Origin of the sequence: Aeromonas sp. 600948, from assembly GCF_049174875.1 — a bacterium.
Lineage (GTDB): Bacteria > Pseudomonadota > Gammaproteobacteria > Enterobacterales > Aeromonadaceae > Aeromonas > Aeromonas veronii_A.
In genome coordinates this window covers 1-227,201 of record NZ_JAAKTY010000005.1, presented here as the reverse complement: position 1 = coordinate 227,201, position 227,201 = coordinate 1, and the positions used below count along the sequence as shown (strand labels likewise).

Annotated in this window: 216 protein-coding genes and 1 pseudogene (1 of these 217 running past the window's edge); 83 read left to right on the top strand and 134 right to left on the bottom strand. The window is 59.4% G+C overall.

Features of this window, described 5'->3' with window-relative positions:
- From hflK to G5182_RS06635, 8 genes are all read right to left on the bottom strand, one after another.
- On the bottom strand, positions 1 to 129 hold the start of the coding sequence (hflK, locus tag G5182_RS06670; RefSeq protein WP_227341991.1) for an FtsH protease activity modulator HflK. Its footprint begins 1,020 nt before the window's first position; only the first 129 of its 1,149 coding nucleotides appear in the window; it begins with the start codon at positions 127 to 129; the stop codon falls past the left edge of the window.
- Positions 130 to 219: 90 nt separating this feature from the next.
- On the bottom strand, positions 220 to 1,506 hold the full coding sequence (gene hflX / locus G5182_RS06665) for a ribosome rescue GTPase HflX (RefSeq protein ID WP_227341990.1): 1,287 nt from the start codon (positions 1,504 to 1,506) through the stop codon (positions 220 to 222).
- A 63-nt stretch (positions 1,507 to 1,569) separates the two neighbouring features.
- Positions 1,570 to 1,833 carry an RNA chaperone Hfq gene (gene hfq / locus G5182_RS06660; RefSeq protein WP_005339045.1) on the bottom strand — a complete coding sequence of 88 codons (264 nt, stop codon included), beginning with the start codon at positions 1,831 to 1,833 and terminating at the stop codon, positions 1,570 to 1,572.
- A gap of 72 nt (positions 1,834 to 1,905) precedes the next feature.
- Complete coding sequence (gene miaA / locus G5182_RS06655; RefSeq protein ID WP_421254266.1) at positions 1,906 to 2,835, bottom strand: tRNA (adenosine(37)-N6)-dimethylallyltransferase MiaA; 930 nt, start codon at positions 2,833 to 2,835, stop codon at positions 1,906 to 1,908.
- Positions 2,825 to 4,696, bottom strand: coding sequence for a DNA mismatch repair endonuclease MutL (gene mutL / locus G5182_RS06650; protein ID WP_421254265.1), 1,872 nt, complete (start codon positions 4,694 to 4,696; stop codon positions 2,825 to 2,827). Before mutL ends, miaA begins: the two co-directional genes overlap by 11 nt.
- Positions 4,697 to 5,085: 389 nt before the next feature.
- Positions 5,086 to 6,777, bottom strand: a complete 1,692-nt coding sequence (locus G5182_RS06645; protein WP_227341988.1) for an N-acetylmuramoyl-L-alanine amidase — start codon at positions 6,775 to 6,777, stop codon at positions 5,086 to 5,088.
- 23 nt (positions 6,778 to 6,800) lie between these two features.
- Entirely contained in the window at positions 6,801 to 7,274 is a 474-nt protein-coding gene (tsaE, locus tag G5182_RS06640) for a tRNA (adenosine(37)-N6)-threonylcarbamoyltransferase complex ATPase subunit type 1 TsaE (RefSeq protein ID WP_227341987.1), read from the bottom strand.
- Positions 7,275 to 7,284: 10 nt separating this feature from the next.
- On the bottom strand, positions 7,285 to 8,796 hold the full coding sequence (locus tag G5182_RS06635) for an NAD(P)H-hydrate dehydratase (protein WP_227341986.1): 1,512 nt from the start codon (positions 8,794 to 8,796) through the stop codon (positions 7,285 to 7,287).
- A 60-nt stretch (positions 8,797 to 8,856) separates the two neighbouring features.
- On the opposite strand from G5182_RS06635, the gene queG reads away from it, so the two are divergent.
- Both queG and ppgK read left to right on the top strand, forming a co-directional pair.
- Entirely contained in the window at positions 8,857 to 10,011 is a 1,155-nt protein-coding gene (gene queG / locus G5182_RS06630; RefSeq protein ID WP_227341985.1) for a tRNA epoxyqueuosine(34) reductase QueG, read from the top strand.
- Positions 10,012 to 10,122: 111 nt separating this feature from the next.
- Positions 10,123 to 10,863 (top strand): polyphosphate--glucose phosphotransferase, encoded by a 741-nt coding sequence (ppgK, locus tag G5182_RS06625; RefSeq protein WP_139405609.1) that lies wholly within the window; start codon positions 10,123 to 10,125, stop codon positions 10,861 to 10,863.
- Between the two features lie 105 nt (positions 10,864 to 10,968).
- On the opposite strand, the gene G5182_RS06620 is transcribed toward ppgK, so the two are convergent.
- Positions 10,969 to 11,424, bottom strand: a complete 456-nt coding sequence (locus tag G5182_RS06620; protein WP_064338722.1) for a hypothetical protein — start codon at positions 11,422 to 11,424, stop codon at positions 10,969 to 10,971.
- A gap of 505 nt (positions 11,425 to 11,929) precedes the next feature.
- Here G5182_RS06620 and metN point away from each other — a divergent pair.
- The 4 genes from metN to rfaH all read left to right on the top strand — a co-directional run bounded on the left by metN (position 11,930) and on the right by rfaH (position 15,030).
- On the top strand, positions 11,930 to 12,973 hold the full coding sequence (gene metN / locus G5182_RS06615) for a methionine ABC transporter ATP-binding protein MetN (RefSeq protein WP_005341087.1): 1,044 nt from the start codon (positions 11,930 to 11,932) through the stop codon (positions 12,971 to 12,973).
- Positions 12,954 to 13,607, top strand: a complete 654-nt coding sequence (locus tag G5182_RS06610; protein WP_158111922.1) for a methionine ABC transporter permease — start codon at positions 12,954 to 12,956, stop codon at positions 13,605 to 13,607. The genes metN and G5182_RS06610 overlap by 20 nt, the downstream gene beginning before the upstream one ends.
- 25 nt (positions 13,608 to 13,632) lie before the next feature.
- The gene (gene metQ / locus G5182_RS06605) at positions 13,633 to 14,433 is read left to right on the top strand and encodes a methionine ABC transporter substrate-binding lipoprotein MetQ (RefSeq protein ID WP_227341984.1); all 801 of its coding nucleotides are present in this window, start codon (positions 13,633 to 13,635) and stop codon (positions 14,431 to 14,433) included.
- A gap of 96 nt (positions 14,434 to 14,529) precedes the next feature.
- A complete protein-coding gene (gene rfaH / locus G5182_RS06600) occupies positions 14,530 to 15,030 on the top strand; it encodes a transcription/translation regulatory transformer protein RfaH (RefSeq protein ID WP_058057235.1) in 501 nt (166 codons plus the stop codon).
- A gap of 59 nt (positions 15,031 to 15,089) precedes the next feature.
- Here the strand turns inward: rfaH and G5182_RS06595 are convergent, their stop codons facing one another.
- From G5182_RS06595 to arcB, 6 genes are all read right to left on the bottom strand, one after another.
- On the bottom strand, positions 15,090 to 17,066 hold the full coding sequence (locus G5182_RS06595) for a HAMP domain-containing methyl-accepting chemotaxis protein (protein ID WP_421254264.1): 1,977 nt from the start codon (positions 17,064 to 17,066) through the stop codon (positions 15,090 to 15,092).
- Between the two features lie 39 nt (positions 17,067 to 17,105).
- Entirely contained in the window at positions 17,106 to 18,317 is a 1,212-nt protein-coding gene (locus G5182_RS06590; RefSeq protein WP_227341982.1) for an EAL domain-containing response regulator, read from the bottom strand.
- The gene (locus G5182_RS06585) at positions 18,298 to 22,548 is read right to left on the bottom strand and encodes an ATP-binding protein (protein ID WP_227341981.1); all 4,251 of its coding nucleotides are present in this window, start codon (positions 22,546 to 22,548) and stop codon (positions 18,298 to 18,300) included. Before G5182_RS06585 ends, G5182_RS06590 begins: the two co-directional genes overlap by 20 nt.
- 221 nt (positions 22,549 to 22,769) lie before the next feature.
- On the bottom strand, positions 22,770 to 22,973 hold the full coding sequence (locus G5182_RS06580) for a hypothetical protein (RefSeq protein WP_216952918.1): 204 nt from the start codon (positions 22,971 to 22,973) through the stop codon (positions 22,770 to 22,772).
- A 319-nt stretch (positions 22,974 to 23,292) separates the two neighbouring features.
- Complete coding sequence (gene dgt / locus G5182_RS06575; protein ID WP_216952917.1) at positions 23,293 to 24,657, bottom strand: dGTPase; 1,365 nt, start codon at positions 24,655 to 24,657, stop codon at positions 23,293 to 23,295.
- Positions 24,658 to 24,708: 51 nt separating this feature from the next.
- Positions 24,709 to 27,021: an aerobic respiration two-component sensor histidine kinase ArcB gene (arcB, locus tag G5182_RS06570; protein ID WP_216952916.1), complete on the bottom strand. Its 2,313-nt coding sequence runs from the start codon at positions 27,019 to 27,021 to the stop codon at positions 24,709 to 24,711.
- A gap of 204 nt (positions 27,022 to 27,225) precedes the next feature.
- Between arcB and G5182_RS06565 the strand changes: the two genes are divergently transcribed.
- Positions 27,226 to 28,221 carry a DUF2860 family protein gene (locus G5182_RS06565; protein ID WP_216952915.1) on the top strand — a complete coding sequence of 332 codons (996 nt, stop codon included), beginning with the start codon at positions 27,226 to 27,228 and terminating at the stop codon, positions 28,219 to 28,221.
- Positions 28,222 to 28,288: 67 nt separating this feature from the next.
- Here the strand turns inward: G5182_RS06565 and G5182_RS06560 are convergent, their stop codons facing one another.
- From G5182_RS06560 to G5182_RS06545, 4 genes are all read right to left on the bottom strand, one after another.
- Positions 28,289 to 28,990, bottom strand: a complete 702-nt coding sequence (locus tag G5182_RS06560; protein WP_227341980.1) for a DUF3334 family protein — start codon at positions 28,988 to 28,990, stop codon at positions 28,289 to 28,291.
- A gap of 89 nt (positions 28,991 to 29,079) precedes the next feature.
- Positions 29,080 to 29,526 (bottom strand): HIT domain-containing protein, encoded by a 447-nt coding sequence (locus tag G5182_RS06555; RefSeq protein WP_227341979.1) that lies wholly within the window; start codon positions 29,524 to 29,526, stop codon positions 29,080 to 29,082.
- 74 nt (positions 29,527 to 29,600) lie between these two features.
- On the bottom strand, positions 29,601 to 30,242 hold the full coding sequence (locus tag G5182_RS06550; RefSeq protein WP_227341978.1) for a DUF2057 domain-containing protein: 642 nt from the start codon (positions 30,240 to 30,242) through the stop codon (positions 29,601 to 29,603).
- Between the two features lie 71 nt (positions 30,243 to 30,313).
- Complete coding sequence (locus tag G5182_RS06545) at positions 30,314 to 31,213, bottom strand: LysR family transcriptional regulator (RefSeq protein WP_227342988.1); 900 nt, start codon at positions 31,211 to 31,213, stop codon at positions 30,314 to 30,316.
- A 97-nt stretch (positions 31,214 to 31,310) separates the two neighbouring features.
- On the opposite strand from G5182_RS06545, the gene G5182_RS06540 reads away from it, so the two are divergent.
- Positions 31,311 to 31,913: a short chain dehydrogenase gene (locus G5182_RS06540; protein ID WP_064338734.1), complete on the top strand. Its 603-nt coding sequence runs from the start codon at positions 31,311 to 31,313 to the stop codon at positions 31,911 to 31,913.
- 128 nt (positions 31,914 to 32,041) lie between these two features.
- Here G5182_RS06540 and G5182_RS06535 read toward each other — a convergent pair whose 3' ends face one another.
- The 3 genes from G5182_RS06535 to dapA form a co-directional block, all read right to left on the bottom strand.
- Positions 32,042 to 33,145 carry a phosphoribosylaminoimidazolesuccinocarboxamide synthase gene (locus G5182_RS06535; RefSeq protein WP_245147344.1) on the bottom strand — a complete coding sequence of 368 codons (1,104 nt, stop codon included), beginning with the start codon at positions 33,143 to 33,145 and terminating at the stop codon, positions 32,042 to 32,044.
- 168 nt (positions 33,146 to 33,313) lie between these two features.
- Positions 33,314 to 34,441 (bottom strand): outer membrane protein assembly factor BamC, encoded by a 1,128-nt coding sequence (bamC, locus tag G5182_RS06530; protein WP_005349235.1) that lies wholly within the window; start codon positions 34,439 to 34,441, stop codon positions 33,314 to 33,316.
- Entirely contained in the window at positions 34,434 to 35,321 is an 888-nt protein-coding gene (gene dapA / locus G5182_RS06525) for a 4-hydroxy-tetrahydrodipicolinate synthase (RefSeq protein ID WP_227341977.1), read from the bottom strand. Before dapA ends, bamC begins: the two co-directional genes overlap by 8 nt.
- A 205-nt stretch (positions 35,322 to 35,526) precedes the next feature.
- On the opposite strand from dapA, the gene G5182_RS06520 reads away from it, so the two are divergent.
- The 3 genes from G5182_RS06520 (at position 35,527) to G5182_RS06510 (ending at position 37,213) form a co-directional block, all read left to right on the top strand.
- On the top strand, positions 35,527 to 36,060 hold the full coding sequence (locus tag G5182_RS06520) for a glycine cleavage system protein R (protein WP_216949630.1): 534 nt from the start codon (positions 35,527 to 35,529) through the stop codon (positions 36,058 to 36,060).
- 24 nt (positions 36,061 to 36,084) lie between these two features.
- The gene (gene bcp / locus G5182_RS06515) at positions 36,085 to 36,549 is read left to right on the top strand and encodes a thioredoxin-dependent thiol peroxidase (protein ID WP_005358255.1); all 465 of its coding nucleotides are present in this window, start codon (positions 36,085 to 36,087) and stop codon (positions 36,547 to 36,549) included.
- A 163-nt stretch (positions 36,550 to 36,712) separates the two neighbouring features.
- The gene (locus G5182_RS06510; protein WP_005341125.1) at positions 36,713 to 37,213 is read left to right on the top strand and encodes a YfbU family protein; all 501 of its coding nucleotides are present in this window, start codon (positions 36,713 to 36,715) and stop codon (positions 37,211 to 37,213) included.
- A 59-nt stretch (positions 37,214 to 37,272) separates the two neighbouring features.
- Here the strand turns inward: G5182_RS06510 and yfbV are convergent, their stop codons facing one another.
- Positions 37,273 to 37,713 (bottom strand): terminus macrodomain insulation protein YfbV, encoded by a 441-nt coding sequence (yfbV, locus tag G5182_RS06505; protein ID WP_005339116.1) that lies wholly within the window; start codon positions 37,711 to 37,713, stop codon positions 37,273 to 37,275.
- Positions 37,714 to 38,017: 304 nt separating this feature from the next.
- Here yfbV and G5182_RS06500 point away from each other — a divergent pair, with 304 nt between their 5' ends.
- The 5 genes from G5182_RS06500 (at position 38,018) to G5182_RS06480 (ending at position 44,773) form a co-directional block, all read left to right on the top strand.
- A complete protein-coding gene (locus tag G5182_RS06500) occupies positions 38,018 to 39,220 on the top strand; it encodes an acetate kinase (RefSeq protein WP_005349210.1) in 1,203 nt (400 codons plus the stop codon).
- Between the two features lie 55 nt (positions 39,221 to 39,275).
- On the top strand, positions 39,276 to 41,456 hold the full coding sequence (gene pta / locus G5182_RS06495) for a phosphate acetyltransferase (RefSeq protein ID WP_005339119.1): 2,181 nt from the start codon (positions 39,276 to 39,278) through the stop codon (positions 41,454 to 41,456).
- A 377-nt stretch (positions 41,457 to 41,833) separates the two neighbouring features.
- Entirely contained in the window at positions 41,834 to 42,154 is a 321-nt protein-coding gene (locus G5182_RS06490; RefSeq protein WP_216952910.1) for a ComEA family DNA-binding protein, read from the top strand.
- A gap of 96 nt (positions 42,155 to 42,250) precedes the next feature.
- A complete protein-coding gene (galU, locus tag G5182_RS06485; protein WP_227341976.1) occupies positions 42,251 to 43,162 on the top strand; it encodes a UTP--glucose-1-phosphate uridylyltransferase GalU in 912 nt (303 codons plus the stop codon).
- 213 nt (positions 43,163 to 43,375) lie between these two features.
- Positions 43,376 to 44,773: a peptide MFS transporter gene (locus G5182_RS06480; protein WP_227341975.1), complete on the top strand. Its 1,398-nt coding sequence runs from the start codon at positions 43,376 to 43,378 to the stop codon at positions 44,771 to 44,773.
- Positions 44,774 to 44,847: 74 nt separating this feature from the next.
- Here G5182_RS06480 and G5182_RS06475 read toward each other — a convergent pair whose 3' ends face one another.
- Positions 44,848 to 45,819 carry a response regulator gene (locus tag G5182_RS06475; RefSeq protein ID WP_216952909.1) on the bottom strand — a complete coding sequence of 324 codons (972 nt, stop codon included), beginning with the start codon at positions 45,817 to 45,819 and terminating at the stop codon, positions 44,848 to 44,850.
- Between the two features lie 289 nt (positions 45,820 to 46,108).
- Between G5182_RS06475 and G5182_RS06470 the strand changes: the two genes are divergently transcribed.
- From G5182_RS06470 to G5182_RS06460, 3 genes are all read left to right on the top strand, one after another.
- A complete protein-coding gene (locus tag G5182_RS06470) occupies positions 46,109 to 46,807 on the top strand; it encodes a DnaT-like ssDNA-binding domain-containing protein (RefSeq protein ID WP_005349201.1) in 699 nt (232 codons plus the stop codon).
- 71 nt (positions 46,808 to 46,878) lie between these two features.
- Positions 46,879 to 47,733, top strand: a complete 855-nt coding sequence (locus G5182_RS06465; protein WP_019445022.1) for a DnaA ATPase domain-containing protein — start codon at positions 46,879 to 46,881, stop codon at positions 47,731 to 47,733.
- Between the two features lie 133 nt (positions 47,734 to 47,866).
- On the top strand, positions 47,867 to 48,502 hold the full coding sequence (locus G5182_RS06460; RefSeq protein WP_216952908.1) for an SDR family oxidoreductase: 636 nt from the start codon (positions 47,867 to 47,869) through the stop codon (positions 48,500 to 48,502).
- Between the two features lie 110 nt (positions 48,503 to 48,612).
- On the opposite strand, the gene G5182_RS06455 is transcribed toward G5182_RS06460, so the two are convergent.
- From G5182_RS06455 to G5182_RS06440, 4 genes are all read right to left on the bottom strand, one after another.
- The gene (locus G5182_RS06455) at positions 48,613 to 49,809 is read right to left on the bottom strand and encodes an ABC transporter permease (protein WP_216952907.1); all 1,197 of its coding nucleotides are present in this window, start codon (positions 49,807 to 49,809) and stop codon (positions 48,613 to 48,615) included.
- Positions 49,809 to 50,963: an ABC transporter permease gene (locus tag G5182_RS06450; RefSeq protein WP_216952906.1), complete on the bottom strand. Its 1,155-nt coding sequence runs from the start codon at positions 50,961 to 50,963 to the stop codon at positions 49,809 to 49,811. The genes G5182_RS06455 and G5182_RS06450 overlap by 1 nt, the downstream gene beginning before the upstream one ends.
- Entirely contained in the window at positions 50,963 to 51,967 is a 1,005-nt protein-coding gene (locus G5182_RS06445; protein WP_421254263.1) for an HlyD family secretion protein, read from the bottom strand. Before G5182_RS06445 ends, G5182_RS06450 begins: the two co-directional genes overlap by 1 nt.
- A gap of 73 nt (positions 51,968 to 52,040) precedes the next feature.
- Positions 52,041 to 53,438 (bottom strand): TolC family protein, encoded by a 1,398-nt coding sequence (locus G5182_RS06440; RefSeq protein ID WP_216952905.1) that lies wholly within the window; start codon positions 53,436 to 53,438, stop codon positions 52,041 to 52,043.
- A 292-nt stretch (positions 53,439 to 53,730) separates the two neighbouring features.
- Here G5182_RS06440 and dusB point away from each other — a divergent pair, with 292 nt between their 5' ends.
- The 6 genes from dusB to G5182_RS06410 all read left to right on the top strand — a co-directional run bounded on the left by dusB (position 53,731) and on the right by G5182_RS06410 (position 58,717).
- A complete protein-coding gene (dusB, locus tag G5182_RS06435) occupies positions 53,731 to 54,696 on the top strand; it encodes a tRNA dihydrouridine synthase DusB (RefSeq protein WP_421254262.1) in 966 nt (321 codons plus the stop codon).
- A 26-nt stretch (positions 54,697 to 54,722) separates the two neighbouring features.
- Positions 54,723 to 55,019, top strand: a complete 297-nt coding sequence (fis, locus tag G5182_RS06430; RefSeq protein ID WP_005309538.1) for a DNA-binding transcriptional regulator Fis — start codon at positions 54,723 to 54,725, stop codon at positions 55,017 to 55,019.
- Between the two features lie 112 nt (positions 55,020 to 55,131).
- Positions 55,132 to 56,013: a DMT family transporter gene (locus tag G5182_RS06425; RefSeq protein ID WP_421254261.1), complete on the top strand. Its 882-nt coding sequence runs from the start codon at positions 55,132 to 55,134 to the stop codon at positions 56,011 to 56,013.
- 258 nt (positions 56,014 to 56,271) lie between these two features.
- A complete protein-coding gene (locus G5182_RS06420; protein WP_005339140.1) occupies positions 56,272 to 57,090 on the top strand; it encodes a DUF3100 domain-containing protein in 819 nt (272 codons plus the stop codon).
- Positions 57,087 to 57,536 carry a hypothetical protein gene (locus G5182_RS06415; protein ID WP_033114935.1) on the top strand — a complete coding sequence of 150 codons (450 nt, stop codon included), beginning with the start codon at positions 57,087 to 57,089 and terminating at the stop codon, positions 57,534 to 57,536. Before G5182_RS06420 ends, G5182_RS06415 begins: the two co-directional genes overlap by 4 nt.
- Positions 57,536 to 58,717, top strand: a complete 1,182-nt coding sequence (locus tag G5182_RS06410; protein ID WP_270906170.1) for a M20 metallopeptidase family protein — start codon at positions 57,536 to 57,538, stop codon at positions 58,715 to 58,717. Before G5182_RS06415 ends, G5182_RS06410 begins: the two co-directional genes overlap by 1 nt.
- Positions 58,718 to 58,807: 90 nt before the next feature.
- On the opposite strand, the gene G5182_RS06405 is transcribed toward G5182_RS06410, so the two are convergent.
- The 9 genes and pseudogenes from G5182_RS06405 to G5182_RS06365 all read right to left on the bottom strand — a co-directional run bounded on the left by G5182_RS06405 (position 58,808) and on the right by G5182_RS06365 (position 70,484).
- On the bottom strand, positions 58,808 to 59,767 hold the full coding sequence (locus tag G5182_RS06405) for a LysR substrate-binding domain-containing protein (protein ID WP_421254260.1): 960 nt from the start codon (positions 59,765 to 59,767) through the stop codon (positions 58,808 to 58,810).
- Positions 59,768 to 59,899: 132 nt separating this feature from the next.
- Entirely contained in the window at positions 59,900 to 60,526 is a 627-nt protein-coding gene (locus tag G5182_RS06400; protein ID WP_421254259.1) for a LysE family translocator, read from the bottom strand.
- 104 nt (positions 60,527 to 60,630) lie between these two features.
- On the bottom strand, positions 60,631 to 61,125 hold the full coding sequence (gene ilvN, locus G5182_RS06395; RefSeq protein WP_005311605.1) for an acetolactate synthase small subunit: 495 nt from the start codon (positions 61,123 to 61,125) through the stop codon (positions 60,631 to 60,633).
- Positions 61,125 to 62,843 (bottom strand): acetolactate synthase 3 large subunit, encoded by a 1,719-nt coding sequence (locus G5182_RS06390; RefSeq protein WP_421254258.1) that lies wholly within the window; start codon positions 62,841 to 62,843, stop codon positions 61,125 to 61,127. Before G5182_RS06390 ends, ilvN begins: the two co-directional genes overlap by 1 nt.
- A 389-nt stretch (positions 62,844 to 63,232) precedes the next feature.
- Positions 63,233 to 64,451: pseudogene (locus G5182_RS06385) on the bottom strand (IS3 family transposase).
- 120 nt (positions 64,452 to 64,571) lie between these two features.
- On the bottom strand, positions 64,572 to 66,170 hold the full coding sequence (gshA, locus tag G5182_RS06380; RefSeq protein ID WP_227341926.1) for a glutamate--cysteine ligase: 1,599 nt from the start codon (positions 66,168 to 66,170) through the stop codon (positions 64,572 to 64,574).
- A gap of 61 nt (positions 66,171 to 66,231) precedes the next feature.
- Positions 66,232 to 69,045 carry a M16 family metallopeptidase gene (locus tag G5182_RS06375; protein ID WP_227341925.1) on the bottom strand — a complete coding sequence of 938 codons (2,814 nt, stop codon included), beginning with the start codon at positions 69,043 to 69,045 and terminating at the stop codon, positions 66,232 to 66,234.
- Positions 69,046 to 69,072: 27 nt separating this feature from the next.
- Positions 69,073 to 69,510: a YqaA family protein gene (locus G5182_RS06370; RefSeq protein ID WP_005348990.1), complete on the bottom strand. Its 438-nt coding sequence runs from the start codon at positions 69,508 to 69,510 to the stop codon at positions 69,073 to 69,075.
- Positions 69,507 to 70,484 carry an NADP-dependent oxidoreductase gene (locus G5182_RS06365; protein ID WP_227341924.1) on the bottom strand — a complete coding sequence of 326 codons (978 nt, stop codon included), beginning with the start codon at positions 70,482 to 70,484 and terminating at the stop codon, positions 69,507 to 69,509. The genes G5182_RS06370 and G5182_RS06365 overlap by 4 nt, the downstream gene beginning before the upstream one ends.
- Before the next feature lie 56 nt (positions 70,485 to 70,540).
- Between G5182_RS06365 and G5182_RS06360 the strand changes: the two genes are divergently transcribed.
- Entirely contained in the window at positions 70,541 to 70,708 is a 168-nt protein-coding gene (locus tag G5182_RS06360) for a hypothetical protein (RefSeq protein ID WP_162484561.1), read from the top strand.
- Between the two features lie 54 nt (positions 70,709 to 70,762).
- On the opposite strand, the gene G5182_RS06355 is transcribed toward G5182_RS06360, so the two are convergent.
- Complete coding sequence (locus G5182_RS06355; protein ID WP_227341923.1) at positions 70,763 to 71,773, bottom strand: Preprotein translocase subunit SecY; 1,011 nt, start codon at positions 71,771 to 71,773, stop codon at positions 70,763 to 70,765.
- 255 nt (positions 71,774 to 72,028) lie between these two features.
- Between G5182_RS06355 and G5182_RS06350 the strand changes: the two genes are divergently transcribed.
- Together G5182_RS06350 and G5182_RS06345 are read left to right on the top strand one after the other, a co-directional pair.
- Entirely contained in the window at positions 72,029 to 72,325 is a 297-nt protein-coding gene (locus tag G5182_RS06350) for a hypothetical protein (RefSeq protein ID WP_040067567.1), read from the top strand.
- Between the two features lie 19 nt (positions 72,326 to 72,344).
- Complete coding sequence (locus G5182_RS06345) at positions 72,345 to 72,695, top strand: hypothetical protein (RefSeq protein ID WP_227341922.1); 351 nt, start codon at positions 72,345 to 72,347, stop codon at positions 72,693 to 72,695.
- A gap of 50 nt (positions 72,696 to 72,745) precedes the next feature.
- Here G5182_RS06345 and G5182_RS06340 read toward each other — a convergent pair whose 3' ends face one another.
- From G5182_RS06340 to rpsF, 4 genes are all read right to left on the bottom strand, one after another.
- Positions 72,746 to 73,486: a ferredoxin--NADP reductase gene (locus G5182_RS06340; RefSeq protein ID WP_227341921.1), complete on the bottom strand. Its 741-nt coding sequence runs from the start codon at positions 73,484 to 73,486 to the stop codon at positions 72,746 to 72,748.
- Positions 73,487 to 73,587: 101 nt separating this feature from the next.
- Positions 73,588 to 74,034, bottom strand: coding sequence for a 50S ribosomal protein L9 (gene rplI, locus G5182_RS06335; RefSeq protein WP_005340490.1), 447 nt, complete (start codon positions 74,032 to 74,034; stop codon positions 73,588 to 73,590).
- A 52-nt stretch (positions 74,035 to 74,086) separates the two neighbouring features.
- Positions 74,087 to 74,317, bottom strand: a complete 231-nt coding sequence (gene rpsR, locus G5182_RS06330) for a 30S ribosomal protein S18 (protein WP_005308890.1) — start codon at positions 74,315 to 74,317, stop codon at positions 74,087 to 74,089.
- Positions 74,318 to 74,347: 30 nt separating this feature from the next.
- A complete protein-coding gene (gene rpsF / locus G5182_RS06325; protein WP_005308887.1) occupies positions 74,348 to 74,734 on the bottom strand; it encodes a 30S ribosomal protein S6 in 387 nt (128 codons plus the stop codon).
- Positions 74,735 to 74,971: 237 nt separating this feature from the next.
- On the opposite strand from rpsF, the gene G5182_RS06320 reads away from it, so the two are divergent.
- From G5182_RS06320 to G5182_RS06310, 3 genes are all read left to right on the top strand, one after another.
- A complete protein-coding gene (locus G5182_RS06320) occupies positions 74,972 to 76,195 on the top strand; it encodes an Nramp family divalent metal transporter (protein ID WP_227341920.1) in 1,224 nt (407 codons plus the stop codon).
- A gap of 111 nt (positions 76,196 to 76,306) precedes the next feature.
- Entirely contained in the window at positions 76,307 to 77,164 is an 858-nt protein-coding gene (locus tag G5182_RS06315) for a hypothetical protein (RefSeq protein WP_227341919.1), read from the top strand.
- A 163-nt stretch (positions 77,165 to 77,327) separates the two neighbouring features.
- A complete protein-coding gene (locus G5182_RS06310) occupies positions 77,328 to 77,771 on the top strand; it encodes a PACE efflux transporter (RefSeq protein WP_005358045.1) in 444 nt (147 codons plus the stop codon).
- A gap of 114 nt (positions 77,772 to 77,885) precedes the next feature.
- On the opposite strand, the gene hupA is transcribed toward G5182_RS06310, so the two are convergent.
- Positions 77,886 to 78,158, bottom strand: a complete 273-nt coding sequence (hupA, locus tag G5182_RS06305; protein ID WP_005340484.1) for a nucleoid-associated protein HU-alpha — start codon at positions 78,156 to 78,158, stop codon at positions 77,886 to 77,888.
- Positions 78,159 to 78,495: 337 nt separating this feature from the next.
- On the opposite strand from hupA, the gene rsd reads away from it, so the two are divergent.
- Together rsd and G5182_RS06295 are read left to right on the top strand one after the other, a co-directional pair.
- A complete protein-coding gene (rsd, locus tag G5182_RS06300) occupies positions 78,496 to 78,978 on the top strand; it encodes a sigma D regulator (RefSeq protein ID WP_216952872.1) in 483 nt (160 codons plus the stop codon).
- 101 nt (positions 78,979 to 79,079) lie between these two features.
- A complete protein-coding gene (locus G5182_RS06295; protein ID WP_216952871.1) occupies positions 79,080 to 79,460 on the top strand; it encodes a PilZ domain-containing protein in 381 nt (126 codons plus the stop codon).
- A 56-nt stretch (positions 79,461 to 79,516) separates the two neighbouring features.
- On the opposite strand, the gene radA is transcribed toward G5182_RS06295, so the two are convergent.
- Positions 79,517 to 80,884 carry a DNA repair protein RadA gene (gene radA, locus G5182_RS06290; protein ID WP_227341918.1) on the bottom strand — a complete coding sequence of 456 codons (1,368 nt, stop codon included), beginning with the start codon at positions 80,882 to 80,884 and terminating at the stop codon, positions 79,517 to 79,519.
- A 100-nt stretch (positions 80,885 to 80,984) separates the two neighbouring features.
- On the opposite strand from radA, the gene G5182_RS06285 reads away from it, so the two are divergent.
- The gene (locus G5182_RS06285) at positions 80,985 to 83,366 is read left to right on the top strand and encodes a PilZ domain-containing protein (protein WP_227341917.1); all 2,382 of its coding nucleotides are present in this window, start codon (positions 80,985 to 80,987) and stop codon (positions 83,364 to 83,366) included.
- Between the two features lie 38 nt (positions 83,367 to 83,404).
- On the opposite strand, the gene G5182_RS06280 is transcribed toward G5182_RS06285, so the two are convergent.
- Both G5182_RS06280 and serB read right to left on the bottom strand, forming a co-directional pair.
- A complete protein-coding gene (locus tag G5182_RS06280; RefSeq protein ID WP_216952869.1) occupies positions 83,405 to 84,310 on the bottom strand; it encodes an alpha/beta fold hydrolase in 906 nt (301 codons plus the stop codon).
- A gap of 28 nt (positions 84,311 to 84,338) precedes the next feature.
- Entirely contained in the window at positions 84,339 to 85,349 is a 1,011-nt protein-coding gene (serB, locus tag G5182_RS06275; RefSeq protein ID WP_216952868.1) for a phosphoserine phosphatase SerB, read from the bottom strand.
- A gap of 119 nt (positions 85,350 to 85,468) precedes the next feature.
- On the opposite strand from serB, the gene G5182_RS06270 reads away from it, so the two are divergent.
- Positions 85,469 to 86,104 (top strand): AhpA/YtjB family protein, encoded by a 636-nt coding sequence (locus tag G5182_RS06270; RefSeq protein ID WP_216952867.1) that lies wholly within the window; start codon positions 85,469 to 85,471, stop codon positions 86,102 to 86,104.
- 60 nt (positions 86,105 to 86,164) lie between these two features.
- Here G5182_RS06270 and deoD read toward each other — a convergent pair whose 3' ends face one another.
- From deoD to G5182_RS06235, 7 genes are all read right to left on the bottom strand, one after another.
- A complete protein-coding gene (deoD, locus tag G5182_RS06265; protein WP_040096807.1) occupies positions 86,165 to 86,881 on the bottom strand; it encodes a purine-nucleoside phosphorylase in 717 nt (238 codons plus the stop codon).
- A 76-nt stretch (positions 86,882 to 86,957) separates the two neighbouring features.
- Positions 86,958 to 88,166, bottom strand: a complete 1,209-nt coding sequence (locus G5182_RS06260) for a phosphopentomutase (RefSeq protein WP_216952866.1) — start codon at positions 88,164 to 88,166, stop codon at positions 86,958 to 86,960.
- 14 nt (positions 88,167 to 88,180) lie between these two features.
- Positions 88,181 to 89,512, bottom strand: a complete 1,332-nt coding sequence (deoA, locus tag G5182_RS06255) for a thymidine phosphorylase (protein WP_227341916.1) — start codon at positions 89,510 to 89,512, stop codon at positions 88,181 to 88,183.
- A gap of 109 nt (positions 89,513 to 89,621) precedes the next feature.
- Positions 89,622 to 90,395 carry a deoxyribose-phosphate aldolase gene (deoC, locus tag G5182_RS06250; RefSeq protein WP_005340468.1) on the bottom strand — a complete coding sequence of 258 codons (774 nt, stop codon included), beginning with the start codon at positions 90,393 to 90,395 and terminating at the stop codon, positions 89,622 to 89,624.
- A 424-nt stretch (positions 90,396 to 90,819) separates the two neighbouring features.
- Positions 90,820 to 90,990 (bottom strand): XapX domain-containing protein, encoded by a 171-nt coding sequence (locus G5182_RS06245; protein WP_005340467.1) that lies wholly within the window; start codon positions 90,988 to 90,990, stop codon positions 90,820 to 90,822.
- Positions 90,991 to 91,115: 125 nt separating this feature from the next.
- Entirely contained in the window at positions 91,116 to 92,390 is a 1,275-nt protein-coding gene (locus G5182_RS06240; RefSeq protein WP_019445565.1) for a NupC/NupG family nucleoside CNT transporter, read from the bottom strand.
- Positions 92,391 to 92,606: 216 nt separating this feature from the next.
- Positions 92,607 to 93,386, bottom strand: a complete 780-nt coding sequence (locus G5182_RS06235) for a TatD family hydrolase (RefSeq protein ID WP_216952865.1) — start codon at positions 93,384 to 93,386, stop codon at positions 92,607 to 92,609.
- 41 nt (positions 93,387 to 93,427) lie between these two features.
- Here G5182_RS06235 and G5182_RS06230 point away from each other — a divergent pair, with 41 nt between their 5' ends.
- The gene (locus G5182_RS06230; RefSeq protein ID WP_421254257.1) at positions 93,428 to 94,045 is read left to right on the top strand and encodes a type II secretion system protein; all 618 of its coding nucleotides are present in this window, start codon (positions 93,428 to 93,430) and stop codon (positions 94,043 to 94,045) included.
- A 323-nt stretch (positions 94,046 to 94,368) separates the two neighbouring features.
- Here the strand turns inward: G5182_RS06230 and luxS are convergent, their stop codons facing one another.
- The 8 genes from luxS to G5182_RS06190 form a co-directional block, all read right to left on the bottom strand.
- Entirely contained in the window at positions 94,369 to 94,878 is a 510-nt protein-coding gene (gene luxS, locus G5182_RS06225) for an S-ribosylhomocysteine lyase (protein ID WP_005340462.1), read from the bottom strand.
- Positions 94,879 to 94,896: 18 nt separating this feature from the next.
- The gene (locus G5182_RS06220; protein ID WP_042030721.1) at positions 94,897 to 95,499 is read right to left on the bottom strand and encodes a transglycosylase SLT domain-containing protein; all 603 of its coding nucleotides are present in this window, start codon (positions 95,497 to 95,499) and stop codon (positions 94,897 to 94,899) included.
- Positions 95,500 to 95,549: 50 nt separating this feature from the next.
- The gene (gene glnB / locus G5182_RS06215; protein WP_005308848.1) at positions 95,550 to 95,888 is read right to left on the bottom strand and encodes a nitrogen regulatory protein P-II; all 339 of its coding nucleotides are present in this window, start codon (positions 95,886 to 95,888) and stop codon (positions 95,550 to 95,552) included.
- Between the two features lie 9 nt (positions 95,889 to 95,897).
- Positions 95,898 to 97,520: an NAD+ synthase gene (locus G5182_RS06210; RefSeq protein ID WP_227341914.1), complete on the bottom strand. Its 1,623-nt coding sequence runs from the start codon at positions 97,518 to 97,520 to the stop codon at positions 95,898 to 95,900.
- Positions 97,521 to 97,593: 73 nt separating this feature from the next.
- Entirely contained in the window at positions 97,594 to 99,702 is a 2,109-nt protein-coding gene (locus G5182_RS06205) for a type IV pilus modification PilV family protein (protein WP_227341913.1), read from the bottom strand.
- A gap of 8 nt (positions 99,703 to 99,710) precedes the next feature.
- The gene (locus tag G5182_RS06200; protein ID WP_216952861.1) at positions 99,711 to 100,817 is read right to left on the bottom strand and encodes a PilX N-terminal domain-containing pilus assembly protein; all 1,107 of its coding nucleotides are present in this window, start codon (positions 100,815 to 100,817) and stop codon (positions 99,711 to 99,713) included.
- A gap of 4 nt (positions 100,818 to 100,821) precedes the next feature.
- Complete coding sequence (locus G5182_RS06195) at positions 100,822 to 101,409, bottom strand: PilW family protein (protein ID WP_216954532.1); 588 nt, start codon at positions 101,407 to 101,409, stop codon at positions 100,822 to 100,824.
- A 20-nt stretch (positions 101,410 to 101,429) separates the two neighbouring features.
- A complete protein-coding gene (locus G5182_RS06190; RefSeq protein WP_216952860.1) occupies positions 101,430 to 101,981 on the bottom strand; it encodes a GspH/FimT family pseudopilin in 552 nt (183 codons plus the stop codon).
- Positions 101,982 to 102,076: 95 nt separating this feature from the next.
- Between G5182_RS06190 and G5182_RS06185 the strand changes: the two genes are divergently transcribed.
- Positions 102,077 to 102,466, top strand: a complete 390-nt coding sequence (locus tag G5182_RS06185; RefSeq protein WP_100654566.1) for a type IV pilin protein — start codon at positions 102,077 to 102,079, stop codon at positions 102,464 to 102,466.
- Between the two features lie 3 nt (positions 102,467 to 102,469).
- Here G5182_RS06185 and tppA read toward each other — a convergent pair whose 3' ends face one another.
- The 12 genes from tppA to murJ form a co-directional block, all read right to left on the bottom strand.
- On the bottom strand, positions 102,470 to 102,871 hold the full coding sequence (gene tppA / locus G5182_RS06180; protein ID WP_100654567.1) for a type IVa pilus pseudopilin TppA: 402 nt from the start codon (positions 102,869 to 102,871) through the stop codon (positions 102,470 to 102,472).
- 8 nt (positions 102,872 to 102,879) lie between these two features.
- Positions 102,880 to 106,233 (bottom strand): pilus assembly protein, encoded by a 3,354-nt coding sequence (locus tag G5182_RS06175; protein WP_421254256.1) that lies wholly within the window; start codon positions 106,231 to 106,233, stop codon positions 102,880 to 102,882.
- A 10-nt stretch (positions 106,234 to 106,243) separates the two neighbouring features.
- A complete protein-coding gene (locus G5182_RS06170; protein ID WP_123173790.1) occupies positions 106,244 to 106,720 on the bottom strand; it encodes a pilus assembly PilX family protein in 477 nt (158 codons plus the stop codon).
- An 11-nt stretch (positions 106,721 to 106,731) separates the two neighbouring features.
- On the bottom strand, positions 106,732 to 107,832 hold the full coding sequence (locus G5182_RS06165; RefSeq protein WP_227341910.1) for a PilW family protein: 1,101 nt from the start codon (positions 107,830 to 107,832) through the stop codon (positions 106,732 to 106,734).
- Positions 107,829 to 108,224 carry a type IV pilus modification protein PilV gene (pilV, locus tag G5182_RS06160; protein WP_272950156.1) on the bottom strand — a complete coding sequence of 132 codons (396 nt, stop codon included), beginning with the start codon at positions 108,222 to 108,224 and terminating at the stop codon, positions 107,829 to 107,831. Before pilV ends, G5182_RS06165 begins: the two co-directional genes overlap by 4 nt.
- Before the next feature lie 14 nt (positions 108,225 to 108,238).
- Positions 108,239 to 108,742: a type IVa pilus pseudopilin TppE gene (gene tppE, locus G5182_RS06155; RefSeq protein WP_100646794.1), complete on the bottom strand. Its 504-nt coding sequence runs from the start codon at positions 108,740 to 108,742 to the stop codon at positions 108,239 to 108,241.
- Between the two features lie 256 nt (positions 108,743 to 108,998).
- Positions 108,999 to 109,934: a 4-hydroxy-3-methylbut-2-enyl diphosphate reductase gene (gene ispH, locus G5182_RS06150; protein ID WP_227341909.1), complete on the bottom strand. Its 936-nt coding sequence runs from the start codon at positions 109,932 to 109,934 to the stop codon at positions 108,999 to 109,001.
- Positions 109,934 to 110,386 carry an FKBP-type peptidyl-prolyl cis-trans isomerase gene (fkpB, locus tag G5182_RS06145; protein WP_005341354.1) on the bottom strand — a complete coding sequence of 151 codons (453 nt, stop codon included), beginning with the start codon at positions 110,384 to 110,386 and terminating at the stop codon, positions 109,934 to 109,936. The genes ispH and fkpB overlap by 1 nt, the downstream gene beginning before the upstream one ends.
- The gene (gene lspA, locus G5182_RS06140) at positions 110,383 to 110,880 is read right to left on the bottom strand and encodes a signal peptidase II (protein WP_005340447.1); all 498 of its coding nucleotides are present in this window, start codon (positions 110,878 to 110,880) and stop codon (positions 110,383 to 110,385) included. Before lspA ends, fkpB begins: the two co-directional genes overlap by 4 nt.
- Positions 110,880 to 113,741, bottom strand: a complete 2,862-nt coding sequence (gene ileS / locus G5182_RS06135; RefSeq protein WP_227341908.1) for an isoleucine--tRNA ligase — start codon at positions 113,739 to 113,741, stop codon at positions 110,880 to 110,882. The genes lspA and ileS overlap by 1 nt, the downstream gene beginning before the upstream one ends.
- On the bottom strand, positions 113,741 to 114,715 hold the full coding sequence (gene ribF / locus G5182_RS06130; RefSeq protein ID WP_019445579.1) for a bifunctional riboflavin kinase/FAD synthetase: 975 nt from the start codon (positions 114,713 to 114,715) through the stop codon (positions 113,741 to 113,743). The genes ileS and ribF overlap by 1 nt, the downstream gene beginning before the upstream one ends.
- A 154-nt stretch (positions 114,716 to 114,869) precedes the next feature.
- A complete protein-coding gene (gene murJ / locus G5182_RS06125) occupies positions 114,870 to 116,432 on the bottom strand; it encodes a murein biosynthesis integral membrane protein MurJ (RefSeq protein WP_227341907.1) in 1,563 nt (520 codons plus the stop codon).
- Between the two features lie 191 nt (positions 116,433 to 116,623).
- On the opposite strand from murJ, the gene rpsT reads away from it, so the two are divergent.
- On the top strand, positions 116,624 to 116,887 hold the full coding sequence (gene rpsT / locus G5182_RS06120; RefSeq protein WP_005308808.1) for a 30S ribosomal protein S20: 264 nt from the start codon (positions 116,624 to 116,626) through the stop codon (positions 116,885 to 116,887).
- Between the two features lie 49 nt (positions 116,888 to 116,936).
- Here rpsT and G5182_RS06115 read toward each other — a convergent pair whose 3' ends face one another.
- The 8 genes from G5182_RS06115 to rppH form a co-directional block, all read right to left on the bottom strand.
- Positions 116,937 to 117,239, bottom strand: coding sequence for an ArsR/SmtB family transcription factor (locus tag G5182_RS06115; RefSeq protein WP_013724128.1), 303 nt, complete (start codon positions 117,237 to 117,239; stop codon positions 116,937 to 116,939).
- Positions 117,240 to 117,290: 51 nt separating this feature from the next.
- Positions 117,291 to 118,223 (bottom strand): transcriptional activator NhaR, encoded by a 933-nt coding sequence (gene nhaR, locus G5182_RS06110; protein WP_216952853.1) that lies wholly within the window; start codon positions 118,221 to 118,223, stop codon positions 117,291 to 117,293.
- Positions 118,210 to 118,575, bottom strand: a complete 366-nt coding sequence (locus G5182_RS06105) for a hypothetical protein (protein WP_227342980.1) — start codon at positions 118,573 to 118,575, stop codon at positions 118,210 to 118,212. Before G5182_RS06105 ends, nhaR begins: the two co-directional genes overlap by 14 nt.
- Before the next feature lie 38 nt (positions 118,576 to 118,613).
- Complete coding sequence (nhaA, locus tag G5182_RS06100; RefSeq protein WP_227341906.1) at positions 118,614 to 119,804, bottom strand: Na+/H+ antiporter NhaA; 1,191 nt, start codon at positions 119,802 to 119,804, stop codon at positions 118,614 to 118,616.
- 223 nt (positions 119,805 to 120,027) lie between these two features.
- Positions 120,028 to 120,822: a thymidylate synthase gene (gene thyA / locus G5182_RS06095; protein ID WP_227341905.1), complete on the bottom strand. Its 795-nt coding sequence runs from the start codon at positions 120,820 to 120,822 to the stop codon at positions 120,028 to 120,030.
- On the bottom strand, positions 120,822 to 121,646 hold the full coding sequence (gene lgt / locus G5182_RS06090) for a prolipoprotein diacylglyceryl transferase (RefSeq protein WP_031227775.1): 825 nt from the start codon (positions 121,644 to 121,646) through the stop codon (positions 120,822 to 120,824). Before lgt ends, thyA begins: the two co-directional genes overlap by 1 nt.
- A 67-nt stretch (positions 121,647 to 121,713) precedes the next feature.
- Complete coding sequence (gene ptsP, locus G5182_RS06085) at positions 121,714 to 123,993, bottom strand: phosphoenolpyruvate--protein phosphotransferase (protein ID WP_005340422.1); 2,280 nt, start codon at positions 123,991 to 123,993, stop codon at positions 121,714 to 121,716.
- Between the two features lie 14 nt (positions 123,994 to 124,007).
- Positions 124,008 to 124,535 carry an RNA pyrophosphohydrolase gene (gene rppH, locus G5182_RS06080; RefSeq protein ID WP_005340421.1) on the bottom strand — a complete coding sequence of 176 codons (528 nt, stop codon included), beginning with the start codon at positions 124,533 to 124,535 and terminating at the stop codon, positions 124,008 to 124,010.
- 733 nt (positions 124,536 to 125,268) lie between these two features.
- Between rppH and mutH the strand changes: the two genes are divergently transcribed.
- Positions 125,269 to 125,943, top strand: coding sequence for a DNA mismatch repair endonuclease MutH (gene mutH / locus G5182_RS06075; protein ID WP_227341904.1), 675 nt, complete (start codon positions 125,269 to 125,271; stop codon positions 125,941 to 125,943).
- Between the two features lie 80 nt (positions 125,944 to 126,023).
- A complete protein-coding gene (locus G5182_RS06070) occupies positions 126,024 to 126,347 on the top strand; it encodes an isoamylase early set domain-containing protein (RefSeq protein ID WP_227341903.1) in 324 nt (107 codons plus the stop codon).
- A gap of 101 nt (positions 126,348 to 126,448) precedes the next feature.
- Here G5182_RS06070 and rplS read toward each other — a convergent pair whose 3' ends face one another.
- From rplS to ffh, 5 genes are all read right to left on the bottom strand, one after another.
- On the bottom strand, positions 126,449 to 126,796 hold the full coding sequence (gene rplS / locus G5182_RS06065; protein ID WP_005308701.1) for a 50S ribosomal protein L19: 348 nt from the start codon (positions 126,794 to 126,796) through the stop codon (positions 126,449 to 126,451).
- A gap of 32 nt (positions 126,797 to 126,828) precedes the next feature.
- Entirely contained in the window at positions 126,829 to 127,578 is a 750-nt protein-coding gene (gene trmD, locus G5182_RS06060; protein WP_005308699.1) for a tRNA (guanosine(37)-N1)-methyltransferase TrmD, read from the bottom strand.
- A 34-nt stretch (positions 127,579 to 127,612) separates the two neighbouring features.
- The gene (gene rimM, locus G5182_RS06055) at positions 127,613 to 128,134 is read right to left on the bottom strand and encodes a ribosome maturation factor RimM (protein ID WP_005340394.1); all 522 of its coding nucleotides are present in this window, start codon (positions 128,132 to 128,134) and stop codon (positions 127,613 to 127,615) included.
- 24 nt (positions 128,135 to 128,158) lie between these two features.
- Positions 128,159 to 128,407 carry a 30S ribosomal protein S16 gene (rpsP, locus tag G5182_RS06050; protein WP_216952849.1) on the bottom strand — a complete coding sequence of 83 codons (249 nt, stop codon included), beginning with the start codon at positions 128,405 to 128,407 and terminating at the stop codon, positions 128,159 to 128,161.
- 182 nt (positions 128,408 to 128,589) lie between these two features.
- Entirely contained in the window at positions 128,590 to 129,966 is a 1,377-nt protein-coding gene (gene ffh / locus G5182_RS06045) for a signal recognition particle protein (protein WP_005341384.1), read from the bottom strand.
- A 205-nt stretch (positions 129,967 to 130,171) separates the two neighbouring features.
- On the opposite strand from ffh, the gene G5182_RS06040 reads away from it, so the two are divergent.
- Both G5182_RS06040 and G5182_RS06035 read left to right on the top strand, forming a co-directional pair.
- Entirely contained in the window at positions 130,172 to 130,963 is a 792-nt protein-coding gene (locus tag G5182_RS06040) for a cytochrome C assembly family protein (RefSeq protein WP_227341902.1), read from the top strand.
- Between the two features lie 42 nt (positions 130,964 to 131,005).
- A complete protein-coding gene (locus tag G5182_RS06035) occupies positions 131,006 to 132,286 on the top strand; it encodes an HlyC/CorC family transporter (RefSeq protein ID WP_005348906.1) in 1,281 nt (426 codons plus the stop codon).
- Positions 132,287 to 132,326: 40 nt separating this feature from the next.
- Here the strand turns inward: G5182_RS06035 and G5182_RS06030 are convergent, their stop codons facing one another.
- Entirely contained in the window at positions 132,327 to 132,797 is a 471-nt protein-coding gene (locus G5182_RS06030; RefSeq protein WP_005340388.1) for an Rrf2 family transcriptional regulator, read from the bottom strand.
- Between the two features lie 111 nt (positions 132,798 to 132,908).
- Between G5182_RS06030 and hmpA the strand changes: the two genes are divergently transcribed.
- Positions 132,909 to 134,102 (top strand): NO-inducible flavohemoprotein, encoded by a 1,194-nt coding sequence (gene hmpA / locus G5182_RS06025; RefSeq protein WP_421254255.1) that lies wholly within the window; start codon positions 132,909 to 132,911, stop codon positions 134,100 to 134,102.
- 99 nt (positions 134,103 to 134,201) lie between these two features.
- On the opposite strand, the gene G5182_RS06020 is transcribed toward hmpA, so the two are convergent.
- From G5182_RS06020 to G5182_RS05995, 6 genes are all read right to left on the bottom strand, one after another.
- On the bottom strand, positions 134,202 to 134,786 hold the full coding sequence (locus tag G5182_RS06020) for a tetratricopeptide repeat protein (RefSeq protein ID WP_227342978.1): 585 nt from the start codon (positions 134,784 to 134,786) through the stop codon (positions 134,202 to 134,204).
- A 395-nt stretch (positions 134,787 to 135,181) separates the two neighbouring features.
- Positions 135,182 to 136,117, bottom strand: a complete 936-nt coding sequence (gene mdh / locus G5182_RS06015; RefSeq protein WP_005340384.1) for a malate dehydrogenase — start codon at positions 136,115 to 136,117, stop codon at positions 135,182 to 135,184.
- A 221-nt stretch (positions 136,118 to 136,338) separates the two neighbouring features.
- Entirely contained in the window at positions 136,339 to 137,001 is a 663-nt protein-coding gene (gene artM, locus G5182_RS06010; protein WP_005348902.1) for an arginine ABC transporter permease ArtM, read from the bottom strand.
- A 3-nt stretch (positions 137,002 to 137,004) separates the two neighbouring features.
- Positions 137,005 to 137,655 carry an arginine ABC transporter permease ArtQ gene (gene artQ, locus G5182_RS06005; RefSeq protein WP_043826111.1) on the bottom strand — a complete coding sequence of 217 codons (651 nt, stop codon included), beginning with the start codon at positions 137,653 to 137,655 and terminating at the stop codon, positions 137,005 to 137,007.
- A 3-nt stretch (positions 137,656 to 137,658) separates the two neighbouring features.
- Complete coding sequence (locus G5182_RS06000; RefSeq protein ID WP_227341901.1) at positions 137,659 to 138,396, bottom strand: transporter substrate-binding domain-containing protein; 738 nt, start codon at positions 138,394 to 138,396, stop codon at positions 137,659 to 137,661.
- A gap of 24 nt (positions 138,397 to 138,420) precedes the next feature.
- Positions 138,421 to 139,161, bottom strand: coding sequence for an ATP-binding cassette domain-containing protein (locus G5182_RS05995; RefSeq protein ID WP_227341900.1), 741 nt, complete (start codon positions 139,159 to 139,161; stop codon positions 138,421 to 138,423).
- Between the two features lie 201 nt (positions 139,162 to 139,362).
- Between G5182_RS05995 and argR the strand changes: the two genes are divergently transcribed.
- Entirely contained in the window at positions 139,363 to 139,833 is a 471-nt protein-coding gene (gene argR, locus G5182_RS05990; protein ID WP_005340378.1) for a transcriptional regulator ArgR, read from the top strand.
- Positions 139,834 to 139,923: 90 nt separating this feature from the next.
- Here argR and G5182_RS05985 read toward each other — a convergent pair whose 3' ends face one another.
- From G5182_RS05985 to glnK, 5 genes are all read right to left on the bottom strand, one after another.
- Positions 139,924 to 140,829, bottom strand: a complete 906-nt coding sequence (locus G5182_RS05985; protein ID WP_201990763.1) for a Dyp-type peroxidase — start codon at positions 140,827 to 140,829, stop codon at positions 139,924 to 139,926.
- A 103-nt stretch (positions 140,830 to 140,932) separates the two neighbouring features.
- The gene (locus G5182_RS05980) at positions 140,933 to 141,967 is read right to left on the bottom strand and encodes an ABC transporter ATP-binding protein (protein ID WP_227341899.1); all 1,035 of its coding nucleotides are present in this window, start codon (positions 141,965 to 141,967) and stop codon (positions 140,933 to 140,935) included.
- 82 nt (positions 141,968 to 142,049) lie between these two features.
- Positions 142,050 to 143,675: an ABC transporter permease gene (locus G5182_RS05975; protein WP_421172264.1), complete on the bottom strand. Its 1,626-nt coding sequence runs from the start codon at positions 143,673 to 143,675 to the stop codon at positions 142,050 to 142,052.
- Positions 143,676 to 143,714: 39 nt separating this feature from the next.
- On the bottom strand, positions 143,715 to 144,722 hold the full coding sequence (locus tag G5182_RS05970) for a Fe(3+) ABC transporter substrate-binding protein (protein ID WP_021230948.1): 1,008 nt from the start codon (positions 144,720 to 144,722) through the stop codon (positions 143,715 to 143,717).
- A 258-nt stretch (positions 144,723 to 144,980) separates the two neighbouring features.
- Positions 144,981 to 145,319 carry a P-II family nitrogen regulator gene (glnK, locus tag G5182_RS05965; protein ID WP_005341406.1) on the bottom strand — a complete coding sequence of 113 codons (339 nt, stop codon included), beginning with the start codon at positions 145,317 to 145,319 and terminating at the stop codon, positions 144,981 to 144,983.
- 201 nt (positions 145,320 to 145,520) lie between these two features.
- On the opposite strand from glnK, the gene arfB reads away from it, so the two are divergent.
- Together arfB and G5182_RS05955 are read left to right on the top strand one after the other, a co-directional pair.
- Positions 145,521 to 145,937 carry an alternative ribosome rescue aminoacyl-tRNA hydrolase ArfB gene (arfB, locus tag G5182_RS05960; RefSeq protein WP_139430011.1) on the top strand — a complete coding sequence of 139 codons (417 nt, stop codon included), beginning with the start codon at positions 145,521 to 145,523 and terminating at the stop codon, positions 145,935 to 145,937.
- A gap of 25 nt (positions 145,938 to 145,962) precedes the next feature.
- The gene (locus G5182_RS05955; protein WP_227341897.1) at positions 145,963 to 146,454 is read left to right on the top strand and encodes a methylated-DNA--[protein]-cysteine S-methyltransferase; all 492 of its coding nucleotides are present in this window, start codon (positions 145,963 to 145,965) and stop codon (positions 146,452 to 146,454) included.
- A gap of 359 nt (positions 146,455 to 146,813) precedes the next feature.
- Here G5182_RS05955 and G5182_RS05950 read toward each other — a convergent pair whose 3' ends face one another.
- The 4 genes from G5182_RS05950 to tapT all read right to left on the bottom strand — a co-directional run bounded on the left by G5182_RS05950 (position 146,814) and on the right by tapT (position 150,427).
- Positions 146,814 to 147,239 carry a hypothetical protein gene (locus G5182_RS05950; RefSeq protein WP_005340360.1) on the bottom strand — a complete coding sequence of 142 codons (426 nt, stop codon included), beginning with the start codon at positions 147,237 to 147,239 and terminating at the stop codon, positions 146,814 to 146,816.
- A 194-nt stretch (positions 147,240 to 147,433) separates the two neighbouring features.
- A complete protein-coding gene (gene yaaA, locus G5182_RS05945; protein WP_201937767.1) occupies positions 147,434 to 148,207 on the bottom strand; it encodes a peroxide stress protein YaaA in 774 nt (257 codons plus the stop codon).
- A gap of 47 nt (positions 148,208 to 148,254) precedes the next feature.
- On the bottom strand, positions 148,255 to 149,364 hold the full coding sequence (gene tapU, locus G5182_RS05940; RefSeq protein ID WP_227342977.1) for a type IVa pilus ATPase TapU: 1,110 nt from the start codon (positions 149,362 to 149,364) through the stop codon (positions 148,255 to 148,257).
- Between the two features lie 28 nt (positions 149,365 to 149,392).
- The gene (gene tapT / locus G5182_RS05935) at positions 149,393 to 150,427 is read right to left on the bottom strand and encodes a type IVa pilus ATPase TapT (protein WP_005340354.1); all 1,035 of its coding nucleotides are present in this window, start codon (positions 150,425 to 150,427) and stop codon (positions 149,393 to 149,395) included.
- 39 nt (positions 150,428 to 150,466) lie between these two features.
- Between tapT and G5182_RS05930 the strand changes: the two genes are divergently transcribed.
- The 5 genes from G5182_RS05930 to G5182_RS05910 all read left to right on the top strand — a co-directional run bounded on the left by G5182_RS05930 (position 150,467) and on the right by G5182_RS05910 (position 153,462).
- Positions 150,467 to 151,168 (top strand): YggS family pyridoxal phosphate-dependent enzyme, encoded by a 702-nt coding sequence (locus tag G5182_RS05930; RefSeq protein ID WP_100654584.1) that lies wholly within the window; start codon positions 150,467 to 150,469, stop codon positions 151,166 to 151,168.
- A 141-nt stretch (positions 151,169 to 151,309) separates the two neighbouring features.
- On the top strand, positions 151,310 to 152,134 hold the full coding sequence (gene proC / locus G5182_RS05925) for a pyrroline-5-carboxylate reductase (RefSeq protein ID WP_201990756.1): 825 nt from the start codon (positions 151,310 to 151,312) through the stop codon (positions 152,132 to 152,134).
- Between the two features lie 11 nt (positions 152,135 to 152,145).
- Positions 152,146 to 152,697: a YggT family protein gene (locus G5182_RS05920; RefSeq protein ID WP_047436998.1), complete on the top strand. Its 552-nt coding sequence runs from the start codon at positions 152,146 to 152,148 to the stop codon at positions 152,695 to 152,697.
- The gene (yggU, locus tag G5182_RS05915) at positions 152,697 to 152,999 is read left to right on the top strand and encodes a DUF167 family protein YggU (protein WP_005340341.1); all 303 of its coding nucleotides are present in this window, start codon (positions 152,697 to 152,699) and stop codon (positions 152,997 to 152,999) included. The genes G5182_RS05920 and yggU overlap by 1 nt, the downstream gene beginning before the upstream one ends.
- Before the next feature lie 43 nt (positions 153,000 to 153,042).
- Entirely contained in the window at positions 153,043 to 153,462 is a 420-nt protein-coding gene (locus G5182_RS05910; protein WP_005340339.1) for a DUF4426 domain-containing protein, read from the top strand.
- Positions 153,463 to 153,563: 101 nt separating this feature from the next.
- Here the strand turns inward: G5182_RS05910 and G5182_RS05905 are convergent, their stop codons facing one another.
- The 7 genes from G5182_RS05905 to G5182_RS05875 form a co-directional block, all read right to left on the bottom strand.
- The gene (locus tag G5182_RS05905) at positions 153,564 to 154,760 is read right to left on the bottom strand and encodes a NupC/NupG family nucleoside CNT transporter (RefSeq protein ID WP_227341896.1); all 1,197 of its coding nucleotides are present in this window, start codon (positions 154,758 to 154,760) and stop codon (positions 153,564 to 153,566) included.
- A gap of 182 nt (positions 154,761 to 154,942) precedes the next feature.
- On the bottom strand, positions 154,943 to 155,878 hold the full coding sequence (locus tag G5182_RS05900) for a LysR family transcriptional regulator (RefSeq protein ID WP_042053315.1): 936 nt from the start codon (positions 155,876 to 155,878) through the stop codon (positions 154,943 to 154,945).
- Between the two features lie 82 nt (positions 155,879 to 155,960).
- Positions 155,961 to 156,497, bottom strand: a complete 537-nt coding sequence (locus G5182_RS05895; RefSeq protein ID WP_227341895.1) for a glutathione peroxidase — start codon at positions 156,495 to 156,497, stop codon at positions 155,961 to 155,963.
- Positions 156,498 to 156,555: 58 nt separating this feature from the next.
- On the bottom strand, positions 156,556 to 157,119 hold the full coding sequence (locus G5182_RS05890; RefSeq protein ID WP_421254254.1) for an NnrU family protein: 564 nt from the start codon (positions 157,117 to 157,119) through the stop codon (positions 156,556 to 156,558).
- A 232-nt stretch (positions 157,120 to 157,351) separates the two neighbouring features.
- Positions 157,352 to 158,485: a glycerate kinase gene (locus G5182_RS05885; RefSeq protein WP_421254253.1), complete on the bottom strand. Its 1,134-nt coding sequence runs from the start codon at positions 158,483 to 158,485 to the stop codon at positions 157,352 to 157,354.
- Between the two features lie 9 nt (positions 158,486 to 158,494).
- Complete coding sequence (locus G5182_RS05880; RefSeq protein ID WP_005340326.1) at positions 158,495 to 159,757, bottom strand: GntP family permease; 1,263 nt, start codon at positions 159,755 to 159,757, stop codon at positions 158,495 to 158,497.
- Between the two features lie 118 nt (positions 159,758 to 159,875).
- Entirely contained in the window at positions 159,876 to 160,991 is a 1,116-nt protein-coding gene (locus tag G5182_RS05875; protein WP_227341892.1) for a sugar diacid recognition domain-containing protein, read from the bottom strand.
- A gap of 209 nt (positions 160,992 to 161,200) precedes the next feature.
- On the opposite strand from G5182_RS05875, the gene G5182_RS05870 reads away from it, so the two are divergent.
- A complete protein-coding gene (locus tag G5182_RS05870; RefSeq protein WP_031227767.1) occupies positions 161,201 to 161,575 on the top strand; it encodes a YacL family protein in 375 nt (124 codons plus the stop codon).
- A 53-nt stretch (positions 161,576 to 161,628) separates the two neighbouring features.
- Entirely contained in the window at positions 161,629 to 161,925 is a 297-nt protein-coding gene (locus tag G5182_RS05865; protein WP_005348860.1) for a hypothetical protein, read from the top strand.
- A 61-nt stretch (positions 161,926 to 161,986) separates the two neighbouring features.
- Here G5182_RS05865 and G5182_RS05860 read toward each other — a convergent pair.
- Positions 161,987 to 163,206 (bottom strand): IS3 family transposase gene (locus G5182_RS05860; RefSeq protein ID WP_227341480.1). Its coding sequence is split into 2 segments (ribosomal slippage): positions 161,987 to 162,858 and positions 162,858 to 163,206, totalling 1,221 coding nucleotides; the frame shifts between segments, so codons are not numbered across the junction.
- 116 nt (positions 163,207 to 163,322) lie between these two features.
- Positions 163,323 to 164,027 carry a substrate-binding periplasmic protein gene (locus G5182_RS05855; protein ID WP_227341891.1) on the bottom strand — a complete coding sequence of 235 codons (705 nt, stop codon included), beginning with the start codon at positions 164,025 to 164,027 and terminating at the stop codon, positions 163,323 to 163,325.
- 162 nt (positions 164,028 to 164,189) lie between these two features.
- Between G5182_RS05855 and G5182_RS05850 the strand changes: the two genes are divergently transcribed.
- Positions 164,190 to 165,020 carry a CPBP family intramembrane glutamic endopeptidase gene (locus tag G5182_RS05850; protein ID WP_227341890.1) on the top strand — a complete coding sequence of 277 codons (831 nt, stop codon included), beginning with the start codon at positions 164,190 to 164,192 and terminating at the stop codon, positions 165,018 to 165,020.
- A 3-nt stretch (positions 165,021 to 165,023) separates the two neighbouring features.
- Here the strand turns inward: G5182_RS05850 and G5182_RS05845 are convergent, their stop codons facing one another.
- Entirely contained in the window at positions 165,024 to 166,253 is a 1,230-nt protein-coding gene (locus G5182_RS05845; RefSeq protein ID WP_227341889.1) for a DEAD/DEAH box helicase, read from the bottom strand.
- A gap of 142 nt (positions 166,254 to 166,395) precedes the next feature.
- On the opposite strand from G5182_RS05845, the gene G5182_RS05840 reads away from it, so the two are divergent.
- Complete coding sequence (locus G5182_RS05840) at positions 166,396 to 167,223, top strand: transporter substrate-binding domain-containing protein (RefSeq protein ID WP_100646827.1); 828 nt, start codon at positions 166,396 to 166,398, stop codon at positions 167,221 to 167,223.
- A gap of 58 nt (positions 167,224 to 167,281) precedes the next feature.
- Here the strand turns inward: G5182_RS05840 and tpx are convergent, their stop codons facing one another.
- Positions 167,282 to 167,782 carry a thiol peroxidase gene (gene tpx, locus G5182_RS05835; protein WP_021230929.1) on the bottom strand — a complete coding sequence of 167 codons (501 nt, stop codon included), beginning with the start codon at positions 167,780 to 167,782 and terminating at the stop codon, positions 167,282 to 167,284.
- A gap of 184 nt (positions 167,783 to 167,966) precedes the next feature.
- Here tpx and G5182_RS05830 point away from each other — a divergent pair, with 184 nt between their 5' ends.
- Positions 167,967 to 170,396 carry a zinc/cadmium/mercury/lead-transporting ATPase gene (locus G5182_RS05830; RefSeq protein WP_421254252.1) on the top strand — a complete coding sequence of 810 codons (2,430 nt, stop codon included), beginning with the start codon at positions 167,967 to 167,969 and terminating at the stop codon, positions 170,394 to 170,396.
- A 210-nt stretch (positions 170,397 to 170,606) separates the two neighbouring features.
- Here the strand turns inward: G5182_RS05830 and pulA are convergent, their stop codons facing one another.
- On the bottom strand, positions 170,607 to 174,671 hold the full coding sequence (gene pulA / locus G5182_RS05825) for a pullulanase-type alpha-1,6-glucosidase (RefSeq protein ID WP_227341887.1): 4,065 nt from the start codon (positions 174,669 to 174,671) through the stop codon (positions 170,607 to 170,609).
- Between the two features lie 262 nt (positions 174,672 to 174,933).
- Between pulA and G5182_RS05820 the strand changes: the two genes are divergently transcribed.
- The gene (locus tag G5182_RS05820) at positions 174,934 to 175,347 is read left to right on the top strand and encodes a hypothetical protein (RefSeq protein WP_216952830.1); all 414 of its coding nucleotides are present in this window, start codon (positions 174,934 to 174,936) and stop codon (positions 175,345 to 175,347) included.
- A gap of 142 nt (positions 175,348 to 175,489) precedes the next feature.
- On the opposite strand, the gene G5182_RS05815 is transcribed toward G5182_RS05820, so the two are convergent.
- Together G5182_RS05815 and zntB are read right to left on the bottom strand one after the other, a co-directional pair.
- A complete protein-coding gene (locus G5182_RS05815; protein ID WP_005354921.1) occupies positions 175,490 to 176,002 on the bottom strand; it encodes a mechanosensitive ion channel domain-containing protein in 513 nt (170 codons plus the stop codon).
- Positions 176,003 to 176,015: 13 nt separating this feature from the next.
- Positions 176,016 to 176,981, bottom strand: coding sequence for a zinc transporter ZntB (gene zntB / locus G5182_RS05810; RefSeq protein WP_005341467.1), 966 nt, complete (start codon positions 176,979 to 176,981; stop codon positions 176,016 to 176,018).
- 140 nt (positions 176,982 to 177,121) lie between these two features.
- Here zntB and G5182_RS05805 point away from each other — a divergent pair, with 140 nt between their 5' ends.
- A complete protein-coding gene (locus G5182_RS05805) occupies positions 177,122 to 177,571 on the top strand; it encodes a YaiI/YqxD family protein (RefSeq protein WP_064339342.1) in 450 nt (149 codons plus the stop codon).
- 125 nt (positions 177,572 to 177,696) lie between these two features.
- Positions 177,697 to 178,197 carry a metal-dependent hydrolase gene (locus G5182_RS05800; RefSeq protein ID WP_041234360.1) on the top strand — a complete coding sequence of 167 codons (501 nt, stop codon included), beginning with the start codon at positions 177,697 to 177,699 and terminating at the stop codon, positions 178,195 to 178,197.
- Positions 178,198 to 178,261: 64 nt separating this feature from the next.
- Here the strand turns inward: G5182_RS05800 and G5182_RS05795 are convergent, their stop codons facing one another.
- Positions 178,262 to 179,467, bottom strand: coding sequence for a NupC/NupG family nucleoside CNT transporter (locus G5182_RS05795; protein ID WP_216952829.1), 1,206 nt, complete (start codon positions 179,465 to 179,467; stop codon positions 178,262 to 178,264).
- Positions 179,468 to 180,011: 544 nt separating this feature from the next.
- Here G5182_RS05795 and dbpA point away from each other — a divergent pair.
- Positions 180,012 to 181,391 carry an ATP-dependent RNA helicase DbpA gene (gene dbpA / locus G5182_RS05790; RefSeq protein ID WP_042053613.1) on the top strand — a complete coding sequence of 460 codons (1,380 nt, stop codon included), beginning with the start codon at positions 180,012 to 180,014 and terminating at the stop codon, positions 181,389 to 181,391.
- An 89-nt stretch (positions 181,392 to 181,480) separates the two neighbouring features.
- Positions 181,481 to 181,771, top strand: coding sequence for a YkgJ family cysteine cluster protein (locus tag G5182_RS05785; RefSeq protein ID WP_005341481.1), 291 nt, complete (start codon positions 181,481 to 181,483; stop codon positions 181,769 to 181,771).
- A gap of 171 nt (positions 181,772 to 181,942) precedes the next feature.
- Here G5182_RS05785 and G5182_RS05780 read toward each other — a convergent pair whose 3' ends face one another.
- Positions 181,943 to 182,350 (bottom strand): hypothetical protein, encoded by a 408-nt coding sequence (locus tag G5182_RS05780; RefSeq protein ID WP_005335923.1) that lies wholly within the window; start codon positions 182,348 to 182,350, stop codon positions 181,943 to 181,945.
- Between the two features lie 268 nt (positions 182,351 to 182,618).
- Here G5182_RS05780 and G5182_RS05775 point away from each other — a divergent pair, with 268 nt between their 5' ends.
- Entirely contained in the window at positions 182,619 to 184,013 is a 1,395-nt protein-coding gene (locus G5182_RS05775) for a PepSY-associated TM helix domain-containing protein (protein WP_227341886.1), read from the top strand.
- Between the two features lie 75 nt (positions 184,014 to 184,088).
- Here the strand turns inward: G5182_RS05775 and G5182_RS05770 are convergent, their stop codons facing one another.
- Positions 184,089 to 184,994 carry a 1,4-dihydroxy-2-naphthoate polyprenyltransferase gene (locus G5182_RS05770; protein ID WP_005363134.1) on the bottom strand — a complete coding sequence of 302 codons (906 nt, stop codon included), beginning with the start codon at positions 184,992 to 184,994 and terminating at the stop codon, positions 184,089 to 184,091.
- A 208-nt stretch (positions 184,995 to 185,202) separates the two neighbouring features.
- Here G5182_RS05770 and G5182_RS05765 point away from each other — a divergent pair, with 208 nt between their 5' ends.
- The 8 genes from G5182_RS05765 (at position 185,203) to G5182_RS05730 (ending at position 196,373) form a co-directional block, all read left to right on the top strand.
- Positions 185,203 to 186,525 carry an isochorismate synthase gene (locus G5182_RS05765; protein ID WP_227341885.1) on the top strand — a complete coding sequence of 441 codons (1,323 nt, stop codon included), beginning with the start codon at positions 185,203 to 185,205 and terminating at the stop codon, positions 186,523 to 186,525.
- A gap of 32 nt (positions 186,526 to 186,557) precedes the next feature.
- The gene (menD, locus tag G5182_RS05760) at positions 186,558 to 188,303 is read left to right on the top strand and encodes a 2-succinyl-5-enolpyruvyl-6-hydroxy-3-cyclohexene-1-carboxylic-acid synthase (RefSeq protein ID WP_227341884.1); all 1,746 of its coding nucleotides are present in this window, start codon (positions 186,558 to 186,560) and stop codon (positions 188,301 to 188,303) included.
- Positions 188,263 to 189,060, top strand: coding sequence for a 2-succinyl-6-hydroxy-2,4-cyclohexadiene-1-carboxylate synthase (menH, locus tag G5182_RS05755; RefSeq protein WP_227341883.1), 798 nt, complete (start codon positions 188,263 to 188,265; stop codon positions 189,058 to 189,060). The genes menD and menH overlap by 41 nt, the downstream gene beginning before the upstream one ends.
- A complete protein-coding gene (menB, locus tag G5182_RS05750; protein WP_042081860.1) occupies positions 189,053 to 189,913 on the top strand; it encodes a 1,4-dihydroxy-2-naphthoyl-CoA synthase in 861 nt (286 codons plus the stop codon). Before menH ends, menB begins: the two co-directional genes overlap by 8 nt.
- On the top strand, positions 189,913 to 190,842 hold the full coding sequence (gene menC / locus G5182_RS05745) for an o-succinylbenzoate synthase (protein ID WP_158111287.1): 930 nt from the start codon (positions 189,913 to 189,915) through the stop codon (positions 190,840 to 190,842). The genes menB and menC overlap by 1 nt, the downstream gene beginning before the upstream one ends.
- Entirely contained in the window at positions 190,835 to 192,262 is a 1,428-nt protein-coding gene (gene menE / locus G5182_RS05740; RefSeq protein ID WP_421231188.1) for an o-succinylbenzoate--CoA ligase, read from the top strand. Before menC ends, menE begins: the two co-directional genes overlap by 8 nt.
- A gap of 218 nt (positions 192,263 to 192,480) precedes the next feature.
- The gene (locus G5182_RS05735; protein WP_227341880.1) at positions 192,481 to 195,240 is read left to right on the top strand and encodes a collagenase; all 2,760 of its coding nucleotides are present in this window, start codon (positions 192,481 to 192,483) and stop codon (positions 195,238 to 195,240) included.
- 185 nt (positions 195,241 to 195,425) lie between these two features.
- On the top strand, positions 195,426 to 196,373 hold the full coding sequence (locus tag G5182_RS05730; protein WP_421254251.1) for an ElyC/SanA/YdcF family protein: 948 nt from the start codon (positions 195,426 to 195,428) through the stop codon (positions 196,371 to 196,373).
- 83 nt (positions 196,374 to 196,456) lie between these two features.
- Here the strand turns inward: G5182_RS05730 and G5182_RS05725 are convergent, their stop codons facing one another.
- The 3 genes from G5182_RS05725 to G5182_RS05715 form a co-directional block, all read right to left on the bottom strand.
- Positions 196,457 to 197,071, bottom strand: a complete 615-nt coding sequence (locus G5182_RS05725; protein ID WP_064341604.1) for a superoxide dismutase — start codon at positions 197,069 to 197,071, stop codon at positions 196,457 to 196,459.
- A 17-nt stretch (positions 197,072 to 197,088) separates the two neighbouring features.
- Positions 197,089 to 197,568 carry a tetratricopeptide repeat protein gene (locus G5182_RS05720; RefSeq protein WP_227341878.1) on the bottom strand — a complete coding sequence of 160 codons (480 nt, stop codon included), beginning with the start codon at positions 197,566 to 197,568 and terminating at the stop codon, positions 197,089 to 197,091.
- Positions 197,569 to 197,744: 176 nt separating this feature from the next.
- Positions 197,745 to 198,761, bottom strand: a complete 1,017-nt coding sequence (locus G5182_RS05715; RefSeq protein WP_227341877.1) for a chemotaxis protein — start codon at positions 198,759 to 198,761, stop codon at positions 197,745 to 197,747.
- Positions 198,762 to 198,962: 201 nt separating this feature from the next.
- Between G5182_RS05715 and G5182_RS05710 the strand changes: the two genes are divergently transcribed.
- Positions 198,963 to 199,682, top strand: a complete 720-nt coding sequence (locus G5182_RS05710) for an SDR family NAD(P)-dependent oxidoreductase (protein ID WP_227341876.1) — start codon at positions 198,963 to 198,965, stop codon at positions 199,680 to 199,682.
- On the opposite strand, the gene G5182_RS05705 is transcribed toward G5182_RS05710, so the two are convergent.
- Together G5182_RS05705 and G5182_RS05700 are read right to left on the bottom strand one after the other, a co-directional pair.
- Entirely contained in the window at positions 199,669 to 201,735 is a 2,067-nt protein-coding gene (locus G5182_RS05705; RefSeq protein ID WP_227341875.1) for a tRNA(Met) cytidine acetyltransferase TmcA, read from the bottom strand. The genes G5182_RS05710 and G5182_RS05705 overlap by 14 nt on opposite strands.
- Complete coding sequence (locus G5182_RS05700; RefSeq protein WP_227341874.1) at positions 201,732 to 202,043, bottom strand: HlyU family transcriptional regulator; 312 nt, start codon at positions 202,041 to 202,043, stop codon at positions 201,732 to 201,734. The genes G5182_RS05705 and G5182_RS05700 overlap by 4 nt, the downstream gene beginning before the upstream one ends.
- Before the next feature lie 136 nt (positions 202,044 to 202,179).
- On the opposite strand from G5182_RS05700, the gene G5182_RS05695 reads away from it, so the two are divergent.
- From G5182_RS05695 to G5182_RS05680, 4 genes are all read left to right on the top strand, one after another.
- The gene (locus G5182_RS05695; protein WP_005335965.1) at positions 202,180 to 202,386 is read left to right on the top strand and encodes a bacterioferritin-associated ferredoxin; all 207 of its coding nucleotides are present in this window, start codon (positions 202,180 to 202,182) and stop codon (positions 202,384 to 202,386) included.
- A gap of 144 nt (positions 202,387 to 202,530) precedes the next feature.
- On the top strand, positions 202,531 to 203,010 hold the full coding sequence (bfr, locus tag G5182_RS05690; protein WP_042053647.1) for a bacterioferritin: 480 nt from the start codon (positions 202,531 to 202,533) through the stop codon (positions 203,008 to 203,010).
- Positions 203,011 to 203,212: 202 nt separating this feature from the next.
- Positions 203,213 to 205,324: a DUF885 domain-containing protein gene (locus G5182_RS05685; protein WP_227341873.1), complete on the top strand. Its 2,112-nt coding sequence runs from the start codon at positions 203,213 to 203,215 to the stop codon at positions 205,322 to 205,324.
- Between the two features lie 88 nt (positions 205,325 to 205,412).
- Positions 205,413 to 205,871, top strand: a complete 459-nt coding sequence (locus G5182_RS05680; protein WP_005363178.1) for a methylglyoxal synthase — start codon at positions 205,413 to 205,415, stop codon at positions 205,869 to 205,871.
- A gap of 89 nt (positions 205,872 to 205,960) precedes the next feature.
- On the opposite strand, the gene G5182_RS05675 is transcribed toward G5182_RS05680, so the two are convergent.
- Together G5182_RS05675 and G5182_RS05670 are read right to left on the bottom strand one after the other, a co-directional pair.
- Positions 205,961 to 207,112, bottom strand: coding sequence for an iron-containing alcohol dehydrogenase (locus G5182_RS05675; RefSeq protein ID WP_216952813.1), 1,152 nt, complete (start codon positions 207,110 to 207,112; stop codon positions 205,961 to 205,963).
- A 143-nt stretch (positions 207,113 to 207,255) separates the two neighbouring features.
- Positions 207,256 to 207,711, bottom strand: coding sequence for a hypothetical protein (locus G5182_RS05670; RefSeq protein WP_019446593.1), 456 nt, complete (start codon positions 207,709 to 207,711; stop codon positions 207,256 to 207,258).
- A gap of 473 nt (positions 207,712 to 208,184) precedes the next feature.
- Here G5182_RS05670 and G5182_RS05665 point away from each other — a divergent pair, with 473 nt between their 5' ends.
- Entirely contained in the window at positions 208,185 to 209,657 is a 1,473-nt protein-coding gene (locus tag G5182_RS05665) for a C69 family dipeptidase (protein ID WP_421254250.1), read from the top strand.
- A 60-nt stretch (positions 209,658 to 209,717) separates the two neighbouring features.
- Here the strand turns inward: G5182_RS05665 and G5182_RS05660 are convergent, their stop codons facing one another.
- From G5182_RS05660 to G5182_RS05650, 3 genes are read right to left on the bottom strand one after another with little or no spacing between them, the layout of a single operon-like run.
- Entirely contained in the window at positions 209,718 to 210,464 is a 747-nt protein-coding gene (locus G5182_RS05660; protein WP_227341872.1) for an SDR family oxidoreductase, read from the bottom strand.
- 57 nt (positions 210,465 to 210,521) lie between these two features.
- Complete coding sequence (locus tag G5182_RS05655) at positions 210,522 to 210,767, bottom strand: DUF3624 family protein (RefSeq protein ID WP_040067114.1); 246 nt, start codon at positions 210,765 to 210,767, stop codon at positions 210,522 to 210,524.
- Positions 210,768 to 210,798: 31 nt separating this feature from the next.
- Positions 210,799 to 211,320: a GNAT family N-acetyltransferase gene (locus G5182_RS05650; RefSeq protein WP_124928444.1), complete on the bottom strand. Its 522-nt coding sequence runs from the start codon at positions 211,318 to 211,320 to the stop codon at positions 210,799 to 210,801.
- A gap of 186 nt (positions 211,321 to 211,506) precedes the next feature.
- On the opposite strand from G5182_RS05650, the gene G5182_RS05645 reads away from it, so the two are divergent.
- Positions 211,507 to 212,946 (top strand): RimK family protein, encoded by a 1,440-nt coding sequence (locus tag G5182_RS05645; protein ID WP_100644970.1) that lies wholly within the window; start codon positions 211,507 to 211,509, stop codon positions 212,944 to 212,946.
- Between the two features lie 83 nt (positions 212,947 to 213,029).
- Here the strand turns inward: G5182_RS05645 and G5182_RS05640 are convergent, their stop codons facing one another.
- The 3 genes from G5182_RS05640 to G5182_RS05630 all read right to left on the bottom strand — a co-directional run bounded on the left by G5182_RS05640 (position 213,030) and on the right by G5182_RS05630 (position 217,238).
- Entirely contained in the window at positions 213,030 to 214,658 is a 1,629-nt protein-coding gene (locus tag G5182_RS05640) for an alpha-amylase family glycosyl hydrolase (protein WP_421254249.1), read from the bottom strand.
- Between the two features lie 109 nt (positions 214,659 to 214,767).
- Complete coding sequence (locus G5182_RS05635; protein WP_421254248.1) at positions 214,768 to 216,735, bottom strand: TonB-dependent copper receptor; 1,968 nt, start codon at positions 216,733 to 216,735, stop codon at positions 214,768 to 214,770.
- Positions 216,736 to 216,980: 245 nt separating this feature from the next.
- Positions 216,981 to 217,238, bottom strand: a complete 258-nt coding sequence (locus tag G5182_RS05630; protein ID WP_005335997.1) for a DUF2442 domain-containing protein — start codon at positions 217,236 to 217,238, stop codon at positions 216,981 to 216,983.
- Between the two features lie 258 nt (positions 217,239 to 217,496).
- Here G5182_RS05630 and G5182_RS05625 point away from each other — a divergent pair, with 258 nt between their 5' ends.
- Positions 217,497 to 219,461, top strand: coding sequence for an LTA synthase family protein (locus tag G5182_RS05625; protein WP_421254247.1), 1,965 nt, complete (start codon positions 217,497 to 217,499; stop codon positions 219,459 to 219,461).
- Between the two features lie 91 nt (positions 219,462 to 219,552).
- Here G5182_RS05625 and G5182_RS05620 read toward each other — a convergent pair whose 3' ends face one another.
- The gene (locus G5182_RS05620; RefSeq protein WP_005336001.1) at positions 219,553 to 220,023 is read right to left on the bottom strand and encodes an Lrp/AsnC family transcriptional regulator; all 471 of its coding nucleotides are present in this window, start codon (positions 220,021 to 220,023) and stop codon (positions 219,553 to 219,555) included.
- Positions 220,024 to 220,166: 143 nt separating this feature from the next.
- Between G5182_RS05620 and G5182_RS05615 the strand changes: the two genes are divergently transcribed.
- Entirely contained in the window at positions 220,167 to 220,685 is a 519-nt protein-coding gene (locus G5182_RS05615; protein WP_421249513.1) for a cyclin-dependent kinase inhibitor 3 family protein, read from the top strand.
- Here G5182_RS05615 and metA read toward each other — a convergent pair whose 3' ends face one another.
- Entirely contained in the window at positions 220,686 to 221,633 is a 948-nt protein-coding gene (gene metA / locus G5182_RS05610; RefSeq protein WP_019446225.1) for a homoserine O-acetyltransferase MetA, read from the bottom strand.
- A 144-nt stretch (positions 221,634 to 221,777) separates the two neighbouring features.
- Between metA and G5182_RS05605 the strand changes: the two genes are divergently transcribed.
- From G5182_RS05605 to yidA, 4 genes are all read left to right on the top strand, one after another.
- Positions 221,778 to 223,016 (top strand): HD-GYP domain-containing protein, encoded by a 1,239-nt coding sequence (locus G5182_RS05605; RefSeq protein ID WP_201937853.1) that lies wholly within the window; start codon positions 221,778 to 221,780, stop codon positions 223,014 to 223,016.
- 53 nt (positions 223,017 to 223,069) lie between these two features.
- Positions 223,070 to 224,221 (top strand): competence/damage-inducible protein A, encoded by a 1,152-nt coding sequence (locus G5182_RS05600; RefSeq protein ID WP_421254246.1) that lies wholly within the window; start codon positions 223,070 to 223,072, stop codon positions 224,219 to 224,221.
- A 285-nt stretch (positions 224,222 to 224,506) separates the two neighbouring features.
- On the top strand, positions 224,507 to 226,174 hold the full coding sequence (locus tag G5182_RS05595) for a FapA family protein (protein ID WP_321537285.1): 1,668 nt from the start codon (positions 224,507 to 224,509) through the stop codon (positions 226,172 to 226,174).
- A 101-nt stretch (positions 226,175 to 226,275) separates the two neighbouring features.
- Positions 226,276 to 227,085: a sugar-phosphatase gene (gene yidA / locus G5182_RS05590; RefSeq protein ID WP_005363212.1), complete on the top strand. Its 810-nt coding sequence runs from the start codon at positions 226,276 to 226,278 to the stop codon at positions 227,083 to 227,085.
- The last annotated feature ends 116 nt before the right edge of the window (positions 227,086 to 227,201 follow it).

Sequence of the window (227,201 nt, the reverse complement as noted above, 5' to 3'; positions counted from 1 at the left end):
AAACAAGCCACCGAAACGGCGGCTCACTTTGCGCAGCATTTCATCCAGATCAGGGGGTCCCTGATTCTTGCCGTTATTCCCCCAAGGGTCACGGTCTTTGCCGTTGTTACCAGGCTCATTCCAAGCCATCAGCGTCTCCATTAATACATGCGGATGGATATCATCTCTATCGGGCCATCATACGTTGAGAAGCCCCTAAGGGTTCACTTCATCGACGAATCAATGCCTGATAAAGCGTTGTAAACTCTCACCTTCCTGCTTTACGAGGCGGTTCCAGTCGGCCACTTGCAAGCGGACTTCCAGCACGAAATCTCCCTCCTCGCTAAAGCCTTCCTGCTCAATGCCCTTCAACTGATAAAGCGCACTGCGCAATCTTGCTGCCGAGGGTGGCAACTGCAGGGTGTGGTGCACCATGGAGCCGGCCAGCAGTTCAGTCAGCGCCGTAAACAGATGCTCACAACCTTCACCAGTCTGAGCCGACAGCCAGACGCGCACTGGGCGCCCCTCGTCATCTCGCTCCAGACCAGCAGGACGATCCGCCAGCTTGTCGATCTTGTTGCAGATCATCAGCTGAGGCCTGTCGTCAGCTTCAATTTCGGCCAGCACCTGCTGCACGGAGTCGATATTCTCCTGCATCTGCTCATCGGCACAGTCCACCACATGCAGCAGCAGATCCGCTTCGCGGGTCTCCTGCAGGGTCGCTTTGAAGGCCGCGACCAGATCATGGGGCAAGTGTCGAATAAATCCAACTGTATCCGCCAAAATCACATCACCCACATCCCGGATCACCAGTTTACGCAGGGTGGGATCCAGAGTTGCGAACAATTGGTCGGCAGCATACACGCTGGCAGCTGTAAGTTGGTTGAACAAAGTGGACTTTCCGGCGTTGGTGTAACCAACCAGTGACACCGTCGGCACTTCGTTGCGGTTGCGGGCGCGGCGTCCCTGCTCCCGCTGCTTGGCCACCTTGTCGAGCCGACGCAAAATCGCCTTGATGCGTTCCCGCAGCAGACGTCGGTCAGTTTCAAGTTGGGTTTCACCCGGGCCACGCAGACCGATCCCGCCCTTTTGACGCTCAAGGTGGGTCCAGCCTCGCACCAGGCGAGTGGAAAGGTGGCGTAACTGGGCCAGTTCGACCTGCAGTTTACCTTCATGGGTTCGGGCGCGCTGGGCGAAGATGTCGAGGATCAGACCGGTTCTGTCCACCACCCGGCACTGGAACAGACGTTCCAGATTTCGTTCCTGGGCAGGAGTCAGGGCATGGTTGAAGATCACCACATCCGCATCCAGCATCTGGACCTGGGACGCGATCTCTTCAGCCTTGCCGCTGCCGACAAAAAATTTGGCACTGGGCGCACTACGACTGGTGGTGATGACCGCCAGCGCATTTACACCGGCAGAACTCACCAACATCTTGAGCTCTTCCAGATCCTCCCGCTCACCCTCATCACTGAAGTTGACATGCACCAGAACGGCCTGTTCGCCAGCTTCATAACGGTCAAACAAGCGCTTGCTCCTTAACAGGAATCATGATGAATCTGAGTTGGCGAGTCGACTCGCCCAGGGATATCACGCCTCGGCATCACCCTGTTCATCAGCCGCGCCACCCGGAGTGGGCTGGTGATGATTGACGGCACGGGCCGGTACGACAGTCGAGATGGCGTGCTTGTAAACCATCTGGCTCACGGTGTTTTTCAGCAGGATAACAAACTGGTCAAAAGACTCGATCTGACCTTGCAGTTTGATGCCGTTCACCAAATAGATAGAAACAGGAATCCGCTCACGGCGCAGCGCATTCAAAAACGGGTCTTGGAGAGATTGCCCCTTAGCCATTTTTCTTTTCCTTATAGTTTGTTGTTTTTAAACACCGAATATCAATATAACAACCTGATTATACAGGGAGTGTCAAGCCGCACCAGCGCAAGCAAGCACGCGGTCGAGATTGCCAGACTCACCAGATTCCAACCAGGTCACATCGGGCCAGCCGCGCAACCAGGTCATCTGTCGTTTTGCCAATTGGCGTGTGGCAACAATGCCACGATAACGCATCTCATCATACCCCACTTCACCGCACAGGTAGTCCCACATTTGGCGATAACCCACACAGCGAATGGAGGGGAGATCCGGGTGCAGATCGCCGCGCGCCATCAGCGCACGAACCTCCTGTTCAAAGCCACCTTGCAGCATCTTGTCAAAGCGCTGTTCGATACGCTGATGCAGCACGGCACGATCGCTCGGGGCGATGGCAAACTGCTGCACTCGATAGGGCAAGCCCTCCCCCTGCACCTGCGTCAGCTCGGTAAGGGTCTTGCCGCTGATACGGTAGACCTCAAGCGCCCGGCTGAGCCGCTGCGGGTCATTGGGGTGGATCCGCGCCCCGGCCACCGGGTCGATGCGTACCAGCTCATCGTGCAGCGCCTGCCAACCGAGGCGGGCAGCCTCTTCCTCAATCCCAGCTCGAATGGCGGGATCGGCGGAGGGCAGCGGGGACAATCCCTCCAGCAACGCCTTGAAATAGAGCATGGTACCGCCCACCAGCAGCGGAATGCGGCCACGGTCGGCGATCTCTTTCATCTCCCGCAGGGCATCCTTGCAAAAATCGGCTGCCGAATAGCTCACAGCGGGATCAAGAATGTCTATCAGCCGGTGCGGAGCCCGCGCCAGTTCATCAGCGGTGGGCTTGGCCGTACCTATATCCATGCCGCGATAGATCAGCGCAGAATCGACGCTGATGATGTCGCAAGGCAATGCCTGGCAAAGTTCAATGGCGAGATCCGTCTTGCCGGAGGCCGTCGGCCCCATCAGAAAAATTGCGGTCGGCAAGTCACTCGCCATGTTCAAACTCCTCCAGCACGGTCGCCAGCGAAAGCGGGCGCACCATACGCATGTCACCAAGCTGGTCACTGAAATCGGTCACAAGTTCCGTCAGCAGACGACTGGCAGTTGAAAAATCGTATATCTTCTCGCGGCTTATCCCCTGCTCCACCAGCCATTGGCATAATACTTCAGCCTGCTGACCAGCATCACTGTCAGATCCGCCCTCGATAATTTGCAGCAATTCGGGTAACAGCCGCACCAGATCGGTCTGGCGCAGCAGAGCCGGCACCCGAGTCAGGATCATGGTGTCGCGCCCCCCGCTTTTCAACTCCAGCCCCATCCGTTTCAGCAAACGTTCCTGCTCGGTCACCAGCGCGATCAAATTCTTCGGCAGCTTGAAGGAGACCGGCAGCAACAGCGGCTGGGCCGCCAGCCCCTGGCCCCAGGTCTCCAGCAACCAGTGACGCAGCAGCACCCGCTCGGCACGCACCAGCGAGAGCAGCGCCAGCTGATTATCCCGCTCGATCAACAGGTAGGCCTGCTCCACCAGTGTCAGGGCGCGACATCCCCCCTGTTTGAGTGGCGGCACGGTGGCCGCGGACTGCTCAGGTGCAGTCTCAGCCACCGTTGCAATAGGCAACGTAGTGAGCAGCGCCCCCATGCCGCGCATCGCCTCCCGGCTTGGCGGCTCGGGCGGTTGATAATTGCTGGCTCGGCCAGCCCCACCGCTCCCCTCCCGCACCTGCGCAGGCGCCCGGTAGCTGTGCTCGGCACCGTACCACTCCGGACGGGGCGCCTGACCGGGGTATTCAATCTGCGGAGTGACCGGCAACTCGACCAGGGTTTCGGCCAGCGGCGCGTCCTGATGAGCGGCGCTGACTCCTTCGCGGCGCAGCGCAGTAAACAGCGCCTGAAAGATAAAGTCGTGGATCAGCCGCGCCTGATGGAAGCGCACCTCATGCTTGGCCGGATGAACGTTGACATCCACCTGACGGGGATCCAGCTCGATATAGAGCACATAAGCAGCGAAGCGATCGGGAGGCAGCAACTCGTCATAGGCCTGACGGATGGCGTGGTTGATGAGCTTGTCGCGCATCATCCGGCCGTTGACATAGGTGTATTGCAGGTCGTTCTGCGGTCTTGCCCCCTCCGGGGTCGCCAGCCAGCCCCACAACCGCACGTCGCTATGCTCGCTCTCCACCGCCAGCGCATGGTGCATGAAGGGGGTGCCGCAAACGGCGGCGAGACGTCGCTCCTGCTCCGGCACGGTATTGGCGGCCTTGTACTGGCGCACCACCTTGCCATTGTGGCGCAGGATCAGGGTGGCATCGAAGCGGGAGAGCGCGATGCGGCGCACCAGCTCGTCAATATGGGCAAACTCGGTCTTTTCGGTGCGCATGAATTTGCGCCGCGCGGGTGTATTAAAGAAGAGATCCACGACCTCCACCGTGGTGCCCACCGGATGGGCCGCAGGCTTGATGGTGACGCTCATCTCGCGCCCTTCCGCCTGGGCTTGCCAGGCTTCGGACTGCTCGGCGGTGCGGGAGGTGAAGGTGAGACGGGAGACAGAGCTGATGGAGGCGAGCGCCTCGCCACGAAAACCGAGGCTGTTGATCCCTTCCAGATCATCCAGCGTGGCCACCTTGGAGGTTGCATGACGCGACAGCGCAAGTACCAGCTCATCTTTGGCGACACCGCAGCCGTTGTCACGGATGCGGATCAGCTTGGCGCCCCCCTTGTCGATGTCGATCTCGACCCGGTCGGCCCCCGCATCCAGGCTGTTCTCCACCAGCTCTTTCACCACAGAAGAGGGCCGCTCCACCACCTCTCCGGCTGCAATCTGGTTGGCCAGAATGGGTGGCAAAATACGGATCGGCATCATTTACTCCTGAATTTCAATCTTGCGGATAGAGAGCCGTTCCACCACCTCTCCACCAACCGGAATCTGGTTGGCCAGGATAGGGGGCAATATACGGATCGGCATCACTTACTCCTGAATTTCAATCTTGCGGATAGAGAGCCGCTCCACCACCTCTCCACCAACCGGAATCTGGTTGGCCAGGATAGGGGGCAATATACGGATCGGCATCACTTACTCCTGAATTTCAATCTTGCGGATAGAGAGCCGCTCCACCACCTCTCCACCAACCGGAATCTGGTTGGCCAGAATCGGGGGGTAATATACGGATCGGCATCACTTGCTCCTGAATTTCAATCTTGCTGATGGTATTGGCTAACAGCGAGAGCGGTATCACCCGCTCCCGCGCGTCAGTTTTGCGGAATGTAGAGCACCTGCCCTACCTGAATATTCCGCGATTTGAGCTTGTTGATCTCTACCAGTCGCGCCTGACTCACCCCATGCTTCTCGGCAAGGCGGGAGAGACTCTCCCCCCGCTTGACCACATGGCGGATCATCTGCGACTTGTCATCACTGCGAACGGGGGCGGCAGCGCGGCTCTGCCCCTGCTGGGGAATATAGATGGTCTGACCAATCTGAATATCCCGGCTGCGCAGCTGGTTGATCTCTACCAAAGTGGATTGACTCACTCCATGCTTCTCGGCAAGGCGAGAGAGACTCTCGCCACGTTTGACCACATGGCGGAGCATCCGAGATTTGTCATAGTCGCCCACATTGCTAACCGGCGCACCAGAATCTTGCGCAGCCTCCGAATAGGGCTTGATCACCCCGGCACCTGAACCGGTCGCAGCCGCGCCGTCACGTACTGTCGCTGGCATCTTATTGGTCACCACCGGCTGCGACTGCACTGGCTTGGGCTGGCTCACCGGCTGCGAAGCTACCGGTGCAGAGCGAGTGGTCGCGGCAGGCCTGCTCGCCTGTCCCTTGCCGGTCAACATGGCTCCCTTGGTCGGGTGGGCGCGGTAGTAGTTGCGGATCCCCTCGAAAATGGCGCGGGCCAGCTGATCCTGATAGCTTGAGGTAGCCAGCAGCTTCTCTTCCGCATGGTTGGAGATAAAGCCGGTTTCGACCAGCACCGAGGGAATATCCGGCGCCTTCAGCACAGCCAGACTGGCATGCTCCGGGGCCTTCTTGTGCAGTCGGGCAACCTTGCCCAATGAGCGCAGGATCTGACGGCTGACGTCGTAGCCTTCGGCACGGGACTTGTCCATGGAAAGGTCTAGGAAAGTTTGCGCCAGATAGGGATTGGGATCGGATTCCGCCAACACCTTGCCGACCCCGCCCAGCAGCTCGCCCTGCTTCTCCTGCTTCTCCAGCCAGCTGCCCATCTCGCGGTTGGCACGGTTGGTCGAGAGGACCCAGACAGAGGCGCCGCGCGGAGTGGAGTTATGGAAGCTGTCCGCATGGACCGACACCAGCAGATCCGCCTTGGCCTTGCGGGCAATCTCGGAACGCTTGTTGAGGTCGACGAAATAGTCGCCACGACGGGTCAGCACGGCGCGCATCCCCGGCTCGCGGTCGATCAGCGCCGCCAGCTTCTGGGAGACTGCCAGCGTAACTCGCTTCTCATAGGTACGACGCGGACCGATGGAACCCGGGTCTTCCCCACCGTGGCCCGGGTCGATGGCAATCACCACCCCCCTGCCCTTGCCACCGACGGGCGTGGATTGCACCGCAGCCGCCGAGCGCTTCTCTTCATAAGGCAGATCGATCACCAGACGGTGACCATAGGGCCCGGCTGGTGCCAGCGGAAAGACCACCGGCTTGATGGAGGAGCTGAGATCAAGCACCAGCCGCAGGCCCCCCTTCTCCAGCGGAGTGCTCTCACGTATCTTGCGCACCAGCTCGCTGTTGTTCTCGACCCGGGCCAGATTGGTGGCATTGCTCGCCCCTTTCAGATCGATCACCAATCTATCGGGGCCAGCCAGGGTGAAGTAGTTGTAGTTGGGGGCACTGCTCATATCGAGCACCACCCGGGTGTTATCCGGTGATGGCCAGATTCGCACACTCTTGAGCTGATTCGCCCAGGAGGGTAACGCCATCAAAGAGAGAGCAATAACAAGGATCAAGCGCACGTAGATGACAACCGTTCCAGAATGGCTTCGCCAATAGCAGTGCGGGCCTCTATCAGAGCCTCGCGCTGCTCGCCTACATAAGTAAGGGTAATTTCAAGGTCAGGAGCCGGTAACCAGCCCTCGCCCTTCTCGGACCACTCCACCAGACAGAGAGTATTGGCGGCAAAATAGTCCCGAATGCCCATGAACTCCAGCTCTTCCGGATCAGCCAGACGATAGAGATCGAAGTGATAGACCTGCCAGCCATCGAGCTCATAGGGCTCGACCAGGGTATAGGTCGGGCTTTTTACCTTGCCCTGATGGCCAAGGCCCTGCACCCAGCCGCGGGTCAGAGTGGTTTTACCAGCACCAAGCGTGCCATGCAAAAACACTGTGGTCGCCTGCTGGCAGGCCTGTGCCAGACGGCCACCCAGTGCCACGGTTGCTGCCTCGTCCGGCAGTGTCATCATCAACTGTTTTGCCATGTTCTTCTTTTTAACTTGTAATGGTGTCGGGATTAACCAGTTTGCGGATCAGCGGCAGCAGATCTGACGCCAGCATGCCCCGCTCGCCGTCAGCGGCGGCCTGATCTGCAGCCTCGCCGTGGATCACGGCGCCCAGCCAGCTTGCCATGGTGGCAGACCAGCCCTGGGCCAAAAGGGCGGCGATTATACCAGATAACAGATCGCCCATGCCGCCACTTGCCATGCCGGGATTGCCTTCACAACAGAGAGCGACCCGCTCGCCGTCATAAATAAGTGTTCCCGCCCCTTTTAACAACACCACACCGCCATAACGCCGCTGCAGCGCCTGCACGGCGGCAAACCGGTCGGTTTCAATCTCGGCAATGGTGCATCCCAGCAGGCGCGCCGCTTCGCCGGGATGGGGCGTGAGCACCCAATTATCCTGATGGCGGGGAGATTGCGCCAGCCAATTCAATCCATCGGCGTCCAAAACCAGTGGCAACCGACCGGTGAGATAACGGGTGATTTGCGCGCTTCCCCACTCATCCTGACCGAGGCCGGGGCCGATGACCCGCACCGACGCCCACCCCTCGTCATCAGCGCTGGTGAGACTCATCAGTTCGGGTTGATAGAGGCTGACCGGCGGATGTTCCGGATGCTGACACACCCGCACCAGCCCGGCCCCCGCCCGCAGGCAGGCGCGGGCCGCCAGCACGATGGCCCCCTGCATGCCGCGATTGCCCCCCACCAGCAGCACCTTGCCATAAGAGCCCTTGTGGGAAGCACGAGGGCGCGGGGTCAGCTGCGTGCTCAGCTGCGGATAATCGATACGCCAGGCGGCGGGCAACATAACGTCATCCGGCGTGACGCCAAGGGGATCACAGTCGAGCAGGCCAACGCAATCCACCCCGTCGCCGGTGAGCATCCCCTGCTTGATACCGATAAAGGTGAGGGTGTGAGTGGCCTGCACCACGGCCCCCATGGCACGGCCGGTATCGCCGTTGAGGCCGGAGGGGAGATCCACCGCCAGCACGGGCACAGCCAAGCCATTGATTGTTGCGACGATCTTTGTCAGTAGTGGCGAGAGGGGCATGTTGACGCCGGTGCCAAGCAGGGCATCGACCACCAGATCCGGGGTGGAGTGCTGGTCCCCATCAAACCGCTCGGCCAGCCAGACCCTGCCACCGGCCGCCAACCACTCATCGGCGGCCTGTTTGGCATCCCCCTTCAGCTGGTCGGGTGCTCTGGCGGCAATCACCACCACCTCGATGCCAATCTGGCGGGCAAGGCGGGCCAGCACATAGCCATCACCGCCGTTATTACCGGGGCCGACGAAAATCCACCAGCAGCGACTGTCGGGCCAATGCAGGGTGGCATAGGTGCGCAGCGCAGCACCGGCTCGCTCCATCAGAGCATAGAGAGGTTGCCCCTCACGCGCGGCCCAGTTGCGCTCCAGTGCGCGGATCTGTTCAGTCTGCCACAGCCCCTGTGGTAAACTGCCCCCTTCTTTTGTGCCCAACGCGCCCCTGATGATCTCTACCATGACGGCTCCCGCCTCTTATCAATCGACCCAAGCCAGCAAACGCCGGCCAGGCCAAGCCGCATGAGCGCACCTGACTTCCACCAGCTGGCCCACGATATCAAGCTCTGGGCACGGGAGCTAGGTTTTGACCAGGCGGGCATCACCGACACCGACCTGCGTATCGAAGAGCCGAGATTGCAGGCTTGGCTGGATGCGGGCTATCACGGCAGCATGGATTACATGGCGCGCCACGGCATGATGCGCGCGCGCCCCCACGAGCTGCTGCCGGGCACGGTGCGAGTGTTGTCGGTGCGGATGAACTACCTGCCGTTCGAGGCGGGTTTTGCCGCCACCCTGCGCGATCCGACCCTCGGCTATATCAGCCGCTATGCTCTCGGTCGCGACTACCACAAGGTGCTGCGCAACCGGCTCAAACAGCTGGGTGATCGCATCGAAGCGCGCTGTGCCGAGCTGTTTCAAGGCACTGAAGAGACCTTGGGTGAGTGGCGCCCCTTCGTCGACTCCGCCCCCATCCTCGAGCGGCCACTGGCAGCCAAGGCGGGCCTAGGCTGGGTTGGCAAACACTCACTGCTGCTCAACGAATCAGCCGGCTCCTTCTTCTTTCTCGGTGAGCTGTTGCTCAACCTGCCGCTGCCGCTCGACCAGCCAGTGGAGAAGGAGCAGTGCGGCAAGTGCGTCGCCTGCATCAACATCTGCCCGACCGGCGCCATTGTCGCCCCCTATGTGGTAGATGGCCGCCGCTGCATCTCCTATCTCACCATCGAGAATGACGGCCCTATTCCGGAAGAGTTCAGGCCCTTGATGGGCAACCGCATCTACGGCTGCGACGACTGCCAGCTTATCTGCCCCTGGAACCGCTACGCCGATGCCAGCCCGGAACCCGACTTCAGCCCGCGCCCCAGCCTGCACCGACCGCCCCTGCTGGCGCTGTGGCGCTGGAGCGAGAGCGACTTTCTCAAGCAGACCGAAGGGAGCCCGATCCGCCGCATCGGCTATCAACGCTGGCGCCGCAATCTGGCGGTCGCCCTTGGCAATGGCCCGGCGACCCCCGAGGTGATCGCGGCCCTGCAACTGGGGCTGACCACCGCCGATCCCATGGTGGCCGAACATATCGAATGGGCGCTGACCACCCTTGCCCGGCGTCAGGATGAAGAGAACAAGAAGACCCGTTTGCTGATCCGCTGCATCGAAAAAGGTCTGTCGGATCACGCATAAGTGATCTGCCCCTTGCCGGATTGCAGCACTTTTTTCATGCTCTGCCGACCTGCAGTGCCCATAACAGCGTGGTCACTGCAAACTGGTCGGCACACAACAAGGACAACACAGATGCATATGTTGGGAGTGGATATTGGAGGCTCGGGGATCAAGGGCTGTCTGGTCGATACCAAAACCGGCGAATTGATTGGCGAGCGCCATCGCATTGCCACACCGCAACCGGCCACCCCGGCCGCCATCGCCCATACCCTCAAGGCGCTGGTCGAACACTTCGACTGGAAAGGGCCGGTGGGCTGCGGCTTTCCCGCCACCATCCACAACGGGGTTGCCAAGAGTGCCGCCAACATCGACAAAAGCTGGATCGAAACCGATGCCGAGCATCTGTTTGCCGATGTCACCGGCAAGCCCTGCTATGTGCTGAATGATGCCGATGCCGCCGGTCTGGCCGAGATGCGCTTTGGCGCTGGCAAGGATCGCAAGGGGGTCATCATCCTCATCACGGTCGGCACCGGCATCGGCACCGCCATCTTCGTCAACGGCCATCTGCTGCCCAACACCGAGCTGGGCCATTTGATGCTGGAAGGAATGGTCGCCGAGCACTACTGCTCCGATGCGGCGCGCAAACGGGAAGATCTCTCCTGGAACCGCTGGGGCAAGCGCTTCAACAAATATCTGGCGCGCCTCGAGTTTCTCTTCTCCCCCGACCTCTTCATTCTGGGGGGCGGCAGCGCAGCCAAGCTGGATAAGTTTATCGATCGCATCGAGACCCGGGCGCCGCTCATTCCGGCGGCCAGCCTCAATCAGGCGGGCATTATCGGGGCCGCCCTCTACGCGGCCGAGCAGCAGGGCTAACCGACGCTCACTGCAAGTCAGCAGATATCCAATGGAAAGGGCCCGGCACTGCTGCCGGGCCCTTTTGTTTGGCCGTCATCTTGCGTGTTTGGCGCTTATCACCCGTTACATGTCGTCGAGTCGATGTACTCCGTGCACCAGTCGGGTCAGGCGGGTCTGCTCCAGCCTGGCCAGATTCTCGAGCAAGGCGGTGGTGGCCGGTGTCGGGCACTCCCGGGCCAGATGACTCAGCTCGCCCACCAGCTGCTCTTCCCAACGGCATACCTGAGTGACGATATCCTGGGTCTGGACTGATGCCGGCAGCTCGAAGCGGGTAATGGCAGGCAGCATATCCTCGCTGAAACTCTGGTTCAGCCAGGTCTCCCTGACCGCCTCTCCCAGCTGAGCAGCATATTCGTGCAGATGGGCACTGGCCGCATCCTCACGCCCTTGCAGATAGACCAGCAACATCCGGCTGCGCTCGCTGTCCACCTGACTGGTCAAACGCCCGTAACAGAGTCCGAGCTGGTGATGAACCTGCTCAAGATAGTGCAGCAACTCTTTGATCTGTTGGAATCTCATCGCACAGCCCTCCATGCTTGTCGACATCATCAGTATAAAAAACCGGCGCCACCGACCCAATCCCTATCCGAGCCCCTCTTGCGCTGCATCAAGGTTGACGCCGACAAAGTGACGGTCAGGTGATCCGGTCGCGAATAGGGAACGATTTGTGCAGCAATTTATGTAACGATGGAGGAGCATCAGGCTAGACAGCAGATGTGAACAGAAACGGGCTGACGAACTAATAAAACCAGCATTTACCCGATATAAACCATATTTAATTCGGCCATGTGCCACGCAAGCGAAACAGGATCTGGATACGTAACATATCCACCCTGATCGTTATCCACCAGACAGAAATCCTTATCACTTTTTTAGACGTCTAGACGTAAAAACATGCGTTGACATGGCCATCCAGACATCTTAGCATCATCCTCCATGATGACAGAGTAACCCAGTGGAACCTCTGCCCAATTTCCCCGCCTGTAGCGCCCTGTGCTTTAAGGCTGTTAGCACGGAAGAATCCATGATTAAGTTGATCGGTCTCAACAAAGTCTACGGTACAGGCAGTGACGCCGTGCACGCCCTGCGTGATGTGAGTCTGCATGTACCCCAAGGCAAAATTTTCGGGGTGATCGGTGCCTCCGGTGCCGGCAAGAGTACCCTCATTCGTTGTGTCAACCTGCTGGAGCGCCCGACAGAGGGCCAAGTCATCGTTGATGGCCAGGATCTGGTCGCCCTGAGCGAACGGGATCTGACCCAGGCTCGCCGCCAGATCGGGATGATTTTCCAGCACTTCAACCTGCTTGCCTCCCGCACCGTGTTTGCCAACATCGCCTTTCCGCTGGAGTTGGCAGGCTGGAGCAAAGAGAAGATCCAGCAACGGGTTGCCGAGCTGCTGGCACTGGTCGGGCTGGAAGCCCGTGCCCAGGCCTATCCGTCCGAGCTTTCCGGCGGTCAGAAACAGCGCGTCGCCATTGCTCGTGCACTGGCACCGGCCCCCAAGGTACTGCTCTGCGACGAGGCCACCTCGGCCCTCGACCCGCAGACCACCCGCTCGATCCTGACCCTGCTCAAGGAGATCAACGTCAAGCTGGGGCTCACCATCCTGCTCATCACCCACGAGATGGATGTGGTGAAGGGGATCTGTGACGAAGTGGCCATCATCAGCGACGGCCGTCTGATCGAACAGGGCGAAGTGGCCTGGTTCTTCAGCAATGCCAAGACCCAGCTGGCGCGGGATTTCATCCACTCCACCATCCACCTGGAAGTACCCCAAGAGTATCAGGATCGGATGAGTGCGGAGCGGGTGCCGGGCAGCTACCCGCTGGTGAAGCTTGGCTTTACCGGCAGCACGGTCGATACGCCGCTGATCTCCGAGGCGAGCCGCCGTTTCAATATCGACATCAGTATTCTGAGCGCGGACATCGAGTACGCCGGTGGCGTCAAATTCGGTTTCCTGCTGGCCGAGCTGTTCGGGGATGAAGCCCAGTGCGAGGCGACCCAGCAGTTCCTTATCGACAACCACATTCAGCTGGAGGTAATGGGTTATGTCCGAAGCCATGATTAATCTGCTCATCACGGCCCTGGGCGACACCCTGATCATGGTGTTTGCCTCCGCCCTGTTCGGCTGCCTGCTGGGCCTGCCACTCGGCGTAGCGCTGCATGTGACCAAGGCGGGCCAGATCCTGGCCAACCCCTTGCTCAACCGTACTCTGGGTATGGTGGTCAACGTGGGTCGCTCGGTGCCCTTTATCATCCTGCTGGTCGCCATCATTCCGCTAACCCGGCTGATTGTCGGCACCAGTATCGGCACCATCGCTGCCATAGTGCCGCTGACTGTCGGTTGCATCCCTTTCATTGCCCGTCTGGTGGAAGGGGCCCTGATGGAAGTGCCGGACGGCCTGCTGGAAGCGGCCAAGGCGATGGGCGCCAAGCCGCTGCAAATCATCACCAAGGTGCTGCTGCCCGAGGCCCTGCCCGGCATCCTCAACAGCGTCACCATTACCCTCGTCACGCTGGTGAACTACTCCGCCATGGCCGGTGCCATCGGGGGCGGTGGTCTGGGCGATGTGGGTATTCGTTACGGCTATCAGCGCTTCGACCCGACCGTCATGCTGGTGACCGTGGTTATTCTGGTCGTACTGGTTCAACTCATCCAGAGCGCGGGTGAGCGCCTGGTCAACAAATATGATCATCGTTAATCGTCGATTTCTGACAGGAGGTTTTATGAAATTTGGCATCAAATCCGTTGCGGCAGCCCTGCTGGCCACTCTGGTACTGGCCGGTTGCGGTCAAAAGGAAGAGAACAAGACCCTGAAAGTAGGCGCCATCGCCGGCCCCGAGACCGAACTGGTTGAAGTGGCCGCCAAAGTGGCCAAGGAGAAATACGGCCTGACCGTCGAGGTGGTCAACTTCTCCGACTACGTCACCCCGAACGTGGCGCTGAACGATGGCAGCATCGACGTCAACGCCTTCCAGCACAAGCCCTATCTGGATGCCCAGATCCGTGATCGCGGCTTCAAGCTGGTGCCGGTCGGCAACACCTTCGTCTACCCGATCGCCGGTTACTCCAAGAAGATCAAGGCGCTGAGCGAGCTGAAAGATGGCGCCCAGATCGCGGTGCCGAACGATCCGACCAACCTGGGTCGCTCCCTGATCCTGCTGGCCAAGCAGGGTCTGATCACCCTGAAAGATGGTGCCGGTCTGGAAGCCACCGTACTGGATATCGCCAGCAACCCGCGCAACTTCAAGATTGTGGAACTGGAAGCTGCACAGCTGCCCCGTTCGCTGGAAGATGTGGATCTCGCTATCATCAACAACACCTTCGCCGGTCAGATTGGTTTGACCCCGACTGAAAACGGCCTGTTTGTTGAAGACAAAGAGTCCCCGTACGTCAACCTGATCGTCGCCCGCGACAACAACAAGGATGACGAGAAGGTCAAACAGTTCGTACAAGCTTTCCAGACCGATGATGTTTACAAGAAAGGTCTCGAGCTGTTCAAAGGTGGCCTGGTAAAAGGTTGGTAATTGCTCACTCGGCAAAAAAGGCCACGCAATGCGTGGCCTTTTTTATTGGCGCCGCTATCATATCCGCGAGCACGGCAACACGAACATACTCATAACATGAAAAAATGGTATCTGGCCTACTGCAAGCCAAAAGAAGAGGCCCGCGCCCGCGCCCACCTCGATGCCCAGGGTATCGAATCCTATTACCCCATGGTGGAGATCGAGAAGCTGCGCCGGGGCAAGCGAGTTCCGGTACGGGAACCCATGTTCCCCAACTACCTGTTTATCTTTGTCGATCTGGAAGAGGTGACACCGGTCACCCTGAAATCGACCCGCGGCATCAGCCGGATCATCCACTTTGGCAGTGAATGGACCCCCATCAGCAGCAAGCTGGTCTATCAGCTGATGAGTCGCGATGACAGCGATGAGGCGAGAGCCAGCTACGCTAACCTGCCCTGCTCGGGCGACAAGGTGCTGATTGAAGAGGGGCCGCTTGCCGGCTTCGAAGCCATCTATATGGAGCCGGATGGAGAGAAACGGGCGATTTTGCTGGTCAGCCTGCTCAACCGGGAGACCACCAGCAGCTTCGACAACCACACCTTCAGGCGTCTGGACTAAACCCACGGGCCAGACGGCCCGGTGAATGGCAATAGCAATGGCGGGATGCTCCCGCCATCTCATGCATCAAGATCAAAGCGGGCGATGACCGCCTTCAGCTTGCCGGTATCGCCAGCCAGTCTGGCTACGATCTCCTCCCCCTGCTGGCTACGCTGACAGGATTGCCGACTGAGCGCGGCAATGTCGTCGACCGTCCCGGATACCTCGGCGGCCACCCGCGACTGCTGCTCGGTTGCCACCGAAATGGCCTCCAGCTGGCCCGACAGCGACTGAACCAGCTGGTTCATGGCACTCAGGGTATCGGTCACCAATCCAACAGCATCCCGCCCCTGCTCCACCAACCGGGTACCGCTGCTGACGGTACTCACCGTCTGGCGAGTCTGCTGGGAGATGGCCGCAATAGTCTGGCTGATCTCGGCGGTTGATTGATGGGTGCGGGTCGCCAGCTGACGTACCTCATCGGCAACCACCGCAAAACCGCGCCCCTGCTCGCCTGCCCGTGCCGCTTCTATCGCCGCATTGAGTGCCAGCAGATTGGTCTGCTCCGCAATGGTGGCGATCACCTCGGTGATCTGCCCCACCTGTTCACTCTGATGCTCCAGCAGCCCCATGGCCTCGTTGGCCTGCCCAATCATGGCGGCAATCTGCTGCATGGTATCGCTCATTCGCGCCAGCGCAGCCTCTCCCTGACGGGTCTGCTGCTGCACCTGCTGGGCACTATCCGCCACACCGGCAATGTTGCCAGCCACATCACGGGCACTCACCGACATCTGATCGATAGCCGCCGCCACCGCATCGACCCGCTGATCCTGCTCCGTCAGATCCGCCACTATGGCTCTGGTAGTGCTGCCCACATCGAGACAGGCCTCTTCGACCTGCCCCACTGCGCCCTGCAACTCCCCGACCAGATGATGTAACTGGGCAGACATCCGATTGATGGAACCAGTCAATTCTCCCAACTCATCCTGCCCTGTGATTGGCAAGGGCTCGGCCGCCAGCCGGCCATCCGCAACCTGCCCCGCCCGGATCACCAAACAGGCAATGTCACGGGTCAGACGACGGCTAAAGAGCCAGGCGACCAGCATGCCAAGCACGATGGCGCTGCAGGTAGCCAACAGTAGTGTCTGGTTGATGGCCCTCCCGGCTCCGGTCATCTGCGCCGAAATCTGATCCACCTCGGCGCGGGTTTTATTCACCTGCTGGACCAACTGCTCGCTGAGGCTGGACTGCATCGGCTCGATGTCGGTGGCCATCAGGTAGTTGGCCTGATCCCAATCCGGCGCCTGGCGCTTCTCGATCACCTGCCCCACCAGCTCGGAGAAGGGGGTCGCCATCTCTTCAAACAGCTGCCAGAGGCTCTGCTGGGTATCGGTAAAGAGCGCGGCTTGCTGCTTCACCTCAGCCACCCGCTGCTGGTGAAACTGGTAGTAATCCTGATACTTGCTGCGGTATTCGGGATCGCCTGAGATGAGAAAATCCCTCAGGGCAGAGAGGGAATTGGCGAGGCTGTTGTAGGCATCTCCCACCTGCTTGAGCAGCATGCGGCGATCGCCCGCGAGCTGATCCTGCGAGGTCGCCACCTCCTCATTGGCAAAGGATTGCAGCTGATCGAGCGCAGCCTCCGCCACCGGCCCCGCCTCCTGCAGCATCATGGTGTGAGCGGGCAGATTCTCTTCACTCTGGGCTATGGTCCACACCTTCTCCTGATGGCTTTTGAAGGTCTCGAGAGACTTGGCGAGCGCCGGGCTGAAGGCCTGATGGGCGATGGCCTGCCAGGCCGACTCCCACTCCAGCTTGAGGCGGGAAGCCTGAGCCGGATCCTTGCCGAGGATCAGATAGCCACGCAGGGCAGAAACGGTGGCCACCAGTGCTTTCTGGCTCGCCTCATCCCGCTGCAGAGCGGGCAGCGCCTGCTCCAACAGAGTGTGTTGGGCCTGATTGATCTGGGTCAGCCGGTAATAGACCAGCGCGGAGGAGAGCAGGATCAGCAGGTTGATAAAACCGAAGCTGAGCAGCAACTTGCTTGAGATTTTCATGAACATCCTTGTTCAAACGGAGGGATCCAGCCAACAGAATCAGATAGATATCAGTGTAGGCAATCTATCTTGCCAAGCCCGGTGCCACTCTTGCAACTCGCTGCGTGGCATCGGTCTGGCAGAGAAGAACCCCTGACAAACATCGCAGCCCAACTTTGCCAGCAACCGCCAGGTCTGCTCATCCTCTACCCCTTCAGCCACCGACTTGAGGCCCAACTTGCGCGCCAGCTCGATACTGGACTCGATAATGGCCAGACGGGATGGGTCTTCAAAACAGCGGTCGACAAAGGAGCGATCCAGCTTCAGTTCGGTAAAGGGCAGCAGCGCCAGTTGCTGCATGGAGGAGTAGCCGGTACCGAAGTCATCAATGGCGAGGCCAAAGCCGTGCATCCGCAGCCGGGTCAGCACCTCCAGCGACTTGCCCAGATCCTGTACAAAGGCGCTCTCGGTCACCTCCAGGGTGATAAGCTCGGGGTTGATGCTCCAGCGTTGACACTGATTGATCAGGGAGTTGCACAGATCGCCCTCGATCAGCGAGGTAGTGGAGAGGTTCATCGACAGATTGAGCGAGAGTCCGGTCTCTTCCCACAAGTGACCATCACTCAGGGATTTGCCGATGATCACTTCAGTCAACTGATCGATCAGTCCGTTGCGCTCCGCCAGTGGAATAAAACGCCCCGGAGAGATCAGGCCGTACTCCGGGTGCTGCCAGCGGGCCAGCGCCTCCATCCCGACCCACTCGCCGGAGGCAAAGCTCACCTTGGGCTGATACCAGGGCAGCAACTGATCCTGCTCGAGTGCACTGCACAACTCATCCAGGCCGATCCTGTGCCCCTCCTCCTCCCTTGCAGGCTCCTCCCGGGGTGACCAGGCATCGATCAGCAGCTTGAGCTGCTGCTGGGTAGAGGGTTTCTCTATGCGGCCGAGCACCTGCAAGCCATAGGCGGCACTCATCCGCAACACGGCCTCCACCACATCGTCTTCAAGGGCGCTGGAGAGGATAATCCCCCCGCGAAAACCGCCCAATGACAGGCGGCGCAGCAGCGCCATGCCATCCATGCCCGGCATCCGCAGGTCGCAAAACAGGATATCGACGGCGTGTTGCTGGCTCAGCACCAGCGCCTCGGCACCATCGGCCGCCTCCAGCAGATTCTGGTAACCCAGGCTGCGGACCTGGTGCAGCAGCGCCTTGCGCTGAAATCCATGGTCTTCCACGACCATAATGACCAACTCATGTTGTGCTTTTTTCATCGAGCCATAATCCAATGTCGTGGGCGATCGCCGTCATCAATAGCTGCACCTTGCCGGTCAGCTCATCCAGTTCCTCAAGCTGCTTCAATCTGGCAGCCGACTCCAGCCTGGCAGCCTGTGTGGCCAGCTCCTGCAGCCCGACCATGCGGGCTGCCCCCTTGATCCGGTGGGCAGTTTCTACCAGTACGTTGAAATCATGGCAAGCCAGCGCAGCCATCATATGAGCCCCATCCTGACGATTGGAGTCGAGATATTCCGCCGCCATCGCCCGCGCCGTCGGCTCATCGCCAAACAGGGTCAACCAGCGTTCAGCCTGAACGGCCAGCACATCATCGACCGCCGTCACCGCTGTACCGCCCGCCGGTACCGACTCAGCGAGCCAGTGTGCCAGCAGCTGGCGCAGGGTATCCAGCGGGTAGGGCTTGAACAGCATGTCACTCATTCCCGCTTCCACCATACGGGCATGGGCCTCTTCCGAGGTATCCGCTGTCACCCCAATAATGGGCGCCGTCACGCCCGCAGCCCGCAGCGCCTTGGTCAGGGCATAGCCGTCCATCACCGGCATGTGGCAATCGGTCAGCAACAGGGAGAATGGCTGCCCCTGCCAGGCCCGCAACGCCTTCTCGCCATCTTCCACTACCTGGGATTCAATTCCGAGGATAGCCAGTTGTCGTGCCAGCAGGGCGCGATTGACCGGATGATCATCGGCCACCAGCACCCGTCCTCCCAGCTTGTCGGCCAGCGCAGGCAGAACCGGGGCGACCCGTTCCTGCAGCAGTTCGAGACAACTCTCCAGCAGCAGATCCGGGTAGAGAGGAGAGAGCCCCAATCGCCACCACAACTGACCGCCGATCCGGCCGCGAAGGGCCTCGTTCGGTGACGCTATGATCCCTCTCAATGAGACATGCTGCAACCATCCCTGCCACTCACCGCCGAGGGCCTGCTCCAACCACAGCTGATCAGCCAGCAGCAACCCTTCCAGTGAGCGGTTGAGCTGGCTGGCATCCAGATGCCTTAGCTTGGCGCCCAACCGCCGCATGGCCGCCTCGAGGCTGGCATCGGCGCTGAAAAACCACCATTCGGTGCCAGCCAGCGGGGGCGCATCCCATTGAGGGTTGGTCAGCGGCACGGTAAAGCGGAAACGGGATCCCTCTCCCGCCTTGCTGGTCAGGGTGAGTTCGCCCCCCATTTTGCGCACCAGCTGATCACAGATTGCCAGCCCCAGCCCGGTACCACCAAAGCGGCGATTGATGTCGGACTCCACCTGCTCAAACGGAGTGAACAACAATGCCTGTTTCTCCTCGGCAATCCCGATACCGGTATCGCGGATACTGATAGCAAGCTGATCGCGCAGGTAGCTGACCCGGATGGAGACCTCCCCCTGTTCGGTGAACTTTACCGCATTGTTGAGCAGATTGGAGATCACCTGACCGACCCGTACCCCGTCGATATCGGCCCAATCAGGTACATGCTGGCCCCACTCCAGCGTCACGTTGAGCCCCTTGCTATGGGCCAGGGTAGCGTGGCCACGGATCGCATCGCAGATCACCGTCTGCAACCGGCTGACCTGACAATGCAGTTGCAACTGACCCGCCTCGATCTTGGAGAAATCGAGTATGTCGTTGACCAGATAGAGCAGGTTGTTGGTCGAGGTGACCACATTACGCACCATGTAACGTTGATCGTCGTTGAGCTCGCTCATTTGCAACAACTCGAGCATGCCGTGCATGCCGGAGATGGGGGTGCGTAACTCGTGGCTCATGGTGGCCAGAAAGCGGCTGCGCGCCTGCATCGCCTGCTCGGCATAAGCACGTGCCTCGCGCAGCTCATGCTCCTGCTGCTTGAGGGCCGTGATGTCCTGAATCACCCCGTTGAGTATCAGCGCCTGCTGCTCCTGACGGACAAAATTGCCGCGTACCTGCAGATAGCGATCCCCGTCAGGGCGCTCCACCTTGACCTCCAGATCGAGGGGGGCCAGGGTCTCGGCATGGTTGGCCACCTTGCTGACAAACTCCTGCAGGGCCTGTTCGGTAAAGCCAAATACCTCACCACCCGATTCAGCGTTAAATAAATCCTGATGAGATACCCCCAGGATCTCGTTGGCCCCCTGAGAGGCATAAAGAAAGCGTCCCTTGCCCGGCCCCAGCCACAGATACTGGTAGACTACGCCGGGCATGCTGTCGGTGATCTGGGTCAGGCGAGTTTCAGCCTGACGAGCACGCTCCTCGGCTTCCTTGATACGGCTGACATCGGTCAGCACTGTCAGCACACCCCGCATGTTGCCATCGGGGTCCCGGTAAGGGCGCTTGGCATAGATAACATGAAAAGGGGTGCCATCGGCACGCAAGCTATTGCCGGCCCCCTCCAGCTCCTGGCCGCTTTGCCATATCCTGCGCTCCTCTTCCAGCACGCTCGCACGCAGGGGCTCGGGGATGCTTTGCAGGTCGTCAAGCGCCTCGCCATTGACATCAACGAGAAAGGCATCGCGATAAGCCCGGTTGCAGAGGGTTATACGCTGCTCGCTGTCGCGCAATGCCACCATGGTCGGCAATGAGTTGAGCAGGGTCTGTACAAACAGCAACTGTTCGTTGAGTTTGCTCTCTGCGATTTTCCGCTGCGCAATCTGGCGACGCAGGCTGCGGGCCCAGAACATCACCAGCAGACCGCAGGTCAACAAGGCCACTCCGCCCAGCGCCAGCCACTTGTAGAACTGGCTGTAATCGGATTCGACATTTACCGAAACATTGAGCCAGCGCCGCTCCAGCAGTTGCCACTCCTCATCCGTGATGGTCAGCAACAGCTTGTCCATGATCCGCAGCAGCTCGGGCTGCCTGATATCAACGGCCATGCTGATGGGCACGGAAAACTCGGGGGAGCTCAGCACCACCTGATACTTTTCGTTGAAGCCCTTCATGGCCTGCTGCCCCAGATTGGTCATGGTCAACAGCACATACTCGGCTTTCCCCGTATCAAGCAGGGTAAGCAGCTCGGTATCCTTGCCCACTTCAATGACGTTGCCACCATGGGCGCTGATAAGAGAAGCCTCATAAGAACCGGTCACGCCACCAATCAGGCGCCCTTTCAGCTCCGCCAGCGACTTCAACGGGCGTGCGCCGCGCCGGGATACCACATAGCTGTCGAATTTAAGGTAGGAGGAGCTGAAGGAGGCAAATGCCTCGCGATCCCTGAGCGGTGTCATCAGGGGGATCAGATCCACCTTGTGCTGTTTCAGCAGAGCCAGAGACTCTTGCCAGGTGCTGGTCGGCTCAAGTTCAAAGCGGATCCCCGAGCGCAGACTCAACAACTTCATCAAATCTGCCGCATAGCCGTGCAACACCCCTTCGTCATCAATCTCGCTGATACCGGCAAACGACGGCGCAACGGCAAACCTGACCACCTTGCTCTTCTTCTTTAACCAGGCTACCTCGTCTGGTTCCAGCAACAAACCCGCCTTGAAACGGCTGTCTTCCTGATTCAGCCGCAACCGGGCATCAGCCACCGGGATCCGCTGGTAGGCCTGCCAGATGCGATCCGTCAGCGCCGGGTCATGGGTACTGGTTGCAATGGTCAATGCACTACCGGGGATCCAGTCCGGGATCACAATCCCCATCGACTCAGGCAACCGCTCCATCTCCATGGCAATGATCGGCCCCAGAGCCAGATAAGCATCGGCCGCCCCCAGTTTGACCATATAGGTCGCCTCGTCACGGCTCTCCAGCTCGGTCACATGAGGCATCCCCAGTCGCGCTAGCTCATTGCAACTGCCAAAACCGCGAATACAGACCCAGCGAAGCTTGCGCGCCTGTTCCAGGGTCAAACGTTGATCCGGATGGCGCATCAAGATGGCGCGGGCGTAGGAGCCCAGATAGCCAATATGATTCATCCCCTCCAGCTCGAGCGCATCGAGCTCGACCCCGATCAAGGCATCAACTTGGCGTCTGTTCAGCGCACCACGGGCATCCACATAGGAGTTGTAGGAGACATAGCGCAGGGAGACCCCCATTTCTGCCGCAATACGCGAGGCCAGCTCCTTGAGCGGACCGGCATAGCGCTGATTGGGCAGTTCATAGAGGAACGGAGGATAACCACCACGGGGCACCCCGACCACCAACTCTTCATCAGCCGCACTCTGGTGGTCCGCCACTGCCTTTTCCAACTGGGGAACAGCAACAGCAGGCAGGCCGGAAAACAGCAGCAACAGGGGGAGAAAAAGCTGACGAAAGAGTGACATGAAGTCTTGTCCTGATGAGTAAAACAGATAGGCCACCATATCTAATCTTGCCGATCCTGGCGGAACAAGGCGAGAAAACATACGCATCTGTCACAAACGGGGCAGAGAGGATAGTGCCGGGGCACAGAAAAGTGAATAAAAAATCAACCTGCAAACACAAAAATGGCAGGCATTACGCCTGCCACATCACCACGGGGAGAGCGTTTACCCTCCCCTATGGATCAGGTTATTCGATTCCCGAGCCGAAAGCCGGTTTGATACTCGCTTTCGCGGATATGGGCGATCTGTCCCTCAAACCCTTCCAGACCAATATCTTTCAGCAGGGCAGGTGACAGACTGACCACGGCGAGGCGACGCTCAACCCGGGCGATCCGTTTTTGAACCAAAGACTCGACACCACGCAGTAAAATCAGTTCGATAGACATGACATTCTCCAGTTGAACATGCGGTTCTCCCGGAGAAAGTGGATGTCACCCTGCGGGACGAACCGCGGGTGATAAAAAGACAGGGGTTACCTGTTTACGCCACGCGGTAAAAGAGCACGAGATTTCACGCCGCACGCAGTGCCGCGAGAGAATGCAAAATTGAGCATCAGATGTTGCATTTTCATCTCCTTACCGAGTAAAAGTTGAACAGGTTGCAGAAGTCTAAAAAATATCCGAATTTAAAACAAGCCTCTTGCGGCTCCTTTTTAAACGTTTTTACGGCATTTTATGCTGTCCGTCTGGCAACGATGCCAGCACATCAGATCCCCGAGAGTAGCCGGTACTCTTCCAGTACATAGGTATCCGTCATGCCGCTGACATAATCGAGCAGCAACCGCACCCGGTAATACCACTCCTGCTCGTTCTGGCAGGCAAAACGCTGATCCGGGGTGGCGATCGCCAATCGATAGGCCTTGAGATGGCGGGCCGAGAGGCGGTGATAGAGACGGCGCGCAAAGAACAGCGCCTGACTCCCCTCCCCGGCCAGCAGGCGAGCAAACTGTGGCGCTGGCAGCGCCAATAGACAGGCATAACTGGTCAGCACCCCGCGCAGCGCCGCATACCCCTCCAGCTCAAGCGCTTCCACTTCGGGGCGCATAAAGACCAGCTCGCGGGCCACCTGCTTGAGGATATCGAGCACCCGCGCCGCCGGCGCCTGACCATGCAGCAGTGCTTGCGGATAGGAGCCCTGCAAAATGGCCTGATGTTCGCTGACATAGCTCTGCGCCGCCAGCGCAACCAGATCCCGGGTAAGTTGCTGGCGAAAATGGGGGAAAAAGCCCCGACCACTGGCAAGCGCGTCATCCAGCAAGGTGCCCATGTAGTCACTCTGGTCAGCAGCTCGCAGTGCCGCCAGCAGTTCACCCAGAGTCAGGATCCTCCGATCTACCGCATCTTCCAGATCGGCGATGCAGTAGGAGATATCATCGGCCGCCTCCATGATATAGACCAGCGGATGACGGCATCCTGGGGCCAATCCCAGACTCTGGCCGAGGGCACGGTAGAGCGGCTGCTCGCTAAAGAAGATGCCCCGTTTGCTGCTCCAGCCATGATGTTGGCCATAGCTCACCCCGGGTTGAGGCTGCTGCGGGTATTTGCAGAGCGCCGCCAGTTGCCCGAGCGTCAGATTGAGCTCGTGCAGACTGTGCACCAGCCGCAAGCTCTGGGCGTTGCCATCAAACAGTTGCAGATCCTGACGCAGCTCAGCCCACTGGGTCGAGGGGGGCTGCGCCAGCGCCTGCTGATAGAGGGGATCGAGCATCTCGCCGAGCCACTGGCTCATCACCTGCTCGCCAAAGTGGCCAAACGGCGGGTTGCCCACGTCATGAAGCAGGCAGGACATCTCCACCAGATTGATAAAGGCCCCTTCGCAGACCATCCCGGCTGGCAAGGCGGCCAGAATACGGCGGCTGATCTGGCGACCGGTCTCCTGCACCTCCAGCGAGTGGGTGAGGCGACTGCGCACCGAGGCCTTCACATCGAGCGGAAAGACCTGGGTCTTCTGCTGCAACCGGCGCACTGGCGCCGCCTGCACGATACGGGCGCGATCCTGCTCGGTCGCCTCCAGCAAATCCTCGTCCCCCCAAGGGTGGATGCGCGCAGGGGTAATCAAACGGCTATACATCTTGCAGCTCCTTGCCAGCCACTTCCATCAGACTCAAGACAACCTCCAGCCTCAAGACAGCAACCAGCGCCGCAGCCGGGCGATATCGCCCGGATATTCCCGGCGCAACGTCTCAATCCAGTCTTCCACGTTCTCCCACCAGGCGGGATGATCCGGGCTCTGGATCAGCTGAGCCGTCTGCTGCAAACGACGCAGGCCAATGGAGCCTGCCGCCCCTTTTATCTTATGCGCCTCCTCCACCACCCCCGCCTGATCCCGGGCGATCATGTTGGAGTCGAGCACCGCCATGTAGTCCGGCATCATCTTCTCGAACAGCTCGACGCTGGAGAGCAGCACCGGCTTGCCCACCGTATCGGCATAATCAGTGAGGAAGGGAATATCCAGCAGGGCATCCTGATTGCCCGCATCAGCTTGCTCGTCCGCTTCATCCTCGGCCAGACCGGCAAACAGATGGCCAATCACCTCCCGCACAGCCTTCGAGCCAAGCGGTTTGTTGATCACATCCCGCATCCCGCGCTCCAGATAATACTGGCGATCGCCGGTAGAGTTGGCCGTTAGTGCCACCATGGGCGGCAGGCTGTCGCCATAACGCTCCAGCAGGGTTTTCGCCACATCGAAGCCGGTCATGTCCGGCAGCTGGATATCGAGCAGAATGAGGTCGAAATCATCCGGATTGGCCATCGCCAGCGCCTGGGTGCCATCCCGTGCCACCTGCACCTGATGACCCAGCTTGCCCAGCAGGGCGCAGGCCACCGTCACGTTGAGCTCCACATCTTCCACCAGCAGGATATCGAGGGAGGGCATCTCCTCCTCCTGCTCCTGCGGCACTGGCTCGGCGCAAGCTACCTCCAGCTCGGCGGTGAAGCAGGAGCCTTCGCCCGGCTCACTGTCCACATAGAGCTGGCCGCCCATCGCCTGCACCAGCTGACGGGAGACCGCGAGGCCAATACCGGTGCCGGTGGCGTGTTTCTTGCCCTGCACCTGATAGTACATGGCGAAGATCTTCTCCTGCTGGGCGCGCGGGATGCCGATGCCGGTATCCTCCACCTCGAAGTGCAGGGCCAGCTTGCCCGGCTCGTCGGCAGGATGAGAGAGGCAGCGCACGGTGACGCCCCCCTCGTCGGTAAACTTGACCGCATTGCCCACCAGATTCCACAGCACCTGACGCAGACGGGTACCGTCGGCTATCACGAATTGCGGCATGTCGCCATCGCGATCGAAATGCAGATATAGCCCCTTCTGCTCCGCCTGAATGCGCGACAGGGTCTCCAGCTCGTCGAGGAAGGCAGGCAGATCGATGCGGGTCGGCGCAATTTCGAGGCGACGCCGATCGAGTTTGTCCAAATCGATGATGTCGTTGAAGATATTGCCAAGGGTCACCGCACTCAGGTGAATGGTCTTGAGCTGCTGGTGCTGCTTGGGATCGAGGGGGGTATCCATCAGCATCCGGCTTAAGCCCACGATGCCGTTGAGCGGGGTGCGCAGCTCGTGGCTGATGGTGGAGATAAAGGTAGTCTTGTCGCGGCTCGCCTTCTCCAGTTTGTCCTGATACTGCTTGCGCTCGGTGATGTCGCGGCCAAAGCCGAGCAGGCCCAGCCGCTTGCCGAAGCGATCGAAGAAGGGCACTTTGCGCAGCTCGAAGTAGGCCTTGCGGCCATCGGGATACTCCAGCCACTGTTCATAGGTGAGGGGCTCATTGCTGGCAAAGACCTGCTTGTCGGTCTCCACCACCTTGTTGGCAATCTCCTGCTTGTAGACATCGAAAGGTGTGAGGCCAATCAGCTCGCTCTCCGCCTTGCCGGTCAGCTCCTCCATGGCGCGGTTGCAACCGGAGAACTGCTCATCCTCATTGCGGTAGTAGACCAGATCCGGGGAACAGTCGATAAAAGAGCGCAGCAGAGCGGTACGCTCCCCCAGATGAAGCTGGGCTTTCTCCCGCTGGAACACCTCGTTCTCGAGATCCTCGATGGCCTGCAGACGCAGTGCCTCGGCCCGGTTGGTCTCGGCAATCTGGGCATTGAGGCGACTGATGTTCTCCTGCAACTGACTGTTGAGCTCCAGATCCCGCTCGCGCATATCCTGCAGCTTGCGCACCATCCGGCTCAATCGCTGACGGGAATCCTCCAGCTGATCCACCACGATGGAGAGGAAATAGACCGCCCAGGGGGTCACCAGCAGGCCAAAGAAGACCGAGCGCACGAAGTCGATCACATCAATATTGCCGCGCAGGAACAGGGTCACCCCCATCTGGATGGCGACAGCCAGCACTATGATGCCAGCCGCCAGAAACATGCTGAAGCGCACCAGTCCCAGCTTGGTCATCAGATCGACGTAATATTGTGCCCAGGATTTAATCTGCTTCATCTTGTTATTTTCTCCCCCATATCCGCGAACAGAATACCAGCACAGAGAATTGAACTCTTCTTATCTCGCACAATTAATTAACGATTCGCCTAGTGAAATGAGTGAGTTAGGATATTTGATGAAATTCTGTCAGTTGCCATTAAGGGTGGCCCCCTATAATCGCCCACCTGGTAATTTAAACGCGTTTAATTTAGGAGTTATCTGATGCGCAACACTACCCTGCTTGGTCTGGGCCTGCTGGTCGCAAATAGTGCATATGCGGATTTGGGAACCATTCCCAACGAATCGGGCTGGTCCGGTTTCCTGCTTGGCGGCGTCAACGTCATCAATTACGAATCCAACTTTTACAGCGGTGACGACGAAAATCGTCGACTGAGCGGACTGGGCAGTGCAGAGAGCAGCTCCGCCGTCGCCCCGCTGCTCAACGCAGATATCCGTTACACCTTTGCCGATACCCGCACCCAGGTCTTCCTCGGTAACCTGATCCAGGATGCCATCCGTTTCGACTTCACCCAGCAACTCGGTATCCGCCAGGAGATGAGCAACAAGGGCACAGTGGCCGGCTCCGTGGTCTTCAATGCCATGCCAACCGAGCAGTGGAGCGATCCCTTCGCCGTAAGCGTCGATCGCCAGTCGACCGATATCAAGTCAAAAGGGGTGCGCTTCGCCTGGGACAATATCTGGGGCAGCAACTTCTTCGGCAGCCTGACCACCCGCAACATCGAAGTCGATGAAGAGCGCAGTGGCAGCCAGTATGGTGCCGACACGGCGGCCAAGCTGGATCGCAACGGCAAGATCCACGCCCTCGACCTCTCCTACAAATGGCAGCTGGCAGCCGGTCAGGTGCTGGAGCCGGCTTTCATCCACCGTCAGGCTGACCTGGACGGCAGCGCCCAGAGCTACAAGAGCAACGGCCTCCAGTTGACCTACGGCAAGCGGGCATCCCAGTGGTCCTTCGTCAGCAACCTCTATCTGGGTCAGACCAAATATGATGAAGCCAACCCAATCCCTGACTTTGGTAACAAAAAAGCCGACTCCGACGAGTTTGCCCTGACCGGTACCTTCTTCTGGCACCGCCTGTTCGGTATTGCACCGCTCTCGGCAACCTTTACCGCTGGCTACGCCAAGTCCGATTCCGACATCAACTTCTACGATTCTGAATCGGTGATGTTCAACACCGGCCTGCTCTACAACTTCTAATAACGGTTGTGCGCACCGATACAACAAGGCCACCCGAAGGTGGCCTTGTTGCTATCCGGCATTTGCCTCAAATACCCAAAGAGTCGAGCAGATCATCGTGATCATTACTGGCTGGCGCAGCGGCTGCCGGGGCCGGCTTGGCGGCATCCTGCTTGGCTTGGGCGATCAGGGCGTCAGGATCCAGCTCCTCGTGCTCCATCCCCTCATTGTGAATGCGGATGAACTCGGTCTTGTCCATCGCCAGCTCCAGATAAAAGATGTTGTTACGGGCGGTGAAGAAAGTGACGCGGCGGGACTCCGGACTGTCAAGATTGGTATCGACGCTCAGCATCACCTGCTTGTTGAGGGCCAGCATCTTCGGCTGGTTCTGGGTAATGTGAGTCTGCAAATCCCGGCCCACCTTGACGGTAAAGCTACCGACGATCTGGTTCATCAGTTCGCCCATCACGTTGCTCACCTCGTCAGAGGTATGGGAGATGGCGAGATCCTCCTTGGAGAGCCCCATGCTCAGCATGTAGCTCTCGTACAACTCCATGGCGGCAGCGGCGGAGAAGTTGATCACCACCAGACCGGAAAAACCGCCATCGAACAGCACGAAGCAGCCGATATCCGGCTTGAGGCAGGTCTTGCTGATCCGCTGCACCATGCCGGAAAACCGCACCTGACTCATGGTCGCGGCACTCAACACATCGGTCACCGAGTTGCACAGGCTGAGCAGTACATCCTCAGTCGTCAACACGACGTCATCATCGGCTCTTGTCACTATCATGGGACCTTCCTGAACATCGAGAATGGGCTTATCTATACCATAACTCTAACAGATGGCGCGGCCCGAAGACTGAAATAGCGACACGCCTCTCAGTTGACGCCGTTATCAGCAGCCGCAGGGGTAAAACCGCTCAGCTTGGCGAGCCGGGCACGCCATCTGTCGGCCTGCTGCGCCAGCACCTGTGGCTCATAAGGCACGATCGGATGAGCCCCCCAGATGGGGCCTGGCCAGGCAGCATCGGTGGCGAAACGTGCGACATGGTGAATGTGCAGCTGTGGCACCAGATTGCCCAGCGCCCCTATGTTGATCTTGTCCGGGCTGAGGGCCTGCTCCATCAGGGCGGCGACGGCGCAGGACTCCTGCATCAGCTGTTGCTGCTGCTCCGGCGCCAGATGGTGAATTTCCCGCAGGTTGGCTACTCGCGGTACCAGGATGAGCCAGGGATACTGGCTGTCTTTTGCCAGCAAGACACGGCAGAGGGGCAGATCCCCGAGCCACCGGGTATCTGCCTGCAGGCGTGAATGCAATTCAAACATGAAAACCTCGTTGAGTACGATGAACAGAGCGCCTGAAAAAAGGAGTGTCCACGTTACTGCAACGGGCAGAAAACTTAAAGCTGTGGCACGGCCCAACCGATAAAGCGCTTGCGCAGGGCTGGGTCTGCCTGGAGGAACAGCTGCTGCAACTGCCCTTCCAGCTCGCTGGCTGCCACAACGGGTTGAGCCCCACCAGCGGCCGTGGCCGTTGGCTGCGTAGCAACGGCGCCAGCCGCCAGCGCCGCCTTGCCGCCGCTGCGGTTGTATTCAGCCAGTTTGCCGTTCCAATCCACCCCAAGCAGCATGCCGCTGGTCACCAGTGCGTCCTGCTGGATGGCAAGCGCGCGGCCATTCTCCTGCAGCGCTACCACAGGAGCCTTGGCATAGGCCTGCATCCCCCGCTCGTCTCCCGGTACGCTGGCCGTCAGCTGCAAATGCTGATTGCTGCCCTGATAGCGCACCACCTGCGGCTCGGAGCGTACCTGCCGATCATTCTCGCTGCTGCTGCGGCTGGGGATCACCCCCTCGAAGCGCACCAGCAGTTGCTGCTCACCATCCGCCAGGGTGGCATGCTGCTCATCCAGCAAGGTGCCGTTGCTCACCGCGAGAATGCGGAAATTCTCCGGAACCTTCACGTCCACCATGGCCTGCACACTGCCAGCCCCCAACACTGCACAGAGCAGCACAAAACCGGTCAACCCTCTATTACTCTTCATTCCCGCTGATCTTCCTGATGCCGATGATGGGCGCAGGGTAGCAGCCGAAGATGACAGAAAAATAACGCCGCTCAGAGCAGGTAGTGGGGTCGCTCGGCAAACCACTGGGCAAGCACCTGCTTGAACAGCCGGATCTTGCGTGGCACCCGCCGCTGCTGGGCATGCAGCACATGAAGCTGATGCAGCCCGCTCTGCCACTCATCTAGCACGGTCACCAGCTCCCCTGCCGTCAGCAGCGATTCCACCAGCATCAGCGGGCACTTGGCATAGCCCATACCGGCACGCGCCAGTTGCAACACTGTGCTGTAATGGTTGGCCCGCACCTTGCCCTGCACCAGAATGTGGGCCTCTTCCCCTTCACGGATAAAGTGCCACTGCTCCCAGGCCGGATTGTGCCCCTGCAACAGGCAGCTGCGCCCGCTCAGCTCATAGGGAGTGGCTGGACGCCCCTCTCTCGCTACAAGTGCGGGGCTGGCCACCACTACATCCTTGAGTCGGCCAATAGGAAGTGCGACCAGATTGTCCGGCACCTCGTTCATGGCGCGCAGGGCGATGTCGTTCTCCCCCTGGCTCATGTCGACCATCTGGTTGGTGAAATTGAGCTCCACCTCCACCCCCGGGCAGAGCGCGGCAAAACTGGTCAGCAGCTCACTCACCATGCGATCGCCGGTACTGACCGGGCAGGTAAAACGCAGTCTTCCGCTATCCTCTTCGGTCAGCGCCTGAATATCCTGCTCCGCCTGCCGAACCAGCGCGAAGATCTCCCCCACCTGCTGGTAGAGGGTCTTGCCCGCCTCGGTCAGACTGAGGCGGCGGGTGGTGCGCTGCAACAGTTGCGCATTGAGGGAGGACTCCAGCGCGCTGACGTGGCGGCTCAGCATCCCCTTGCTGACCCCCAGCGTATCGGCCGCAGCCGAGAAACTGCCGCGCAGCACCACCTCATAAAAGCTGGCCAGATGGGCGATATCCATCATTAGCTCCAATATGGAAACAATGGGTTTATTTTACGCGCTTTTTCACATTTTCTGTTGCGCTAGAATCGATACATTCCAACCAGGAGTGATGCAGATGAAAATTGTGATTGTGGGTGCCTCCGGCACCGTCGGTTCCGCAGTCAGTGAACTGCTTGCCAAAGATCATCAGGTGATCCGGGTCGGCCACAGTCGTGGCGATGCCACGGTCGACATGCGCGATCCCGCCTCCATCAAGGCGCTGTTCGCCAAGCTGGGCCAGTTTGATGCACTGGTTGTCGCCAGCGGCAGCGTGGCCTTCAACGGCCTGACCGAGATGACCGACGAACAGTGGCAGGTGGGACTGGAGAGCAAGCTGATGGGCCAGATCAACCTGACCCGCGCCGCCATTCCCTATCTGACTGACAAGGGCTCCATCACTTTGATCAGCGGTATTCTGAGCGAGGAGCCGATCAACTGGGGCGTGAGCGCCAGCACAGTCAACGGCGCTATCGATCACTTTGTGAAAGCGGCCGCCTGCGAGTTACCCCGCGGCCTGCGCATCAATGTGGTGAGCCCCACCGTGCTGGCGGAGTCGATGGACAAATACGCTGACTTCTTCCCGGGCTTCGTACCGGTACCCGCCGCCAAGGTAGCGCAGGCCTACAAGAAGTCGGTGCTGGGCATCCAGACCGGCCAGGTGTTCAGGGTCAACGGCTAATCGCCGCTCGCTTGCCGCCAGACCAGCAATAAAAATGGGCCCCATAGCGGGGCCCGTCTGTTTATCTGCCTCTCTCCTTCACCATCAGCAAACGTTTGTTTGTTGGCGACAAAAAAAGAGCGCAACCCTTAGTCGATCAGACCGTACTGATCGCGCAGCACCTCGATGATCTCCTGCTTGGGATTGGCAGAACGCGCCAGCTTGTGGCCGATAATCTTCTCGGCGATCCCGACGTAGGTGTTGGAGATATCCATCATCACTTCGGTCGGCAGCTTGTTGTCGCGGGCCAGGGCAAAACGTTCCGGCATGCGGTTCTTGTTGAGCAGGATGTCCGGATCCGGGAAGTGGTTGAGCAGCCACTGACGGAAACCCTCTTTAGACTTCTCGACGATCTGGCCGTCGCGCAGGGCGGCGCCATCCCAGATACGGGAGCTGTCGGGGGTGCCCACTTCGTCCATGTAGATCAGCTTCTCGTTGCCTGCCGCATCGTGGACATAACCAAACTCGAACTTGGTATCGACGAAGATCTGATCCAGCCCGGCCAGCGCGTCGCTGATGACGTTGAAGCCCTCTTTGAGCAGCACTTCGTAGCGGTCGATGTCGGCCGGCTTGCTGAAGTTGAAGCCCTTATAATGGCGCTCGATATCGGCACGGGAGACGTTGACGTCATCGGCTTCCGGCACGCCATCCAGCCCTTTCAGCACGCCCTTGGTGGACGGAGTGATGAGGATCTCCGGCAGCTTCTGATCCTTTTTCAGCCCTTCCGGCAAGGTGATGCCGCAGAACTCGCGCTCGCCATCCTTGTAGGCACGCCACATGGAGCCGGTGATGTACTGGCGGGCAATCGCCTCGATCATCACCGGACGGGCTTTTTGCACGATCCAGACGAAAGGGTGCGGAATATCCAGAATGTGGCTGTCGGCCAGTCCCTTCTCCTTGAACAGCTTGAACCAGTGGCTGGAGATGGCGTTGAGCGCCGCCCCTTTGCCCGGTACGCCGTTCAGGCCATCCTCACCTTGCCAAATGCAATCGAAGGCCGAGATGCGATCGCTGATCACCATGAGGGCGAGGGGCGCATCGGCCGGCACATCATAGCCTTTCTCTTTTATGAGCCGGGCACTGTCTTCGGGGGTCAACCAGTAGACGCTGCGCACTTTGCCGGAATGGACAGGTTTATCGGTACGGATCGGCAAATCGTCATTCACCGCCAATACTTGATCTGCAAGACTCATGGCTAATAACACTTCCTGTTTGTGGGGGGGTAAACATCGCGAGTCCCTCACCTGCGCGCTCTGTTTGCAACGGGCTGGCAAGGGGGCTCGCATCATCGAAAACCGCTCGGAATCCCCGCGTTTTCAGGGGGATTTTGATAACAAAACAGGGGCACAAGGCCCCTGAATTTATTCTGCTTTTGCTGCTGCCTGATCGGCCAGCCCCTTGGCGAACGCCTCGGACAGGCTGATATACATCTGGGAAATAACCCCGGACGATACCGGCTTCTTGTCCTTGTCGAACAGGGTGATGGAGGTCTTGCCTCCCGCCATTTCGCCAAGCTGGAAGCGGTATTTCTCCTCCTCCAGTTTGAACGGCTCGCTCCCTTTCGCCTTCCAGAACTCGGCACCCGGCTCTTCGTACTCGACGTCGATCCAGCCCAGTGACTGCTGGGTATCCTTGATGGTGAAACCGTAAGCAGGCAGTACCTGGTTGAGGCGACGCCACACCTGATCAAAGGAGCCTTCGGCAATCCAGGCGCTCAGTTCGTTGTTGTCCAGACCCAGTTGCAGACCCATGCCATCGTTGGACTTGTGCTGCTCGCGGGCTTTCAGCTGGCTGTCGTAATAGAGAGAGAACTGGTTCAGCACTCGCGCGGCATAGCGCTGGGCATCGGCAGGGGTCAGCTTGTTGCTGGTCTCGCCGTCGATGGTCTCTTCGTGATCCAGTACCCGGACCGACATATTGACAGCGTGGCGCTGGGCATCGTTGCGCACGGTGAACTGGTAACGCTGACGGATTTTGAAGTCTTCGTCATCTTCACCCCAGCCATCGAGAGCGACCGTGTTGTCAAACCAGCCGGTCTGCAATACGCCATCCTGCTGATCCAGCTTCTCGGTGGTGACCTTGTATTTGGCCAGGAAGTTCATCAGGAACGACCAGGTATCGCGCTCCACGCTCTGGCTGGTGCTGAGGGCATAGAAAGCAACGGTCGGTTCGGTTGCGCTCTGCACCACCTGACTGCCCGGTACCACGGTCAGCAGCTGAGCGGGTGGGCGCACATCGACCTGGGCGCCGAGGGCACCTTCACGGCTGCTCTCAGGAAGCGGCGGAATATCGTACTGGCTGTTGAAGGTGGGGGCACTCAATCCTGCGGGGATCAAGAACGCGCGGCCCTCGAGGCGGGCATCTTCATAACCGAAGTCGCGGTTGGCCATTTTGCGATCCTGGGGGGTGCTGCAACCGGCCAAGACGGCCACAGTCGCAACGCTCAGCACCAGACGGGCTCTATTTCCCTTTCCATTAGATTTAAACACTCGCCATCAACTCCGCTGTGGTCAGTGCTCGCGCCATCAGCTGTTCGCCCTCGGGAGTGAGGTCAACCAGCGGCAGGCGCAAGGTGGCTGTTGCAATCAACCCCAGTTGGGCACAGGCCCATTTCACCGGGGTGGGGCTCGGTTCGCAGAACAGAGTCTTGTGCAACGGCATCAAGAGATTGTTGATGTCATGCGCCTGTCCGGCATCACCGGCCAGCGCAGCACGACACATGTCGGCCATCTGGGCCGCTGCAATGTTGGTGGTGACCGAAATCACGCCATCGCCACCTTGCAGCATAAAATCACAACCAGTGGCATCGTCGCCACTGTAGAGAGCAAACTCCGGCCCGCACAGCTCGCGCAGCCGCGGGGTGCGGCTCAAATCGCCGGTTGCCTCTTTCAAACCGATAATGCCGGGAACCTTGGCCAGACGGGCCACGGTCTCCGGTTTGAGATCGCAACAGGTGCGACCGGGCACATTATAAAGAATTTGGGGCAGACCACTAGCCTCGGCGATCGCACAATAGTGGCGATAGAGACCTTCCTGAGTGGGCTTGTTGTAGTAAGGAGTCACCGAGAGGCCCGCCACCACGCCGGTTTTGGCCAGTCGCTTGGTCAATTCAATGGCATGGGCAGTATTGTTGGAGCCGCAACCGGCGATGACGGGAATGCGTCCGGCGGCATACTCAACGGTCTTTTCAACGACGGCGATATGCTCCTGCTCGCTCAGGGTCACCGATTCCCCTGTGGTCCCAACCGCAACAATGGCGCAGGTCCCGGCGCTGACATGATAGTCGACCAGTTTGGCCAGACTGGCCCAATCGACTTCACCTGAAGCCAGCATGGGGGTAACGAGCGCAACAATACTACCGCGTAACATGGACTTTTCTCCCGATTTTCAGGGGCGTAATGGTAAAGCTGACCCCTTTGAAAAACAAGGGAGAGAGGGGGCAAGCCGTGATACCATCCGGAACAAAAAGTAATGGACGAAAGTCGGCAGCGTCCCTCAGGGAGTGGTCATCAGGGCCGGAGGGTTGGCTTGCCAGCGCGGCTTTCGCAACGAAATAACGGACGAGAGAAGATTTATGACTCACTACCTGGTCGTAACGGCCATCGGCACGGACAGGCCTGGCATCGTCAATGAAGTGACCCGCCACGTCAGTGGCTGTGGTTGCAACATTGTAGACAGCCGCCTTGGCATCTTCGGCAATGAATTTACCTTTATCATGCTGCTCTCGGGCGACTGGAACAGCATGATGCAACTCGAAATCAGCCTGCCCCTGCGTAGCCAGGAGTGGGATCTCATCACCATGATGAAACGCACCGAGCGCCACCAGTCCCTGCAGTATGACGTCCGCGCCAGCGCCGACCTGTTGATCCGCGACGAGCCCGGCATCGTAAGCCAGTGCACCCAGTTCTTCAGCGAACATGGCTGGAACATTCAGGCGATGCAATCCATGACCCTGGAGCAGCAGCCGTTCAACCTGCTGAAGATCAGTTTTCAGCTCAATCTGGCCAGAGAGGGTGAAGTGGAAGGTTCGCAAACCGCCTTCGCCGAATTCTGTCGTCAACTGGGTGCCGAATCGTTCGAGTTTACCGTCAATCGCAAACACGCCTGAGGGCGTTTTACCCGAGGAGACACCATGCAACCACTACAAGCTGGCAGCCCCGCCCCCGATTTCTCCCTGCCCGACCAGAATGGCAATCAGGTCAGCCTCGCTGGCCTGCGCGGCAAGAAGGTGCTGGTCTATTTCTACCCCAAGGCGATGACCCCCGGCTGCACTACCCAGGCCTGCAGCCTGCGCGATGTGAACGCCGAGTTGGCCGCCCTCAATGTGGTGGTGCTTGGCATCAGCCCGGATCCGGCCAAACGGCTGAAAAAGTTCGAAGAGCGGGACCAGCTCAACTTCACCCTGCTGGCCGATGAAGACCACGCCGTCGCCGATGCCTTTGGCGTCTGGGGCCCGAAGAAGTTCATGGGCAAGGAGTATGACGGCATTCACCGTCAGAGCTTCCTGATCGATGAAGAGGGCAAGATTGCCCACCACTTCGACAAGTTCAAAACCAGCGATCACCATCAGGTGGTACTGGATTTCCTCAAGGGATAATCCTCCCCTGCGTCATTGAAAGGCCTGCCATGCAGGCCTTTTTTGTCTGGTCAGCCGCCCCTTGCCAGCGGATTTTTCTCACCAACTCCCCCGCCCAGATCAAAAAATTCATTTTATATATGGGTTAACGTGACCCCAGAATCATCTTCCAGCGAGATATCCCATGAACATGAGCAACACAGAACGTTTGATCCTGAGCAACCAGTACGAAATTCTGGCGAAACTCAATCCGGAGAAAGCGGACGTCTACCAGCGCGCCAGCACCATCATCGAGCGCGGCTACTGCCTGCAGATCCTCGAGCTGGAGAAGAGCTTCGGCCATCTGGATCTGGCAACCTGCCAAGAGGTGATCGACACCCTGGAGCTGCACCACGCACTGGCCATCTCATGGGGCAATCTGGATGCAGCCGATCAGGGCGAGATCAACGCCAGTCGGCTGGAGTTCAACGGCTACAGCCGCAGCCAGGAGCGTGAGCTGGCTGACTACGTCTGCTTCCTGCTGGAGGTGGACAAGCGCTTCCCCGAGCTCAAGTGCCCGTGCGACGAGCTCTCCAGCGACATCGCCATGCGCGACAAATACCAGCGGATGCTGCAGGTGTGGCGTCAGTGTCCACGTCAGTACAAGCTCTCCATCCAGGAGATCCGCAAGGTGCTGGCGGCCTGATCCGCATACCAACCGCAACAAAAAAGGCGCCACTGGCGCCTTTTTGCATCTGAAACGGGTTATTCGTAGAGAAAGGATTTATCGAGCTGCTGGAAGGCGGCCTTGAGGGTATCGGCCAGCTCTTCATAGCGCGGCTGGGAAACCAGCTGGCGGCGGCCCCCCTGCTCGTTCATCTTGCCGTTGATCTCCCGATACCAGCTCGCCAGCGACGGGGGCAAGCGGGTGTCGGCACGCTGGCCGAGCCAGTAGTAACCCTGCAGCGGCAAACTGAGCAGAAACAGCACGGAGGTGATAACGGAGGGCCAGTAGTGCAGCTCGCCAAACTGGAACTGCAGCATCACGCTCAGCACCGCCAGCGCGGGGATCACCTTGAGGGCGAACTCGGTTGCCTTGATCACCCGATTTTCAGGAAACATCGAATTGAGCTCGGGACGGCGCGGCCAAAGCGTCATATAATGGCGGCCTTGCTGTAACTTAGTTCCAAAAATGTTCATGCTCATACTACCTCCGAGCGCTTTTTGAACGTACTAACGGCAAAACCTCGACAAAATTTGATGCAAAGTAACAAAGGTTGAGGATGACTTTGTTATTTTTCAACAATCGGGTTATCCTTTGTACGCCCATTTTTGCGTCAAAAGCTTCTTGCTATTGACCTGTCAGGGACGTCTGGATTTCGGGTCTTGTATCACTATACAAGGGGCAAGCAACAGATTGCCAACCCTCATAAGGATAAGTTGAAAGTTTTTGGCCGCACCGCGTCCAACGCATCCGCCTACACAACCCAATCTGCGATAGGATTTATTCATGAGTAAGCTGGTTCTTGTTCTTAACTGTGGCAGCTCTTCCCTGAAGTTTGCCGTCATTGACGCAACCACCGGTGATGACCTGCTGTCCGGCCTGGCCGAGTGCTTCAACCTCGACGACGCCCGCATCAAGTGGAAACTGAATGGCGAGAAAGGCAGTGCCGATCTGGGCGCGGGTGCCGCTCACCAGGAAGCGCTGGACTTCATCGTCAACAAGATCCTGCCGCTCAATCCGGAACTGTCCAAGAACCTGATCGCCATCGGTCACCGTGTTGTTCACGGTGGCGAGCGTTTCACCTCTTCCGTGGTCATCTGCGAAGACGTGATCGCCGGCATCGAAGCTGCTGTTCCGTACGCACCGCTGCACAACCCGGCTCACCTGATCGGTATCCGTGAAGCTCGCCGCGTATTCCCGGCGCTGGCTGACAAGAACGTGGCCGTATTCGATACCGCGTTCCACCAGACCATGCCAGAAGAAGCCTTCCTGTACGCCCTGCCGTACAAACTCTACAAAGAGAACGGCATCCGTCGCTACGGCGCTCACGGAACCAGCCACTACTACATCAGCCTGGAAGCTGCCAAGCAGCTGAACAAGCCGGTTGAAGAGCTGAACATCATCAACTGCCACCTGGGCAACGGCGGTTCCGTCTGCGCCATCAAGAACGGCAAATCCGTTGATACCTCCATGGGTCTGACCCCGCTGGAAGGTCTGGTGATGGGTACCCGCTCCGGCGATCTGGACCCGGCCATCATCTTCTTCCTGCACGACAAGCTGGGCATGAGCGTGGCCGATATCAACACCATGCTGACCAAAGAGTCCGGCCTGCAGGGTCTGACCGAAGTAACCTCCGACTGCCGTTTTGTTGAAGACAACTACGACAGCAAAGAAGAAGCCAAGCGTGCTATGGACGTTTACTGCTATCGCCTGGCCAAGTACATCGGCGCCTACGCTGCCGCCATGGACGGTCGTCTGGACGCCGTTGTTTTCACCGGTGGTATCGGTGAAAACTCCGCCCCGATCCGTGAAATCACCCTGAACAAGCTGGGTCTGCTGGGCTTTGACGTCGATCACGACGCCAACCTGAAGGCTCGTTTCGGCAAGGGTGGCGAGATCACCAAGGCTGGTTCTACCAAGGCTCTGGTAATCCCGACCAACGAAGAGTGGGTTATCGCCCACGACGCGCTGGAACTGGTCGGCGCTTAATTGACGCAGTAACTCGAGGCCGCCCACCAGGGCGGCCTTTTCCTGATCCCAAAAAATGAACAAGGGGTATAAAGTGGCACGCACTATTATGCTTATCCCGGTCGGCACTGGTGTCGGCGTAACTTCCGTGAGTCTGGGCGTTGTTCGCGCCATGGAGCGTCACGGTGTCAATGTCAGCTTCTTCAAACCGGTTGCCCAGCCGCGTCCGGGTGAAACCGGTGCCGAGCGCTCAACCGCAGTTATCCGCGCTGCTGCCAACATCAACCCGCCCGAGCCGTTCACCCTCTCCTACGCCGAGAACATGATCAGCTCAAGCAACACCGACATCCTGCTGGAAGAGATCGTTGCCCGCTTCGAAGAGCACGTGAAATCCAGTGGTGCCGAAGTGCTGGTTGTCGAAGGTATGGTGCCGACCGACAAGCAGCCCTTTGCCAACAAGCTGAACTACGACGTTGCCAAGGCGCTGGACGCTGACATGGTATTCGTGACCCACCCGGGCCATGACTCCAGCCAGAAGCTGAAAGAGCGCATCGAGCTGGCCTGCTCCAACTTCGGTGGTGTCAACAACCCCCGCATCGTTGGTTGCGTGATCAACAAGGTTGGCGCGCCGGTTGACGAGCATGGCGTAACCCGCCCTGATCTGACCGAGATGTTCGAAGCCCATCACCACGCTTCTGACGCGGCTCACAACCTGGAAGTGCTGCAAGTGTTCGGCAAGAGCCCGCTGCGCATCCTGGGTTGCATCCCCTGGAACACCCAGCTGATCGCCCCGCGCGCCAAGGATCTCGCCAAGCATCTGGCCGCCAAGATCCTGCACAAGGGTGAGCTGGACAGCCGTCGCCTGCAGACCGTGACCTTCTGCGCCCGCTCCATCCACAACATGGTCGAGCACTTCCGTCCGGGCAGCCTGCTGGTGACCTCCGGCGACCGCTCCGACGTCATCGTCTCTGCCTGCCTCTCCGCCATGAACGGCGTCAAGCTGGGCGCCCTGCTGCTGACCGGTAACTATCATCCGGAGCCGCAGGTAATGGCGCTGTGCCAACAGGCCATGGCCACCGGCCTGCCGATCATGATGACCGGCACCAACACTTGGCAGACCGCCGTCAGCCTGCAGAACTTCAACGTCGATATTCCGGAAGATGACCGCGAGCGTATCGAGCTGGTACAGGACTACGTCGCTGGCCACATCGACAAGCACTGGATCGAGTCGCTGACCGTCAGCTCTACCCGTTCCCGTCGCCTGAGCCCGCCGGCGTTCCGTTATCAGCTGACCGAGCTGGCCCGTCAGGCCAACAAGCGTGTCGTGCTGCCGGAAGGCGACGAGCCGCGCACCATCAAGGCTGCCGCCATCTGCGCCGAGCGTGGCATTGCCCGTCCGGTACTGCTGGGTAACCCGGAAGAGATCCGTCGCGTTGCCGAACAGCAGGGTGTAGTTCTGACCGATCGCGTCGAGATCATCGATCCGGCCGTTGTGCGCGAGCGCTATGTGCCGCGTCTGGTCGAGCTGCGCAAGAACAAGGGCATGACCGAAGTGGTTGCCCGCGAGCAGCTGGAAGACAACGTGGTACTGGGTACCATGATGCTGGAGCGCAATGAAGTTGACGGCCTGGTATCCGGCGCGGTGCACACCACTGCTAACACCATCCGTCCGCCGATGCAGATCATCAAGACCGCTCCGGGCTCTTCCCTGATCTCCTCCATCTTCTTCATGCTGCTGCCTGACCAGGTGCTGGTCTACGGTGACTGCGCGATCAACCCGGATCCGACTGCCGAGCAGCTGGCCGAGATCGCCATCCAGTCCGCCGACTCTGCTGCCGCGTTCGGTATCGAGCCGCGCGTCGCCATGATCTCCTACTCTACCGGTACCTCTGGCGCCGGTGCCGATGTAGAGAAAGTGCGTGAAGCGACCGAGCTGGCCAAGGCCAAGCGCCCCGACCTCATCATCGACGGCCCGCTGCAGTACGACGCGGCCATCATGGAGAACGTGGCCAAGTCCAAGGCACCGAACTCACCGGTTGCTGGTAAAGCTACCGTGTTCGTCTTCCCTGACCTGAACACAGGTAACACCACTTACAAAGCGGTACAGCGTTCCGCTGACCTGGTCTCCATCGGCCCGATGCTGCAAGGCATGCGCAAGCCGGTCAACGACCTCTCCCGTGGCGCCCTGGTGGACGACATCGTCTACACCATCGCCCTGACCGGTATCCAGGCAGCTCAGGCTGACGAACAAGCTTAATCAGCATCCGCCTGAAAAAACCGATCACAAAGGCTGCTCACCCAAGGTGAGCAGCTTTTTTTATTGGTACTCTTTTGCCAACCAGAGAAAAACTCCACCAATCTGGCGTGTAACAGAATAATGCTATCCGTTCTATCGGAGTTCGGAGCTGACAGAACACTAGGAAACCAGCGTGACGCCCGATCGAAACAGAGTTTAAAAGACATGCAATATCATATGGTTGGTAATAGATAACGGCGCAGGCTGACTGCTTATAGCAAATTTTCAGTCATTGGGAGGAGGAACAAGCCTGTCAATAATTGCAGTGAAAAAGACCCACTCGATACGCTATTCATCAATGTGCCACTCGGCAATATCCACATCATGGAGGAATGGAAATGCTGATGAAGAAGCTCTCTGCAGTGATGTTGCTGGCCTGCTTGCCCCTGTTGAACCAACCCGTGCTGGCGGCCGATAAAACCGTTCCCAAACAGACAACTGCGGCGCCCGCAGCTGTTGAGAGCGGGAAGGTAAATATCAATACCGCCACCCTTGCCGAACTCACCAGCCTGAAAGGGATTGGTGACAAGAAGGCACAAGCCATCGTCGACTATCGGGAAAAACAGGGAAAGTTCACCTCGGTCGATCAGCTGGCAGATGTCAATGGCATTGGCCCGGCCACGCTGGAAGCCAACCGTGACATGATCATCGTCAAATAACGTCCGAGCTCTGCATATACGAATGGGGTAGCCTGTGGCTGCCCCATTTTTCTTGGAGTATCATGGCCGCACTTTAATCCCGCTGGATAGTTTTCCATGAAAAAGACTCCTCTGACAGTTCGCAAGGCCGTGCTCCCGGTAGCCGGTCTGGGTACCCGTATGCTGCCAGCCACCAAGGCCATCCCGAAAGAGATGCTGCCGGTGGTCGACAAACCGCTGATCCAGTACGTAGTGCGCGAAGCCATCGCCGCCGGTATCAAAGAGATCGTGCTGGTCACCCACTCGAGCAAGAACTCCATCGAAAACCACTTCGACAAGAGTTTCGAGCTGGAAGCGACCCTCGAGAAGCGAGTCAAGCGTCAGCTGCTGGAAGAGGTGCAACAGATCTGCCCGAAAGACGTCACCATTATGCACGTCCGCCAAGGGGAGGCCAAAGGGCTGGGCCACGCTGTCCTCTGTGCCCGCCCGCTGATCGGTGACAACCCGTTTGCCGTGCTGCTGCCTGATGTGCTGATTGATGAAGTGGCCAGCGACCCGAAAAAAGACAACCTGGCCGAGATGGTGCATATGTTCGAAGAGAACCAGATCAGCCAGATCATGGTGGAAGCGGTTCCCGAAAGCGAAGTGGACAAGTACGGCATCGCCGACATCAAGGGCGAGGCCCTGAGCGAGGGGATGTCCCTGCCGATGCAGGCCATTGTCGAGAAGCCGCCCCGTGACGAAGCCCCCTCCAATCTGGCGGTGGTGGGTCGTTACGTCCTCTCCTCCAATATCTGGCCGCTGCTGGAGAAGACCCCGGCCGGTGCCGGTGACGAGATCCAGCTGACTGACGCCATCGCCATGCTGATGGAGCAGGAGCAGGTCAACGCCTACTTCATGAAGGGCAAGAGCCACGACTGCGGCAGCAAACTCGGCTATATGAAAGCCAATGTGGAATATGCCGTACGCCATCGTGAGCTGAACGGCGAATTCATCGGTTGGCTGAAGCAGTTCGTCAAACAGTTGTAATCGCTAAAAAATCTGTTTTTTGTAGAGGTATTCGAGGAGCATCAAATGATGCTCCTTTTTCATTTACGCAACAAAAAATCAATCAAGAGTAAATAAACTCTCAGCAAATCATAATGTTGTAATTTATTCACGCATGTTCTATAAGGGTTGAGGCGTGTTTCTCGCCCTTGCATAAAAAACTCAAAAAAATATAAGACACAGGTGGAAGTTCCAATGAATAACCCGTCAAAAGGGACCTTTTTAGGTCACCCTAAAGGGCTTTTTTTGCTCTTTAGTACCGAACTGTGGGAGAGATTCTCCTATTACGGCATGCGTGCCGTACTGGTGCTCTATCTGACCGACCTGACTGCCAACGGCGGTCTGGGCTGGAGTCAGGCAGATGCCCTCAAACTCTACGGTATCTATACCGGTCTGGTTTATATCACTCCGCTGATCGGCGGCTGGCTGGCTGACACCTTCCTGGGTCAACGTCGCGCCATCCTGATCGGTGCCGTGCTGATGGCCGCAGGTCAGTTCACTCTGGCACTGCCCCACGCCATGTTCCCGGATATGGTCAACACCATGTTCTACACGGGCCTCGCGTTGCTGATCGTGGGTAACGGCCTGTTCAAACCGAACATCTCCACCATGGTGGGTGACCTCTATGAAGAGGGCGATCACCGCCGTGATGGTGCCTTCACCATCTTCTACATGGGTATCAACCTGGGTTCCCTGCTGGCAGGTGTGATCTGTGGTGCTGCCGCCACGGCCTACGGCTGGCAAGCCGCCTTCGTCGGCGCCGGTATCGGCATGCTGCTCTCTCTGGTGATCCAGGCCACCATGGCCCAGCGTTTCCTGGGTGACATCGGTCGCGTCACTGCCGCCCAGCGCGCAGCCGCCCTGCGTACTACCGAGCAGAAAGCACCGCTGACCAAGCAGGAAGTGGATCGCATCAAGGTTATCCTGGTACTGGGTCTGTTCACTATCATCTTCTGGGCCGGTTTCGAGCAGGCCGGTGGTCTGATGAACCTCTACACCCAGGAGTATACCGACCGCATGATCGGCAGCTTCGAAGTGCCGACCGCCTGGTTCCAGTCCCTGAACCCCTTCTTCATTATCACCCTGGCGCCGGTCGTTGCGGCCATCTGGATCAAGCTCGGCAAGAAAGAGCCGAACTCTCCGGTGAAATTCGCCATGGGTCTGCTGTTCTTGGCTATCGGCTTCCTGTTCATGGTGGGTGCCGTGCTGCAGCAGGGTGGTGACAACACCGTCAAGACCTCCATGTTCTGGCTGGTTGGTGCTTACCTGTTCCACACCCTGGGCGAGCTCTGCCTCTCCCCGATCGGCCTCTCCATGGTGACCAAGCTGGCTCCGCTGCGTCTGGCTTCCCTCATGATGGGTGCCTGGATGGGCTTTATCGCCATCGCCAACTATGCTGCGGGCTTTATCGGCTCCATTGTTGGTGAAGCCGGCCCGATCGCCATCTTCGGTGGCATCGCCCTGGCTGCGGTGCTGAGCGCCCTGTTGCTGCTGACCATGGCTAATCGTCTGGTTTACTGGATGCACGGTGCCGAAGGCCCGGCCAAAGAGCCGCAAGCTCAAGAGAAGAAACTACACTCCGCCACCGTCTAAACTGTCAGGATTGTAGACAACAGACAGGGCGCCCATCGGGCGCCTTGTCTGTTTTGGTCTCTAGTCAAGCAGCCTCAGTGATGACGCACCTGCACATTGAGCGCACTACCGCTGTCGCTGCGAAACTGCAGATCGAATGGTTCATGCCAGCTGCGTTTGTGCAGAGCGTAGTGGCTGTTGCGCATCAGACCAAGCGGTAATCCACCCGAGCGCATCAACCAGTGGGGGGAAGTGAGCCCGGCATTGGCAAATACCAGCCCATCGTGCTGATCAAACAGCAGAGCAGCCATGGCAAAAGCGTGGCGCAACCCGGACTCCATCAACTGATGGTTTAGGTAGTCGAGCAACCGGTGCGGTTGGCTCAGCAAACGGCTCTCGTTCTGCTGAAACTGGCGATAGGGCACGTTCATCAGAGAGCGCACCAGCGCCCCGCAAAATGCTGCATCCGTCCCCATGATGGGCATCTCCATCACCAGCACCAGCAGCTTGTCTTCCACCTTGAAGGTATCGGGAATGAAGAGGTGCCCAAGCCCCTTGAACGTGACCTGCCAGGGGCCCCACTCCTGCAATCCCGGTGGCTTCAGCCCGGCGAGCAAACGGCTGGCAGCCCGATCATGCGCACTGAAGTAATCCATATGCGCCATCAATTCGAGCTGCTGAGCTCGTGTGGAACTCCCATTCAGGCACTGGTCGATACTGCGATCGACCAGTGCGAAGTTCTCGAGGGGCTTGAGCAGGTAGTCCCGAGCACCGGCACGCAAGGCACTGGCGACCGCCTCCATGGAGCTCTGGGCCGAAATGACGATAACCGGAATATGGGGATAGCGCGCAGAGAGACAGGCGATTACCTCGCGGCCATCCATATTGGGCATATTGAGATCGCACAGTACCACGTCGGGATGATAAATCGCTGCAGCTGACAACCCTTCAATTCCATCCTCAGCCTGAAACACCGTTGCCCCGTCCCGCGCGAGGTAACTCACTAACGAATGGCGAAAAACTGCTTCGTCTTCCACCACCAGGATCCGCAGTCCGGGTTTTGGCATGTTGACAAAAACCTTATGAGTCAATTGTTTATTTAAGTAATAAGACTAGTCTAAATCAGCAGAAATGCCGCGTGCCTTGCGTCACAAATAGCCGGATTGGCTAATCTGCATACCAAAATAGTGCAAGCTGCTGGATTATCGACATAATCCCGCTCTCCCTGCTCAACGCTCCGCGGTAGGCTCAATTTTCACCACCCGACCATGCAGGGCACTCACTTGCAGTGTGACGAATTGTGCAGGAGAGCACCATAGGGGATAATGCCCCCCACTCCAGCTCGTGAAGAAGACCATGACCCCAGCCGAATACAGTGCCCTTGCCCACCCCAGATTGTCCCATCCGGCTCGCAGCCTCTATACCCTGCAGCTGCGCCGACTGGTGCTGGAAAATCAGGCGGCCCGGCTCAACTATCCCGAGCTGGGTCGGGCACTGGCAGTGGTCGATCCGGGTGATCCCTGCGGCTTCTCGTTTCAGGTCAATGCCCGTCAGCTCACCGAGCTGTTCGATGAACTGATGGAGGCGGGCCTGCTGCAGGTCGAGGCTCAGCCCGAGAGTGAGCACTACCATCAGTGCCCGTTCCAATTGCCACTGCTGACCCAGAAATTGCGCAGCCCGCTGCCGGAGCGCCCCTTCCAGATGCATCTGCAATGGCGACCGGACGAGGAGCTGCCCGCCCTCGCCCGTCTGTGCGGGGTGATCGATGCCAGCTATAGCGAAGAAGATCTGGGGGAGTTTATCGCCTACTGGCTGGGGCGCCCCGAGGTGTTCGACTCCCAGCATCAATGGATGCTCAAGTTCATTCGCGCCCTCAAGACCCGCCGCTATACCCGTCGCAAACCGATGGAGGTGCAGGGCTACCAGCAGGTGACGCCGGCCCCGGCAGAGTCGGGCCCCAGCAAACGGGCCCAACAGATGATTGAAGAGGCCAAGCGACTGGCCCAACAGCAGACGCAAGAACCCGCAGCGCAGCAGGAGCCGGATAATGATTGATAGCGGCCCCCGCCTGCAGGCAGAATCAACCCCTTGTCTACCCATCCCTGATCGAGCAGAAGGAGCATTCCATGACTGACCCGCAAGATCCCCTGCGCCAGGAGCTGGAAGAGATCGAAGCCAAGCGCCAGAAGATCGCCAAGGCCAAGCAGGATCACCGCATTCACGACCCGGAATTGAGCCGCCATGTGGGTGGCCTGCTGGAGCGCATTCGTCGCCTGCAACAAGAGACCGGTGGCGGCCAGTATGACTACGAGACCCTGCGCAAGGAGTACGACGCCAAGGCCAACGCCGAGGTGCGCGAGCTGCAGAAGGCGGCCCGTCAGGAGCGGATCCAGAAGCTGATCGCCCAAGCCGACCTCAACCCCGACTGGGTATTTGACAAGATGGATGCCACAGATCCGGCGCTGCAATACCCCATCGAAACCGCCCGTTACTTTATCAGCGGTTTCGAGCACTGGGAGAAGAGCGGTGGCGGCTGCATGCTGATCTACGGCGACTACGGCACCGGCAAGTCGACCCTGGCGGGAGCGGTAGCGCATGAGCTGATCGCCCGTCACCAGAAATCGGTGATCTTCCAGCAGTGGGCCTCCATCGTCGATCGACTGTTCTTCAACGTCATCCCCGATCAGGACGAGCGCAACCAGTACCGCCGCGCGCTGGAAGAGGTGGACCTGCTGATCATCGATGAGGTATCAGCCAACCGCGCCAAAATGGCGGAGAGCCAGTCCAGCTTCCTCGGCCACCTGCTGCGCCGCCGTCGCAACCTGTCAAAGAGCGTCATCATCATCACCAACCACACACCACAGACCCTGCATCAGGCGATCGGTGATTTCAGCTATGAGGCGATCAAGGCGTTCAATCCGGTGGATATCCACCTGAGCGGCCCCAGCCGTCGCCCCAGCATCGGCAACTACAACGGCTGATGCTTCTCAAAGAGTGCGAGTCGCTGACGGCTCGCACCTTCTCCTCCTTGCTGACTCACAAATAGAAACAACTCTCATTTACAGCAGACGAACAAGCCACTAGGCTAGCCCCTTTTGCCAAGGGAGCTCATCTATGCCAACCACACTGATTTTCGGAGCCAGCCGCGGGCTGGGCCGCGCCTTTACTCACCACGCCCTGAGCCAGGGTCACCGGGTCGTTGCGCTGGTACGCAGCCCCGAGATGGCCACCGAACTGAGTGCGCTGGGAGTTGAGGTGATCGAAGGGGATGCGCTGGAGCCGGCTGCGGTGCAGCAGGCATGTGCCCGGGCGGGGTTAGATGCACAGGTCGTATCTACACTGGGCAGCTTCCGTCAGGCCGCGCCGGTGGACTATCAGGGCAACCGTCATGTGATCGATGCCATGGAGCAGGCAGGCCTGAAACGGCTGCTGCTGGTCACCTCCCTCGGCTGTGGCGACAGCTGGCAGTATCTGCCGGAGCGGGCACGCGCCGCCTTCGGTCACGAGGTACGTCTCAAGAGTCTGGCGGAGAGCTGGCTGCAGACCAGCGCCCTCGCATGGATCATTCTGCGCCCGGCGGGCCTTCAGGATGGCGACGCCACCGGCCGTGCCGAGCTGAGTCAGGGCAAGGAGGTACACGGACTGGTACGCCGCGCCGATGTGGCCGCCCAAGGGCTGCGTCTGCTGGCGGATGAGACTGCTGTGGGGCAGATCTACGCCATCGGGGATCCCACGCTCCAGCGTGGCTAAAGCAGCAGTAAAACCGCTTAACCCCACCACATAACAAAACGGTCAGCCCAAGGGCTGACCGTTTTCACTTTACCGCACACGCTATCTCTCGGGCGCTTGCCCTATCCCGTTTAACCGGCGGTCGTTTCACCCTGCACGACTGACGGGCGAGCAACCGGCAACGACTGCTGCCGCCAGCGCAGCAACAGGCACGCCAGCACGCCGTAGAGCAGCGCCAGTCCCCACAGCTGCCACCAGTAACGGGAAACCTGGGCGAAGTCGGCCCCCATCTGGTTAAGGCGCAGAAAACCCTCAATGGCTGGGATAGTGGGCACCCACTGAGCCAGCCAGTTGAGGGGGGCCGGGATCAGCTCCAGTGGCCAGATAAAGCCCGCCAGAAAGACCAGCGGCAGGGAGGAGATCAGAACCACCTGAGTAGGCAGATCACGCCGGGTAAAGAGGGCACCCAACACAATCCCGAACCAACATGTGGCCAGCAGGAACGGCAGGGCAAACAGCCAAAGCTGCACCGGATCTGCATGACGAGCGATATTGTAGTGATCGAAGCAGAAGCCGAGGAAGTAGCTCACCGGCAGCAGGAACAACCCAGCCAGCACAAGAGTTCTGGCCAGCAGCAGCGGCAACACCGGCGCGCTTTGCCAGTAACCATGCTCACCGCGACAACTGCGCTGGTTCTGGGTCGCCCCCAGGATCCCCGCCCCCATCAGCAACACCTGATGGAGGATCAGCACGAACACCGCCGGCACCACGTAGTTCACATAACCCATGGTGGGGTTGAACACCGGCACCACGTTGAGGGCCACCGCATTCCAGCCCATGGCCGCTTGTGGCAGCGCCTCGCCGTGGCTCAGCAGCCGCGCCACCTTCACCTGCGCGGCGAGAGTGCCACCGGCCTGCGCCAGTCCTTCGGCAATGGTGCCGTAGACCAGAAAGTAGGAGGCATCACCGGCATAGCTCAGGGTGACGCTCTTGCCCAGCATCAGGTCCCGATAGAAGTGGTTGGGGATGTGCAGGATCCCGCTCGCCTCCCCGGCCATCATCAGCTGGCGCGCCTCGGCCAGCGAATTGGCCCGCGCAACCAGCTTCACCTGCGGCGTGGCATCGGCCATAAACTCCAGCTGACGGGACAACTGACTGCCATCGTCGTTGACCACCACTACCGCCTCTTCCCGTGGCAGCTGATGCAGATAGGGCTGGGGATAGAGAAACGAGTAGAAGATCACCCCGCCAAACAGGGTCAGCATGATGGCTCGATCCGCCAGCAGGGTGCGTAGCTCGAGGCGCAACAGATCGACAAATCCCAGCATCACTCAGGCTCCTTTTCAGCGACTGCCACTGCGGCTGATTGACGTGCCAGCTCGGCCTGCTGCTTGTAACGGCGCACCACCAGCAGCAAGGGGAGCAGGAACAGCAGCAGAGCCCCCAGTTGCGGCAGCGCCGATGCGAGGGGCAGACCGTAGTTGCTCTGACCAATCTGCAGCTCGACATAGTGAGAGACCGGCAGCAGGCTGCGCCAGAAGCGGGCGAAATCCCCCATGGCACTCACCGGAAAGGTGACTCCCATAAAGGCAAAACCGGGCGCAGTGTAAGCCCCCGCCAGCGACAGAGCGCGGGCCGGATCCCGGATAATGCCGTAGAAAAAAGCCCCCATGGTGACGCAGGCGGCCGAGGCGAGCCCCAGCCCCACCAGCAATACCAACCAGCTACCGTGCATGGGATAGGAGAAGCCCTTGAACAGCAGCAGCGTCCAGACAATCCCCCACCCCCAGCCAATCAGCACGTGGGGCAGCAGGGTGCGCCAGAGGCCGAACCAGACACCGCACGTGGTCCAGTCCAGCCCCAGCCGATCGGTACGGGCCAGCGCATTGAGGCCGAACAGCACCACCAGGATCTGCCACACCGCGGGCAGAATGGCACTCAACAGAAATTGGGCGTAGCTGGAGTTGAGGTTATAGAGCGCAGTCACCTGACTGCTGATGGGCACCGACTGCCCGAGAGCGCCGGGCAGCGCCTTGCCATCGGCCATCGCCTCCAGCACGCCGACCTGACCGTTAAGGGTGCCTACCACCTGCGCCAGCGCCGAGTTGACCAGCTTGGCGATGAGGATAAACTGGCCGTTGTTGAACACCGTCACCTGCGGCTGGGTGCCCTGACGGGCATCCCGCTCCAGATGGTTGGGGATCACCACCAGCGCATAGATATCGCCACCGCGCAGGGCTCGGGCACCGGCATCGATGGAGTCAAACTGTTGCGCCACCTTGAGCCCGGCCGAGCCATCCAGCGAGAAAGCGAGCTGGCGCGAGAGCACGCTGTGGTCGAGATCCACCAGCCCTACCTTGAGGTCGCGGGCCAGCCCTGCCGAGAAGATCCAGCAGAGGATCCCCATCAGCAGCAGCGGCACCCAGCTCATCAGGGCACGACTGAAGGGATCCTGCCACAGCAGCCGAAATTCACGTCCCATCAGAGTTCAACCAGCACACTCATGCCAACCCGCAACCCCTCAACCGGTTGCAGCGGGCGAGCCTCCACCTGGAAGCTCTTCATGTCGAAGCCCTGACGGGTATCGGTGGCACGCCAGGTGGCGAAATCCCCCATCACGGCCACATGGGTCACCTTGAAGCGCACGGTCTGATCGCCAAGGCCCGGGATGCGGGCATCAAACTCGGTACCGACCGGGAAGCGGGGCAGCAGATCCTCGCGAACGTGGAACTGGGCCCAGGCATCGCTCATGTCGAGCAGGGTCACCACCGGGAAGCCTTGTGGCGCCAGCTCGCCGCTATGCAGCAGTACCTGACTCACTTCACCATTGTGGGGGCTGGTGATGCGGGTGTCGGCCAGATAGGCCTCAACCTCGGCAACAGAACCCGCCGCCATCTTGGCCTTCTCGCGAGCGGCGATCTTGGTCTCTTCCCGCGCCCCTTCCAACGCCATCTGGTACTGTTGCCACGCCATCCCTTCGCTGTAGCGTGCAGCTTGCCACGCGGTCCAGGCCTCATCGCGTTTTTGCAGCGGCATTACGCCGTCGCGATGCAGACTGGCCACCCGCTCATAGGTCTTGCCACGCAGCTGGGCGGCAGCCTTGGCTTTTTGCCACTGATCCTTGGCGGCAGCGATCTGTTGGGCTCTGGCCCCTTTCTCCGCCTCTTGCGCCAGCGCACCCGCAGCGGCCTCACCGGCCTTGGCCTGGCTCAACTTGGCTTCAATCTCGGGGCTCGCCAGGGTAAAGACCAGTTGATCCTTGGTCAGCTGATCGCCTTTTTTCACCAGCACCTCGTCGATGCGACCCGGTACCTTGGAGGAGACCGAGTACTGCTGCGCTTCAATCTGCCCTTGCAGATGCACCGGCTCCGGTTGATAGGCCAGCCAGAAGCGCCAGCCGAGCCACACCACCAGGATCACCAGCGCCAATGGCAACAACAGCGGTTTACCCTGGCTCATCTTCTTTTTGATGGGGGGATGGCTCATCACTTCACCTCGACAAACGGGCGACCCTTGACGGTCGGAAAAGACATGAAAAAAGGAACAGACAGGACCGGGATCATGAGTTCACCTCGATCACCTGACCATGCTGATATTGATTGAAACTGTTCATCTGGCCGGAGAGCGCCAGCAGACGGGCCAGCGACACCACATATTGATAGGCCGCCGCTGCGCGCTGGGTCTTCACCCCCGCCAGCTGGTTTTGGGCATCCACCACATCAAGGGAGGTAGAAAGTCCTTGCCCGAAGGCCTTGTCCCGCAGTAGCACGTTCTCCTCTGCCAACGCCTGAGTGGAAGAGAGGGATTGATACTCCTCCAGCCCCTGCGCCGCTTCGCGCCAGGTCTTCTCTACCAGCAACTCCAGATCCTGACGGGTCTTGGCCTGCAGCAGATTGACTTGCAGCTCGGCACTCTTGGCTGCCTGCACCGTCTCGGAGCGGCCATCGCGGCTCACCAACGGCATGCTGACACCCACCCCCACCAGCCAGTCCGGCGCGGTCTTGGAAGCTATCGAATCATCTTCATAGAGGTTGTAGTTACCGAACAGGAACACCTCGGGGGCATATTTGCCCTGCTCGACCCGGATCATCCCCTTGGCCTGCTCCTTCTTGGCACTGAGCAACTTGAGACCGGGGTGCACCTCCAGGGTCTGGCTCACCAACCCCTCGAGGCGCGGCAGATCCTTGTTGACGAACAGGCCGCTGCCCGGCTGGGCATTTGGCAACTTCAGCATGCGGCCGAGGGCCAGCTCGGCGATCTCGAGGCTGCGACGCGCCTTCTGGGTATCGATGCGCGCTCTGTCATAGGCCGACTGGGCGGAGAGGCGCTCCACCCTGGCGATCTGGCCCTGCGCTTCGAGCTTCTTGGCGTGATCCAGATGGTGGGCCAGCCCCTCTTCGATCTCCTGTTTGGTCTGCACCACCTGAGCAGCCAGCACCACGCCGAAATAGGTCTGGGAGAGGCTCTCGAAGGTGGATTGCTGCTTGAGCACCAGCAGCTGCTGCGCCTCGCTCACCTGCGCTTGGCGGATCTCCTGCGCCGCATCGATGCGACCACCGGCAAACAGCGGCCAGAGCATCTTGACCGAGCTGGTCACCACATTCTGTTTGGTCAGGGGGGTGACAAATGCGTTGGCCCCGACCCCGAACAGGCTGCCGAGTGCCAGGATCAGATCTTTCTGCTTGGCCAGCGGATTGAGATCGAGGGCATCAAGTTCAATCGGCTGATCAAGATGGGTATAGCTGGCCCCCAGATCCACCTTGGGCAGATACATGTCCTTGGCCGCCTCGCGCAACTGCTTGGCCCGATCGACCCCGGCCTGCTCGGCAGCCAGCCCTTCATCCTGCTGGATGACCCGGGTCCAGGCTTCGCCGAAACTGATGGTTTGCGCCTGCGCCGACCCCAGCACGGCCCCCAGCAGACACGGCCAGAGTGATTTAATGAACCTTGACGTCATAGATCCCCAATCCGCTTTTGTTGCATAAATGTTTGGAGCATTTGCTCGACTTAAGCCCGCCATCATAACGCAAAGCGGGCCTGCAAGTGGACTGACAATTATGCAGGCGTCCGACCCGAATGGTACAGCGATCAGTCTCCGGCAATCTGGCCGTTTTTCAATAACTCCAGAATTTGCAAGCCTTGGCGCGACGTTTTTTTCAGAAAAAAATGGCTGACGCTCAAATACTAACCTTTTCTCCTGCCTAAAAAATGCGTAATATACGCCGCCCTAAGCCGATGGTAACCGTGGAATGCAGATAGGTCCCCACACGCTTGAAACTCCCTTGATTGTGGCTCCCATGGCCGGTGTAACTGACCGACCATTCCGTGAACTTTGTTTGCGATTGGGGGCTGGCATGGCCGTTTCCGAGATGCTGCTGGCCAACCCGGATGTCTGGGATACCCAGAAAACCCGGATGAGGATGGATCACTCTGCAGAAGGCGGATTGCGTTCGGTCCAGATTGCCGGAGCCGACCCCGAGATGATGGCGTTTGCTGCCCGCTACAACGTGGAGCAGGGCGCACAGATCGTCGACATCAACATGGGATGTCCGGCAAAAAAAGTGAATAAGAAGTTGGCAGGTTCTGCCCTGCTGCGTGCCCCCGATCAGGTCAAAGCAATTTGCCGGGCCGTGGTGGATGCAGTGGAGGTGCCTGTCACCTTGAAGATCCGCACAGGATGGGATCCGGATAACCGCAATGGCGTGGAGATCGCCCGAATCGCCGAAGATTGCGGTATCGCGGCCCTTGCCGTGCATGGTCGTACCCGTGCCTGCCTCTACAAGGGCGAAGCGGAGTACGACACGATCAGGGCGATTAAGCAGGCCGTATCGATTCCTGTTGTCGCCAATGGTGACATCAACAGCCCGGAGAAAGCCCGGTATGTCCTCGACTATACCGGTGTCGACGCCGTGATGATCGGCCGAGCTGCGCAAGGACGACCCTGGATTTTCCGGGAAATCCGTCATTTTCTTGAGACGGGCACCAAGCTGCCGCCTCCCGATAGGGAAGAGGTTCGCACCCTGATGAACGAGCATGTAACCAACCTGCACCGGTTTTATGGTGCATATCTGGGAGCGCGCATAGCCCGTAAACACGTGGGCTGGTATCTGGATGAAGAAGAGACGGGCCGAGAATTCCGTAAGCACTTCAATGCCCTGGATTGCGCAGACGCGCAACTTGAGGCACTCGAAGCGTATTTCGATGGATTAGGTTAACAAGATAACTAAAGAGCCGACCGAATATGTTCGAACAAACCCTGACTTCTGATGCATTGGTAACAACTACTCACAATCACGCTGCCGAGCCGACCCAGCGCCCCCTGCGTGACTCTGTGCAACAGGCCCTGCGTAACTACCTGGCCCAGTTGAACGGTCAGGAAGTGATTGATCTGTACGATATGGTTCTCTCCGAAGTCGAAGCGCCGATGCTGGACGTGATCATGCAGTACACCCGTGGTAACCAGACTCGCGCTGCCGTGATGATGGGTATCAACCGTGGCACCCTGCGCAAGAAGCTCAAGCGTTACGGCATGAACTGATTGCTGGCCGCGAGCCGCGACGGCGGTTCAAGGCAGATGCGAAAGGCGCCAGGTAGCAATACCTGGCGCCTTTCCTTTATGCTCTCCCCTCCATTTCACCATGACGACCCCGATGAACCGCACTCCCCTGCTGCTGATGGTACTGGTCACCCTGCTGGCCGCTGCCGGCTGGCTCTTCTCGAAAGAGGCGATCCGCGAACTGCCCCCTGCCGCCTTTATCGGCAGCCGCTTTCTGCTGGCAGCCCTGCTTTTGCTCCCCTTGGCCTGGTTGCGCGAGCTACCACCAACCCGAGCCCAACTGGTGCGCGCAGCCGGTTGCGGCACATTGCTCGGTGCCAGCCTGCTACTGTGGGTCACCGCCATCAGCCAGAGCGATGCGCTCGGCAGCGGCGCCTTTATCATGAGCGTCGCTACCCTGATGGCCCCGCTGGCCGCATGGGGAGCCTTTCGGGCCAAGCCCGGCCGCCACTACTGGCTCACACTGCCCATCGCCATCGCCGGTTTGCTGCTGCTCTCCAGCAGTACCCACTGGGGCGTGTCGCTCTCGCTGCTCTGGTTTCTGGCGGCGGCCACCACTCTCGGCATCCAGCTTGCCGTCCATCGCCACTTCGCCCAATCCATTGCCCCTACCTGGCTCACCTGTATCCAGCTGGCGATGACCGGCCTGCTCGGCACCCTGCTCTCCCTGCTGACCGAGCAGTGGCCAGAGGCTGGAGTCAGCCACGGCATCTGGGGCTGGTTTGCAGCGAGCGTCTTGATCGCCACCACATTGCGCTACTGGCTGCTCACCCACGCATTGAGCAAGATGACTACCGCCCACGCCGCCCTGATGATGCTGCTGGAACCGGTCTGGACTCTGCTCCTGAGCACCCTCTTCTATAGCGAACCCCTCGGCGGCGCCAAACTGGCCGGAGCCGGACTGGTGCTCGGCGCCCTGGTGCTCTACCAACTGCCCCTGCTGCTGCGCAGTGCCCGCCTCAAAACGCCCGTCTGATACGCGTCACCGCCCTGCAGGGCGGTGTCACCATTTCCCTCCTGTTTGCTTATCTTGTCCTGCCAATGCTGACGCTCTGTTAACGACATTTAACCCTTGGTATCCAGAGGGTTAAAGGGCATACCCCATGAAAAAATGCCATATGGCCAGCTTGATAAAGGTCACATTCCTCCCCCGCGACCCTCCCTATCATGCCCCCATCATCGGTCTGGACAATCCTGACGATGGCCACACATGGGAATAACAAGAGAAAAGACTATGCAGCAAACCAGCCCCCTCAAGACGGTCACGGTCAGCATATTGGCAACCGCCATGCTGATCTTTGTGGCCCAGTACCTGATAGGTAAACAGGAGATCAAGATCGGCATTGCCATCATCCCGATCCTGCCGATGCTCTTTGCCGTCATCATCGGCATGATTGTCTCCGCCAAACCGGTCAAGGATCGCATCCCCGGCTGGAAACAGCTCTTCACCGAAAAAGAAGAGGGCTTCTGCGGCAAGATGGTGGGCTTCAGCCTGCTGATCCTGGGCACCCAGTATGCGGGGATGATCATCCCCAACCTGAAGATGATCCTGAGCGTCGGCGTGCCGCTGTTCCTGCAGGAGATTGGCAACCTGCTGCCGATCCTGATCGCCATCCCGCTGGCGGTGAAGTTCGGCTTTGGCCGCCGCGCCATCGGGGCCTGCTCCTCCATCAGCCGTGAGCCGTCCGTTGCGGTGATTCAGGGCAAGTTCGGCACCGGCTCTCAGGAGTACATCGGCGTGCTGGCCATCTACCTGTGCGGCTCCGTTATCGGCACCCTCTGGTTCAGCGTACTGGGCAGCATCGCCCCGCTCACCGGTCTGCACCCGCTGGCACTGGCTGCCGGCTCTGGTGTGGGCTCAGGCTCCATGCTGAGCGCCGCCTCAGGCGCCCTGATCAACGGTCTCGACGAAGCACTGGCTCAGCAGGTGCTGAGCATCGCGGCAGCCTCGAACCTGCTCTCATCTGCCCTCGGCGCTCTCTCCCTCACCTATCTGGGTCTGCCGCTCGCTGAAAAAATCTATGCCCTGACTGCCAAAGGAGAGAAAGCATGAAAAGCATCGTAATGGATATGCGGTTCGTCTTTCTGGCGATCCTGCTGGCCATGTTTACCCAGACCCTGACCACCGGCACTCCGCTCTGGCTGATGGGTGACAGCTTTATCGCCATGTCACTGGTGGTGTTCGCCTCGCTGATTGCCAAGCGCTACCTGCCCTCCTCCCTGCCGGCATTTGCCTATGCCACCATCATCGGCATTCTGATCTGCCTGCCGGAGACCCCGGTGCGCGGTCTCTTTATCGACGCCGTTGCCAAGATCTCCTTCCTCTCCTGCTGCGTACCGCTGCTGGCCTTCGCCGGTCTCTCGGTGGGCGGTCAGCTGGAAGAGCTGAAGAAGATGTCCTGGAAAGTGATCCTGATCTTCATGATCGTCTCCACCTGCTGCTTCTTCGGCGCCTCGCTGGTGGCCCAACTCGGCTTCTCCATTCAAGGGATCATCTGATGAACAACATCCACATTGAACCGGCCCTGCTGGCCCTGCGCGACTTCAGTCAGGAAGTGCGCCACCATCTGCACACCATTCCGGAAGCCTCCGGCGTCGAGTTCAAGACCTCGGCCTACTGCCGCGAGCTGATGGCAGGCTTTGGCTACCGTCTCACCGACTACCCGGGCTTCACCGGTTTCCACGGCGATCTGGTGGTTGACCCTGTGCTGCCGACCATCGCCTTCCGTGCCGACATGGATGGCCTCGAGATGCATGACATGAGCGACGTTGCGTTCAAGTCAACCCACGAGGGAATGGCTCACAACTGTGGTCACGACTCCCATATGGCGATCGCCCTGACCGCAGCCAAGTTTCTGGCCGCCAACAGATCGCGCCTGCAGTACAACGTCCGCTTTATCTTCCAGATGGCGGAAGAGGACATGCGGGTGCCGGGCGCCGAGAAGATGGTGGAACTGGGCTGCATGAAGGGGGTGGACGAGGTCTATGCCCTCCATAACGACGGCGCCATGGAGACCGGCACCATCAAGTTCAACCACGGTGTCATGTCCTCCTGGGGCTCAGCCTGGACGCTGGATGTGCACGGTATCTCCGCCCACGGATCCACCCCCCACAAGGGGCTGGATGCCATCCGCGAAGCGGTGCGGATCATCGAGGATATGGACTACATCGTCGCCAAGCGCACCAGCCCGTTCAGCCCGGCGGTATTTGGCTGCGGCATGATCAACGGCGGCACCATCCCCAACGCCATCGCCGACCATGTGCAGGCGCGCGGCACCATCCGTGCCATGGATGCCGAGACCGACCAGATCCTGAAGAACAGCTTCAAGGAGATCGTGGCCCAGAGCGAACTTCGCGGCTTCAAGACCAAAATGGTCTATGCCGGGTATCCGGCGGTCGAGAACCACGCCGATGCCTGCGCCCGTCTGCTGCAAGCGGCCGCCGACGTATTGCCCTCCGAGGGGATCAACGCTCAGGGTCAGCCGATGACCGGCAGCGAGGATTTCAGCTACATGGTCAACGCCTGCCGTAGCCGCAAGGGGGCCATGTTCTTCCTCGGCAGCGGCTGTCAGGCCAAGGGGATCTGCAACTACCTGCATGCAAACCCCTACTACCTCGATGACGACTGCCTGCTGGTCGGAGCCCAGATCTTTATCAATCTGGCGACCCGCAGCGCTTAATCCCGCATACCGATAAAACCAGAAGAGAGGCCAAGGCCTCTCTTTTTTTGTCTCTGTATTTTTGCTCTGTGTACGACAAACAACCCGCGGCTAGAGCCACGGCAACTCCACCATATTGGCGGCGGGAGGCTGGTTGATTAGGTGCAGTTGCACCGTTTCCCGGCTGATATGGGGGGCGTAGAGGTGGATAAAGTCGTACATATAGTCGCGCAGGTGGGCATGCTTGCGCAGGCAGATATGGGTAGCGCTCGAGGCGATCAGGTGGTCGATGTTGAGGCTCACCAGATCCTCCCGATCCCCCTCGTCGAAGGCCACGCTGGCAATCACCCCGACCCCCATCCCGAGCCGGACGTAGTGCTTGATCACATCGGTATCGGTGGCGGTCAGCACGGTTTTCGGCGAGAGGCCGTGGCGGCTGAAGGCCTTGTCCATCTTGGAGCGGCCGGTAAAGCCGAATACATAGGTGATGAGGGGATAGCGGGCCAGATCGGCCATCGAGAGCGGCTGACAGTCGATCAGCGGATGACCGTGGGGCACCACCACGCTGCGTCCCCAGCGATAGCAGGGGACGGCGGCCAGCTCGTCGAACAGGTACATGGACTCGGTGGCGATCGCCATATCCACATCGCCGCTTTGCACCATCTGGGCCAGTTGGGCAGGCGCCCCCTGATGGAGCTGGATCGCCACGTCAGGGTAGCGACGGCTGAACTCGGTGATCACCGCTGGCAGCTTGTAGCGCGCCTGGGTGTGGGTGGTGGCGATACGCAGCACCCCGCTGGTAGCCAGTTGCTCCCCCAGCGACAGCTGGTTGATCTGATCCACCTGCGCCACCACCCCCTTGGCCAGCTCCATCACCTTCTCGCCTGCGCTGGTCAAGCCGACCAGATTCTTCCCCTTGCGGGTAAAGAGGGCGAGCCCCAGCTCATCTTCCAGCATCTTCATCTGCTTGCTGAGGGTGGGCTGGGAGGTGTAGAGCTTCTCCGCCGTCGCCGAGATGTTGAAGTTGTTCTTCACGATCTCGGTAAAGTTCTTGAGCCGGGCGATGTTCATCTGGGCAAGGGATCTCGCTGCTGCGGCCAGCAATGCTGGCGTTTATAAGAGAGCGCGGGAGAGACCCGCAGCTAACAGCCGACCATACCACAGCGCTGCACGATAATCTGCCTCAGGTCAGAAAGCGGCGAGCTAGTCGCTGGCGAGCTTGATCCCGAGCCCGACAAACAGGGTGCCGATGCCCCGGTTGAGCCAGCGACCGAGACGCTGCGACAACCGTACCTTGTGGCTGGCATAGACGGTGGTAAAGACCAGCAGGTGACACCAGATGATGCCGCCCAGATTGAAGATGCAGCCAAGCAGAATAAAGGCGAGCGCCTTGTCGGGGGCATCCGGTGCGATGAACTGGGGTACGAAGGCGAGGAAAAAGAGCGCCACCTTGGGGTTGAGCACATTGGTCAGCACACCCTGCCGGTAAATCTGGCCATAGGAGAGGGCGGGCAGGGTGGCCCCTCTCTCCATGGAACCCGTCGTTTGCTGGCGCAGCAGGGAGACCCCCAGATAGATCAGGTAGATGGCGCCAGCCAGCTTGATAAGGGCAAACAGCTCGGCCGAGGCACTGAGCAGGGCCGACAGACCGAGGGCCGCCGCCAACACATGCACCATGACACCGGTGCCGATGCCAAGGGTCGCGACCGAACCGGCACGCCACCCTTGCGAACCGCTGCGCAGCATAACCAGCAGGGAGTCGGGCCCCGGCATGATATTGAGCAGCAGCCCCGAGACCATAAACAGTGCAAGATCATGAATACCGAACATCACCCCTCCCCTCGTAAAGAAAAACCAAACAAAAAGGGCTCCGCAGAGCCCTCTTTCCTTTCACTCTGCGGCAGCTGACGCATCATCAGCTGCCCCGCCAGCCATCAGGGCCGCAGCGCCTTGTCCGCCCGGGAGATACCGCAGACGCCGGAGCGCACCACTTCGATGATCTCGTTGGTCTGGGCGGCAGTCTTGATAAAGGCATCCAGCTTCTCGCTGGTGCCCACCAGCTGTACCGTGTACTGCTCGGGGGTGACGTCGACGATCTGGCCACGGAAGATATCCGCCAGCCGTTTCAGCTCGTCACGGGCTCCACCGGCGGCGCGCGCCTTGACCAGCGCAATCTCCCGCTCGATATGCTCCCCTTCGCTCAAGTCGCACACCTTGAGCACATCCACCAGCTTGTGCAGTTGCTTCTGGATCTGTTCCAGTACCCGCTCGTCACCCATGGTGACTATGGTCATGCGTGACAGGGTGGGATCCTCAGTGGGCGCCACCGTCAGGGTCTCGATGTTGTAGCCGCGCTGGGAGAAGAGGCCCACCACCCGGCTCAGGGCGCCAGATTCGTTCTCCAGCAGAACGGAAATTATATGTCTCATCAGGTTCTCTCCGTCTTGCTCAGCCACATCTCGTCCATGGCACCAAACTTGATCTGCATCGGATAGACGTGCTCATCCGGGTCGACCGAGATATCCATGAACACCAGCCGATCCTTCATGGCGAAGGCTTTCTCCATGGCGCTCTCCAGCTCGGCCGGATCGCTCACCGCGATACCGACGTGGCCGTAGGCTTCCGCCAGTTTGACGAAGTCTGGCAGGGACTCCATGTAGGAGTGGCTGTGACGACCGCCGTAGAACATCTTCTGCCACTGCTTGACCATGCCCAGCGCACGGTTGTTGATGGAGATGATCTTGATGGGCACTCCGTACTGCATGCAGGTGGAGAGCTCCTGAATGTTCATCTGCACCGAGCCATCGCCGGTGACGCAGCAGACCACCGAATCAGGGTTGGCAAACTGGGCCCCCATGGCGGCCGGAATGCCGAAGCCCATAGTGCCGAGGCCCCCTGAGTTGATCCACTGGCGCGGTTTGGCAAACGGGTAGTAGAGGGCAGCAAACATCTGGTGCTGGCCCACGTCGGAGGCAACGAACGCCTGACCCTGAGTCACTTTGTAGAGGGTCTCGATCACCTGTTGCGGCTTGATCTGGGTGGACGATTTTTCGTAGGCTAGACAGTGACGGGAGCGCCACTGATTGATCTGGTTCCACCAGTCCGCCAGCGCCTCCTTGTCGTTATCGAAGCCACACTCGCGGATCACTTCCAGCATCTGCTCCAGCACGGTTTCCACCGAGCCGACGATAGGCACATGGGCCTGCACCGTCTTGGAGATGGAGGTGGGGTCGATATCGATATGGACCACGGTCGCATTGGGGCAGAACTTGGCCACGTTGTTGGTGACGCGGTCATCGAAGCGGGCACCCACGGCAAAGATGAGATCCGCGTTGTGCATGGTCTTGTTGGCTTCGAAGGTGCCGTGCATCCCCAGCATGCCGATAAATTGCGGATGGACACCGGAGAAAGCCCCCAGCCCCATCAGGGTGGTGGTCACCGGCAGGTTCAGCAGCTCCGCCAGCTTGGTCACCAGATGGTCCGCATTGGCGTTGATAGCGCCGCCGCCCACGTACATCACCGGGCGCTGGGCTTCTACCAGCAGCTTGGCAGCCCGCTTGATCTGGCCCTTGTGACCGGATTTGGTCGGGTTGTAGGAGCGCAGGGAGACCGTCTCGGGATACTGGTAGGGGAATTTTTCTTTCGGGTTCTGCACATCTTTGGGCAGATCCACCACCACCGGCCCCGGGCGGCCGCTGGCTGCAATGTAGTAGGCCTTCTTGATGGCCTCAGGGATATCGCTCGCCTTCTTGCACAGGAAGCTGTGCTTCACCACCGGGCGGGAGATACCGATCATGTCGGTCTCCTGGAACGCATCCTCACCGATCATGCTGGTCGGCACCTGGCCGGAGAGGATCACCAGCGGAATGGAATCCATATAGGCGGTGGCAATACCGGTAATGCAGTTGGTCGCTCCCGGGCCTGACGTTACCAGCACTGTCCCCACCTTGCCGGTGGAACGGGCGTAACCGTCAGCCATGTGAACCGCGGCTTGCTCGTGCCGCACCAAGACATGCTCCATCTTGCCGTTTTCGAAGAGAGCGTCATAGATGTCGAGCACTGAGCCACCAGGGTAGCCGAAGACGTGCTCAACTCCCTGATCTTCCAGCGCTCTAACCACCATCTGGGCGCCTGATAACATCTCCATGATAAAGCCCTCCAGGCTTTGCTCCGTTTAGCGAATCCCGCCGACGATGCCGTGCTTCCCGGCACAGCCCGATCCGTTTCTTGTTGTTATCTGAATGCAGATCGGTCCAATTCAGCCCCGTCGACAGTAGAAAAAAAGGATTTTTCCGTCATTCACCCGAAAATAGGGTGAAAAACCAACTTAACCCGCTTCATAACGCTTGTCCACGGCTTTATCTGACCAGAACAGTCATACATTTCAACCGGCTATTAACATTCAATGACTTGCCGCAGCGACCATGAGACAAAAGGGAAGGAAGTCGGGGAATGGCCAGCGGATCATTCCGCTGAGGGGAAAAACATGTCTAGTCCTGAAATAGGTTTACACATTTTCAACTAGCATTTTTCTACTCAAAACCCTCTATGTACCGCATCGGGGGTTCTGTATTTCAACGCATGATGCGGCCGCTCCGCGTTGTAAATATCCACTGCCTCACGCACCATCTCCCGCGCTTGCGCCAAATCCTGCGGGCTTTGCAACAATAACTCTCCTTTCAAAATCCCGTTCACCCGCTCCGCCAACGCATTCTGGTAACAGTCATACCCATCCGTCATCGAGCATTTCACCCCGTACCGTTCATGTAATGACTGATACAGCCCCGAGCAATACTGCACGCCGCGGTCCGAGTGATGGATGAGTTCACCGCTGCCACGCCGTTGCTTCAGCGCTTTCTTGAACGCCATCGCCACCGACTCGGCGTGCATCCCTTCGTGCACGTGATGGCCCACTATCTTGCGTGAGTACGCATCCGTCACCAGGCTCAGGTACAGCGGCCCGCTCCTGGCTGGCAGATAGGTGATATCAGCGACCCAGACCTGCTCCGGGGCCACCGGCGTGACCTGCTCTGGCCCCGCCTTGAGCAAGTTGGGATGACGGTAGAAACGGTGAAAACTGTGGGTGGTCGTGTGATACGCCCGTCTGGGTGGCACCAGCAGGCGGTGCCCGGCCAATATCCGAAACAGCCTGTCCCGCCCGACCTTGAGCCCGCCATCATCCTGACCCTGCAGCAGATAATGCAGCTGCGGGTGCCCACCCGAGGTTGTCGCAGTCGAACCTGACGCACGAAGCGCACCACCTGCAATCCCTGTGCATGGCGCTCGTCGGCGACCCAATTGCGCTTGTAGTAAGCCTGCCGGCTTATCCCCAGAAACAGGCAAGCCCTGACAATGCTCAGCCTTTCGACTTGCCGCTGCGAGAGGACTTGCCGGGTCGCTTTTTTACGATAGAGACGCCGTAGTCATTCTTCAGTACATCGACAACGGCCTCAAAGAACTGGGCCTTCTGACTCATCAGCGCCAGCTGTTGCTCAAGTTCCTTGATACGCTGTTCTGACGTCTGGTTGTCGGGGTCAGGCATGGTGATGCTCCTGCCGGCACGTACAGAAGCCCCCTGGCTCCAATCTTGCCGACCATGTTTACGCAACCATACCAGAACGGTGGAGCGGCCCTGAATGCCATAACGCACCTGAGCCTGTTTGTAGGTGAGCTCGCCTTTTTCAATCTGCTCGACCAGTGCCAGTTTAAAAGTCAGCGAGTAATCGCGCTGTGTCCGTTTCACACCTTGTCCCATCGGGCTCTCCATTTATTGGGGGGAAAGGTGTAAACCATATTCAGGACGGGACAAGAGAAATAAAAAAGCCGCTCACTCGAGCGGCTTTTTGCTGGCACTTGGGTTGGAACGAACCCGCCTTCAGGCCGTGGTGGTACTGGTACCGAAGTAGTCGGCCAGGAAGTCATCGAATGACAGGCTGTCGCTGCGCTCGCGCTCCCGTTGTTTGGCCAGGGAATCCTTCGCCTCACCGGCAAAGTAGGCCTCATCCCAGTATTGCAGCTCCCCTGCCAGCAGCTCCTCGCGATAGCGGGTCGCCAGCTTGTCGCCGTAACAGCCGTTATCCTTGCCACTCTCCAGCAGCTCCTTGAGCATGCGGGCGGAGTAGGTCAAATCCGGATTGAGCAGCTTCTCACGGTGCATTGCCAGCGTTTTGCGATAGTGGTTACGGCCGCAGCAGCGATCCAGCAATTCGGCCACCTGAGCCAGCTCGTCGAACAGCTTGAGGCCGTACTCTTTGAGGCCAATGGCATGACCCTGCTCGTCCTCCAGCTCGAGGCCGGGACGACGTCCCTCCAGCACCACCTTGTTCTGGTTGCGGCGGTTGCGGGCAATCTCCTCGTCACTCAGCACCGGAGAGGGGCGCAACAAGCACCAGACCAGGAACAGATCGAAGAAGCGGATCTGGTCGGCATCGATACCGAGCGGGGTGAAGGGGTTGACGTCCACGGTGCGCAGCTCGATGTATTCGATGCCGCGCTGATCCAGCGCATCCGAGGGCTTCTCGCCGCTGCGCGGGGTGCGCTTGGGACGGATTGGAGCGTAGAGCTCGTTCTCCAGCTGCAACACGTTGTCATTGAGCTGACGATACTCCCCATCCACCTTGACCCCGATCTTGGCAAAGTCGGGATTGTGGGTGTTGATGGCGCGGCGCAGGCTGCTGACATAGGCTGGCAGGCTGTCGTGGCTGATCTTGAGCCCAGCCTGGGCGCTGTTGGTGTAACCGAGATCGGAGAGACGCAGCGCGGTGGCGTAAGGCAGATAGAGGGTGCCCTTGCCGGTCTTCTCGAACGGCAGGTTGCTCTTGCGCCCTTTGAGGAAGGATTCGCAGATGGCCGGGGAGGCGCCGAACAGATAGGGCACCAGCCAGCCGAAGCGGTAGACGTTGCGAATAAGCCCCATGTACTTGTCGGAGATAAAGCGCTGGCTGCAGCACCCTTCGCACACCAGATCCTGCCACTCGCTCCAGAAGCTGTCGGGCATGGAGAAGTTGAAGTGCACCCCGGCGATCACCTGCATCAGGCTGCCGTAGCGGTTCTTCAATCCCTGACGGTAGAGGGTCTTCATCTTGCCGATATTGGAGCTGCCGTACTGGGCCAGCCGGATGCTCTCTTCCCCACCGACGAAGCATGGCATGGAGAGCGGCCAAATCCGCTCGTCACCCAGATGCTGAATCACATGGTGATGGATGTCGCCGAGCTGCTCCATCAGGCTGTCGATGGAGTCGGTGGCCGGGGTGATGAACTCCAGCAGGCTCTCCGAGTAGTCGGTGGTGATATTGGGATGGGTCAGGGCCGAGCCCAGCGCCCGTGGATGGTCACTCTGGGCGAGTCGGCCATCCGGCGTGATGCGCAGGCATTCACGTTCGATCCCGCGCCGGATCCCCTTGAGCGCGGTGAGGCGCTCCGGTGATCCCAACGCATTCAGCAACTCGGTGAGCGACAAGCTTGTTGTAGTCATATTCACGGCTCATGTGAGGCCGCCCCATCCGGGGCGGCTCTTGATTTTTATAAAGCGTCAGTTACGGCAACTGCAGCGGATAGATGGGAAGATGAAGCTCCTTCAGGGGTTTTTCAAGCTTTTGCTTGTCTCCCACCACCACGATCACCATGTCGGCCGGATTGAGCCAACGGGCGGCACTGGCCTTGAGCGCCTCGGGCGACACCGTTTTGATCAGGTTGTTCTGGGCCTGCACATAGTCCGGTTTCAGGTCATACATCACCATCTGCAGCAGGAAGCCCGCCTTCTGGCCCAAGGTCTCGTAAGAGAGGGCATCCTGCTGGGAAACCGCGCTGCGCATATAGGCCAGCTCGACCGGGGTCGGGCCGCTCTTGCGGTAGTTGTCCATCTCCTTGAGGAACTGGCGGATGGCATCCACAGTCGCATCGGCCCGCACATTGGCGCCTGTGGCGAAGGTGCCCACCTCGCGGTTGGCGGAGAAACCCGAGCTGGCACCATAGGTGTAACCCTTGTCTTCCCGCAGGTTGAGGTTGATGCGGCTGTTGAAGTTGCCACCCAGGTTGAAGTTCATCAGCCCGGCGGTGAAGTAATCCCCCGTGGTATCGAACGGCATGGCGCGACGGCCGATGCGGATCACCGACTGGGGCGCCCCCGGCTTGTCGACCAGATAGATGCCCGGCTTGGCCTGCTCACCCTTGAGCTTGAGATCCCCCAGAGTCGGCGTGGCCCCCTTCCACTCGGTCAGAAAGCCAAGTTGCTCCTCGATCTGCTTCTGGCCCACATCACCGACCACCACCACTTTGGCATTGGTGGAGTTGTAGTAGGCCTGATAGAAGTGCTTCACGTCCGCCAGGGTCAGCTTGGCCACATCAGCCGCTACCCCGTCGGTAGGTTGACCGAGGCGGTTCTGCTTGCCGTAGACCAGCTCGCGGAACGCCTGCCCGGCCAGCCACTCGGGCTGCTGCTGGGCCTGTTGCATTCCTTGCAGCAGCTGCGCCTTGACCCGCTCGAAGTCCGCCTCCCGCATGCCCGGGCGCTCCAGCACCTCGCGCACCAGCGCCAGGGTCTGGGGCAACTTGTCCGCCAGCGAGCTGACGGTGATGAGGTTGTTGTACTGGGCGCTGGAGACATCAATGCTTGAGCCCAGCTTTTGCAGCTCGTCGCTGAGCTGAGCCTCGGTCAGGCGCACCGTGCCCTGCCCCATCATGGCGGCGGTCAGATTGGCCAGTCCAAGCTGCCCCTTATCTTCGGCACGAATGCCGCCCGGCAGGGCGATCATGATGGAGACCGCGGGGATCTCGTCACTCTTGGTGCCGATGATCTCGATGTTCTTGTCGAGCTTGCCGTGCCAGATGGCGGGCACCTTGACGCTCACCGCCTCGCTCGCCTTGGGCTGCACGCTGCGATCGAAATTGTCTTTTACCGGTCGTTCGGCCAGCGCCTCGTCATGCTTGCTGTAATCCGGCAGTTCGCGCTTGGCGGGGGTAAAGTTCGGGGTGGCAACCTGCCACTCAGTCTTGCCCTTGGGCACCACGCTCAGCACCACCGCAGGCTTGCCCGCGATGAACTTGTCGTAGGCGGCCTTCACCTGCTCAGGTGTCACCTTGCCGATGGCATCCAGTGTCTTGAACACATAGTTGGGATCCTGGGCAAACACCTGACCCATGGCGAGCTGGCTCACCTTGCCGGAGACGCTATCCAGACCCCAGATGGCGGAGGCACGGTACTTGGCGATCGCCTTCTCCAGATCTTCCGGTTTGAGGCCGCGCTGGGCGAACTCGCCGATCACCTTGTCCACCTCCCCCTTGAGGGTCTTGAGGCTGCCATCCTGTGACGGATTGGGATAGGCGTAGACGGTCAGGGTACAGGCCAGTTCTTCACAGTAGTGGGACGCCCCCACATCGATCGCCTTGCCGGTTTTCACCAGCGACTGGTAGAGCATGGAGCTGGCGGAACCACCCAGCACGTCGGCAAACATGTCGAGTGCAGGCTCCTGCGGATCGCCAAGAGATACGGTGGGGTAGCTGATATAGAGCAGCGGCAGGTGTACCTTGTCCTGCAACGTCACGTAGCGGGTCTCGGGCAGAGTCACCGGCTTTGGCGTCGGCTCGGCCACGTCCGGGCCGCGCGGGATGGAGCCGAAGTACTTCTCGATCCACTCGAGGGCCTGCTTGCTGTCAAAGTCGCCGCCCAGAGTCAGGGTAGCGTTGTTGGGGCCATACCAGCGCAGGAAGAACTGCTTGAGGTCGTTCACATCGACCCGGTCGAGATCTTCCACGTAACCGATAGGCTGCCAGGAGTAGGGGTGAGTACGCGGATAGAGCGCCTCCCCCACCTTCTCGCTCACCAGCCCGTACGGCTGGTTATCGACCCGCTGGGCCCGCTCGTTCTTGACGGTGGCGCGCTGGATCTCGAACTTCTTCTGGCTCACCGCATCGAGCAGGAAGCCCATCCGATCCGCCTCCAGCCAGAGCACTTTTTCCAGCTGGTTGGCCGGCACTGTTTCGTAGTAGTTGGTGCGGTCCTTGTTGGTGGTGCCATTCATGTCGCCACCGGCTTCGTTGATGATCCGCATATGCTCCTGATCACCGACGTGTTTCGAGCCTTGGAACATCATGTGCTCGAAGAAGTGAGCGAAACCGGACTTACCGACCGTCTCGCGGGATGAACCGACGTGATAGGTCACATCGAGGTGCACCAGCGGATCGGAGCGGTCGGGAGCCAGGATCACGGTCAGGCCATTGTCCAGCTTGTACATCTGGTAGGGGATGGCGAGCTTGCCCTCCTCCTTGCCCTGTTCGGCGATCAGGGTCGGTGCCGCCAGCACCGGCAGGGTGAAGCCCAGCAGAATCGTTAAAGGTATGACTTTGTTCACGGTAACCTCGTGAGTGACAAAAACAGGCTAGAAAATGTGACTGGCCAGCAGAAAAACCAGGGCATAACGGAACAATTTGCCGAGCCCGATCAAAATGAGAGAGCGCCAGAAGGAGAGGCGCAGCCAACCGGCCAACAGACAGAGACCATCACCGACCACCGGCGTCCAGGCAAGCAGCAGACACCAGTGACCATGTTGTTTGAGCCAGCCTAAGGCTTTTTGTTCCCCACGGCCTTGAAAATCTTCCGGTTTTTTCTTGAAGGTGGCGAGCCAGCCGAGCCACCAGGTAGTCATGGAACCGAGGGTATTGCCCAGCGTCGCCCACAGCAGCAGGCTAGCCATGCTCCACTCCCCCTTGGCCGCCATGGCCCCCAGCAGCACTTCCGAGCTGCCGGGCAGCAGGGTGGCGGAGGTGAATGCACTTAAAAAGAGCCACCCCAGCCCCATCTCCATCATCTCGCTCATCCGGGATAGCCATCGGCCGCAGGCATGCGCAGCAGCAGCTTGCCGCGTACATGGCCCCCTTCGATGGCCTGATGGGCCAGCGCCCCCTCAGCCAGAGCGAACTCACCGGCGAGGGTGACCTTCACCTCCCCCTGACGCAGCAGCATCAACATCTGACCCAGCTGCTTCTGGTCGGGGTGAACCAGCATGCCGACCACCTCGATACCCGCCGCAGCCCCAGCATCCTTGATCTGCTGGGCGGTAATGGTAGGCACAGTCACCAGGCGGCCACCCGGTTTGACACAGGCGAGCGCCGCCTTGCCGCTCTCGCCGCCTACCAGATCCAGCACCAGATCGACCTGACCGGCCTCTGCCACCACCTGTGCGGGCCAGTTCGCATCATGGTAATCCACCATCCAGCGCGCCCCCAAAGCATGGAGGAAGCCATGGTTGTCGGGGCTGGCGGTAGCCACCACCTCGGCGCCATAGGCGCTGGCAAACTGCACCGCCAGATGGCCAACCCCACCGGCACCGGCGAGGATCAATACCCGCTGACCGCTCTTGAGGCCGCCGTGCTCAAGCAGCCCCTGCCAGGCGGTGAGACCGGCCAGTGGCAGCGCCGCTCCCTGCTGCAGGCTCACTCCGTCGAGCTTGACCAGCTCGCCTTCGCTTGCCACCACAGACTCCCCGTAGCCACCAGCGGTAAGAGGAAAACCGACCATGCCGCACACCCGATCCCCCTCGACCAGCGAGGTTACGCCGGGGCCTACCTTCTCCACCACGCCGGAGATGTCATAACCCGGCGTCCAGGGCAGCTTGTCCTTGTTCTGGGCCGCCGCCCAGCCAAGACCGGCGCGGGTTTTGGCATCGATGGGGTTAACCCCCGCAAAGCAGATGCGCACCCGCACTTCGCCATCGGCTGGCACCTTATCGAGGGAAGGGTTGAGCTTGAGTACCGAGGGGTCACCGAATGCGGTAATCTGTAGTTGCGTCATTGCACAATCCATCCTGTTGATTGATCAAGGGTCAACAGAATAACAGCGAGGACACCATGGCTCGAATGTTTCTTATTCCTCTGTTGCTGGCACTGGGGTGGTGGGCGTTTCTGCTCTACTTCCACATCCCGCTCAAACAGGGGGCCAAGGGGTTTTACTGGATCATCGGCATCGGTGGCGGACTGGCCGCCTTCCTCAGCCTGATGATGGTGCTGACTCACTGAGTGCCACAGCCACTCGATAACGAAAAAGGCCACCGAGTTCCGGTGGCCTTCTCACTATCCGGGTTGCTGCTCCAGCGCCGGATTGAGGTAGTAGTGGCGATTGCTCCCCTGCCCCAGCACCCCTTGCGACAGCAGATGGTGGAACACCCGATCCACCTCCTCCAGCGAGAGTGACAACGCCTGTGCTACCGAGCGCTTGCTGCACTTGAGCTCACCGCTCACCAGCGCACCGCGCACCTGTGCCAGCACTTCGGGGGCTGGCTCGGGGGGCATGATGGGCTCGGGCTGGGCTGCCATCGCCAACTCTGCCTGCGCCTCTCTGCGAGCTTGCTCCTGCTGCCAGCGCCACATCCGGCGAAAGCGGTTCTCCTCGCCGATCAGGCTGACGAAGAAGGCGCCGAACACGTCGAGCAGCACCGAGAGGAAGCAGACCAGCAGGAACTGCACCTGGCTGATGCTCATCCCGACCCCGTCCGCCAGACTGCTCATCAGCCCCAACATAGAGGATTGTTCGTTGACCGGCTTGGCATCGCGCTGCTGGCGCAGCTCATCCTGCTGCAAGCGCAGCTTGGTGTTGGCGTGCTGCAACGAGGAGACGCCACTGGAGATGCGCTCCAGCTCGATGTATTTGCGGGCCGCCTCTTCGTTGAGCTGGATCTGCCGCTCGATGCTGGCGATCTGCTCGTCGAAACGGGCCAGCTCCCGCTCGTGGCGCGCCTGCTGGCTCAACACCGTATTGGTGGCGCTGTTGATGCCACCGATACTGCCGCCGATGGAGATGGCCGCCAGCACGCTGTAAAACAGCAGCGACCAGAGAGCACCACTCAGATCCCGCCGCGCCTTGCGCTCGCCGTACTCGTACCAGACGTAAAACTTGCCCAGCTCGAAGATGATGGCCAAGCCGCCGAACAGCCACTTCATCAGCGGGTTGTCATCGATGGAGAGGAACAGCAGCAGGGAGAAGATAATGGAGGCCAGAATGGCCAATCCGGTGAAACTGTATACCGTCGTCAGAGCGAACCACCCCTTGGGGTAGCGCTGTGTGGAGGAGTCCTGTGTGGTCATGATGAAGGGGTGTGCTGTGCAGGAAAAGTTGGCTGCCGATTATAGTCGCCAGACTCGCACAGAGAAGGGCAAATGACTGAATTCCTTCAGATTGGCAACCAGCTGCCCAGAGTGCGACCAAAACGGACAAATCGGCAGCAGAAAAGCGATACAATTCCTCCCTGACTTGATCATGTGGTGAGATGAGGTGCGATTCCGCCCGGGTTCAGCCCAGATCCGTACACTCATCCACCGTTGCAATTATCCGAGGCCATCATGAACAGTACGACCACCTTGCTACTCTCCCTTCTTCTGGTTACCGGCGGCGCCGCTGCGACACAGCAATATCCAGAGAGCGGTGGCACCGAATTTTCCGTCGATGAGCTTAAATTCAATCTGGACTGGGATGACAAACAGTTCGGCTGGACCCAGAACGACTGCCTCACTCTGGATATCGGGGAGACCTCCTCCGTCGACTGCAAGGCGGTCAAATTCAATCTGGAAGATGAAGAGAATCGCAACCAGCCACCGAAAACCAACCAGGTCCCTGCCAACTCGCAGAGCGACCAGTAACAACAGGAGTACCCTTGCGATGACCCAAGCTAAACACAACCCCGTTATCCGGCGCGGCGCCCTGCTGCTTTCCCTGCTGATGGCGCACGGCATCGCGGTTGCGGCACCGCCAAGCAAAAATAGCGATGGCATCAAGATCTCCGGTGATGACATCAAGATCAATCTCGACTGGGATGACAAGGAGTACGACTGGTGGCAGGACAACTGTCTGGATCTTGGCATTGGCGACAGCCGGATCAAACTCAACTGCGACAAGATGGATGGCAAGTACCGGGATCACTACAACCGCAGCATCCACGGCGGCAATAACCCGGGACAGGGTCACGACAAACAGAAGGATAAAAACAAGGGTAACGGCAAGAAAAACTGACCCCCCCTTTCCTTATCCAGCAGGGGCCTGGCGCCCCTGTGCTGATTGTTTTACCAATAATTCTCCGCACTGATATTGCCCGGTGCCCGCCGCAGATTCTTGACCAACCCCAGCGCCAGCAAGGTTTGCTGGGTCTCTTTCACCATCTCCGGATTGCCGCAGATCAGCACTTGGCTCAGCTCGGGTGAGAACTCCAACCCCACTCTAGCCTGCAGCTGACCATTGGCAATCGCCGCCGGGATCCGCCCTGCCATTGCATCGGGCCAAGGCTCGCGGCTGACAAAGGGGACATAGCAAAAACGCGCGCCATATTGCTCGGCAAAGCTGGCGATCAAATCCTGATAGCTCAGCTCTTCGCCTTTGCGCACCCCGTGCACCAGCACCAGATTCTCGAAACGGTTGAAGGCTTCCCCATCTGCCAGCATGGAGAGGAAGGGGCCGATGGCAGTGCCGGTCGAGAGCAGCCAGAGATCGCGCCCGGCGGGCACCTCATCCAGCGTCAGGAAGCCGGTGGCCTGGGATTGCACCAGCAATGTATCGCCCGCTTGCAGCAAGCCAAGGGACGGAGTCAGCTCACCGCTCGGGATCTCGACCAGATAGAACTCGTGGTATGGCGCAGAGGGGGGATTGACGAAGGAGTAGGCGCGCTGAATGCGGCGATCGCCCTGCTCGAGGGCCAGCTTGGTGAATTGGCCTGCCTTGTAGGGGACCAGCTCGGCCGCTACCCGCAGGGAGAACAGGGTGGGTGTCCATTCGATGCGTTCGATGACGCGACCTTCTACCCAAGCCATAAGGATCTCCTCCAGTGGAACAGACCTTCACTCTACCCCCGGGCCGGAAAATAAAAAACCCGCGCAAGAGCGCGGGTTTTTTCTGCAAAAGCGAATCGCTATTACAGGGCAACAACCTGGATCTGTACGGTTGCTTTAACGTCAGCGTGCAGCTGAACAGCAACTTCGTAGTCACCGGTGTTACGCAGAACGTTGCCCATGCGGACTTCGCTCTTGGCAACGGCTACGCCGGCAGCAGTGATGGCTTCAGCCACGTCACGGGTACCGATGGAACCGAACAGCTTGCCTTCGTCGCCAGACTTGGAAGCGATAACCACGGTAGCCAGTTCGGCCAGCTTGGCAGCACGCTCTTCAGCAGCAGCTTTGTTGGCAGCCAGTTTGGCTTCCAGCTCAGCGCGACGAGCACCGAAAGCTTCGATGTTGGCTTTGGTGGCCATAACAGCTTTGCCTTGCGGGATCAGGTAGTTACGGGCATAACCAGATTTCACGGAAACTTGGTCACCCAGACCGCCCAGTTTGGCGATTTTGTCGAGCAGGATAACTTGCATTACCTTTCCTCTATAAATTTCGTTGAGTTAGGCTTAAGTGCCGGGCCGATTCTTACTTGTTGTGCAGATCGGTGTACGGCAGCAGAGCCAGGTAACGAGCACGCTTGATGGCGCGTGCCAGCTGACGCTGATACTTGGCGCGGGTACCGGTGATACGGCTCGGTACGATCTTGCCAGATTCAGTGATGTAGTTTTTCAGAGTAACGATATCTTTGTAGTCGATCTCGGTAACGTTCTCGGCGGTGAAGCGGCAGAACTTACGACGACGGAAATAACGTGCCATGGCCTTTATCCTCTAGTCAGTGATCCAGAATTACTCTTCGGAAGCAGCTTCAGTAGCTTCTTCGCGGCGCTCGTCGTCACGACGGGTGAAGCGCTCTTCTTTGGCCTTGGCCATCGGAGAAACTTCAGTCACGGCGTGCTTGGTGCGCATGATCATGTTGCGGATAACGGCATCGTTGAAGCGGAAGTTGGTTTCCAGCTCATCGATAACGGCTTGCTCTGCTTCTACGTTCATCAGAACGTAGTGGGCTTTGTGCAGTTTGTCGATCGGGTAAGCCAGCTGACGACGGCCCCAATCTTCCAGGCGATGAATAGTACCACCGGAGGTGGTGATGGCGCCGGTGTAACGCTCGATCATGCCGGGAACTTGCTCGCTCTGGTCCGGATGAACCATGAAGACGATTTCGTAATGACGCATTTTAGCTCCTTACGGATTAATTCAGCCTCCGCCCAGGTGCAGCCAGACCTCGGAGGCAAGGAACATAAAGGTGTTTAGTCGCTGCTTTTCTAGGGCGGCGTATTGTACGAAATCACATCCCTCACTGCAACTGACCGCCTTAAATGTTTTTCCCGATGGAAATCATCAGAAACAACAATTGATAACGATTATCATTTAGATCTATTCTCTCTCCATATCCTTATGGAGGGTGATGCCATGCAACCCGCACTGACGACTACGATTCCAGCCCGCAAATTCAAACTGACCCTGCTCGGGCCTGCCTTTATCGCCGCCATCGGCTATATCGACCCGGGCAACTTCGCCACCAATATTCAGGCGGGCTCTACCTTTGGCTACCAGTTGCTCTGGGTAGTGGTATGGGCCAACTTGATGGCCATGCTGGTGCAAACCCTCTCGGCCAAACTCGGCATCGTCACCGGCAAAAATCTGGCGGAGCACATCCGCGACCGACTGCCGAAACCGGCGGTCTGGGCCTACTGGGTGCAGGCAGAGATCATCGCCATGGCCACCGATCTCGCCGAATTTATCGGCGCCGCCGTCGGCTTCAAGCTGCTGCTTGGCGTGACCTTGCTTGAAGGGGCCTGCATCACCGCCGTGGTGACCTGGGGGATCCTGATGCTGCAATCCCGCGGCCAGAAACCGCTGGAGTTCGTGGTGGGCGGCCTGCTGCTGTTCGTGGCGGCGGCCTACATCGTCGAGCTGGTGTTCTCCCGCCCCCATCTGCCTAGCCTGCTGGAGGGCGCCCTCTTCCCCGGCCTGCCCAACAGTGACGCCGTCTATCTGGCGGCCGGCGTGCTCGGCGCCACCGTGATGCCCCACGTTATCTACCTGCACTCGGCACTGACCCAGCACACCCAGGATCAGGGCTCGGTCCCCCAGCGGCTGCACACCACCCGGGTCGATGTGGCGATTGCCATGACCATCGCCGGCTTCGTCAATCTGGCCATGATGGCCATGGCGGCGGCCGCCTTCCACAGCTCCGGCAACCAGCAAGTAGCCGAGCTGGAGTCGGCCTACCAGACCCTCACCCCGCTGCTGGGTCAGGCGGCCGCGACTCTGTTCGGCCTCTCGCTGGTCGCCTCCGGCATCAGCTCTACCGTGGTGGGCACGCTGGCCGGCCAAGTGGTGATGCAGGGCTTCGTGCGCTTCACCATCCCGCTCTGGCTGCGCCGCGCCATCACCATGGCCCCTGCCTTCGTGGTAATCGCCATGGGCCTCAACACCACCGAGATCCTGGTGCTGAGCCAGGTGGTGCTGAGCTTCGGCATCGCGCTGGCGCTCATCCCGCTGCTGATATTGACCGGCGATCGCGCCCTGATGGGGGAGTATCGCAACCACCCGGTGACCCAGGCGGTCGGCCGCCTCATCGTCGCCCTGGTGATCGGGCTCAACGCCTACCTGCTGGTCGCCATGATCTAGCGAACCGTCAAACCGAGAAGAGGGGCTCATTAACTCTGGTTAATGAGCCTCTTCGCACTTTGGCGTATGCTGCCGCTTTCTTTTCTCATTTATCGTTGCGGGAGCCTTGCCATGGAACATACCCGAGTCAGCTTCGTGCTGGGCCATCATCAGGAGCAAGCCAGCGTGGTCTGCTGTCAGCGTGGCGACACCACACTGCTAGTCACCGACCTCACCCCCTTTCATCCCCAGAGCCACCTCTGGCCCGATCAGCCGGGGGATGTGGGCCATGCTCGCTGGGAAGGGGGCGAAGCCGCCATTGGCCCTTGCCGGATGGGGGCTATCAGCCCGGATGGCAAGCTGTTTGTCGATACTGCGATTCCGGTAAAACGGGGGGCTGAAGGGTGGCGTTTCGTGGTGGTCCATCCAATGACCGGTGACCACGCGCTAGCCGTTGGCAGCCAGGTCGAATTGCAAGTAGATAGCGCTGCCCGCCACGCCCTGAGTCTGGGCCATAGCGGCTGCCATCTGGCCGCGCTGGCGCTCAATCGAGTACTGACTCCCTACTGGCGCAAGGAGGTAAGCGAGCGCGATGCACTGGGCCAGCCCGACTTCGATCGTCTTGCTATTCAAAGCTCGCGGGTCGAGCCTTGCGGATCGTGGGAGCAGTACCGAATCGGCAAGAGCCTGCGCAAGAAAGGAGTCAACAGCGAGGCGCTGCTGGCAGATCTGGCGCTGATTGAAGAGAAAGTCAACCAACAACTGGCCGACTGGGTAGCAAGCGGAGCTGACATTCGCCGAAGCCGGGCCGGCGAGGCGATCATCGACTCCCGTTACTGGCACTGCTCGCTGGAAGGCCAGGAGGTCACCATCCCCTGTGGCGGCACCCATGTTGCCTCGCTCGCCGAGTTGGGAGAGGTCAAGGTAGAGCTCACTCAAGTGGAAGAGGGCTTTGCCATGCTGACCCGGGTCACGCCAACCGGCGCCTGAGTCGCAGACTTGACCACTCAGGGCTAACGCCCAAGTTGGCAATAGAGACGTATCGCAAATGAGGGGGCATCATCATGCCCCTCAACGCCCGTCATGACGGGCCGATGCTTCTCTTTTAACCACTCCCTGATTAGAATGCGCCTCCCACAGGAGGCACATCCCCATGAGTAGTACCCAACTACGCACCACCCCCGATCGACTTCGTTATCTGGTTCTCTACGAAGGCATCGGGCTGGCACTGGTCGCACCGCTGATCAGCCAGCTGTTCGGTCAGGGCGTCGCCGAGGTCGGTTCACTGGCCATCTTCTTCTCCATCGTCGCCACCGCCTGGACCTACGGCTGGAACCTGTTGTTCGACAAGGGGTTGCTCAAACTTTGCGGACGCACTAACAAGCGACCACTGGACCGCTTCCTGCACGCGTTTGGCTATGAGGCGAGCTTTATGATGCTCTCCCTCCCCTGCGTCATGTTCTGGCTCGATTTGGGAGTGTGGGACGCCCTGATGCTGGATCTCGGCTTCGTCGCCTTCTACCTCGTCTACATCATGGTCTTTACCTGGGCCTATGAGCGGATCTGGCCGCTGCCATCCAACCCGCAAACGGCATAAGGCCTCAGCCGCAACGAGGCCGACAAAAGGAAAAGTCAGGAAGGATGGGAGAATCCCATAAAAACAATGCCAGTCAGCAAGCTGACTGGCATTGGACAAAACAGACTTTCGGACTTACTTGACGGCGTCTTTCAGAGCCTTGCCAGCCACGAATGAAGGCACGTTGGCAGCAGCAATCTGGATCTCTTTACCAGTTTGCGGGTTACGACCGGTGCGGCCTGCGCGGTGGGTGACCTTGAAGGTGCCAAAACCGACCAGTTGCACAGCATCGCCTTCTTTCAAGCTCTGGGTAATACCATTGATGATCTCTTCCAGAGCCACTTTGGCCTGAGCTTTGCTCAGATCTGCTTTGGCGGCAATCGCATCGACAAGTTGAGCTTTGTTCATAACATTTCCTTTATGATCGGGCATTTAGCGCTGGGTCACTCTATGCAAAAAAAAACGCACAGGCAAAGCCTTTATCGAGCCGAACGCGTCAAACGCTGGGGTTTTCATCAAGATCTGCGGAAATAGTCACATTCCACACGCGAAAAACCGTGAGCAGGCCTGAAACCTGCTAGCACGCAGACACAATCCGCTGACTATTTCTTCGCCACTTAACATTATCCCCCCATGGCTATTGACGCTTGCCCAGATTTTCCCTAGTTATAGGTTGTGTCACTGCTCAAACGGCTCGGAATACCGAACAATCGGCCAGCCTTTGCCCCACGGAGGGATAGGGATTATGTTGACGAAACTGGAACAGACCAAGCAGGCGCTGGCAGGCAAGCATAAAGCTATCGACGACTGGCTGGATGCAAGGCAAGCGTTGCTGGTTGGATACATGCAGCTGGCAGGCCTTACTCCGGCGCGGACCAAGCAACGCAGCCTGCCCAAAACAGAAGAGCTGCATCAGTTTTGCGACCGCCTAGTCGACTATGTCAGCGCGGGCCATTTCGAGATCTACCACCACGTCGTCACCGCCTTCGAGCAAGCCAGCGGCGAAACACTGGAGCTGGCCAAGCGCATTTATCCCCATATTCGTGCCACTACCGAGTTTGCCCTCGAATTCAACGACAAATACAGTGATGCCGACGAGGCCCAACTGCTACTGCTCGATGATGACCTCAACGAATTGGGTCCGGTACTGGAGGATCGCTTCAAACAGGAAGATCGTCTGGTCAAGGCACTCCATGTGGTGGAGTTCCTCAGTGCCCAGCAAGCCTGATTGCTATTTTCGGAGCAAGTTCAAGATACTGGCAGCCAAGGTGCATTACACTCAGAGCAATGATTCCCTGTGTCCAGCTGATTCCAAACTAGGAGATGAGCATGTCTGAGCGCCGCCGTTTTGCACGGATCCTCTATTTGACCACGGCCGAACTCACCCAGGGGGAGCACAAGTGGCAGACTCAGCTTGTCGACATATCCCTGCAGGGCGCCCTGTTAATCCGACCGGATGATTGGGAGAGCCGTGACAACAAGGAGTACCAGCTCAGTTTTGTCCTGAGTGGCAGCGACATCGAGATCAAGATGCAGGTCGAGCTAACCCATGAAGCCAGCAAGAAGCTGGGGTTCTACTGCCACCACATCGACATCGACAGTGCCACCCACCTCAAGCGGATGATAGAGCTCAACGTAGGTGACGAAGAGCTGCTGCATCGGGAGCTGGAACAGCTGTTGAACGAGCATCAGGAGCACAACCAGTCGTAACGACGCCCGGCCAGACATGGTGCTCTTTTCTGTTCATTCAGCCTCTATTGCTACGGTTATAACGCCTCGAGCGCCTCTGATAACTTCTTGACCGGCACCACTTCCATCCCCTCGATAGGATGCTTGGGGGCATTGGCGTGCGGCACGATGGCACGACGAAAACCGTGTTTGGCCGCTTCCTGCAGCCGCTCCTGACCAGAGGGGACAGGACGGATCTCCCCTGAGAGCCCCACTTCGCCAAACACCACCAGATCCTTGGGCAGCGCCTGATCCCGGAAACTGGAGACCATCGCCAGTAGCAGCGCCAGATCCGCACTGGTCTCCTCGACCTTGACCCCGCCAACCACGTTGATGAAGACATCCTGATCCGCCATCTGCAGCCCACCGTGACGGTGCAGCACCGCCAGCAACATGGCGAGCCGGTTGTGATCCATCCCCACCGCTACCCGACGCGGGTTGGAGAGCTGGGAGTAATCCACCAGCGCCTGCAACTCCACCAGCAGCGGCCGGGTGCCCTCCCAGATCACCATGACGATGGAACCGGGCGCCTGCTCCTGCCCCCGACTGAGGAAGATGGCGGAGGGATTGCTCACCTCGCGCATCCCCTGTTCAGTCATGGCAAAGACCCCCAGCTCGTTGACCGCACCGAAGCGGTTCTTGTGAGAGCGCAGAGTCCGAAAACGGGAGTCATGGCCACCGTCAAGCAGCACAGAGCAGTCGATGCAGTGTTCCAGTACCTTGGGGCCAGCCAGACTGCCATCCTTGGTCACATGACCCACCATGAAGATGGCCACATGGTTCTGCTTGGCGTAACGGGTCAGTAACGCTGCTGCCTCACGCACCTGTGCGACCGAACCGGGAGAAGATTGGACATCCGCCACATGCATCACCTGAATGGAGTCGATCACCATGATCTGCGGCTGCTCCTGCTGGGCAATCAGGCAGATCTGCTCAACGCTGGTCTCGGAGAGCATCCGTAGCTTGTCGGTAGGCAAACCAAGGCGGTTGGCCCGCATTGCCACCTGCTGGAGCGACTCCTCACCGGTGACATAGAGAGTTTTCATCCGCTCTGCCAGACCACACATGGTCTGCAGCAGCAGGGTCGATTTACCCGCCCCCGGGTTACCACCGATCAGAATCGCCGAGCCGGGCACCACACCGCCACCAAGCACCCGATCCAACTCCTTGAAACCGGAAGTAAAACGGGGGATTTCGGTGGTAGCGATCTCTGCCAGTGTCTGTACCTGACTGCCAACCGCGCCGGCATAACCGGTGTAACGGGCACTCTTGCCAGCGGGAGTGACGGAGCCAAGGCGTACCTCGGTGATGGTATTCCACTCCTTGCACTCGCTGCATTGACCTTGCCAGCGTGTGAAGTCGGCACCACATTCGGAACAAACATAAGCAGTTTTATTTTTAGCCATTGATAACTCGGGGACAGGATGAATTCCTGCTTGATATACTTGTTTGCGACCGACAGATCAAACCCAGAATCGGAAAAGTGACTTTCCGTGGCAGGAACACATGGATTCAGTACACCAACAACATCTGATTGAACAACTTGTACCCCTGCTGCGGGAGAAAGATTTCGAAGAGATCTTCAACCGTCTGACCCAGGACGAAAACAGTAACGGCCGTTTTCTGATCAAGATGGAGCTCAATCGCAAATGCTCCCCTTGCCGCAGGGTTATCGACATGCGCGATGAACTGGAGGACGAGTGCCTGGTGCACGAGTTCGACGGTATCACCCACTTTATGCCGGCCGAGGCCATCGGACTGTTTCAGTCCCAGTGCTATCTCTACCGTGACGCCTATACCCTTGGCGTTTACGAAGCACTGCAACAATGGCAAAAGAACCATCACCACGCCCGGGTGGATGGCCTGCTGCAACCCCCTGTCAGCCCCTTCCGGCAATACGACGTCAACACCATCGTCTTTGCCAGTTACTACGGGCGACGACAAGAGCGGATGCACTTTAGCTCGCCCTTGCTCATCAAACTTCATGACGGGGAGAAGTTGTTCGCCAAAAGTTCCGATCTTTCCCTCGGCGGCATGAGAGTCTCGGTCCCCTATTTGCCCAATTACCAGACCGGCGCTCAGGTCGAGGTCTTCTTTACCGGGCTGGAGCGGGATCACCCCAATCCGGTGCTGCATCAGCCGGTCGGTTACCAGATCCTCGGTGAAGAGAGCAAGGAAGGGAAGTATTGGCTGAGGCTGGTACGCTCCGGTGAGCAGCCCGCCTTCGATGCCTTCCTCAGCGACTTTATCGAAGCCAACAAGATCCGCTATCGGGTCAGCGTCGACTATCTGCTCTCCGCCGCCATCATCAAGGGATATGAGCAGTTCTACCTGCCACGGATGACCGGCATGCCGCTCTTCTTCAGCACAGGAGATTGTCCCTCACTCGAGATAGCACTGCGCACCGAGAACAACCAGCACCTGCTGGAGTATTGGCGCGACGAGAAAAACCGCGATGCCCTGGCGGGACTCTTCTCAGCAAAACGGATGAAACGCCTCTGCCCTGCTCCCGGCACCACGACCGAAACCCTCATCTACTGCTTCACCCACACGGTACGCAGCCATATCTATTTCTTCTCTGCCACTGCTGAAGAGCTGCGCCAGAGTGGTCTCACCGCCCTCTTCTTCCAGGTGGGCTCCCGACGTCCCAGCTGGCGTGTCTACAAGTTTTCACTGGAGGCGTGTGAATCGCTGGAGGCAGATGTAGGGCAGTTGCAGGGGGTCGAAAATTCGCAACTGCAGGATATTCTGTTACTCGAACGTCTCAAACTGATTGGGTATTGCGGCCTGCTGCAGGAGATCAGTCTGGAGTCCCAACGGGAGGAGTTCCGCCCGGAGGGCGAGCTGGGCAATAATGCCAATGAATTGCAACGTTTTGGTCACGAGCTGGGCGTTGCCCCCTTCGAGATTGAATCCCTGCACTATGTCCAGTTGCGCAAGGAGCTGCGCTATATCCACAAAACAGCCGTTGCCATCCATCACAATGGCAAGTCATGGCTTGGCTGGACCCGAGATATTTCTGCCCATGGCCTGCAGGTCGAGCTGGAAGAGGCGTTTGCTGGTGATAAAAACGATGTGGTGACCATCGCCCTGCCCCGTCTGCAGGAGTTATCCAAGAGCATGGATCTGCAGCATCTCTCCTACCGGCTGGTTAGTCTCAACATGACTCGCACCGTGCTGCACCTCTGTATCGACGGGGATTCCGATCGTCATACCGGTCGTCAGTTCTTCAGCCTGCTGATCGAGAGCAACCAGAACAAGCTCAAGGCGGCGCAGGAGCAGCGCCGTTATCGCGGACTGGCGCGAGCCCTGCGCAATATTTACACCCACCACCTGTTCAACTCACCGGTCTATATCAACAAACTGAAGGGTGCCCCCAAGCCAGCCGCCATCGGCAAGTCACTCACTCCGCGCAGCCTGCAACAACTGTTAACCGCCTGTGCCGAGCAACCTGAGCAGGAGAACCTCTATCCGCTGTTTCAGGGGGAGTTGTTCAAGGAGCTGCTGATGAATCCGTTGCGAGCCATCGAGCGGGAGGACAAACCGCGTGAAGATGAGGTCTATATTGCCAGCATCCAGACCAAGGCGGGCCTCCCCATCTTCACCAGCCGCCTCGCCAGCAGCTTTAGCAACCTAAAAGAGAAGCGCCAGTTCATCGAGCTGGCACTGCAGCAGGGAGAATTCTACTCGGTGCTGGTCGGCATCTCCCGCACCGGACGCCCCGACACCAACTTCATTGCCAATGAGCTGGACTACATCGCCAAGTTCGCCATTCACAAGGCAAAGCGGCTGGAAGAGGAGTTGTGGAGTGTCGTGGGGGTTGGCGAGCTGACCGACACCACCCAGGCAACTCTGTTCCGGTTCGGCATCACGCAGCCGCCCCGCTGATCCCATCGACACGGGCGCACTATGTGCCCTGTTTTTTGTCATGCTGCCTGCGGATTGAGCAGCCATTCCAGGATCCGGGGAAAGTGATCCTCCTGCGCCTGCGGGGCGGTCAGCATATTGATGTGGTCATAGTCAAGCCGGTTGCCATTATCACGCCCCAGGCGGGTGTGACGAGCAGCCGAGCCTATCTCGTCGCTGAAACGGCGCACATCGGTCGGATGGCCCAATACCTTGTCGGCTCTGGCAGAGATCATCCAGAGTGGCGGCCAGTTGACCCGTGCCGCCCCCTCGTCATAGGCAAAACCGTCGTGAGGATCCCGCCAGGGGCCACACTTGACCCAGGGGATGGTCTCCTGCAGATAGCGCAGCGGCTCGTCGTCAGCACCTATCTTCAGAGTGCGAGCAGCCAGAAAACCACGGCGGCGAGCCAGCCAGGGGGCCAGCCGATTCCAGATCAGATCCACCTTCAGCCAGCGCTCGGGATTGTGCACCGACACGCCGCGTTTGGTACCAAAAAACAGCAGACTGGCCACCTGCTCCGCCAGCTCGGGAAAGCGCACCAGGGTCGAGGCCATGATGACGCCACCCCAGGAGTGGGCCACCCAGTGCACCTTGAAGCCATGATGGCGCTCGGCAATCCAGCGATGCAGGGCGGGCAAGTCCTCGGTGATTAGCTCGTGCTGGCCGTGCTCCGCCTGCTCGGCGATGGCCGGAGTGCTGAGCCCCCGTCCCCGCAAATCAGCCACATAGACCTGATAGCCGTGGCGGGCCAAAAAACAGGCCAGCCCCTTGCCCGATTCGGTGTAAAAGATGCGGCCGTTCTCGATGGCGCCGTGCACCATCAGGATCGGCTCGCCATGCACGGCGACCCGGGGTTTGATGTGGCGAACATGCAGTTGATGGGCGCCACAGGGGATAAACAGAGACTGCTGCAACAATTCCATTTTTATTGGTTTCCTCCTTGAAACACAGTCAGCGCTTGTCCCAGCGTTGTTCGCTGCAGGCCCGCGCCGCCAGCAGGCAGATCACCCCCTCCAGATCGTGATGATTGAGGGTGGCCGCAGCCTGCGCCCGCACCAGCGGCTTGGCATGAATAGCAATCCCAAGACCTGCCACGCCCATCATCTTGAGATCGTTGGCACCATCGCCGATGGCCACGGTCTGGGCGGCAGCAATGCCGTACTCCTGAGCAAGCTGCTGTAACACCTCGGCCTTGACGCTGGCATCAACGATGCGCCCGCTCACCTTGCCAGTCAGCTGACCCCCTTCCACCGCCAGCTCGTTGGCGAAGATGGCATCGAGCCCCAGCGCCTGCTGCAACTCGCCGGCAAAACGGGTAAAACCGCCGGAGGCGATGGCCACCTTCCAGCCAGCCTCTTTGAGGGTATCGACCATCAGTTGCAAGCCGGGCATCCACGGCATGTTGGCGGCCACCTCGTCGAGAATGGTGACCGGCGCTCCAGCCAGCAGGGCCACCCGGTTGCGCAGACTGTCGGAGAACTCCAGTTTGCCCTGCATGGCAGCAGCTGTTACCGCCGCCACCTGATCGCCGACCCCCGCCAGCCGCGCGATCTCGTCGATGCACTCGATACGGATCGCGGTGGAATCCATGTCCATCACCAACAGGCCGGGTTCGCTCAGGGTGGGGAGTGCCGGCAGGTGGCAGAGATCGATCTCCCACTCACCGCTCTTGAGCTCGGCCACCAACTCGGAAGAGAAGCGATCGCAGCCAAGCAGCAGCAGCGGCACCTCCGTCACCTCGGTGGGAGGATAGAGGGTGGCCACCAGCCCCTGCGCAGCCAACAGTGGTGACAGATGCGTCAGATGGGAGGCGCCCAGCCCCTTGCCAAACAGTACCAACCAGCCGCCCGCCTGCGGGGTCTCTGTCGGTTGCAACGCATCGGCGTTGAGCTGCCAACAGGGTGAGCCGGACAACAACGCAGGCCAATCGGATAACAGAGGGGGGAGCCGGGACAACAACATAAGAGATACGCCTTCCTTGGTGATCAGGGGGTTAACAATGCTGACCCAGAGTAGCGTATTGCTTTTTGCGCAGGCAAGCGCCAAGATCCGGCACTCATTGTCAGCATGAGGTCTCGCGCTTGCAGCGTCATCTTCCCATCAAACGTGTACTCAGTCTGGTAGCCGGCCTGCTGCTCGGCTGCTGGGTACTGGTTGTTCTCCTTCATATGCAGGGAGAGAGCCAGGCTGCGCTGCACACCGAAGCACGCAACCGCGCCCAGGCACTGGTCGCCTATGCTGCCCGCGACATGAAGCGCTGGCTCAAGGAGGAGAACAGCAGTGAGCTGGAACGGCTGGCCCGGGATCTGGCGACCGAGCCGGAGATCCTCGATGTCACACTCTATGATGGACGCGGCATTCCCCTCGCCCAGTCGGAACAGGCCGTACCGCTGGAGAGCCTGCTACCCATCGGTGACAATAACAAATCGATGCCGGAACAAGGCAAGGGGCGGATCCAGTTCGTACAGGAGGTCCTGGATGGCGATCAGACACTGGGCTACCTGCGCATCACCCTGGAAGAGCAGCAGATGCTGGCGGACAAGGACACCAGACTCAAAACGATTCAGGAGAAACAGCGGCTGATATTGCTGATTGCGCTGCTGGCAGGTCTGCTTATCTCCTATGGCATTCGTCGCAACTATATGCGAGTGCGCAAGCACAAAAAACGAAGTCCTCCCCCCTCCCCGCCGCCAACCAACAATGATCCGGCGCAGTAAACGGATAAAGAAACGGCGACCAGAGGTCGCCGTTTTTGCATGGTTCCAGAGGCTGCGGGATTAGTTGTCGCCCAACAGGACGGAATCCAGTGCGATTTCGATCATGTCGTTGAAGGTCAGCTGACGCTCTTCAGAGGTGGTCTGCTCACCGGTACGGATATGGTCGGAGACGGTGCAGATGGTCAGCGCCTTGGCACCGTACTCTGCGGCCACGCCGTAGATACCGGCGGCTTCCATCTCGACACCCAGGATGCCGTATTTTTCCATGACGTCGAACATGGAGGGGTCCGGGGTGTAGAACAGGTCGGCGGAGAAGATGTTACCCACACGCACGGCAACGCCCTTGTTCTTGGCGGCCTGCACGGCATTGGCAACCAGGTCGAAGTCGGCGATGGCAGCGAAGTCGTGATCTTTGAAGCGCAGACGGTTTACTTTGGAATCGGTGCAGGCACCCATACCGATCACCACGTCACGCAGTTTCACGTCTTCACGCACAGCGCCACAGGAGCCCACGCGGATCAGGGTCTTCACACCGTAATCGGTGATCAGCTCTTTTGCGTAGATGGAGCAGGACGGGATACCCATGCCGTGACCCATGACGGAGATACGACGGCCCTTGTAGGTACCGGTGAAACCGAACATGTTGCGCACGTCGCAGATCTGCTCGACGTTCTCCAGGAAAGTTTCAGCGATGTACTTGGCGCGCAGGGGGTCGCCCGGCATCAGCACGGTATCAGCAAAGGCGCCATCTTTCGCATTGATATGAGGAGTTGCCATTCTCTTGATTCCTTCACACTAGGTTGAGTTTTATTGTTTTATAAATTGCCCGCCGCCGAAGTGGCGGGCGGGTAAATTACAGGAAGCTGGTACCGTACGCCAGTTTCGGCAGGCCGTGGTAAGCCGCGATGCTCTGGCCGATATCGGCAAAGGTCTCGCGACGACCGACGGAGCCGGCCTTGACCGGCTTGCCGAAGAACAGCACCGGAATGTATTCGCGGGTGTGGTCGGTCCCACCCCAGGTCGGGTCACAGCCGTGATCGGCAGTCAGCACCACCACGTCGCCATCTTGCAGCAGCTCAAACAGCTCCGGCAGGCGGGAATCGAAATACTCCAGCGCACCGGCATAACCGGCAACATCACGGCGGTGGCCGTAGGAGGAGTCGAAGTCCACAAAGTTGGTGAAGACGATGGTGTTGTCACCGGCCGCTTTCACCTCTTCCAGCGTGCGATCCCACAGCTCGGTCAGACCGGTCCCTTTCACCTGCTTGGTGATGCCCTGCTGGGCATAGATGTCGGCAATCTTGCCGATGGAGACCACCTGACCGCCCGCATCTTTCATGTAATCCAGCACGGTCGGCGCCGGTGGCAGCACTGAGTAGTCGTGACGGTTGCCGGTACGCTTGAAGTTGCCCTTGCCACTGCCCACGAACGGACGCGCAATCACGCGGCCGATGTTGTAGGGCTCCAGCAGCTCGCGCACGATGTGGCACAGCTCATAGAGATTCTCGAGGCCGTAGGTCTCTTCGTGGCAGGCAATCTGGAACACGGAGTCGGCAGAGGTGTAGAGGATCGGCTTGCCGGTCTTCATGTGCTCTTCGCCCAGATCGTCCAGCACCTGGGTACCGGAGGCGTGGCAGTTGCCGAGATAACCCGGCAGACCAGCCTTCTCGACGATGGCGTCCAGCAGCTCCTGCGGGAAGCTGTTGTGGTGATCCTTGAAGTAGCCCCACTCGAACAGCACGGGCACACCAGCGATCTCCCAGTGACCGGACGGGGTATCCTTGCCGGAGGAGAGCTCCTGCGCAAAGCCGTAGGCACCGACTACCTCGATATCTTTTTTCAGCCCTTCCGGGAAGTAGCCGGAAGCCTGCTCGCAGGCGTGGCCCAGACCCAGCTTGTTGAGGTTGGGCAGATTGAGGGCGCCACGGCCTTCAATTTCACCTGCCGCACACGCCTTGGCGATATGGCCAAGGGTGTTGGCGCCCACATCTCCGAACTTGTCGGCGTCAGCAGCAGCGCCAATACCGAAAGAGTCCATCATCAGAATAAAGGTACGTTTCATGGGTCTTCCCCTTGTTACAAATCGGCCAGGGTGATACGGCGGTACACTTCAGGCAGTGCCTCCGGCCGTTCGCCACCAATCCGGACAGCCGCCTGCACCATGCTGGCAGCCTGAGCATATTGCTCTTCAGTCTGAGCGTGGATCATCGCGATCGGCTTGTCAGCATCAACGCTTTGACCCAGGCGGATAAAGTCGGTCAGACCGACCGCATAATCAAGTTTGTCACCGGCAGCGCGGCGACCACCGCCCATGGCGACCACCGCCAGACCCAGCTCGCGGGTATCCATGGCGGTCACGAAGCCGCTGTTGGCCGCGAAGACCGGGCGTACGATGGCTGCCTTGGGCAGGTAAGCGTCGTAACGCTCCATGAAATCGGCCGGGCCACCGAGACCTGTCACCATGCGACCGAAGATCTCGGCCGCCTTGCCGTTATCCAGCACCGCCTGCAGCTTGGTGCGGGCATCGCGCTCGTCGCTGGCCAGACCGGCGGAGATCAGCATCTCGGCGCACAGCGCCATGGTCACTTCGTGGATGCGCGGGTTGCGGTATTCACCGGTCAGGTAGCGCACCGCTTCACGTACTTCCACCGCGTTACCGGCGCTGGAGGCCAGCACCTGGTTCATGTCGGTCAAGAGCGCAGAGGTGCGGCAACCGGCACCGTTGGCCACGGCCACAATGCTCTTGGCCAGCTCTTCGGAGGCTTCGAAGGTTGGCATAAAGGCGCCGGAGCCCACTTTCACATCCATCACCAGCGCTTCGAGCCCGGAGGCGAGCTTCTTGGAGAGGATGGAGCCGGTGATCATCGCGATGGATTCGACGGTGGCAGTAATGTCACGTACTGCATAGATACGCTTGTCAGCGGGGGCAAGATCGCCGGTCTGGCCGATGATGGCCACGCCCGCCTCTTTCACCACTTTCAGGAAACGGTCGTTGTCGACCGAGGTCTGGTAGCCAGGAATGGCGTCCAGCTTGTCGAGGGTGCCGCCGGTGTGGCCCAGACCACGGCCGGAGATCATCGGCACGAAACCGCCGCAGGCAGCGACCATCGGGCCAAGCATCAGGGAGACAACGTCACCCACCCCGCCGGTGGAGTGCTTGTCGACAATCGGGCCACCCAGATTGAGGTGATCCCAGGCCAATACCATGCCGGAGTCGCGCATGGCGCAGGTCAGGGCAACCCGCTCATCCATGGTCATGTCTTTGAAGTAGACCGCCATCGCCAGCGCGGCAATCTGCCCCTCACCGATGGTGTTGTTGGTAATGCCCTGAACGAAGAATTGAATTTCTTGGGTACTGAGCGCTTCACCGTTGCGCTTCTTGCGAATAATTTCTTGAGGCAAAAACATCTTTCATTCCCTCCGCCATTGCTGGCGTTACACAAGCCTGAATCTTTGCCCGCACACCGCATGGTGGGGGCTAACAGGGCGGACAGCTGTCCGCCCTCTCATCGACCTATTAGTAACCGCTGGTGTTGGCCGGCTTGTCGCCATGCCCCAGAGTGGCCAGCAGACTGGCCAGCAGGCTGGATGCACCAAAGCGGAAGGTACGGGCGGATACCCAGTCGTTGCCGAGGATCTCTTCGGCCATGGCCAGGTACTGACCGGCAACGGCGGCATCTTTCACGCCACCAGCTGGCTTGAAGCCGACTTTCGGATTCTTGGCCTTGATCACTTCCATCATGATGCGGGCCGCTTCTGGGGTCGCATTGACCGGCACCTTGCCGGTGGAGGTCTTGATGAAGTCGGCACCAGCATCGATACAGATCTCGGAAGCGCGACGGATCAGCGCCTCTTCTTTCAGCTCGCCGGTTTCGATGATCACTTTCAGCAGCACGTTGGCACCGCAGGCCTCTTTACAGGCTTTGACCAGATCAAAACCGATCTGTTCATTACCGGCCATGAAGGCGCGATACGGGAACACTACGTCCACTTCATCAGCACCGTAGGCGACAGCGGCACGGGTCTCGGCCACGGCGATCTCGATATCGTCGTTGCCGTGCGGGAAGTTGGTCACGGTCGCAATGCGTACGTCGGCAGCGCCGATCTCACGCAGGGTCTTGCGAGCGATAGGGATAAAACGGGGGTAGATGCAGACGGCGGCGGTCAGGCCAGCCGGTGACTTGGCCTTATGGCACAGGTCGATCACCTTCTGATCGGTGTCGTCATCGTTCAGGGTGGTCAGGTCCATCAGGTTCAGGGCGCGCTGAGCGGCCACTTTCAGATCAGTCATTCTGTTCTCCAAAGTCTCGATTTAATCCAGATAACCGGGCACCACCATACCATCCAGCGATGGATGCACAGGCAGTAATCCCCAGCTATACGGGAATGGAATTACAGTGCGAAGGCACCGGCACTATCGGGATGCTATTCAAAACACCCTGCAGGCACTGCGACTGTAAATAAGGCAAGAGCCCTGTCACTTTCTTACAAAAGTGCGGACTTGGTTCCATGAAGACTTGAGAATGGCCGACAACATCTGACCCGACTTCCCAATCAATTCCATTTGACCGCCAACACCCGATTTCATCGAGTATTAGTCATTGCCAGCACCCTGCTGGCAACGCCTATTTCAGCCGAGATACCCCCTGTTTGCAAGCCAGATTTGCCAATTTCAGAGGTACCTCACATCTGGCAAATCCAGGTCTATAAAAGCCTTACGAAAAGAAACGAGTCAGGATCCAGGAGTAGGCCAATCCCCCCAGATAGACCCCGACGATCCCCATTACCCCGGATAAAACGGGAGGCGCCGGGATTGGCAATTTGAGGAAAGAAAACAACAAACCAACTATAAAGCCGGCCACCATCGCCAGTAGCACTTCATTCATATAACCTCCGATTTGACTCATTTTATTATTAGTTTAGATAGGAAAACGGTTGTCACCGCTCCATACGCGAACGCCACGGCAGATGCCGTGGCGTTCGTGTTTATACCCTGTCAGTCAGGCGGCGATTACATGCCGGACAGTGCCAGGAAGAAGCCTGCGATAGTGGCAGACATCAGGTTGGACAGAGAGCCAGCCAGTACGGCTTTCAGACCAAAGCGTGCAATGGTGCCGCGGCGGTTCGGCGCCATGGACCCCAGACCACCCAGCAGGATGGCAACAGAGGAGAGGTTGGCAAAACCACACAGCGCGAAGGAGATGATCGCCTTGGTATGATCGGACATGGCCACACCGTTGATCAGCACTTCGTCTTTCAGGTACGGAGCGAAGTTCAGGTAAGCCACGAACTCGTTCACTACCAGCTTCTGACCGATGAAGGAACCAGCAACCACAGCTTCATTCCAGGGCACACCGATCAGGAAGGCCAGCGGGGAGAAGATCCAGCCCAGCAGCAGTTCCAGAGAGAGTTGCGGATAACCGAACCAGCCACCCACACCGGAGAAGATGCCGTTGATCATGGCGATCAGACCGATGAAGGCCAGCAGCATGGCGCCGACGTTCAGGGCCAGTTGCATACCGGCAGAAGCGCCAGCAGCAGCAGCGTCAATGACGTTGGCAGGCTTGTCATCCAGCTCGGCATCGGCAGAGCTTTCGTCGTAGTTCGGGGTCTCGGTCTCGGGAACCAGCAGCTTGGCGAACAGCAGACCACCCGGTGCAGCCATGAAGGAGGCAGCAATCAGGTATTCCATCTTCACGCCCATGGAGGCGTAACCTGCCAGTACGGAACCGGCAACGGAAGCCAGACCACCACACATGACGGCGAACAGCTCGGAGTCAGTCATCTTGGAGATGTAAGGACGAACCACCAGCGGCGCTTCGGTCTGACCGACGAAGATGTTGGCAGTTGCAGACAGGGATTCGGTGCGGGAAGTACCCAGTACTTTCTGCAGACCGCCGCCCAGCAACTTGATGACCATCTGCATGATGCCCAGGTAGTAGAGCACTGCAATCAGGGAGGAGAAGAAGATGATGACCGGCAGAACACGGAAGGCAAAAACAAAGCCGCCGCCACCGAACACTTCAAACATCTTGTTGCTGACCAGACCGCCAAACAGGAAGTCGATCCCGTTCTGGCCGTAGCTGATCACGCTGGATACCGCGTCGGACACGCCGACCAGGATATCGCGACCAACCGGAACATAGAGTACAAACGCCCCCAGACCGGCTTGAATTGCGAACGCACCGACAACGGTACGCACGTTGATTGCCTTGCGATTGCTGGAGAACAGCACCGCGATAAGGACGAGCGTCGCCATCCCTACCAGACCCATGAACAAATTCATTATTATCTTCCTCTAGTAGCACCTGGCTTGTTAGCGAGTTGTTATCAAACCCAACTAATCAAGGGGAGCGCATTATACTAATTAAAGTCCGATAAAATAGAATGCTGGTCACATTTTATCGTTATCAAAATGTCCAAGTGTCACAAAATTAGACAGCAAACGATTTTTACGCTCATTTTTTTTCCTGACAACTAAATCAGGTGTTGCGAATTTGTTTCATGGCAATGGGTCGTGATGGAAAATATGCCGGGCAGTTTCAAATAACACCTTAGCAACATCTACCGATGATTCCTCCCGCAAAGTCATCAATATTTCAGCTATTTTCGGCAGCGCTTCCGGGGTATTCCGAGTGCCTTGCTCATCTTGTAACGGCATATCGGGCGAATCGGTTTCCAGCACCAGGGCCTCGAGCGGCATAGCACGAAATACCTCTCGCGTCTTGTTCGCCCGCTCAAAACTGATTACCCCGCCCACCCCGAGCCGAAAGCCCAGTTGCCAGAAAGCCTCCGCCTGCTGCAACGAACCGCTGAAAGCATGGATCACCCCGCCACGAGGCGGCTTGAAGCGGCGCAACAGCTTGACCACAGTGTCATTGGCGCGCACCGAGTGGATCATCAGGGGGAGCCCAGCATCAGCAGCCAGCCGGATCTGAGCCTCAAACAGCGCAAGCTGCCCCTCCTGCGGCACGTGAGAACGGAGGTCCAGCCCGCACTCACCAATGGCCACCAGCCTGGCAGGTTGACTCATCACCAACGCTCGCAGCCGTTCCATCACCCCCTCCCGCTGCTCACCGGTATACCAGGGATGAATTCCCAAACCATAAAAAAGGCCGTCATGCTGATCTGCCAGTGCCATCACACGAGTCCAGTTATCCTCTGCGATGGCAGGAATGATATACTGCGTCACCCCTAATGCCCGGCAACGGGCCAGCAGCGCCTCCCTGTCCTGGTCGAACACCGGAAAGTCGAGATGGCAATGGGTATCTATCAGCTGCATATCACTCACACCTGTTTGCGGTATTTAATGGGTCATTGAACATGATGAACAACAGAAACAACGGCTTTACCCTGATTGAACTGGTGTTGGTGATCATAGTGCTGGGGATCCTGACCGTCACCGCCCTGCCACGCTTTATCAATATCAAGGATGATGCCCTGAAAAGCACGGTCTCGGCGACTGCTGGCAGCTTTGCCAGTGCAGTTCAACTGGCAAATGCCGGCTGGTCGGTGAAAGTGAAGGGGGAGTCTATCGGGCTCTACAACTTGAGTAGCTTTGGCAAAGGCGATCTTGATATTAATCGCTATGGTTGGCCTGTAGGCACGAAAGAGGACTATAACCAAGCGCCAGATACAACATTTCCACCTGGCTCTAACGAAAACCAGATCTCTGTTAACAACGAAGATGACTGCAAGCTACTCTTCACTGGATTACTTGATACAGAGCAGACTGTTCCTGACTTAGACAATAACAACACTGAAACTGACTATAGTTCCGAACTTATTATTGCAGATGACCAAACTGAGATCGGAGGGTTAGAGCATCACAACTGCCGCTATATCCTGCGTGATTCTATCGGCCGCTTCCCGGATCACCACAACGGCCTCGGCTTCGAGTACAACAGTGTTACCGGTGCCGTGACCCGCAATTTTGATTGAGCTCAGCCTCTTCTGCGCAAGCTCGCTCTTTGCTTGAGTCCTCATTATAACGAACCGGTGTGCAGCAGCGCCGGTTCTCCTGAGTGAGCCCCCACTCCTCGCACCACGCATCGTAACGGGCCAGCCAACGCAGCAATACCCCTTTCATCGTCACACCTCCGCCAACAGGTTCAGGTCAAAAACCATCCTAATCAGAGTCGGCAAGGGGAGCAAGGCATCCCCATGACCACGGTCGAGCAAAATAAAAAGAGCTGGTCAGCATGGCTGACCAGCTCTTTAACATTCCCTGAAGAGGTTATCCGACGAGCGATAGCTCATCCGCCTCAAAGGCTCTTCAGTTTCTCTTCCGGCAGAGCCAACTCGTCGTTGTGGTTAACACCGATGCCACGCTCCAGCACATGACGGGCGATGGCGTGCGCTTCTTCCAGCGAGTGCATGCTGTAGGTGCCGCACTGATACTCGTTCAGCTCGGGGATCTTGGCCTGATCCTGCACGGTCAGCACGTCGCTCATGGCCGCCTGCCAGGCTGCGCCAACACGGGCTTCGTCCGGCGCGCCGATCAGGCTCATGTAGAAGCCGGTACGGCAACCCATGGGGGAGATATCGATGATCTCCACGCCGTTGCCATTCAGGTGATCACGCATAAAACCGGCGAACAGGTGCTCCAGCGTATGGATACCGCGCTCGGAGAGGATCTCCTGGTTCGGCACACAGAAACGCAGGTCGAACACGGTAATGGTGTCCTTGTTCGGGGTCTGCATAGTCTTGGCCACACGCACCGCTGGCGCTTCCATACGGGTGTGGTCAACGGTAAAACTGTCCAATAACGGCATTTCTGACTCCTGATTGGGTTACCAGAACCAGCCCCCGCGGGAGAGCTGATCCTTGCATTGTCGATACTGGGCGCCGTAGCGCTGGGCGCGAGCCTCTACCTTGCGCGAGGTTTTCATCAACCACCCCTTGCTGCGATAGCTGCCACGCCGGTAGCCACCCCACCCTTCGTGATAGTTGAGGTACTGGCCATAGGCATCCCACTTGGAGGTGCCATTGAGCCGCTGGGCCTTGTTAGTGTACCAGCCCATAAAATCGATGGCGTCGGCAAAGTCATCGCGATCGCTCCAGCTATTGCCGGTCTCTCGCTGGTAATCAGCCCAGGTCTCGTCTTTCACCTGAGCGTAGCCATAAGCCGAGCTCGCCCGCCCGGTCGGAATAAAGAGGAAATACTCCATCGGCGGCTGGGCGTCGTGTACGAAGGAGGACTCCTGATACATCATGGCCATCACCACATGGATCGGCGTCCCCCACTTCTCGTTCATCTTGAGCGCGGCCTTGTGCCACTCCGGCTTCTCGCGAAAGATCTGGCACAGGTTTTCCGGCTGAGCCGGCGGGCGGGTACTGCACGCAGTGAGTACTGCCAGCAGGCCTGCCACCGCCACGATGCGCTTTCGGGACATCAGAGCAGAACTTGATTTGCTCTCCTGAACATAACGAGGCAAAAACGACATCAGATAGCGTCTTCGTTCTCTTCGCCGGTACGGATACGAATGACGCGCTCCACCTCGCAAACGAAGATCTTGCCGTCACCAATCTTGCCGGTGCGGGCGGTGTTCTGGATCGCTTCCAGACAAGCATCGAGATCCTCATCCTGCACCACCAGCTCCACCTTCACTTTCGGCAGGAAGTCGACCATATATTCGGCGCCGCGATAGAGCTCGGTATGGCCCTTCTGGCGGCCGAAGCCTTTGACTTCGGATACGGTCATGCCGTTGATGCCGATCTCTGCCAGGGCCTCGCGCACATCGTCCAGCTTGAACGGTTTGATGATGGCTTCAATCTTCTTCATGGTGACTCCTTACCAGTTCTGTTTGCCGAACCCGGATGTAATGGGGTAACGGCGATCCTTACCAAAGTTGCGAGCCGTAATGCGGGGCCCGACCGCCGCCTGACGGCGCTTGTATTCGTTGAGATCCACCAGTCGGATCACCTTGCGTACCACAGCTTCCTCGAAGCCCTCCGCCACCATGTCGGCGACCGAGGCATCCTCTTCCACGTAGCACTTGAGAATGGCATCGAGGATGTCGTATGGGGGCAGACTATCCTGATCCACCTGATCCGGCGCCAGCTCCGCTGAAGGAGGACGGTCGATAACCCGCTGCGGGATCACATAGTCGACCGAGTTGCGATATTCGCACAATTTGAATACCAGCGTCTTGGGCACATCTTTCAGCACGTCGAAACCGCCCGCCATGTCACCGTACAGGGTGGCATAACCGACCGCCATTTCGCTCTTGTTACCGGTGGTCAGCACGATACGGCGACGCTTGTTGGAGAGCGCCATCAACAGCACGCCGCGGCAGCGGGCCTGCAGGTTCTCTTCGGTCGTATCGCGAGCGGTACCTTCAAACAACGGCGCCAGCTGGGTCATAAATCCTTCGAACATCGGCTCGATGGAGATGATGTTGAACTCAACCCCCATCCGCTCGGCCTGCTCCTTGGCATCCTCCACGCTCATCTGGGCGGTATAGCGGAACGGCATCATCACCGCCTGCACCTTGTCGGCCCCGATGGCATCGGCCGCGATGGCCAGCGTCAGCGCCGAGTCGATACCGCCGGATAGGCCCAGTACGGCACCATGGAAACCGTTCTTGGTGACATAGTCGCGCACCGCCAGCACCAGCGCCTGATAGGTCTCGGCCAAGGGTTCCAGCGGCGCAGCGGGCTCCCGTTCTTTCACCGGCTGGCCATCGGCAAAACGTACCAGCGCCAGCTCTTCGGCAAACGGGGCCAGTTTGTGGGTCAACTCGCCCTGGCTGTTGAACACCTTGGAGCAGCCGTCGAAAATCAGCTCATCCTGACCGCATACCTGATTGAGGTAAACCAGCGGCAGACCGGTCTGATCGCAGCGCTCGGCCATCAGCTCGCGGCGGATCCAGGGTTTTTCCTGATCGTATGGCGACGCATTGATGGTGAGCAGCAGCTCGGCACCCGCCGCCTTGGCAGCCAGCGCCGGACCCGGCTGCCACAGATCTTCACAGATGAGCAGCCCCAGCTGGTGACCACGGAACGGCACCACGCAGGTCTCGGTTGCCGCGGTGAAGTAGCGCTTCTCATCAAACACGCCGTAGTTGGGCAAGTCCTGCTTGAAGTAACGGGCAATCAGCTTGCCCTGCTCATAGAGTGACGCCGCGTTGTAGAGCGCCTCCCCTTCACGCCAGGGATGCCCCACCAAAATGGCACAGTTGCCCTGCCATTCGGCAACACGAGCCAACGCGGCTTCGACCCGGATCATCAGATCGGCGCGCAGCAGCAGATCTTCCGGTGGATAGCCGGTCAGGGCCAGCTCGGAGCAGACCAGCAGATCGGCACCTTGCTGCTCGGCCTGAGCCGCCGCAGCGAGCACTTTGTCAGTGTTATCTTCGATGGCGCCTACCGTCAGATTCAACTGGGCAAGCATCAGAGAGAGGGCTTTTGCCATGGCGATGCATCTTGTATTCGAAAATGATGGGGAATGATAAAGAAAAGGCGCTGGCTGTGCCAGCGCCCCGGATTCAAGGGGTACAACTTAGATTAGCTGCATTGGTTACACCATTATCCACCAGCAGGGCACAAGGACCACTAATCACCTGACCGTTGGCGGGTGGCGTCATGGCGATGCTGAGGGAAGCAGGTTTCAACAAGTAAGTTTTATTGCCCTGTGCACTGTAGGAGAAGTTCACCACCAAGCTACTATTTTGCGCTGCCGTACAGACATAGGTAGCCGGCTGGTTGTTAGCCTGGGGTTTATCAATACGGCAAGTAGCCCCCGAAGTTGTGGTACTGACATTCAAGCCACTGAAGGTATTTTTGCCGCAAGATACTGGCGCAGTATTGTTGCCATTCCCTTGCTCAAGACACTCTATGCGTCCCGATACAGTGAGAGTTGGCACAGTCTGGGAGCTGGTATCGATCGAGATAGGCATGGTGGCGACCTTGGCCTCACTTCGATCTACCGGTGAGATAAGTGAAGCTGTGATCCCCGAGTTACCTTGGTAGGCCGTCACCTTGATCGATGCACTTTGCAACACGTTGGATGCATCCTTGGTGCTCTTCTTGGCGGACAGATAACCACGGCTGTAGCTACCAAAATAATAGCTGCCAAGATCAACGACTGTCTTGACAGGCTCGTTGGTCACACCGACATAGTCAGAGGCACTGCCAGTCAACTGGCCACTCAATGGCACCAAGCTCCACTCCGCCAGCATGGTCAGATTGATATCCTGAAACGGAACCTTGGCCAACAGATCCTGAGAAGTCAGATCGAGCTTCGAGAGACTGTCCGGCGAGAGCAGATCCACGTAGATACCTCTAGCAATCAACTGGGCGGTCCCCGTATTCATGGTGATCTTGGTGCTGGTATCTCCCCCTGTCGCAGCATTGGCAGGCAACCACTCTGCAAATTCGGTGATCGTCGGCGGCGTGGCCGTGGGGTTTGCGGTCCAGTTGAGGGTGTTTTTCTGCCAGGTGATGTAGGTAGTAACTACGTACTTGATGTAGTTCTGATAGCTGGTCTGGTTTGCGGGCTTGGCAAGAAAATCAGCGCTGGTCACGACAACTTTGATCAGGTTCCAGTCAGGCAGCGGGCGATAGTAACCATCAAGTCTGACAAAGCGGCAGGCATCCACATAATCGCCACTATTGACCGATGAGAGGCCACTGTTGTAACGCAGTCGACTGGTATTGAGTGGAGCGTAAAACTGTTCGAAACTGCTGCCGCTGCCATCGAAATGATCCTTGCAGCAACTGGTGCAGAGACTCGGCTGATCTCTGACACTGCTGTTGAGTACCCCGGTCTGCTTGGTAACCTGGGAGCCCACATTCCAGTACAACAGGTTGCTGCTGGTCAAAATGGCCTTACCGGGCAGGTAGGCATTGACACTCGAGCCATAACTGCAGGAACAGGAGACCGATGCCAGATCCTGCAGCACCTGTTGAGTATTGCCACCATTGTCTGGCTTATAGGTAACAGTCTCGAATTGCACCAGTTTGCCAACAGAACCATCCTTGGAGGTCACGGTGGGCAATGGCTTGCTGGTCTCTTGCTTGCGCCCTTCCTGGTCAATCTGGATGGAAATGACATCGGGCGCGACCCCGGGGGTATAAACCACATGGGGCGGTTCACGACTGGTATCCAACCCCCCGTTAAACTGATTCTGGGTTAATGACTCAACAGGCGATACCGCACCGGAAAGCAACAAGGAATGGGACTGCCCGACGCTGTCGCTCCAACTGACAGTGACATTGACCACCTTTCGGCCAGAATAGGCATGCAAATAACCCGCCGGGATAGCCGTTTGCCAGCCAGAACCATTCCAGTACTGATTGCTGACGGTCCAACTAAGGGCATAAGTCCCACCGCCATCAGGAGGTGTCGCCGAACTGGAACCTGCCGCGATACTGTTATAAGCAGTAAGCGGTGAAACCGCGCTTACCACTCCATTGAAGGTACGAAACGCATCCAGTTTTGACTCCGCCAGACGCATGGCTACCTCATAACGGCGGCTATCCTGGGAGGTATTGAGCAACGAACGAGACATAGCCACCAATCCTGCGACCCCCACTCCCAGCAGAACCAGAGTGATCAAAATCTCTAACAGCCCAAATCCCTTGTGCGGTTTCATACATGCTCCTACCAGTCGCGCCAGCTACCAGGCACCAGATTGATGCTCTGAAACGCAGCCCCATTTTCGATATTGCTCAACACCGCCTGATCATACTTGGCATCAAAGGTACCGTTAGCCGTTTTGCCCAGTTGATAGTTGGCCACCACGGCACCGTTGACGATAGCCCCCCCCTTCAAGCTGATATCAGTAGTCGCCGTAGCAGGCGTGGATGAATAGGCAAACACCAGCCCATAGAGGGTAGCGCTCCCATTGACCATCAGATTGCCATTGCGAACGATGAGTACCACGGGCGCAGCAACCGAGCCGATAGACCCACCCGGTTTGCAGTCTCCATCGACGATAATAAGGCCGCTTGAGGCGGTCGAGAGCGAGTCGCAATTATTCAACCGTTGTACTGCTCGTGACTCCAGATTGGCCCACCCCGTAGCGTCATCATTCTCGTTAAACAGATACCAGACCAGGTCTGTGGGGAATGCCGTATCATTATCTTTGATGTCCGACTGCTTATCACCCTTCTGGCTAATGTAGGTACTGCACCCGCCGCTGTAGTCTCCCTGATGGCAAGTCTGACCAGAACCATTGGTCAAATCCACATTGCCATTCGTCCAGACAGATAACGGAACCCCTGGCCCCCCACCGTTAGGGTTGGCCACCACAGTGAAGTTGCCGGATACTGCCATACCACCGGCAACTGTCAGGGGGGCTGCGGGAGTGCCGGCCAACACGCTTATCTTGATGGCCTTCACCTCAACCTCTGCATTGGCGGTACTGTCCACCAGGGTTGCCATAGTGCGCACTTTAACCGGAACTACGTTCGCCCCACCGACAATCACGGTCGGTTCATCCAGAGCCCACAGGGTATAATTGCCAGCCGAAACAGTGATAGATATACCGCTACTGGGGGTGCGCCAAGCTGCATCCTGCGCAAGCCGTCCGACCCCATCCGAGAGACCCAGCTCGGCCAGTGCCAACGCCTGCCGGTACTGTACTTCATTAAGACTGACACGACGGTCAGCAACCATCAGCTTGCCCACCAGCAAAGAGATGCCAAGCAGGATCACAATAAGCAGCAGCGTAATAGTGAATGTGGTAAAGCCAAGATAACGTTTCATGGCATCAATACCCGTCGTTACGCAGCTTGATATCACGCTGCAAGGTGAGTTTAAGTGCACTATTTGCCTTTAACTGACCCGATATGGCCAAGCGCACCGTTCTCGCGCCAGCCGACGCACTGCTTCCAAGCAGCGAAAAAGTGAGGTCAGTCACCTCAATGGTGTCATCGGTACTGAGTAAATTCCCCGTGCTGCAACTGGTACCGAGCTGCACCCCTTTGTCGGTACTGTCGTAGCTGTAAATAAAGATCTCATTGGCACCGAGGGTTCCATTGTTATCATCATCGTATTTCAGCCGGATACAGCGATAAATCTTGGAACCAGTGATCGTCTCATTCATCAGGTCGCTGCCAGTATCAAAATAGAAGGGGGATCTGGAGCCTGATGCAGCATTGAGAAACACAGTAGCTCCCTGATCGTAACCAGTTCGCTGTACATCACGGGCAATCATGTCCGTGATACTTTGCAACTCCTGATTTAGACGACTTACCTGCATCGATGTTTGATTGGCCTTGAGAATAGTGGCGAACAAGGATGTTACGGCTGCAACCAAAAACAGACCTGCGACCATGGCCACCATTAACTCGACGATGTTAAAGCCTCGTGCTAGACCTAATCGCATGGAGAGCTCCCCGTGACTGGCTCGGTTCTCACTCGCCCATTTGTGGCAATAATAACCCTGTGCTCAGAGGTCCCGTTCTTCAGACAAATAGAACCATTGCCCAAACCGCCACTGCCGTGAAGATCTTTGAATGAGCCTCTACGGTTATTGATTTCAAGAGCATTTTCAGAACCGGATAATTCATAGTTTGTCGTCAGAGTAATGCCGTTAAACTCGCTGGCATCAACGCCCTTGCGACCTTCAATAGCAGAACATGAATCCGAGCAGCTATTACATGCCGAATCAAGAGCGATGCGATAGCACCAATTGGCCTGCCCCGCATTGAATATCTTGAAGATTATCGGTTTATTACGTTTGATAGCCTCAGACTTGAGCAGCATGATATCCGTGTAAACGGCTTGGGTAGCCGCCTTGACTATCTGCTCCTGGCGCAATGACTGATAACTGGGGATGGCTACGGTTAGCAGCAGGGCGACCAGAGCCATGGCGATCATCAATTCAATCATGGTAAAACCGGCTGAGCGCCCCTCTGCGAATTCCATTGGCTAAAGACTCCTTTCTTTTCGCACATGCCAGTAGAGTATGATGTCAGTACTATCCTATAGTATCTATCTGTTTAACGAACCCTGCCGCGCCCATGAGAATCAAACAATCCGGAATCACCCTGCTGGAATTGATGGTGGTCGTTGCCATCGTTGCCATCATTGCCGCTGTCGCCTACCCGAGCTTTACTGACGGTCTGCGTAAATCTCGTCGAGCAGATGCCATCAAGGGCTTGCTGACCATGCAGCTCAAACAAGAAGAATTTCGCATCTCCAATGCCAGTTACAGCAGTGCGATAGCCAGTGTGGGCAACCCAACCAGCGATTACTACACCTTTAGCATTTCTGGCGCCAGCGCCACCGCCTACACACTGGTGGCCACCAGCAAGGGGGCCCAGGTCGGCGACAAGGCCGGCAATACGGCCTGTGATACCCTGACTATCAACAAGGCCGACATCAAGACGCCTGCCGAGTGCTGGAACTGAACGCTACCAGCATTCGGTGGCTGTCATGGTGGCTCGTGATACCCCCTGCAGTCCGCTCTGATCGAGAGTCAACAATCCACAGGGATCGCCATTCATCACACCGGTCGGAATGGCGGTCAGGGTATAACGGGCCCCACTGGCATTGAGCGCTACATTGTAATACGCAGCCCCCCCATCCCTCGGCAGGGTCGCCAAGCCGGCAGAGGCTAGGTTACCGGCGTCGTAATTGCCATTGGCAGTAAACTCCCGCTCCAGATATTGCGCCGCTTCCAGCAACACTGCCTTGGCTTCGGCCCGCTTGGCAGCCGCCATGTAGTTGTTGTAACTGGGATACGCGATCGCGGCCAGAATGGCGACCACTGCGACCACTATCATCAACTCAATCAGGGTAAAACCACGTTCCATGCCAACCTCTACTCCAGTTGCAACCAAGACTGGCGGCCACCCAGATCGCCTGCCCCCTCTTCCAGCGTGACCGAGATATTTCCGCTGGAGCCGCTGATATATTTGCGCTCCATCTCGGCATCTTCCACTACGCTTGGCGTCGTGGTGAGCTCATCAAATTGCTTGCCGCTGACCGGCACCTTGATGTCATTGCCGGCTTCATCCTCGATCGCGACGTAATCATCATCGTTGACGGCCCCGTCGCCGTTAACATCAAACACCGAGTAGGTGAGTCTGGCCCCCGAGATGGGATCCAGCTCCATCAGCCAGGAGCGGCCACCAAAGTCACAGGCATCCGCCGACGGGATCAAGGTATTGAAGATCAATCGCTTATGCCGATAGAGCATCTCGGAGACGGCCCGCTCACCGACCCCCTTGCTCAAGCTTGGCGATTTCAATAGCAGATACCAACCCTTTTGGCTGGTGTAATTGACATTCCGGTTGGAGACAACCCTCACGTTGAACTTGATAGTGGTGCCGTTGGCCACAAACTCATGGGTGATGCTCTGCTGCAACAGCTGGCTACTGAGCACGGTAGCCCCCGTATCCCAGATACCGTACACCGCTTCCAGCCTCGGCGTGGCGGGAACCAGTTTGTCATCATTGGTAAAATAACTGCCAGTCCCCATCATCACCATAACCCCCCCTTTAGGGTGCCGAATAGCCAAAGGACGCATGGTGATCGGCTGACGCGTACCGGCACTGCAGCTGCCATTACAAGCCTGGAACAGCGGCTTGGGCTTGTTGCCCGTTTTCAAAGCACTTCCCCACTGGGCACTGTTTTTGTCAGTCAGATCGAATTTCCACAGATTGCCGTGCAGGTCACCGGCATAGACATAGTCGACAACCCTGTCCCCGTCTTGATCTACCGGCAAGGGGGAAGATAGACCGTTGGGCTCGCTGGAAGACCCTACCTCGGTATCAATCTCTTTGATGATGGCGCCAGTCGCCAGATCCAGCACAAAAAGCCTCGCAGTCTGACTGGTGCTGTTGTAACCATTCGCAACCAGAGCAACCCATTTGTTGTCGGCTTTGACACGTACCAGAGTGGGTGCCGCCAGTGCAACCCCCATTTCGCTATCGGTGAACTCCCACAGCATCTTGTCGGCGGTGAAGTTATCCGGGGCCGTCACATCGATGGCAAATACCGCCTTGCCACCGGCACCGGTGGATCCCAGCAAGATGCTCTTCCAGCGACTGCCCAGATAGGCATCGCTCACCCTGGGCGTCCCATCCACATAGTAGCGATGGCTGTAATTCGGTCTGGTCAACTGATTCAGCTCGCCCAGCAGGCTGGACGGGATATAGGCCAGTCGCTCGACACCGTCGGCGACTCGAAATCCGTGCAGCATACCGTCATTGGCACCGACATAGAGCATGGGTGGGCGGCGGGTAATCGCCGTCGAGCTTAGAAAAGCCTGGTAACCCTCCCGCTCGGTCTGGGTCAGACCGGCTGCACTGCTGTAACCGTAATCACGCTTGCCCACGTAGACGGGATCAGAATTGATGATGTCGCCGAGCAGATCACTACGATTACGAAACGCACCACCATTGCGCTGCTCACCACTGCGATCACCGCGCAGATAGGCGACACGGCTTTCTCCCTGGTTGTCACCAGCGACATTGAATAGAGCCCGGTTGGTCACATTCAGCGTATCCCAACGAAAGGGGATGCCGACACCATCTTGCCGGGTGAAGATATTGCGTGCCGAAGGCTCGGGGATCAAGGTAGCGGCATCCCAAGCGATCTCCCCAAGGGTGCCATCGCTGTTCAGCGGGATCGAGACCAGTTGCCCCGACCAGTCGCCGCTGTTGTAGCGGGCCTGGTAGATGTGGGTATTGCTGTCCAGCCGGGTTGCGTTGGCGGTCACTGAACTGGCTGAGCTGTTACGGGCGGCAATCTGTGCCAGCGTACTGCTCAGGGCTGCGGCGAAGGTATCGGGATCTGCCGCGCTGAAGAAATTCCCTTTGCTGTTGACGGCCGCATGCCACAGATCATCGATTTTCTTTGCATCGGAGCCGTAGGGGCTGGGCCAACTCACAGGCTTCCCGCTGGCAGGGTTCAAGGTGCCGTTGACCCCCAATCCGACCGTGAAGTTGACCAGATGCTGCCAATTAGCGGGATCCTCCGTGCTGGTCGGAACCTTGTTTGCGAGATCGGGACGCAGATCCGTTTTCCAGTAATGGTAAGCCACATCAGCCAAGGTATCAGCGGTTCCATCATTGTCTTGGTCACCGACCGCAGGGTCAGGATCATAAGCTCGTCCCTCACTCCAGTAACCATCGGTCATCAGGATGTTATAACTCTGGCGACAGGTAAGATGAGGAAGCGTGCTACCGGCACTGACGGCCCAGGGGCCATCGCCACCCGTCTTGGAAAAGTAGTTTCCCACATGCTGGAGGCTGGTCCGCAGTGGAGTACCGGCAGCTGGAATATCTCGGCTATAGAGATCTTTGAAAAAGTCACTGCGATTAGTACCCGAAAAAGCGGCTACATCACGGATCACACTACCGCTGGCGTTGATGGTGGCAAAACCGACTCGCAGCGATTGCCCCTGACTGGCAAAGGCACGCCCAATGCCAGCTCGTGCTGCCAGGATCCGCGAACGGTAATAGGTATACCAGTTGGCAAAGTTCTGGATCTCCTCGTCATAGCTACAGGCAGGCGCGCTCTTGCAGTCGCTGCGATTGGGCCGCCCAAGGTAACTTGACGTGCTTTTACTTATCTCCACCCTGTTATAGCTACTCACCTTCTTGACATCACCGCTACCTTTGTAGTCGAAATAGACGGCAGGCCAGAACTCTTCCGTTTTATTTACTTCATCATCATTAAATTTTTTATAGAAAGTAGCGTTATCGGCATTTGCGTACTCCGTACCTTCATTGGTCAAATCACGGCACGACCTATCGGGATTCTTCAATGGATTGTGCGGGGCGCAGGTAATTTTGGCATTACTCATCAAGGTGCCATCCGCCTTGACCCAAGGGCGATAGGTCAACTGCGGATTGTAATAAAGCTTGTTGTTATGGCTGGAACGGGTGTAGGCATTACGATTACTGCCCGCAGCAAAGGTCACGGTACGATTATCGTAATCATCGCTACCATAGACCTTGTTAGCACGTGGGTAGACATAACGCGCATCGTTCTCGATCAAGGACTCGGGCATGATCTCGAAATGCATCGAACCCGAATCATCCAGGGTAAACATGATATTGGGATCGGCCCGGGTGCCGAGATAGAGGGGAACCTGGGCAATATCGAGCGCCGCCTGTGCCGAAGCACAGCAGAGCATCACCGAAAGGCCAAAACCAAGTTTGCCCATACACCGCCTCCTAGCGACTATAGGTCGATTGCAACAGCACCCGGCTCTCGTCAGAGAGACCAAATCCCCTTGCAGTAATACGATATAGACGACGCTCACTGATGGGCTCATCGACTGCCAGATCCTCGCTCCCCCCCTGGGTATAGGGCAACCGTTCGATAAAGTATTCGGGAGCGCGCCCCGCCAGACCACTGTTGGTATAGGTACGCCAAGCGGTCGAAGGGGAGGCAGGATCCACCGCGGTGTCGATAAATTCATACAGGCCCGCGCTGTTGTCATAGGGACCCGAGTTGCCAGCCTCGATATAGCGCTCGGCAGCGCGCAGGCCCGCTTCTGCCGCCTGCAATGCCTGCAGCGCCTCTTTCTGGTTACCCGCCATCTTCTCTTGCAACTGCGCCCCACGCATACTGGCCATACCCAGCAGGCTCACCATGACCAGAAAAATCAGGCTGATCACCAGCGCCATCCCCTGCTGTCGATCCATCATGACTGGGCTCCTCAAGGTAGCCGATTGCGCAGCGCAACTGTGGTTTCGGCGACCCAGTACCAGTTGCGATCGGTCGCCCGGAAGGTGGCTCCGGCAAAGCTAAGGGCCTGCGGAGACGACACCACATTGCCTTGGTTACTGCGCATAAGAAGCTGTACTCCAATCCCCAGTACATTGTTCCAGTTTGGATTGCTGGCGGCGCTCACATAGCGATCTGCCGCCCGATCCCGGTTCTGATCCTCGCCGAATGTAAGTTGCATATTGGCCACCCCTTCGATAAGGGGCATACCTGCAGCCACCCCGTTCTTGCGATAAAGCGCGTAGGGGCTGCTGGCAGAGGGGCGGGCGATATAGTAGAGACGGGTTTCCACCCTGTTCACGACCGAGCCAAGACCAAACCGCTCCTCGGGTGGGCTGCTGGCCCCCCCCCAGGAACTGCTGGCATTGCCTGGCGTATATTTGTTGTCATTGGAGTGGACGATATTGACCTCACGCCCCCCTGCCACGCCCTGTACTTTGGAGACCTGAAATATTCTGGCCTTCTGACAGTCGGAGACCATGACGATATCTCCCTCGCACAGATCGCTATAACCCTGTGCGCCGGAACCACAATAGTCGGCCTTGCTGGATAGCTGCTGCACAAACAGCTGGGCGGCACTGTTATGATTATCACGACTGAGCGGAACCCCAACCCCAACCGGCCCCTGAACCAACAGGATATCGCTACCCGGCATGGGTCTGGGCTCGGAACCGCTGAACAGAGCAGACAGCTCGGCTGGCAAAGTGGACGTCACATTGTCGTAACCACGCAAAAAGGTGGTGAAGTTGTAGGGCAGTGCCGTACTGTTATTGAGGGTATTGGTGATATTGACCCCCTGTTTGCTGAGACACCCCTGATAGCCCACCATACGCAGCTCTTTTTGCAGCAGATTGGTGGCAAATCCGCTATCTTCCCGCACCCGGGCAATGGCCTCGCCAGTGAGATAGGTTTTGTGATTGCCGAGAAACACCTGAATCATGACACCCACCGTTATCAGCGAGAGCACCAAGGCGATCATCACCTCGACCAAGCCGATCCCGTGCTGGTGTAGCGGCAAACCGCTCCTGCTCATAGGTCCGTCCTCAGGATCATGCTGCGCGACGCAGGATCAGTCGACAGCCGACTGCTATCCCACTGAATAGTGATGGTGGCCCTTCCGGCACTGACCGATACGGCGCCATCGCCACCTGGTAGCTCGGCTACGACCCGCTTCCAGTGTTGCAGATCCTGAACCGCCATAGAGCTACCCGAGACAGTTTCGCCCAAGTCGATATTGTATTGCCCGTTCAGAGCCGCGCTGCGATTAGCCCGCATCATGTCGTTGATCATGTATGCATACTGGGTCGCCTCGGTACGCGTCAGCGCCGACTGGTTACTCTTGAGAGCCTGCAGTTGCAGAGTCGCCATGCCCAGAATACCGATGGAGAGCACCAGTACCGAGATCATGATTTCAAGCAGTGACAAACCCCGTTCTCGCATCATGGGCAGCTAGCCTCGGTAATGGAAGGGCGACCAGCCACTGTGATGTTGATATCACGGGAGGGCTCATTTCGACACTCATCAGGACGCAGGGAAAATACCCGTGCCAACGGAGTGCGGCCATCAAGAAAACCCTCGCTATTAAAACGCAGCAGGGAGGTATTGCTGCTCAATACCCCGCCCCCCATGTCGGGAAAGCCTCGCAACAACTCACCATTATCCAGTATGCCGTTACCGTTGCCATCGACCCAGATCTGCCAGCCAGCCTCCCAGTGATGCTGGGTCAGGTTATCGGCAGAGGCGGAGAGGGTCACTACCGTGTTGCGGCGAATGGCTTCTGAGCGGGCAAGGTTGATGGCCGCAACAAAGTTGTTAGCCTGAGTATTGAGAGAAATAGTGCGCAGCAAAGCGTTGAAGGAAGGAACCCCCAACGTGAGTAACAAAGAGACGAGCGCTATGGTGACCATAAGCTCGATAAGGCTAAAACCTGAACGCAAAAACATCCTGTTTCGCTCTGATTTGTTCCAGGAGGACAGACACACTCCATGTGTGCTAAGCCAGAGTAAGGGCTTGCTGGCAGTCTATGCCGGGCACTTGGTGTTTCAATCCCGGCAATGCAAAAGTTCGAGCTGCATCATCAATTTTCGCTGCAATCTGGTTGCGAACATGAAAATAGGACTCGTTAGAGCCAAAAAAAAACAAAGCCACCTCAACGAGGTGGCTCTGGCAATAAACCGACATCCAGCGAGATGAGAGGGATCAGAGGATCCGCAGCTCTGGCGGCACTTCAAACACCACGTTCTCTTCACGGCCAGGATGCTCGGCGACCACCTTGCCTCCCAGCTCCCGCAAGCGGGCAATCACGGACTGCACCAGCACCTCGGGGGCGGATGCGCCGGCAGTGACGCCTATCGCCTTCACCCCTTCCAGCCAGCTCGCCTCAATCATCGACGCATCGTCGATAAGATAGGCTCTGGCGCCCACCTTCTCGGCCAGCTCGCGCAGACGGTTGGAATTGGAGGAGTTGCGAGACCCCACCACCAGCATGGCGTCCACCAGCCCTGCCATCTCCCGCACCGCATCCTGACGGTTCTGGGTGGCGTAGCAGATATCGTCCTTGCGCGGCCCCTGGATCTTGGGGAAGTGCTTGCGCAACGCATCGATGACGTCAGAGGTCTCATCCACGCTCAGGGTGGTCTGGGTGACAAAGCAGAGGTCATCCGGGTTCTTCACCTTGAGCTTGGCCACATCTTCAGGCGTCTCCACCAGATACATGCCGCCTTCGCGATTCTCGTACTGCCCCATGGTCCCGATCACCTCGGGGTGACCGGCGTGGCCGATGAGCACAGCCTCGGAGCCCTTGCGGCTGGCGCGATGAACCTCCATGTGCACCTTGGTCACCAGCGGACAGGTGGCATCGAATACCTTGAGGGCGCGGGATTTGGCCATCTCGCGCACTGTCTTGGCCACGCCGTGAGCAGAAAAGATGACGATGCTGTCGTCAGGCACCTCGTCCAGCTCCTCGACGAAGACAGCGCCCGCCTCTTTCAACTTGTTCACCACATACCGGTTATGCACCACTTCGTGGCGGACATAGATGGGGGCACCGAACTTCTCCAACGCGCTCTCGACAATGCTGATGGCACGATCGACACCGGCGCAAAAACCGCGAGGGTTAGCGAGCAGAATATCCATTAATGCACCTTCTCCTCATCATCAACGCCCAGGATCTCCACCTCGAAGGTGACGGTATGACCGGCCAGCGGGTGGTTGAAATCGACCGTCACCGACATCCCGGCTACCGCCCGGATAATGCCCGGCAGCTCGCTGCCATTGGGCTGATCGAACAGGATGATGGTGCCGACTTTTGGCTCCACATCGGCGCCAAATTTGGCACGGTCGAGATGGTAGATATTGTCGGGATTGGAGAGACCAAAGGCCTCTTCCGGCGCCAGCGTGAAGCTCTTGCTCTCCCCTTCGCTCAGCCCCAGCAGGCACTGCTCAAAGGTGGGGGTCAGGCTGCCATCGCCCATCCGCAGGCGGGCAGGTTTGCCGTGCAGCGCCGTGCTGTCGGCAACCGAGCCATCTTCCAGCTTGATGGAGAAGTGGAACAGCACGCTGCTGTTAGCGGTGATCTGCTGGCTCATGCCTGCTCCTTTTTCTCACCACGGAAACCGTCCAGCACAATCATGGCGGCCCCGATAAAGATAAAGCTGTCGGCCAGATTGAATGCCGGCCAGTGCGCACGCTGCCAGTAGAAGTCGAGGAAATCGACCACATGGCCCAACACCAGTCGATCAAAGACGTTGCCAAGGGCGCCGCCGATGATGAGTGAATAGGCGATACCGCTCCAACGCTGGGTCACCGACTGCTTGCGCAGCCAGTGGATCAGCAATCCACAGATGGCAAAAGCCAGCACCGCGAAGAACCAGCGCTGCCAGCCCCCCTGATCAGCCAGAAAGCTGAATGCGGCCCCCTTGTTGTAGACGTGAACCAGATTGAAGAAGGGGGTGATCTCCACCCCCGGGTAACCAAATGGCAGCAACTTGACCACGGCGAGCTTGCTCGCCTGGTCCAGTACAAAGGCCAGCACTGCCAGCCACAGCCAACGCAGGCCGCTTTTATGTTGAGTCATGTTCATCAGGCAAATTGACGAGTTTCGCCGTCACCCTCAACGTTGGTCACACAGCGACCACAGATCTCTTCGTGACCCGCGATGGTGCCCACATCTTCTACATGGTGCCAACAGCGGTCGCACTTGGCGGCAGCAGACTGGGCCACGCTCAGCCACAGGTCATCACGCTCGGTCGCCACAGAGCCTTCCGGCGCAGTGTCAGCCTCAACCACATTGGCTTTGGAGGTGAGCAGCACGAAGCGCAGCTCATCAGCCAGGGCATTCAGGCGTGCAGCCAGCTCCGGCTTGGCGAACAGGGTCAGCTCGGCCTGCAGGGAGCCGCCGATACGCTTCTCGCCACGGGCCACTTCCAGCGCCTTGTTCACTTCACCACGCACGGTGAGGATCTCGGCCCAGAAATCGTCGTTGAGGGTTTCACCCGCTTCCAGCCCGAACAGGCCGTCGTACCACTCTTCGGTGAAGACGAACTCGCCGCGCTCACCCGGCAGCAGTGCCCAGATTTCATCGGCGGTGAAGCTCATGATCGGCGCCATCCAGCGCACCATGGCCTCGGCGATGTGATAGAGGGCTGTCTGGCAGGAGCGACGGGCCAGGCTGTCAGCCTTGGCGGTGTACTGACGATCCTTGATGACATCCAGATAGAAGGAGCCCATCTCGATGGAGCAGAACTGCATCAGCTTCTGGGTTACACCGTGGAAGTTGTACTCGTCGAATGCCGCCATGATCTCGGCCTGTACCGCTTTGGCACGACCCACAGCCCAGCGATCCACCACCACCATGTCGGCAGGTGCCACCATGTCGGTCGCCGGATTGAAGCCGTTCAGGTTGGCCAGCAGGAAGCGGGCTGTATTGCGAATACGGCGATAAGCATCGGCAGAGCGCTTGAGGATCTCATCGGAGACAGTCATCTCGCCGGTGTAATCAGTGCTCGCTACCCACAGACGCAGGATGTCGGCACCCAGCTTGTTCATTACGTCTTGCGGGCTCACCACGTTGCCGATGGACTTGGACATCTTGCGACCCTGACCATCCACAGTGAAGCCGTGAGTCAGCACCTGGTTATAGGGAGCCTTGTCTTTCATGGCCACACCGATCATCAGGGAGGACATGAACCAGCCACGGTGCTGGTCAGAACCTTCCAGATACATGTCGGCCGGCTTGCCGTTGAACTCGGGACGGGCATCGACCACGGAGGCGTGGGTAGAACCGGAGTCAAACCAGACGTCCAGAGTGTCAGGCACCTTGTCGTACATGTCTGCATCGGCACCCAGCAGCTCGGCCTTGTCCAGATCCCACCATGCCTGAATACCGGACAGCTCGACCCGCTTGGCTACTTCGTGCATCAGGCGCACGGATTCCGGATGCAGTTCCTGGGTCTCTTTGTGGACGAACAGGGAGATAGGCACACCCCAGGTGCGCTGACGGGAGATACACCAGTCAGGACGGTTCTCAACCATCGCCTGAATGCGGTTTTTACCCCAGGCCGGTACCCAGCCGCTCTGGCCTTGCTGGGCAATACCGTCCTTCTCGATGCGCTCGATCTCTTCCAGCGCGCGCTTGCGCAGACCCTTCTGCTCCATGCTGATGAACCACTGCGGAGTAGCACGGAAGATGATCGGGGTCTTGTGACGCCAGCAGTGCGGATAGGAGTGGTTGAACACCTTGTGATGCAGTAGGGCGCCGCGTTCGGTCAGCACTTCGATCACGGAGGCATTGGCCTTGAACACATGCTGACCGGCAAACAGTTCGGTATCAGGCAGGTAAACGCCATTGCTGCCAACCGGGTTGGCCACTTCCAGACCGTATTTCTGGCCGACTACGAAGTCTTCCTGACCGTGGCCAGGGGCGGTGTGTACGGCGCCGGTACCGGCATCCAGGGTAACGTGATCACCCAGTACCACCGGCACATCGAAGCTGTAGAAGGGGTGGTTGAAGCGCAGCAGCTCGAGCGCGGCACCCTTGGCATAGCCCAGATTGTGGAACTTCTCGATACCGGCGCGATCCATCACGTCCTTGACCAGCTCGGCGGCCAGGATCAGACGCTCTGGGTGCTCACCTTCAACCTGCACCAGTGCGTAATCCAGATCGGCGTGCATGGCGATGGCGCGGTTGGCTGGCAGGGTCCACGGAGTAGTGGTCCAGATCACCGCAGAGATCGGGCCCTTGCCGGTGTGGCCTTCGGCGCAGTCAAACTTGGCGGCAACGGATGCCTCATCAACGGCCTTGAAGCGCACATCGATGGAGGGGGAGTTCTTGTCGTAGTACTCCACTTCGGCTTCAGCCAGCGCGGAGCCGCAATCGGTACACCAGTGCACCGGTTTGGAACCTTTGTGCAGGTGGCCGTTTTCAACGATCTTGGCCATGGAGCGGATGATGTTGGCTTCGGTGCCAAAATCCATGGTCAGGTAGGGATGTTCCCAGTCGCCCAGCACACCCAGACGGATGAAGTCGGTCTTCTGCGCTTCGATCTGGGTCTTGGCGTATTTGCGGCACTCGGCGCGGAATTCGGCAGCGGAAACCTTCTCGCCCGGCTTGCCGACCATGCCTTCCACTTTCAGTTCGATAGGCAGACCGTGGCAATCCCAACCCGGCACATAGGGGGAATCGAAACCGGAGAGGCCCTTGGACTTGATGATGATGTCTTTGAGGATCTTGTTGACCGAGTGACCGATGTGAATGTTGCCGTTCGCATAGGGGGGGCCATCGTGCAGAATGAAAGAAGGCTTGCCCGCTTTGGCGCGGCGAATAGCGCCGTAGAGATCCTGATCGTACCAACGTTTCAGCATGTTGGGTTCGCGCTTGGCCAGATCGCCACGCATCGGAAACTCGGTTTCCGGAAGATTCAGGGTGTGTTTATAGTCGCTCATCAGTCCTGGGTTCCCTTCTTTTCTAAAAGAGTGCTGGGTAAATTGAATTGTGGCAGCCCGAACCAGGCTCGGGCCGCCAGGGCATCTCGTTCGATCTGCTCTTTCAAGGCAGTGAAAGAGGCAAACTTCTGCTCTTCGCGCAGCTTGTGGCGAAGCAGCACCTTGACCTGCTGACCATATAGATCACCAGAAAAATCAAATAGATGTACTTCCAATCTGGCTTGTGTACCGCTCAAGGTCGGCCGAACACCCACATTGGCTACACCGGGGAAGGTCTTGCCGGAACATATCACTTCCACCGCAAACACGCCACCGACCGGGATCACCTGACGCTTGAGGGCCAGATTGGCGGTGGGAAAACCTATGGTGCGCCCTAGCTTGTCGCCGTGGGCCACCCGGCCGCTGATGGTGTAGGGGCGGCCAAGCATCAGCTCCACCTCCGCCATCCGGCCCGCCTTAAGGGCTTCACGCACCAGGGTGCTGCTGACCCGCTGCCGTTCGAGCTGGAAGCTCTGGGTGCTGATCACCTCGAAGCCGAAGCGATGGCCCGCCTCCTCCAGCAGGTGGAAATCCCCTTCCCGCCCCTTGCCGAAGCGAAAATCATCGCCGACCACCAGATAGCGCACCCCGAGCTTCTCCACCAGCAACTGCTCGATGAAGGTCGAGGCCGCCTGCTCGGCAAAACGGTGGCTGAAGCGCACGCAGAGCATGCGATCGATATGCAGCCCCTGCAGCGCTTCGTACTTTTCCCGCAACCGGCTCAGCCGGGCGGGCGCTGCCGTGCCGGCAAACAGTTCCAGCGGCTGCGGCTCAAACAGCATGACGCAGGCGGGCAATCCCAGCTGGGCCGCTTTCTCCTTGAGACGTGCCAATACCGCATGGTGACCCTGATGAACCCCATCAAAGTTGCCAATGGTTAATACACATCCCCGGTGACGGGGCTTGAGATTGTGAATGCCGCGAATAAGCTCCATCAGTGCCTTGTGCGTTGCTGCCATGGAAATCGGCGGATTATATATCAGGCAGCAGGCAGGGTCAGCCCTCATAGCCTGATTTCAACTATCCGGGCCCAATCACGCCCCCTGCGGCGCCATGAGGCACTATCCCCATGGCGCCGCAGGATCACGGCTACTGCTGCCCCGATTTAAGGTGACGCGGCCGAATGCCCAGCAGCAGCAACACCACGGCATAGACCGCAGCCCCCAGCGACAGCAGCATGGTCAGCTGCAAACTGGCCTTGCCCATGCTCCACGCCCCCCACTGGGCCAAATCCGGCGACAGATAGGCGAGCACACAGCCCATCAGCACGCTGGCGACCAGCAGCTTGAGGCAGAACACGCCAGTATGGCGGGAGGGACGATAGACGCTCTGCTGGTACAACCCCTTGAACAGCAAGGCCGCATTCAGAGTGCCCGAGCAGGCGGTCGAGAGCGCCAGCCCCACGTAACCGAGCGGGTAGATGAAGATGAGGTTGCAGACCATGTTGGCAATCATCGACATCACCCCGATCCGCACCGGCGTCTTGGTATCCTGACGGGCGTAATAACCGGGGGCCAGCACCTTGATCAGCATCAGGGAGAGCAGACCGGTAGTGGAGGCCAGCAGGCTGGCGCTCGACATGCTCACTTCATGCAGGCCAAATTCGCCGCGCATGAACAGCACTCGCAAAATGGGCTCGCGCATGACCGCAATGCCTATCATGGCGGGCAGGCCGAGCAGCATCACCATCCGCACCCCCCAATCCATAGTGCGGGAGAAGTCCGCCGGATCGGCATCCACATGCTTCTTGGCCAGCGCTGGCAGGATCACGGTACTGATGGCCACCGCAAACAGCCCGAGGGGGAACTCCAGCAGGCGATCCGAGTAGTAGAGATAGCTGATGGCACCAGTCGCCAGGAAGGAAGCCAGCATGGTGTTGACCAGCAGGTTGATCTGGCTGACCGAGACCCCGAACAGGGCCGGGATCATCAGTGTGCGGATCTTCACTACCCCAGGGTGATTCCATCCCCACTTGGGCCATACCAGCATGTTGATTTGGCGCAAAAAGGGGTATTGGAACAAAAACTGCACCAAACCGCCCAAAAAGACACCAATCGCCAGCGAGATCTCAGGTTTGTCCATCAGCGGTGCAATCCACCAGGCCGCGGCAATCATTGTGATGTTGAGAAACACCGGCGTAAACGACGAGACCGCAAAGCGGCCGAAGGTGTTGAGGATAGCCCCCGCCATGGCGGTAAAGGTGATGAACCAGAGGTAAGGGAAGGTGATTTTGAGCATCAGACTGGCGAGCTCGAACTTCTCGGCCGCAGGGCCGCCATGCAGCCAGTCCCAGAACCAGCCCCAGCCAAACAGCGCGGTCAGCACACCCGACCCCAGCACACCGAGCAGGGTGACCACAGTCACTATGCCCCCCAACGTACCCGCCACCGCAGCCAGCAATTCACGCACTTCCCCCTCGTCGCCATTTTTCTTGTACTCCGTCATCACGGGAACAAAGGCCTGGTTGAAGGCACCTTCGGCGAACAGGCGACGCAGAAAGTTGGGAATGCGATTGGCAAAAAAGAAGACGTCGGCGGCCACCCCTGCACCAAGCAGATTTGCGATGACCACATCGCGAACCAAGCCCATTACGCGGGATGCCAGCGTCATTCCGGACACTATCATACCGGATTTGATCAATTTCTTACTCAAGACGAGGCCTCTGGAACTGTCAGAATGAAAAGAATGCTGCTAGAATCGGCCGACAGTTTAACCGTCTCCCTACTGACACACCACCGGGAGGCGGTGTTTATTTGCACAAATCATTTGACAATATGTGGTTGGAAGGGCATATTTCCGGGCCTTTTCAATACACTCGCTAAGACAGTTTTAGGAGTTTTACCTTGGCTAACATCAAATCTGCTAAGAAGCGCGCTCTTCAGTCAGAAAAACGCCGTCAGCACAACGCCAGCCGTCGTTCCATGACCCGTACCTACCTGAAGAAAGTCATTGCTGCTATCGCCTCTGGCGACAAAGCTGCTGCGACTGCCGCTTTCGCTGTTGCTCAGCCGATCATGGATCGTATGGCGACCAAAGGCCTGATCCACAAGAACAAAGCTGCTCGTCACAAGAGCCGCCTGTCTGCCCAGATCAAAGCTATGGCTTAATCAGCTTCTGCTGATCAAAGCTGAAAAAACCGGCCTTAGTGCCGGTTTTTTATTTATCTGCGCTGCAATAAAGTCGATGCAGCAAACTAATCATTTCACGCACCTCATGGCTGCGCAGCGAATAGTAGACCGTCTGGGCCTCTTTGCGCGTCGTCACTAGCTCATCCCGCCGCAGCAGCGCCAGATGCTGTGACAAGGCCGACTGACTCAATCCCAGTCGCTCGTTGAGCTCCCCCACTGACAGTTCGCGCTCCAGCAACTGGCACAGAATAAACAGCCGCCGCTCGTTGGCCAGCGCCTTGAGCAAGGCCACCGCTTTACTCGCATTGGCTTCCATCTCTTCAAGTTGCATCACATCTCTCCTCTACCACTCATCGCCGATGATACGTGGTGACGGGCTGTTTTAAAACGACAGGGTGGCTGGCTGGATGGCGGAGAAGTTCTCCTGGCCGGAAAAGAGAAAGGTAAAATCGCTCTCGCAGACCCGCTTTACCGCCGGATGCTGGATCATCCGCTCGGCGAAGATGACGTAATACTCCTCCATCAGATCCTGAGTTTCCCCGATCAACATCACCCCCTCCCCCTCAAGGATCTCCTCCCGGTAGATGGTAGGGGCCATGAAGATGCCCTGATTGAAGAAGCCAAACGCCTTCATCAAGGCGGCATCATCAAACTCGCCAAGAATGCTGGGGGAGACACCCTGCTGCTCGAACCACTGGGTCAGCTGACGCCCCATGGCGGTACGGCGACCGGGGATCAACAGCTTGCGCTCTTCCAGACAGGCAGGAAAGGGCTTTTCAGGCAGCGGCGCCTTGCAGAAGAAGCTGACGCCACAGCCGCCCAGCCGTTTGGAGAGCAATCCAGCATGCTGGCTGGAGTCCACCGGACAGTCGGAGAGGATCATGTCGAGCTTGTGCTCGCTCAGCTGCTCCAGCAGTAGTTCGTGGGTCGATTCGAAACAGCGCAGATGGATGGAACCATCATTGGGGATGACAGAGAGCAGCACGCGGCTGGCAAGGCGCTTGGAGAGGGCATCGGCGATGCCGACGTCGAACAGGATCTGGCTCTCATTGCGGTAGTTGACGATATCGAGCATCTCGTAGGAGAGGCTGAACATCTTGTCGGCATAGCGAAACACCAGCTGGCCCAGCTCGGTCGCCTCAAGAGAGCGCCCCTTGCGTTTGAGCAGCTTGCCCCCGAGGCGCTGCTCCAGCAACTTGATCTGGCCGGTGACGGTTTGCGGGGTCAAAAAAAGGGCTTCCGCTGCCTGGGTAACGGAGCCCTTCTTCTGAGTCATCCAGAAATAGTAGAGATGGTTGTAGTTAAGGTGTGACATCCGATGGGGTTCCCGCTTGACGCGGACTCCGGTAGCAGCTGAGTTCAACCGCCAGAATGTCATACATGTCGCTGACCGAGTCAACCTTGTTCGCGCCAAACTGCTCCATCAGACTGGCCTTGAGGCGTGCCTTGTCAGGCATCCGGTCAGCGCAATAACGCTTGTTGGAACGCTTGACCATCTCGCCAGCCCGGCTGCTCAGCGCCCGTTCGGAGAAGGTCTCGCCAAAGCGCGCCTTGGCCTGCTTGTCCCCCAGCAGCAGGGCGCTGTCTACCACCCCGTTGAGATAGGCCGAACAGCTGGCCGAACCAGCCTCCTGTCGACACTCTTCAAACCCGCCAGCTAATCCCATAGGACTGACCAAGAAGAGCAGTAACCATGCCTGTTTTCTCATAAACCCTCCGCATTCTGGTCCCCATCACTCTTGGGGAGTGACAATCGCAAGGCCAGATAGCCAACCAGCGCTGCAATGCTGGATCCAACGAGGATCCCGAGGCGCGAGTAGCTGCCGTAATCCAGCCCACCATGCTCAAAGGCCAGTGACGCGATAAACATCGACATGGTGAATCCGATACCACAGAGGATGCTGACCGCAAAAATCTGCTTGAAGTTAACCCCGGGCGGCAACTGGGCGATACCCAGTTTGACCGACAGCCAGCTGATGGTAAACACCCCGAGCGGCTTGCCGATAAACAGTCCCAGCATGATGCCCATGGGCACCGGATTCAACAGGGAGGAGAGACCTATCCCCTCAAGGGATACCCCTGCGTTGGCAAAGGCAAACAGCGGCAGGATCAGATAGGCGCTCCAGGGATGTAACGAGTGCTCAAGATGCTTGAGTGGCGACTCATAACGCTTCCCCTTGAGCGGGATCATAAATCCGACCACCACACCGGCCAACGTCGCGTGAACGCCCGACTTGAGTACAGCAACCCAGAGCACCAGACCAACCAGCATGTAGAGGCTGATCCTGTCCTCGCCACGACGGTTCATCCAGAATAGGGTAAAGGTAGCCAGAAGGCCGATCGCCAGCGCCTCAAGCGACAACTGCTGGGTATAGAAGAGTGCGATGATGATGATGACGCCGAGGTCATCCATGATGGCCAGCGCCAGCAGGAATACCTTGAGGCTCACCGGCACCCGCTTGCCGAGCAGCGCCATCACCCCGAGGGCAAAGGCGATGTCGGTCGCAGCCGGGATCGCCCAGCCAGCACGCGCCACTTCGTCCGAATAGTTGAAAAAGGCGTAGATCAAGGCTGGAGCCAGCATGCCGCCCACCGCCGCGATGGCCGGAAAAGTCGCTTGCACCCGGGAGGAGAGCGCCCCCTCCAGCATTTCACGCTTCACTTCCAGGCCAACCAGCAGGAAGAAGATCGCCATAAAGCCATCGTTGATCCAGAGCAGCAGCGGCTTGTTGATGTCGAGAGCCGCGATGCGCACCTGCACCGGCGTGCCGAGAAACGCCTGGTACCCGCCAGCCAGCGCGGTATTGGCTAAAATCATTGCCAGCATGGCAGCCATGATCAGAATAATTCCGGAGGCGGCCTCCAGCTTCAGGAACTTTTTGATTACATCACTCATGGTTAAATTTTCCACCGTATTGCTTTGGTTTGAGTCTATCTCTTGCAACAACCAATGGAAAATCGTTTCTTGCTGCTCAATACAACGAAAAAACCGAAGGCAAAATAGAACATACCTGCTATAAGCAGGTTTTTCCTCGTCTCTGGTTACCGTCTTATTAATCAATAAAATGAATTTTCAATTATTTAACTGCATAAAAAAGGCGCCCTGAAGCGCCTTGCTATCAGATGGCGACGGGAGCCTTGATGCCGGGATGGGGGTCATAACCCTCGATCTCGAAATCCTCGAACTTGTAGTCGAAGATGGAGTCAGGTTTGCGCTTGATCACTAGGGTCGGCAGCGGGCGCGGCTCGCGGGATAGCTGCAGCGCTGTCTGCTCCATGTGGTTGGAGTAGAGATGCACATCACCGCCAGTCCAGACGAAGTCACCCACTTCCAGATTGCACTGCTGGGCCATCATGTGGGTCAGCAGGGCGTAGCTGGCAATGTTGAACGGCAGGCCGAGGAACACATCACAGCTGCGCTGGTAGAGCTGGCAGGAGAGCTTGCCGCCCGCCACATAAAACTGGAAGAAGGCGTGGCAGGGGGCCAGCGCCATCTTGTCCAGCTCGCCCACGTTCCAGGCGGATACGATGATGCGGCGCGAATCCGGGTTGTGCTTGATGTCATCCACCGCTTTCTGGATCTGGTCGATGACAGACCCGTCAGCGGCAGGCCAGGAGCGCCACTGAGCGCCGTAAACCGGCCCCAGATCGCCATTCTCGTCGGCCCACTCATCCCAGATGCTGACGCCGTTTTCCTTCAGATAGGCGGTATTGGTATCGCCATTGAGGAACCAGAGCAGCTCGTGAATGATGGAGCGCAGGTGGCACTTCTTGGTGGTCACCAGCGGGAAACCTTCCGCCAGATTGAAGCGCATCTGATGGCCGAACAGGGAGACAGTACCGGTGCCGGTACGGTCTGACTTGACGGTGCCCTCATCGAGGATTTTCTGCATCAGGTCGAGATAAGCTCGCATTATTTCGCCTCCTTCACGGCATTACCGAACAACTGCGGACGCTTGTAGGCGGCCCAGATCATCAGGGCACCGGCGATAATCATCGGGGTGGAGAGGATCTGGCCCATGCTGATCTCCTGGAAATAGAGACCAAGCTGGCTGTCCGGCTGGCGCACAAACTCCACCAGGAAGCGGAACAGGCCGTAGAACAGCAGGAACATGCCGGAGATGGCACCGCGCGGCGGATTCTTGCGCCAGAAGAGATTGAGGATGATGAACAGCACCACCCCTTCCAGTGCGAACTGGTAAAGCTGGGAGGGATGACGCGGCTCGGGGCCGGCCTCCGGGAAGATGATGGCCCAGGGTACATCGGTGACCCGGCCCCACAGCTCGCCGTTGAGGAAGTTGCCGATCCGGCCGACGCCGAGACCGAACGGAATGAGCGGTGCCACAAAGTCGGCCACGGTGAAGAAGTGGCGCTTGGTCTTGTGGGCAAACCAGATCATCGCGGTGATCACCCCGATCAGACCACCGTGGAACGACATACCGCCGGTCCAGATCTTGAACAGGTAGGTGGGATCCGCGAGGAAGAGATCGAAGTTGTAGAACAGCACGTAACCGACACGGCCACCGAGGATCACCCCGAGGAAGCCGTAAAACAGCAGATCCGACACCTCGTTGCGGGTCCAGCCGCTGTTCGGCGCATCGGCGCGACGGCCGGCAAGCCACATGGCAAACGCGAAACCGAACAGGTACATGAGACCATACCAGCGTACCGATAGTGGTCCCAAACTGAATGCTACGGGATCAATCTGCGAGAAAACCCAATATCCATCGTGCTGCATATGCGGCCCCAGTCAAAATAAAAGCCGCATTTTCCGATCATTCGTCAGCAGGGACAAGGCATGATTATCAATCACTCTGTTTCGATTTATGACCGGCTCGCAGCAAACCGCCCAAACCATGCTCCTCCAGATAGCGGGCAAACAGGCCGCGCAGTACGTGGGGGTTGTCATGTTTGAGGCCATCGGCCATCAGTTCGGTCAACTCGCTCAGGGTGGATTGACGCAGCACGTACTTGATCCGGGCGATGTTGTGGGTGTTCATACTGAAGCGGCGATAGCCCATGGCAAGCAGCAACAGTACACCGACCGGATCACCGGCCAGCTCGCCACAGACCGACACCGGCTTCTGGTAGCGGTGGGAAGCATCAACCAGCTGTTGCAGGGCGCGGATCACCGCAGGATGGAAAGCATCATAGATGTTGGCAACCCGGGAATTGTTGCGATCCACCGCCAGCAGGTACTGGGTAAGGTCATTGCTGCCCACAGACCAGAAGTCGATGAGCGGCGCCATCTCCGGCAAAATAAAGAGGGCTGAGGGCACCTCGATCATCACCCCGAGGCTGGGGTAGCGGATCACTGCATCGCGGCTCGCCGCCTCTTCCGACACTTCCCGCCATGCCTGATCCAGCAGACGACGGGAGGCTTTGATTTCGCTGACGCTGCTGATCATCGGCAGCATGATGGCCAGATTGTCCAGCCCTTCACTGGCCCGCAGCATCGCCTTGAGCTGCACCAGAAACAGTTCGGGGTGATCCAGGGTGATCCGGATCCCCCGCCAGCCAAGGAAGGGGTTTTCCTCGACGATGGGGAAATAGGGCAACGGCTTGTCGCCGCCCACATCCAGCGTCCGCATGCAGACCGGCCGGTTGCGGTAGGTCTCCAGAATGCCGCGATAACGGGCTGTCTGCTCCCACTCTGAGGGGAAACTCTCCTGCAGCATAAAGGGGATCTCGGTGCGATAGAGACCGACCCCGTCCGCCAGCTGATTGAGGGAGATCTCGGTATCGGCACTGAGACCGGCGTTGAGCAGCAGGGAGACCTTGGTGCCGTCGGCCGTCTCGGATGGCAAGTTGTCGACACTGCGCACCAAGGTATCGAGCGCCCGCTCTTCGCTCAGCAGCTGACGATACTCGGTCAGAATCACCTGATTGGGTTCGATGAAGAGATCGCCGCTGTAACCATCGACAACCAGCATGCGACCGCCGATGTCGCCGAGGGGCAGATCGACCCCCATGATGGCGGCGACCCCCATGGCGCGGGCCAGAATGGCGGCGTGGGAGTTGGTCCCCCCCTTGAGTGAGACCACCCCGGTCAGATACTCGCGGGGCACTTCCGCCAGAATGGTGGCGGTCACTTCATCGGCAACCAGCACCACCGGCTCGCCGATGGAGATATGTTCCGGTTCATTCTGCACCAGTCGGCTGATCAGCCGCTGGGCAATATCCTTCACGTCGGTGGAGCGCTCCTGCAGGTAGGGATCCTTCATCCCTTTGAACTGCTCGATCAAGCGATCACTGATCAGCTTGACCGCAGATACCGCAGTCCAGTGCTCCTTGCTCACCTTGTTGCGAATGGGCTTGATATAGCCGGGATCGTTCAGCAGATGGAGGTAGATATCGAAAATCGCCACCGAATCCTGGCTGTAGCTTTCGCGAAAACGCAGCGCCAGACTCTCCAGATCGTGGCGCACCTCCTCAACCGCCAGCTCCAGCCGCGCCAGCTGGCTGGCATGGTCTTCATCCTTGCGCGGGGTAATGGACGAGAGCGCCTTGCGGGGCCGCCACACCCAGGCCTTGGCCATGGCGATGCCGCTGGCACCGGCAATACCGCGCAGCGGCTTGCTCCAGTCGGTCTTCTGCAACCACCCCTTGGCCTGCGCCTGGGCGATCCGCGCCGCCAGCTGGGCCGCCAGGGTGACCATGAAGGACTCTTCCCCCTCATCGAAGCGGCGGCTCTCCTTCTGCTGCACCACCAGAATGCCGACCACCTGACGCTGATGCATGATGGGAGCGCCGAGGAAAGAGCGGAACGCCTCTTCGGCCACATCGGGCAGGAATTTGAAACTGGGATGCGCGGGGGCATCAGCCAGGTTGATCAGCTCTTCCCGCTGACCCACCAGACCGACGATGCCCTGCTCGTAAGGCAGGGTCACCTTGCCGACTGCGGACGGGGCCAAGCCGTCAGTAGCCGCCAGGCGATAGCGGCGCACCTCGGGTTCCGAGACATAGACGGAGCAGCAGTCCACTGCCATGGCGTGCCGGGTCTGGCTCACCAATGCTTGCAAGGCCTGCTCGAGGGTATTGGCCTCGGCCATGCTCTCGACGATACGTCTCAGTTCCGTTAACAACTAATCTGTGCTCCTTAACGGGCGCGATTGCGCCGCCCATCCTTCTTGTTGACCTGCACTGCCGGCACCGGCATCGCCAGCGGGGCAAACTCTTTCATGACCCGGCGGTAAACCTCCCGCTTGAACGAAACGACCTGACGCACCGGGTACCAGAAGCTGACCCAACGCCAGTCGTCAAATTCGGGATGGCCATGACAGCCGAACTGGATCCGCGACTCCTTGCCCGAATTCAGCTGTAACAAGAACCATTTTTGTTTTTGGCCAATACAGACCGGTGAACTGTCCCAGCGGACAAGACGTTTGGGTAAACGGTACTTTAGCCAGTTACGACTGGTGGCCATGATGGTCACATCTTCGGGCTTGAGGCCAATCTCCTCATACAGCTCTCGATACATGGCCTGCTCTGGCGTTTCACCATCATCAACCCCCCCCTGCGGAAACTGCCAGGAGTGCTGCCCATAGCGTTTAGCCCACAACACTTGTCCTTCACGGTTACAGATCACGATACCGACATTGGGACGAAATCCGTCGCCATCAATCACGTGATCACCTTATAAAGGCTGAATCTATAAGGAGATTGTTCCACATTCACTCCGTGGCAGCAAACAAGGAGTGAATCCCCTGTTTCATGAATAACTTTCGATTTCAAACATACTTATAAACAAATCCAAGGATCCGCGCCTCCAAGTTGCCCACCCAGGCTGTGCATAAAGCTGTTAGCAAACGGGTATATACAGTACTTTTTCAATAGTAGTGAAAAGAAGACATTCATGTCACCACACGACACACAATATAAAAATCACTTTATATACAATAACTTAAATGCATAATACTGGATCTGGATCCATGCTCTTCCGGTAGCGTGCTCCCTGAGACTGATTGTGAACAAGTTCAACTGGTCAAAGATCCACCCAGGACAGATTATCCACAAGCACGGCACATTATCTACCCTGCTTGCTCGGCAAAAATGGGGGAGGATTCACAATTTTTTGTAACATATCGGCCATACCTTCCACTTTCATCCACTTATCCAAGATTTCTGTGGATAACTGTGTGTAACATCGCGAGCAAACCCTTGGACAACTATTTCAAGCTCAAGCACCGCTAGGAACCGTGCTCGATAAAACATACAAAAACCTTTAAAATCATGATGATGCACACATAACACTCAACTTATCCATGTTTGATCTTATCCACTCAGGATCGGTTATAAAAACAACGATCCTTCTCGGGATCCTCCCCTGTTAGAATATGGCGAGCAAGATGGAGCCAACTATGCCAAGCAATCCCCAATCCGAGCAGGAGTTATTGAGCCGCGCCTATGCCATGGCCGGCTTCACGCTGGCGCAGCTGGCCGCCGAGGCTGGCGTCGCAGTGCCCAAAGATCTGCGCCGTGACAAGGGGTGGGTCGGTCAGTTGATCGAGCTGCAACTGGGAGCCAGCGCAGGGAGCAAGCCGGAACAAGACTTCCCAGAGCTGGGGATCGAACTCAAGACGATCCCCGTGGATCCTCAAGGCAAACCGCTGGAAACCACCTTCGTCTGCGTCGCCCCGCTAATCGGCGTCAGCGGCCAGCGCTGGGAGGAGTCAAACGTGCGCAACAAGCTCTCCCGGGTGCTCTGGATCCCGGTGGAAGGCAGTCGGGAGATCCCGGTTGGCGAGCGACGGGTCGGCATGCCGCTGATGTGGAGCCCGAATGAAGAGGAAGATCGGCTGCTGCGTCAGGACTGGGAGGAGCTGATGGATATGATAGTGCTGGGAGAGGTGGAGCAGCTCAGCGCGCGCCACGGCCAGGTGATGCAACTGCGCCCCAAGGCAGCCAACAACAAAGCGCTGACTCGCGCCATCGGCCGCGATGGTCAACCCATCATGACCCTGCCCCGCGGCTTTTATCTCAAGATCGACTTCACCCACAGTCTGCTGCAACGCTATTTTGCCTTGCCGACTTGATCTGCCTTATCAACATCTTTGTCATATGGTGGTATAAAAATAGACAGGATCCATTTTTAACTCACAGACAAGGAGGCGTCATGCCACTTACCAAGCAGTTTCTCAAGTCCAAACCCGAGGTCAAGGTGACCTTCGCCGTAGAGAAGGAGGCCGCAGCAGGGGCAGAACAGGTGATGCTGATCGGCGAGTTCACCCAGTGGCAACCGGTCGAGCTGAAACGCATGAAGAGCGGTGAGTTCAAGGCCACCCTCAATCTGCCGACCGACGGGCCGGAGAGTTTCGAGTATTGCTACCAGTTCATCACTCCTGAGGGAGAGACCCTCTACGAGAATGACTGGCAAGCCGATGCCTACGTACCCAGCCCCTACGGCCGCGACAACTCGGTGGTACGAGTCAGCCAGTAAGCAGTGACCGAATTCCGGATACAAAAAAGGCTCGCCATTGGCGAGCCTTTTCACTACCTGTCGAGCTTTTAGCCGACATACCGACACCAATTCGAATCGAATTAGTTGAGCTTCTCTTTGATACGAGCAGCTTTACCGGACAGGTTGCGCAGGTAGTACAGTTTGGCACGGCGAACATCACCACGACGCTTCAGTTCTACACTGTGGATCAGCGGAGAGTGAGTCTGGAATACACGCTCAACACCTTCGCCGTTGGAGATCTTGCGAACGGTGAAAGCAGAGTGCAGACCGCGGTTACGCTTGGCAATAACGATGCCTTCGAAAGCCTGCAGACGCTCTTTACCACCTTCTTTAACACGAACTTGAACACGTACGGTGTCGCCCTGGGCAAAAGCCGGGATGTCGGTACGCATTTGCTCTTGTTCAAGCTGCTGAATAATCTTGCTCATTGTCTTTCCTTACCTAGGATAAACTGAAAACTCTACTTAACGCTGTCACGCACTTCGCGGACATACTCGGCAAGAAGTGATTCTTGCTCGTCAGTCAGAGCTAGGTTGTTAATAAGTTCCGGCCTTCTTTGCCAGGTTCGTCCGAGAGATTGCTTGAGACGCCAGCGCCGAATCACTTCGTGATTGCCGCTTGTCAGCGCCTCGGGCACCGCCAATCCATCCAACACCTCCGGCCGAGTGTAGTGGGGATGATCCAGCAAGCCATCCGTAAAGGAGTCCTGCTCAGCACTGGCCTGATCACCCAAGACTCCTGGAACCAGACGCGAAACCGCATCGATCAGGGTCATGGCAGGCAACTCGCCACCACTTAACACGTAATCCCCGATAGACCACTCTTCGTCGACTTCGGTTTGTATCACGCGTTCATCGATACCTTCGTATCGACCGGCTACCAGAATCAGTTTCTGATTCGTCGCCAACTCGGTTACGCCAGCTTGAGTCAGCTTGCGTCCCTGAGGGGAGAGATAGATGACTTTCGCCCCGTCTCCCGCCGCTTGCTTGGCTGCATGAATCGCGTCACGCAGCGGCTGAACCATCATTAACATGCCGGGCCCACCACCATAAGGACGATCATCGACCGTACGGTGTTTGTCGTGGGTAAAGTCCCGGGGGTTCCAGCACTCAATCTGCAGCAGGCCACTCTTGACGGCCCGACCCGTTACCCCGTGCTCGGTAATGGCTCGGAACATTTCAGGGAAGAGGCTAATCACCCCAATCCACATAAGAAACCTCCGGCACCCGTGTTAGCGCGGGAAACTAGAAACCAGGATCCCAATCAACTTCGATTGTTCGAGCAGTCAGATCAATGTTCTTGATCACCTGCTCTTCCAGGAACGGAATCAACCGCTCCTTTGCACCAAAGGCATCTTTTACATTGGCCTCAACCACCAACACATCGTTGGAGCCGGTTTCCATCAATTCGGTCACCTTGCCCAGGTCGTATCCCTTGGTGGTCACCACGGAGCAACCAATCAGGTCACGCCAGTAGAACTCACCTTCAGGCAACGCAGGCAACAGATCGGCGGGTACGCCAATCTCGACATTGGTCAATGCCAGGGCATCTTCGCGCACATCGATACCATCGAGTTTGCAGATCAGACCCTTGTTGTGACGTTTCCAGGATGAAACCCGAATTTCACGCCACGCCCCGTTCTGATTAATCAGCCAGGGGTTGTAATCGAAAATCGCTTCGGCAACATCGGTGAAGGAGTTCACTTTAAGCCAGCCCTTGATGCCGTAAACGGTCCCCAGGGTGCCCAGAACTACAGGTTTTTCCACCTTAACTCCTTACCGTTTGGCTGATTAAGCAGCTTTGGCAGCGTCTTTGATCAGCTTGGCAACGCGCTCAGAAACAGCGGCACCAGTAGCAACCCAATGCTCGATACGAGCCAGGTCCAGGTTCAGCTTTTCAGCCTGACCAGAAGCAACCGGGTTGAAGAAACCAACGCGCTCGATGAAACGACCGTCGCGGGCGTTACGGCTGTCAGCAACTACTACCTGGTAGAACGGACGCTTTTTCGCGCCACCACGTTGTAAACGAATGGTTACCATATCGTCCTCATTAACATCTAATGAACAAGGCCCGCAAACACGCGGACCCTAGCTTAAAATAAGCCGCATAATTCTACTTGGATTCGTAATAATTGCAACCAAGCCAGCCATTTTTTGCGCAGGGCTGCAATGAAAAGGGCCTGCAACTCGCAGACCCTCGCTCAATACCTAACTCCGGATAATCAGAACGGACCGCGACCGCCACCAAATCCCGGTGGCAGCATGTTCTTCATCTGGCTCATCATTTTGCGCATGCCGCCCTTGCCGGACATCTTCTTCATCATACGCTGCATCTCGGTGAACTGCTTGAGCAGCTTGTTCACGTCCTGCACCTGCATGCCGGAACCTGCAGCGATGCGACGCTTGCGAGAGCCCTTGATGAGGTCGGGATGGGCACGCTCTTTCGGCGTCATGGAGCTGATGATGGCCTCCATCCGCACGGTGAGTTTGTCATCCATCTGATCCTTGATGTTGTCCGGCAGGCCGGACATGCCCGGCAGCTTGTCGAGCATGCCCATCATGCCGCCCATGTTGCGCATCTGGGCCAACTGCTCGCGGAAGTCCTCGAGATCGAAGCCTTTACCGCTCTTGACCTTGCTGGCCAGCTTGGCCGCTTTCTCTTTATCGACGTTACGCTCCACCTCTTCGATCAGAGAGAGCACATCGCCCATGCCGAGAATGCGAGAGGCGAGGCGATCAGGGTGGAACGGCTCCAGCGCATCGGTCTTCTCGCCCATACCGATGAACTTGACCGGTTTACCGGTGATGTGGCGCACCGACAGGGCGGCACCACCGCGGGCATCGCCGTCCGCCTTGGTAAGGATGACACCGGTGAGCGGCAGCGCTTCGTTGAACGCCTTGGCGGTGTTGGCGGCATCCTGACCGGTCATGGCATCCACCACGAACAGGGTCTCGACCGGCTTGATGGTGGCATGCAGATCCTGGATCTCGGCCATCATTTCGCTATCAACATGCAGACGGCCGGCGGTATCGACGATCACCACGTCATAGAATTTCTTGCGCGCCTGATCGATAGCGGCAGTCGCGATGGCAACCGGCTTCTGGCTTGCATCGCTCGGGAAGAAGTCGACGCCGATGTCACCCGCCAGGGTCTCCAGCTGTTTGATCGCCGCAGGGCGATAGACGTCGGCACTGACCACCAACACCTTCTTCTTGTTGCGCTCTTTGAGCAGTTTGGCCAGTTTGCCGACCGTGGTGGTCTTACCGGCCCCCTGCAAACCGGCCATCAGGATAATGGCGGGCGGCTGGGCAGCCAGATTGAGCTGTTCATTGGCCTCCCCCATCACGGTGACCAGCTCGCCGTGCACTATCTTGATGAATGCCTGACCCGGGCTCAGGGATTTGGCCACTTCCTGCCCGACGGCACGCTCCTTGACGCGCGCCACGAAATCACGCACGACCGGCAGGGCGACGTCCGCCTCAAGCAGCGCCATGCGGACTTCGCGCAGGGTCTCTTTGATGTTCTCTTCGGTCAGCCGACCACGGCCACTGACATTGCGCAAGGTGCGCGAGAGTCTTTCAGTCAAATTCTCAAACATGACGCATTCCGGTTCTTGGCGTAATAAATAGGGGGCATTATAACCCAGAGCAGCCGCGAGGACGATTATTCACCGCACCGTCGCTCATCTATGCTTCGTCCCTATATATGGGCGGATCGGCCATTGCACAACTGGCGAGCACATCTTGTGCAAGGTATACTGCTCCTCTTATATCCCTAAATGCTTGTGTAACAACGACCTGGTTATGATCGTGATCTCTGTTCTGGCCCTGGCGTTTTATCTGCTGGCCATCATCGCCTCACTGCACCTGCTGCTCAATGCCAAACAAGTCGGGTACACCCCCCTGTTCGCTTGCGTGGGACTGGCACTGGTAGCCCATGGTGCATCTGTTGCCAGCGAAGTAATGGTGACCCATTCCGGTCAAAACCTGAGCATGCTCAACGTCGCCTCGCTGGTGAGCCTGATCATCAGTTGCTTCATGACCTGCGTCACCCGTCGCTTCAACGGCTGGATCCTGCTGCCGGTAGTCTATAGCTTCTCGGCCCTGTTGCTGGCTGCCAGCGCCTTGATCCCGGGTCGCTACATCACCCATCTGGAGGCCCATCCCCAGCTGTTGCTGCACATCGGCCTAGCCCTGATGGCCTATGCGGTATTGATGATCGCCTGCCTGTTTGCGTTGCAGCTTGCCTGTCTGGACAAGCAGCTTAAATCTCGAAAAATCAGCAACCTGCCAGCCATGCCGCCACTGATGACGGTGGAGAAGCGGCTGTTCCAGCTCATCTCGGCGGGTCTGTTCCTGCTGACACTCTCCATTGCCTCCGGCCTGTTCTTCCTCGAAGACATGTTCGCCCAGGGCAAATCACACAAGGCGGTACTCTCCATTCTGGCCTGGTGTGTCTATGTGCTGCTGTTGTGGGGCCATCACACCTATGGTTGGCGCGGCCGTAAAGTCATCACTCTCAGTCTGATCGGCAGCTTCATCCTGACTCTTGCCTATTTTGGCAGTCGCTTCGTCAAAGAAGTGCTGTTGAGCTGACACCTATACTCTTTTAGCCATACCATCCAACAGGAGCCCTTTTTGGACAGCATCTCAACGAGTACATTACTGATTGTTCTCGTTATCTTGATCCTTCTTTCCGCCTTTTTCTCCAGTGCCGAAACCGGCCTGATGTCCATCAACCGCTACAAACTTCGGCATCTGGCACAGACCAAACACAAAGCCGCACGTCGCGTCGAGCAACTGCTCGCCCGCCCCGATCGCCTGCTGGGACTGATCCTGATCGGCAATAATCTGGTCAATATCCTCGCCTCCGCCATCGCCACCATCGTCTGTATCCGGCTGTTTGGTGATCTCGGGGTCGCCATCGCCACCTTCGGGCTGACCTTGGTGGTACTGGTATTCGGTGAAGTGACCCCCAAGACCCTGGCCGCCATGTTTCCGGAGAAGATCGCCTATCCCGCCTCCTGGATCCTCAAGGGGCTGATGGTGCCGCTCTCACCGCTGGTCTGGCTGATCAACGGCATCACCAGCGGCCTGCTCAAGATGCTGAAGATCAATCCCAACAAGGATGACTCCCTCAACACCGAGGAGCTGCGCACCATAGTCAATGAGGCGGGTAACCTGATCCCCCAGCGTCATCAGGAGATGCTGTTGAGCATTCTGGATCTCGACAAGATGCTGGTCGAGGACATCATGGTGCCACGCAGCGATATCTACGCCATCGACATCAACGATGACTGGAAGAGCATCCAGCGCCAGCTGGCCCACTGCGCTCACACCAAGATCCTGCTCTATCGCGACAATATCGACGACGTTGTCGGCTTTTTGCACGCGCGCGATGCCCTGCGACTGGTAGCCAGGGATCAGTTCAACAAATCGAGCCTGTTGCGGGAAGTGGACGAGATCTACTTCATTCCGGAAGGAACGCCGCTCAACGTGCAACTGGCCAAATTCCAACGCAACAAGGAGCGAATTGGCCTGATCGTCGACGAATACGGCGATATTCAGGGGCTAATCACTCTGGACGACATTCTGGAAGAGATCGTGGGCGACTTTACCACCTCCATGACGCCAGCGCCGAGCGACGAGATCCATCCCCAGTCAGATGGTTCTTATCTGGTCGAAGGCTCAGCCAATATTCGTGAGCTGAACAAGGAGATGAACTGGCATCTGCCCATCGATGGCCCGCGTACCCTCAACGGCCTGATCCTCGAATATCTGGAGGAGATCCCCCAGCCCAACATCGGGATCCGGCTGGCCGGTTATCCTATCGAGATCCTCGATGTGGAGAACAACATGGTCAAGATGGCGCGGATTATGCCGGCATCGTACCGGGCGGAATCGGATTCGCAAGATTGAAAAAGGGCTGCCAGTGGCAGCCCTTTTCTATTGCTCATAGTCATTGCTCATCTTCATCATCCGGCTCCAGCACCAGCGTCGGGATCAACTCGCCGAAGACCCGTTGCAGCTCGTCACGGTTGGCCAGCAGGTCTTGCAGCGTATAGCTGTCCATCACCGCCAGAAACGCATCCATCGCCTCTTTCAGCGCACTCTTGAGCAGACAGACAGAGACGATGTGGCAAGCGGGCGAGCCGCAGTCAATGCCGTCCAGATTGCCTTCCAGCGCCCTTATCACCTGCCCGATATTGATGGTAGCGGGATCGCAAGCCATGCGAATACCGCCATTCTTGCCCCGCTGGGATTGCAGATAGCCCAGCTTCACCAGCTGATTGACCACCTTCACCATGTGGTTGCGGGAAACACCATACAGGGCTGATACCTTGGCAACGCTCGACAACTCCCCTTCCGGCAGGGTGGCAAGATAGAGCAGGGCTCTCAATCCGAAATCTGTATAACTGGTTAGTCTCATAAAACCTGATTAGCGCGATGCGAAAAGTGGAGTATTGATTCAAATCAAATAAACATCTAGGATGCCACTTATTAAATGACATTTTATATGTTCAATTAGAACGAGGCCCCTATGCTAGATCAAACCACCGTTGCCGTCATCAAAAGCACCATTCCGCTGCTCGAATCGGCAGGTCCTGCCCTCACCCAGCACTTCTACCAACGGATGTTCAGCCATAACCCGGAGCTGAAAGATATCTTCAACCTGGCCCACCAACGCAGTGGCGGCCAGCCGCTGGCCCTGTTCAATGCAGTCGCCGCGTATGCAAAGAATATCGACAATCTGGGAGCGCTCGCCGGTGCGGTCGAGCGGATTGCGCACAAACATACCGGATTCCTGATCCAGCCAGAACAATATCACATTGTAGGTAGTCATCTCTTGGCCACGCTCAAAGAATTGGGCGGAAGTGCGGTCACCGACGAGGTGCTGGAGGCATGGGGCAAGGCGTATGGCGTGCTGGCAGACATCTTCATCGGCCGCGAGCGGGAGATCTATCAGGAGAAGGCAAGTCAGGATGGCGGCTGGCAAGGTACCCGCACCTTCATCATCAAGGAGAAGCGAGCCGAGAGCGATCTCATCATCTCCTTCCTGCTGGCACCGGAAGATGGCAAGCCGGTACTGACCTTCAAACCGGGCCAATACCTCAGCATCAAGCTGGTTCACCCCGAGCTGGAATATCAGGAGATCCGCCAGTACTCCCTCTCCGATGCCCCCAACGGGCAGGATTACCGCATCAGCGTCAAGCGTGAGCCGCAGGGTCAGGTCTCCAACCTGCTGCACGATCACCTGCAGGCGGGTGACAAGATCGAGGTGATGCCTCCTACCGGCGATTTCTACCTGAAAGCCGACAGCCAGACCCCGGTGGTACTGCTCTCAGCCGGTGTCGGCGTGACGCCGATGATGAGCATGCTCAACCAGCTGCTGGAAAGTGCTCATCAGGCCGAGATCACCTGGCTGCACGCCTGCGAACAGGGCGCTGTACACGCCTTCCGGGAGGATATTCAGCAAAAATCCCGCCAGCATCCCAACTTGCTGAGCCGGGTCTGGTATCGGGAGCCGGAGGCCAGCGATGTACAGGGTGAAGATTATGACCTGGCCGGCACCATGGATCTGACTGCCGTGAAAGAGCGCATCACGCCGCAGGCCCACTACTACTTCTGTGGCCCTGTCGGCTTCATGCAAGAGATCAAGCGGCAGCTGCTGGCGGCTGGGGTGTCAGCCGGGCAGCTCCATTACGAAGTTTTTGGCCCCCACCAAGATCTCTAAGGCGCAGGCAGCCATATAACAGAGGGAGGTTCCGGCTTGTCATGGCACGGCGGCTGGAACCGGACCCACAGGTGCAGATCTGTGGGTCATTTTTTTGGATCAGTGCATCGCCTTGGCGCGGGCCACCACGTTGGCCGGCATCCGGTTGCCAAGACGGCTGAGCAGACTCGCCGCCTTCTGGTGCAGCGCCTTGTCACCTATGACGGAGCCATGGAGCCAGCGATAGGCGTCCTCATAATCAAGCGGACTGCCCATCCCCTGCAACAGCATCTCGACCCACTCGATGCGAGCCCGCAGAAAACCGAGGCTGGCCGCCTCGCGCATCAGAGTTTCGGCTCGCACCAAATCCTTCTGCACCAAAGTTCCTTTCCAGTAGTAGCGCCCCAGCTGCTCCAGCGCTGGCGCCAACCCCTGATTGGCCGCCTCCCACATATATTGCACCCCGAGTTCGGCATTGGATTTGGTACAGACACCCCACGCCAGCATATCCCCCCAGAGGAATTGATAGGCCGGGATCTTCATCACCGAGGCGCGCGCTTCGATATCCTGAGCCAGCTGACAGCGATCCTGCTTCACCTGAGTGAGGTGACGCCCCTGCTCAATCCAGTTGAGCAACTCGTCCTGACGATAGAGTGGCACCGCCTGCAACTCGCCAGCGGCCAGAGGTGCGGGAGGCGCCACCACAGCAGCAGGTTCCACCGGTTTTGGCAGCGGCGCGGCCCCCTCGCCACTGCTGGCAACGGGGGTGACCGGCTCGGCCGGGAGCAAGACGGGGACTGCCTCAGAGGGCGCTGGCGTAGCAGCAGAGACAGGGGCCGTTGACACCGCAGCACTGCTTGCTGTCGGTGCCGATGCACTTGCTGCAGGCACATCGCTCGATACGGCAGCCGATACCGCCTCGGCACCATAGAGGGGCGCGGTGAATGTACCGACAAGAATGAGAAGGGTAAGGGGTTTCATCATAAGGATCTCCTGCTGCACTCTGTTATCGGCACCAAGCCCCATCCCCTTAGCCTGCCGGGCGGATCTCATCAATACAAAAGGGAGCCGAAGCTCCCTTGTTGGCACGGTTGACCCGCTTACTTGACGAAATCGACACCCAGCTGGATATCGGCTTTCAGGGTAGCCAGCATGCCTTCCATCGCTTCCTGCTCGAACGCGCTCAGCTTGCCGTAATCCAGTACGGTTTCGACGCCATTCTTGCCCAGCAGTACCGGCTGTGCGAAGAAGGTGGCGTGCTCGCCGTTGCCTTCAACGTAGGCGCACTCAACAACGTTGGCTTCGCCCTGCAGACCCTTGATGAGGGAGAGACCGAAACGGCAAGCCGCCTGACCCATGGAGAGGGTCGCAGAACCGCCACCGGCTTTGGCTTCCACCACTTCGGTACCGGCATTCTGGATGCGCTTGGTCATGGCTGCCACTTCTTCAGCGGTGAAGGAAGCGCCTTCAATCTGGGAGAGCAGCGGCAGGATGGTGACGCCACTGTGACCACCGATCACGTTGACGCGTACCTTGTCGATGTTCAACCCTTTGGCAGCGGCCACGAAGGTCTCGGCGCGGATCACGTCCAGGGTGGTGACACCGAACAGGCGACGCTTGTCATAGACACCGGCTTTCTTCAGCACTTCGGCGGCGATGGCAACGGTGGTGTTGACCGGGTTGGTGATGATGCCGATCAGTGCTTTCGGGCAAGTGGCCGCGCACTTCTCGACCAGATTCTTGACGATACCGGCGTTGATATTGAACAGGTCGGAGCGATCCATCCCCGGCTTGCGTGCCACACCGGCGGAGATCAGCACCACATCGGCCCCAACCAGCGCAGGAGTCGGATCTTCACCGCAGAAGCCCTTGATGGCGACGTCGGTAGGAATATGACTGAGGTCAACGGCCACACCCGGAGTAACCGGGGCGATGTCATACAGGCTCAGCTCGGAGCCAGCCGGCAGACGGTTTTTCAACAGCAGAGCGAGGGCTTGACCGATGCCACCAGCGGCACCCAGAACGGCAACTTTCATGATCAACTCCATGTTTAAGCGTAGGTTTAAGGTTGTTTGTTGTTGTGCGCCCAACCTTAATGGATCCCCCCATAAAAAACAATCTGATAACAGTTGCAGTCACGGGTTCTGTGAGCCACGAAACATGCGGGAGCAAAAATTGGAGGGAAATACAAAAAGTTGGAGGAGAAGCACAGTTTTTCTGCACTTCTCCTTACCATAAAGAGGTAGATCTGAGGGTCTCAGGATTGGAATGCCAGCGCCCGTTTTTCACACCAGCGAAAACCAATTGTTAACAATCCGTTCATCGCCAGATAAAGCCCGCCAGCCACCCCGAACACCGCCAGGGTATCGTAGGTCTGGGCGTTCAACCCCTGCGCCAGCCCCATGATGTCCATGATGGTGATGGTACTGGCGAGGGAGCTCCCCTTGAGCACCAGGATCACCTCGTTGGAGTAGGCAGGCACCAGATGACGGGCGGCATGGCGCACCTTCATCCACAAGGTCTGGCGGCCGTTAAAGCCAAGCGCACGACACGCCTCCACCTCACCAGCCGGGATGGCATCGAGCGCCCCCTTGAACAACCGGGTGGAGTAGGCCGCCGTGTTGAGGCCCAGCGCCAGCACGGCGCAGAACCAGGGCTGCTTGAGCAGCGGCCAGAGCGGGCTGGCTTTCAGCCACTCAAACTGACCCGGCCCGTAGTAAATCAGGAAGATCTGAATGAGCAGCGGCGTGCCGGTAAAGAGCAGCACCCACAGCTGCACCAGCTGGGTCGCCACCGGCAGGCGCAGCTCCAACACCCAGGTCATCAGGGCTGCCAACACAATCCCCAGCAGCAGGCTGAACAGGGTCAGCTCCAGCGTGGTGACCAGACCGCCCAGCAACGTAACGAGATACTCTTGCATCAGTCAGCCTCCGTAGCGGCGGGTGTAGCGGGCAGCCAGCCCGAGGCCATATTCACTCACCAGACTGATGGCCAGATAGATGAGGGCGGCGGCGGCATACCAGGTGAACGGCTCATAGGTACTGGCCGAGGCCATCTGGGCCTGACGCATCATCTCGTTGACCCCGATAAGCGACACCAGCGCGGTATCTTTCAGCAACACCAGCCACTGGTTGCCGAGGCCCGGCAGGGCATGACGCCACGCCTGCGGCAACACGATGCGAAAGAAGATGTGGCTCTTGCTCAACCCCAACGCCAGCGCCGCCAACCGTTGACCTGAAGGCACCGCATTGAGCGCCGCCCGCAGGGTCTGGGTCGCATAGCTGGCGAACAGCAGGGAGAGCGCCAGCACGCCACAGGCGAACGGGCTGAACTCCACATACTCGCCAGTGATGAGGAACAACACCTGGGTCGAGCCGAAGTAGATGAACAGCACCACCAGCAACTCGGGCAGGCCACGGATCAGCGTGGTCAGGGTGGCCACTGGCCACACCAATGCACGCTGCTTGCTGAGCTCGGCGGCACTGAACGCCAGTGCCAATACCATGCCCCCGACCAGTGATGCCAAGGCCAGCCCGAGGGTCATCCAGGCTGCATCCAACAACAGGCTCAACATGGCTTACTGCGCGAAGTATTTGTCGAAGATTTTCTGATAGGTGCCGTTGGCCTTGATCTCGGCCAGCCCCTTGTTCAGCTGGGTCAGCAGCGCCTGATTGCCCTTGGCGACCGCGATGCCAAAGCCGGTACCGAAGTACTTGGCATCGGTCACCGGTGCACCCACCACCGCATACTCCTTGTGCTGCTTCAGCCAGTCGGCTGCGACAGCGGTATCAGCAAACACACCGTCGGTACGGCCATTCATCATGTCGAGGAAGGCGCTCTGGTAGCTGGCGTACGGCACGGTCAGCAGACCCTTGCTCACCCAGTTATCCACCAGATAGGACTGGTGAGAGGTACCGTTCTGCACACCGACTGTCTTGTCGACCATCTCTTCCGGCCCCTTGAAGGCCCCTTTCTTGGCGACGAATACTGCCGAGTTCTCGTAATAGATGTCGGAGAAATCGACCTGAGCGGAGCGCTCCGGGGTCACGTCCATGGCGGCAATGGCGGCATCATAGCGACGGAATTTGAGGCTGGGGATCAGGCTGTCAAAGGCCTGGTTATGGAAGCTGCACTCCAGCTTGGCCTGCTCGCAGATGGCGCGCGCCAGATCGATGTCAAAACCCTGAAACTCGTTCTTGTCATCCAGGTATTCGAACGGTGCGTAGGTGGCCTCGGTGGCGAACTTGATCTCTTTGGCCATGACGGAGGTACTCAACAGGCCCATGGCAGCAACCAACAACAGACTCTTTTTCATGACAGCTTCCTTATCGATTCAATATCAATGCATCAAGAATTCGGCAAACCGGCTGGTTTGCGGGGATTGGAAAATGGCGGCGGTGCCGGATTCGATGATCCGCCCCTTCTCCAGATAGATCACCTGACTGGCCACCTTGCGGGCAAAGTCGACCTCGTGGGTCACCACCACCTGGGTAATGCCGGTCTGGCTCAGGTTGCGGATGATCTCGGCCACCTCCTTGGTGATCTCGGGATCGAGGGCTGCAGTCGGCTCGTCAAACAGCAGCACTTCCGGGTCCATCATCAGGGTACGGGCAATGGCCACCCGCTGCTGCTGACCGCCAGAGAGACGGGCAGGCCAGGCATCGCGCTTGTCGGCCAGTTGCAGCTGGGACAGCAGGTAGGCCCCCTTCTCGATGGCGGCCTCCTTGCTCATGCCGAGCACCTTGACCGGCGCTTCAATCAGATTCTCCATCACAGTGAGATGTGGCCAGAGATTGTACTGCTGGAACACCATGCCCACCTTGCGGCGCAGCAGTTGGGACTGGCGGTTGAATTCGGCAGCAGAGAGGGAGTTCGGGAAAGAAAATTCACTTTCGCCAATCCGCAGAACACCCGCATCCGGGGTATCCAGCAGATTCATCATCCGTAGCAGGGAACTCTTGCCAGCACCGCTCGGGCCCAGCAACACCAAGGTTTCACCGGGGGATGTCCGAAAGCTGACCTGTTGCAGAACCGGCACCTTGTGCCAAGACTTCTCGATACCTATTAATTCAATACCCATACAGCCCAATTGAATAAGTTTTCAAAATTTCATCCCGATTCTATCCCTAATAAAGGTTGATGCAAGCCATTTTTGAATCAATATGCAGAACAAGCGCCGCTTCCTTGCAAAAAACGGCATATGAATGCAAAATGGCCCCGCTGTTCGTATCTGCCGCCTGTATCGCGCAGGCCGCCACACCTCCTCATTCGTGAGACCAAGATGAAACACAACGACAAGCAAGAAAAACTGGCCAAGGCCTTTAAAGCCTTGCTGAAAGAAGAGCGCTTTGGCTCCCAGGCAGAAATCGTCACCGCCCTGCAAGAGCTGGGCTTCGAGAACATCAACCAGTCCAAGGTATCGCGCATGCTGAGCCGCTTCGGCGCCGTTCGCACTCGCAACGCCAAGATGGAGATGGTCTACTGCCTGCCGGTGGAACTGGGCGTGCCCACCACCTCCAGCCCGCTCAAGAATCTGGTACTGGACGTCGATCACAACGGCGCACTGGTGGTGATCCACACCAGCCCGGGTGCAGCCCAGCTGATCGCCCGCCTGCTCGACTCCCTCGGCAAGGCAGAGGGGATCCTCGGCACCATCGCCGGTGATGACACCATCTTCATCACCCCGACCAGCGACACCGATATCGAAGAGCTCTACCTCTCCGCCCTCGAGCTGTTCGAACAGACTCCGTAATGGCCGCTACCGCGTCATAGCGGTCACGCCAGAACGAAAAATCCCGGCCAAGGCCGGGATTTTTGTTTTCTGAGTCTTCGTCAGGCGGGCTTATTTGCCCTGCGCCATCAAAAAACCTTCCGATGGGGCGAAGAAAGCCGCGCCGGTCACCGCCTTGGTAAAGCGCAGCAGGTGGTCGAAGTGGCTGCCCTCCCCCTTGTACATGCTGGCCAGCATGGCGTTGAAGTGCTGAGGAGTGCGGCAGCAGGAGATGAAGTAGAGCCCCTGCTCGGTCATGGTGCCCCAGGGCATGCTCTGGCGCAGGATCTCCATGGACTCTCCCTTCGGAGTCTTGAGATTGACCCGCTTGATGTGGGCGGTCAGCGGTTTGGCGGCAGACTCATACTCGATGTTATCGGGCTTGGTGCGACCGATAATGTCTTCCTGCTCTTTTTGCGCCAGCTTCTCCCAGTCGCTCATGGCATGGACCCAGCGCTGGACATGAATGTAGGAGCCACCGGCAAACTCGCCTTCCGCCACCAGCGCCACTTCGGCACGGTGCTCATCCTGCGGGTTCTCGGTGCCATCGACGAAACCGGTCAGGTCACGGCAATCCAGGTTGCGGAAACCGCGCACCTCTTCGGCCAGCTCGACCAGTCCGGCCAGCAGTGCCATCACACGGTGACCTGCGTGGTGCAGCACATCCACCCGATCGGCGCGCAGCTGGATAAAGAGATCAAACGGGGTGTTGGGCGCTTCCTGACCATTGGCGGATTGCGCCATAAAGCTGCGGAACTGGGGTGGACGGGCGGCAGGGTAGAGACCATCCCAAGCGTCGGCGCCAACAGCAACCAGACCGCTGAAACCGGCATCAGGGAAATCGGCGGCGACCGCCTGCCACAGGGCGGGCAGTTTGGCCAGACGGCCGACCAGTTCGGCGGCATCGCCGGTACGATTGAACATCAGATAGAGGGCGTGCAGATTCGGCTCTGCGCAGATCCCGGCTTGGGCTTTCATATATCTCTCCCCTGAATAGGCGTTAGCGTTACGGGCTATTTGCGTTGCGCGATTATAAACCAGAGTGGATCCAGTTCTTTGATTTCACGACGATATCACGCGTTCAGGGCAAAGGGGCAAATAACACCAACCCATGGGGGGCAACCTTGATCCGTGCCCGTATCCCATCAAGGGGCTCGCCAATGCTCGCCTCCAGTTGCAGATCGCCACACTCGAACAGCACCCGGCAGTGGTGACCGAGGAACTGCTGCTCCACCACCTTAAGCTCGCCATCTGCGGCGCTCTCCAGCAGCAGTTGCTGGGGGCGGAGCATCAGCTGCAACTGCTCACCCACCGCCCGGCCATGAGGCTCACTGCCACAAATGACCCCGAGCGCCGTCTGCACGCAGTGGCTGTCCACCACCTCGGCAGCCAGATAGTTGACCCCACCGAGAAACTCCGCCACGAAGCGGTTTTGCGGACGGCGATAGAGCTGCTCCGGCTGGCCCACCTGTTCGATGTGACCAGCGCGAAACAGCGCCAGCCGATCGGCGAAGGCGAACGCCTCTTCCTTGCTGTGGCTGACGAAGATAGCGCCGATCCCCTGCTGCTTGAGCAGGGCGCGGATCTCGAGGATCAACTTCATCCGCACCTGGGTATCGATGTTGGAGAAGGGCTCATCCAGCAGCATCAGCCGTGGCTTGCACACCAGCGCCCGGGCGATGGCCACCCGCTGCTGCTGGCCGCCGGAGAGCTGGTGCGGATAACGATCCCCCAGCCCCTGCAGATTGACCAGCGCCAACGCCTCGTCAACCTGCTGCTGGCGGGCGCGGCGATCGAATTTGGTCAGACCGAAACCGACGTTGTCGGCCACCGTCAGGTGGGGGAAGAGGGCGTAATCCTGAAAGATCATGCCGATGTTGCGCGCCTCGGGCGGCACGCTGGCACCCGGCCCGTCGAGCAGGGTATCGCCGAGGCGAATCGAGCCATCGGCCAGCGGCAGCAGCCCGGCGATGGCCTTGAGCAGCGTGGTTTTGCCGCAGCCACTGGCTCCCAGCAGGCAGACGATCTCGTTGTCTGCCACCGTCAGGGAGAGCTGTTCCAGCACATTGCGGCCGTTGTAACGGCAGCTGACATTTTCAACCTGCAAACAGGACAAGGCTGACTTCCTCTCGTTTCTGGCGGCGCGCAGCCTTTTGGTTCAGCGCACCGCATGCAATTTCATTGGCCGACGTGGCGACTCAGTGGCCCGGACTGTCCAGACTGCGGTTGACCCAGATCAGCGGCAACAGCCCCACCAGCACGATGACGATGGCCCCCAGCGCGCCGCGCTCCAGCATCTCGTCCGAGACGAATTGGTAGACGTGGGTCGCCAGAGTATCGAAGTTGAACGGCCGCAGCAGCAGGGCGGCGGGCAGCTCCTTCATGGATTCGATGAATACCAGCATGGCACCGGCAAACAGACCTCGGCGCACCAGCGGCAGATGGACCCGCCGCAGCATGCCGCCATCCCCCTGCCCCAAGGAGCGGGCTGCCATGTCGAGACTGGGGGAGATCTTGCCCATGCTGCTCTCCACCGAGCCGATGGCGATGGCCACGAAGCGCACCAAATAGCCGAACACGATGGCGGTAATGGTGCCGGTCAGCAGCAAGCCCGGCCCCTGACGCCCGAGCCACTCGGCCAGATCGTTGATGGCAAAGTCGAGGGCGGTGAGCGGCACCAGCACCCCGATGGCGAGCACGGTGCCCGGCATGGCGTAACCCATGGCGGCGATGCGCAGGGGCAACAGACTCTTTATACCGCCATCGAGGCGGCGGAAGAAGCCGAGCAGCAGGGCGATGCCCATCGCCAGCAGGGCGGTTAGCGCCGAGATAGCCAAGCTGTTGCCGGCGAAGCGGACAAACTCCGGTGTCCACGACAACTCGAAGTAGCGCACCCCGTAATCGAGCAGGATGACGAACGGCAGGCCGAAACCGGCAAGCACCAGCCCCCAGCACCAGAGACCGGCCAACCAACGGCCAATCCCCTTGAGCGGATAGCGCAGCGGCTGCTCATGGCCCATGGACTTCTGGAACACCTGCTGCCGACTGCGCGAGCGGCGCTCCAGCGCGATCAGCAGCACCACAGCCAGCAGCATCAGGCAGGAGAGTTTGGCCGCGGTGGCCAGACTACCGTAGCCGAGCCAGGTGTCGTAGACCGCCGTGGTCAGGGTGTTGATGGCAAAGAAGTGGACGGTGGCAAAATCTGCCAGCGTCTCCATGGCCAGCAGCGATACCGCCACCATGATGGCGGGGCGCGCCAGCGGCAGACTGAGGCGACGAAAGCTCTGCCACGGGGTGCAGCCGAGCAGGCGGCTGGAGTGGATCAGGCTGACTGACTGCTCGAGAAAAGAGGCGCGGGTCAGCAGATAGACATAGGGGAACAGCACCAGCGCCAGCACCCAGGCGGCGCCACCAAGGGAGCGAATGGCAGGAAACCAGTAATCGGCAGGGCTGTTCCAGCCAAAGAGTGCTCGCAACCCGGCCTGTAGCGGGCCCGAGTAGTCGAGCAAGTCGGTATAGACGTAGGCGACGATATAGGAGGGCATGGCCATTGGCAGCATCAAGGCCCACTGCAGGGCACGGCGCCCCGGCACCTGACACATGGCCACCAGCCAGGCGGTGGGTACGCCAAACAGCAGGCTTAGCAATACTACGCCGACCACCAGCCCCAGGGTATTACCGAGATAATCGAGCAGCACGGTATCGGCGAGGTGGCGAAACAGCTCCCCCTCAGCCGAGAAGGCAGAGAAAAGCAGGGCTATAACCGGTAAACCCAGCAGCAGGGCGATGGCCCAGCTGCCGGTCATCCATCCAAAATTTTTCATGAGACCACAGATGTTGATGGGGCCGTTGGCCCCATCTGATTACAAATCGAACTTCACTTCATCCAGCAACTGCAAGGCGTCCTTGCGGTGCTTGGCGTAATCGCTGACCGGTAGTGCGTCAGACTTGAAACTGCCCCAGGACTTGACCATGGCGGAAGGCTCGACTCCGGCCTTGACCGGATATTCGGCGTTCACGTCCGCATACATGTGCTGGGCGGTGTCGCCAGCCAGAAACTCCATCAGCTTCTGGGCCTCGGCCTTGTTCTTGGCATACTTGGTCATGGCCACGCCGCTCACGTTGACGTGGGCACCGCGGTCAGCCTGGTTCGGGAAGTTGATATAGACCGCATCCGCCCAGGACTTCTGCGCCGGATCTTTCAACATGGCGCCCAGATAGTAGCTGTTGCCGAGTGACACGTCACAGATACCATCCTTGATCGCCTTGACCTGATCCCGGTCGTTGCCCTGCGGCTTGCGCGCCAGGTTGGCCTTGACCCCTTCCAGCCAGGTTTTGGTCTCGGCCATACCGTGATGGGCAATCATGGAGGAGACCAGCGCCACATTGTACTCATGCTTGCCGCTGCGGGTGCAGATTTTTCCTTTGAATTCAGGCTTGGCCAAGTCTTCGTAGCTGATGGTCTCGAGCTTGCCGAGGCGATCCTTGCTGGAGTAGATGGCGCGAACCCGGGTGGTCAGGGCGAACCAGCGATTCTCCGGATCACGATAGATGGCGGGGATGTTCTCCTGCAGGATCTTGCTGTCTACCGGCTGCACCAGCCCCTTGTCCACCAGATCGGTCAGACGGCTGATATCGACGGTCAGCATCAGGTCGGCCGGAGAGAGCTTGCCTTCCCGCTCCAGACGCTCGTTCAATCCCTCTTTGGCGAACACCACGTTCACCTTGATGCCAGATTCCTTCTCGAACTGCTGGATGATGGGCTTGATCAGCTCATCCTGCCGGTTGGAGTAGACATTCACTTCCCCGGCCGCCAATGCCGACTGAGCTGCCAACGCAGAGAAAGCCAGTGCCAACATCTTCATTTTCATCATCCATTCCTTGATTAGCTATACATAGTGATAACGATTTCCGTTTGCATTCTGCATACATCTTATAAGCGGATCAAGAAAGCTCGCCGTCGCCACATCACATATTTAATCGCCCATAATTGAAAAGGGCCGGATGGAATCCCATTCGGCCTCTTCTGAGCAAAACGTTATGTTGATCAGGCTTCAATAAGCGCTCACTCCATCGGGATTCCCCGAGATCGGGAGGTCAACAGATCTGTACGTCACGGATGCGGTTCATCACAGCGCCTCGTCGTCACTTTCGCCGGTGCGGATGCGCACCGCCTGCAGCAAGTCATAGACAAAGATCTTGCCGTCGCCGATCTTGCCGGTATAGGCCGCCTTGCAGATCGCCTCGATCACCCCTTCCACGTTATCATCGGCGGTAGCAATCTCCAGCTTCACCTTGGGCAGGAAGTCGACCTGATACTCGGCTCCCCGGTATAATTCGGTGTGTCCCTTCTGGCGGCCAAATCCCTTGACCTCGGACACGGTCAGCCCTTCCACCCCCAGGTTGGCAATAGCCTCGCGGACATCGTCCAACTTGAACGGTTTGATAATCGCACTAATCAGCTTCATCTGGTTGCTCCCAATCCATGGTGTGTCATGAATCGGGTTTCAATTCTTATGCCAAGTATTTTTATTGTTTTATTTCATATAGATAGAGTTTAATGCCTGCGCCATTCGTCAGGCACATCCCCATAACCGGCCAGCACGCCCCATAATGAGGCACCATGCTGCAGCGGTCAGCGGGTATGCACCAAACAAGAGCAAAACAGCATGTTAGTTATCTCCAACAGCGTCACGATTCCCTGGCATGAGCTGCAATTTCAGACCATGCGGGCACAGGGCAACGGTGGACAGCACGTCAACAAGACCGACTCCGCCGTCTGGCTGCGCTTCGATTACCGCAACTCTCCCAGCCTGACGCCCCTCTACAAGGAGGGTCTCGACAAGCTGAGCGACAGCAGGGTACACGATGGCTTTATCCTGATCCGGGTCGAGAGCCATCGCAGCCAGGACATGAACCGCAAGGAGGCGATGAACCGTCTGGTGGAGTTGCTGAAGAAAGCAGCCTGGCGCCCCAAGGCTCGCCATGCCACCAAGCCGACCCGCAGCTCCCAGCGCAAACGGGTCGATGCCAAAAAGCGCAAGGGGGATATCAAATCCGCCCGCGGCAAACCGGTTCTGGACTGAGCCAGCCCCCAAAGGATGTCAGCCGATGAGATACAGTTTTTGCGACAGCGCCCGCGGCCCCCTGCTGGTCGCCATCGATCAGGATGGTCTGCGCTATGTGGAGTTCGTGCGGGGGGAGCAGCCGGTAACTCCGACCAATGAGTGGCAGCGTGATGACCTGGCTCTTGCTCCTTTCGTCGAGCAGTTCACCGCCTATTTTGCCGGAAAATTGCAGCAGTTCGATCTGCCCATGGCACCGAAGGGCACCCCGTTCCAGCAAACGGTGTGGAACGCTTTGTGTGATATCCCCTATGGCGAGACCGTGAGCTATCTCGAGATTGCCCAGGCTATCGGCAATCCCAAGGCAGTGCGAGCAGTAGGCGCTGCCAATGGCCGCAATCCGCTGAGCATCATAGTACCCTGCCATCGGGTGATCGGACGCAGCGGCGATCTAACCGGCTATGCTGGCGGCATTCCCATCAAGCGCTGGTTGCTGGCACTGGAACAGGCAGGCACAACATTCGAGCTGGCCCCATGAGACAATGAGCGTCCCCGGAGAGGAACGGGACAATATCGCGACCAGAATGAAAAGGCTTTCAATCAGTGGCCACGCCTTGCTGACAAGATGAACAGAAGATGAAGAATCGCCTCAGAACTACTTCAGATTGAGCTTGGCATGATGGCTCCATACTTGAATGGCACGGCTCATTCGCTGATTCAAGTAGCACCCATGTGACGCTTCCAATCTGTCTTTTTCCCCGCGCCTCCTCTGAGGCGCTTTTTTTGTGGCAACACAACAGGCCACCCTCTGACTGAGTGACCTGAGCATCGCACGCTCTGCACCTCCACAAAGACAAGAGGCGAAGGATCCCCCTTGGCCTCTGGCGTTATCGCTGGCTACTCGCTCTGGGGCAGGAACTGCAGCTCTGGCGCAGAAGAGGTCAGCACATCGGCGCAGTAATCCCAAGTGGAGATGCGATAGTGCTGCAGATCTTCATCCAGATGCAGGCCGTCCGACTCCTGATGGAACCAGCTGGCAAAACGGGATGGAGTGATGAGCTGGATCTGCTCTTCGATGGCGTGGCTATCCTTCCCCTCAGCCAGATCGCAATCCTCGATGACCCGCAGGGCATAAATATGGCGAAAATAGACCCTGCAGAGGATTTGCGGGGGTAGATCGATGCTGCGCGCCCGCCCCAGCATGATGGTCAGGGAGTCGCTCCAGAGATCCTGATGCAACTCGGCCACAACCAGACCGGGCGGGAGCTGGCGGGACGGAGCCCAAGGGACGGCAACCTGCCGAATGGCATTTTTCTGTTCCATATTCACCTCACGACAACTCGCTCCCTGTCTTGAGTCTATCTGAACCACATAGTCCCGGCGAAGGCAATCGATGGACAATAAAAACGGCAATAAAAAAGCCGACGTATCAAACGTCGGCGAATAAAAAGTGCTTACAACAGAGGATTCAAATATTCAGACCCGCGGGTCGAAAGATTGGTTCCCTCTTTTTGTAATTAATTTTCGGCGCGTTTAAACATCAGGGTATTGGCGTCCGACTCTTCCGGCACAAAGTAGTAGCCCTCGGCGTTGAAACCGGTCAGCTGCTCCACCTCGGTCAGACGGTGCTTGATGATGTGGCGAGCCATCATGCCGCGCGCCTTCTTGGCGTAGAAGCTGATGATCTTGAACTGGCCGTTCTTCTCATCCTTGAACACCGGTGTGACAATCCGCCCTTTCAGGCTCTTGGGTCGTACCGACTTGAAATACTCGTCGGAGGCCAGATTGATCAGCACTTCATCCCCCTGCGCAGCCAGCGCGTCATTGAGATGGTGAGTGATCACCTCCCCCCAGAACTGGTAGAGATCCTTGCCGCGACTATTGTTGAGCCTGGTCCCCATCTCCAGTCGATAGGGCATCATCAGGTCGAGAGGGCGAAGCACGCCGTAGAGGCCGGAGAGCATCCGCAGGTGTGCCTGAGCGAAGTCAAAATCGGCCTCGCTAAAATCCTCCACCGCCAAACCGGTGTAGACATCCCCCTTGAAAGCCAGCAGCGCCTGACGGGCATTGGCGGGGGTGAAATCTGGCTGCCACTCGGCAAAACGGGCGGCATTGAGACCGGCCAGCTTGTCGCTGATCTTCATCAGAGTGGCGATCTGGTCAGGGCTCAGTTGGCGGGCCCGGCGAATCAGTTCGGCGGAGTGATCCAGCAGCTCGGGTTGGGTGAAACGGGGGGTCACCAGCGGTGACTCGTAATCCAGCGTCTTGGCCGGGGAAACCACAATCAGCATAACGTTCCTTTCTGGCGAGGGGCCGAACAGCGGATCGGCCCCATGTTTCATTCATCCAGCGTCACATTTTCCAGTGTGCCGGACCCCAGCTGCTCGCGACCGGAGAGCTTGATCAGCAGCCGCAGGTCGTTGGCCGAGTCGGCATGGGCGAGGGCCTCACTGTAGCCAATCTGGCCGGCGCAGAACAGGCTGAAAAGCGCCTGATCGAAGGTCTGCATGCCCAGTTCGGCAGATTTGGTCATCACCTCCTTGAGACGGTGCATCTCTCCCTTGCGGATGATGTCGGTGATGAGCGGGGTATTGAGCAGGATCTCGAATGCCGCACTGCGCCGCAAACCATCGACACTCGGCACCAGTTGCTGGGCGACAATGGCTCTGAGGTTGAAGGAGAGATCGAACAGAAACTGGCGATGTTTCTCCTGCGGCACCAGATGGAGGATGCGATCCAGCGCCTGGTTGGCGTTGTTGGCATGCAAAGTGGCGAGACAGAGATGGCCAGTCTCGGCGAACTGAAGGGCAAACTCCATGGTCTCCTGACTTCGGATCTCGCCGATCAGGATCACGTCCGGTGCCTGACGCAGCGAGCTTTTCAGTGCTACATCGAACGACTCGGTGTCGATCCCCACCTCCCGCTGGGTCACCAGGCTACGGCCATGCTGATGGACGAACTCCACCGGGTCTTCCACCGTCAGGATATGACCATCGGCATGCTGGTTGCGATAGCCGATCATCGCCGCCTGAGTGGTCGATTTACCCGCCCCGGTGGCACCGACAAACAGCACCAGCCCGCGCTTGGCCATCGCCACCTCCTGCAGGATCCTGGGGAGCTGCAGATCTTCAAAGGTGGGAATGCGGGTCTCGATACGACGAATCACCATACCGGGCAGCTCCTGCTGCCAGAAGGCGCTGACCCGAAAGCGACCCAGCGCCTCGCGGTAAATCGCGTAGTTGGCCTCCTTGGTGCGGACATAGCGCTCGAAGTGATCGCTGCTGAGGGTATCCCTGACCAGCGTCAGCGCCCCTTTCTTGTCGAGCGCGTCTCCCCCCAGCGACACCAGATGGCCATTTACCTTGAGGGTGGGCGGCGAGCCCACCGTCACAAACAGATCCGATCCCTTTCGCTCGACCAGCTCGCTCAGCAGATCATCCAGATTCATCATTTATCCCTCCCTGGGTACAAGTCGCTTAAATGCTGTTGGGATCAACGGCCTTGGCCTTGGCATCGAGGGATGCCACCACGCCACGACTCACCAGCTGCTTGAGGCTCTGATCCATGGTCTGCATGCCGTGGGTCATCCCGGTCTGGATCACCGAGTAAAGCTGGGCAATCTTGTCCTCCCGAATGAGGTTACGCACCGCCGGAATGCCCATCATGATCTCGTGCGCTGCCACCCGACCGCCACCAATGCGCTTGAGCAGGGTCTGGGAGATGACCGCCCGCAGGGATTCGGAGAGCATGGAGCGTACCATGTCCTTCTCCGCACCAGGGAAGACGTCGATGATACGGTCGATGGTCTTGGCCGCCGACGAGGTGTGCAGAGTGCCAAACACCAAGTGGCCGGTTTCGGCGGCAGTCATGGCCAGACGAATGGTCTCAAGGTCGCGCATCTCGCCCACCAGAATGATGTCCGGGTCTTCCCGCAGTGCCGAGCGCAGGGCGTTGCTGAAGCTCTTGGTATCACGGTGTACTTCCCGCTGGTTCACCAGGCAGCGCTTGTTCTCGTGGACGAATTCGATGGGGTCCTCGATGGTGAGGATGTGGTGATGGAAGTTCTCGTTGATGTAGTTGACCATGGCCGCCAGGGTGGTCGACTTACCGGAACCGGTCGGGCCGGTCACCAACACCAGACCCCGCGGGAACTCGGCAATCTTGCGGAAGATCTCCGGCGCATCGAGATCTTCGAGGCTCAGCACAGTGCTGGGGATGGTACGAAATACCGCGCCCGAACCGCGCGCCTGCTGGAAGGCGTTGACCCGGAAACGGGCCAGATTGGGCACCTCGAACGAGAAATCGACCTCGAAGTTCTCCTCCAGCTCCTTGCGCTGATGGTCGTTCATGATGTCGTAAATGAGGGCATGCACTTCCCGGTGTTCCAGGGCGGGCAAATTGATCTTGCGAACCTCACCATCAACCCTGATCATCGGGGGAACCCCGGCCGAGAGGTGTAGATCCGAGGCTTTATGCTTTACACTGAAAGCCAATAACTCTGTGATATCCATAGACTTGTCATTCTCCCATCACAAGATCACTAACGAAATATGAACCAGATTGCCCAGCACCTGTTTCAGGTAAAGGAACGTATTGCCCAGGCCGCCGAACGGGCTAGCCGCAACCTGCAGCAGATCCGCCTGCTGGCCGTGAGCAAGACCAAGCCGGTCGAGGCCATCATGGCCGCCCATGCCGCAGGTCAGCGCTGCTTTGGCGAATCCTACGCTCAGGAAGCAGCGGCCAAGATCGATACCTTGCGCCAGCAGCCGGAATATAGCGACATAGAGTGGCACTTTATCGGCCCTTTGCAATCGAACAAATCCAAACTGGTCGCCGAACGGTTCGACTGGGTGCAGAGCGTGGATCGGGACAAGCTGATCGACCGGCTCAACAACCAGCGCCCAACTACAATGGCACCGCTAAATGTTTGTCTGCAAATCAATATTAGCGGAGAGAGCAGCAAATCCGGAACGTCGGAACAAGAGATTTTCCGCCTTGCCGAGCAGGTCTCTCAAAGTGAGCGACTGGTGCTGCGGGGACTGATGGCCATTCCAGAGCACACCAGTGACGAGCGCGTACTGGCCGCCCAAATGACCCGCATGCAGACTCTGTTCACCGAGCTTGCGCGACAATACCCCACGGTGGATACCCTCTCGATGGGCATGACCGAGGATCTTGAACTGGCGATCGCCCACGGCAGCACCATGGTGCGGGTCGGCACCGCCATCTTCGGCGCCCGTGACTACTCATAGGCAAGGCCAGCGGATAACCCATACGTCCGCCTCTTGCCCGACTTCATCAACAGGAGCGTTTGATGGAACACCGAATTCTGGCGTCAGGTGGTGCAGGCAGCGCCAACCCCGCCGCGACCCCATGTGCTACAGGAGCATCTGATGCAGCATAGAACGCTGGCCTTTATAGGCGCGGGCAACATGAGCCGCAGCATCATCGCCGGACTGGTCAAGGCGGGTTATCCCGCCGGGCAGATCACGGCCGCCAACCCCAGTCTGCCCAAGCTGGAGACGCTGGCGAGCGAACATGGCATTCGCATCACCCAGAGTAATGCCGAGGCGGCCCGCGACGCCGAAGTGATCGTGCTGGCAGTCAAGCCGCAGCTGATGGCCGGCATGCTGGCAGCACTGGTTGAAGAGCTGGGCTCCCTTGAAGGCAAGCTGCTCATCTCCATCGCGGCCGGTATCAAGGTGGCGCGCCTTGGCGAGATGGCCGGTGGCCACGACCGCATCATCCGCACCATGCCCAATACCCCTGCCCTGCTGGGTCTGGGCATGACCGGCCTCTACGCCCCCGAGCATATTGGAGCCAGTGATCGCGCGTTTGCCGAGCAGATGATGCAGGCGGTCGGCAAGACCCTCTGGGTGGAGCAGGAGTCTGGCATCAACGGCGTCATCGCCGCGGCGGGCAGTGCTCCGGCCTACTTCTTCCTCTTTATGCAGGCCATCGCCGAAGAGGCCGAAGCGATGGGTTTCTCGCCCGATCAGGCACGCCTGCTGGTGCAGCAGACCGCGCTGGGCGCAGCCGCCATGGTGGAGCAGAACCCTGAGCTGTCGCTGCAAACCCTGCGTGAGCAGGTCACCAGCAAGGGCGGCACCACAGCCGAAGCCATCAAGACATTCCAGCAGCAGGGGCTGATGCCGCTGACTGCGCAAGCCATGCAGGCGGCCGTTGCTCGTGCCACCGAAATGGAAACCCTCTTCTAACAGGAGCCCAGATGAACACTGCTTACTTTCTGATTAACACCGTTTTCGATCTCTACCTGATGGTGATCCTGCTGCGCGTCTGGCTGCAGTGGGCCCGCGCTGACTTCTACAACCCGATGAGCCAGATGGTGGTCAAGCTGACCAATCCGCTGGTGATCCCGCTGCGCCGCGTTATCCCGGGCTTGGGCGGCATCGATCTCGCTTCCGTGGTGCTGGCGCTGGCCATCGCCTTCGCCAAGCTGGCCCTGCTCAAGAGCATGAACGTACTGCTGGCGGACTGGCTCAGCATCAGCCTGTTTGCCGCGCTGACCGTGCTGAAGAAAGCCGGCTCGATGATCTTCTGGGTACTGCTGATCCGCGCCATCCTGAGCTGGGTCAGCCAGGGCCGCAACCCCATCGAATACGTGATGCATCAGCTGACCGAGCCATTCCTCGCCCCTATCCGCCGCGTACTGCCGGCACTGGGCGGGCTGGATCTCTCGGTGCTGGTCGCCTTTATCGGCCTGCAAGCCATCAACTACCTGCTGGGTGACCTGTTTGGCCAGCTGTGGTGGATGATTTGATGCCAGCCGTCCTGCAACAAGGGGATGAACTGGTACTGCATCTGGTGATCCAGCCCAAGGCGAGTCGGGATCAGATCATCGGATTGCATGGCGAAGAGCTGAAAGTGGCCATCACGGCGCCGCCCGTCGATGGCCAAGCCAACAGCCATCTGATCAAGTTTCTGGCCAAGCAGTTCAAGGTGGCCAAGGGACAGATCACCATAGTGCGGGGCGAGCTTGGACGGCACAAAACCGTCGCCATCGACAGTCCCAAACAGTTGCCGCAAGAAGTGAGTGCACTGCTGAATGACACGCAAGGTTGAATGAATCGGCCTGCGCCAACCGTAGATATGAGAGGGATGACAGATGAAAACAGCCTGGATGAGTGGCCTGCTGGCACTGCTGATGACCCTGCCGCTCAAGGCAGAACAGATGAAGGAGCTGGGGCCCTGGCTGGTACACTACAACGCCTTCAACTCCAGCTTCCTCACACCGGAGGTCGCCAAAGCGTATGGACTGGAGCGCAGTCGCTACAACGCCATCATCAATATCGCGGTACAGGACAAGCAGAAAGTGGCGCAAGCCGTGGGGATCACCGGTGAGGCCAAGAACCTGACCGGCACCATCCGCACCCTGAACTTTCAGGAGGTAAAAGAGGGCGATGCCATCTACTATCTGGCGACCCTCCCCTACCGCAACGAAGATACCTATCAGTTCACCCTGAAGATCATGGGCGGTGGGCAGCAACAGAACCTCAGCTTCCAGCAGACCTTCTACGTCGACTGAGCAGCAACAAGAAGCCCCGACCAAGGCCGGGGCTTCATTTTATCCATATGACAAGGGCGCCATCAGGGCGCCCTTGTTACATCTATTCCGTACCGCGACTGTTACAGGGCGAGGAACAGACCGGCCAGACAGGCGCTCATCAGGTTCGCCAGCACGCCGGAGAGAATGGCGCGCATGCCGTAACGGGCGATGAAGGATTTGCGCTCCGGCACCATGGAGCCCAGACCGCCGATCAGGATCGCCATGGAGGAGATGTTGGCAAAGCCGCACAGGGCGAAGGTCACGATGGCCTTGCTCGACTCGCTCAGGGTCTGATCCTGCACCAGGCCGATAAAGGCGACGAACTCGTTGACCACGATCTTGGTACCGATCAGGGCGCCAGCGGCTTGTGCCTGATCCCAGGGCACACCGATCAGCCAGGAGACGGGGGCAAACAGCCAGCCCAGAATGATCTGGAAGCTCAGATCCAGCCCTGCCAGACCGCCAGCCCAGCCGAGCAGGCCATTGAGCATGGCGATCACACCAACGAAGGCCAGCAGGGTCGCACCGACCGCCACCGCAATATTGAGGCCGGACATGGCGCCATCGGCCGCCGCTTCAATCACGTTGGTGGCACGGGGGATCTCAACATCCTGATGGTGATCGACCTCTTCAGCTCCCGGCGGCACCAGGATTTTGGCCATCGCCAGACCGGCAGGGGCCGACATGAAGGCGGCAGCGATCAGGTATTTCAACTCAACCCCGAGGCTGGCATAGCCCACCAGAGTGCCACCGGCGACGGAAGCGAGACCACAGCTCATCACCGCGAAGAACTGGGAATCGGACATCTTGGAGAGGTAGGGTTTGACCACCAGCGGCGCTTCCACCATGCCGACGAAGATGTTGGCGGTCGCGGAGAGGCTCTCGGCACGGCCGGTGCCCAGCAATTTCTGCAAGCCACCACCCAGCAGGGCGATCACCCGCGGCATGATGCCGATGTGGTAGAGGATGGCGATCACCGCGGAGAAGAAGATGATGACCGGCAACACGTTGAAGGCAAAGATGAAGCCCAGCTTGAACTTGGCCAGATCGCCGAACAGGAAGGCGATCCCCTCCTGACCATAACCGATCACGCTGCTTACGCTCTCGCTGACCCCGTTCAGCACGTGCTGACCGGCAGGCAGCCAGAGCACCAGACCGGCAAACATGACTTGCAGACAGAGGGCAAGACCAACTGTTCGCAATGGGATACGACGACGATTATCAGAGCAGATGACGGCAAGCGCCAGGATACTCAGGATGCCGAGCAGGGCAATCATAGGGACTCCATCAGGTGGGGCAAAAGATGGGCGCGGATTCTGCGCCTCTCACCCCGTCACTGCAAGTCCGCTTGGTTACAAGCCTGTTAGAAAAAACGTTTGCACGATATCGGTTGCGCCAACTGGCTGATTTGGTTCGGTTTTAGTATCAGGAGAAATCGAGAGTTTTTATATGGAAACAATCATTCCTCACTGCCGGACAATTTACCCCCGAGCCAGGGGACCAGTCGCTGCTCCCAATAGGGTTCGGGGCCAAATCTGGCCTTGAGGAAATCGATGAAGAGACGGATCTTGGGATCCAGATGTTCGCGCCTGGCATAAACGGCGTGTACCGCCATCTGCTGGTTCGGTCGCCATCCTGGCAACACCGGGATTAGCTTGCCGCTCTGTAACTCCTTGTCCAGCAAGTAGTTGGCGATATAGGCGATGCCGAGCCCGGCCAGTGCCGCATCCCGCACCGCCTCCGCCATATCCACCCGATAGTTGCCCGCCACCTGCACCGTCTGGCGCTCCTTGCCCTGGCGAAACGACCACTGGTGATAGCGCCGCTCCCGACTCTGGTAAGTGATGCAGTTGTGCTGGGCCAGATCCTTGGGATGGAGCGGCGTACCGTGGCTCAGCAGGTAATCCGGCGAAGCCGCCACCACGAAGCCAATGTCGGCCAGCCGCTGTCCCACCAGCCCTTCCGGCTTGTCCTCATAGGTGGTGAGCCAGAGATCCAGCCCCTCATCCACCAGATTGGTTCTGTGGTCGAACAGCGAGACCTCCAGCTCCAGCTCGGGATAGCGATCCTGAAACGCCTTGAGATGAGGAATGACGTGCAGACGACCAAAAGATTGGCCCACCCCGAGATGGAGCACGCCACTCACCTTGCCACGCCGCTCGGCGATCATGGAGTCAGCCTCCTGCGCCACCGCCACCAGCGCATGGCAGTGACGGGCATACTCCTGACCCAGCTCGGTCAGGACGAAGCGGCGGGTGGTGCGCTGCACCAGCTGGGCGCCAAGGGTGGTCTCCAGCAGCGCCAGCTGCTTGCTGATATGGGATTTGGAGACCCCGAGACGACGGGCGGCGGCAGAGATCCCCTGCTCGCGCACCAGCGCATCGAAGATCACCATTTGAGGAAGACGTTGCAGCACAGGATAACCGGATTGAGTGGCGGTAGCCCATTATTCCAGAGCCGCCCGCCAAGGGGTAGGGTCAGAGCCCCAGCGCCCGGGTGATCTGCAGTTTGAGGGGGTCGTCAGCCGGATTCTGGTTGGCGCCGTAGCTGGCGATCAGCTTGCCATCGCGTCCCACCAGATACTTGTGGAAGTTCCAGTTCGGCTCATCCCCATCAGCGGCCGCCGCCAACCCCTTGAACAGTGGCACAGCATCGGAGCCCCGCACCGCTACCCGATTGAACATCGGGAAGGTGACGCCATAGTCGCGGCGGCATACCTCGGCGGTCTTGGTCTCGTTGCCCGCCTCCTGCCAGAAGTCGTTGGAGGGGAAGCCCAGAATAATCAGCCCTTTATCCTTGTAGCTCTGGTAGAGCTTCTCCAGATCTCGGAACTGGCCGCTGTAGCCGCAATAGGAGGCGGTATTGACCACCAGCACTACCTTGTCCTCGGTCAGCTGACAGAGGTTGTGGCGCTGGGCATTGTTGAGCTCCCGCATCTCCACATTGAAATAATCTGGGCACGCCGCAGAGGCCGCACCGGCCCCCAATAACAGCAACAGAGTGAACCATTTCATCGCCAAGACTCCTTTTGTTTTGTCCATCATACGCGGTTACCAGAGCCGCAGTTCACTCTCAATGCAATGGAATGCCGGTCAGCCAGCCGTGGCCCCAGAACACCAGCAGCGCGGTGGCAGCCAGGCCCGCCCCGACGCTGATGCCGGTGCCCGTCCAGTTAGCCGCCGGACGGGGATATCGCTGCCAGTCCCGCACCGAAATCCAGACCATGCTCACCAGCGCCCACAGCCCGATGCCGCCAAACAACACCAGAGAGCGCGCCTCGCTGTTGACCAGCAGATGGGCCACCGCCCAGAGCAGGGTACCGAGCAGTTGGGGATGCACCAGCCAGCGGCGCAGATGGTTGGGCCCCTGGCCGGAGAAGAACAGGATCAGCGCAAAGGGCATCATCACCGTCATGGTCATCGGCCCCCACTCCGGCAGGAAGTAGAGCGGCAGCGAGCTGGCCGAGCGCCAACCGGCGATGATGCAGGCAATGGCGACAAACACCAGCAGGGAGAAGAGCCCCTTGTAGCGATTCTCACCCAGCAGTTCTCTCAGTCGCGCCCGATGGGCCACCGCAAAACAGGGGTAGAGATGGATCAGGGTAAACAGCGCAACCCCCAGGGTCAGCAGGAACATGAGTCTCTCCTTGTACTTGGTACGACCACTATGCCGTAAAGGGAGATGTGCGCCTATCAAAACCGCGCTGATCCATGGAGTCAAAAGTGTAGCAAGACAAAGGAGCAGAAAGAAAAGAGCCGATCACGATGGATCGGCAAATAAGTGCCAGGGCAGTCAGACATCTCGCCAGATGGGAGATGCCCCAAACGGGGATATTGAGTGGCCGATGGCGCCCATCGGCCGAACAGGATCAGCCCTTGAGCTGATAGAGCGCCGCTACGTTGCGCGCAGTGAGTTGAATATTGGTGCTGGCGCTCTCCAGCGCCTCCGGCAGAGACATGGCGCGGTTGACCACGGCGAATACCGCGTCCAGACCGTGATCGTGTACCACACCACAATCGTCGGTCAGGCAACCGGAGATGCCGATCACCGGCTTGCCGAACTGCTTGGCGCAACGTGCGACACCGATTGGCGTCTTGCCATGGATGGTCTGGCTGTCGATGCGCCCTTCGCCGGTGATAACCAAGTCCGCATCGGCCACTTCCTCGGCCAGCTTCAGGGCTTCAATCACGATCTGAATGCCGGGCTTGAGCTCGGCACCAAGCAGACCGACCAGCGCGGCCCCCATGCCACCGGCAGCGCCCGCCCCCGGAATATCCTTCACCTGCTTGCCAAGGGCCTGCTCAATGCAGTCGGCATAACGGGAGAGGTTGGCATCGAGCTGCGCCACCATCTCGGGGGTCGCCCCCTTTTGCGGGCCAAACACGGCGGAGGCGCCTTTCGGGCCGCACAGCGGGTTGTTCACATCGCACGCCACCTCGATAACCAGGTCGCTCAAGCGCGGATCCAGACCGTTCAGATCGATGGTCGCGAGCTCAGCGAGACCGGCGCCACCCAGCTCGATGGCTGAGCCATCGGCTTTGAGCAGCTTGCCGCCGAGCGCCTGGATCATGCCAGCACCGCCGTCATTGGTGGCGCTGCCGCCGATACCGAGAATGAGGTGCTTCACCCCCATCTCCAGCGCAGCCAGGATCAGCTCACCGGTGCCGAAGCTGGAGGTGAGCAGCGGATTGCGCTGCTCGGGCGCCACCAGATGGATACCGGAGGCGGCGGCCATCTCGATGACGGCGCGCTCGCCATCGCCCAGCAGGCCGACGAAGCCCTGCACCTTGTTGCCTAGGGGCGCGGTCACTTCGACCGGCAGGATCCGGCCACCGGTGGCATCGACCAGCGATTGCACCGTGCCTTCACCGCCATCGGCCATCGGCAATTTGACGTAGGTGGCGTTCGGCAGCACCTGCTTGAAACCGGCCTCGATGGCATCAGCCACCGCCATGGCGCTCAGACTCTCCTTGAATGAATCGGGGGCAATAACAATTTTCATATCAATTCCTTAGGCGAGGCCAAACACGCCAAACATCAGGGTGGAGACAGTGGCAATGGTCAGACCGACTGCAGTTTCGTAAGGGATAAGTTTCAGGCGCTCACCCACCCCCATGTGGACGCTGCCACCGGTGGCATGGAAGAAGGAGCCGTGGGGCATGTGGTCAAACACGGTGGCACCGGCATGGATCATCGCCGCCCCGGCCAGACTGCTGATCCCCAGTTCAATCAGGGTGGAGCTGAATACGTTGGAGGCCACCACGGTACCGGCGGTGGTCGAGGCGGTTGCCAGCGACATCAGGGCACCGGAGATGGGCGCCAGCAGGTAGGAGGGCAGACCGGAGGCGGTCAGGCCGCTGATCAGCACATCTTTCAGGCCGGAGTTGGCGATGATGCCCGCCAGGGTACCGGTACCCAGCAGCATGATGGCGACCGGCGCCATACGAGCGAGGCCGGAGACCGCAAACTGGTTCACCTTGCTGAATTTACCCATCATCAGGGCACCGACCAGACCACCAAGCGGCAGTGCAATCAGCGGATCCACCACGATACCGGCAACAGGACGCAGAGCCAGCAGCAGGATGGCGACCAGCGGTGCACTGATGGCGGCGGCAAAGCCTGGCAACTTGGCACCGGCAAAGCTCACCACCTCATCAGCAGCAACCTTGCTGCCCTTGTTGTTCAGCCGCTTGGCCAGCCAGTAGGCCATCACCAGACCGAACAGACCCGGAATGATGCCCGCCGCCATCACAGAGGTGAGGGGCAGATGGAAGGCATCAGCCGCGGCAATGGCGTTGGGATTGGGGGACATGACGTTACCCGCCTTGCCGCCGCCGATCATCGCCAGCAGGATGGCCGCCTTGGAGAGGTCGGCACGGCGGGCGATGGCCAGCGCGATGGGGGCGACCGTGATAACGGCCACATCCACGAATACGCCGACCGCAGTCAGGATCAGGGTTGCCAGCGCCAGCGCCAGCAGGGCGCGGGTTTCACCGAGTTTCTTGACGATGGTCTCGGCGATAGTGGTGGCAGCGCCCGATTCGATCAGTACACCCGCCAGCACACCGGCCGCCAGGATCCGCATTACAGCTGTGGTGATCCCCTGGGCGCCGCCGATCATCAGGGCTACGGTCTGGGTCAGATCGGCACCGCCAATCAGGCCACCGGCAAGGGCACCCACGATCATGCCGTAAGCGGGCGGCACCTTCTTCAAAATGAGGATGATGGCGATGGAGAGCGCCGCGATGGCGCCAAGGGCTGTAACCGGGATCATGACGGACACCTTCAATGGGAGTGAATGGCCGCCATTATGGAGATCTGCAATCAGAATGCTTTGGCTGAATAGCCAAAAATCACGTCATGTAAAAGTAGTTTTTTGTCTAAAATTACAATCACAAGTCGAGATTAAAGCCGAGATAGAGCAAAAATTTGTCGTCTAACTTGTTGAAATTCAACCCGGTTATCTGCTCTATTCGCCCCAGACGATAGCGCAGGGTATTGGGGTGAATGAACAGGGCTTCGGCACAGCGATGCAGATCACAATCCTGCAAGAAATAGTGGCGCAGGGTCTTCTGCAGCGCCCCTTTGCCATCTTCCCGGGCCAGTTTCTGCAGCGGTGTGCGCAGCTGATCCGCCTGCCAGGAGTCCGCCAGACTGCCCAGCAGCACCGGCAAACGGTAGTCCTCAAAGAAGTAGACCTGTTTGCGCGGCGCCTGCCGCATGCCACGGCGCAGGGTATCGCGCGCCGTCTGGTAAGAGCGCGCCAGCCCGTCGATCCCGGCGAAGTAATCGCCCACCGCGATATGCACCTTGAAGTGGGGAATGCGCGCCAGCAACTGCTTGATCCGGCTGCGCTCCTGCGCCGATTGCCAGACGCCCTCACTCAATTGTGCCGGTTTGAGCACCACTATCTCGTCGAGCCCGTTGATGGCGACCAGATTGTCCCGCTCCGGATTTTCCAGCTGATGAACCAGCTCTCGCAGACGCGCCGGATCGGCCTCCTCCAGCGCAAGCACGGCCACCACCCTGGGCTGGGCCAAGTCCAGCCCGAGAAAGCGGGCCGCCTGCTGCAATTGATCGACTCGCCCCTCGCCCCGAATGAGCTGCAACACCAGCTCCTCCTTGTGGCGCTTGTCCCACTGCAACTGCTCGGTGAGCGCCGCCTGCTCCAGGATCAGCTCTGCCGTCATTCGCACCAGCTCGGCGTAAGCACGAACTTCCTCCGGATCGCCAGAGATGCCGATCACCCCGATCAGCTCCCCCTGATAGGAGATGGGCAAATTGATGCCGGGTCGCACCCCTTTGAGCTGCAAGGCAGTCGCTTCGCTGATCTCCACCACCCGGTTTTCTGTCAATGCCAGCACGGCCCCTTCGTGACGCTGATGGATCCGCTCCGGATTGCCGGACGCAATGATGAGGCCGTGTTCGTCCATCACGTTGACCGAAAAGGAGAGGATCTTCATCGCCCGCGCGACGATCTGGCGGGCAAGGTTATCGTTTAGCTGCATAACATCTCCGGACAAGGGGCTGATCTGGCTACGTCACCACGAGGCGATTCAGGGCACATGGGCGCAAAGATGCCACATCATCAAGACAAGCGAGAGGGGGATCGCTAGAATAGGCCACTTTACCCGATGTGTGCCCCGCCATGGAGCAGGAATTGCGTGCTTGCACCCGCCTGCCCGTGCTGGCCCATCCCTCCGATCTGGACTGTGCTATGGATTATGAATTTCGCCGCGACCCGTTTGGTGGCTATCGCGCCCGGTTCTCCATGGGCCATGAAGCCATCGGTCAGTGGCTGATCGACGAGGTTGGCAAGGATGAGGAGAAGCTCGACGAGCTCTTCTCCATCATTGATCAGCTCTCCAACCGCACCCGAGTCGAATACCGGCTCAACGGCGGTGACTACTCCCTGCTGCTGACCCATGAAGAGGCGGAGGTGAAAGCCAACGCCCTCAATATCGAGCTGGGTGAGGATCTTGACGATCTCGCCTACTACGATGATGAACAGCTGGCCATGTGCGGGCTGGAAGATTTTGCCCAGGTGCTCGGCTCCTGGCGCGCCTTTATCCGTAACGAGGATATGGGCTGATTGACCCAATGTCGGGCAAATGTGCCCTTTTGCCTAACTCAACAGGATTGACTATGTCTATTTACGATTTTGATGACGAACTGCCGGAAGACGAAGAACAGGAATCCACCAAGAAAGCGGCTGCACCTGCCAAGAAGAAAGGCAAGCAGGTGATGAACACTCAGGTCAACCTGAGCCCGCGCGATGCCAGCCGTCTGAACGGCATGCACGTTGAAGCGATCGCCACGCTGGACGACGTCAGCCTGCCGAAGAACGTCATCTTCAAGGCTGGCCTGATCGCCCTGGGCGAACTGGAAGCCGGCAAGCGCGCCGATATCATCGCCCGCGTGATCGCAGAATCAGGCCGCTAATCGCCCCTGAAGTGTCTAGTCCTGAAATAGGTTTACACATTTTCAACTAGCATTTATCTACTCAGAACCCCCTATGTACCGCATCGGGGGTTCTGTATTTCAACGCATGATGCGGCCGCTCCTCGTTGTAAATATCTACTGCTTCACGCACCATTTCCCGCGCTTGCGTCAAATCCTGCGGGCTTTGCAGCAATAACTCTCCTTTCAAAATCCCGTTCACCCGCTCCGCCAACGCATTCTGATAACAGTCATACCCATCCGTCATCGAGCATTTCACCCCGTACCGTTCATGTAATGACTGATACAGTCCCGAGCAATACTGCACGCCGCGGTCTGAGTGATGGATAAGTTCACCGCCGCCACGTCGTTGCTTCAGTGCTTTCTTGAACGCCATCGCCACCGATTCGGCGTGCATCCCTTCGTGCACGTGATGGCCCACTATCTTGCGTGAGTACGCATCCGTCACCAGGCTCAGGTACAGCGGCCCGCTCCTGGCTGGCAGATAGGTGATATCTGCGACCCAGACCTGCTCCGGGGCCACCGGTGTGACCTGCTCTGGCCCCGCCTTGAGCAAGTTGGGATGACGGTAGAAACGGTGAAAACTGTGGGTGGTCTTGTGATAAGCCCGTCTGGGTGGCACCAGCAGGCGGTGCTCGGCCAATATCCGAAACAGCCTGTCACGCCCGACCTTGAGCCCGCCATCATCCTGACCCTGCAGCAGATAATGCAGCTTGCGAGTGCCCATCCGAGGTTGTCGCAGTCGAACCTGACGCACAAAACGCACCACCTGCAATCCCTGTGCATGGCGCTCATCGGCGACCCGATTGCGCTTGTAGTAAGCCTGCCGGCTTATCCCCAGAAACAGGCAAGCCCTGACAATGGTCAGCCTCTCGACTTGCCGCTGCGAGAGGACTTGCCGGGTCGCTTTTTTACGATGGAGACGCCGTAGTCATTCTTCAGTACATCGACGACGGCCTCAAAGAACTGGGCCTTCTGACTCATCAGCGCCAGCTGTTGCTCGAGTTCCTTGATGCGCTGTTCGGGCGTCTGGTTGTCGGGGTCAGGCATGGTGATGCTCCTGCCGGCGCGCACAGAAGCCCCCTGGCTCCAATCTTGCCGACCATGTTTACGCAACCATACCAGAACGGTGGAGCGGCCCTGAATGCCATAACGCACCTGAGCCTGTTTGTAGGTGAGCTCGCCTTTTTCAATCTGCTCGACCAGTGCCAGTTTAAAAGTCAGCGAGTAATCGCGCTGTGTCCGTTTCACACCTTGTCCCATCGGGTTCTCCATTTATTGGGGGGGAAAGGTGTAAACCATATTCAGGACGGGACAAAGGCATAAAGAAAGCCGGAGCCACTGCTCCGGCTTTTTAATTGGTGCCAATCTGCTCTGACTCAGGGTTGCTCACAGCGCAGCAGACGTGGCTGTCCCCAGGGAACCAGTTGGTCGTAATGGCCACTGGCACGTGCCGCAGCCAAGGCTTCGTTGAAGCGTTCTATCAGTTCGCGTCCATTTTGCATCTTGCGCGACACCAGCAAATAGAAGGTATCCCGCTGGCGAAAATAGGGGAGCGGTTGCAGATAGTTCGGGTCGCCGAACACCTGCATGCTGGCGTCCGCCGTCACCGCATCATTCATCGGCATCAGATCAACCCGTTTCCGCTCAAGCAGTTGCAGACATTGCACCAAACTCTTGGGGCGAGTGAGCCGCAATGAAAAACGGGCAATCACCTCATCTGCGTGACTGGTGCTCCAGCTGGCAGGAATACAGACTCTCAACCCCTGCCACTTGCCATCGAGTACCGCATCACTGCCACGATAGGTGAACCAGGAGAGGTGATCGATATGAATGGGGGCGCTGTAATAGAACAGCTTGGCTCGCTCACGCGTCCAGGCATAAGGGAAGGTGGCGGATGCCAGGCCGTTGCGAACCAGCTCGTAGCCCCGGTTCCATGGCAGGTAATCCACCTTCAGCTCGTCATAGCCAGCCTCGCGCAGCAGGGTCGTCACCAGCCGGGTGCTCTGCCCACCATCAGGCAGCCCGGGCCCGGAATAGGGCGAAAAATCTCCGGTTACCAGCGACAGGGGGGCGCATGACAACCATCCACACCAACAACAGAACAACCAGCCATAGTGCTTCATCGCCATCCCTCTCTTTACTCTCCAGTTCAGTATAGGAGGCTGACCCAAATAACCCGGTCTGGTTGCCTTTGCGCCAACGCCCCTGCTAAGGTGCAGCGCTTTTATTACAGAGGAGTTCCGATGTTACCCCTACCTGACATACTGATCTGGGCAGCACTGGCACTGGCCACCCTGCTCTGTATGGCACGCCAACGCCTGCCAGGTTTCCTGCTGCTTGCTGTGGCTCTGCTGCTGGCGCTCTGGCTGGATCGCATCACCACGACCGCACTGCTGGTGACGCTGGCAGCCCTGCTGCTGGCCTGGCGTCTGCCCACCTTCTCCGGCCATAGCCGCCCCCTCGCATGGTCAGCCCTGCTGGCATGGGCGGTGGCACTGACCCTGCACCTGATCCCCGGTTTCAGCAATCTCAAGGTGCTGGATCAGGTACTGGCAGGCCCCGCCAGTGTGCCATTCAACATGTATCTGAACCTCGACAAGCCACTGCTCTTCTTTGGGCTGCTGCTGGCCTGTCCGACGCTGCTTGGTAAGGGAGGCGCTATCCGCTGGCGTCCGCTGGCTCTGTTACTGCTGCCGCTGGGTGCCCTGCTGGTCATCGCCTGGCAGTTGGGGGCACTGAAACCGGAAGTGGGTCTGCCCCACTGGTGGTGGCTGTTTGCACTCAACAACCTGCTGTTCACCTGCGTGGCGGAAGAGGCGCTGTTTCGAGGCGCTATTCAGCAGGGGCTGACCGAGCGTTACCGCCCCTGGATTGGCATCATCGTGGCCGCGCTACTGTTCGGAGCCATCCACCTGCCCGGTGGCCCACTGCTGGCGCTGTTTGCGACCCTGGCAGGCTGCTGCTACGGCTTGGTATTCCAGCTCAGCGGGCGACTCTCCGTGGCCATCCTGATCCACTTCGCCTTCAACTTCGCCCATCTGGTGCTCTTCACCTACCCGCTGGCCAGAGCCTGACGGTCAACTGCGCGGCGTCTTGCCCTTGAACTGCTTGACGCTGCGTTTGGCCTGAGTACGGCGATTGGCCTGCTTGTCACGAGGGGGGCGTTTGCCCTCCCCGCTGGCAGGCTGGTCGGTGATCGGGAATCCCGCCAGATCTCCCAGCGGCAGCTCGCGGCCGGTCAGGGTGCGGATGGCTTGCAGCATGTCACTCTCGCCATGACAAACCAGCGAGATGGCCAACCCCTCGCGGCCAGCCCTGGCGGTACGCCCGATGCGGTGAACGTAGACAGGGGCACTGGCGGGCAAGTCCAGATTGATCACCAGCGGCAGCGCCTCCACATGGATGCCGCGCGCCATCAGGTCGGTGGCCACCAGCACCCGCACCCGACCCTCCTTGAAATCATTGAGCGCCTGCTCGCGCACCGCCTGCTCCTTCTCGCCATGGAGAGCAGCCACCGCAATGCCCGCCTTGGCCAGCTTTCTGGCGACCCCGTCGGCATCATCCCGCGCACTGATAAAGACCAGCACCTGCGGCCACGCCTGCTCCTTGAGCAGGCTGATGAGCGCCGGCACCTTGCTGCTCTTGTTGACCAGATAGAGTCGCTCTTCGATCTCGTTCACCACGCTGTTGAGGGGTGTGGCCTCGATACGGGTTGGCTCACGCAGCAGGCCGTTGGCCAGCGCCTCCAACTCGGCAGGCAAGGTGGCGGAGAAGAACAGGGTCTGGCGATCCGCCGGAATAAAGCCGAGCAGCGCCTTGATGTCGGGAGCAAAGCCCATCTCCAGCAGGCGATCCGCCTCATCCAGCACCAGCAGCTGCAGACCATCCAGCCCCAGCAACTGTTGGGTCAGCAGATCCCGCAACCGCCCGGGTGTAGCCACCAGCAGCTGTGGCCCCTGCGCCAGTTCGGCCTGTTGCCGCTCCTGCGCAACGCCCCCACACAACGTCACGATGCACAATCCCAGCGCCTCGGCCCCCTCTTTAAGCGCGGCAGATACCTGAATCGCCAGCTCGCGGGTTGGCACCAGCACCATACCCTGCACCTGGCTGGAGGCAGGATCCAGCCGTTGCAGCAGCGGCAAACCAAACGCCAGCGTCTTGCCGCTGCCGGTCTGGGCCAGTGCCAGCAGATCCTGCCCCGCCAACGCCGCCGGAATCGCCAGCTGCTGGATGCGGGTCGGCGTCTGCAAGGTGGTGGGCAAAGAGGCCAGCAGAGCGGGATGGAGGGCAAGTTCGCGAAAGGTCATGGCGCTACGTCAACAAAGAAGTGGGAGGCGAAGTCTAGTGAGCGGGGGCCGAGAAGTAAAACCCTATCCATGATGGCCAGGCCAAGGGGGGATTGCAACGGGCTGACTACACTTGAGCTGACCCATCACAGAGAAAACTGTCATGACCAGACACATCCCCATCCTGCTGCTGACCAGTGCGCTGCTTGGCAGCATCTCGCTCGGCCTGTCCGGCAGCACGGCGAGCGACAGTGCGGCCGAACAGGCCAAACCGGTGCGTACTCTTAACGCGCATCTCGGTGAGCTGCCGGGACTGATCAATGCCGACAAGACAGGACCTTTCGTTGATTTAGTGCGCGCCATCGACGATCTTCATCCCGATGTGACCATCAGAATCACCATCTATCCCATCGCCCGGGCCATGGCCGGAGTGATCGCTGGCAAGGCAGATCTCGGTCTGCCCGCCATCCGCAATCTCAGGGAGGTCGATATGCTCCCCTACCGTTTCAGTACCCGCAGCTTTGGCAAGGTGGCCCATGTGATTTACAGCAATACTGCCCATCCGGTCACCACAGATATGGCCTATGGCATAGTGCCCACCAAACGGGATCTGCTGATTGAAGCCGTTCCCGACTATATGCCCTTCTCGGTACAGCGCTCGATGAGTATCGAGCAGTCACTGCGCAAACTGTCTCGGGGTCGCATAGACGCCTTTGTCTGGGCACAAGAAGAGGCGGACCTGATGCTGAAAAATCTGAAGCTGACCAATATTCGCCGTGAATTCTTTGGTGATTTCGAGGATGTCTTCATCATCCAGAAAGGGGGGAGCGGGGATGAAATAGACGAATTTTTAAGTCGTTCCATTGAGCAACTCGCCGCCACCGGCAAACTGGCCGAGATCTACGAGAAGATCCACCGCCCCTATGTGGAGTGGCAACCCTCCCCACCCGCCAAGGCTGAACCGGCGACCACCCCGCCCGCAACACCCTGAACAGACAATTCCCGCATAAAAAATCCCGCCGAAGCGGGATTTTTTATGGCTTGCAGCCTTACAGCACGGCCAGAGCAGCGGCGTAGTTCGGCTCGTCGGCCACTTCTGCGACCAGCTCACTGTGCAGCACCTTGTTGTCACCATCCAGTACCACGATGGCGCGAGCGGTCAGACCTACCAGCGGGCCGGAAGAGAAGGCAACGCCGTAATCCTCCATAAAGGCCGCACCGCGCAGGGTGGAGAGGGTCACTACCTTGTCCAGACCTTCGGCGCCGCAGAAGCGGGACTGGGCGAACGGCAGATCGGCGGAGATGCACAGCACGACAGTGTTATCCAGCGCGCTGGCCTGCTCGTTGAACTTGCGCACAGAGGTCGCGCAGGTGGGAGTATCGACGCTCGGGAAAATATTCAGGATTTTGCGCTGACCGGCAAAGCTTGCCAGGGTCACGTCGGAAAGATCCTTGGCCACCAGGGAGAAGGGCTTGGCTTGCTCACCGGCGACCGGGAAGTGACCAGCGACGGAAACCGGGTTGCCTTGCAGAGTGACTGAGTTGCTCATGTGTTATGTCCTTTATTGGTGTAGTAAAAATCCGAGTGATCAGTATAGGGGCGGCGGGACCAGACAAACACCCGCGAAGATAAGGGATATAAAGGGGTTGACCTTGGACTTAACACCAAGGTTTAGACTCCTTCTCGGTAATCAGGGATCTCGCAGGGGCGGGATCCATCAAGAGGGACTCATCATGAGCAAATCCTGCTGCAATCATCAGCACGCCGCCCCCATCAAGGCCGTCAGCAAGGCGGCCTCTGGCCAGAGTGAACATCACCACGATAGCCACTGCTGCGACAACACCACGCCCGTCAGTTGCTGTTCAACCCAGACGCCTCATGAGCACGCATCCCGTGACGGCAATGAATCCCCCGGGGATGAAGAGCCTCCCCGAGGAGGCTGTCACGATCAAGCGTGCTGCAGCGCCTCCTTATCACCAGCTCACGAGCATGAGCATGAGCACGATATGCCCCCTGCAGACCCGCTGGTTGCGCCGGTGCAAGGCAACAGCCGCCACAGCTGGCAGGTATTGGGGATGGATTGCCCCAGCTGCGCCCGCAAGATCGAGACAGCCGTCTGCCGGGTGAGCGGCGTGCAGCAGGCACGCGTGCTGTTTGCCACCGAGAAGCTGGTAGTGGATCTGGCCCCAGGCCTCTCCCCGGATCCCGTCACCGCCGCTGTGCTGGCTGCCGGTTTCCAGCTCAAGGGTGCTCAAGCCACCAGAGCCCACACAATCACAAAGGGAGCAACACGCCAAAGCCCGCTGCTGAACACCCTGGGCAAATATTGGCAGCCCCTGTCACTGGCCAGTCTGATGCTGGTCGCTGCCCTGCTGCCGAAAGAGCTCGGTCAGCCACTCTTTACCCTGGCGACCCTCTGGGGGCTGTGGCCCATCTCCCGCAAGGCGTGGGCGCTGACCAAAAGCGGCTCCCCCTTCGCCATCGAGACCCTGATGACGGTCGCCGCCCTGGGCGCCCTGTTTCTCGGCGAAACCGCCGAAGCGGCCATGGTGCTGCTGCTCTTTATGCTGGGTGAACATCTGGAGGCCTACGCCGCCGGACGCGCCCGGGCCGGAGTGACCGCCCTGATGGCGCTGGTACCCGACAAGGCGCTGCGCATCCGTACCACTGCCGAGGGCGAGGTGCGGGAAGAGGTAGCTGCCGATGAGCTGCGTCCCGGCGATATCATCGAAATCGCCCCAGGTGCCCGTCTACCTGCCGACGCCCGCCTGCTCGATGAACTCGGTGCGTTTGACGAAAGCGCCCTGACAGGTGAGTCTATTCCGGTGGAACGCCGTCAGGGTGACAAGGTGCCGGCCGGTAGTCTGGCGGCCGATCGGGTACTGCGTCTTGAAGTCGTCTCCGAGCCCGGCAACAACGCCATCGACCGCATTCTGCACCTCATCGAGGAGGCCGAAAGCCAGCGCGCCCCCATCGAGCGCTTTATCGACCGCTTCAGCCGCTGGTATACCCCGGCCATGATGCTGGTTGCTCTGCTGGTGGTGGTGGTGCCGCCCCTTGCCTTCAGCCAGAGCTGGGACGAATGGATCTATCGCGGACTGGCGCTGCTGCTGATCGGCTGCCCCTGCGCGCTGGTCATCTCCACCCCGGCAGCGGTCACCTCGGCGCTGGCCGCCGCCACCCGTCAGGGAGCGCTGATCAAAGGGGGGGCCGCGCTGGAGCGACTGGCCCATATCGATACCGTGGCGTTTGACAAGACCGGTACCCTGACCCTGGGCAAGCCGCAGCTGACCGAGCTGGTCAGCCTCAATGGCCAGCCGGAGGCCGAGTTGCTGGCGCTGGCGGCTGCCATCGAGCAGGGCTCTCACCACCCGCTGGCCAGCGCCGTGGTCGCCAACGCGACCGAACAGGGGCTGACGCTGGCGGAGGCCCGAGACTTGCGTGCCCTGCCGGGCATGGGCGTTGAGGGACGCATCAACGGTGAACTGTGGCAACTGCTGGCACCGAACCGGGTGGCGACCCTGAATGTGGAACAGCAGACACGGATTGGTTCGCTGGAGCGGCAGGGCAAGACCGTCGTGGTGCTCTGCCAGAGCAGTGGCGACCAGGCGCTGCCGATTGCCCTGCTGGCGCTGCGGGATCAGATCCGGCCGGAGGCAGCGGCCGCGCTGCAAGAGCTCAACCGACTCGGGCTCAACAGCATCATGTTAACCGGGGATAACCCCAACGCCGCCGAGGCGATCGCCACCGAGCTGGGCATGGGCTGGCGTGCCGGTCTGCTGCCGGAGAACAAGGTAGAAGAGATCGCCAAGCTGGCCTGCACCCGGAAGGTTGCCATGATCGGCGATGGCATCAACGATGCCCCCGCCATGAAGCGGGCCAGTATCGGCATCGCCATGGGGGGCGGCACCGATGTGGCGCTGGAGACCGCCGATGCGGCGCTGACCCACAACCAGCTCGGCGGTATTGCCGCGATGATCCGGCTGTCGCGGGCGGCACTGGCCAATATTCACCAGAATATTGCGCTGGCGCTGGGGCTTAAAGCCATCTTCCTGGTCACCAGCCTGCTCGGCATCACCGGTCTGTGGATTGCGGTGCTGGCCGATACCGGCGCCACAGCGCTGGTGACCGCCAACGCCTTGCGGCTGCTGCGCAAGCGTTAAGCCAGCCGATAGCATCCCAGCCAAAAGCCGTCCCCCAACCGGGACGGCTTTTCTTTTTCCTCTCATTTCTCTCACAGCACCCCGTAAAAGAAAAAGCGCGCCTGCCGGTCGGCAGTCGCGCTTTGCTTACTCTCTCGGAGTTATCCCACCCTTGGCAAGGTGGAATTCAACCCGGGGGCGCCGAGCCATCCCCCGGACTCAATGGCTTGCTTACTTGACGCTGCACTCCTGAATGACGGCTGTGCCCGCCTTGACGCCAGCCGGGTCAACCTTCACCAGCACACTCCACAGCCCCTGCGGCAGGGTGATGCTGTTATTGGCACTGCCCCCCTTGGAAAAGGCGAACGAATAGCCGGTTTCAGCGTTCACCGCGCCGCCACCGTTGAGCAGGTACTCCTTGCTCCAGTCCTCGTTGGCGACCTTGAACTCGGTGCTGCCAGCGTAGTTGAACGCCGCCTGATAGATGGCGAGATCGCCGTCCATCCCCTTGTAGCTCAGCTGGTACTGAGGTTGGGCTCCCCAGCCGGAGAGCTCACCCTTGACGAACAGGTTGTAGCCGAGCGGATTGCCCGCCACCGTATCCAGCACCTTGCAGCTCTGCACCGGCTCGGTGAAGCTGACGCTCAGGGTCGGTTTGTCCTTGTTCATGGCGGTAAAGACAAACTTGTAGCTGCCTGCCTTGGCCAGATCGACACCGATATTGCCGGTTTCTCCCCCCTTGCAAAGGGTCAGAGGAGTGCCAACCACCAGCTTGTCACCGGCGTTGCAGCTGCCGTAGTTGACCGGCCCCCAGCTGGCGTCAGCGATCTTGACGTTGGTGGTACCCAGCTTGTCGGTGCTCACCTCGGTAGTGAACTCGTACATGAAGTTGCCGCTGAAGGTCATCTGGTTGGTGTTGCCCCACTCATCGAGGAACCCCTTCAGATAAACATCGGTGTTGCCAAACGGTGGCAGGGTGCTCAGGTCGGTCTTCTTGCTGACCGGCAGGCCCGCGCCCTGAGCGCCATTCTGCGGCTTGACGAACACGGCGGCAGACCAGGCCCCCAGCGTCAGCTGGCCGTTATCATAGGCGGCGCCGCTGGCGATGCTGTCGACAGCGCGATGCTTGCTGCTTAGCACCATACCGCTCAGATCGATCGGCTGATCGTTACCGTCACGGAAGTCGCCGATGCTCTGGCTCTGGTTGCTGGCGTTGATCATCACCACCAGACCGTCGATGGCCGGATCCAGATCCGCTCCGGCACTGACGCCATCATCCACCGTCATGACGATAAGGCCGGGCACCTGATCCGGGCCGGTATTGCGGAAGTCGACCCGCTTGATCACCTCGGCGCCACTGCCCAGACGCAGCAGGCGGGAGGAGTTGCGCAGCTCCGCCAGCTCCTGATAGAAGCTCACCATCTGCGCCATCTCGGCCGAGCCCGGCTTGGCATGCTTGCCGAGCACCTGCTCGATCAGCGGATAGTTGTCGCCATCCTTGTCCTTGCGCGGCAACCCCTTGTCGAAGTTGTTGTCGCCCAGGGTGTAGTCGACCTTGTTGTACCAGTCGCCCGAGTCATAGCTGTCCCGCTCCATGGATTTGGAACGCAGCAGCTCGACACCGGCGTGGGTGAAGGGAATGCCCTGACCCAGCATGGCTGTCGCCAGCGAGACCCCCTGCATCCGCACCAGATCGGCTCCGGCAGGCGCCTTGTATATCAGGTTGTCGAACAGGGTCTGGTTGTCGTGCTTGTCGACATAGTTCTGCACCTCCACCGGATCCTGGGCATAGCCGGCAGGCTGACCGTTGTAGTCGATCTCGGCGCCTTTCTTCGGCATGCCATCCTTGTCGGTCAGCACGAACTCCTTGAGGTTGCCCGCCATGCCGAGCCGCACCAGATCGGACTGGTGCAAGGCCGTCGCCAGATCCACCTTGCTCATTTCGTTAGGATCGACGAAAGCACCGTTGCCAAAGCCCTGGGTCTTGCGAATGGTATCGCCACCGTCGAACGGACTGCCGCCGCGCACCGCATCGCGCAAGCGGTCGGAGAAGGAGCCGATACCGGTACCGCCCAGATGCTTCTGGGTAGCCTGCACGAAGCGCTTGTCATCCTGCACTTCGCCGAAGTTCCACCCCTCGCCGTAGAAGTACATCTCGGGATTGACCTTCTTCACCGCGGCCAGCGCCTGAACCATCTGATCTTTCGGATGGTGGCCCATCAGGTCGAAGCGGAAGGCGTCGATCTTGTAGTCGCGCGCCCAGGTGACCAGAGAGTCATCCATCAGCTTGGCGAACATGGCGTGTTCCGGCGCCGTGTTGGAACAGCAGGTGGAGTTCTCCACCGAGCCGGTCTCCGGATTGAGGCGCTGATAGTACCAGGGCACTATCTTGTCGAGCACCGACTTGGGGCCGAGCCCGGATTCGTTGGTGTGGTTGTAGACCACGTCCATCACCACGTTCATGCCGATGTTCTGCTTGATGGCCTTGACCATCTCGCGGAACTCCAGAATACGTTTGGTGCCCTCGGCGTTGGTGGCGTAGGAGCCTTCCGGCGTGGTGTAGTGGTAGGGATCATAACCCCAGTTGAAGGAGTCGACGCCGCGCAGATAGCCGGAGAGCTCCTGCACCTGCGGATTATCCTTGCTGTCGCCCCCTTGCAGGTCGGCCAGCACATCTCCCACGGTCTGACCGCCACCGCAATAGCCGCCAAATTTGGATGTTTTCACATCCGGATTGACCTGACAGAGCTTGCTGAAGTCATCGCCGAGATTGGCCACCTTGGCCGGGTCCTCGTTGACGGTGGCGATATCGAACACCGGCAGCAGGTGCAGGTGGCTGACGCCGCTTTTTGCCAGCGCTTTCAGATGGTTGACCGGTACAGAGTCGGGCTGGGTCAGACCGACAAACTTGCCGCGCTTCTCTTCATCGGTGGAGGCATCGTTACCGGTCAGGTCGCGAATATGGGCCTCATAGATGGTGATGTCGGCGGGGTTCTGCTGGCTATGTGGCGCCTTGAGGCTGTCCCATCCTTCCGGTTTCAGGGCCGGATCGTCGAGATCCACTACCTGACTGAACTCGGAGTTCATCGCGAGGCTCAGGGAGTAGGGATCGGTCACCTCATAGTGCTCAACCTTGCGGCTCAGCGGGTGGTAGACCTCCATGTCGTAGCGGTAGAACTGGCCGATCAGCTCGCTGCCCCCTTCGTAACTCCAGCTGCCGCTGGCGCTGTCGAAAGTCATGGCCACTTCACCACTCTTCTGGTGGCTGGCGTTGTAGAGGGCCAGCTTGACCGACTTGGCGGTCGGCGCCCAGAGGCGGAAGGTCACCCGGTTACCCTCCACCACGGCACCATAGCTCAGCTTGGTCGCCTCTGTCGCATAGAGTGCATCGAGAGCGCCGGCGCTCTGCACCAGGGTCGCCCCCTGCAGGATACCATCGGCATCGGTGCCGATAGCCACCAGTTCCCCCTTGAGCAGGGGCTTGAGATCTTTCCCGGCAGGCAGGGCAAAGGCGGCCGCATCCTTGAGGTGCGGATATTTGGCCTGCTGCTCGGCAGTCAGGCTGGTCGCGGTCAGGCTGATATAAGGGAAATCGAACACCCCATCGGCATTGGCCTTGATGGTGCCCGAGTCGGTGTAATAGAGGCGAACGTGGGGCTTGTCCTTGCCCCCTTGCCAAATCAGGGTATTGCCATCGATCAAATGAGCGCTGGCCCCCGCCACGCCAAAGGCGGCGGTAAAGGCTTCGGCACGGCTGCCAAACAGATCTTTCTTGCCTGCGACGATGGCCACGGTGCGATCCGGGTGCTCACTGAAGATCACCTTCATATCGCTGCCGGTCAGGTTGGCCAGATCGCCGTTGCGGGCGATAAAGTTGATGCACCCTTCCACCTTGTTGAGCGGAACGACCCAGGCCGGACCAAAGCTGTCGGCGGTGGCCGGTGTCTTGCTCTTGTCATCCCACCCGGTATTCAGGCCACTATCAGCCGTTGCCTGGCAGGCGTCGTTGTTCCAAAGGTGCAAGCTGTGGCTGTCAAATGGTGCCTTGGCGCTTTTGGCTGCCGACTGGGTATCCACCAGTGCAATGACCACCTGATTGTCGCCGGCAACCAGCAACTCTTTCGGGGGATCCATCTTGGGCAGACGAGCGACAGGCCCATCGGTGACTTCAGGTGTAGGCGGTGTAGGGGGGACGGGGTTCACACCGGAGGCATCAGAGCTGTTGTCATTACAGCCAGACAAAAGCGCGAGCAGTGAGGCTGTTACCAGCGCCACTTTGGTCTTTTTCATATCCATATTTTTATAATTCCCGCTGTAGTTAGTCTCGATAGTCGAGCACCCGGTCATTGCCAGGCGGTGCCATATTAATCAGCGGCAATCGATTCAAATGTGAGCGAGAGGGCAAAAAAACCATCCAGTTTCAACAAGATAACGTTTTCAGACTGAAACTTCGATCCGGCTCACAGACCTCGCGGCCATTTGGCCTCATATCTGGAAAACGGCAGTCACGGGGTCAGAAAAGCAATGTCTGATCAAGTGGATACACAAGGAGTAAGCAATGAAACGGATTGAAGAGCAGGCAAGACGACTCGATCAGGAGTATCAGGCGATCGGGCAGCTGTTCGACCAGTTCTGCCAGCAGGCTGGCGCCCTGGCCGAACAGTATCACTTCTTCAACTGGCCCGATTATGAAGACTCACCCCCGCTGAGCCGCGCCTTTACCCTGCTGGGGGAACCCCGCGAACTGCGGCTGCGCTGTCAGCCCGGTGAGCGCTCCGCCCTCAATGGCCTGATCCAGGTGGTCTCGGAGGATGGCACCATAGATGCCAGCCTCGGATTTCGCGCCGATGGCCAGTTGCTGCTGGAGTCCGGCAAACTGCTGGACAACCCGCCCGGACTGCTGCTCAAGTTGCTGCTCGGCGCAATCTGGCAACACAAGCCGCAGGCCGATCTCTCACAACAGGAGATCTAGCTGCGGAGCCAACTGTTGAGTCGTTCTGGCTATTGTGGCCGCAGCACGCATCCACAATAGCCTGTGTCGAATGAAGGCGTGGTGGATTTACACCAGAGCATCACTCCTCGCTACGCCCAGCCCCCCGGCAGCAAATGTCCTGCTACTCCGGTTGCAACGGCTCCGCCACCTTGCCCTCCAGCTTTCTGACCGGCTTTTGCAGGATCAGGTTGGCCGGATAGGTGACCAGATCGCCGTTGTCATCACGCACCCGCACATAGAAGAGGCCGATCTCGGTGATGACGCCGGTGACCGAATCATCCTTGTCGAGGATGCGGATCCGGTCGCCAATCTTGTAGGGGAAGGCGAAGAAGATGGTGATGCTGGCGGTGATGTTGGAGAGGATCGACCACTGGGCGACCATGGCGACCCCCAATACCGCAAAGAAGGAGGACGCGAGCACCACCAGTCGGGAGAAGTCGAGCCCCCACACCCCGGCCAGCACCAGCAAGGTGGCACAGCCGAGCAGGAAGTGGAACACATGGGCCACGTAGAGCACCCGGTTCTCGCTCACCTGCCTGCTCTGACCGAGCGCCAGCAGGCTCTTGTGAATCAGCCGCCGGATCAGGGTATGCCCCAGCAACAGCAGTAGGGTCAGACCAATTGATTGCCACATGGGTTATGCCTCCTTACCACCAGCGCCGATGTTTGAGCCAGATAGCCAGCCCGCTGGCCAGCGCCACCAGCGAACCACAGAAGACCCAGAAGGCGGTCGGATTCTCGGCCCCGGGAATGCCCCCCAGGTTGATGCCAAACAGGCCGGTCAGGAAGCTGGCAGGTAAAAAGAGCAGCGCCATCACCGACATCTGGTAGGCGCGGCGGTTGGTCGCCTCCGCCATCAGATTGTTGATCTCGTCTGCCAGCACAGCGGTGCGTGCCACTCCCGCATCGAGGTCGTCGAGCCAGCGCCGCAGCCGATCGGCGATATCGAGCAGACGACGGCGATCATCCTCATCCAGCCAGCTGATCTTCTCGTTGGCAAGGCGCGCCACCAGATCCCGCTGGGGGGAGAGGTAGCGGCGGATCATGATGAGCTGCTTGCGGATCAGCGCCAAGCGGCCATTGGCGGGCATGTCGCGCATCAGCACCATCTCCTCCAGATCGAGGATCTTGTCGTGCAGTTCCTCGACAAACTCCCCCGCCCGATCGGTCAGGGCATCACAAATCTCCACCAGCCAGTCGGCCGGGGTATCGGCGCCGCCCCCCAGCTTGAGCTGGTTGAAGACATCCTGCTCGGAGAGCAGCGGACGACGACGGCTGCTGATGATGAGATCCGGGGTGATGAAGATGCGCAGCGCCACCATCTCTTCGGGCCTGTGATCCTTGTTGTGGTTGATGCCGCGCAGGATCAGCAGCACCGTCTCCCCCATCCGCACCAGCTTGGGACGATTGCTCTGGCCGAGCAGCGACTCCCTGGCCGCCTCGCTGAGCAAGGGGGTCTGCAACAGCCAGCGCGCCGAATCGGGATTGCCGTAATCCAGATGCAGCCAGCCGGGATGTGCCGCCGGGACTTCGCTTCCCGCCGTCAGCGGCGCCATGCCACCCTTGCCATCCAGGGTCAGGGCATAAATCACTTCACCGGGCACCCGATCCATCTCGTCTCCTTCTCGTTTCATATGCTGGCCCCAGCTTACACCAAAGGCGGGGCCGACTCAGCCCCGCGCCGGGAAGGGGAGGCCTGTGTTAACATGCCAGCTCTCGTTTTCCATCCGCGTTCACTACAGGAAACCATGCCATGCCCATCTGGGTTGATGCCGATGCCTGCCCCATTCCGGTCAAGGAGATCCTCTACCGCGCCGCCCACCGCGCCCAGATCGTCACCACCCTGGTGGCCAATCAGGGATTGCGGGTGCCCCCCTCGCCTTTCATCAAAACCCAGCAGGTGGAGAAGGGATTCGATGTGGCAGATCATGTCATCGCCCAGCAGGTTCAGCCCGGCGATCTGGTGATCACCGGTGATATCCCCCTCGCCTCCTGGGTGATCGATGCTGGCGGCGAGGCACTCAATCCCCGCGGCGAGATCTACACCCGCGAGACCATCAAGGCGCGGCTCGGCATGCGCAACTTTATGGAAGAGCTGCGCTCGGCCGGCGTGCAAACCGGCGGCCCGGCCCCCTTCAATGCCGCCGACAAGCAGCGCTTCGCCAACGCCCTCGACAAGTGGCTGGTCAAAGGCAAGTTATAAATAGGCTATAAAGGCGCCCAATTTGGGCGCTTTTTCGCCGTAACATCCTGATTTTTAAAATAAGAGCTGACCACAACCGTCAGGCTGGTAAGATGCGCCGCCATCTTGTCCACGCCGTAATCATCATGACCGCCCAAGGGCACCTGCTCTTCTCCGTTACCTGCACCCTGATCGCCCACAAACTGCAGCTCACTCCGGCCCTGGCAGATGCCAGTCTGTGGCAGACCATCCCTGCCGCGCTGGCCAGCGCCCTGTTGCCCGACCTCGACCACCCCAAATCTGTGCTGGGGCAGCGACTGCCGTGGATCTCGAAACCTCTGTCGCGGCTGTTCGGCCATCGCGGTTTCACCCACAGTCTGCTGGCGGTCGCCGCCGCCGTCTGGGGGCTGAACCAGAGCCTGCCGCCGGACACCTTGCCCATGGGGGTCAAGGATGCCCTGATCGTCGGCTACCTCAGCCATCTGCTGGGGGACTGGCTCACCCCGGCGGGCATTCCGCTCTTCTGGCCCATCAAGCGCCGTTACCGCCTGCCGGGCTGGCCGCTGCGCAGTGGCGGCGCCATCGAAACCGGCTTTTGCACCCTCACCCTGCTGGTTGCCGGCTGGTGGTGCGGCTGGCGCCTGTAAGCCAGAAATAAAAAAGCCCCTGACGAGGTCAGGAGCTCAAACCGTGGCAGATGCCACTAGAGGATCAGATCATGATGCCTGCGATAACAGCAGAGAGCAGGCTGACCAGAGTTGAACCGTAGACCAGCTTCAGACCGAAGCGCGAAACCATGTTGCCTTTCTCTTCGTTCAGCGCTTTTACTGCACCGGCGATGATGCCGATGGAGCTGAAGTTGGCGAAAGAGACCATGAAGATGGAGAGGATGCCGACGGTACGCGGGGAGAGCTCGGCAGCAATCTTGCCCAGATCCATCATGGCCACGAACTCGTTGGTCACCAGCTTGGTCGCCATGATGGAGCCCGCTTGCAGCGCTTCACCACTCGGGATACCCAGGATCCAGGCGATTGGATAGAAGAGGTAGCCCATGACGTACTGGAAGTTGACACCAAACGCCAGCTCGAACAGGTAGTTGACCAGGGCGATCAGGGCAATAAAGCCCACCAGCATAGCCGCCACGATAACGGCAACGGAAAAACCGGCCATGATGTACTCGCCCAGCATCTCGAAGAAGTTCTCTCTCTTCGGCGTATGGTGCTCGTCGCCCTCGGCCAGCGCCTTGGCATCGGTCACGGTATTGTCCGGCTCGTAGGGGTTGATCAGCGACAGCACGACAAAGGTGCTGAACATGTTGAGCACCAGCGCAGCCACCACGTAACGCGGCTCGATCAGCTGCATGTAGGCACCGACGATGGACATGGAGACGGTGGACATGGCCGTCGCCGCCAGGGTGTACATCTGCTTCTCGTTCAGGTGCGGCAGGATGTTCTTGAGGGCGATGAAGTTCTCGGATTGACCGACGATCATGGAGCTGATGGCGTTGAAGGACTCCAGCTTGCCCATGCCGTTGATCTTGGCCAACACGGTACCGATACCGCGGATCACCAGCGGCAACAGGCGGATGTACTGCAGAATACCGATCAACACGGAGATGAAGACGATGGGCATCAACACCATCAGGAAGAAGGTAAATGAACCTTCATTCATCATGCCGCCAAATACAAAGTCGGTTCCCTGCTTGGCAAACTCCATCAGCTTGGTGAAGCCGGCCGCGAAGCCACCCACCACAGCCAGACCCACTTCCGAGTTCAACATGAACCAGGCCAGCGCCAGCTCGACCACCAGCAGTTGGCCGATATAACGCAGCTTGATCTGTCTCCAGTTGTGGCGGTTAGCCAGCAGAGAAAGAGCGAGGACCATCACCAGTCCGAGCACAAAGTGAACGTATTCCATACCTGTAGCACCTGAGTGAATTGTAATTTTCGACCGGCGCCATCATAGACATTTGCACATTTAAAAATCAGAGAGTCATCACAATCCCGTGTAATAATATGCATGCAGGATAATACAAACGTTTTTAAATTAATTACGCAACAACCTGATATTAATCGCACAACTTTGACGACGACAAATTCATTAAAAAACATGATATTACATAATTAAAATGGCATTTTCATGGCCCTCCAAAATATCTTGATATCATTTTCGCAACATTGTGTTTAATGCCACACTCGCCAATAGAATATTTTTCAACCATTATATTTAAACAACAGAAATGGCAAACGTTTATCCGCAATAAATAATTACATGCATGTTTGAATAATTACCCCGATATCCTTTCACATATTGCTCACAACCAATCTGGCAACAAATACCCCCATAATGTGCCCCCCATGGCCAGCCGTTCAAAAATCCGCCACATCCGGTGCCACATTCTGGTATGATGCGCGGCCTTAGCGCTCGCGCATCCCCGTTTTCTCCGAAATAGAGTCCTTTTGTGAACAACAGCGAATTTAGCAGCCTCAATCTCTCCCCCGCCCTGCAAGAGAACCTCACCAGCCTGGGTTACCTGCAGATGACCCCGATCCAGGCCCAGAGCCTGCCCCTGGTGCTCGATGGCAAAGACCTGATCGCCAAGGCAAAAACCGGCAGCGGCAAGACCGCCGCCTTCGGCCTCGGCCTGCTGGCCAAGCTCAACGTCAACCGCCTCGAAGTGCAGGCGCTGGTGCTCTGCCCGACCCGCGAACTGGCGGATCAGGTGGCCACCGAGATCCGTCGTCTGGCGCGCGCCCTGCCCAACGTCAAGCTGGTGACCCTGTGCGGCGGCACCCCGACCGCACCGCAGTCCGCCACCCTGAGCTTTGGTGCCCACATCGCTGTTGGCACCCCGGGTCGCATTCTCAAACATCTGGAGCAAGGTACGCTGGAGCTCTCCGGCCTCAAGACGCTGGTGCTGGATGAAGCGGATCGCATGCTGGACATGGGCTTTGGCGAAGATATCAACCGGGTCATCAGCTATGCCCCCCAACAGCGTCAGACCCTGCTCTTCTCCGCGACCTATCCGGAAGGGATCGCCCAGATGAGCCGCGGCGTGCAGCGCAATCCGGTCGAGGTGAGCGTGGAGTCCCTGCACGAGGGGAGCGCCATCGAACAGAAGCTCTATGAAGTGCCTGCCGGTCAGCGCCTCGACGCCCTCACCTGGCTGCTGAGTCACTACCAGCCCAGCTCCTGCGTGGTGTTCTGCAACACCAAGCGCGCCTGTAACGACGTGGCCGACCATCTGGCCGCCAAGGGCTTCTCAGCGCTGGCGCTGAACGGCGATCTGGAACAGCGCGAGCGGGATCAGGTGCTGGTGCGCTTTGCCAACGGCAGCGCCACCATTCTGGTGGCCACCGACGTGGCGGCCCGCGGCCTCGACATCAAGGAGCTGGGCGCCGTCATCAACTACGAGCTGACCTATGATCCGGAAGTGCACGTACACCGCATCGGCCGTACCGGTCGTGCTGGCCAGCAGGGTCTGGCCCTGAGCCTCTATCAGCCGAACGAGGCCCAGCGCGTCAACTTTATCGAAGAGTACCAGCAGGCTCCGATGCCGCTGGGTGATCTCGACAGCATCGGCCGCGACATCAAGCCGATCGCCCCGCAGATGGTGACCCTCTCCATCGATGCAGGCCGCAAGACCAAGGTGCGGGCCGGTGACATTCTGGGCGCCCTGACCGGTGAAGGCGGCATTGCCGGCGCCGACGTGGGCAAGATCCAGATCTCCGAACAGTACTCCTACGTCGCGGTGAAGCGCAGCGTGGCGAGCGCCGCCCTCAAGCGGTTGCAGGAAGGCAAGATCAAGGGTCGCAGCTACCGCGCCCGCAAACTGGGCTAAGGTTCTTTGCAAGCCGTTAGCCAGACCACAGGCGCCTGACAGGCGCCTGTTTCATATCTCCGATGCCGCCATGCGGCAAGACAGGCACCATGACCCAAGCAATCCAAACCGATGTGAGCTGCCAGAACTGCGAAGCCTGCTGCTGCCGCCTCGAAGTGATGCTCTTTACCGATACCGGCGTGCCGGACCGTTATGTACTGGAACGGGATGGCGAGATACCGGTCATGCGCCGGCTGGACGATGGCTGGTGCGCCGCCCTCGACCGCAACACCATGATGTGCCGTATCTACGAGGTGCGGCCGCTGATCTGCCGTGAATTCGAAATGGGTGAGCCCGACTGCGTTGACGAACGGGACAAGTGGTTTATCAAGCTGGATTGACCAGGATCCTCGAATGCACTCACCACGATGATGTGCCCCATCCATGTACGAGTACGAGGTGCGGCCGTTGATCTGCCGCGAATTCGAAATGGGTGAACCCGACTGCGTTGACGAACGGGACAAGTGGTTTATCAAGCTGGATTGAGCCAAGGCCAGTCAGGATACGGGTGGTCAAGCGCTCGCAGGTTCACAGGGAGCGGTGTTGAGCTGCTCTCCCAGCCACTGGATGGCCGCTGCCTCTTGCTCGAAGTAACGTACCGCCCGAAAGGGTAATCCCTTGAAGATGTTATCCGCCAGATAGCGCTTGAAGCCCCCTACGAAGACCACCGCCAGAAACTGACACCCACTCTCGGCACACCAGCCAAACTGGCGACGAAAACGGGCCAGCACCTCGGGCCCGGCCGCTTCAAACTCGGTCGCGACCTCGACAATCCCCCAGGGGCCATCCATCAATCCGGCCAGTTCGTGACGAAAGCGCGCCTCATAGGCCATGGCACCTGCCAGATTGAAGGGGCCACTCGGGCGGCAGATCAGCATCTGGCCCCTGCGCTCCATGTCGAATTGCCCATGTGGCTGCATGACTGCTCCCATTCCGTTACCACCACCATCGCCTGCAAATTGTTACCACAAGGTAATAATTTATAAGGAAAAGTCCAGCAGCAAACAGGCTTTTCCCAAAGCGTGCTCATCCTATCCAGCAAACCGTCGGCACCTCATGTTACCGGCAGCCCGCACTGAATCGATCTCAAGATGTGCGATTGCAGTTAACGAAACGTTACTGCTATTATCCGCGCCGCCACAAACATTCCACCTGCCGAAAGGTTTGGCACCTCAACAAGGATGTGCAATGAAAAACAGGGACTCGAGTCATCACCAACGGATCTGGCGCTGGCACTTCTACGCCGGTCTCTTTGTCGCCCCTTTCCTGATCCTGCTGTCACTGACCGGGATCGTCTATCTGTTCAAACCCCAGCTCGACAACCTGATGTACCCAGAGCTGATGGAGGTCGCCCCCGCCAGCCAGACCCTGAGTGCCGACCAGCTGCTGGCCAAGGCGATGATGACCATGCCCGATGCCAGCCTGCGTAAATACCTGCCGCCTGCCGCTCCCGACCTGAGCGCTCAGTTCATCGTCAATCAGGGGGAGCGCGAACTGACCCTGTTTATGGATCCCGCCAGCGGCGCCCTGCTCGGCACCATGGATAACAAGTGGAATCTGCAAGCGGTGGCTCGCTCCCTGCACGCCGACCTGCTGCTCGGCACCACGGGGGATCGGCTGATCGAACTGGCGGCAGGCTGGGGGCTAGTACTGCTGCTGAGCGGCCTCTACCTCTGGTGGCCACGCAAGGGGCCCGGGGTGGGTGGCATTCTTTGGCCCAGAGTCAGCCAGCGCGGACGCCTCTGGTGGCGGGATCTGCACGCAGTGGTCGGCTTCTGGGGCGCTGGTTTCCTGCTGCTGTTGCTGTTGAGCGGCATGACCTGGACCGGTTTCTGGGGCGATCAGTTTGCCGCGGTCTGGAACCGCTTCCCCGCCGCCATGTGGAACGAGGTGCCCAAATCGGCACCGCTGGCTCGCAGCCTCAATCAGGCCCACGAGCAGACCGTCCCCTGGGCGGTGGAGAACACCCCTATGCCCAGCTCGCAGCCTGTTGATGAGGGGCACGATCACGGCGCCATGAACCACGGCGAGCACGAGGGAATGGTGATGGCCAGCCAGCGGATCCCGCTGCAACAGGTGGTGGATATCGCCACTGCCCGGAAGGTGAGTCCGGGGTACAGCATCACCCCGCCGGTCGGCACCACCGGCGTCTACACCATCGCCCTGTTTGCCGACGATCCACGCAACGACGCCACCCTGCATATCGATCAATACAGCGGCAAGGTGCTGGCCGATGTGCGCTGGCAGGATTACGGCACGGTTGCCAAGACGGTGGAGAGCGGCGTCATGCTGCACATGGGCAAGCTCTACGGCTGGCCCCATCAGCTGGCCATGCTGACCATCTGCCTGATGGTGCTGGCCAGCGCCGTGAGTGGTCTGTGGATCTGGTGGTGCCGCCGTCCGCAGGGCCGTCTCGCCGCGCCGCCACTGCCTGCCAAACTCCCGCCGATGCGCGGTGCCATCGCCCTGCTAATCCTGCTGGGGATCGCCTTCCCGCTGGTGGGCACATCCATGATCGCCATCTGGCTGCTGGATACCCTGATTTTCTCCCGTCACCCGCTCAGGGCGGCGCGCGCCAGCTAAACCCGCCAAAACCAAAAAGGGCTCCCATCTCGGGAGCCCTTTTCATTATTCGCCTTGGCGAGCTGCGACCAGCTGTCAGGAGAGCGCCAACCCGATGGAGAGCAGCAGGCTGAACAGAAAGGCGCTGATGGCGGTCTTCTTGAGGGAACCGGTCAGCACCTCGCCATCGTAGCTTTCGCGAAGAGTCTTGGCCGCATCGCTGAGGGGCTTCATGGCGGGCAGGAAGATCCACGGCCAGAAGCTGGCGGGCTGGATCAGGATAAAGGCGATGGTTGCCAGCAGCGCCGCCCCCAGCAGTACCCAGTGATAGGCAATGGCGCGGTTGCGGCCAAGGCGCACCGCCAGGGTGATCTTGCCGCTGGCGGCGTCGGTCTCGATGTCGCGCACATTGTTGATATTGAGCACGGCGGTGGCCAGCAGGCCACAGGCGGTGGCGGGCAGCAGCAGATCCCACTCCAGCGTCTTGGTGAAGAGGTAGTAGGAGCCGAGCACCCCCAGCAGACCGAAGAAGAGGAACACCGAGATATCGCCAAACCCGCGATAGCCGTAAGGGGTCTTGCCGACGGTGTAGGTCACCGCCGCGACAATGGCCGCCCCCCCCAGCACCACAAATGCCAAAATCTGCAGCCACTGGCCGCCGAAGGCACAGCCCAGCAGCAGCAGGCCACTGGCCACCGCCGCCAGCGCAGTCAGCCCCATCGCCACGCACATCTGCTTTTTGGTGATAAGACCGGAGACCACCGCCCGCTGCGGGCCGATCCGCTCGCCGTTGTCGGCGCCGGAGACCGCATCGCCGTAATCGTTGGCCAGATTGGAGAGGATCTGCAGCAAGATGGCGGTCAACAGGGAGAGCGCCATGATGGTGCCATCGAAGGCACCACGACTGGCAGCCAGCCCCGAGCCCAGCAGGATGGAAGAGCAGGCGAGCGGCAATGTTCGCAAACGCGCCGCCAGCAACCAAACAGAGAAGGTATTTGTCATTTTGTGATGGCCAAACAATCGGATATTGATCGTGTTAAGGGTTATCGAACCGGATTTGGGTATACTTGGCCCCGGAGAGTGAAGCTCCCGCGGGCGATTTACATGGACGAATGGGCAGATAATATATAGGAAATCATCGCCCTTTGGCATAAACCTACGGCATCCAGCTACCGGATCGCTCGTTACTACCCGGCTCAGAAAAGAATCCATGTTGGCTCAGACCCATATCAAGCAACAACTGGACGCCCTGCGTCACAGCAACGTCAGCGGCTTCGTACGGTTGCGAGTGGCGATCGAAATCCGCTCCTTTCTGGGCTGGCTCGCGGCGCAAACCCTCTATCCCCGCATCTACTGGCAGGCCCGTGGAGAGGCTCGTCCCGAGTATGTCGCGCTGGGCGCCATCCATGAATTGACCAAGCCGCACGCCATCAAGCAGGTGTGCACTAACACAGCCAACCAGCATCATGACGACAGCCCCCGCTACTATGGCGGACTGGCGTTTGATCCGGCCCAATCCGGCTGGCAAGGGTTTGGCTCCTGCCGTTTCGTGCTGCCCCGCATCGAGCTGGTGCGCCGTGGCGAGTGCGTCAGCCTCTGCCTCAACCTCTGGCTGGATGACGACAATCTCGAGGCCGAACTGCAGGCGGCAGAAGCCGCCCTCGATGCCCTGCGCCCGGAAGCCCCGCTGCCCGCCCTGCAAAAGCAGCCCTGGCAGCGACAGGATTGCCCCGGCCCCGCCCAGTGGCAGACGCTGGTGGAGCGCGTCACCGCCCCCGATTTTCAGGCCCACACCCCCAAGGTGGTGCTGTCGCGGGAGAGCTTGCTGACCAGTCCGAACCATGATGCGGATATCAATCCCTGGGCCATGCTCGACCAGTGGGCCCGCCACGCCCAGGACTGCTTCCACTTCGGTTTTCAATTCTCCCCCGAGCAGGCCTTTATCGCCTGCTCCCCCGAGCGGCTCTACCGCCGGGAAGATCGCCACCTCTTTACCGAGGCGCTGGCGGGCACCATCCGCCGCTCCGGCGATGAAGAGGTGGATGCCCAACTGGCTGCCGAGCTGCTGGCCGACAGCAAGAACCGGCTGGAGAACCGGCTGGTACATGCCGACATCCTCAGCCGTCTGGCGCCACTGACCCACGATGCCACCCTGACCGAGCCGCGCATTCTGAAACTGCGGCTGCTGCAACACCTCAAGTGCGATATCGAAGCCGAGCTCAAGCCCGGGGTCTGCGACTGGCAGTTGCTCGACGCCCTCCACCCGACGCCGGCGGTGGGCGGCGCCCCGCGCGAGGCAGCGCTCGCCTTTATCCGCGAGTTCGAGCCCTACGATCGGGGCTGGTACGCCGGTGCCTGCGGCATGCTGAGCCGGGAGACCTCGGAGTTCTCGGTCGCTATTCGCAGCGCCCGAATTCAGCCGGGCAGCGTCACCCTGTTTGCCGGTGCCGGCATTGTCGCCGGTTCCGAGCCTGCCGCAGAGTGGGCCGAACTCGACAACAAGATCGCCAATGTGCTCTCCCTGCTGGGATAGTCATTCACCCTTTTCACGCTACGAGAGCCCCTATGCCCACCCGTAAAGAGCCTGCCAGCGAAGAGTTTGCTTGCCCCCCGTTTTCGAGCCAGCACGCCACCTTCAACCACGTCTGGTCCTCCCTCTTGCTGGAGGAGCTCTTTCGCCTCGGGGTGCGCGACATCGCGCTGGCCCCCGGCTCCCGCTCTGCGCCGCTGACCATGGCCGCCGCGGCCCATCAGGGCTTTCGTCGTCACTTGCACTTTGACGAGCGCGGCCTCGGCTTTATGGCGCTGGGGCTAGCCAAGGGGAGCAACCGGCCGGTGGCGGTGATCATGACCTCGGGCACCGCGGTAGCCAACCTCTGGCCCGCCGTGGCAGAGGCCCAGCTCACCGGCGTGCCGCTGATTATTCTCTCCGCCGATCGTCCTCACGAACTTATCGACAACGGCGCCAATCAGGCGATCGACCAGCAAGGGATCTTCGGCCGCTACCCCGTCTATCAGCAGAACCTGCCGAGCCCCACCCCGACCATTCCGGCGGCGTTTGTGCTGAGTTCGGTGGACCAAGCCTTGGCCAAACAGGCGCTCACCCCCGGGGTGGTGCACTTCAACTGCATGTACCCCGAGCCCCTCTACCCGGGCGAGCACTATCAGGATTTCTCCGACTATCTGGCCCCCCTCGGTGACTGGCTCGGCTCGCGCAAGCCATGGAGCCCGTGGCAGCAAAACGAGCCGAGCTGCCCACCTCAGGCAGAGTGGGAAAGCTTTCGGCAACAGCGCGGCATCGTTGTAGCTGGCCGCATTACCGACCCGAAGCAGGCACAGGCCGCCGCCGCGCTGGCGGAGCAACTCGGCTGGCCGCTGCTGGCGGATCTGCAGAGCCAGATCCGCTTCGACAGCCGCAACCTCATCCACATGGATATGGCGCTCAACGACCCTGAATTCGTCGCCGAGCTGGGCCGGGCCGAGGTGCTGCTGCAATTTGGCGCGCGGCTTGTCTCCAAGCGGCTCGGCCAGTTCATCAAACACCATTCATGGCAGGATTACTGGCTGGTGGATCCGCAACCGGCGCGGCTCGATCCCGACTACCGGCTGCGCAACCGGCTGCTCTGCAGCGCCAGCGCTTTCGCTGCGGCCCATCCGGCCACCATACAAGACCCTTGGCACACATTGGCCAAGCTGCAACACAATGCCAGTCAGCAGATCGCCGCTGCCTGCGAGCACTTCTCCGAGCTCGGGGTCTGCCATCGCCTCAACCGCCTGATCGAAGGCCAACTGTTTGTCGGCAACAGCATGCCTGCTCGACTGATGGATATGCTCGGCGAAACGGGCAAGGGGCCGAGCCGGGTGATGACCAACCGCGGTGCCTCCGGCATCGACGGCCTCATCGCCACTGCTTACGGATTTGCGCAAAGCAGCAACCAACCCACCACCCTGCTGCTTGGGGATCTCAGCGCCCTGCACGATCTCAACAGCCTCGCGCTGCTCAGCAAGGCAAGCCGACCGCTGGTGGTGATCTTGCTCAACAACGATGGCGGCAGCATCTTTCGTATGTTGCCGGTGCCCACCGAAGGGGAGCTGCTGGAGAGCTACTACCGGCTGCCCCACGGTCTCAGCTTTGAACATGCCGCCGCCATGTTTGGCCTCGCCTATCGGGCGCCGACCACACTGGCCGAGTTCGAACAGGATTACAGCGCCGCCCTCCAACATGGCGTTACCTTGATCGAGATCCGGGTACCGAGCGAGCAGGTGGCCGATGATCTCAAGGCGCTGGGGGCCGCCATCCGTGGCAAATAAAAATGCCCATGTGCCGCTGGTGCTGCTGCACGGCCTGCTGGGGGATGGCGGCGACTGGCAACCGGTGATCGACCGGCTGCCCGCCATCCACTGCATCGCCCTCGATCTGCCGGGTCACGGCCAGCATAGCGATCTCAACGTCAACGACTTTGAGCAGAGCCACCAGTGGCTGGTCACCGAGCTGGCCAGCCGCAACATTGAACGCTATCTGCTGGCGGGTTATTCGCTGGGGGGGCGACTGGCCCTCTATCACGCCAGCCGCAAGCCCGCCGGGCTGCGGGGGCTGCTGCTGGAGAACTGCCACCCGGGGCTACCAGACAATGAGCGGCCCGCCCGCATCCAGCACGATGAACAGTGGGCGCGGCGCTTCGAGCGCGAGCGCCTGGCTGACGTGCTGGCAGACTGGTACCGGCAAGGGGTGTTTGCCGATCTCGACGACGCGGCCCGGGCCCGCCAGATCGCCCACCGCCTTGGCAACGACGGCCTAGGCATCGCCACCATGCTGCGCGCCACTTCGCTCGGCAAGCAGCCGGATCTCGCCCCCTGGCTCATGGCGAGCCAGCTGCCGGTTACTTATGTGAGTGGCAAACGGGATCACAAATTCCATCAGCTGGCTTGCCAGCTGGCGAACCAAAATCGCAGAATCAACCACTTGGTGCTGGATGGCGGCCATAATCTGCACGCCCATCAGCCTGATAACTTTGCCCGACTCCTCGCGGAGTGGGTCAACCAACAAGAAGAGACGAGTCATGATTGAAGCAATGACGGAAGCTGAACTGTATGCACCTGTTGAATGGCAAGATTGCTCCGCCGGTTACGAGGACATCCTCTATCACAAGTCCAACGATGGCATTGCCAAGATCACCATCAACCGTCCCCAGGTGCGCAACGCCTTCCGCCCCCGCACCGTCAAAGAGATGCTGCAGGCGCTGGCCGATGCCCGTTATGATGATCAGATCGGCACCATCATCCTGACCGGTTTTGGCGAGAAAGCCTTCTGCGCCGGCGGCGACCAGAAGATCCGTGGCGACTACGGTGGATACCGGGATGACGAGGGGACTCACCACCTCAACGTGCTCGACTTCCAGCGCGACATCCGTACCTGCCCGAAACCTGTGGTGGCCATGGTGGCCGGTTACGCGGTCGGTGGTGGCCACGTGTTGCACATGATGTGTGACCTGACCATCGCCGCCGACAACGCCCAGTTTGGCCAGACCGGCCCGAAAGTGGGCTCCTTCGATGGTGGTTGGGGTGCTTCCTACATGGCTCGCATCGTCGGCCAGAAGAAGGCCCGCGAAATCTGGTTCCTCTGCCGCATGTACGATGCCCAGCAAGCCCTCGACATGGGTCTGGTCAACACCGTCGTGCCGCTGGCGGATCTGGAGCGTGAAACCGTGCGCTGGTGCCGCGAAATGCTGCAAAACAGCCCGATGGCGCTGCGTTGCCTGAAAGCGGCCCTCAACGCTGACTGTGATGGTCAGGCGGGCTTGCAGGAGCTGGCGGGCAATGCCACCATGCTGTTCTACATGACCGAAGAGGGTCAGGAAGGCCGCAACGCCTTCAACGAAAAGCGTCGCCCCGACTTCTCCAAATACAAGCGGAACCCCTGATGACACTCGCCCTGTATCGCTATCAACTGCCTTTTACCCAGCCCCTGACCTTTCACGGCAAGGTGGAGGTGGCGCGAGAGGGGCTGTTGGTACGCATCAACGACGGCTGGGGGGAAATCGCCCCCCTGCCCGGCTTCTCGAAAGAGAGTCTGCAACAGGCAGAGGCAGAAGCCCTTGCCACGCTGGCGGCCCTGGCCGCCGGCGATACCCCGAACCCCGTGCTGCCGTCGGTGCAATTTGGCCTCGACTGCGCGCGCCGGACATGGCCCGAGCAGCGCAACCCGCTGCCGGAGCCCTATCCCCTCATTCAAGGCTCCCCCCAGGAGCTGCTGCGCAACTGGAAAGAGTGGCTGCACCGCACGCCCGGCAAGGCCAAGCTGAAGGTGGCGCGCTACCCGATGCGTGACGAGTTGGCGCTGATCCGACTGCTGTGCGACCGCCTCCCCTCCCTCAAGCTGGTGCTGGATGCAAACCAGGGCTGGACTCGCGAGGAGGCATGGACCTTCTGCGGCCATCTCGACCCGAATCGCATCGAGTATCTGGAAGACCCCTGCGCCGACTTTGCCGACATCGCCTTTGTCGCCAACCGCACCGGCATGCCGGTGGCGCTGGACGAGCTGCTGGCACAAGGCAAGCCGTGGGAGCCGATCCCGCAACTGCGCGCGCTGGTGCTCAAGCCTACCCTGCTCGGTTCACTCGCCAACTGCGAAGCGCTGATCGCCCGCGCCCGCGAACTGCGGCTCAAGGTGATCATCTCCTCCTGTTTCGAATCGGATCTGGGCCTGAACCAGCTCTTTCATCTGGCAGGCGAGTGGGCACCGGAACAGGCGCCGGGGCTGGATACCCGCCGCTGGATGGCAGGCAACCTGCTGGGGGAAGATGGCAAACCGGAACTGAGCCGACTGGAGCAACTGTATTACCGTGATTGACCCCTCCCGTTCACCCGAACAGACACCTTGCCCGGTACGCCACCGGGCAATCACAGCCCCGAACCGCATTGCCATCCACGCCGCCTCGCCCTTCAGTTACCGCCAGCTCGATGCCCGCCTCAACAGCCTGTGCCAACAGCTGGAACAGGCCGACGTGCGCCGTGGCGATCATCTGGCTGCAGTGGTGCGCGGTGCGCTGGAAGATGTGCTGCTGGCATGGACCTGCGTGCGCAGCGGCGTGGTGTTCTGCCCGCTCAACCCCGCCTTCCCCCTCGAAAAGCAGCGCGAGCTGGCGGTGCAACTCGATGCCGATGTCTTCTGGTCGGCAGGGGAGATCCCGGCAGGCAACTGGCAGCCCTTGCAGCTCGACTTCACGCGCGAACTGCCAGCAAGAGAGGAAGCGTGGCCGCTGGCATCGACCCAACTCAACAATATGATCCTCACCTCGGGCTCCAGCGGCACGCCGAAAGCGGTGGTGCACCGGCTCTGCAACCACCTGGCCTCGGCGCGCGGCTCTGCCAGCCTCATTCCCCTCGATGAGGCCTGCGGCTGGCTGCTCTCCCTGCCGCTGTTCCATGTGGGCGGCTACGCCATCCTGTTTCGAGTCTTTCTGGCGGGTGCCACGTTGGTGCTGGACGATCGCAGTCAGCCGCTCAAGGCGCGGCTTGAACAGCAACCCATTACCCATCTCTCGCTGGTGCCGACCCAGCTCTGGCGCCTGCTGGCAGAGGGTTTTGATCCCGCCCGTACCAGCCTGCGCGAGTTGCTGCTCGGCGGTGCCGCCATCCCGCAGCCGCTGGTGAGCCGCCTCTGCGCTATGGGGCTCGAACCCAAGGTGAGTTATGGTCTCTCCGAGATGGGCAGTCAGGTCTGCACCGCTATCCCCGGCGATGCAGGCGTAGTTGGCAAACCGCTACCGGGGCGGGAGGTGTGTATCAGGGAGCAGGAGATCTGCGTGCGCGGCGCCACCCTGTTTGCCGGTTACTACCGGGCTGGCGAGCTGGATCTGCCCCTCGATGGCGCAGGCTGGTTTCATACTCGCGACAAGGGGAGGTTCACTGCGGCAGGGGAGCTGCTGGTAGAGGGACGGCTCGATAACCTCTTCATCTCGGGTGGCGAAAACATCCAGCCCGAAACCATCGAGCAACGACTGGTAGATCATCCCGCTGTCGCCCAGGCGCTGGTGGTGCCGGTGCCGAGCGACGAGTGGGGCCAACGCCCCGCCGCCTTTATCGACTGGCACGGCGAGCCGGTTCCCGACTCCGAGCTGGCAGCCTGGATCCGCAGCACCCTGCCCGGCTTTATGGTGCCCGACCACTGGCTCCCCTGGCCCGATCTTGGCGGCAATCTCAAACCCTCCCGCCAACTGCTGGGCAAGGTAGCCCGACAACAAACTACTCGGGCACGACAAGCTGAATGAGATCGGACTCACAATTTACCGATCTTCTTTGAAAACAAAAAAGAAACATGTGAGTCCTTACTGCGGCGCCAACCCACGATAATTCGATCAGACTCAAAAAGTCACCATCTTATTGATTTATCTGATTTTTAATTGGCAATTGATATCCCTTTGGAACTGTTTAAATTGCCTTGCGATTACTCGCAAGACAATACACAAAAAAGAACAAAGGGATAAAAATGAACCGTTCAGGTACCGGGTGGCTGCTGCTGGCAGGCCCCCTGCTTTTGGCTACATCCTCGGCGCAAGCCAACTACTCCCCCAATGACTGGCGACAGTATCAGCTGACTGGCGAATCGAGCCGGCAGCTGGCCGCTCGCATCACCGAGATCACCTACGAGCTCAAGGCGCGCAGCAGCAATGCACCCTATCAGCAGCTTAGGGTCTACCGCCGCTTCGACTGGCAGAACAGCGATCTCGCCGCACTGGCCGAGCAACAGTGTGGCGACCCGCAGCTCAAGGTAGATGCGGGCTGGCAGATCCGCTTCATGCGCTGTGAAGACCGGATTCCAGCGGGCAAGCTCATTCCCGCCAGCAGTTATGACTTCGGTTATGGCCTCAAGCAGGGTCGCTGGGAGCAGCTGGCGGGCACGCCGACCGCCCAGCGGCAGGATCGTCTGCCGCTGCCGCAAGCCATCATCCTGGGTCAGAGCGAAAGGGAGCTGGATCGTTGCGAGCTCAACGCGCAGGGCCGCTGCGCCGAGTCGGAGTGGCACTATCAGCCGCAGGATTGGCAGCAGTTGCAGGTACTTGAAGAGACCCCGAGTGAACGGGATGGCCGGTTGGAGCAGATCTTCTTCCGTCTGCAACCGGTGGCAGGCAGTCAGGCTGCCGCTCAGGTCAGCGAGCTCCATGTCTGGCGCCGCTATCAGTGGCAGCTGGATCAACTCACGCCTCAACAGGAGTGTGATGAGCCGCAGGAGCGCAAGGAGGGGAGCAACACCATCCGCTATCGCATCTGCCGTCAGGTGATCCCCGCTGGCAGCGAGGTTCAGGTAACGTTGCAAGATAGCGGCTACCAATACCCGGTCGCCGGCGGCGAGTGGCAACCCCTGCCAGAGAGCAAAGAGTGGCAGGAGAGCCGGGTGCTCAATCGCCCCATCGTGCTGGCCAGCAAGGAGGAGCAGCTGGAGTGCCGCCGTGCCAACGGTCGTCTCTGCTCGGAGCCAGAGCAGCCCGATGTGGATCTGCTCGACAGCGATGCCGCCAAACTGGTGGCCGACGTGAGCGGCCAGAACAGTCCTGCCTGGCAGGCGGATTACGGCCACGATGACGCCAAGCTGATGGCGGTGGTGCGCGGCATGCGTGCCCTGCTGGCGGCCAACCAACCGACCCATCCGGCAATGGACAAGCTGCTCTACTATGTGCGCGCCCACAACTACCACGGCGGCGTTGGCAAAGAGAGTGATCAGGCCGCCCGGGCTCTGGCCGGGGTGATGATTGATCTGCTCAACCACCCATTGCTGCTGGGAGCTGAACCACAGGATCAGGCTGGCACAGTGCTGGAAGCCTGGAGCGTGGCAGCGCAGGGCCAACTTGGCCAAGCCGCCTTCCGCCAGAGTGCCGCCCCCATGCTGACCCAGCTCAACCAGGCGCTCGGCTATGCGGTGCAACATGCGGCACAGATCAATGGCCACAAACCCTGGGCCGATGGCCTGTTCGAGCTGCTCAATCTGGTCGATCAGAGCGCCTCTTACGGTCAGCAGGCAGACTTCAGCGCAGCTGTGCTGCAACAGGAGGCGGCATTGCGCCAGAGCCTGCTGCAACTGGGCCTGAGCGAGCTGGCCCTCTGGAAACAGCGCGATGGCTCACGGGGTCTGTTTATCTTCAACAACATCCTCGATGCCCACAGCCGCCTCTACCAGATGATGCGCTACCTCCATCACACCAGTCCGGATAAGGCGATTGCCTATCGCCAACAGCTGGATCGCGATGTCATCGCCATCATGCGCCAGCAGGGGCTGATCCCGGGTGGACAGCATCCGGCTGCCATGCTGGAAGAGGTCTCCCTGACCCTCTCCAGCTACTACCTCACCTACACGGATCGCACCAGCGAAGCCTGTGTCAGTGGCGAGTTCGCCGGGCTTTGTACCCCGATCCGCATGGAAGATATTCTGCCGTTCGAGCACACCTGCTCGCCAACCCTGCGTCTGCGCGCCCAGGATCTGACCCAGGCTGAGGCCGAAGGGATCTGCCGCGAGCTGGGTGATGAAGAGCAGCGCTTCCACCAGCAGATGGAGACAGGCTGGCAACCGGTGGCCGATGATCACAACGAGGCGCTGGAGCTGGTGATCTTCAACTCCTCCGCCGACTGGGGCCGCTACGGCAGCGCGCTGTTTGGCGTATCCACCGACAATGGCGGCATCTATATTGAGGGGGATCCGGCTCGCCCCGGCAATCAGGCCCGCTTCTTCGCCTATGAGGCGGAGTGGAAACGCCCTGCCTTCCAGGTGTGGAACCTGCGCCACGAGTACGTTCACTATCTGGATGGCCGCTTCAACCAGTACGGCAGTTTCGGCCACTATCCGCTCAACCGCACTACCTGGTGGGCCGAGGGGATTGCAGAGTACATCGCTCACGGCCAGTGCTTTGCCCGGGGTCTGGATAACGTGGCAAACCGCCCTGCCAACCAGCGCCCGACACTGGCGGCGATCCTCCACCTTGACTACGAGCAGGGTGGCGAGATGGTCTACTCCTGGTCCTATACCGTGCACCGCTTCCTCAACGATACCGGTCGCGGCGCCTGCTGGCTGGCGCTGGCACAGGCGCTTCGCAACCCGGATCGGCAGCAGGCGATGAGCGACTTCGAAGGGGTGCTGGACCGGCTGATCGCCAACGACAGCGACGCCTATCAGGCGTGGCTCGCCCGGGATCTGCTGCCCTGGTGGCAAACAAACAAGGAGTCAGACGCCTGCAAGGGTAACGACTCCGCCCACTGATAGACATCCAACACAAAGAGGGGCTGCCACCGCAGCCCCTCGCTTTTTCCCCCGCACTCCCTCCTCTGCTGCGACAACCTCTGCCCGAATGAGGTGCCCGCCCGTTATCAAGCCTGACGCCAGCGGCCGAGTTGTAATAGAATGCCGATAGCCATTCCCAACTTCAGACCCTGACCGCACCGCGCATGAAGAAGTTTGCCAAGATCCTCCTCGCCTGCCTCGTTTTGCTGCTGGCCCTGATTGCCATGCTGCTGGGCTACAGCGAGTGGATCGTCTCGGATGCCCGTCACTACACCTACGATCGGGTGGACAAGGTGCCCTACAACCGGGTTGCGGTGGTGCTGGGTACCTCCAAATATCTCTCCGGTGGCGGCCCCAACCACTACTTCAAATACCGTATCAAGGCGGCGGCCGAGCTCTACAACAATGCCAAGGTGGACTTCATCATCGTCTCCGGTGACAACGCCACCGTGCAGTACAACGAGCCACGCCAGATGCGCCGCGCCCTGATCAAGGCGGGCATCCCCGCCTCCGCCATCTATATGGATTTCGCCGGATTCCGCACCCTCGACTCAGTGGTTCGCGCCAAGGAGGTGTTCGGCCAGGAGCGCTTTACCGTGGTCTCCCAGGGCTTTCATAACGAGCGGGCCATTTTCATCGCCCGCCATTTCGGTATCGATGCGGTCGGCTTCAATGCCGAGGACCCCAGCGCCTATCAGGGGATCCGCACCCGGGTGCGGGAAGTCTTTGCCCGCCTGATGGGGTTGCTCGACCTCTATGTACTGGACAAGGGGCCCAAGTTTCTCGGGGCACCGGTCCCCATCGGTCTGCCTGTGCCTTGCCAGTCACTGAGCACCATCGGCAGCCTGCAACCCTGCCTCAAACAGCCCAAACCGGCTGTGGATGAGGCAAAGCCAGCGGCAGTCTCTGCCGCGGTTGCCACCGAGTCTGCTACTCCATCAGCCTCGGCCGTGACGGAACAAGTCACGCTAGCTTTATCCGCTGCGGCAACGACTGAGCCGATCACTCCCGCCAAATCCGCGGCAGAAACCGCCGCCGAGATGCCCAGCGCGGCCTTGCCCACGTTGCCGGTGGCCTCTTCAGCCGCCAGCGCCAGCACAGCCACACCATAAACAGACGACCCGCCAACTGGCGGGTCTTGCTATTACAGCGCGGGTTGTGGCGGTGAGCCTGCACACCCATACCCAGCGACAGGTCAGCCTCGCGCCGCCTGATAGCGGCGGGCCACTTCGGCCCAATCCACCACCTGATAGAAGGCTGCGATATAGTCAGGACGCTTGTTCTGGTACTTGAGATAGTAGGCGTGCTCCCACACATCCAGCCCCAGGATCGGGGTATGGCCATGCATCAGGGGACTATCCTGATTGGCACTGCTCTCCACCTGCAATCTGCCCGCCTTGTCCACCACCAGCCAGGCCCAGCCGCTACCAAAGCGGCTCAGGGCCGCCTGAGTGAAGGCCTGCTTGAAAGCATCGAATCCCCCCAATTCCCGCTCGATGGCCAGCGCCAGCTCACCGCCTGGCTCACCGCCCCCCTGCGGGCTCATCACCAGCCAGAACAGGGAGTGGTTGGCATGGCCGCCGCCATGGTTGCGGACCGCCCCTTGCAAGGTGGCGGGCAGAGTATCGAAGCGGCGCAGCAGATCCTCAACCGGCAGTGCAGCCAGCTCTGGCGCCCCTTCCAGTGCGGCGTTGAGGTTATTGATATAGGTCTGGTGATGACGGCTATGGTGGATCTCCATGGTCAGGGCATCGATATGGGGTTCCAGTGCGTCGTAGGCATAGTTCAGGGCAGGCAGGGTATGGCTCATGATGACCTCTGTTCGGATTAATGGAGCCGGGATGAGGGCTCGCTCTGACACAGGCAGTGACCGAGCGAACGCATGATCCCGGCGTGGCTGCCGTGGCGCTGTACGAACGTCAGCAACTCGGCACGGGTTGTGCGGGTATGGCGCAAAGCCGCCTCTCGCAGGCGAGAGGAGCAAGCGGGGGAGTGACAGGTCGCCAGCAGGCAGTCGTGCACATAGCAGAGCAGGTCGGCGGCGCGATCGGACAGAGTCATGGCCACCAGCAGATCCGCCAGATTGTGGTGAGCCACAACCAGCGCAGCCACCGCCTCATCGGCGTCATGCCACTGCACCAATTGCTGACGAGCCAGCCAGAGCGCCTGCTGATAATGGGCCAACGCCTGATGATACTCGCCGCAGTCAAACAGCCGGTTACCCTCTCGAGTCTGCTGTTTCCAGTGACTCATGCTGCTGCCACCTTCGGTTGACTCGACCCACCCCTTCACCCAGGTTGCTGTCATATACTTCACACCAACAAATGATAATAATTATCATTACACAAATCATATCCGGGAGACAAGGGGCGTCTGGAATCGCAGCAAACAGCCAAAACAGCGCGGCCACCCCTTGGCAAGGAGTGGCCGCTTGAGGCAACCGGTCAGTGGATTCGACCGGCCAATGGCAAGTTAACGGCAGGTCAGATGTTGTTGGCTGGCGAAGGCGGGGCGATCCCCAGCAGCATATGGTCCATCATCCCCACCATGCGCCCTATCTCGGGCTTGGTGATGGTATCGTTGGCCCCCAGTTGCAGCGCTTTCTGGCGGTTGTCATCGCTCATCAGAGAGGAGAACATCACGATGGGCATATCCTTGTAGGAGGGGGTATCCCGTAGCCGCTTGAGCAGGTGCATACCATCCATGCGCGGCATCTCCACATCGGTGATCACCGCATTGACGAAGCCGGTCACCGGCATTCTCTCCTCCTGGGCCAGACGATCGAAATCCGTCATCATCTCCAGCCCCTCTCCCCCGTCCTTGGCCGTGATCACGTTGTAGCCAGCGGTGCGCAGGGTGGTCTCGATCATCTTGCGGATAAAGGCCGAGTCGTCCACCACCAGAATTGTTTTGCCCTGTCGCAGCGCCATCATGCGATCGTCGATAAGCACTTTGCGATCTTGGGTGACGTCGTACTTCTCCATGCTGAGCTCGGGGTTGATATCGGCGATGATCTTCTCGAAATCGAGGATCATGATGAGGTTGCCATCGCGCCTGACCACGGCCACCACGCAGTCGTTCTCCCCCGCCTCCAGAAACTGGCTGGGGGACTCCACATCCTCCCAGGATACCCGGTGGATCCTGCTGACGCTATCGATCAGAAAGCCGTTGGCCATCTTGTTGAAGTCGGTGACGATCACCACCTTGTGGCTGGGGTCAGGGTTGGTCTTGATGCCGAGCCAGCCCGCCAGATCCACCAGCGGGATGAGGCGATCCCGCAGGGAGAAGACCCCCACCATATGACGCTGGGCGTTGGGGTAATCTGTGGTCTCCGGCACCCGGATCACCTCGCGCACCTTGGCGACGTTGATCCCGTAATAAGCGGTTTTTTCACGGCCGTCCGGTAGCTGCTTCTTGAGGTGAAACTCGATGATCTCAAGCTCGTTGGTGCCACTTTCGGTCAGGATAGATTTACGCTCTTCCCCATCTTTGGACATCATGGTGACTCTCATTCTGGTTGCGCGGGCAGCAGACCGCTGCGGTTTTCCCTCAGTATAGGAATGGAATTCACCCAACGGCTCGGATCTCGGCAAGATTGCATCGTTAACCGCTTGATCCCGCAGGCTGGCGGGATCGTATCTGCCAATCAGGACAACATTGGCGGATGGTGAAATCCATCATGTACTTACAAGGAGCCTGAGATGAGTGAAGGTATCGTCGTGATTGGCGCTTCTGGCGGGATCGGGGCGGCTCTGGTGACACACTGGTTGGCGGCGGGTGTCGGGCCAGTGATTGCCATCAGCCGTCAGCCCGCACCAGCAGGAGCCTCTTCGCCAGCCCTGCACTGGCTATGTTGTGATTACAGCGATGAGCAGATGGCAACTGCGGTAGCCCGCATCGCGGAGTTGGCACCGAAACCGCACAGGGTGGTGATCTGCAACGGCATCCTGCATCAGGGGGAGATCCAGCCGGAGAAGCGGCTCGAATCACTCAATCTTGATGCCATGACCCGTCTCTACCAGACCAACGCACTGCTGCCGCTGTGCTGGTTCAGCCAGTTGTTACCGCTGTTTGGCCGCGAGCCTTGCACTCTGGCCGTTCTCAGTGCCCGGGTCGGCAGCATTGGCGACAACCGAGCGGGCGGCTGGTATGGCTATCGCGCATCCAAGGCTGCCCTCAACATGCTGCTCAAGTGTGCCGCCATCGAGCTGGCCCGGCGGGCCCCAGGCGTCAAATTGTTGGCCTTCCATCCCGGCACAGTGGATACCCCGCTCTCCCGCCCGTTTCACGCCAATGTACCGGCGGGAAACGTGCAGAGTCCCGAGCAGGTAGCCAACCATCTGGTTAACCTGATGAACCGGCTACAACCGGATGGCGAACTGAGCTTTCTCGACTGGCAGGGCAACCCTATCGAGTGGTAGAGGAACTCAAGAGACGCGCCAGCAGCGCCCGCAAACTCTTGATCACGGCCGGCTTGCCCGCCAGTTGCAACCTCGCAGCCAGTCTTCCCCAGTCGGCATATTGCCAGATGGCTGCTATCAGCAGATAACGCTCGTCAGGAGTCAGTGAAGCCAGCACAGCCAGATGGCGTGCCAGCCATAACTGCAAGCTCGACTGGCTCAGTTCGAACGGCTTGTGATGCAGGGCAAAGCACTCAATCTCGTCGCGCTCGAACTCGCCAAGCTCCGCTGCGGTAGCGGTACTGCCTTGCAGACATTGCCATACCAGCTCGGGATCCAGCTCGCTCAACTCACCAGCCAGCAGGGTAGGCAACTGGCGAATGAAACGCTGCTGCCACTGATCCAGCTCGGGCTCATGCTCGGGTTTCAGCGCCTTTAGCAGCAGGGCTGCGTGGCAGCCGCTGGCGGCATCCCGTTGCAGACCGATGCGCAGCACCTCCAGCCCTGCCTTGCGCCAGAAGGGGAGCAGGTCGGCGCTGGCCGAAAAGGCCGAGCCGAGGTAGTCGGTGCCAATCTGGCGATAGTGCTCCTCAAGCTTGCCAAGCAGCAGTGAACCCAGACCGTGCCGTTGCAGCTCGGGGTGGATGGCGATACGCATCACCCGGGCGTAGCTGCGCCCCCCCGCAGTCTTGAAACCGGCATGAGCTAGCAGCGACTGGGGCAGCAGATGGCCGCGCGGACGACGACGCCCGGCCCAGATCGCCTCGGCCAGCTCGGGATCTATCTCCCCTTCCCGCGCCACCAGCGCCACTCCCAGCAGGCACACATCCTGCTCCAGCAGATGGATGTCGAGATCCGGGCTCTCCAGCAGCGATCTGAGATCGCTCGGCGTAGTCTGGTAGTGAGCCAGCACCAGCAAGCCGAACAGCTGGTTGAGCAACGTCTCGTCGCTCGCCAGCACCTCCTGATTGACCAGACGCCAGCTCGGGCTGGTCGGCGGCAAGGGCATTGCGACTTCGGCATTGAGGCCGAGCAGGCGGAAAATCAGCGGCTCCAGCGGATCACGCTTACTCCAGCGAATGGGCTCAGAGAGGTGGATCTCCTGCCACTCCGGGGTCTGGCTATCGAGCACACGCTTGAAGCGCAGGTGAAAACCGCGCCCCGTCCCCTCGTAACCATGCTCGGTGGTGGCAAACACGATGCGGCTGTGGCGGGCCAGCATGGCCTCGAGCAGCGGGGTCGGAATGGCGGCCGCTTCATCCACCAGCAGCAGATCGGGATTAATCGCCTCGTGCACCAGCCGATCCGGCGAACAGTAGCTCAGCCCAGCCAGCTGTCCAGGCGTGGTATCTAGCCCGCGAGCGGCGTGGGCAAACAGGGTCGCTACCGTTGCCTGCGAGGGGGCCGTCACCACTATGTTCAGCGAGGGTTGCTGGCGCAGCAGCTCGGCGGCAGCCAGCCCCAGCAGCGCACTCTTGCCTCGGCCGCGGTCGGCGCTCAGCACCAGTGGCCGACGACGATGGCCGTGCAACACCTTGTGGATGGCGGGCAGTGCCCGTGTCTGATCGCAGCTCAGCCTGCGCTCCGGCCCAATCGGTTGCCACGGCTGCGAACAAACCGGCGGCTCCAGAGAGAGGGCAGGATCACCTTCCAACAACCGCACCAGCCGGGCGATAAAGCCGTGGCCCGCCCGGCTCGCCTCCTCCTGCTGGGCCACCAGCCGGATCCGGTCGGGATCCGGCCATGCGGGCCACTGCGCTCTGGGTGGGGTCAGCAGCAACAGCAAGCCTCCGGCGCGAAGAGTGCCCGCCAGCGCCCCGAAGGCGTCGGGATGAAAGCCGCTGAAGGCGTTTAACACCAGCGTGTCACACTCCTGACCGAGCCGCTGCAGCGCCTTGGCGGCGGGTTGCGGGGCATAACACTCGGGCCCGGCGCCAAGCCAGAAGACGGTCTCGCTGAGCAGGGATTGGGCGCGGGCAATGCAGTCGGCCTCCTCCCCCTCCAGCCTGATCAGGCGCCGCTCGCCGGCGCGGGCCAGCGCATTGCGCAGGCTGTTGAGCTCAGGCGGCGTCATGAAGCCTGGCTGTAAGCCGGTTTGCGGGGCTCGAACATGCGATCTCCCATCTGATCGATAAAGGTGTGGGCCTTCTGCACCATGAAACGCTCAGCATCGGCCGGATTGGCAAACAGATCGGAGCGAATAAAGCGATGAGTCTGCAGCACGCCGTCCAGCTCCTTGGTGATGCGCCCTGCCAGTCGGTACTGGCCACCTTCTGCCATGGGCTCCGGATAGATGAGATAGCCAGCATATTCGGTGGGAGTGACTTCCGGCGCCTTGGTCGGCTCGCCCCCGAACAGGGCGCTGAACAGTTTCTTGAGCATGGTGATCTCCTCTGGTTGCCAGCATTGTCCCCAAGGGGTTGCACAGTGGCAAGCAGGGGATCTTATTACCAATGGTTATTTGCACTACGAACCATTCTCATTTAGATTTCATCTCATTCCACAAGAGGTGACCATCATGTACGTCTGTTTGTGCCGCGGCATCACAGATACCCAGATCCGCAAAGCGGTGCAGTCAGGTAAAAGCGAATTCCGCCAGCTCAAGCAGTCGCTCGAGGTGGGCGCCCAATGTGGAAAATGCGTGCGCATGACCATGGAGATCATTGCCGCCGAGCTCGACAAGATGGAGCAGGAGCAACCCGTGCTCTACTACGAAGTGGCCTGATCCGGACACCTCTTTTCTGATGCGACCCGCCAACAGGGTCACCCCTTTTCTCAGGCGAGCTGGCTCGCCAGACCTCTTGTTGTCACTTTTCTGGACTAAGCTCTAACGATCGAAGCCTCAGGCACGAACCAAGGAGCACTGTCGATGAAAGGAGATCCCAAGATCATTGCCCACCTCAACAAGGTGCTGGCCAATGAGCTGATTGCCATCAACCAATACTTCCTGCACGCCCGCATCTACGATGACTGGGGCCTCAAGGCGCTCGGGCACAAGGAGTATCACGAGTCTATCGATGAGATGAAACACGCCGACGAGCTGGTCAAACGCGTGCTGTTTCTCGAAGGGCTGCCCAATTTGCAGGATCTGGGCAAGCTGCGTATCGGTGAAACGGTGGAAGAGATGCTGCGCTGCGACCTGTCGCTGGAGATGGATGCCATCCCCGACCTCAAGGTAGCCATCGCCTATGCCGAGTCGGTGCAGGACTACATCAGCCGCGACCTGTTCCAGGAGATCCTGGAGGATGAGGAGGAGCACGTGGACTGGCTGGAGACCCAGCTCGATCTTATCGATCGCATCGGGCTGGAGAACTACCAGCAGTCGCAACTGCACCACAGTTCATCCTGAATAGTTATGGCATGAAAAAACGGTTAAAAAACCCGCTAAGGCGGGTTTTTTAATGTCTGGCTGCATAGCTTTTCACACCACTTATCAGCATGAAAAATAAGCGTATTTTTGCTATTCAGATCGCAAAAACAGACGCTTGGCAGTTGCACTATTGGGGCCCCTCACAGGGACATACAATAACAACATGTGAAAGGACTAAATCATGCACTTCCTACCCAACAAGCTCGCGCTAGCCTGCGCCATTGCCCTGTCTCTTGCCGCCTGCAATGACAACAGCTCGAACGCACCTGCAGATCCCGCAGCCACCAAAGCATCCCTGATGCAAACCATGGATGAGGCCCTGCGCGAGAGCCAATCGCTCGACCCCTACGGTTTTGCCATCGATGCCACCAGCATCGCCAAGCGCAAAGCACTCGACAGTTCACTGCTCCAACGACTGAATGCTCTGGATCCCACGGTGCTAAGTGAGCGGGATCGGCTGTTCTACGACATGATCCGCTGGGACTTGCAGATCAATCTTGAAGGATACGATTTACCCCAATCCCAGATCCCGATCCATCACTTCCGCAACCGCGTGGTGGATCTGGCAGATGACGTCGGAGCAGCCCCTGCCAGCGGCAAAGCGGCTCGCACCGTCAGCGGTGACTTCGACTATTTCGAGCACAGCTCGGCCGACAGGGTCACGCCGGGTGATGGCGCATGGCGACGGGATCTCGACCGCACAGACACAGCTCCGGCACTTGCAATGGCAACTCGAGCAAAGACAACAATGACCCCGCTGGCCTGGTATCAGGAACACCTCACCTGGCTCAAGGCCTATGATGTCTATCTTGCCGAGGTGAAACACCAGTTCGAGCTGGCCAGTGTTCAAGGCAACACCTTGCCTGATGAGCTGGTAGACCGGCTGCTGGCCCAGCTCAACAGCAAGCTGGATGGGGAGGCGATCGCCGGCTCCAACCTCGGCTGGCAGCAGTTGCCGGGGGATGCCGATGCCACACTGCGAGCAGACTACAAAGCCGTGTTGGACAGCATCAACACCCGCTATCTGGCGCTGCGCGACTATCTGGATTACCAGCATGGCGGCGCCTATGCAGTGCGCTTGGGTAGTGGCGAGTGTGATGATGGCTTCTGCGGCATGACCAACGGGCGAGACTGGTATCGCTGGCTGCTGAAGAAGCACACCACCACCAATATGACACCCGAGCAGGTACATGAGCTGGGATTGAGCGAGGTAGAGCGGATCTTCGCTGCCATGGTCAAGGTATGCCATTCCGTCGGCAAGTGTGACAGCGACGACGTGAGCCAGAGCAAGCAGAGCGGCCAGATCTACGCCTTCTTCCGCTATCTGAACGAGCCGACCTTCTTCTATCAGAACCCGCTAGAGGTCTGGTCCGCCGGCCTCAACCCGGACAATGCAGCCAGGGCGACGTTGAGCGGGCCACAGCAGCAGGCGCTGGCCGAACACGAGCGGGCACTGCAGGAGTACAACGTCTTCAAGAGCAAAGCAGCACTGGTGCTGCCAGACTTCTTCGATGCCGAACGTACCATTCCCAAACTGGATTACGAGGTGGTGCCCGTCTCCTATGAAGATGCGCCATACGGCGGGGTAGCCTGGTATCAGGACGGCAACCCGCAGACCGGCCGCAAGGGGCAGTTCTTCCTCAACACATACTACCCCTATGGTCTGCAGAGCTGGAACATCAGCACCCTGCTGGCCCACGAGGCGGCGCCGGGTCACCACTTCCAGATCACCATCGCCCAGGAGCTAGCCGCCAAGGATCCCGACTTCCCGCAGTACGTGGCTAACGCCTCCTACACCTCCTATGCGGAGGGCTGGGCGCTCTACACCGAGTATCTGGCGGATCACGACATGGGGCTCTATCAGGGGCGCGGTCTCTACGATCCGGCGGTGGGAGACGTGAAGGTCGAGGGGTCTTCCGCCTTCAACAACCAGTTGCAATACTTTGGCCGCCTCAACGAGGAGATGCTCAGGGCGATGCGGCTAGTAGTGGATACCGGTATCCACTGGTATGGCTGGAGCCACGATCAGGCCGTCAACTACATGAAGGAGAACTCGGCATTGGGTGCTGGGGACATCAGCTCCGAGGTACCGCGATACATGGCCTACACTGGCCAGGCGACCTCCTACAAAGCGGGCCAGCTGGCGCTGATCCGGATGCGGGAGTCGGCCGAGCAGGCACTGGGCGGAGGCTTTGACCTCAAGGCGTTCCACCACCATGTGCTGGAATACGGCATGCTGCCCATCTCGGTGCTGGAGCAGAAGAACAAGCAGTGGATTGAACAGTCGAAGTGATCACAGTTACGGCGCCCAGCAAGGCAACGGGCGCCGCTTTCGATTAGGATACGGCTCTCTTCCAATAACAATGCTACGGACGATTTCCATGGAACAGATTGCACGCGAGATGGCGCCCCACAAACGGGTGGCACTGGTGGCTCACGACAACATGAAGACCCCTCTGCTGAACTGGGTGATGCGGCGCAAGGAGGAGCTCAAGCTGCACCATCTTTACGCCACCGGCACCACCGGTACCATGCTCGGCAAGAAGGCGCAACTGCCCATCACCTGCCTCTTCTCCGGCCCCATGGGGGGCGACCAGCAGCTCGGCGCCCTGATCGCCGAAGGGAAGATCGATGTGCTGATCTTCTTCTGGGATCCCCTCAATGCGGTGCCTCACGATCCGGATGTGAAGGCGCTGCTCCGCCTCGCGGCAGTCTGGAACATCCCGGTTGCCACCAACGAAGCGACCGCCGACTTCATCATGGACAGCCCCCATATGCGCCAGGCGTTCAGCGTGCAGATCCCGGATTACGCCGGTTATCTGAAGGCGCGCACCGAGTGATCGGCTAACCCGTCATGCAAGAGGGCCGCAACAAGCGGCCCTCTTTAATTGGGAAAATGAATCAGCCAGGGACACAAACCGGCGCCGGCTTATAGCGCGCGGGCGAGAATGCGTGCCACCCGATCCGGGTCGATATCCTGCTGCTCACCGAGCGCGGTGCGCCCCACCCGCTTGAGATTGGAGCAGACCGCCGGAATGCAACTTTCGCTGAGGCCATAGTCGGCCAGCCGGGTACCCAGCCCCATTTTCTGGAAGAACTGCTCGGTGCGGATGATTGCCTCCTCGATGCGCAGGGCCTTGTCCTCACGGGTCGAATGCCACACCCGTTCGGCAAACTGCGCCAGCTTGTCCTGCTTCTGACTCGCCCGCTCCCGCAGCAGGGCAGGCAGCACTACCGCCAGACTCTGGCCGTGGTCGAGCCCGTAGAGCGCCGTCAGCTGATGGCCGATGGCGTGAGAGGCCCAATCCTGCGGCACTCCGCAACCGATAAGGCCGTTGAGTGCCAGACTGGCCGCCCACATCAGATTGGCCCGCACCTGATAGTTGGTCGGCTCAGCCAGCGCCTTGGGGCCGTTCTCCACCAGCACCTGCAGCAGGCCTTCTGCCAGCCGATCTTGCACCTCGCCGCCGACCGGGAAGGTGAGGTACTGCTCGGCAATATGGACGAAGGCATCCACCACCCCGTTGCCGGTCTGGCGCGGCGGCAAACTGTAGGTGGTCGCCGGATCGAGCACCGCAAATTGCGGCTGCACCAGCGGGCTTCTGAAGGAGATCTTCACATCCCCCCGGCTCACCACCGAGGTGGGATTGCTCTCGGAGCCGGTGGCTGGCAGGGTCAGCACACAGCCCATCGGCAGCGCCTTATGCACACTCGCCTGTTTACCGCAGATATCCCAGGGATCATCCCCCTCGTAGCAGGCGGCCGCCGCAACAAACTTGGTGCCATCCACTACCGAGCCACCACCGACCGCCAGCAGGAAATCGATGCGCTCGCGCTTCACCTGCGCCACAGCCTCCATCAACAGCTCGAATCTGGGGTTGGCGCCGATGCCGGAAAACTCCTGCCACGTCACCCCCTCCAGCGCCCGGATCAACTGCTCATACACCCCGTTCTGCTTGATGCTGCCACCGCCGTAGAGCACCAGCAGCCGGCTGCCGGGCGGGATCAGTTCGGGCAGGCTGGCGATCTGCCCCTCGCCGAAACAGATGCGGGTCGGATTGGCATATTGGAAGTTGTACACGGCGGACTCCTCGACTGGCTCAATGCGCGGACATTGTGCGCCTGTGGGGAGGTGAGGTCAAAAGAGGTGGCAGAAGCTTGCCCATCGGCGGTCGACACTGGCCCATCGGTGCCGACCGGGTAGATCTCAGAACAGCGGCAGGATCAGGCAGTTTTGGCCTCATCTTTGGATGAGCTCTTCTTGCCGGTCAGGCGATCCATCGCCTCCTTGAGCATCGCCTCTCGCTGCTCGTTGAGCGGCTTGCTCTGCTCCGCACGCTCTTCCGGCGTCAGCTTCTTGTTATCGGCGATGGTCTTGAGCTTCTCTTCGATCTCGTTGAACTTCTTGCGATCGAAACCAAGCGCCTTGTCCACCAGCTGCTGCACCACGCCCCCCTTGTCGGAGCTCATATCCAGCGCCGGTGGCAACTTGTTGTTCTTGGCCAGATGTTCGTAGGTCAGCACCTGCTGGGCCTGGCCGGTCATGCGTTGGGTGGAGAGGCTGACCATCTCCTCCCAGCCACCGCCCTGACCGCCGCTACTGGCACTGTTGAGGGTAGCGAGGGCGCGGTTGTTGGATGCGCTCTGGGCAAGCTGCTGGCTGTAAGGTTTGATATCCATGGGGGCTCCAATTCGGTGCGCATCTGCGGCAATGGGCACAGGCTGATCCGGTCACATGGGGCGTCAGGCCCCACCATTATCAATTAAACCAGCAAGTTACAGGCCAACTTGTCAGATAGTGCGAGATCCAGAGAGATGGCGGATCTCACCACGTCCCCCACGCAAACAGGCGTCAGAATCATGACTCATCTGCTGCCGGTTCACGCTGTTTTGGCACATTTTGCCGTCCACGCGCCACGATGCCAGAGAAAAGTCATGAACATCTGTTTGATCACAAAATAAACAACCACTCGGAAATACAATTTTGGCGCACATCACAACCAGCCAGCCGTGTCATGGATGATCTGTTCGAAAAACCAATAACAGGCAGACCAATCTGTCGTGCTCACTCCGCTGCCAGTTCGGAGTTGCAGCCTCCCCACACCTCATCCCCTCGTCTGGCTCTCACTCACCGCAACCCTTCGGGTACACCTATGAAAAAACACACCTTGAGTCTTCTCTCCGCCACCCTGCTCACCCTGCTTGGCACCAGTGCCGACGCCTGTACCGGCCTTATTGTCGGCAAGGGAGCCAGCTTGGACGGCAGCGTAATGATTGCCAGAAACGAGGATTTTGGCGTCAACAACTGGAACAAGTACCTCGCCTTCCGGCCCGCGCAGCAGAACGAGGGCAAACTCTGGAAGCTGGGCAACGGGCTGGAAGTGCCTATGCCCAAAGCATTTTTTGCCTACTCCGCCATCCACGACTGGGATGCCACAACCAGCGATCCGGCAGGCAAATATTATGAAGAGCGCGGCATCAACGAGTTCAACGTCGCCATCTCGGCCACCACCAGTGCTGAGGTCAACGACAAGGCCCAAAAAGCCGATCCGCTGATCGAGAAGGGAGTGATTGAAGCCATCATCCCGACCCTGCTCCTGCCGCAGGCCAGGACGGCCAAAGAGGGGGTCGAGCTGCTCGGCCGCTATGTGGAGCAATATGGTGCCGGTGAGGGCAACAGCCTCTATCTGGCGGATGTGAACGAAGCCTGGCTGATGGAAATTGGCTCCGGCCACCACTGGATCGCGGTGCGGGTGCCGGACGACAGCTACGCCATGGTGGCCAACGGCCTGCGCATTCACGGCGTCAATCTCGACAGCGCCGATGTGCTGCACTCGCCCAAGCTGCTGGAGTTCGTGCGCGAGCACAAACTGCTGGATAACGCCGACCCGAACGATTTCAACTTCGCCAAGGCGTTCGGGGTCATCGCCGACCCCTACAACGTGGATCGGGAGTGGCTCGGCCAGAACATGCTGACTGCCTCCCACAAACAGGCGACCCGGCAGGCGCAATATCCACTGTTTATGAAGCCGGATGCCCCCATCGCCGTGCCGGACGTGGCCAGGGTGCTGAGCGCCACCTATGACGGCACGCCGCTCGCGGGCAAGGCGGAGCGGCCAATCCGCGTCGATCGCCAGCTGGAATCCCACGTCATCCAGCTGCGCAAGGAGATGCCCAAAGAGCTGCAGGAGCTCATCTGGCAGAGCTATGGCGTGCTGGCCGAATCTGTGATGGTGCCGCTCTACAACACCCTGGAAAACTATCCCCTGCCCTATCGCACCGGCAGCGACAGCTACTCCGATGATTCCGCCTACTGGCAGTTCCGCAGCCTGACCGCGCTGGCCAACACCGATCCGGACAAATACCAGCCGCTGCTGCGAAACGTCTGGAGTAAGGAGAGCAGCAAGCTCTACAAGGAGGTGGCGCTGCTCGACAAGAGCCTCAAGCAGGCCTACGCCAGCGACAAGGCCACCGCCATCGGGCTGGCCGCCGACTACTCCTATGGCCAATTGGAGAAGACCTATCAGATGGCCAAAGACCTGCGCTACAAGCTGATGACGGATCTGACCAAGAGCAGCGAGAAGGAGTATTCGCCGGAGGAGTTCAAGAAGATCATGAGCCTATGAACGGCTCGCCAATGCAAAGAGGCTCCCACGGGAGCCTCTTTGTTTCAACCAATGCAGCGATCAGCGACGGCTGATATTGAGCGGGCCGAAGGTCTGGGACACCGGCATGATCTCGATGCTGTTGATGTTGACGTGAGCCGGCTGCTGGCTCACCCAGAGCACGGTATTGGCGATGTCTTCCGGCTGGATAGCCTCCACCCCCTGATAGACGGAAGCCGCCTTGGCATCGTCACCGTGGAAGCGCACGTTGGAGAACTCGGTGCCGCCGCACAGGCCCGGTTCCACGTTGGTGACGCGGATGGCGGTGCCAGCCAGATCGGCGCGCAGGTTGAGGCTGAACTGCTTCACGAATGCCTTGGTGGCGCCGTAGACGTTGCCGCCCGGATAGGGGTAAGTGCCCGCGATGGAGCCGATATTGATGACGTGGCCGCGATTGCGCGCCACCATGCCCGGCAGCAGCAATCGGGTGAGCAGGGTCAGACCGCTGATGTTGGTGGCGATCATCTGCTCCCAATCTTCCAGATCCGCCTTGTGGGCCGGCTCCAGCCCCAGCGCCAGGCCGGCGTTGTTGACCAGCAGATCCACTTCACTCCACTCGGCTGGCAGAGCGGCGATGGCGGCGCGGGTAGCCGCCTTTTCCTGCACGTCGAATGCCAGCGGCAGAAACTGCTCGCCCAGCTCGTCGGCCAGCGCAGCCAGCCGTTCGGCACGGCGACCGGTACCGATCACCTTGTAGCCCGCCTGCACCAGCTGGCGGCTGATGGCTTTACCAAAACCGGACGAGGCGCCCGTTACCATTGCAATCATCTGAACCTCCATTATCTCAACCGATATTGTTATTTATGTTGTTGAAACCAATCTGATTTATTCATCGCTCAATTCACGTCCGGTCGCCTTGCGCCAGACAAATACCACCAGATGGAGCAGCAACAAGCCCGAGCCACCCAGCGCAAACAGCAGGCCGGTGAGGGCGTTAACCGAGGTATCGGCGCCGCACCACCACCAGACCAGCCAGCCACTCAGACCGATGACAAAGGTCTGGATGGCACAGACCGGGCAGCGCCCCAGCTTGGCTCTGATGGCGGTGGCAAGGCAGTTGTCGCAGCTCATCCTGCTCCTCGATTCTGCTCGTTCAACATGATCAGTTGGCCCGTGAAGACGGCTTGCGAGCCTGAGTGCGAGCCACTCTGCGCCGCTCACGCTCCTCGTCGCTCACCAGCGGCAGCACCAGCCGGTGCGCATGCTGGTCGCGGCCATAGTAGTCCGCCAGCCGCTGCTGGGGACGAAATCCCAATCCCTGATAGAGCGCCAGCGCCTCTTCGTTGGCATCCCCTACTTCGAGGCGAATCGCCCCCCAGCCAGCGGCCTTGCCCTCGCGGATCACCTGCTCCAGCAGGCGCCGCGCCCAGCCCAGACGACGCACCGTCCAGCGGATAGCCAGCGCCTGAATGACCAGCCGATCCCAGCCTCTGTGCTCCAGCAGGCAGAGATAGCCCATCAGCTGATGTTTCTCGTCCAGCAGTAACAGGGTGCGCCCCTTGGCGTGGGCCAGCAGATAGTGCCAGCGGCTGCGGCCAAAGGCGACTTCGGGGGGAAAACAGTAGCGTTCCAGATTAACGATGGCGCCCAGATCATCGGTTCGGGCCGCACGTACGGTCAACACGGGGAGTCCTTATTCGGTTATTTATCCTCAGCACCAAAAATGCGACTTGTATCACAAGTTACCAAGGCGTCATATTAGGCACTGTAACCTCTTGTTTCCCCTCGCGCCATTGTCGTGCTTGTCGGTGCATCGAAGCCCACTGGGGATCCTGCCTGTTCAGGCAGTCTGATCTGTGGAGCCGAAAATATGAGTACCTATGTCATCGTCGAAGAGCTGGGCGACTGGCCTTGCCATGCCGATTATCTGCTGACCGCCCGCACCTATCTGCAACATGGCGTGCCGACCACCGGCGGCCGACCCCGCATCATCAACCTCTGCCGCAATCTGGAGCACCTGAGCGCAGGCTACTACTGCTCGCTGCTGGCCCAGGCCCGCGGCCACCACTGCCTGCCGGGTCTGCAGGCCATCAGCCGACTGCAACCCCAGCAGCCACCGGCCAAGCTGTGGCGCAAGGCACAGGGGTGGCTGGCCCAGCAGAGCGAGGATCGGATTAGAGTGCGCGCCATCTTCGGCCAGTGTGAACAGAGCGAGCTGGCGGGACTGGCCCGCTACTACTATGGCCTGAGCCAGTTGCCGCTGCAGGAGCTGACCCTCAAGCGCGGTCGCCACGGCTGGTCGGTACGCCAGCAGCAGAGCCTGTCGCCGCTGGAGCTGAGCCAGAGCGAGAAAGAGTTGATGCTGCACCACGCTCAGGCACTGGTGGGCACCGGTGACGAGGAGCAGGCGGCGCCGCTCTATCAGCTCGCCATTCTGGTCGACCCCAACGACGGCCGTGCCAGCAGTGATGGGCTGGCGCTGGAGCGCTTTATCCGGGCTGCCGCCGCCCAGGGCATACGGGCCGAGATCCTGCCACCGTCAGCCATAGAGCGGCTGCCGGAGTTCGACACCCTCTGGCTGCGGGCCGAAACCGCGGTCGGCCACTACACCTTCGAATTTGCCCACCGTGCCGAGCAGCTCAAGATGCCGGTGATCGACAGCTCCCGCGCCATCCTCGCCTGCAGCAACAAGCTCTATCTCTACGAGCTGATGGTGCGCAGCGGCGTGCCCATGCCGCCCACCATGGTGGTCACCCGCCGCGGCCGCCACCATGTGGATGAGCTGGTACAGCGGCTCGGCCTGCCGCTGATGGTGAAGGTGCCCGACGGGGCACAGGGGCGCGATCTCGCCATGGCCAGCGACGAGCAGCAGCTGGCCCGCCTGCTGGACGAGGGGCTGGGCCGCTCCGCCCTGCTCTTGGTGCAGAGCCGGATCCCCGCCGAGTTCGACTGGCGCATCGGCTTTCTCGATGGCTCGCCGCTGTTCGCCTGCCGCCGCTACCGGCCCGAACCGGGCAACCGCATTCGCCGCCGCAAGCACCCCCTCGACATGAGCCGCATCGAGGCGCTTCCGCTTAACGAGGTGCCGGAGCGGGTGCTGCAGACCGCCCGCCGCGCAGTGCATCAGCTCGGCAATGGCCTCTACGGGCTCGATTTGCGCCAGCAAGGGCGTGACTGCGTGCTGCTGGAGATCGTCGACAACCCCTGGATCCGAGGCGATATCGAAGACAAGGAGGCGCAGGATCTCTACGAGCGACTGGCCCGCGCCTTCCGCCAGCGGCTGGAAAACCGGGGCCAGACCACCGCATAACCCGCCATGACTTTGTCGCTCACAATGACAGAGAGGGCCCCGCGATGGGGCCCTCTCTCATATCAAAGCGTGCTGTGGCTGACTTATTGCAGACGCAGGAAACGCCCGCTCAAGGGCGGTATCTCCACCGTCACACTGCTGCCGCCGATGGCCAGACTCTCCCCGCTTTGCAGATCCACCAGCGCGCTACCGCTGCGCAGTTTGCCCGCCGGCAGGTTGTAGCTGAGCGCCGTGGTGGAGAGGTTGAGCAGGTAGACTATCTGCTCCCCCGCCGTCTGCTTGATGTCACCATAGAGGCTGCCATCGGCCACCAGTTTGACTCGCGCTCCCTGATAGAGAGCGGGGTGGGCGGCCCGCATCGCCAGTAGCTGGGCGAGCCACTCTTTCAGCTCGGCCTGTTCGCTACTTGGCACAAAGCCGGTGACAGCGGGCACCTTGCCGTCGCTGCGGGCCACATGATCGTCGCACAAGCCCTGCGCTGCGCAGTCACCACCAACCTTGGCGGCAAAGCCCGGCACCTCGTCGCCAAACTCCTCGCCATAGTAGAAGGTGATGGGGCCGGAGCGAGCCGCCATAAAGCTGAAGGCCGCCTTGTGGCGCTGCCAGTACTCGGCCGACTTGAAGTTGCCGCGCTCCAGCAGATCGCCAAAACGCACCAGATCGTGGTTGCCCAGCATCAGATTCGGCATGGCGTGATTCGGGTAGTTCTCCACCTTGTTCCAGCTGGCGTCGAGCACGCTGGCCCCCTGCCCGCCCTTGCCGGACTCCTCCACCGCCAGCGCCTGCACGATGCCGTAGCGCAACGGGAAGTCAAAGGCCGAGGAGAGCGCCGGATTGTCGCTGCTGCCGTAAGCCTGGGCGCGAATATCGTCAGCCCCCTTCCACACCTCACCCACCATGTAGCCAAGGGTGCCCCACTGCTGACCGGCCGCCTTGCGCGCCGCGCTGGCCTGCTCCACCTCGCTGCGAATGGCGCGCCAATCATCCAGCCCAAGCTGATAGGCCTGATCGAGGCGCCAGCCGTCGATGCCGTACTGCTCTACCCAGTAGCGGGCTACCTCCTTGAAGTAGGCGAGGCTCTCCGGCTTGCTGTAATCCACCAGCTGGCCGGGATAACCCGCACCGCCGCTGGTGAGGGCTGGCAGACGCCCCTCTGGCGAGGGCTTGCTCACCCCCACCTTGTTGACGTGGCCAAACACCCCGTCGAGGAAGACATAGAGGCCACGCTGGTGCGCCCCGTCCACCAGCTGCTTGAGCTTGGCATTGCTGCCAAAGTTGGGGTCCACGGTGAAAAAGTCGCAGGCGAAGTAGCCGGTGGCATCGAGCTTGTTATCACCGCCTTGCCCCGCGCAGGAGTCGAACACCGGGGTGAGCCAGATGGCGTTGACGTTGAGATTCTTGATGTGGTCGAGGCTATCGATGATCCCCTGCAGATCGCCGTTGTGCTGGGAGGGGCCATAGCCGACGCCGTAGTTGGCGCTGCCGTCACCATCGGCAAACGACTCCACCATCACCTGATAGATGCGCAGGTTGCAGGCGGGTTGATCGTCGCCATAGCAGGCACGACTGGCCGTCGCGACCGGAGGGTGGGTGACCGGCGGATTGACTACGGGGGGAGAGCTCTCCCCGCCTGAACTACCGCTGCCGCCGCAAGCCGCAAGTAACAGGGCGGCCCCGAGCAGGCCGCCATAGCGTAACGTTCCCTGTTTCATTGTTATATTCCCGCTGTGAGAGCAGGCGTCTGATACGCCTGTTTTCCACCATGATAGCGAGGCTCACACAGCGGTGTCTGTGACTGAAAACGTTATCTGACTCAACTGGTTAGAGCACCCCTGCCGAGGAAAACCGGTAGTTGAACGAGAGCCAGTAGGAACGACCCGGCTCGGGGATACGGCCGCTCTGCTCGTAGCCCAGCCCTGCCTGACTGGCATGTACCGACTTGGAGAGGTGCTCGTAGTAGAAGGTGTCGAACAGGTTGTCTACCCCGGCCGAGAGTTGCAACCCTTTGGCAAACTGCCAGGCGCCGCTCAGGTTCATGGTGAAGAAGCCCGGAGTCTCACCCTGATCCTGACCCGCAACGGTACCGGACCAGAGATCTACCCGATCCTGCGCCGCCACCGCGCGCCCCAGCAGGGTAAAGCTCAGCGCCTCGTCCGGCTGCCAGCCCAACGCCAGCTTGCCATCAAGCGGCGGCATCTGGGCCAGCGGCTTGTTGTCGCTCTGGTTTTCGCCGTAGACCACCGCCAAACCACCATCGAGACGCCACTGCTCGGCAAACTGCCAGCGCCCCTCCAGCTCGCCACCCCGGGTCTGGGCATCGATATTGCGCACCTTGTTCGACTTGCTGTTGTAGAGCAGGTAGTCCTTGATATCGGCGCTAAAGAGGGAGAGGGTCAGGTCCAGCTCGCGACTGCGCAAAGCCAACCCCGCATCCCACTGGCGACTGCGCTCCGGGTTGAGGGTAAACGGGGTACTGTCCTTGCTGCGCTCCCAGTAGTCCGGCGCACGCTCTGCCTGCCCCCAGGCCAGATAGCTGGACCAGCGTGGCGACCACTGATATTCGTAGCGGCCAAACCCGCTGTTAAGACTCAGGGTATCGCTGTAGAGGGTCTGTTCACCAGCGCCATAGCGGGTGGTCTCTACCCTATCCTGACGGTAACCGCCCTTGTAGCTGTGAGCCCCCTGCTGACGACCCAGTTCGGCGAAGCCGCCCTGCTGCTCGAAACGCAGGGTGCGCTGGCGATCCTTGGTGGCATAGTCGACCCCACTCCGACTGCGGTGCTGATCCCGGTTGCTGTCGAGCCCGGCGGTCAGCAGCCAGTCTGCTGGCAAGGCGATGTCGTTGGCCCAGCGACCGCCGGTGTTGCGGCGATCCGGGTTGGAGAGCATCTTCATGCCGCTGTTTTGCCGCAGGCTGAAGTTGTCCATGATGTGGTCTATGTAGTTGTCCCACAGGGTCAGCTCGCTGCGCTGCCAGTGAGTTGTGATCTGCTCATGCTTGAGCTTCAGCCCGAAGGATTCGCGATCAAACATGGGGCCATCCATGGTGCGGTCCGCATAGGCGGCGCGGGCATTGCTGCGCTCGGCGGTGAGTTCCAGCCAGGTGTGCTCCCCCGGCGTCCAGCCCAGCTGGGCGGTGCCGTTCTCGCGGCGATAGAAAGAGCGCACCTTGTTACCGTGACCATCGCGGTAATCGTCGCTGTCGGAGTGGGTGAACTGACCGCGCAGATAGCCATCGGTCGAACCCGCCGTCATATCCACCATCTGGTCATCGCGGCCGAAGCTGCCAAAGAGGGCCGAGGCATCGGCCTTGAGGCCCGGTGCGGTGAACTCGGGTCTGTCCCGCTCGAACAGCACGGTTCCCGCCAGAGTGGCCCCCTGCTCCAGGGATTGCGGCCCCTTCAGCACCCGGATCCGGTCAAAGGATTGGGGGAACACATAGGCCGTGGGCGGGTCCATCCGGCCACCACACCCACCGGCCAGCATGCCGCCATCCATCTGCACGTTGAGACGGGACATCCCCATCCCCCGCAGCACAGGGTCGCCACCGAGCCCCCCTTTGCGCACCATGCTCATGCCGGTGACATTCTTCAGATAACCGGCGCCGTCGGCAGCGGGCATGGGGGAACCGGGCTTCTTGGGATCCAGCGTCACTTCAAGTGTGCTGGCGGGGCGGGTTGCCACCACCACCATGGGATCCAGCTGTTGCACCGATTCCTGACCGGCAGCGCCGTGACAGGCGAGTCCACCAACCAGCAGGGCAAGGGGTGTGCGCATATGACAAGCCATACATTTTCCTTATGTATTTGTTTGTTTTGTTATTTTCATTCAACCGACCAAACCTTTCAGTAAGGGAAAGGTTTGCCATCTGGCCGCAAAAAAGGCCTGCGGCGCGAAAGCGGCAAGCCTCTGTCAGATGAAGCGAAGGCAAGTTGGCAAAATGTTGCGCAGGTTTTACCCAAGTTGGCTCAGAAAGGCAAACGGGCAAACATTCCAGTAACAGGAATCTGGCGTTGGCTCACAAAAAATGGGGATTAGCTGAAGGCCTCCCGCTCATCGATGGGAGAGATGAGGTGATAGACCTCATGAGCGGATAGCGTGCAGCCAACAGGCCACTCCAGCTGGTGGTGACGGTTGATGAAGACCCGGGCGCAGTGACGCTCGCTCTCCAGCTTTGCAAACAGCGGCTGGGTTCGCCAGGGGGTCAGATCCAGCACCCCCGTGGTGCCATCCGATAACACCAGAAACAGGCGCCATCCCCGCACATACTCGACATCGATAAAGACCGGCATCCCTTCGGCTCCGATTGAGATAATTCGCGGCAATTATAAACACCAGCTCCCCATCCATACACGCTGTGGCTCACATTTTATCCAGCAGGTTATGCCGTGCTCATTAAGCGCGCGACATCACATTTTTAGATGATAAATGTGTTAATTCCGGCTTTTAACAAAATTGAATGCAACCTTAACCAGTTCGATCTGTCATAACCTCACAACAAGTAAAAAACGTCTGTGGACAGGCGCTTACAGTCTCATTCAGGAACAAAAATGACAGATCTAAAACAGCGACTCGGCCCGTTTTGGCCCTTCGCCATCTTCTGCGCGCTCGCGCTTTTCTCTCTCTCTTTCAGCCGAATCGCCCTCGGCCTCTGGCAACTGGAACGGGTGGATGCCGTGGCCGGTTGGCAGGAGATGCTGCTGCAAGGGATCCGGGTCGACTTTGCGACCCTCTGCTGGGTCTGGGGTGTCCCCGCCATGCTCACTCTGCTGCTGGCAGGCCCCCATGCCATCGGCCGGGGCTGGCTGCAACTGATGCGCGTCTGGCTGACCGTCGGACTCTGGCTGATGCTGTTCCTCGAGATCTCCACCCCCTCGTTTGTCACCGAGTATGGCGTGCGCCCCAACCGCCTCTATGTGGAGTACCTCATCTATCCGAAAGAGGTGTTCGCCATGCTGTGGGCGGGCCGCAAAGCCGAGCTGCTGCTGGCGGTACTCTTCAGTGGCGCCGTGCTGGCCGGTGGCTGGTGGCTGAGCGGCCGTCTGGTGCGTGGCCTCAGCTTCCCCCGCTGGTATCTGCGTCCGGCCTTCGCCCTGCTCATTCTGGCCATAGGTTTTCTCGGTGCCCGCTCCAGTCTCGGCCACCGCGCCCTGAACCCGGCCATGGTCGCCTTTGCCGAGGATCCGCTGGTCAACTCGCTCACCGTCAACTCCGCCTACTCCCTCTTCTTTGCCATGAAGCAGATGGGCGCCGAGGAGGATGCCGGCCAGTTTTACGGCGAGATGACCGAGCAGAAGGTGCTCGAGGTCATGCGCAAGGAGAGTGGCCGTCCGGCCAGTGATTTCAACTCCGAGCTGCTGCCCAGCCAGACCTTCAACCAGGCGAGCTTCCAGGGTAAACCGAAGAATCTGGTGATCCTGCTGCAGGAGAGTCTGGGTGCCCAGTTTGTCGGCTCCCTCGGTGGCCTGCCGCTCACCCCCAACATCGATGCCCTGTCGCAGCAGGGCTGGGCCTTCGAGCAGCTCTACGCCACCGGCACCCGCTCGGTGCGTGGTATCGAGGCGGTACTGACCGGCTTCACGCCAACCCCGGCACAGTCGGTGGTCAAACTCGGCAAGAGCCAGACCAACTTCTTCACCATCGCGGATCTGCTTAAGCAGCGGGGTTACGACACCAGCTTTATTTATGGCGGCGAGAGTCACTTCGACAACATGCGCAGCTTCTTCCTCGGCAACGGCTTCACCACCATCGTCGAGCAGAAGGATTTCGACAATCCGGTGTTCAAGGGCTCATGGGGGGCTTCCGACGAGGATCTGATGGCCAAGGCCGACGAGACCTTCAAGGCGCTTCACAAAGAGGGCAAACCCTTCTTCAGTCTGGTATTCAGCTCCAGCAATCACGATCCGTTCGAATTCCCGGACAACCGCATCGAACTGTTCGAGCAGCCCAAGCAGACCCGCAACAACGCGGCCAAGTATGCGGATTACGCCATCGGCGAGTTCTTCAAGAGGGCGAAACAGTCCGAATACTGGAAGGACACCCTGTTCCTGGTCATCGCCGATCACGACAGCCGGGTCGGTGGCGCCAGTCTGGTGCCCATTCCCCGCTTCCATATCCCCGGCGTCATTGTAGGTGACGGCATTGCACCGAGGAAGGATCCGCGCATCGTCAGCCAGATCGACATGGCGCCGACCCTGCTCTCCCTGATGGGGATCAGTGCCGACTACCCCATGCTCGGCAAGGATCTGACCCGCATGCCCGCCGACTGGCCGGGACGCGCCATCATGCAGTACGACAAGAACTTCGCCCTGATGCGCGGCAAGGATGTGGTGATCCTGCAACCGGAACGGGCGGCAGAGGGCTATGTCTACGACAATGCCAGCGAGAAGCTGACCCTGGCGGCGCAGCCGGACGCCTTGAAGGAGGATGCCCTTGGTCTTGCCCTGTGGGGCAGCATGGCCTATCAGAAGAGTCTCTATCAGACGGCCAAGGATGAACGCACCGCCGCCAATTGAGCCAACTGTGCTGATTCAGCTGATAGCAGAATGGAAAAAACCGCCAGCTGGCGGTTTTTTCCATCTATCCATACCGTCGGCCCACAGGCCGTTATGGCTGGGGAAAGCAGGGCAGGGAGCGGCTGAACTTGTGCTCGAATACCAGCGAGGTTTCGAGGTGCACCACCTCCTCGCGGGAGGTGAAGTGATCGAAGACGAAGTTGCGCAGGTGCTCGGTATCGGAGACACAGAGGTGCACCAGAAAATCATCCTTGCCCCCCATGTGGAACAGACTGATCACTTCGGGCAACGCCAGAATGGCATCGCGGAAGGCATCGATGATCTGGCGGCTGTGACGGGCCAGCTGCAGGGAGACCATGGCCTGAATGTGGCCACCGAGGGCCTGATAATCCACTTCGCAGTGCGCTCCCTTGAGCACGCCATCCTGCTGCAACTTGCGCACCCGCTCCAGACAGGTGGAGGGGGCAACGCCCACCAGCGCGGCCAGATCCTTGTTGGTCATGCCCGCATCCCGAAACAGATGGGCCAGGATATCCAAATCCAGTTGATCCAGGTTTCTCATCTTAACTCCTTGAACCGCTCAATTTTTTAGACTCTGCCCGTAAACCGGTGCAAACACAACGGCCATTGACATCCCCCCTGCCCCGCCTATCCTTGGCGCCATTCACCAGTCGCAGCCCTGCGGCCACCACGCGAGGATCCGCCATGCACCCGTATCACCCCTTCTGGAGCCTTGAGGTTCCCCGTGTCGACGGTCAGCTGCTGCTGACCCCCTGCCCCGGCACCCAGCAGGTGCCGCTGACCCTGGCGCTCGATCAACTGCGGTTGGCCGGTGCCCACGGAGTGGTGACCCTGATGACGCGCGCCGAGTTGATCCGACTCGAACTGGCGCAGCTCGGCCAGCAGGTCGAACACGAAGGGATGCGCTGGTTCCATCTGCCCATCGAGGATGACCTGGCCCCCGATGCCGCCTTCGAGGCAGCCTGGCAACAGGCGCTGCCGCAACTGCGCGAGCTGCTGGGGGATGGCAAACATCTGGTCATCCACTGCAAAGGGGGCAGCGGTCGTACCGGTCTGGTCGCCGCCGCGCTGCTGATGACCCTCGGCCAGCCACAGCAAGAGGCGATGGCCGCCATCAAGGCCCACAGACCCAAGGCGTTTACCCTGGCCTGCCACCGCCAGTGGCTCGACCAGCGGGCCGAGCGGCTGGCGCAGGGCGACTGACTACTTGCCTCCCTGGTCGTAGGTAAAGACCTTGCCGATATCTTCCACCCGATAGCTGGTGAGCTGATAAACGTAGTAGTTGAGCCAGTTGGCAAACAGCAGATGACCGTGGCTGCGCCAGCTGGCGCGCGGCGTCTTGCCCGGATCGTTATTCGGGTAGTAGTTGACCGGAATGGCCGGGTCGAGCCCCGCCGCCAGATCCCGCTGATACTCCCCGTCCAGCGTCAGGGCATCGTACTCCGGGTGCCCGGTGACAAACACCTGACGACAATCCTTGGTCGCCGCCAGATAGACCCCCGCCTCTTCTGACTCGGCAAAAATCTGCAAGTCGGTCTGGGCACGGATCAGATCGCCATCAAACGCCGCGTAACGGGAGTGGGGCGCCACAAACTCGTCATCGAAACCGCGCAGCAGCGGCTCGTGCTCATCGAGGCGATGGTGGCGATAAACCCCGGAGAGCTTCTCGCCGTGAGTCTGCTTCTCCATACCATACAAGGCTTTCAGCGCCGCCTGCACCGCCCAGCAGAGGAACAGGGTGGAGGTGACATGCTGATGGGACCACTCGATGATCTCGACGATACGCGGCCAATAGACCACCTCCTCGAACTCCACCAGCCCGAGCGGCGCGCCGGTAATGATCATGCCGTCGTAGTTGTTGCCACGCACCTGCTCGAAGTCGTGATAGAAGTTCTCCAGATGGGCCTGCGGCGTGTTCTTTGACTCCCTGTCATCAATGCGCAGCAGATCCACATCCACCTGCAGCGGCGAGTTGGAGAGCATCCGCATCAGCTGGATCTCGGTCTCAATCTTCTTGGGCATCAAATTGAGGATCAGTACCCGCAGCGGGCGGATGTTCTGGGTGACGGCCCGGGATTCCGTCATCACGAAGATGTTCTCCTGCCCCAACACTTCGGCTGCGGGCAACTGATCCGGGATCTTGATCGGCATGCTTACTCCCTGTACTGCATCGGTAAATATGTCTGGACATCCAGAAGCCTATAATAAAGCTCCCACCCTGTCATCAGATACCTTTTGTATTCACTCTCGCCTTTGACTAGCATACGGCTCAGTATCTCCCCTGCATCCAAGATAATGACCGGTATCAAGATTTCCGTAGATCGACTGCAAGTCGGCAACTATGTCTCCCTGCCACTGGGGTGGCGCGAACACCCGTTCCTGTTTTCCAGCTTCAAGATCAAGAATGAAGAGGAGATCGAGCTGATCCGCCGACTCGGTCTGAAACTGGTCACCATCATTCCCGACAAGAGCGACGTTCCGCCCAAGCCCCTCAATCAGGTACAGCCTCAACCACAAGAGAGCGCAGACGCCGCCCAGCGCCAGGCTCAGATGCAGCAGGAGAAGGACCGCCGCATCGAGCAGTTGCAGCAGTATCGTCGCAACCTGCAGCAGTGCGAGAAACAGTTTCAGCAGTCGCTGGCCCAGGTGCGCAGCGTGATGAGCAAGCTCCAGTCCCGCCCCCTCAATGCCATCGGCGAGGCGCAGGAGCTGGTCAACGCCATGACAGAACAGCTGCTCTCGGTGGACGAGATGGTGCTCCATCTGGTCTCCGACAGCGAGGATGGCAACAACCTCTACTTCCACTCCCTCAACGTCAGCGTACTCAGCATGCTGCTGGCCAAGGAGTGCAACATGTCGGCCGACCAGATCCGCCATATCGGTATGGGGGCGCTGTTCCACGATATCGGCAAACTGAAGATCCCGAGCCAGATCCTGCGCAAGACCGAGCCGCTCACCAGGCCGGAGCAAAACCTGATGGCCCAGCACCCGCGCTACGGGCTGGATCTGCTCAATCTGGCCAAGGATTTCCCGTCGGAAGCGAAGGGGATAGTGCTGCACCACCACGAATATCTCGATGGCAGCGGGCCGGAAGGGCTCAAGGGCGGCCAGCTCGATCAGCTCACCCAGATGGTGTCGCTGATCAACGAGTACGATAACCTCTGCCACATGCAGGCCAAGGTGCCCTACTCGGCCCTGAGCGGCCTCTACAAGCAGCGCAAGGCGCAGTTCAATCCGGAGTACCTCAGCATGCTGATCCGGTTGATGGGGATCTACCCCCCCGGCAGCGTGGTGCAACTCTCCAACGGTCAGGTTGGGCTGGTGATGTCGGTCAACGCTTCCCGCCTGCTCTACCCCTCGGTGCTGGTGTACGATCCGCGCATTCCCCGTCAGGAAGCCGCCATCATCGACCTGCAGCAAGCCGAACTGTCGATCGCCAAGGTGATCCACCCCAAACGGCTGCCGCCCGCCGTGTTCGAGTACCTCAATCCGCGTACCCGGATCAGCTACTACTTCGAGCACAACAAAGCCTGATTGTGTTGGCCCGAGGCCAACCATTGCCACCCGTTTAATCCAAGGAGCCTGCCATGCGTATCGAGATCATCAGTACCGGAGACGAAATAGTGACGGGTCTGGTGGTGGATACCAACGCGGCCTGGCTCAGCGCTCTGCTGCTGGAACAGGGGTGGCAGGTGCGCCGTCGCCTGACGGTGGGTGACAACCTCGCCGACCTGAAAACGGTGCTGCAAGAGAGTGCCAGCCGCGCCGAGGTGGTGCTGGTGTGTGGCGGACTCGGGCCCACTGCCGACGACCTGACCGCTCAGGCTGCCGCCGAGGCCTTTGACCAGCCACTCACCCTCTTCCCCGACTGGCTCGCTACCATCGAAGCGCGCTACGCCAGCCGTGGCCGCCCCATGGCACAAAGCAATGCCAAACAGGCCTGGTTGCCACAGGGGTGCGAGATCCTCGACAACCCGGTCGGCACCGCCTGCGGCTTTGTGGTGCGAAGTGGCCAGAGCCAGCTCTTCTTCACCCCGGGCGTGCCGTTCGAGTTCAAGCAGATGGTGCGCGAGCAAATTCTGCCGCGCCTCAAACAGCTGGCCGGGGCACAGATCGATACCGAGCTGCGTCGCTTTTACACCTTCGGCGTCTCGGAGTCGGCCCTCAGCGATATGCTGGATGGCGCCCCCTGGCCGATGGGTATCGAGCTGGGTTACCGATCCTCCATGCCCCTTATTGAGCTGAAACTGATCGGCCACGGCGCCAGTGCCGCTGATATGGAGAGTGCCGAGCGCCGACTGCTGGATACGGTCCGCCCCTGGCTGGCTGGCTGCGGAGATACGGAACCGGCGCAGCAGATCCTCGCGCTGCTGCAAGGCAGGCCGCTGTCTCTGCTGGAGGGAGAGAGTGGCGGTGCGCTGCTGGCGCTTTGTCACGGCCATTCCCGGCTGGAGGCCAACTTCAGTACACAACTGGCCGATGAGCTGGCGCAGCTACCGACGACCGATGCGGGCCTGCAACTGACCATAGGGCGAGAGGGGCCAGAGGGAGTGCCACTGCTGCTCAGCGCCGATGGCATGCACATCGGTCAGACAGTCAAGGTCAGCCACCCCGACCCGGAGAGCCGCCGCAAGATCCTCGCCTTTGCCGCCCTCGACATGCTGCGCCGCCACCTGTTGGACGAGCCGGTACTCGGCAAGTACCTCACGCTGGACAGAACGACACAACGCGGCGGTTAACCACAATCCCTCACCCGGCCCGTGCAGGCCATGCCGCTGGCTGATATATCCGGTCACTCTCCGGCATCCCTCTTGGCGTCATCACCGAACAGAACGCCATTTATACGACCACGATTTATCCGTCTCTTGTCACCGATCCGACCTCAATTCATTGACCATTCAGAAGAAATATCTGAATACTGCCCACTCTCAGGGTTGGCGACTCGCTTTATTCATCACAGAGAGATTAAATGACAGTAGAGGGGAAAACCGAGCGCCCCTCTCCCCACCAGGCAAGGAGATGCGGTGTTAAGCAAAGAGTGGCTGCTGCTATCAAGCGATATGGAACTGGTCTGCCTGCGGATTGCCGCCGGTCTAACCAAACCTGTCACGGAACAGGATGTGCAGGCTCTGCTGCTCGCTTCCAACTGTCGCCGCTATCAGCCGCTGCCCGAGGGGATCAAACAGGCCATCAGCCTGCTCAATACCCTGCTCACCAACCCTGCCGCCCCCGTCCCCGCCAACCCCATCCCCATCGGCAAGCGTCAGGATGCCCGACTCGCCGTAATAGTGGAGAAGGATCGCATGAGCGCCATCGCCCAGATCACTGCCGACTGGGGGGGCAAGTATGTGACGCTGGAACAGCTGAAAGAGGCGATCGCCATCAGCGAAATCAAACAGGGGGTGAGTGAGCAACTGCTCACCGCTGCCATCCAGTCGGCCAAGGAGGCCGCCCCCGGCAGCCAGCTCAAGCTGGTAATTGCCAACGGCCAGCCTGCCGTCAATGGTCAGGACACTCGCTATGAGCGGCTGGTGGAAACCCCGGCAGAACGGATCCTCAAACCGCAGGAGCTCGGGCATGGCAAGGTCGACCTGCGGGATCTCGGCTCCATCGTCACCGTCAAGGCCGGTGCTCCGCTGATGCGCCGTCATCCGGCCACCGTCGGGGCGCCCGGTTTTACCGTGACCGGTCAGGATCTGCCCGCCAAGGATGGCAAAGACAGCCCGATGAGCGCTGGCGAGGGCACCTTTATCTCCCCCGACGATCCCGACCTGCTGATTGCCGGTCGGGCGGGCCTGCCCTGTCAGGAGAAAGCGGGCATGAAGGTGGACGAAGTGCTCAGCGTCAAACAGGTGGATGCCCGCCACGGCCACATTGATTTTGAAGGGGGATTAATCGTCAGCGGCGACGTCAACCCGGGTATGAAGATCAGGGTCAGCGGTGACATCGTGATTGGCGGCTTTATCGAAGGGGGCTGGATCGAGGCGGGGGGCAGCATCACGGTACGCCACGGCATCATTGGCCGCCGCAACGAGCAGGGGGAGTACCTTTGCCAACTCAATGCGCAGGGGGAGATCCACGCCAGCTACGCCCAGTATGCCCAGCTGGAAGCGGGGGGGGATATCCAGATCCAGAGCCAGCTCAGCCACTGCTACTCCCGCAGCGGACAAGACATCAAGGTGGGCGATAGCAACATGCGCAAAGGCACTCTGCTGGGGGGCACCAGCATTGCCAATCGCCTGATCATTGCCCCCAGCCTGGGGGCCGAGGCAGCCAACCATACCCGGCTGCAGATCCTTGGCGGCTACTTCACCCACAAGGAGCAGGAACACCAGCTCAAGCTGCGCCAGCAGGCGTGTCAGGCCCAGCTGGAGAAAATCAAGGAGCTGGTCATGAAGTTGCTGCAACTGCCCAGTGACAAGCGCAATCCGGATACCCTGCGCAAGCTCAAACCGATCCGGGACCATCAGCTGGCCGAACTGGCCCAGCTCGATGAGCAGCTCACCGCCAACCAGGAGGAGCTGCGAAACTTGATGGCTCAGATGGAGGTCATTGCCACCCAGCACCTCTACTCCGGCATCGAGGTCGAGATGGCCAGCTTCAAACGCAAGGTTACCATTACCCGAGGCCCTACCCGCCTGACTATTCACGACGAGCAGCTGGAGATGACCCCTTACGAGGGGCACAGCTAGGTGAACCATCCGCATCGACCGTGATCCCGCCGTCGATTTTCGCTACACTCGCCACTTCCTTGGCCCCACCGGGTGGGCCAGCCAGACTCAGGTAGTGAGAGATGTACAAGCTGATCGCATTGGATATGGATGGCACCCTGCTCAACCCGCAGGGCCAGATTACTCCCCGCACCCACGCCGCCATCAGCGCCGCGCGCGCCAAAGGGGTAACCGTTGTGCTGGCCTCCGGCCGCCCGCTGGAAGGGATGAGCCGCTATCTGGAAGAGCTCGGCCTCACCACAGAGCATGACTACGTCATCTGCTACAACGGCGCCCTGGTGCAACAGGTGGCCGATCAGCGCATCATCCGCAGCCAGCTGCTGACCGGCAGTGACGCCAGCGCCGTCGCCAAACTGGCTGACGAGCTGGAGGTGAACGTCCACGGTTTCTCGGTGACCCAGGGCCTCATCAGTCCCCGTGTCAGTACCTACACCGAGCACGAATCCCGCCTGATCGGCATGCCGATCAATCTGATCGACTTCGCCACCCTGCCTGCCGACGAGCAGATCATGAAGGTGATGATGATCGACGAGCCGCCCCAGCTCTCCCGCGCCATCGAGCGACTGCCTGCAGAGCTCTATGAGCGCTATACCGTGGTACAGAGCGCCCCCTTCTTCCTCGAGTTCATGAACAAGCAGAGCAACAAGGGAACCGGCGTGGCCGCACTGGCCGAGCACCTTGGCCTGACCGCCGATCAGGTGATCTGCGTCGGGGATGCGGGCAACGATCGCCACATGATCGAATACGCAGGCCTCGGGGTTGCGATGGGCAATGCCACCGACGAGATCAAGGCTCTCGCCCAGCACACCACTGCCCGCAACGATGAAGATGGCGTAGCTCAGGTGATCGAACAGTTCGTACTGAACGCCTGACCGCAATCGAGCGCCGCTGCGTCCGATAAGGAAATAAAAGGCTATGTCCCAATTACGTGTTGCATGGGGCGCCCCAGGGCCTCATACAAACACACTTTGATATTTACGCCTTTTCC

What these genes read in the sequence shown, in the direction of transcription:
- hfq (WP_005339045.1), bottom strand. Translation starts at nt 1,833, where the DNA reads ATGGCTAAGGGGCAATCTCTCCAAGACCCGTTTTTGAATGCGCTGCGC.
- miaA (WP_421254266.1), bottom strand. Translation starts at nt 2,835, where the DNA reads ATGGCGAGTGACTTGCCGACCGCAATTTTTCTGATGGGGCCGACGGCC.
- mutL (WP_421254265.1), bottom strand. Translation starts at nt 4,696, where the DNA reads ATGCCGATCCGTATTTTGCCACCCATTCTGGCCAACCAGATTGCAGCC.
- G5182_RS06645 (WP_227341988.1), bottom strand. Translation starts at nt 6,777, where the DNA reads ATGGCGTTACCCTCCTGGGCGAATCAGCTCAAGAGTGTGCGAATCTGG.
- tsaE (WP_227341987.1), bottom strand. Translation starts at nt 7,274, where the DNA reads ATGGCAAAACAGTTGATGATGACACTGCCGGACGAGGCAGCAACCGTG.
- G5182_RS06635 (WP_227341986.1), bottom strand. Translation starts at nt 8,796, where the DNA reads ATGGTAGAGATCATCAGGGGCGCGTTGGGCACAAAAGAAGGGGGCAGT.
- queG (WP_227341985.1), top strand. Translation starts at nt 8,857, where the DNA reads ATGAGCGCACCTGACTTCCACCAGCTGGCCCACGATATCAAGCTCTGG.
- ppgK (WP_139405609.1), top strand. Translation starts at nt 10,123, where the DNA reads ATGCATATGTTGGGAGTGGATATTGGAGGCTCGGGGATCAAGGGCTGT.
- G5182_RS06620 (WP_064338722.1), bottom strand. Translation starts at nt 11,424, where the DNA reads ATGAGATTCCAACAGATCAAAGAGTTGCTGCACTATCTTGAGCAGGTT.
- metN (WP_005341087.1), top strand. Translation starts at nt 11,930, where the DNA reads ATGATTAAGTTGATCGGTCTCAACAAAGTCTACGGTACAGGCAGTGAC.
- G5182_RS06610 (WP_158111922.1), top strand. Translation starts at nt 12,954, where the DNA reads ATGTCCGAAGCCATGATTAATCTGCTCATCACGGCCCTGGGCGACACC.
- metQ (WP_227341984.1), top strand. Translation starts at nt 13,633, where the DNA reads ATGAAATTTGGCATCAAATCCGTTGCGGCAGCCCTGCTGGCCACTCTG.
- rfaH (WP_058057235.1), top strand. Translation starts at nt 14,530, where the DNA reads ATGAAAAAATGGTATCTGGCCTACTGCAAGCCAAAAGAAGAGGCCCGC.
- G5182_RS06595 (WP_421254264.1), bottom strand. Translation starts at nt 17,066, where the DNA reads ATGAAAATCTCAAGCAAGTTGCTGCTCAGCTTCGGTTTTATCAACCTG.
- G5182_RS06590 (WP_227341982.1), bottom strand. Translation starts at nt 18,317, where the DNA reads ATGAAAAAAGCACAACATGAGTTGGTCATTATGGTCGTGGAAGACCAT.
- G5182_RS06585 (WP_227341981.1), bottom strand. Translation starts at nt 22,548, where the DNA reads ATGTCACTCTTTCGTCAGCTTTTTCTCCCCCTGTTGCTGCTGTTTTCC.
- G5182_RS06580 (WP_216952918.1), bottom strand. Translation starts at nt 22,973, where the DNA reads ATGTCTATCGAACTGATTTTACTGCGTGGTGTCGAGTCTTTGGTTCAA.
- dgt (WP_216952917.1), bottom strand. Translation starts at nt 24,657, where the DNA reads ATGTATAGCCGTTTGATTACCCCTGCGCGCATCCACCCTTGGGGGGAC.
- arcB (WP_216952916.1), bottom strand. Translation starts at nt 27,021, where the DNA reads ATGAAGCAGATTAAATCCTGGGCACAATATTACGTCGATCTGATGACC.
- G5182_RS06565 (WP_216952915.1), top strand. Translation starts at nt 27,226, where the DNA reads ATGCGCAACACTACCCTGCTTGGTCTGGGCCTGCTGGTCGCAAATAGT.
- G5182_RS06560 (WP_227341980.1), bottom strand. Translation starts at nt 28,990, where the DNA reads ATGATAGTGACAAGAGCCGATGATGACGTCGTGTTGACGACTGAGGAT.
- G5182_RS06555 (WP_227341979.1), bottom strand. Translation starts at nt 29,526, where the DNA reads ATGTTTGAATTGCATTCACGCCTGCAGGCAGATACCCGGTGGCTCGGG.
- G5182_RS06550 (WP_227341978.1), bottom strand. Translation starts at nt 30,242, where the DNA reads ATGAAGAGTAATAGAGGGTTGACCGGTTTTGTGCTGCTCTGTGCAGTG.
- G5182_RS06545 (WP_227342988.1), bottom strand. Translation starts at nt 31,213, where the DNA reads ATGGATATCGCCCATCTGGCCAGCTTTTATGAGGTGGTGCTGCGCGGC.
- G5182_RS06540 (WP_064338734.1), top strand. Translation starts at nt 31,311, where the DNA reads ATGAAAATTGTGATTGTGGGTGCCTCCGGCACCGTCGGTTCCGCAGTC.
- G5182_RS06535 (WP_245147344.1), bottom strand. Translation starts at nt 33,145, where the DNA reads ATGAGTCTTGCAGATCAAGTATTGGCGGTGAATGACGATTTGCCGATC.
- dapA (WP_227341977.1), bottom strand. Translation starts at nt 35,321, where the DNA reads ATGTTACGCGGTAGTATTGTTGCGCTCGTTACCCCCATGCTGGCTTCA.
- G5182_RS06520 (WP_216949630.1), top strand. Translation starts at nt 35,527, where the DNA reads ATGACTCACTACCTGGTCGTAACGGCCATCGGCACGGACAGGCCTGGC.
- bcp (WP_005358255.1), top strand. Translation starts at nt 36,085, where the DNA reads ATGCAACCACTACAAGCTGGCAGCCCCGCCCCCGATTTCTCCCTGCCC.
- G5182_RS06510 (WP_005341125.1), top strand. Translation starts at nt 36,713, where the DNA reads ATGAACATGAGCAACACAGAACGTTTGATCCTGAGCAACCAGTACGAA.
- yfbV (WP_005339116.1), bottom strand. Translation starts at nt 37,713, where the DNA reads ATGAGCATGAACATTTTTGGAACTAAGTTACAGCAAGGCCGCCATTAT.
- G5182_RS06500 (WP_005349210.1), top strand. Translation starts at nt 38,018, where the DNA reads ATGAGTAAGCTGGTTCTTGTTCTTAACTGTGGCAGCTCTTCCCTGAAG.
- pta (WP_005339119.1), top strand. Translation starts at nt 39,276, where the DNA reads ATGAACAAGGGGTATAAAGTGGCACGCACTATTATGCTTATCCCGGTC.
- G5182_RS06490 (WP_216952910.1), top strand. Translation starts at nt 41,834, where the DNA reads ATGCTGATGAAGAAGCTCTCTGCAGTGATGTTGCTGGCCTGCTTGCCC.
- galU (WP_227341976.1), top strand. Translation starts at nt 42,251, where the DNA reads ATGAAAAAGACTCCTCTGACAGTTCGCAAGGCCGTGCTCCCGGTAGCC.
- G5182_RS06480 (WP_227341975.1), top strand. Translation starts at nt 43,376, where the DNA reads ATGAATAACCCGTCAAAAGGGACCTTTTTAGGTCACCCTAAAGGGCTT.
- G5182_RS06475 (WP_216952909.1), bottom strand. Translation starts at nt 45,819, where the DNA reads ATGCCAAAACCCGGACTGCGGATCCTGGTGGTGGAAGACGAAGCAGTT.
- G5182_RS06470 (WP_005349201.1), top strand. Translation starts at nt 46,109, where the DNA reads ATGACCCCAGCCGAATACAGTGCCCTTGCCCACCCCAGATTGTCCCAT.
- G5182_RS06465 (WP_019445022.1), top strand. Translation starts at nt 46,879, where the DNA reads ATGACTGACCCGCAAGATCCCCTGCGCCAGGAGCTGGAAGAGATCGAA.
- G5182_RS06460 (WP_216952908.1), top strand. Translation starts at nt 47,867, where the DNA reads ATGCCAACCACACTGATTTTCGGAGCCAGCCGCGGGCTGGGCCGCGCC.
- G5182_RS06455 (WP_216952907.1), bottom strand. Translation starts at nt 49,809, where the DNA reads ATGCTGGGATTTGTCGATCTGTTGCGCCTCGAGCTACGCACCCTGCTG.
- G5182_RS06450 (WP_216952906.1), bottom strand. Translation starts at nt 50,963, where the DNA reads ATGGGACGTGAATTTCGGCTGCTGTGGCAGGATCCCTTCAGTCGTGCC.
- G5182_RS06445 (WP_421254263.1), bottom strand. Translation starts at nt 51,967, where the DNA reads ATGAGCCATCCCCCCATCAAAAAGAAGATGAGCCAGGGTAAACCGCTG.
- G5182_RS06440 (WP_216952905.1), bottom strand. Translation starts at nt 53,438, where the DNA reads ATGACGTCAAGGTTCATTAAATCACTCTGGCCGTGTCTGCTGGGGGCC.
- dusB (WP_421254262.1), top strand. Translation starts at nt 53,731, where the DNA reads ATGCAGATAGGTCCCCACACGCTTGAAACTCCCTTGATTGTGGCTCCC.
- fis (WP_005309538.1), top strand. Translation starts at nt 54,723, where the DNA reads ATGTTCGAACAAACCCTGACTTCTGATGCATTGGTAACAACTACTCAC.
- G5182_RS06425 (WP_421254261.1), top strand. Translation starts at nt 55,132, where the DNA reads ATGAACCGCACTCCCCTGCTGCTGATGGTACTGGTCACCCTGCTGGCC.
- G5182_RS06420 (WP_005339140.1), top strand. Translation starts at nt 56,272, where the DNA reads ATGCAGCAAACCAGCCCCCTCAAGACGGTCACGGTCAGCATATTGGCA.
- G5182_RS06415 (WP_033114935.1), top strand. Translation starts at nt 57,087, where the DNA reads ATGAAAAGCATCGTAATGGATATGCGGTTCGTCTTTCTGGCGATCCTG.
- G5182_RS06410 (WP_270906170.1), top strand. Translation starts at nt 57,536, where the DNA reads ATGAACAACATCCACATTGAACCGGCCCTGCTGGCCCTGCGCGACTTC.
- G5182_RS06405 (WP_421254260.1), bottom strand. Translation starts at nt 59,767, where the DNA reads ATGAACATCGCCCGGCTCAAGAACTTTACCGAGATCGTGAAGAACAAC.
- G5182_RS06400 (WP_421254259.1), bottom strand. Translation starts at nt 60,526, where the DNA reads ATGTTCGGTATTCATGATCTTGCACTGTTTATGGTCTCGGGGCTGCTG.
- ilvN (WP_005311605.1), bottom strand. Translation starts at nt 61,125, where the DNA reads ATGAGACATATAATTTCCGTTCTGCTGGAGAACGAATCTGGCGCCCTG.
- G5182_RS06390 (WP_421254258.1), bottom strand. Translation starts at nt 62,843, where the DNA reads ATGGAGATGTTATCAGGCGCCCAGATGGTGGTTAGAGCGCTGGAAGAT.
- gshA (WP_227341926.1), bottom strand. Translation starts at nt 66,170, where the DNA reads ATGACTACAACAAGCTTGTCGCTCACCGAGTTGCTGAATGCGTTGGGA.
- G5182_RS06370 (WP_005348990.1), bottom strand. Translation starts at nt 69,510, where the DNA reads ATGAGCGAGATGATGGAGATGGGGCTGGGGTGGCTCTTTTTAAGTGCA.
- G5182_RS06365 (WP_227341924.1), bottom strand. Translation starts at nt 70,484, where the DNA reads ATGACGCAACTACAGATTACCGCATTCGGTGACCCCTCGGTACTCAAG.
- G5182_RS06360 (WP_162484561.1), top strand. Translation starts at nt 70,541, where the DNA reads ATGGCTCGAATGTTTCTTATTCCTCTGTTGCTGGCACTGGGGTGGTGG.
- G5182_RS06355 (WP_227341923.1), bottom strand. Translation starts at nt 71,773, where the DNA reads ATGACCACACAGGACTCCTCCACACAGCGCTACCCCAAGGGGTGGTTC.
- G5182_RS06350 (WP_040067567.1), top strand. Translation starts at nt 72,029, where the DNA reads ATGAACAGTACGACCACCTTGCTACTCTCCCTTCTTCTGGTTACCGGC.
- G5182_RS06345 (WP_227341922.1), top strand. Translation starts at nt 72,345, where the DNA reads ATGACCCAAGCTAAACACAACCCCGTTATCCGGCGCGGCGCCCTGCTG.
- G5182_RS06340 (WP_227341921.1), bottom strand. Translation starts at nt 73,486, where the DNA reads ATGGCTTGGGTAGAAGGTCGCGTCATCGAACGCATCGAATGGACACCC.
- rplI (WP_005340490.1), bottom strand. Translation starts at nt 74,034, where the DNA reads ATGCAAGTTATCCTGCTCGACAAAATCGCCAAACTGGGCGGTCTGGGT.
- rpsR (WP_005308890.1), bottom strand. Translation starts at nt 74,317, where the DNA reads ATGGCACGTTATTTCCGTCGTCGTAAGTTCTGCCGCTTCACCGCCGAG.
- rpsF (WP_005308887.1), bottom strand. Translation starts at nt 74,734, where the DNA reads ATGCGTCATTACGAAATCGTCTTCATGGTTCATCCGGACCAGAGCGAG.
- G5182_RS06320 (WP_227341920.1), top strand. Translation starts at nt 74,972, where the DNA reads ATGCAACCCGCACTGACGACTACGATTCCAGCCCGCAAATTCAAACTG.
- G5182_RS06315 (WP_227341919.1), top strand. Translation starts at nt 76,307, where the DNA reads ATGGAACATACCCGAGTCAGCTTCGTGCTGGGCCATCATCAGGAGCAA.
- G5182_RS06310 (WP_005358045.1), top strand. Translation starts at nt 77,328, where the DNA reads ATGAGTAGTACCCAACTACGCACCACCCCCGATCGACTTCGTTATCTG.
- hupA (WP_005340484.1), bottom strand. Translation starts at nt 78,158, where the DNA reads ATGAACAAAGCTCAACTTGTCGATGCGATTGCCGCCAAAGCAGATCTG.
- rsd (WP_216952872.1), top strand. Translation starts at nt 78,496, where the DNA reads ATGTTGACGAAACTGGAACAGACCAAGCAGGCGCTGGCAGGCAAGCAT.
- G5182_RS06295 (WP_216952871.1), top strand. Translation starts at nt 79,080, where the DNA reads ATGTCTGAGCGCCGCCGTTTTGCACGGATCCTCTATTTGACCACGGCC.
- radA (WP_227341918.1), bottom strand. Translation starts at nt 80,884, where the DNA reads ATGGCTAAAAATAAAACTGCTTATGTTTGTTCCGAATGTGGTGCCGAC.
- G5182_RS06285 (WP_227341917.1), top strand. Translation starts at nt 80,985, where the DNA reads ATGGATTCAGTACACCAACAACATCTGATTGAACAACTTGTACCCCTG.
- G5182_RS06280 (WP_216952869.1), bottom strand. Translation starts at nt 84,310, where the DNA reads ATGGAATTGTTGCAGCAGTCTCTGTTTATCCCCTGTGGCGCCCATCAA.
- serB (WP_216952868.1), bottom strand. Translation starts at nt 85,349, where the DNA reads ATGTTGTTGTCCCGGCTCCCCCCTCTGTTATCCGATTGGCCTGCGTTG.
- deoD (WP_040096807.1), bottom strand. Translation starts at nt 86,881, where the DNA reads ATGGCAACTCCTCATATCAATGCGAAAGATGGCGCCTTTGCTGATACC.
- G5182_RS06260 (WP_216952866.1), bottom strand. Translation starts at nt 88,166, where the DNA reads ATGAAACGTACCTTTATTCTGATGATGGACTCTTTCGGTATTGGCGCT.
- deoA (WP_227341916.1), bottom strand. Translation starts at nt 89,512, where the DNA reads ATGTTTTTGCCTCAAGAAATTATTCGCAAGAAGCGCAACGGTGAAGCG.
- deoC (WP_005340468.1), bottom strand. Translation starts at nt 90,395, where the DNA reads ATGACTGATCTGAAAGTGGCCGCTCAGCGCGCCCTGAACCTGATGGAC.
- G5182_RS06245 (WP_005340467.1), bottom strand. Translation starts at nt 90,990, where the DNA reads ATGAATGAAGTGCTACTGGCGATGGTGGCCGGCTTTATAGTTGGTTTG.
- G5182_RS06240 (WP_019445565.1), bottom strand. Translation starts at nt 92,390, where the DNA reads ATGAATTTGTTCATGGGTCTGGTAGGGATGGCGACGCTCGTCCTTATC.
- G5182_RS06235 (WP_216952865.1), bottom strand. Translation starts at nt 93,386, where the DNA reads ATGCAGCTGATAGATACCCATTGCCATCTCGACTTTCCGGTGTTCGAC.
- G5182_RS06230 (WP_421254257.1), top strand. Translation starts at nt 93,428, where the DNA reads ATGATGAACAACAGAAACAACGGCTTTACCCTGATTGAACTGGTGTTG.
- luxS (WP_005340462.1), bottom strand. Translation starts at nt 94,878, where the DNA reads ATGCCGTTATTGGACAGTTTTACCGTTGACCACACCCGTATGGAAGCG.
- G5182_RS06220 (WP_042030721.1), bottom strand. Translation starts at nt 95,499, where the DNA reads ATGTCCCGAAAGCGCATCGTGGCGGTGGCAGGCCTGCTGGCAGTACTC.
- glnB (WP_005308848.1), bottom strand. Translation starts at nt 95,888, where the DNA reads ATGAAGAAGATTGAAGCCATCATCAAACCGTTCAAGCTGGACGATGTG.
- G5182_RS06210 (WP_227341914.1), bottom strand. Translation starts at nt 97,520, where the DNA reads ATGGCAAAAGCCCTCTCTCTGATGCTTGCCCAGTTGAATCTGACGGTA.
- G5182_RS06205 (WP_227341913.1), bottom strand. Translation starts at nt 99,702, where the DNA reads ATGAAACCGCACAAGGGATTTGGGCTGTTAGAGATTTTGATCACTCTG.
- G5182_RS06200 (WP_216952861.1), bottom strand. Translation starts at nt 100,817, where the DNA reads ATGAAACGTTATCTTGGCTTTACCACATTCACTATTACGCTGCTGCTT.
- G5182_RS06190 (WP_216952860.1), bottom strand. Translation starts at nt 101,981, where the DNA reads ATGGAATTCGCAGAGGGGCGCTCAGCCGGTTTTACCATGATTGAATTG.
- G5182_RS06185 (WP_100654566.1), top strand. Translation starts at nt 102,077, where the DNA reads ATGAGAATCAAACAATCCGGAATCACCCTGCTGGAATTGATGGTGGTC.
- tppA (WP_100654567.1), bottom strand. Translation starts at nt 102,871, where the DNA reads ATGGAACGTGGTTTTACCCTGATTGAGTTGATGATAGTGGTCGCAGTG.
- G5182_RS06175 (WP_421254256.1), bottom strand. Translation starts at nt 106,233, where the DNA reads ATGGGCAAACTTGGTTTTGGCCTTTCGGTGATGCTCTGCTGTGCTTCG.
- G5182_RS06170 (WP_123173790.1), bottom strand. Translation starts at nt 106,720, where the DNA reads ATGATGGATCGACAGCAGGGGATGGCGCTGGTGATCAGCCTGATTTTT.
- G5182_RS06165 (WP_227341910.1), bottom strand. Translation starts at nt 107,832, where the DNA reads ATGAGCAGGAGCGGTTTGCCGCTACACCAGCACGGGATCGGCTTGGTC.
- tppE (WP_100646794.1), bottom strand. Translation starts at nt 108,742, where the DNA reads ATGTTTTTGCGTTCAGGTTTTAGCCTTATCGAGCTTATGGTCACCATA.
- ispH (WP_227341909.1), bottom strand. Translation starts at nt 109,934, where the DNA reads ATGGATATTCTGCTCGCTAACCCTCGCGGTTTTTGCGCCGGTGTCGAT.
- fkpB (WP_005341354.1), bottom strand. Translation starts at nt 110,386, where the DNA reads ATGAGCCAGCAGATCACCGCTAACAGCAGCGTGCTGTTCCACTTCTCC.
- lspA (WP_005340447.1), bottom strand. Translation starts at nt 110,880, where the DNA reads ATGAACATGACTCAACATAAAAGCGGCCTGCGTTGGCTGTGGCTGGCA.
- ileS (WP_227341908.1), bottom strand. Translation starts at nt 113,741, where the DNA reads ATGAGCGACTATAAACACACCCTGAATCTTCCGGAAACCGAGTTTCCG.
- ribF (WP_019445579.1), bottom strand. Translation starts at nt 114,715, where the DNA reads ATGGAGCTTATTCGCGGCATTCACAATCTCAAGCCCCGTCACCGGGGA.
- G5182_RS06115 (WP_013724128.1), bottom strand. Translation starts at nt 117,239, where the DNA reads ATGCAACTTGAAGAGATGGAAGCCAATGCGAGTAAAGCGGTGGCCTTG.
- nhaR (WP_216952853.1), bottom strand. Translation starts at nt 118,223, where the DNA reads ATGTCACACCTTAACTACAACCATCTCTACTATTTCTGGATGACTCAG.
- G5182_RS06105 (WP_227342980.1), bottom strand. Translation starts at nt 118,575, where the DNA reads ATGGGATTAGCTGGCGGGTTTGAAGAGTGTCGACAGGAGGCTGGTTCG.
- nhaA (WP_227341906.1), bottom strand. Translation starts at nt 119,804, where the DNA reads ATGAGTGATGTAATCAAAAAGTTCCTGAAGCTGGAGGCCGCCTCCGGA.
- thyA (WP_227341905.1), bottom strand. Translation starts at nt 120,822, where the DNA reads ATGCGAGCTTATCTCGACCTGATGCAGAAAATCCTCGATGAGGGCACC.
- lgt (WP_031227775.1), bottom strand. Translation starts at nt 121,646, where the DNA reads ATGCAGCACGATGGATATTGGGTTTTCTCGCAGATTGATCCCGTAGCA.
- mutH (WP_227341904.1), top strand. Translation starts at nt 125,269, where the DNA reads ATGCCAAGCAATCCCCAATCCGAGCAGGAGTTATTGAGCCGCGCCTAT.
- G5182_RS06070 (WP_227341903.1), top strand. Translation starts at nt 126,024, where the DNA reads ATGCCACTTACCAAGCAGTTTCTCAAGTCCAAACCCGAGGTCAAGGTG.
- rplS (WP_005308701.1), bottom strand. Translation starts at nt 126,796, where the DNA reads ATGAGCAAGATTATTCAGCAGCTTGAACAAGAGCAAATGCGTACCGAC.
- trmD (WP_005308699.1), bottom strand. Translation starts at nt 127,578, where the DNA reads ATGTGGATTGGGGTGATTAGCCTCTTCCCTGAAATGTTCCGAGCCATT.
- rpsP (WP_216952849.1), bottom strand. Translation starts at nt 128,407, where the DNA reads ATGGTAACCATTCGTTTACAACGTGGTGGCGCGAAAAAGCGTCCGTTC.
- ffh (WP_005341384.1), bottom strand. Translation starts at nt 129,966, where the DNA reads ATGTTTGAGAATTTGACTGAAAGACTCTCGCGCACCTTGCGCAATGTC.
- G5182_RS06040 (WP_227341902.1), top strand. Translation starts at nt 130,172, where the DNA reads ATGATCGTGATCTCTGTTCTGGCCCTGGCGTTTTATCTGCTGGCCATC.
- G5182_RS06030 (WP_005340388.1), bottom strand. Translation starts at nt 132,797, where the DNA reads ATGAGACTAACCAGTTATACAGATTTCGGATTGAGAGCCCTGCTCTAT.
- hmpA (WP_421254255.1), top strand. Translation starts at nt 132,909, where the DNA reads ATGCTAGATCAAACCACCGTTGCCGTCATCAAAAGCACCATTCCGCTG.
- mdh (WP_005340384.1), bottom strand. Translation starts at nt 136,117, where the DNA reads ATGAAAGTTGCCGTTCTGGGTGCCGCTGGTGGCATCGGTCAAGCCCTC.
- artM (WP_005348902.1), bottom strand. Translation starts at nt 137,001, where the DNA reads ATGCAAGAGTATCTCGTTACGTTGCTGGGCGGTCTGGTCACCACGCTG.
- artQ (WP_043826111.1), bottom strand. Translation starts at nt 137,655, where the DNA reads ATGTTGAGCCTGTTGTTGGATGCAGCCTGGATGACCCTCGGGCTGGCC.
- G5182_RS06000 (WP_227341901.1), bottom strand. Translation starts at nt 138,396, where the DNA reads ATGAAAAAGAGTCTGTTGTTGGTTGCTGCCATGGGCCTGTTGAGTACC.
- G5182_RS05995 (WP_227341900.1), bottom strand. Translation starts at nt 139,161, where the DNA reads ATGGGTATTGAATTAATAGGTATCGAGAAGTCTTGGCACAAGGTGCCG.
- argR (WP_005340378.1), top strand. Translation starts at nt 139,363, where the DNA reads ATGAAACACAACGACAAGCAAGAAAAACTGGCCAAGGCCTTTAAAGCC.
- G5182_RS05985 (WP_201990763.1), bottom strand. Translation starts at nt 140,829, where the DNA reads ATGAAAGCCCAAGCCGGGATCTGCGCAGAGCCGAATCTGCACGCCCTC.
- G5182_RS05975 (WP_421172264.1), bottom strand. Translation starts at nt 143,675, where the DNA reads ATGAAAAATTTTGGATGGATGACCGGCAGCTGGGCCATCGCCCTGCTG.
- G5182_RS05970 (WP_021230948.1), bottom strand. Translation starts at nt 144,722, where the DNA reads ATGAAAATGAAGATGTTGGCACTGGCTTTCTCTGCGTTGGCAGCTCAG.
- glnK (WP_005341406.1), bottom strand. Translation starts at nt 145,319, where the DNA reads ATGAAGCTGATTAGTGCGATTATCAAACCGTTCAAGTTGGACGATGTC.
- arfB (WP_139430011.1), top strand. Translation starts at nt 145,521, where the DNA reads ATGTTAGTTATCTCCAACAGCGTCACGATTCCCTGGCATGAGCTGCAA.
- G5182_RS05955 (WP_227341897.1), top strand. Translation starts at nt 145,963, where the DNA reads ATGAGATACAGTTTTTGCGACAGCGCCCGCGGCCCCCTGCTGGTCGCC.
- G5182_RS05950 (WP_005340360.1), bottom strand. Translation starts at nt 147,239, where the DNA reads ATGGAACAGAAAAATGCCATTCGGCAGGTTGCCGTCCCTTGGGCTCCG.
- yaaA (WP_201937767.1), bottom strand. Translation starts at nt 148,207, where the DNA reads ATGCTGATTGTGGTTTCCCCGGCCAAGACGCTGGATTACGAGTCACCG.
- tapU (WP_227342977.1), bottom strand. Translation starts at nt 149,364, where the DNA reads ATGAATCTGGATGATCTGCTGAGCGAGCTGGTCGAGCGAAAGGGATCG.
- tapT (WP_005340354.1), bottom strand. Translation starts at nt 150,427, where the DNA reads ATGGATATCACAGAGTTATTGGCTTTCAGTGTAAAGCATAAAGCCTCG.
- G5182_RS05930 (WP_100654584.1), top strand. Translation starts at nt 150,467, where the DNA reads ATGAACCAGATTGCCCAGCACCTGTTTCAGGTAAAGGAACGTATTGCC.
- proC (WP_201990756.1), top strand. Translation starts at nt 151,310, where the DNA reads ATGCAGCATAGAACGCTGGCCTTTATAGGCGCGGGCAACATGAGCCGC.
- G5182_RS05920 (WP_047436998.1), top strand. Translation starts at nt 152,146, where the DNA reads ATGAACACTGCTTACTTTCTGATTAACACCGTTTTCGATCTCTACCTG.
- yggU (WP_005340341.1), top strand. Translation starts at nt 152,697, where the DNA reads ATGCCAGCCGTCCTGCAACAAGGGGATGAACTGGTACTGCATCTGGTG.
- G5182_RS05910 (WP_005340339.1), top strand. Translation starts at nt 153,043, where the DNA reads ATGAAAACAGCCTGGATGAGTGGCCTGCTGGCACTGCTGATGACCCTG.
- G5182_RS05905 (WP_227341896.1), bottom strand. Translation starts at nt 154,760, where the DNA reads ATGATTGCCCTGCTCGGCATCCTGAGTATCCTGGCGCTTGCCGTCATC.
- G5182_RS05900 (WP_042053315.1), bottom strand. Translation starts at nt 155,878, where the DNA reads ATGGTGATCTTCGATGCGCTGGTGCGCGAGCAGGGGATCTCTGCCGCC.
- G5182_RS05895 (WP_227341895.1), bottom strand. Translation starts at nt 156,497, where the DNA reads ATGAAATGGTTCACTCTGTTGCTGTTATTGGGGGCCGGTGCGGCCTCT.
- G5182_RS05890 (WP_421254254.1), bottom strand. Translation starts at nt 157,119, where the DNA reads ATGTTCCTGCTGACCCTGGGGGTTGCGCTGTTTACCCTGATCCATCTC.
- G5182_RS05885 (WP_421254253.1), bottom strand. Translation starts at nt 158,485, where the DNA reads ATGAAAATTGTTATTGCCCCCGATTCATTCAAGGAGAGTCTGAGCGCC.
- G5182_RS05880 (WP_005340326.1), bottom strand. Translation starts at nt 159,757, where the DNA reads ATGATCCCGGTTACAGCCCTTGGCGCCATCGCGGCGCTCTCCATCGCC.
- G5182_RS05875 (WP_227341892.1), bottom strand. Translation starts at nt 160,991, where the DNA reads ATGCAGCTAAACGATAACCTTGCCCGCCAGATCGTCGCGCGGGCGATG.
- G5182_RS05870 (WP_031227767.1), top strand. Translation starts at nt 161,201, where the DNA reads ATGGATTATGAATTTCGCCGCGACCCGTTTGGTGGCTATCGCGCCCGG.
- G5182_RS05865 (WP_005348860.1), top strand. Translation starts at nt 161,629, where the DNA reads ATGTCTATTTACGATTTTGATGACGAACTGCCGGAAGACGAAGAACAG.
- G5182_RS05850 (WP_227341890.1), top strand. Translation starts at nt 164,190, where the DNA reads ATGTTACCCCTACCTGACATACTGATCTGGGCAGCACTGGCACTGGCC.
- G5182_RS05845 (WP_227341889.1), bottom strand. Translation starts at nt 166,253, where the DNA reads ATGACCTTTCGCGAACTTGCCCTCCATCCCGCTCTGCTGGCCTCTTTG.
- G5182_RS05840 (WP_100646827.1), top strand. Translation starts at nt 166,396, where the DNA reads ATGACCAGACACATCCCCATCCTGCTGCTGACCAGTGCGCTGCTTGGC.
- tpx (WP_021230929.1), bottom strand. Translation starts at nt 167,782, where the DNA reads ATGAGCAACTCAGTCACTCTGCAAGGCAACCCGGTTTCCGTCGCTGGT.
- G5182_RS05830 (WP_421254252.1), top strand. Translation starts at nt 167,967, where the DNA reads ATGAGCAAATCCTGCTGCAATCATCAGCACGCCGCCCCCATCAAGGCC.
- pulA (WP_227341887.1), bottom strand. Translation starts at nt 174,671, where the DNA reads ATGGATATGAAAAAGACCAAAGTGGCGCTGGTAACAGCCTCACTGCTC.
- G5182_RS05820 (WP_216952830.1), top strand. Translation starts at nt 174,934, where the DNA reads ATGAAACGGATTGAAGAGCAGGCAAGACGACTCGATCAGGAGTATCAG.
- G5182_RS05815 (WP_005354921.1), bottom strand. Translation starts at nt 176,002, where the DNA reads ATGTGGCAATCAATTGGTCTGACCCTACTGCTGTTGCTGGGGCATACC.
- zntB (WP_005341467.1), bottom strand. Translation starts at nt 176,981, where the DNA reads ATGGATCGGGTGCCCGGTGAAGTGATTTATGCCCTGACCCTGGATGGC.
- G5182_RS05805 (WP_064339342.1), top strand. Translation starts at nt 177,122, where the DNA reads ATGCCCATCTGGGTTGATGCCGATGCCTGCCCCATTCCGGTCAAGGAG.
- G5182_RS05800 (WP_041234360.1), top strand. Translation starts at nt 177,697, where the DNA reads ATGACCGCCCAAGGGCACCTGCTCTTCTCCGTTACCTGCACCCTGATC.
- G5182_RS05795 (WP_216952829.1), bottom strand. Translation starts at nt 179,467, where the DNA reads ATGGAATACGTTCACTTTGTGCTCGGACTGGTGATGGTCCTCGCTCTT.
- G5182_RS05785 (WP_005341481.1), top strand. Translation starts at nt 181,481, where the DNA reads ATGACCCAAGCAATCCAAACCGATGTGAGCTGCCAGAACTGCGAAGCC.
- G5182_RS05780 (WP_005335923.1), bottom strand. Translation starts at nt 182,350, where the DNA reads ATGCAGCCACATGGGCAATTCGACATGGAGCGCAGGGGCCAGATGCTG.
- G5182_RS05775 (WP_227341886.1), top strand. Translation starts at nt 182,619, where the DNA reads ATGAAAAACAGGGACTCGAGTCATCACCAACGGATCTGGCGCTGGCAC.
- G5182_RS05770 (WP_005363134.1), bottom strand. Translation starts at nt 184,994, where the DNA reads ATGACAAATACCTTCTCTGTTTGGTTGCTGGCGGCGCGTTTGCGAACA.
- G5182_RS05765 (WP_227341885.1), top strand. Translation starts at nt 185,203, where the DNA reads ATGTTGGCTCAGACCCATATCAAGCAACAACTGGACGCCCTGCGTCAC.
- menD (WP_227341884.1), top strand. Translation starts at nt 186,558, where the DNA reads ATGCCCACCCGTAAAGAGCCTGCCAGCGAAGAGTTTGCTTGCCCCCCG.
- menH (WP_227341883.1), top strand. Translation starts at nt 188,263, where the DNA reads ATGATCTCAAGGCGCTGGGGGCCGCCATCCGTGGCAAATAAAAATGCC.
- menB (WP_042081860.1), top strand. Translation starts at nt 189,053, where the DNA reads ATGATTGAAGCAATGACGGAAGCTGAACTGTATGCACCTGTTGAATGG.
- menC (WP_158111287.1), top strand. Translation starts at nt 189,913, where the DNA reads ATGACACTCGCCCTGTATCGCTATCAACTGCCTTTTACCCAGCCCCTG.
- G5182_RS05735 (WP_227341880.1), top strand. Translation starts at nt 192,481, where the DNA reads ATGAACCGTTCAGGTACCGGGTGGCTGCTGCTGGCAGGCCCCCTGCTT.
- G5182_RS05730 (WP_421254251.1), top strand. Translation starts at nt 195,426, where the DNA reads ATGAAGAAGTTTGCCAAGATCCTCCTCGCCTGCCTCGTTTTGCTGCTG.
- G5182_RS05725 (WP_064341604.1), bottom strand. Translation starts at nt 197,071, where the DNA reads ATGAGCCATACCCTGCCTGCCCTGAACTATGCCTACGACGCACTGGAA.
- G5182_RS05720 (WP_227341878.1), bottom strand. Translation starts at nt 197,568, where the DNA reads ATGACAGCAACCTGGGTGAAGGGGTGGGTCGAGTCAACCGAAGGTGGC.
- G5182_RS05715 (WP_227341877.1), bottom strand. Translation starts at nt 198,761, where the DNA reads ATGATGTCCAAAGATGGGGAAGAGCGTAAATCTATCCTGACCGAAAGT.
- G5182_RS05710 (WP_227341876.1), top strand. Translation starts at nt 198,963, where the DNA reads ATGAGTGAAGGTATCGTCGTGATTGGCGCTTCTGGCGGGATCGGGGCG.
- G5182_RS05705 (WP_227341875.1), bottom strand. Translation starts at nt 201,735, where the DNA reads ATGACGCCGCCTGAGCTCAACAGCCTGCGCAATGCGCTGGCCCGCGCC.
- G5182_RS05700 (WP_227341874.1), bottom strand. Translation starts at nt 202,043, where the DNA reads ATGCTCAAGAAACTGTTCAGCGCCCTGTTCGGGGGCGAGCCGACCAAG.
- G5182_RS05695 (WP_005335965.1), top strand. Translation starts at nt 202,180, where the DNA reads ATGTACGTCTGTTTGTGCCGCGGCATCACAGATACCCAGATCCGCAAA.
- bfr (WP_042053647.1), top strand. Translation starts at nt 202,531, where the DNA reads ATGAAAGGAGATCCCAAGATCATTGCCCACCTCAACAAGGTGCTGGCC.
- G5182_RS05685 (WP_227341873.1), top strand. Translation starts at nt 203,213, where the DNA reads ATGCACTTCCTACCCAACAAGCTCGCGCTAGCCTGCGCCATTGCCCTG.
- G5182_RS05680 (WP_005363178.1), top strand. Translation starts at nt 205,413, where the DNA reads ATGGAACAGATTGCACGCGAGATGGCGCCCCACAAACGGGTGGCACTG.
- G5182_RS05670 (WP_019446593.1), bottom strand. Translation starts at nt 207,711, where the DNA reads ATGGATATCAAACCTTACAGCCAGCAGCTTGCCCAGAGCGCATCCAAC.
- G5182_RS05665 (WP_421254250.1), top strand. Translation starts at nt 208,185, where the DNA reads ATGAAAAAACACACCTTGAGTCTTCTCTCCGCCACCCTGCTCACCCTG.
- G5182_RS05660 (WP_227341872.1), bottom strand. Translation starts at nt 210,464, where the DNA reads ATGATTGCAATGGTAACGGGCGCCTCGTCCGGTTTTGGTAAAGCCATC.
- G5182_RS05655 (WP_040067114.1), bottom strand. Translation starts at nt 210,767, where the DNA reads ATGAGCTGCGACAACTGCCTTGCCACCGCCATCAGAGCCAAGCTGGGG.
- G5182_RS05645 (WP_100644970.1), top strand. Translation starts at nt 211,507, where the DNA reads ATGAGTACCTATGTCATCGTCGAAGAGCTGGGCGACTGGCCTTGCCAT.
- G5182_RS05640 (WP_421254249.1), bottom strand. Translation starts at nt 214,658, where the DNA reads ATGAAACAGGGAACGTTACGCTATGGCGGCCTGCTCGGGGCCGCCCTG.
- G5182_RS05635 (WP_421254248.1), bottom strand. Translation starts at nt 216,735, where the DNA reads ATGGCTTGTCATATGCGCACACCCCTTGCCCTGCTGGTTGGTGGACTC.
- G5182_RS05630 (WP_005335997.1), bottom strand. Translation starts at nt 217,238, where the DNA reads ATGCCGGTCTTTATCGATGTCGAGTATGTGCGGGGATGGCGCCTGTTT.
- G5182_RS05625 (WP_421254247.1), top strand. Translation starts at nt 217,497, where the DNA reads ATGACAGATCTAAAACAGCGACTCGGCCCGTTTTGGCCCTTCGCCATC.
- G5182_RS05620 (WP_005336001.1), bottom strand. Translation starts at nt 220,023, where the DNA reads ATGAGAAACCTGGATCAACTGGATTTGGATATCCTGGCCCATCTGTTT.
- G5182_RS05615 (WP_421249513.1), top strand. Translation starts at nt 220,167, where the DNA reads ATGCACCCGTATCACCCCTTCTGGAGCCTTGAGGTTCCCCGTGTCGAC.
- metA (WP_019446225.1), bottom strand. Translation starts at nt 221,633, where the DNA reads ATGCCGATCAAGATCCCGGATCAGTTGCCCGCAGCCGAAGTGTTGGGG.
- G5182_RS05605 (WP_201937853.1), top strand. Translation starts at nt 221,778, where the DNA reads ATGACCGGTATCAAGATTTCCGTAGATCGACTGCAAGTCGGCAACTAT.
- G5182_RS05600 (WP_421254246.1), top strand. Translation starts at nt 223,070, where the DNA reads ATGCGTATCGAGATCATCAGTACCGGAGACGAAATAGTGACGGGTCTG.
- yidA (WP_005363212.1), top strand. Translation starts at nt 226,276, where the DNA reads ATGTACAAGCTGATCGCATTGGATATGGATGGCACCCTGCTCAACCCG.